The organism is Corynebacterium lubricantis DSM 45231 (assembly GCF_000379425.1).
GTDB classification, from domain to species: domain Bacteria; phylum Actinomycetota; class Actinomycetes; order Mycobacteriales; family Mycobacteriaceae; genus Corynebacterium; species Corynebacterium lubricantis.
Window position 1 is genome coordinate 1 of sequence record NZ_KB902193.1, and the last position, 224,794, is coordinate 224,794.

220 protein-coding genes, 6 tRNA genes, 1 other RNA gene and 2 pseudogenes are annotated in these 224,794 nt (G+C 58.1%); 132 read left to right on the forward strand and 97 right to left on the reverse strand.

Annotation, left to right across the window (positions count from 1 at the left end; genetic code table 11):
* Positions 1-209: 209 nt before the first annotated feature.
* Positions 210-2,111, reverse strand: a complete 1,902-nt coding sequence (locus A37O_RS16810) for a phosphopantetheine-binding protein (RefSeq protein WP_018296576.1) — start codon at positions 2,109-2,111, stop codon at positions 210-212.
* Positions 2,112-2,126: 15 nt separating this feature from the next.
* On the opposite strand from A37O_RS16810, the gene A37O_RS16815 reads away from it, so the two are divergent.
* Positions 2,127-2,330: a hypothetical protein gene (locus A37O_RS16815; RefSeq protein ID WP_018296577.1), complete on the forward strand. Its 204-nt coding sequence runs from the start codon at positions 2,127-2,129 to the stop codon at positions 2,328-2,330.
* 48 nt (positions 2,331-2,378) lie between these two features.
* Here A37O_RS16815 and A37O_RS16820 read toward each other — a convergent pair whose 3' ends face one another.
* Positions 2,379-3,404: an AMP-binding protein gene (locus A37O_RS16820; RefSeq protein ID WP_018296578.1), complete on the reverse strand. Its 1,026-nt coding sequence runs from the start codon at positions 3,402-3,404 to the stop codon at positions 2,379-2,381.
* 371 nt (positions 3,405-3,775) lie between these two features.
* On the opposite strand from A37O_RS16820, the gene A37O_RS0105910 reads away from it, so the two are divergent.
* Positions 3,776-4,288: a hypothetical protein gene (locus tag A37O_RS0105910; protein ID WP_018296579.1), complete on the forward strand. Its 513-nt coding sequence runs from the start codon at positions 3,776-3,778 to the stop codon at positions 4,286-4,288.
* Positions 4,289-4,382: 94 nt separating this feature from the next.
* Here A37O_RS0105910 and A37O_RS0105915 read toward each other — a convergent pair whose 3' ends face one another.
* Both A37O_RS0105915 and A37O_RS0105920 read right to left on the reverse strand, forming a co-directional pair.
* Positions 4,383-4,769 carry a RidA family protein gene (locus tag A37O_RS0105915; protein WP_018296580.1) on the reverse strand — a complete coding sequence of 129 codons (387 nt, stop codon included), beginning with the start codon at positions 4,767-4,769 and terminating at the stop codon, positions 4,383-4,385.
* Positions 4,770-4,791: 22 nt separating this feature from the next.
* Positions 4,792-5,403: an FMN-dependent NADH-azoreductase gene (locus tag A37O_RS0105920; RefSeq protein WP_018296581.1), complete on the reverse strand. Its 612-nt coding sequence runs from the start codon at positions 5,401-5,403 to the stop codon at positions 4,792-4,794.
* A gap of 95 nt (positions 5,404-5,498) precedes the next feature.
* On the opposite strand from A37O_RS0105920, the gene A37O_RS0105925 reads away from it, so the two are divergent.
* A complete protein-coding gene (locus A37O_RS0105925) occupies positions 5,499-6,158 on the forward strand; it encodes a TetR/AcrR family transcriptional regulator (protein ID WP_018296582.1) in 660 nt (219 codons plus the stop codon).
* Here A37O_RS0105925 and A37O_RS0105930 read toward each other — a convergent pair.
* Both A37O_RS0105930 and A37O_RS0105935 read right to left on the reverse strand, forming a co-directional pair.
* Positions 6,127-6,675 carry a hotdog fold domain-containing protein gene (locus A37O_RS0105930; protein ID WP_018296583.1) on the reverse strand — a complete coding sequence of 183 codons (549 nt, stop codon included), beginning with the start codon at positions 6,673-6,675 and terminating at the stop codon, positions 6,127-6,129. The genes A37O_RS0105925 and A37O_RS0105930 overlap by 32 nt on opposite strands.
* A gap of 367 nt (positions 6,676-7,042) precedes the next feature.
* Entirely contained in the window at positions 7,043-7,753 is a 711-nt protein-coding gene (locus tag A37O_RS0105935; RefSeq protein ID WP_018296584.1) for a DUF1648 domain-containing protein, read from the reverse strand.
* 93 nt (positions 7,754-7,846) lie between these two features.
* Between A37O_RS0105935 and A37O_RS0105940 the strand changes: the two genes are divergently transcribed.
* The 3 genes from A37O_RS0105940 to A37O_RS0105950 all read left to right on the forward strand — a co-directional run bounded on the left by A37O_RS0105940 (position 7,847) and on the right by A37O_RS0105950 (position 10,069).
* The gene (locus A37O_RS0105940) at positions 7,847-8,275 is read left to right on the forward strand and encodes a DUF1801 domain-containing protein (RefSeq protein WP_018296585.1); all 429 of its coding nucleotides are present in this window, start codon (positions 7,847-7,849) and stop codon (positions 8,273-8,275) included.
* A gap of 79 nt (positions 8,276-8,354) precedes the next feature.
* The gene (locus A37O_RS0105945) at positions 8,355-9,278 is read left to right on the forward strand and encodes an ABC transporter ATP-binding protein (protein WP_018296586.1); all 924 of its coding nucleotides are present in this window, start codon (positions 8,355-8,357) and stop codon (positions 9,276-9,278) included.
* Complete coding sequence (locus tag A37O_RS0105950) at positions 9,275-10,069, forward strand: ABC transporter permease subunit (RefSeq protein ID WP_018296587.1); 795 nt, start codon at positions 9,275-9,277, stop codon at positions 10,067-10,069. The genes A37O_RS0105945 and A37O_RS0105950 overlap by 4 nt, the downstream gene beginning before the upstream one ends.
* Here A37O_RS0105950 and A37O_RS0105955 read toward each other — a convergent pair.
* Together A37O_RS0105955 and A37O_RS0105960 are read right to left on the reverse strand one after the other, a co-directional pair.
* Positions 10,066-10,638, reverse strand: a complete 573-nt coding sequence (locus A37O_RS0105955) for an LURP-one-related/scramblase family protein (RefSeq protein ID WP_018296588.1) — start codon at positions 10,636-10,638, stop codon at positions 10,066-10,068. The genes A37O_RS0105950 and A37O_RS0105955 overlap by 4 nt on opposite strands.
* Positions 10,635-11,360, reverse strand: a complete 726-nt coding sequence (locus A37O_RS0105960) for an SPFH domain-containing protein (RefSeq protein ID WP_026196176.1) — start codon at positions 11,358-11,360, stop codon at positions 10,635-10,637. Before A37O_RS0105960 ends, A37O_RS0105955 begins: the two co-directional genes overlap by 4 nt.
* A gap of 515 nt (positions 11,361-11,875) precedes the next feature.
* Between A37O_RS0105960 and A37O_RS0105965 the strand changes: the two genes are divergently transcribed.
* The 5 genes from A37O_RS0105965 (at position 11,876) to A37O_RS14825 (ending at position 17,153) form a co-directional block, all read left to right on the forward strand.
* Positions 11,876-12,892 (forward strand): helix-turn-helix domain-containing protein, encoded by a 1,017-nt coding sequence (locus A37O_RS0105965; RefSeq protein WP_026196177.1) that lies wholly within the window; start codon positions 11,876-11,878, stop codon positions 12,890-12,892.
* 149 nt (positions 12,893-13,041) lie between these two features.
* Complete coding sequence (locus tag A37O_RS0105970) at positions 13,042-14,949, forward strand: FAD-dependent monooxygenase (protein ID WP_018296591.1); 1,908 nt, start codon at positions 13,042-13,044, stop codon at positions 14,947-14,949.
* An 84-nt stretch (positions 14,950-15,033) separates the two neighbouring features.
* A complete protein-coding gene (locus tag A37O_RS0105975) occupies positions 15,034-15,615 on the forward strand; it encodes an LURP-one-related family protein (protein ID WP_018296592.1) in 582 nt (193 codons plus the stop codon).
* 51 nt (positions 15,616-15,666) lie between these two features.
* Positions 15,667-16,302, forward strand: coding sequence for a GOLPH3/VPS74 family protein (locus A37O_RS0105980; protein WP_018296593.1), 636 nt, complete (start codon positions 15,667-15,669; stop codon positions 16,300-16,302).
* 98 nt (positions 16,303-16,400) lie between these two features.
* Positions 16,401-17,153, forward strand: coding sequence for a DUF6308 family protein (locus A37O_RS14825; RefSeq protein ID WP_018296594.1), 753 nt, complete (start codon positions 16,401-16,403; stop codon positions 17,151-17,153).
* 309 nt (positions 17,154-17,462) lie between these two features.
* Here the strand turns inward: A37O_RS14825 and A37O_RS0105990 are convergent, their stop codons facing one another.
* From A37O_RS0105990 to A37O_RS0106005, 4 genes are all read right to left on the reverse strand, one after another.
* Positions 17,463-18,155 carry an aspartate/glutamate racemase family protein gene (locus tag A37O_RS0105990; RefSeq protein WP_018296595.1) on the reverse strand — a complete coding sequence of 231 codons (693 nt, stop codon included), beginning with the start codon at positions 18,153-18,155 and terminating at the stop codon, positions 17,463-17,465.
* A gap of 16 nt (positions 18,156-18,171) precedes the next feature.
* Positions 18,172-19,383 carry an NAD(P)/FAD-dependent oxidoreductase gene (locus tag A37O_RS0105995; RefSeq protein ID WP_018296596.1) on the reverse strand — a complete coding sequence of 404 codons (1,212 nt, stop codon included), beginning with the start codon at positions 19,381-19,383 and terminating at the stop codon, positions 18,172-18,174.
* A gap of 84 nt (positions 19,384-19,467) precedes the next feature.
* Complete coding sequence (gene ctaD / locus A37O_RS0106000) at positions 19,468-21,165, reverse strand: aa3-type cytochrome oxidase subunit I (protein ID WP_018296597.1); 1,698 nt, start codon at positions 21,163-21,165, stop codon at positions 19,468-19,470.
* A gap of 196 nt (positions 21,166-21,361) precedes the next feature.
* A complete protein-coding gene (locus A37O_RS0106005; RefSeq protein WP_018296598.1) occupies positions 21,362-21,763 on the reverse strand; it encodes a cupin domain-containing protein in 402 nt (133 codons plus the stop codon).
* A gap of 189 nt (positions 21,764-21,952) precedes the next feature.
* Between A37O_RS0106005 and A37O_RS0106010 the strand changes: the two genes are divergently transcribed.
* The 4 genes from A37O_RS0106010 (at position 21,953) to A37O_RS0106025 (ending at position 28,338) form a co-directional block, all read left to right on the forward strand.
* The gene (locus A37O_RS0106010; protein ID WP_018296599.1) at positions 21,953-23,035 is read left to right on the forward strand and encodes an SDR family oxidoreductase; all 1,083 of its coding nucleotides are present in this window, start codon (positions 21,953-21,955) and stop codon (positions 23,033-23,035) included.
* Positions 23,036-23,317: 282 nt separating this feature from the next.
* Complete coding sequence (locus A37O_RS0106015) at positions 23,318-24,991, forward strand: ABC-F family ATP-binding cassette domain-containing protein (protein WP_018296600.1); 1,674 nt, start codon at positions 23,318-23,320, stop codon at positions 24,989-24,991.
* A 97-nt stretch (positions 24,992-25,088) separates the two neighbouring features.
* Positions 25,089-26,600: an ABC-F family ATP-binding cassette domain-containing protein gene (locus tag A37O_RS0106020; RefSeq protein WP_026196180.1), complete on the forward strand. Its 1,512-nt coding sequence runs from the start codon at positions 25,089-25,091 to the stop codon at positions 26,598-26,600.
* A 295-nt stretch (positions 26,601-26,895) separates the two neighbouring features.
* On the forward strand, positions 26,896-28,338 hold the full coding sequence (locus A37O_RS0106025; RefSeq protein ID WP_018296602.1) for an MFS transporter: 1,443 nt from the start codon (positions 26,896-26,898) through the stop codon (positions 28,336-28,338).
* A gap of 172 nt (positions 28,339-28,510) precedes the next feature.
* On the opposite strand, the gene A37O_RS0106030 is transcribed toward A37O_RS0106025, so the two are convergent.
* From A37O_RS0106030 to A37O_RS0106045, 4 genes are read right to left on the reverse strand one after another with little or no spacing between them, the layout of a single operon-like run.
* Positions 28,511-29,356, reverse strand: coding sequence for a sugar phosphate isomerase/epimerase family protein (locus A37O_RS0106030; protein ID WP_018296603.1), 846 nt, complete (start codon positions 29,354-29,356; stop codon positions 28,511-28,513).
* Positions 29,356-30,519, reverse strand: coding sequence for a Gfo/Idh/MocA family protein (locus A37O_RS0106035; protein WP_018296604.1), 1,164 nt, complete (start codon positions 30,517-30,519; stop codon positions 29,356-29,358). The genes A37O_RS0106030 and A37O_RS0106035 overlap by 1 nt, the downstream gene beginning before the upstream one ends.
* 24 nt (positions 30,520-30,543) lie before the next feature.
* Positions 30,544-31,554: a Gfo/Idh/MocA family protein gene (locus tag A37O_RS0106040; RefSeq protein WP_018296605.1), complete on the reverse strand. Its 1,011-nt coding sequence runs from the start codon at positions 31,552-31,554 to the stop codon at positions 30,544-30,546.
* A 13-nt stretch (positions 31,555-31,567) separates the two neighbouring features.
* Positions 31,568-32,410 (reverse strand): sugar phosphate isomerase/epimerase family protein, encoded by an 843-nt coding sequence (locus A37O_RS0106045; protein ID WP_018296606.1) that lies wholly within the window; start codon positions 32,408-32,410, stop codon positions 31,568-31,570.
* Between the two features lie 258 nt (positions 32,411-32,668).
* Between A37O_RS0106045 and bioB the strand changes: the two genes are divergently transcribed.
* Positions 32,669-33,661, forward strand: coding sequence for a biotin synthase BioB (gene bioB, locus A37O_RS0106050; protein WP_018296607.1), 993 nt, complete (start codon positions 32,669-32,671; stop codon positions 33,659-33,661).
* Positions 33,661-33,912 (forward strand): biotin synthase auxiliary protein BsaP, encoded by a 252-nt coding sequence (gene bsaP, locus A37O_RS0106055; RefSeq protein WP_018296608.1) that lies wholly within the window; start codon positions 33,661-33,663, stop codon positions 33,910-33,912. Before bioB ends, bsaP begins: the two co-directional genes overlap by 1 nt.
* Before the next feature lie 6 nt (positions 33,913-33,918).
* Here the strand turns inward: bsaP and A37O_RS0106060 are convergent, their stop codons facing one another.
* The 4 genes from A37O_RS0106060 to panB form a co-directional block, all read right to left on the reverse strand.
* Entirely contained in the window at positions 33,919-34,407 is a 489-nt protein-coding gene (locus tag A37O_RS0106060) for a YtxH domain-containing protein (RefSeq protein WP_018296609.1), read from the reverse strand.
* Entirely contained in the window at positions 34,404-34,628 is a 225-nt protein-coding gene (locus A37O_RS0106065; protein ID WP_018296610.1) for a helix-turn-helix transcriptional regulator, read from the reverse strand. The genes A37O_RS0106060 and A37O_RS0106065 overlap by 4 nt, the downstream gene beginning before the upstream one ends.
* 132 nt (positions 34,629-34,760) lie before the next feature.
* Positions 34,761-35,612, reverse strand: a complete 852-nt coding sequence (gene panC, locus A37O_RS0106070) for a pantoate--beta-alanine ligase (protein ID WP_018296611.1) — start codon at positions 35,610-35,612, stop codon at positions 34,761-34,763.
* Positions 35,612-36,421 (reverse strand): 3-methyl-2-oxobutanoate hydroxymethyltransferase, encoded by an 810-nt coding sequence (gene panB, locus A37O_RS0106075; RefSeq protein ID WP_018296612.1) that lies wholly within the window; start codon positions 36,419-36,421, stop codon positions 35,612-35,614. The genes panC and panB overlap by 1 nt, the downstream gene beginning before the upstream one ends.
* 224 nt (positions 36,422-36,645) lie before the next feature.
* Between panB and A37O_RS0106080 the strand changes: the two genes are divergently transcribed.
* The 3 genes from A37O_RS0106080 to A37O_RS0106090 all read left to right on the forward strand — a co-directional run bounded on the left by A37O_RS0106080 (position 36,646) and on the right by A37O_RS0106090 (position 39,321).
* Entirely contained in the window at positions 36,646-38,073 is a 1,428-nt protein-coding gene (locus tag A37O_RS0106080) for a tyrosine-protein kinase domain-containing protein (RefSeq protein ID WP_018296613.1), read from the forward strand.
* The gene (locus A37O_RS0106085; RefSeq protein ID WP_026196181.1) at positions 38,063-38,668 is read left to right on the forward strand and encodes an arsenate reductase/protein-tyrosine-phosphatase family protein; all 606 of its coding nucleotides are present in this window, start codon (positions 38,063-38,065) and stop codon (positions 38,666-38,668) included. The genes A37O_RS0106080 and A37O_RS0106085 overlap by 11 nt, the downstream gene beginning before the upstream one ends.
* Positions 38,669-38,730: 62 nt before the next feature.
* On the forward strand, positions 38,731-39,321 hold the full coding sequence (locus A37O_RS0106090; protein WP_033377849.1) for a YdcF family protein: 591 nt from the start codon (positions 38,731-38,733) through the stop codon (positions 39,319-39,321).
* Positions 39,322-39,348: 27 nt separating this feature from the next.
* Here A37O_RS0106090 and A37O_RS0106095 read toward each other — a convergent pair whose 3' ends face one another.
* The gene (locus tag A37O_RS0106095; protein ID WP_083912607.1) at positions 39,349-39,585 is read right to left on the reverse strand and encodes an alpha/beta fold hydrolase; all 237 of its coding nucleotides are present in this window, start codon (positions 39,583-39,585) and stop codon (positions 39,349-39,351) included.
* Positions 39,586-40,019: 434 nt separating this feature from the next.
* On the opposite strand from A37O_RS0106095, the gene A37O_RS0106100 reads away from it, so the two are divergent.
* From A37O_RS0106100 to A37O_RS0106135, 8 genes are read left to right on the forward strand one after another with little or no spacing between them, the layout of a single operon-like run.
* The gene (locus A37O_RS0106100) at positions 40,020-41,345 is read left to right on the forward strand and encodes an aromatic ring-hydroxylating dioxygenase subunit alpha (RefSeq protein WP_018296617.1); all 1,326 of its coding nucleotides are present in this window, start codon (positions 40,020-40,022) and stop codon (positions 41,343-41,345) included.
* Positions 41,346-41,382: 37 nt separating this feature from the next.
* Positions 41,383-41,751: a non-heme iron oxygenase ferredoxin subunit gene (locus tag A37O_RS0106105; protein WP_018296618.1), complete on the forward strand. Its 369-nt coding sequence runs from the start codon at positions 41,383-41,385 to the stop codon at positions 41,749-41,751.
* The gene (locus tag A37O_RS0106110) at positions 41,748-42,962 is read left to right on the forward strand and encodes an NAD(P)/FAD-dependent oxidoreductase (protein ID WP_018296619.1); all 1,215 of its coding nucleotides are present in this window, start codon (positions 41,748-41,750) and stop codon (positions 42,960-42,962) included. The genes A37O_RS0106105 and A37O_RS0106110 overlap by 4 nt, the downstream gene beginning before the upstream one ends.
* Before the next feature lie 23 nt (positions 42,963-42,985).
* A complete protein-coding gene (locus tag A37O_RS0106115; RefSeq protein ID WP_018296620.1) occupies positions 42,986-43,546 on the forward strand; it encodes an aromatic-ring-hydroxylating dioxygenase subunit beta in 561 nt (186 codons plus the stop codon).
* Between the two features lie 8 nt (positions 43,547-43,554).
* Positions 43,555-44,373, forward strand: a complete 819-nt coding sequence (locus tag A37O_RS0106120; protein WP_018296621.1) for an SDR family NAD(P)-dependent oxidoreductase — start codon at positions 43,555-43,557, stop codon at positions 44,371-44,373.
* Positions 44,370-45,998 (forward strand): acyl-CoA synthetase, encoded by a 1,629-nt coding sequence (locus A37O_RS0106125; protein ID WP_018296622.1) that lies wholly within the window; start codon positions 44,370-44,372, stop codon positions 45,996-45,998. Before A37O_RS0106120 ends, A37O_RS0106125 begins: the two co-directional genes overlap by 4 nt.
* 5 nt (positions 45,999-46,003) lie before the next feature.
* Positions 46,004-46,327, forward strand: a complete 324-nt coding sequence (locus A37O_RS0106130) for a hypothetical protein (protein ID WP_018296623.1) — start codon at positions 46,004-46,006, stop codon at positions 46,325-46,327.
* Positions 46,324-46,743: a PaaI family thioesterase gene (locus tag A37O_RS0106135; RefSeq protein WP_018296624.1), complete on the forward strand. Its 420-nt coding sequence runs from the start codon at positions 46,324-46,326 to the stop codon at positions 46,741-46,743. The genes A37O_RS0106130 and A37O_RS0106135 overlap by 4 nt, the downstream gene beginning before the upstream one ends.
* Before the next feature lie 610 nt (positions 46,744-47,353).
* On the opposite strand, the gene A37O_RS0106140 is transcribed toward A37O_RS0106135, so the two are convergent.
* Positions 47,354-48,730, reverse strand: coding sequence for an MFS transporter (locus A37O_RS0106140; protein WP_018296625.1), 1,377 nt, complete (start codon positions 48,728-48,730; stop codon positions 47,354-47,356).
* A gap of 274 nt (positions 48,731-49,004) precedes the next feature.
* On the opposite strand from A37O_RS0106140, the gene mhpA reads away from it, so the two are divergent.
* Positions 49,005-50,747: a bifunctional 3-(3-hydroxy-phenyl)propionate/3-hydroxycinnamic acid hydroxylase MhpA gene (mhpA, locus tag A37O_RS0106145; protein WP_026196184.1), complete on the forward strand. Its 1,743-nt coding sequence runs from the start codon at positions 49,005-49,007 to the stop codon at positions 50,745-50,747.
* Between the two features lie 71 nt (positions 50,748-50,818).
* Here mhpA and A37O_RS0106150 read toward each other — a convergent pair whose 3' ends face one another.
* Both A37O_RS0106150 and A37O_RS0106155 read right to left on the reverse strand, forming a co-directional pair.
* Positions 50,819-51,700 (reverse strand): thioesterase family protein, encoded by an 882-nt coding sequence (locus A37O_RS0106150; protein WP_018296627.1) that lies wholly within the window; start codon positions 51,698-51,700, stop codon positions 50,819-50,821.
* 129 nt (positions 51,701-51,829) lie between these two features.
* Positions 51,830-52,684, reverse strand: coding sequence for an alpha/beta fold hydrolase (locus A37O_RS0106155; RefSeq protein WP_018296628.1), 855 nt, complete (start codon positions 52,682-52,684; stop codon positions 51,830-51,832).
* 125 nt (positions 52,685-52,809) lie between these two features.
* Between A37O_RS0106155 and A37O_RS0106160 the strand changes: the two genes are divergently transcribed.
* Complete coding sequence (locus A37O_RS0106160) at positions 52,810-53,592, forward strand: IclR family transcriptional regulator (RefSeq protein ID WP_026196185.1); 783 nt, start codon at positions 52,810-52,812, stop codon at positions 53,590-53,592.
* Between the two features lie 51 nt (positions 53,593-53,643).
* On the opposite strand, the gene dmpG is transcribed toward A37O_RS0106160, so the two are convergent.
* The 7 genes from dmpG to A37O_RS0106195 all read right to left on the reverse strand — a co-directional run bounded on the left by dmpG (position 53,644) and on the right by A37O_RS0106195 (position 60,476).
* Positions 53,644-54,666 carry a 4-hydroxy-2-oxovalerate aldolase gene (dmpG, locus tag A37O_RS0106165; RefSeq protein ID WP_018296630.1) on the reverse strand — a complete coding sequence of 341 codons (1,023 nt, stop codon included), beginning with the start codon at positions 54,664-54,666 and terminating at the stop codon, positions 53,644-53,646.
* 20 nt (positions 54,667-54,686) lie between these two features.
* Positions 54,687-55,607, reverse strand: a complete 921-nt coding sequence (locus A37O_RS0106170) for an acetaldehyde dehydrogenase (acetylating) (RefSeq protein WP_018296631.1) — start codon at positions 55,605-55,607, stop codon at positions 54,687-54,689.
* A 50-nt stretch (positions 55,608-55,657) separates the two neighbouring features.
* Positions 55,658-56,458 carry a 2-keto-4-pentenoate hydratase gene (locus A37O_RS0106175; protein WP_018296632.1) on the reverse strand — a complete coding sequence of 267 codons (801 nt, stop codon included), beginning with the start codon at positions 56,456-56,458 and terminating at the stop codon, positions 55,658-55,660.
* A 17-nt stretch (positions 56,459-56,475) separates the two neighbouring features.
* Positions 56,476-57,411, reverse strand: a complete 936-nt coding sequence (locus A37O_RS0106180) for a 3-carboxyethylcatechol 2,3-dioxygenase (protein ID WP_026196186.1) — start codon at positions 57,409-57,411, stop codon at positions 56,476-56,478.
* A gap of 134 nt (positions 57,412-57,545) precedes the next feature.
* Complete coding sequence (locus A37O_RS15855; protein WP_018296634.1) at positions 57,546-57,998, reverse strand: SRPBCC domain-containing protein; 453 nt, start codon at positions 57,996-57,998, stop codon at positions 57,546-57,548.
* Between the two features lie 12 nt (positions 57,999-58,010).
* The gene (locus tag A37O_RS0106190; protein ID WP_018296635.1) at positions 58,011-58,787 is read right to left on the reverse strand and encodes an HAD family hydrolase; all 777 of its coding nucleotides are present in this window, start codon (positions 58,785-58,787) and stop codon (positions 58,011-58,013) included.
* Positions 58,788-58,808: 21 nt separating this feature from the next.
* The gene (locus tag A37O_RS0106195) at positions 58,809-60,476 is read right to left on the reverse strand and encodes a hypothetical protein (RefSeq protein ID WP_156802518.1); all 1,668 of its coding nucleotides are present in this window, start codon (positions 60,474-60,476) and stop codon (positions 58,809-58,811) included.
* On the opposite strand from A37O_RS0106195, the gene larC reads away from it, so the two are divergent.
* The 3 genes from larC to A37O_RS0106210 all read left to right on the forward strand — a co-directional run bounded on the left by larC (position 60,475) and on the right by A37O_RS0106210 (position 63,662).
* On the forward strand, positions 60,475-61,737 hold the full coding sequence (gene larC / locus A37O_RS0106200; RefSeq protein ID WP_018296637.1) for a nickel pincer cofactor biosynthesis protein LarC: 1,263 nt from the start codon (positions 60,475-60,477) through the stop codon (positions 61,735-61,737). The two genes, A37O_RS0106195 and larC, sit on opposite strands and share 2 nt — an antisense overlap.
* Before the next feature lie 84 nt (positions 61,738-61,821).
* Positions 61,822-62,643: a DUF1206 domain-containing protein gene (locus tag A37O_RS0106205; RefSeq protein WP_018296638.1), complete on the forward strand. Its 822-nt coding sequence runs from the start codon at positions 61,822-61,824 to the stop codon at positions 62,641-62,643.
* 116 nt (positions 62,644-62,759) lie between these two features.
* Positions 62,760-63,662 (forward strand): TIGR01777 family oxidoreductase, encoded by a 903-nt coding sequence (locus A37O_RS0106210; RefSeq protein ID WP_018296639.1) that lies wholly within the window; start codon positions 62,760-62,762, stop codon positions 63,660-63,662.
* A 155-nt stretch (positions 63,663-63,817) separates the two neighbouring features.
* Here the strand turns inward: A37O_RS0106210 and A37O_RS14835 are convergent, their stop codons facing one another.
* The 3 genes from A37O_RS14835 to A37O_RS0106225 are packed head-to-tail and all read right to left on the reverse strand — an operon-like array spanning position 63,818 to position 67,292.
* Positions 63,818-65,176 carry an MFS transporter gene (locus A37O_RS14835; RefSeq protein ID WP_018296640.1) on the reverse strand — a complete coding sequence of 453 codons (1,359 nt, stop codon included), beginning with the start codon at positions 65,174-65,176 and terminating at the stop codon, positions 63,818-63,820.
* 10 nt (positions 65,177-65,186) lie between these two features.
* Positions 65,187-66,170, reverse strand: coding sequence for a PDR/VanB family oxidoreductase (locus tag A37O_RS0106220; protein WP_018296641.1), 984 nt, complete (start codon positions 66,168-66,170; stop codon positions 65,187-65,189).
* 3 nt (positions 66,171-66,173) lie between these two features.
* The gene (locus tag A37O_RS0106225; RefSeq protein WP_018296642.1) at positions 66,174-67,292 is read right to left on the reverse strand and encodes an aromatic ring-hydroxylating dioxygenase subunit alpha; all 1,119 of its coding nucleotides are present in this window, start codon (positions 67,290-67,292) and stop codon (positions 66,174-66,176) included.
* A 190-nt stretch (positions 67,293-67,482) separates the two neighbouring features.
* Here A37O_RS0106225 and A37O_RS0106230 point away from each other — a divergent pair, with 190 nt between their 5' ends.
* The gene (locus A37O_RS0106230; protein WP_026196187.1) at positions 67,483-68,073 is read left to right on the forward strand and encodes a PadR family transcriptional regulator; all 591 of its coding nucleotides are present in this window, start codon (positions 67,483-67,485) and stop codon (positions 68,071-68,073) included.
* Positions 68,074-68,212: 139 nt separating this feature from the next.
* Positions 68,213-68,635, forward strand: coding sequence for an aspartate 1-decarboxylase (gene panD / locus A37O_RS0106235; RefSeq protein ID WP_026196188.1), 423 nt, complete (start codon positions 68,213-68,215; stop codon positions 68,633-68,635).
* Between the two features lie 12 nt (positions 68,636-68,647).
* Here the strand turns inward: panD and larB are convergent, their stop codons facing one another.
* On the reverse strand, positions 68,648-69,313 hold the full coding sequence (gene larB, locus A37O_RS0106240; protein WP_018296645.1) for a nickel pincer cofactor biosynthesis protein LarB: 666 nt from the start codon (positions 69,311-69,313) through the stop codon (positions 68,648-68,650).
* 148 nt (positions 69,314-69,461) lie between these two features.
* On the opposite strand from larB, the gene A37O_RS16650 reads away from it, so the two are divergent.
* The gene (locus tag A37O_RS16650) at positions 69,462-69,740 is read left to right on the forward strand and encodes a hypothetical protein (protein ID WP_018296646.1); all 279 of its coding nucleotides are present in this window, start codon (positions 69,462-69,464) and stop codon (positions 69,738-69,740) included.
* A gap of 2 nt (positions 69,741-69,742) precedes the next feature.
* Entirely contained in the window at positions 69,743-70,084 is a 342-nt protein-coding gene (locus A37O_RS0106250; RefSeq protein WP_018296647.1) for a type II toxin-antitoxin system HicB family antitoxin, read from the forward strand.
* Here the strand turns inward: A37O_RS0106250 and larE are convergent, their stop codons facing one another.
* On the reverse strand, positions 70,085-70,969 hold the full coding sequence (larE, locus tag A37O_RS0106255; protein WP_018296648.1) for an ATP-dependent sacrificial sulfur transferase LarE: 885 nt from the start codon (positions 70,967-70,969) through the stop codon (positions 70,085-70,087).
* A gap of 198 nt (positions 70,970-71,167) precedes the next feature.
* Between larE and A37O_RS0106260 the strand changes: the two genes are divergently transcribed.
* On the forward strand, positions 71,168-73,300 hold the full coding sequence (locus tag A37O_RS0106260; RefSeq protein WP_018296649.1) for a beta-glucosidase family protein: 2,133 nt from the start codon (positions 71,168-71,170) through the stop codon (positions 73,298-73,300).
* Between the two features lie 76 nt (positions 73,301-73,376).
* Here A37O_RS0106260 and A37O_RS0106265 read toward each other — a convergent pair whose 3' ends face one another.
* The 5 genes from A37O_RS0106265 to A37O_RS0106285 all read right to left on the reverse strand — a co-directional run bounded on the left by A37O_RS0106265 (position 73,377) and on the right by A37O_RS0106285 (position 77,748).
* Positions 73,377-73,937 carry a PepSY domain-containing protein gene (locus tag A37O_RS0106265; RefSeq protein WP_018296650.1) on the reverse strand — a complete coding sequence of 187 codons (561 nt, stop codon included), beginning with the start codon at positions 73,935-73,937 and terminating at the stop codon, positions 73,377-73,379.
* 126 nt (positions 73,938-74,063) lie between these two features.
* A complete protein-coding gene (locus A37O_RS0106270; protein ID WP_018296651.1) occupies positions 74,064-75,389 on the reverse strand; it encodes a lactate racemase domain-containing protein in 1,326 nt (441 codons plus the stop codon).
* Between the two features lie 87 nt (positions 75,390-75,476).
* Complete coding sequence (locus tag A37O_RS0106275) at positions 75,477-76,082, reverse strand: EthD domain-containing protein (RefSeq protein WP_018296652.1); 606 nt, start codon at positions 76,080-76,082, stop codon at positions 75,477-75,479.
* 42 nt (positions 76,083-76,124) lie between these two features.
* A complete protein-coding gene (locus A37O_RS0106280) occupies positions 76,125-76,709 on the reverse strand; it encodes an EthD family reductase (protein ID WP_018296653.1) in 585 nt (194 codons plus the stop codon).
* A gap of 28 nt (positions 76,710-76,737) precedes the next feature.
* Positions 76,738-77,748: an LLM class oxidoreductase gene (locus A37O_RS0106285; protein ID WP_018296654.1), complete on the reverse strand. Its 1,011-nt coding sequence runs from the start codon at positions 77,746-77,748 to the stop codon at positions 76,738-76,740.
* Here A37O_RS0106285 and A37O_RS0106290 point away from each other — a divergent pair.
* Positions 77,747-78,214, forward strand: a complete 468-nt coding sequence (locus A37O_RS0106290; protein WP_018296655.1) for a MerR family transcriptional regulator — start codon at positions 77,747-77,749, stop codon at positions 78,212-78,214. The genes A37O_RS0106285 and A37O_RS0106290 overlap by 2 nt on opposite strands.
* Here the strand turns inward: A37O_RS0106290 and A37O_RS0106295 are convergent.
* Positions 78,211-79,434 (reverse strand): type III PLP-dependent enzyme domain-containing protein, encoded by a 1,224-nt coding sequence (locus tag A37O_RS0106295; RefSeq protein ID WP_018296656.1) that lies wholly within the window; start codon positions 79,432-79,434, stop codon positions 78,211-78,213. The two genes, A37O_RS0106290 and A37O_RS0106295, sit on opposite strands and share 4 nt — an antisense overlap.
* Before the next feature lie 190 nt (positions 79,435-79,624).
* Between A37O_RS0106295 and A37O_RS0106305 the strand changes: the two genes are divergently transcribed.
* Positions 79,625-79,954, forward strand: coding sequence for an ATP-grasp domain-containing protein (locus A37O_RS0106305; protein WP_169332149.1), 330 nt, complete (start codon positions 79,625-79,627; stop codon positions 79,952-79,954).
* Here A37O_RS0106305 and A37O_RS0106310 read toward each other — a convergent pair.
* Complete coding sequence (locus A37O_RS0106310; protein ID WP_018296659.1) at positions 79,938-80,828, reverse strand: IS5 family transposase; 891 nt, start codon at positions 80,826-80,828, stop codon at positions 79,938-79,940. The genes A37O_RS0106305 and A37O_RS0106310 overlap by 17 nt on opposite strands.
* A 269-nt stretch (positions 80,829-81,097) precedes the next feature.
* On the opposite strand from A37O_RS0106310, the gene A37O_RS0106315 reads away from it, so the two are divergent.
* The 6 genes and pseudogenes from A37O_RS0106315 to A37O_RS14855 all read left to right on the forward strand — a co-directional run bounded on the left by A37O_RS0106315 (position 81,098) and on the right by A37O_RS14855 (position 87,151).
* The gene (locus A37O_RS0106315) at positions 81,098-81,487 is read left to right on the forward strand and encodes a DUF421 domain-containing protein (RefSeq protein WP_245533804.1); all 390 of its coding nucleotides are present in this window, start codon (positions 81,098-81,100) and stop codon (positions 81,485-81,487) included.
* Between the two features lie 340 nt (positions 81,488-81,827).
* Entirely contained in the window at positions 81,828-82,958 is a 1,131-nt protein-coding gene (locus A37O_RS0106320; protein ID WP_018296661.1) for a calcium/sodium antiporter, read from the forward strand.
* A gap of 530 nt (positions 82,959-83,488) precedes the next feature.
* Positions 83,489-84,046: pseudogene (locus tag A37O_RS14840) on the forward strand (IS256 family transposase); the annotation flags it as partial.
* Positions 84,047-84,103: 57 nt separating this feature from the next.
* A complete protein-coding gene (locus A37O_RS16975; RefSeq protein WP_018296664.1) occupies positions 84,104-84,571 on the forward strand; it encodes a hypothetical protein in 468 nt (155 codons plus the stop codon).
* Between the two features lie 65 nt (positions 84,572-84,636).
* On the forward strand, positions 84,637-85,506 hold the full coding sequence (locus A37O_RS15860; RefSeq protein ID WP_018296665.1) for an ATP-grasp domain-containing protein: 870 nt from the start codon (positions 84,637-84,639) through the stop codon (positions 85,504-85,506).
* Positions 85,487-87,151, forward strand: coding sequence for a glutaminase (locus tag A37O_RS14855; protein WP_018296666.1), 1,665 nt, complete (start codon positions 85,487-85,489; stop codon positions 87,149-87,151). Before A37O_RS15860 ends, A37O_RS14855 begins: the two co-directional genes overlap by 20 nt.
* Before the next feature lie 6 nt (positions 87,152-87,157).
* On the opposite strand, the gene A37O_RS0106355 is transcribed toward A37O_RS14855, so the two are convergent.
* Complete coding sequence (locus A37O_RS0106355) at positions 87,158-87,754, reverse strand: TetR/AcrR family transcriptional regulator (RefSeq protein ID WP_018296667.1); 597 nt, start codon at positions 87,752-87,754, stop codon at positions 87,158-87,160.
* Positions 87,755-87,839: 85 nt separating this feature from the next.
* Between A37O_RS0106355 and A37O_RS0106360 the strand changes: the two genes are divergently transcribed.
* Complete coding sequence (locus A37O_RS0106360; protein WP_018296668.1) at positions 87,840-88,994, forward strand: alpha-amylase family protein; 1,155 nt, start codon at positions 87,840-87,842, stop codon at positions 88,992-88,994.
* Here the strand turns inward: A37O_RS0106360 and A37O_RS0106365 are convergent.
* Positions 88,991-89,506, reverse strand: a complete 516-nt coding sequence (locus A37O_RS0106365; protein WP_018296669.1) for a hypothetical protein — start codon at positions 89,504-89,506, stop codon at positions 88,991-88,993. The genes A37O_RS0106360 and A37O_RS0106365 overlap by 4 nt on opposite strands.
* 19 nt (positions 89,507-89,525) lie before the next feature.
* On the reverse strand, positions 89,526-91,022 hold the full coding sequence (locus A37O_RS0106370) for a succinic semialdehyde dehydrogenase (RefSeq protein ID WP_026196194.1): 1,497 nt from the start codon (positions 91,020-91,022) through the stop codon (positions 89,526-89,528).
* 12 nt (positions 91,023-91,034) lie between these two features.
* On the opposite strand from A37O_RS0106370, the gene A37O_RS0106375 reads away from it, so the two are divergent.
* The 3 genes from A37O_RS0106375 to A37O_RS0106385 are packed head-to-tail and all read left to right on the forward strand — an operon-like array spanning position 91,035 to position 94,280.
* Entirely contained in the window at positions 91,035-91,793 is a 759-nt protein-coding gene (locus A37O_RS0106375; protein WP_026196195.1) for an SDR family oxidoreductase, read from the forward strand.
* A gap of 24 nt (positions 91,794-91,817) precedes the next feature.
* Entirely contained in the window at positions 91,818-92,693 is an 876-nt protein-coding gene (locus A37O_RS0106380) for a phytoene/squalene synthase family protein (protein ID WP_018296672.1), read from the forward strand.
* 36 nt (positions 92,694-92,729) lie between these two features.
* Positions 92,730-94,280: a phytoene desaturase gene (locus tag A37O_RS0106385; protein ID WP_018296673.1), complete on the forward strand. Its 1,551-nt coding sequence runs from the start codon at positions 92,730-92,732 to the stop codon at positions 94,278-94,280.
* 7 nt (positions 94,281-94,287) lie between these two features.
* On the opposite strand, the gene A37O_RS0106390 is transcribed toward A37O_RS0106385, so the two are convergent.
* Positions 94,288-94,830, reverse strand: a complete 543-nt coding sequence (locus A37O_RS0106390; RefSeq protein ID WP_018296674.1) for a hypothetical protein — start codon at positions 94,828-94,830, stop codon at positions 94,288-94,290.
* A 263-nt stretch (positions 94,831-95,093) separates the two neighbouring features.
* Between A37O_RS0106390 and A37O_RS0106395 the strand changes: the two genes are divergently transcribed.
* Positions 95,094-96,938, forward strand: coding sequence for a heavy metal translocating P-type ATPase (locus tag A37O_RS0106395; protein WP_425386897.1), 1,845 nt, complete (start codon positions 95,094-95,096; stop codon positions 96,936-96,938).
* Positions 96,939-97,018: 80 nt separating this feature from the next.
* Here A37O_RS0106395 and A37O_RS0106400 read toward each other — a convergent pair whose 3' ends face one another.
* Genes A37O_RS0106400 through A37O_RS0106410 form a run of 3 tightly spaced genes read right to left on the reverse strand, consistent with a single transcriptional unit; the run spans position 97,019 to position 99,547 of the window.
* Entirely contained in the window at positions 97,019-97,693 is a 675-nt protein-coding gene (locus A37O_RS0106400; protein ID WP_026196196.1) for a methionine ABC transporter permease, read from the reverse strand.
* Entirely contained in the window at positions 97,690-98,715 is a 1,026-nt protein-coding gene (locus tag A37O_RS0106405) for a methionine ABC transporter ATP-binding protein (protein ID WP_018296677.1), read from the reverse strand. Before A37O_RS0106405 ends, A37O_RS0106400 begins: the two co-directional genes overlap by 4 nt.
* A gap of 7 nt (positions 98,716-98,722) precedes the next feature.
* The gene (locus A37O_RS0106410) at positions 98,723-99,547 is read right to left on the reverse strand and encodes a MetQ/NlpA family ABC transporter substrate-binding protein (RefSeq protein WP_018296678.1); all 825 of its coding nucleotides are present in this window, start codon (positions 99,545-99,547) and stop codon (positions 98,723-98,725) included.
* Between the two features lie 248 nt (positions 99,548-99,795).
* Here A37O_RS0106410 and A37O_RS0106415 point away from each other — a divergent pair, with 248 nt between their 5' ends.
* Positions 99,796-100,533, forward strand: coding sequence for a thioesterase family protein (locus A37O_RS0106415; RefSeq protein ID WP_281167720.1), 738 nt, complete (start codon positions 99,796-99,798; stop codon positions 100,531-100,533).
* Between the two features lie 4 nt (positions 100,534-100,537).
* Here A37O_RS0106415 and A37O_RS0106420 read toward each other — a convergent pair whose 3' ends face one another.
* On the reverse strand, positions 100,538-101,590 hold the full coding sequence (locus A37O_RS0106420; protein WP_018296680.1) for an NAD(P)-dependent alcohol dehydrogenase: 1,053 nt from the start codon (positions 101,588-101,590) through the stop codon (positions 100,538-100,540).
* Between the two features lie 214 nt (positions 101,591-101,804).
* On the opposite strand from A37O_RS0106420, the gene A37O_RS0106425 reads away from it, so the two are divergent.
* Genes A37O_RS0106425 through A37O_RS0106435 form a run of 3 tightly spaced genes read left to right on the forward strand, consistent with a single transcriptional unit; the run spans position 101,805 to position 106,087 of the window.
* A complete protein-coding gene (locus tag A37O_RS0106425; RefSeq protein ID WP_018296681.1) occupies positions 101,805-104,033 on the forward strand; it encodes a cytochrome P450 in 2,229 nt (742 codons plus the stop codon).
* A 39-nt stretch (positions 104,034-104,072) separates the two neighbouring features.
* Positions 104,073-104,891: an SDR family NAD(P)-dependent oxidoreductase gene (locus tag A37O_RS0106430; RefSeq protein WP_018296682.1), complete on the forward strand. Its 819-nt coding sequence runs from the start codon at positions 104,073-104,075 to the stop codon at positions 104,889-104,891.
* 41 nt (positions 104,892-104,932) lie between these two features.
* Positions 104,933-106,087 (forward strand): serine hydrolase domain-containing protein, encoded by a 1,155-nt coding sequence (locus A37O_RS0106435; protein ID WP_018296683.1) that lies wholly within the window; start codon positions 104,933-104,935, stop codon positions 106,085-106,087.
* A gap of 31 nt (positions 106,088-106,118) precedes the next feature.
* On the opposite strand, the gene A37O_RS0106440 is transcribed toward A37O_RS0106435, so the two are convergent.
* Positions 106,119-106,673 carry a TetR/AcrR family transcriptional regulator gene (locus tag A37O_RS0106440; RefSeq protein ID WP_018296684.1) on the reverse strand — a complete coding sequence of 185 codons (555 nt, stop codon included), beginning with the start codon at positions 106,671-106,673 and terminating at the stop codon, positions 106,119-106,121.
* A gap of 37 nt (positions 106,674-106,710) precedes the next feature.
* On the reverse strand, positions 106,711-107,277 hold the full coding sequence (locus A37O_RS0106445; protein WP_018296685.1) for a dihydrofolate reductase family protein: 567 nt from the start codon (positions 107,275-107,277) through the stop codon (positions 106,711-106,713).
* Positions 107,278-107,320: 43 nt separating this feature from the next.
* Between A37O_RS0106445 and A37O_RS0106450 the strand changes: the two genes are divergently transcribed.
* From A37O_RS0106450 to A37O_RS0106465, 4 genes are all read left to right on the forward strand, one after another.
* A complete protein-coding gene (locus tag A37O_RS0106450) occupies positions 107,321-107,749 on the forward strand; it encodes a VOC family protein (RefSeq protein WP_018296686.1) in 429 nt (142 codons plus the stop codon).
* Between the two features lie 287 nt (positions 107,750-108,036).
* Positions 108,037-110,445, forward strand: a complete 2,409-nt coding sequence (locus A37O_RS0106455; protein WP_018296687.1) for a cytochrome P450/oxidoreductase — start codon at positions 108,037-108,039, stop codon at positions 110,443-110,445.
* 18 nt (positions 110,446-110,463) lie between these two features.
* Positions 110,464-110,691, forward strand: a complete 228-nt coding sequence (locus A37O_RS0106460) for a hypothetical protein (RefSeq protein WP_018296688.1) — start codon at positions 110,464-110,466, stop codon at positions 110,689-110,691.
* A 16-nt stretch (positions 110,692-110,707) separates the two neighbouring features.
* Positions 110,708-111,268, forward strand: a complete 561-nt coding sequence (locus tag A37O_RS0106465) for a TetR/AcrR family transcriptional regulator (RefSeq protein WP_018296689.1) — start codon at positions 110,708-110,710, stop codon at positions 111,266-111,268.
* A gap of 11 nt (positions 111,269-111,279) precedes the next feature.
* On the opposite strand, the gene A37O_RS0106470 is transcribed toward A37O_RS0106465, so the two are convergent.
* From A37O_RS0106470 to A37O_RS0106485, 4 genes are all read right to left on the reverse strand, one after another.
* A complete protein-coding gene (locus A37O_RS0106470; RefSeq protein ID WP_018296690.1) occupies positions 111,280-112,599 on the reverse strand; it encodes a M20/M25/M40 family metallo-hydrolase in 1,320 nt (439 codons plus the stop codon).
* Between the two features lie 22 nt (positions 112,600-112,621).
* A complete protein-coding gene (locus A37O_RS0106475) occupies positions 112,622-113,428 on the reverse strand; it encodes a serine hydrolase (RefSeq protein ID WP_245533800.1) in 807 nt (268 codons plus the stop codon).
* Between the two features lie 85 nt (positions 113,429-113,513).
* A complete protein-coding gene (locus A37O_RS0106480; RefSeq protein ID WP_026196199.1) occupies positions 113,514-114,551 on the reverse strand; it encodes an App1 family protein phosphatidate phosphatase in 1,038 nt (345 codons plus the stop codon).
* Positions 114,552-114,612: 61 nt separating this feature from the next.
* The gene (locus tag A37O_RS0106485; RefSeq protein WP_018296693.1) at positions 114,613-115,527 is read right to left on the reverse strand and encodes an esterase/lipase family protein; all 915 of its coding nucleotides are present in this window, start codon (positions 115,525-115,527) and stop codon (positions 114,613-114,615) included.
* Between the two features lie 39 nt (positions 115,528-115,566).
* Here A37O_RS0106485 and amn point away from each other — a divergent pair, with 39 nt between their 5' ends.
* From amn to A37O_RS0106515, 6 genes are read left to right on the forward strand one after another with little or no spacing between them, the layout of a single operon-like run.
* Positions 115,567-116,979 (forward strand): AMP nucleosidase, encoded by a 1,413-nt coding sequence (gene amn / locus A37O_RS0106490; protein WP_026196200.1) that lies wholly within the window; start codon positions 115,567-115,569, stop codon positions 116,977-116,979.
* On the forward strand, positions 116,979-117,911 hold the full coding sequence (locus A37O_RS0106495; protein WP_018296695.1) for a Sir2 family NAD-dependent protein deacetylase: 933 nt from the start codon (positions 116,979-116,981) through the stop codon (positions 117,909-117,911). Before amn ends, A37O_RS0106495 begins: the two co-directional genes overlap by 1 nt.
* 10 nt (positions 117,912-117,921) lie before the next feature.
* On the forward strand, positions 117,922-118,554 hold the full coding sequence (locus A37O_RS0106500) for a DUF1801 domain-containing protein (RefSeq protein ID WP_018296696.1): 633 nt from the start codon (positions 117,922-117,924) through the stop codon (positions 118,552-118,554).
* A complete protein-coding gene (locus A37O_RS0106505) occupies positions 118,548-119,063 on the forward strand; it encodes a hypothetical protein (RefSeq protein WP_018296697.1) in 516 nt (171 codons plus the stop codon). Before A37O_RS0106500 ends, A37O_RS0106505 begins: the two co-directional genes overlap by 7 nt.
* Before the next feature lie 22 nt (positions 119,064-119,085).
* Positions 119,086-119,673 (forward strand): HAD family hydrolase, encoded by a 588-nt coding sequence (locus A37O_RS0106510; protein WP_018296698.1) that lies wholly within the window; start codon positions 119,086-119,088, stop codon positions 119,671-119,673.
* Positions 119,657-120,181 carry a gamma carbonic anhydrase family protein gene (locus tag A37O_RS0106515; RefSeq protein WP_018296699.1) on the forward strand — a complete coding sequence of 175 codons (525 nt, stop codon included), beginning with the start codon at positions 119,657-119,659 and terminating at the stop codon, positions 120,179-120,181. Before A37O_RS0106510 ends, A37O_RS0106515 begins: the two co-directional genes overlap by 17 nt.
* Here A37O_RS0106515 and A37O_RS0106520 read toward each other — a convergent pair.
* The 3 genes from A37O_RS0106520 to A37O_RS0106530 all read right to left on the reverse strand — a co-directional run bounded on the left by A37O_RS0106520 (position 120,137) and on the right by A37O_RS0106530 (position 123,306).
* Positions 120,137-121,219 (reverse strand): ROK family transcriptional regulator, encoded by a 1,083-nt coding sequence (locus A37O_RS0106520; protein WP_018296700.1) that lies wholly within the window; start codon positions 121,217-121,219, stop codon positions 120,137-120,139. The two genes, A37O_RS0106515 and A37O_RS0106520, sit on opposite strands and share 45 nt — an antisense overlap.
* Positions 121,220-121,282: 63 nt before the next feature.
* A complete protein-coding gene (locus tag A37O_RS0106525; protein ID WP_018296701.1) occupies positions 121,283-122,536 on the reverse strand; it encodes an MFS transporter in 1,254 nt (417 codons plus the stop codon).
* An 11-nt stretch (positions 122,537-122,547) separates the two neighbouring features.
* Positions 122,548-123,306 carry an NAD-dependent deacylase gene (locus A37O_RS0106530; RefSeq protein ID WP_018296702.1) on the reverse strand — a complete coding sequence of 253 codons (759 nt, stop codon included), beginning with the start codon at positions 123,304-123,306 and terminating at the stop codon, positions 122,548-122,550.
* A gap of 45 nt (positions 123,307-123,351) precedes the next feature.
* On the opposite strand from A37O_RS0106530, the gene A37O_RS0106535 reads away from it, so the two are divergent.
* The gene (locus A37O_RS0106535) at positions 123,352-123,966 is read left to right on the forward strand and encodes an LOG family protein (protein ID WP_018296703.1); all 615 of its coding nucleotides are present in this window, start codon (positions 123,352-123,354) and stop codon (positions 123,964-123,966) included.
* A 22-nt stretch (positions 123,967-123,988) separates the two neighbouring features.
* Complete coding sequence (locus A37O_RS0106540) at positions 123,989-125,689, forward strand: DUF885 domain-containing protein (protein WP_083912609.1); 1,701 nt, start codon at positions 123,989-123,991, stop codon at positions 125,687-125,689.
* Here A37O_RS0106540 and A37O_RS0106545 read toward each other — a convergent pair.
* Complete coding sequence (locus A37O_RS0106545; RefSeq protein WP_051077958.1) at positions 125,686-126,762, reverse strand: AbrB family transcriptional regulator; 1,077 nt, start codon at positions 126,760-126,762, stop codon at positions 125,686-125,688. The two genes, A37O_RS0106540 and A37O_RS0106545, sit on opposite strands and share 4 nt — an antisense overlap.
* On the opposite strand from A37O_RS0106545, the gene A37O_RS0106550 reads away from it, so the two are divergent.
* From A37O_RS0106550 to A37O_RS0106560, 3 genes are all read left to right on the forward strand, one after another.
* A complete protein-coding gene (locus A37O_RS0106550; protein ID WP_018296706.1) occupies positions 126,733-127,080 on the forward strand; it encodes a YciI family protein in 348 nt (115 codons plus the stop codon). The genes A37O_RS0106545 and A37O_RS0106550 overlap by 30 nt on opposite strands.
* Positions 127,077-127,826: a TSUP family transporter gene (locus tag A37O_RS0106555; RefSeq protein ID WP_018296707.1), complete on the forward strand. Its 750-nt coding sequence runs from the start codon at positions 127,077-127,079 to the stop codon at positions 127,824-127,826. Before A37O_RS0106550 ends, A37O_RS0106555 begins: the two co-directional genes overlap by 4 nt.
* A gap of 86 nt (positions 127,827-127,912) precedes the next feature.
* Positions 127,913-128,212 carry a hypothetical protein gene (locus A37O_RS0106560; protein WP_018296708.1) on the forward strand — a complete coding sequence of 100 codons (300 nt, stop codon included), beginning with the start codon at positions 127,913-127,915 and terminating at the stop codon, positions 128,210-128,212.
* Between the two features lie 8 nt (positions 128,213-128,220).
* On the opposite strand, the gene A37O_RS0106565 is transcribed toward A37O_RS0106560, so the two are convergent.
* Positions 128,221-130,491 (reverse strand): ATP-dependent RNA helicase, encoded by a 2,271-nt coding sequence (locus tag A37O_RS0106565; protein WP_018296709.1) that lies wholly within the window; start codon positions 130,489-130,491, stop codon positions 128,221-128,223.
* A 69-nt stretch (positions 130,492-130,560) separates the two neighbouring features.
* On the opposite strand from A37O_RS0106565, the gene cmtR reads away from it, so the two are divergent.
* The 4 genes from cmtR to A37O_RS0106585 are packed head-to-tail and all read left to right on the forward strand — an operon-like array spanning position 130,561 to position 133,550.
* The gene (gene cmtR, locus A37O_RS0106570; RefSeq protein ID WP_026196203.1) at positions 130,561-130,920 is read left to right on the forward strand and encodes a Cd(II)/Pb(II)-sensing metalloregulatory transcriptional regulator CmtR; all 360 of its coding nucleotides are present in this window, start codon (positions 130,561-130,563) and stop codon (positions 130,918-130,920) included.
* Positions 130,921-130,928: 8 nt separating this feature from the next.
* Complete coding sequence (locus A37O_RS0106575) at positions 130,929-132,824, forward strand: heavy metal translocating P-type ATPase (RefSeq protein ID WP_211208356.1); 1,896 nt, start codon at positions 130,929-130,931, stop codon at positions 132,822-132,824.
* A 49-nt stretch (positions 132,825-132,873) separates the two neighbouring features.
* On the forward strand, positions 132,874-133,239 hold the full coding sequence (locus A37O_RS0106580; RefSeq protein WP_018296712.1) for a DMT family transporter: 366 nt from the start codon (positions 132,874-132,876) through the stop codon (positions 133,237-133,239).
* Positions 133,236-133,550 carry a DMT family transporter gene (locus tag A37O_RS0106585; protein WP_018296713.1) on the forward strand — a complete coding sequence of 105 codons (315 nt, stop codon included), beginning with the start codon at positions 133,236-133,238 and terminating at the stop codon, positions 133,548-133,550. Before A37O_RS0106580 ends, A37O_RS0106585 begins: the two co-directional genes overlap by 4 nt.
* On the opposite strand, the gene A37O_RS0106590 is transcribed toward A37O_RS0106585, so the two are convergent.
* Entirely contained in the window at positions 133,547-133,894 is a 348-nt protein-coding gene (locus tag A37O_RS0106590; RefSeq protein WP_018296714.1) for an ArsR/SmtB family transcription factor, read from the reverse strand. The two genes, A37O_RS0106585 and A37O_RS0106590, sit on opposite strands and share 4 nt — an antisense overlap.
* 90 nt (positions 133,895-133,984) lie before the next feature.
* Here A37O_RS0106590 and arsB point away from each other — a divergent pair, with 90 nt between their 5' ends.
* Both arsB and A37O_RS0106600 read left to right on the forward strand, forming a co-directional pair.
* Positions 133,985-135,082 (forward strand): ACR3 family arsenite efflux transporter, encoded by a 1,098-nt coding sequence (gene arsB, locus A37O_RS0106595; protein WP_018296715.1) that lies wholly within the window; start codon positions 133,985-133,987, stop codon positions 135,080-135,082.
* Positions 135,075-135,494, forward strand: coding sequence for an arsenate-mycothiol transferase ArsC (locus A37O_RS0106600; protein WP_018296716.1), 420 nt, complete (start codon positions 135,075-135,077; stop codon positions 135,492-135,494). The genes arsB and A37O_RS0106600 overlap by 8 nt, the downstream gene beginning before the upstream one ends.
* On the opposite strand, the gene A37O_RS14860 is transcribed toward A37O_RS0106600, so the two are convergent.
* Together A37O_RS14860 and A37O_RS0106610 are read right to left on the reverse strand one after the other, a co-directional pair.
* Entirely contained in the window at positions 135,478-136,740 is a 1,263-nt protein-coding gene (locus A37O_RS14860; protein ID WP_156802521.1) for an amidase, read from the reverse strand. The two genes, A37O_RS0106600 and A37O_RS14860, sit on opposite strands and share 17 nt — an antisense overlap.
* Entirely contained in the window at positions 136,737-137,342 is a 606-nt protein-coding gene (locus A37O_RS0106610) for a sugar O-acetyltransferase (protein ID WP_156802522.1), read from the reverse strand. The genes A37O_RS14860 and A37O_RS0106610 overlap by 4 nt, the downstream gene beginning before the upstream one ends.
* A gap of 118 nt (positions 137,343-137,460) precedes the next feature.
* Between A37O_RS0106610 and A37O_RS0106615 the strand changes: the two genes are divergently transcribed.
* Both A37O_RS0106615 and A37O_RS0106620 read left to right on the forward strand, forming a co-directional pair.
* On the forward strand, positions 137,461-138,219 hold the full coding sequence (locus A37O_RS0106615) for an SDR family NAD(P)-dependent oxidoreductase (protein ID WP_018296719.1): 759 nt from the start codon (positions 137,461-137,463) through the stop codon (positions 138,217-138,219).
* Positions 138,220-138,371: 152 nt separating this feature from the next.
* On the forward strand, positions 138,372-139,082 hold the full coding sequence (locus tag A37O_RS0106620; RefSeq protein WP_018296720.1) for an SDR family oxidoreductase: 711 nt from the start codon (positions 138,372-138,374) through the stop codon (positions 139,080-139,082).
* A gap of 70 nt (positions 139,083-139,152) precedes the next feature.
* Here A37O_RS0106620 and A37O_RS0106625 read toward each other — a convergent pair whose 3' ends face one another.
* Both A37O_RS0106625 and A37O_RS0106630 read right to left on the reverse strand, forming a co-directional pair.
* The gene (locus A37O_RS0106625; RefSeq protein ID WP_018296721.1) at positions 139,153-140,628 is read right to left on the reverse strand and encodes an NAD-dependent succinate-semialdehyde dehydrogenase; all 1,476 of its coding nucleotides are present in this window, start codon (positions 140,626-140,628) and stop codon (positions 139,153-139,155) included.
* Between the two features lie 2 nt (positions 140,629-140,630).
* Positions 140,631-140,825: a hypothetical protein gene (locus A37O_RS0106630; RefSeq protein WP_018296722.1), complete on the reverse strand. Its 195-nt coding sequence runs from the start codon at positions 140,823-140,825 to the stop codon at positions 140,631-140,633.
* 257 nt (positions 140,826-141,082) lie between these two features.
* On the opposite strand from A37O_RS0106630, the gene A37O_RS0106635 reads away from it, so the two are divergent.
* The 5 genes from A37O_RS0106635 to A37O_RS14865 all read left to right on the forward strand — a co-directional run bounded on the left by A37O_RS0106635 (position 141,083) and on the right by A37O_RS14865 (position 144,124).
* The gene (locus A37O_RS0106635; protein WP_018296723.1) at positions 141,083-141,733 is read left to right on the forward strand and encodes a LysE family translocator; all 651 of its coding nucleotides are present in this window, start codon (positions 141,083-141,085) and stop codon (positions 141,731-141,733) included.
* 39 nt (positions 141,734-141,772) lie between these two features.
* The gene (locus A37O_RS0106640) at positions 141,773-142,054 is read left to right on the forward strand and encodes an RNA-binding S4 domain-containing protein (RefSeq protein ID WP_018296724.1); all 282 of its coding nucleotides are present in this window, start codon (positions 141,773-141,775) and stop codon (positions 142,052-142,054) included.
* A 3-nt stretch (positions 142,055-142,057) separates the two neighbouring features.
* The gene (locus tag A37O_RS0106645; protein ID WP_018296725.1) at positions 142,058-142,846 is read left to right on the forward strand and encodes a VOC family protein; all 789 of its coding nucleotides are present in this window, start codon (positions 142,058-142,060) and stop codon (positions 142,844-142,846) included.
* Between the two features lie 11 nt (positions 142,847-142,857).
* Positions 142,858-143,145, forward strand: coding sequence for an MGMT family protein (locus A37O_RS0106650; RefSeq protein WP_018296726.1), 288 nt, complete (start codon positions 142,858-142,860; stop codon positions 143,143-143,145).
* Between the two features lie 115 nt (positions 143,146-143,260).
* A complete protein-coding gene (locus A37O_RS14865) occupies positions 143,261-144,124 on the forward strand; it encodes a hypothetical protein (protein ID WP_018296727.1) in 864 nt (287 codons plus the stop codon).
* 6 nt (positions 144,125-144,130) lie between these two features.
* On the opposite strand, the gene A37O_RS0106660 is transcribed toward A37O_RS14865, so the two are convergent.
* Positions 144,131-145,060 (reverse strand): alpha/beta hydrolase, encoded by a 930-nt coding sequence (locus A37O_RS0106660; protein ID WP_018296728.1) that lies wholly within the window; start codon positions 145,058-145,060, stop codon positions 144,131-144,133.
* A 67-nt stretch (positions 145,061-145,127) separates the two neighbouring features.
* On the opposite strand from A37O_RS0106660, the gene A37O_RS0106665 reads away from it, so the two are divergent.
* Positions 145,128-145,754 (forward strand): CG0192 family protein, encoded by a 627-nt coding sequence (locus A37O_RS0106665; protein ID WP_018296729.1) that lies wholly within the window; start codon positions 145,128-145,130, stop codon positions 145,752-145,754.
* A 12-nt stretch (positions 145,755-145,766) separates the two neighbouring features.
* Here the strand turns inward: A37O_RS0106665 and A37O_RS0106670 are convergent, their stop codons facing one another.
* Positions 145,767-147,698 (reverse strand): M13 family metallopeptidase, encoded by a 1,932-nt coding sequence (locus A37O_RS0106670; RefSeq protein ID WP_018296730.1) that lies wholly within the window; start codon positions 147,696-147,698, stop codon positions 145,767-145,769.
* A gap of 77 nt (positions 147,699-147,775) precedes the next feature.
* Here A37O_RS0106670 and A37O_RS0106675 point away from each other — a divergent pair, with 77 nt between their 5' ends.
* The 4 genes from A37O_RS0106675 (at position 147,776) to A37O_RS0106690 (ending at position 155,573) form a co-directional block, all read left to right on the forward strand.
* On the forward strand, positions 147,776-148,453 hold the full coding sequence (locus A37O_RS0106675; RefSeq protein WP_018296731.1) for a hypothetical protein: 678 nt from the start codon (positions 147,776-147,778) through the stop codon (positions 148,451-148,453).
* Between the two features lie 25 nt (positions 148,454-148,478).
* On the forward strand, positions 148,479-149,345 hold the full coding sequence (locus tag A37O_RS0106680; RefSeq protein WP_245533801.1) for a PrsW family glutamic-type intramembrane protease: 867 nt from the start codon (positions 148,479-148,481) through the stop codon (positions 149,343-149,345).
* Between the two features lie 148 nt (positions 149,346-149,493).
* Positions 149,494-154,032 (forward strand): glutamate synthase large subunit, encoded by a 4,539-nt coding sequence (gltB, locus tag A37O_RS0106685; RefSeq protein ID WP_018296733.1) that lies wholly within the window; start codon positions 149,494-149,496, stop codon positions 154,030-154,032.
* A complete protein-coding gene (locus A37O_RS0106690) occupies positions 154,032-155,573 on the forward strand; it encodes a glutamate synthase subunit beta (RefSeq protein ID WP_018296734.1) in 1,542 nt (513 codons plus the stop codon). Before gltB ends, A37O_RS0106690 begins: the two co-directional genes overlap by 1 nt.
* An 82-nt stretch (positions 155,574-155,655) precedes the next feature.
* Here the strand turns inward: A37O_RS0106690 and A37O_RS0106695 are convergent, their stop codons facing one another.
* From A37O_RS0106695 to A37O_RS0106705, 3 genes are read right to left on the reverse strand one after another with little or no spacing between them, the layout of a single operon-like run.
* Positions 155,656-156,405, reverse strand: coding sequence for an ABC transporter ATP-binding protein (locus A37O_RS0106695; RefSeq protein WP_018296735.1), 750 nt, complete (start codon positions 156,403-156,405; stop codon positions 155,656-155,658).
* Positions 156,398-157,186, reverse strand: a complete 789-nt coding sequence (locus tag A37O_RS0106700; protein WP_018296736.1) for an ABC transporter permease — start codon at positions 157,184-157,186, stop codon at positions 156,398-156,400. The genes A37O_RS0106695 and A37O_RS0106700 overlap by 8 nt, the downstream gene beginning before the upstream one ends.
* A gap of 19 nt (positions 157,187-157,205) precedes the next feature.
* A complete protein-coding gene (locus A37O_RS0106705; protein ID WP_018296737.1) occupies positions 157,206-158,354 on the reverse strand; it encodes an ABC transporter substrate-binding protein in 1,149 nt (382 codons plus the stop codon).
* A 277-nt stretch (positions 158,355-158,631) separates the two neighbouring features.
* On the opposite strand from A37O_RS0106705, the gene A37O_RS0106710 reads away from it, so the two are divergent.
* The 5 genes from A37O_RS0106710 to A37O_RS0106730 are packed head-to-tail and all read left to right on the forward strand — an operon-like array spanning position 158,632 to position 163,493.
* On the forward strand, positions 158,632-160,215 hold the full coding sequence (locus tag A37O_RS0106710) for an FAD-binding oxidoreductase (RefSeq protein WP_018296738.1): 1,584 nt from the start codon (positions 158,632-158,634) through the stop codon (positions 160,213-160,215).
* Positions 160,215-161,144 (forward strand): diacylglycerol kinase family protein, encoded by a 930-nt coding sequence (locus tag A37O_RS0106715; RefSeq protein WP_018296739.1) that lies wholly within the window; start codon positions 160,215-160,217, stop codon positions 161,142-161,144. The genes A37O_RS0106710 and A37O_RS0106715 overlap by 1 nt, the downstream gene beginning before the upstream one ends.
* A complete protein-coding gene (locus A37O_RS0106720) occupies positions 161,141-161,728 on the forward strand; it encodes a TetR/AcrR family transcriptional regulator (RefSeq protein WP_018296740.1) in 588 nt (195 codons plus the stop codon). The genes A37O_RS0106715 and A37O_RS0106720 overlap by 4 nt, the downstream gene beginning before the upstream one ends.
* Positions 161,725-163,287 carry a glycerol-3-phosphate dehydrogenase/oxidase gene (locus A37O_RS0106725; protein ID WP_018296741.1) on the forward strand — a complete coding sequence of 521 codons (1,563 nt, stop codon included), beginning with the start codon at positions 161,725-161,727 and terminating at the stop codon, positions 163,285-163,287. Before A37O_RS0106720 ends, A37O_RS0106725 begins: the two co-directional genes overlap by 4 nt.
* Positions 163,284-163,493 carry a hypothetical protein gene (locus tag A37O_RS0106730; protein ID WP_018296742.1) on the forward strand — a complete coding sequence of 70 codons (210 nt, stop codon included), beginning with the start codon at positions 163,284-163,286 and terminating at the stop codon, positions 163,491-163,493. Before A37O_RS0106725 ends, A37O_RS0106730 begins: the two co-directional genes overlap by 4 nt.
* A 122-nt stretch (positions 163,494-163,615) precedes the next feature.
* Here A37O_RS0106730 and A37O_RS0106735 read toward each other — a convergent pair whose 3' ends face one another.
* From A37O_RS0106735 to A37O_RS0106755, 5 genes are all read right to left on the reverse strand, one after another.
* Positions 163,616-167,032: an arabinosyltransferase domain-containing protein gene (locus tag A37O_RS0106735; protein WP_026196205.1), complete on the reverse strand. Its 3,417-nt coding sequence runs from the start codon at positions 167,030-167,032 to the stop codon at positions 163,616-163,618.
* 53 nt (positions 167,033-167,085) lie between these two features.
* Positions 167,086-169,122, reverse strand: coding sequence for a galactan 5-O-arabinofuranosyltransferase (locus A37O_RS0106740; RefSeq protein WP_083912610.1), 2,037 nt, complete (start codon positions 169,120-169,122; stop codon positions 167,086-167,088).
* Between the two features lie 28 nt (positions 169,123-169,150).
* A complete protein-coding gene (gene dprE2 / locus A37O_RS0106745; RefSeq protein WP_018296745.1) occupies positions 169,151-169,918 on the reverse strand; it encodes a decaprenylphospho-beta-D-erythro-pentofuranosid-2-ulose 2-reductase in 768 nt (255 codons plus the stop codon).
* A 13-nt stretch (positions 169,919-169,931) separates the two neighbouring features.
* Complete coding sequence (dprE1, locus tag A37O_RS0106750) at positions 169,932-171,347, reverse strand: decaprenylphosphoryl-beta-D-ribose oxidase (RefSeq protein ID WP_018296746.1); 1,416 nt, start codon at positions 171,345-171,347, stop codon at positions 169,932-169,934.
* A gap of 137 nt (positions 171,348-171,484) precedes the next feature.
* Entirely contained in the window at positions 171,485-171,721 is a 237-nt protein-coding gene (locus A37O_RS0106755; RefSeq protein WP_018296747.1) for a hypothetical protein, read from the reverse strand.
* Between the two features lie 87 nt (positions 171,722-171,808).
* Between A37O_RS0106755 and A37O_RS0106760 the strand changes: the two genes are divergently transcribed.
* Genes A37O_RS0106760 through A37O_RS0106780 form a run of 5 tightly spaced genes read left to right on the forward strand, consistent with a single transcriptional unit; the run spans position 171,809 to position 174,740 of the window.
* Positions 171,809-172,294 carry a hypothetical protein gene (locus A37O_RS0106760; protein WP_018296748.1) on the forward strand — a complete coding sequence of 162 codons (486 nt, stop codon included), beginning with the start codon at positions 171,809-171,811 and terminating at the stop codon, positions 172,292-172,294.
* Positions 172,291-172,740 (forward strand): hypothetical protein, encoded by a 450-nt coding sequence (locus tag A37O_RS0106765; RefSeq protein ID WP_018296749.1) that lies wholly within the window; start codon positions 172,291-172,293, stop codon positions 172,738-172,740. Before A37O_RS0106760 ends, A37O_RS0106765 begins: the two co-directional genes overlap by 4 nt.
* Positions 172,741-172,788: 48 nt before the next feature.
* Positions 172,789-173,742 carry a hypothetical protein gene (locus A37O_RS0106770; RefSeq protein ID WP_018296750.1) on the forward strand — a complete coding sequence of 318 codons (954 nt, stop codon included), beginning with the start codon at positions 172,789-172,791 and terminating at the stop codon, positions 173,740-173,742.
* Between the two features lie 30 nt (positions 173,743-173,772).
* Complete coding sequence (locus A37O_RS0106775; protein WP_018296751.1) at positions 173,773-174,246, forward strand: GtrA family protein; 474 nt, start codon at positions 173,773-173,775, stop codon at positions 174,244-174,246.
* An 11-nt stretch (positions 174,247-174,257) separates the two neighbouring features.
* Entirely contained in the window at positions 174,258-174,740 is a 483-nt protein-coding gene (locus tag A37O_RS0106780) for a GtrA family protein (protein ID WP_018296752.1), read from the forward strand.
* On the opposite strand, the gene glfT1 is transcribed toward A37O_RS0106780, so the two are convergent.
* Genes glfT1 through wzm form a run of 3 tightly spaced genes read right to left on the reverse strand, consistent with a single transcriptional unit; the run spans position 174,737 to position 177,383 of the window.
* A complete protein-coding gene (gene glfT1, locus A37O_RS0106785) occupies positions 174,737-175,648 on the reverse strand; it encodes a galactofuranosyltransferase GlfT1 (RefSeq protein ID WP_018296753.1) in 912 nt (303 codons plus the stop codon). The genes A37O_RS0106780 and glfT1 overlap by 4 nt on opposite strands.
* Before the next feature lie 43 nt (positions 175,649-175,691).
* Entirely contained in the window at positions 175,692-176,504 is an 813-nt protein-coding gene (wzt, locus tag A37O_RS0106790) for a galactan export ABC transporter ATP-binding subunit Wzt/RfbE (RefSeq protein WP_018296754.1), read from the reverse strand.
* A 30-nt stretch (positions 176,505-176,534) separates the two neighbouring features.
* Positions 176,535-177,383 (reverse strand): galactan export ABC transporter permease subunit Wzm/RfbD, encoded by an 849-nt coding sequence (gene wzm / locus A37O_RS0106795; protein ID WP_018296755.1) that lies wholly within the window; start codon positions 177,381-177,383, stop codon positions 176,535-176,537.
* 357 nt (positions 177,384-177,740) lie between these two features.
* Here wzm and A37O_RS0106800 point away from each other — a divergent pair, with 357 nt between their 5' ends.
* Positions 177,741-178,985, forward strand: a complete 1,245-nt coding sequence (locus A37O_RS0106800) for an aminotransferase class V-fold PLP-dependent enzyme (protein WP_018296756.1) — start codon at positions 177,741-177,743, stop codon at positions 178,983-178,985.
* 9 nt (positions 178,986-178,994) lie between these two features.
* Here A37O_RS0106800 and A37O_RS0106805 read toward each other — a convergent pair whose 3' ends face one another.
* Together A37O_RS0106805 and A37O_RS0106810 are read right to left on the reverse strand one after the other, a co-directional pair.
* Entirely contained in the window at positions 178,995-180,491 is a 1,497-nt protein-coding gene (locus A37O_RS0106805; RefSeq protein WP_018296757.1) for an alanine/glycine:cation symporter family protein, read from the reverse strand.
* Positions 180,492-180,541: 50 nt separating this feature from the next.
* Positions 180,542-181,498, reverse strand: coding sequence for an NAD(P)H-quinone oxidoreductase (locus tag A37O_RS0106810; protein WP_018296758.1), 957 nt, complete (start codon positions 181,496-181,498; stop codon positions 180,542-180,544).
* An 86-nt stretch (positions 181,499-181,584) separates the two neighbouring features.
* Here A37O_RS0106810 and A37O_RS0106815 point away from each other — a divergent pair.
* The 11 genes from A37O_RS0106815 to A37O_RS0106870 all read left to right on the forward strand — a co-directional run bounded on the left by A37O_RS0106815 (position 181,585) and on the right by A37O_RS0106870 (position 192,985).
* Positions 181,585-181,669, forward strand: a tRNA-Ser gene (locus A37O_RS0106815).
* 162 nt (positions 181,670-181,831) lie between these two features.
* Positions 181,832-183,079: a tyrosine-type recombinase/integrase gene (locus A37O_RS0106820; RefSeq protein ID WP_018296759.1), complete on the forward strand. Its 1,248-nt coding sequence runs from the start codon at positions 181,832-181,834 to the stop codon at positions 183,077-183,079.
* 3 nt (positions 183,080-183,082) lie between these two features.
* Positions 183,083-183,796 (forward strand): hypothetical protein, encoded by a 714-nt coding sequence (locus A37O_RS0106825; RefSeq protein WP_018296760.1) that lies wholly within the window; start codon positions 183,083-183,085, stop codon positions 183,794-183,796.
* A 181-nt stretch (positions 183,797-183,977) separates the two neighbouring features.
* The gene (locus A37O_RS14870) at positions 183,978-184,166 is read left to right on the forward strand and encodes a helix-turn-helix domain-containing protein (RefSeq protein ID WP_018296761.1); all 189 of its coding nucleotides are present in this window, start codon (positions 183,978-183,980) and stop codon (positions 184,164-184,166) included.
* A gap of 586 nt (positions 184,167-184,752) precedes the next feature.
* Entirely contained in the window at positions 184,753-186,111 is a 1,359-nt protein-coding gene (locus A37O_RS14875) for a virulence-associated E family protein (protein ID WP_018296763.1), read from the forward strand.
* 427 nt (positions 186,112-186,538) lie between these two features.
* A complete protein-coding gene (locus tag A37O_RS0106845; protein WP_018296764.1) occupies positions 186,539-186,985 on the forward strand; it encodes a sigma factor-like helix-turn-helix DNA-binding protein in 447 nt (148 codons plus the stop codon).
* Positions 186,986-187,131: 146 nt separating this feature from the next.
* On the forward strand, positions 187,132-187,959 hold the full coding sequence (locus A37O_RS0106850; RefSeq protein ID WP_018296765.1) for a BglII/BstYI family type II restriction endonuclease: 828 nt from the start codon (positions 187,132-187,134) through the stop codon (positions 187,957-187,959).
* A 46-nt stretch (positions 187,960-188,005) separates the two neighbouring features.
* Positions 188,006-188,881 carry an MT-A70 family methyltransferase gene (locus tag A37O_RS0106855; protein WP_051077959.1) on the forward strand — a complete coding sequence of 292 codons (876 nt, stop codon included), beginning with the start codon at positions 188,006-188,008 and terminating at the stop codon, positions 188,879-188,881.
* Between the two features lie 552 nt (positions 188,882-189,433).
* Positions 189,434-190,417, forward strand: a complete 984-nt coding sequence (efeU, locus tag A37O_RS0106860; RefSeq protein ID WP_211208353.1) for an iron uptake transporter permease EfeU — start codon at positions 189,434-189,436, stop codon at positions 190,415-190,417.
* Positions 190,414-191,676: an iron uptake system protein EfeO gene (gene efeO / locus A37O_RS0106865; protein WP_018296768.1), complete on the forward strand. Its 1,263-nt coding sequence runs from the start codon at positions 190,414-190,416 to the stop codon at positions 191,674-191,676. The genes efeU and efeO overlap by 4 nt, the downstream gene beginning before the upstream one ends.
* A 34-nt stretch (positions 191,677-191,710) precedes the next feature.
* On the forward strand, positions 191,711-192,985 hold the full coding sequence (locus tag A37O_RS0106870) for a Dyp-type peroxidase (RefSeq protein ID WP_018296769.1): 1,275 nt from the start codon (positions 191,711-191,713) through the stop codon (positions 192,983-192,985).
* A 22-nt stretch (positions 192,986-193,007) separates the two neighbouring features.
* On the opposite strand, the gene A37O_RS16110 is transcribed toward A37O_RS0106870, so the two are convergent.
* The 6 genes from A37O_RS16110 to A37O_RS0106895 all read right to left on the reverse strand — a co-directional run bounded on the left by A37O_RS16110 (position 193,008) and on the right by A37O_RS0106895 (position 198,240).
* Positions 193,008-193,340: a CHY zinc finger protein gene (locus A37O_RS16110; RefSeq protein WP_083912612.1), complete on the reverse strand. Its 333-nt coding sequence runs from the start codon at positions 193,338-193,340 to the stop codon at positions 193,008-193,010.
* 43 nt (positions 193,341-193,383) lie between these two features.
* Positions 193,384-194,745 (reverse strand): MFS transporter, encoded by a 1,362-nt coding sequence (locus tag A37O_RS0106875; protein ID WP_051077961.1) that lies wholly within the window; start codon positions 194,743-194,745, stop codon positions 193,384-193,386.
* A gap of 299 nt (positions 194,746-195,044) precedes the next feature.
* The gene (locus A37O_RS0106880) at positions 195,045-196,109 is read right to left on the reverse strand and encodes a ThiF family adenylyltransferase (RefSeq protein ID WP_018296771.1); all 1,065 of its coding nucleotides are present in this window, start codon (positions 196,107-196,109) and stop codon (positions 195,045-195,047) included.
* Positions 196,109-196,573: a molybdenum cofactor biosynthesis protein MoaE gene (locus A37O_RS0106885; protein WP_018296772.1), complete on the reverse strand. Its 465-nt coding sequence runs from the start codon at positions 196,571-196,573 to the stop codon at positions 196,109-196,111. The genes A37O_RS0106880 and A37O_RS0106885 overlap by 1 nt, the downstream gene beginning before the upstream one ends.
* A complete protein-coding gene (locus A37O_RS0106890; RefSeq protein WP_018296773.1) occupies positions 196,563-197,039 on the reverse strand; it encodes a MogA/MoaB family molybdenum cofactor biosynthesis protein in 477 nt (158 codons plus the stop codon). Before A37O_RS0106890 ends, A37O_RS0106885 begins: the two co-directional genes overlap by 11 nt.
* A 16-nt stretch (positions 197,040-197,055) precedes the next feature.
* Positions 197,056-198,240, reverse strand: coding sequence for a molybdopterin molybdotransferase MoeA (locus A37O_RS0106895; RefSeq protein ID WP_018296774.1), 1,185 nt, complete (start codon positions 198,238-198,240; stop codon positions 197,056-197,058).
* A 71-nt stretch (positions 198,241-198,311) separates the two neighbouring features.
* Here A37O_RS0106895 and A37O_RS0106900 point away from each other — a divergent pair, with 71 nt between their 5' ends.
* Positions 198,312-198,569: a MoaD/ThiS family protein gene (locus A37O_RS0106900; protein WP_018296775.1), complete on the forward strand. Its 258-nt coding sequence runs from the start codon at positions 198,312-198,314 to the stop codon at positions 198,567-198,569.
* Here the strand turns inward: A37O_RS0106900 and hisC are convergent.
* Entirely contained in the window at positions 198,566-199,588 is a 1,023-nt protein-coding gene (hisC, locus tag A37O_RS0106905) for a histidinol-phosphate transaminase (protein WP_018296776.1), read from the reverse strand. The two genes, A37O_RS0106900 and hisC, sit on opposite strands and share 4 nt — an antisense overlap.
* A gap of 66 nt (positions 199,589-199,654) precedes the next feature.
* On the opposite strand from hisC, the gene A37O_RS0106910 reads away from it, so the two are divergent.
* The 3 genes from A37O_RS0106910 (at position 199,655) to A37O_RS0106920 (ending at position 201,124) form a co-directional block, all read left to right on the forward strand.
* A tRNA-Ser gene (locus A37O_RS0106910) sits at positions 199,655-199,744 on the forward strand.
* 1 nt (position 199,745) lies between these two features.
* Positions 199,746-199,821: transfer RNA gene (locus A37O_RS0106915), tRNA-Arg, on the forward strand.
* Positions 199,822-200,080: 259 nt separating this feature from the next.
* Positions 200,081-201,124 carry a GNAT family N-acetyltransferase gene (locus A37O_RS0106920; RefSeq protein WP_018296777.1) on the forward strand — a complete coding sequence of 348 codons (1,044 nt, stop codon included), beginning with the start codon at positions 200,081-200,083 and terminating at the stop codon, positions 201,122-201,124.
* On the opposite strand, the gene A37O_RS14880 is transcribed toward A37O_RS0106920, so the two are convergent.
* Both A37O_RS14880 and A37O_RS0106930 read right to left on the reverse strand, forming a co-directional pair.
* A complete protein-coding gene (locus A37O_RS14880; protein ID WP_018296778.1) occupies positions 201,125-201,772 on the reverse strand; it encodes a TetR/AcrR family transcriptional regulator in 648 nt (215 codons plus the stop codon).
* Between the two features lie 116 nt (positions 201,773-201,888).
* Positions 201,889-202,299, reverse strand: a complete 411-nt coding sequence (locus A37O_RS0106930) for a phage holin family protein (protein ID WP_018296779.1) — start codon at positions 202,297-202,299, stop codon at positions 201,889-201,891.
* A 32-nt stretch (positions 202,300-202,331) separates the two neighbouring features.
* Here A37O_RS0106930 and mgtE point away from each other — a divergent pair, with 32 nt between their 5' ends.
* From mgtE to A37O_RS0106950, 4 genes are all read left to right on the forward strand, one after another.
* On the forward strand, positions 202,332-203,708 hold the full coding sequence (gene mgtE / locus A37O_RS0106935) for a magnesium transporter (RefSeq protein WP_018296780.1): 1,377 nt from the start codon (positions 202,332-202,334) through the stop codon (positions 203,706-203,708).
* A gap of 72 nt (positions 203,709-203,780) precedes the next feature.
* The gene (locus A37O_RS0106940) at positions 203,781-204,590 is read left to right on the forward strand and encodes a VOC family protein (RefSeq protein WP_018296781.1); all 810 of its coding nucleotides are present in this window, start codon (positions 203,781-203,783) and stop codon (positions 204,588-204,590) included.
* A 254-nt stretch (positions 204,591-204,844) separates the two neighbouring features.
* Complete coding sequence (locus A37O_RS0106945) at positions 204,845-206,434, forward strand: SLC13 family permease (RefSeq protein WP_026196212.1); 1,590 nt, start codon at positions 204,845-204,847, stop codon at positions 206,432-206,434.
* A gap of 128 nt (positions 206,435-206,562) precedes the next feature.
* A tRNA-Arg gene (locus A37O_RS0106950) sits at positions 206,563-206,635 on the forward strand.
* A gap of 112 nt (positions 206,636-206,747) precedes the next feature.
* Here the strand turns inward: A37O_RS0106950 and A37O_RS0106955 are convergent.
* Complete coding sequence (locus A37O_RS0106955; protein ID WP_026196213.1) at positions 206,748-207,674, reverse strand: transposase-like zinc-binding domain-containing protein; 927 nt, start codon at positions 207,672-207,674, stop codon at positions 206,748-206,750.
* 422 nt (positions 207,675-208,096) lie between these two features.
* Between A37O_RS0106955 and A37O_RS0106960 the strand changes: the two genes are divergently transcribed.
* Positions 208,097-209,200, forward strand: a complete 1,104-nt coding sequence (locus A37O_RS0106960) for an FAD-dependent monooxygenase (protein WP_018296784.1) — start codon at positions 208,097-208,099, stop codon at positions 209,198-209,200.
* Between the two features lie 7 nt (positions 209,201-209,207).
* Here the strand turns inward: A37O_RS0106960 and A37O_RS0106965 are convergent, their stop codons facing one another.
* Positions 209,208-210,236, reverse strand: a complete 1,029-nt coding sequence (locus tag A37O_RS0106965) for a prephenate dehydrogenase (protein ID WP_026196214.1) — start codon at positions 210,234-210,236, stop codon at positions 209,208-209,210.
* Positions 210,237-210,275: 39 nt separating this feature from the next.
* Here A37O_RS0106965 and A37O_RS0106970 point away from each other — a divergent pair, with 39 nt between their 5' ends.
* The 7 genes from A37O_RS0106970 to gluQRS all read left to right on the forward strand — a co-directional run bounded on the left by A37O_RS0106970 (position 210,276) and on the right by gluQRS (position 216,439).
* Positions 210,276-210,764: a tRNA adenosine deaminase-associated protein gene (locus A37O_RS0106970; protein ID WP_018296786.1), complete on the forward strand. Its 489-nt coding sequence runs from the start codon at positions 210,276-210,278 to the stop codon at positions 210,762-210,764.
* Positions 210,765-210,808: 44 nt separating this feature from the next.
* The gene (locus A37O_RS0106975) at positions 210,809-211,237 is read left to right on the forward strand and encodes a nucleoside deaminase (RefSeq protein ID WP_051077965.1); all 429 of its coding nucleotides are present in this window, start codon (positions 210,809-210,811) and stop codon (positions 211,235-211,237) included.
* A gap of 103 nt (positions 211,238-211,340) precedes the next feature.
* Positions 211,341-211,550 carry a CsbD family protein gene (locus tag A37O_RS0106980; RefSeq protein WP_018296788.1) on the forward strand — a complete coding sequence of 70 codons (210 nt, stop codon included), beginning with the start codon at positions 211,341-211,343 and terminating at the stop codon, positions 211,548-211,550.
* A gap of 55 nt (positions 211,551-211,605) precedes the next feature.
* Positions 211,606-211,693 (forward strand) — tRNA-Ser (locus tag A37O_RS0106985).
* Between the two features lie 105 nt (positions 211,694-211,798).
* Positions 211,799-214,246, forward strand: a complete 2,448-nt coding sequence (locus A37O_RS0106990; protein ID WP_018296789.1) for an MMPL family transporter — start codon at positions 211,799-211,801, stop codon at positions 214,244-214,246.
* 19 nt (positions 214,247-214,265) lie between these two features.
* Entirely contained in the window at positions 214,266-215,537 is a 1,272-nt protein-coding gene (gene tgt, locus A37O_RS0106995) for a tRNA guanosine(34) transglycosylase Tgt (RefSeq protein ID WP_018296790.1), read from the forward strand.
* Positions 215,534-216,439, forward strand: a complete 906-nt coding sequence (gene gluQRS, locus A37O_RS0107000) for a tRNA glutamyl-Q(34) synthetase GluQRS (protein ID WP_026196216.1) — start codon at positions 215,534-215,536, stop codon at positions 216,437-216,439. Before tgt ends, gluQRS begins: the two co-directional genes overlap by 4 nt.
* 296 nt (positions 216,440-216,735) lie before the next feature.
* On the opposite strand, the gene A37O_RS0107005 is transcribed toward gluQRS, so the two are convergent.
* Both A37O_RS0107005 and A37O_RS0107010 read right to left on the reverse strand, forming a co-directional pair.
* Positions 216,736-217,692, reverse strand: coding sequence for an intradiol ring-cleavage dioxygenase (locus tag A37O_RS0107005; RefSeq protein ID WP_018296792.1), 957 nt, complete (start codon positions 217,690-217,692; stop codon positions 216,736-216,738).
* A 287-nt stretch (positions 217,693-217,979) separates the two neighbouring features.
* Positions 217,980-218,068: transfer RNA gene (locus A37O_RS0107010), tRNA-Ser, on the reverse strand.
* Positions 218,069-218,240: 172 nt separating this feature from the next.
* Between A37O_RS0107010 and ffs the strand changes: the two genes are divergently transcribed.
* The 6 genes from ffs (at position 218,241) to recR (ending at position 223,745) form a co-directional block, all read left to right on the forward strand.
* Positions 218,241-218,337, forward strand: an RNA gene (gene ffs / locus A37O_RS16115) — signal recognition particle sRNA small type.
* A gap of 110 nt (positions 218,338-218,447) precedes the next feature.
* Positions 218,448-219,722: an aspartate aminotransferase type Ic gene (locus tag A37O_RS0107015; RefSeq protein WP_018296793.1), complete on the forward strand. Its 1,275-nt coding sequence runs from the start codon at positions 218,448-218,450 to the stop codon at positions 219,720-219,722.
* Positions 219,722-220,288 (forward strand): suppressor of fused domain protein, encoded by a 567-nt coding sequence (locus tag A37O_RS0107020; protein WP_018296794.1) that lies wholly within the window; start codon positions 219,722-219,724, stop codon positions 220,286-220,288. The genes A37O_RS0107015 and A37O_RS0107020 overlap by 1 nt, the downstream gene beginning before the upstream one ends.
* 29 nt (positions 220,289-220,317) lie before the next feature.
* On the forward strand, positions 220,318-222,633 hold the full coding sequence (locus tag A37O_RS0107025) for a DNA polymerase III subunit gamma and tau (protein ID WP_026196217.1): 2,316 nt from the start codon (positions 220,318-220,320) through the stop codon (positions 222,631-222,633).
* A 91-nt stretch (positions 222,634-222,724) separates the two neighbouring features.
* Positions 222,725-223,054: a YbaB/EbfC family nucleoid-associated protein gene (locus A37O_RS0107030; RefSeq protein WP_018296796.1), complete on the forward strand. Its 330-nt coding sequence runs from the start codon at positions 222,725-222,727 to the stop codon at positions 223,052-223,054.
* A 64-nt stretch (positions 223,055-223,118) separates the two neighbouring features.
* A complete protein-coding gene (gene recR, locus A37O_RS0107035) occupies positions 223,119-223,745 on the forward strand; it encodes a recombination mediator RecR (protein WP_018296797.1) in 627 nt (208 codons plus the stop codon).
* A gap of 104 nt (positions 223,746-223,849) precedes the next feature.
* On the opposite strand, the gene A37O_RS15865 is transcribed toward recR, so the two are convergent.
* Together A37O_RS15865 and A37O_RS16120 are read right to left on the reverse strand one after the other, a co-directional pair.
* Positions 223,850-224,239, reverse strand: coding sequence for a hypothetical protein (locus tag A37O_RS15865; RefSeq protein WP_018296798.1), 390 nt, complete (start codon positions 224,237-224,239; stop codon positions 223,850-223,852).
* Positions 224,240-224,600: 361 nt separating this feature from the next.
* Positions 224,601-224,794: pseudogene (locus A37O_RS16120) on the reverse strand (IS256 family transposase); the annotation flags it as partial.

The following is a 224,794-nucleotide window of genomic DNA, read 5'->3' on the forward strand; positions in this document are numbered from 1 at the left end:
TGATGGTGTCCTGGAGCATCTGGCGCATCAGATCGGGTGAGGCTTGGGCCAGCAGGTCGTCGAGGTATCCGGTGGGGTCGATATGATTGGGCGCGGAGGCCATCGTTGGTGTCCTTTCGAGGATGTGTAGGAGCTGAGTCGAAAGGTACCGCGGTGGTCTCCTTGCTGGTCGGCAGGGGGGGTTCACCAGGCGGTAGCTGTACACCACACTATTGGACGCAACCATGGTGCGGTGATTGTCCCAGCCAGGACGATCCAGCCTGAACGCGTCCGGGATTAACAGAGAGTACGGCGATCAGCGAGTCGTCGGGAACATCTTGGTCGGGACCGACGATGCCGGAATTTCCTACGAAGCTTCCCTCCCCGATAACAGTGGTGCCAATATGGATCCAGTCTGCGCTGAGCCTCGTGGAGCTCGCGGTGGAGTGATCCGCCAAGAAGCTGTTGTCGCGAATCCAGGTCAGGTGGGGGATAGTTTCCACCGTGGAGATCTCCACATTGTGGCCAACGCGAGCGCCTAGCAAGCGCAGCCAGCCAGGCGTGAAGCTGGAGGCGTAGATCGGGTAGGCGGAGATGAGCGTGCGCTGCATGATGATGTGGGTTAGCCAGACGGCAGCAGCAGTAAAGCTTCGCGACGAGAAAAACCCAGGTTTGATCACGAGAGACAATAGGCGCACGACGATCACGACACCGGTAAGCCAGGTAGCAGCCATCAAAATAGTGAAAATTGGTGTCCACAGGATGAGCAGTGGGAAGACATCTTCGTAGAGTTCCAGCGCTGCGACTTGTGGGTAGACCAGCATGAAGCCGGGTATGAGGCAGCCGATCTGGAGGAGTCGTATGACTAGCAGGCCGGCGCTGTAGACAATTCTGCGGATGGTGTCGCTGAGGGGAATCTCCAAGCGATTCAGAGACGAACGGGGAGCATCTTCGGGTGTGCGGTCTGGCCAGGTTTCACCTGCTGGACCGAGGTGCTCAATAGGTGAGCCACCCCACAGCTCTCCGGCGGGAATGGTGCCTGTGATGGTTGATCCCGCCACGATCTCGGCAGATTCTCCGACGTGGGTGTTCGGGGTGATAAAAGTTCGCATGGCAACGCGTGCGTTGTCGTCGATAGTGATGGTTCCAATGAGTACTGTGTCGCCGTCGATCCAATAGCCCTGCAGGTCAACTTCGTGTTCGACCACGGCGTGCTCGCCAATAGTGGCCATTCCTGTCACACAAGGTTCTGCTGCAACGTGGGCGGTGGGAGCGACGCGATTACCAAATAATCGGTGCAGCGTCGGTGCCATGGGTGTGCCATAAAGGTTGTCTAGCTGCATGAACGTGAGAAGTCGTCCAGCGGCCCACATGCGTAGGTGTGTCCAGCTGCCGCGTTTGTAGAGTCCCGGTTGCATTCTCGCTGTGAGAATTCGGGCCCCAGCGGCGGTCAGGACCGCCTTGCCTGGCAATGAGTAGACTGCGATCCAGGCGATAAGCAGTGGCCAGCCGGGGATGGAGGGGACCCAGCCGGCGTCGAAAAGCGTGCCGAGACCCCAGACGGCAATGAGGGCGCCGACAACGTAGCGGATGGTGTTGAACAAGTAGAGCAGGCAGACGAAGAAGAACTGGAAGACTCCAGCGGTCGCCGGGATCGGGTCGGCGGGCCGCCGGTGTTCCGTTTCCGATTCAAGCTGACCCAGGTAGTGGGCCATTTCTCCGAGAGTGGGGCGGGCGTAGAGCTCTGCGATTTCCGCAGAGGGATAGGTCTCGCGAATACGCGCTGCGAGTTGGGCAATGGCAATAGAGCTGCCGCCGATCTCGAAGAAGTCTGACTCTGTGGTCATGGGTACGCTTCCGAGTTGTTCCACCCAGAGCTGCGCCAGCTCGTGTTGGGTGTCGGTGAGCCCTGTAAAGTCCTCGTTACCGGTAGATTGCAGCGGCCACGGCAGTGCTTTGCGGTCGACTTTGCCGGAGGTCTTCAGGGGCATGTTCTCTAGGATTGTCAGCTGGGGAACAATGCCGTCGGGGAGGTTGGCCTGCATGATTGCGCGGACCTCGTTCAAATCAATCGTGTCATCGCCGGAAACATAGCCGACGAGGATGCTGTTGCCGCCCTCAGTTTTCTGCACCGCGGCGGCGGTTGCGTGGACACCGGGAGCGGAGTTGAGATACTCGTCGACTTCGCCCAATTCGAGGCGACGGCCGCCAATTTTGACCTGGTCGTCGGCGCGACCTCCGAAGATGAGTCCGTCGTGCTCGGCGACGACGAGGTCGCCGGTGCGGTAAGCGCGCTGCCAGCCCAGGGAGGTCAGTGGGGCGTATTTTTCAGCATCTTTGGCTGGATCTAAGTAGTGACCGAGGCCGACTCCAGCAATGATCAGCTCACCGGTCTCGCCCTAGTTCACAGGTTCTTCGTGTTCATCGACAACGGCGAGTTCCCAGCCCGGAATGGGGCGCCCGATGCGAATTGGAGGGGTGCCATCCATCAATTCCGCGGTGGCGATCACGGTGGCCTCGGTAGGCCCGTAGGTATTCCACACCTCGCGGCCGGGTTTCGAAAGCCGCTGCACAAGTGCAGGTGGGCACGCTTCGCCACCGAAGATGAGGAGGCGGACTGCCTCTAAGGACTTTTCGCTCCACATCGCAGCCAGGGTGGGCACGGTGGAGACGGCAGTAATGCGCTTGTCGACGATCCACTGGCCGAGCACGTCTCCAGAGCGCACGACATCGCGGGAGGCTGTGACAAGTGTTGCGCCTGCGCGCCAGGCCAGCCACATTTCTTCACAGGAGGCATCGAAGGCCACGGACAGGCCTGCCATGACGCGATCGGTTGGTCCGAGTGGTGCATCCGCAAGGTAGGTGAGGCGTTCGGAATCGACGAGTGCTGCGGCGCTGCGGTGACTGACCGCGACACCTTTGGGCACCCCGGTGGAGCCGGAGGTGAAAATGATCCACGCGTCGTCGTCAAGCGTGGGCGGAGTCGTATCGACCGGGATGTTCTCTTCTGCTGGATCGTGGTCGGGGTGGGTGATGAAGAGGTCTTCGCCGAAGTCAGCATCCACCTGGGCTTCAGCCCACACAGTGTTGGCGCGCGAATCCAATTCGTCCCAATCGACGGGAACATAGGCGGCACCTGCGTAAATGGTGGCCAAGATGGCGATATAGAGATCCGTAGTGCCCGATGGAACACGGATTCCTACTCGCGAGCCACGGCCGACACCGTGCTCGTGCAGACGCTGCGCATGCTCGATGAGCACGTCCTTGAGCTGGGCATACGTGAGCGATCCTTCGGTGGCCTCGATCGCGACAACATCAGGGTGATCGGTGATTGTTGCGTTGATGATGTCAACGAGAGTGTGCTCTGGGGGAGCGGGGGCGACACCGAAAATAGCCTTTTCGGGGTGGTCTAGATTATCAGCCATAGTTGTCCTATCGAAAGCGAAAGAGCAGTTGAAAAAGGTCCCAACTGCCCTACATAAGCCGCCTGCATGGGAACACAGGGGCTAATGCAGTGATTGCTAGAGATAATCTAATTCTTCCGGCATATAAAAAATTGATCATATGAGGAAATGTAAGCGGCGTAACAGTTCTATAACATTGTGGTCTCAACCGTTCATGTTGGTTAAATAATGTGATAAGTAAATTGACTTGCCACTTTAATTAACCTTGCATGTTTTTTAATTAATGTTTTGTTGGCCAAATAAGATTCTTCTCATCCCCCTATACAGGGGTGATTAGACATGCGTTGCTTCAGTCCTGCGTCGCAGCCGCGCCGGCAAGTACATTGAAATCCATGAGTTTGAGTAGCACCGTCGCTGTCGCCGACCGCACTTTAACCGCAACCGATCTCGCGCGAATCGGGATCGTAGTCACGGGAGAAAAAACAACCTTCGATCTGCCCATGGACACGCAAGCGCCACCCGAGAAAGTCGGGGTGTTCAACGTATTGGGACGGACATTGATCGTCTCCGCCGACCCGTCATTTACGCGGGCGATCACTGGCCCGGGGCGTTTTGAGGCTGATTGGCTGGTGGCAATAGCTGACGGCACCTCCGATACTGCGGCCTTCGAGGTTTTTGGGGGTGGGGAGTGCGAACGACGCTTTGTATACGCCCAAGGCGAAGTCCTCGAAGACAGTGGCGAGCGCCCATCATTTGAACCGGAGCCGGATGAGGATGGAGTAATCGGCGACCTGGAAGAGTATTTCTGGGCCGTAGTTGAGCGCTCCGGTGCTCCCGCGGCGGCCCCGAAAGGCGACATTATGTGGCTCGAAGGTAAGTGGGCTGAGCTGCGTCTAGAGCACTAAGGAGCGCCCGAGAACGCTAAATGCGTTAGACCCAGGGCAGATACCTAGGTCTAACGCAGGAAGAAAAGTGCAGTAGCTAGCGTGCGGACTTTATCTAGCGCGCTACTGCAATCGCTTCGATTTCCAGCAAGGCCTCGGTGTGGCCGAGCGAGACAACCTGAAACAGGGTGGTGGCGGGGTAAGGCTTGGCGAAAAACTCGTCGATAATTGGCTTGATTTTTCGTGCCGCACTGATGTCCTTGACCATAATGGTCAACTTCACAATATCGGAGAGGCTGCCGCCCGCTGCTTCCATGACTGTTCTGATGTTCTTGAACGTCTGGCGGGCCTGCGATACGAAGTCGGGGCCGACGAGTTCGTCGGTCTCGTCATTGCCAATCTGCCCGGAAACGAAGACTAATCCGTTCGCCTTGATGCCGAGGGAAAGGCCGTATGGTTCTTGCCAGTCGGGATCGTGGGTGACTTGTTCGATCTTGGACATTGCGGGGCTCCTTAAAGAGGAATTAAGCGTTCGCGGAAGCGAGTGCGCGAGCGCGCTCGACGACCTGCTGCTGTGCCTTCGTGTGGTTGTCGGCGGCGAGGTCGCGGAGATGCTCCATCTGTGGAACAAAATCGGCGAGGGTGAGCTCAGAGACAATAAATTCAGCCTCAATACCGAACATACCGCTTAGTACCTTGTTCAGGTAGCTAGTTGCGAATTCCTTGTCCTCGTTCGGGGTGCCAGGGCTGTAGCCACCGCCACGGGCGTTAATGACCACGGTCGGGGTGCCTGCGACGGTACCCTCCGCGCTGCCGGTGCGACCGGTGATGCAGGCCTGGTCGATCCATGCCTTGAGGGTGGAAGGGATGGTGAAGTTGTGCATCGGGGTGCCGATGAGGATCAGGTCGGCCTGCTCCATCTCTTCGGCGAGTTTCGCGCGCAGCGGAGCCTTGTCGCCGGCAGCATGGTCAGCTGCGGTCAGGTGAGGGATCGGATCTGCGGCGAGGTCGCGGTAGATCACGGTGCCGTCTGGGTTCTGAGCGAGCCATTCCTCCTGGAATGCAGCGGAGAGCTGCTTGGAAACAGATGATTCCTTGGTGCCGAGGGAGGAGTCGATGTGAAGAAGAGTTGGCAAGATATTTCCTTAACTTGATGTGACCGTCAAGATATTGACAAAATAGATAATAATTAAATTGACGGTATAGTCAAGTTGGACGAGAGGAGATAGCCATGACTGGAAAGAATGCACCGCGGACCATGCGCGCGGACGCAGTGCGCAACATGCAAAAGATCCGCAACGCCGCGGTAGGAGTCTTTCGGGAGCAAGGCCTCGCCGCTCCGATCGAGGAGATTGCGCGCCGGGCGGGTGTGCGGCCGGGCACGGTATACAACAGGTTCGGGAGCAGGGAAGGGCTTATCGACGATGTCGTGCCCGATCTCGCGGCCGCGGCACTCGGCCAAGCCACCCAATCTGCCTTGGCCTTTGATGATCCATGGGAGGGCTTCGTTTACTATCTCACCCGCATAGGAGAGATTCAGGCGGAGAATGCCGCGTTGAGCGACGCGGTGACCCGCCGGTATATAGAAACGGAGCATCTAACGCATGCCTGCGACGTCTCGCGCAGCCGTGAGCAGGAGATTATCAATAGAGCGGTGCAGGGCGGTTCGCTGCGAGCCGACTTCACCTTAGAGGATGTCCAGCTGATTTTTTGGTCGACGGCGGAGATTATCCGGTCGACGGACGAGATCGCGCCTAATGCTTGGCGACGACACCTCGCCTTCATCCTTGACGGCCTGCGCGCCGGGGCTGCACATCCTTCAGGTGTTGAGGCGCTTTCGCCTGAGCAGGTGCAGAAAATCAGGTTGAAGCTTGGGTCAGACGGGGCTTAGTTGCCCTACTTTTTGCCGAGACCCACACGTCGATCTCGGCGACCACGGGCTTCTCGCCGACGTCGTCGATGCAGTCGATGTGTACGGTGACCAGCTGGCCGCCGGTCTCTCGGGTAATCGTGGAGAAATCCGGGAAGTCTGCCGTTGCCTTGACCGTCAAGCCACCGGTGGACTTGGTGGGGTAGTCGGCGCGCATGCCACGCGGGATCCAGCGGTGGGTATCGGGCACCGAGCATTCACACAGCAGGCCCATGGCGGATTCTGCTCCGTTGAGCGCGGCAATGACGTGGAAGGTGCCGATGTGGTTTTGTACTCCCCACCATTTGCCCAGGCGCACGGTGGCGAACCCGCGGCCGGCCTCCTGCACGCGGGGCAACACCGTGCGGAAATAGGGGGCCTTCAGGGCATAAAGCGTGGAGAAGATGCCGCGCTTCAAGGCGTTTTCGTTGAACTTTTCCCAGAGTTTGGCGGTGGCGCCGGGCTGGAAATCTGCAAGAGATTCTGTGATGCTAGTCATAAAAGCTCAGTGTACGGGTACGATTGTTCATTCGTAAAGGGGTGATTCGTGCCGTGAGAGTTCGGCCTTGACATTGATACCAGTGTCAGGGTTTAAGGTGTGGACATGTGCAACTCTTAGAGTCCAGTTACCGGCAAATCGACCACAACCTTGGCTAGCTTCACCAGCACATTCTCGGCGCTGGCGCGACGGGCTACCGGAAAAAGAGATCGATCCGGCCACATTCTATACAGGTGGGGCGCGCGGTTACACGGATTATCCGCGGTATGGCGCTTGAGGCTGGCGGAAAGCGGACCTAACGCACGACGAAATCTAAAAGCCCAGGTCGCTGTGCGAGAAGTCGTGCGAAGTGCACCTATTTAAAGTTTCAATTTAAAACGGTCACGAGAATGATCAGCGCCAATGGCATAAGAACCACACCCATCAGGAGCCACGAACCTGGGTTCGCCCAGTTGAGGGTGGTGCCCAGCCCGTGTTCGATCAGCACGCGGTCGTCGTTGCGGTTGTAATAGAACATTCCCCAGTGCATGTTTTGGGAGTTCTCATCGTGTCCGACCACGTTGGCTACCCTGCGCTGTGCAGCCATGAGATCACGGACAAACCACACCAGGAGCAGCACGATCCCCGCGATGACAAGCCCGGTTAACAAGGGGCCGCGCAAGAATCCCAACAGGCTAAAAGTGACTGCACCTATTACGAGGGCCGTGAGCGCCAACATGAAATTCGCCAGCAGCGGAACCGTCTCGTTGGTGGTGGCGCGAATGCGGTCGACCTCCTCGACAGACTTGTGGGGTAGCCCCTCGTGCGCATGTTTCGCCTGGTAATGGGTGGTGTACACCACGGAGGGAGCAACCACACCCAAGGGAATTCCACCCGCTGCGATCATCCCAAATACCGCACCGGGAGTCTTCGGTTTGAAGCTATCCGGCTCGCCACTGAAACCCCAGTGCGTCGGCATCGGATCAGGAATCCGATCCCACAACACAAAAAGCAGCACGCCCGAAAGCAAGAAAATCCCGGCCAGCAGATATAACCATTGCCGGGGTACTGGTTTCAGTTCGATGTACTCGGAGTCCACATTCACCTTTTTGCTTAACGACGATTGCCAGCCCCTAATGTAGCAACCTGCGAGTATCCTGGGGCGCACTCAAAACGGTGAAGGAGCAATCACATGAGCGAAGAAACCGGATTCAGCCAAGCTGAGCGCGACGCGATGAAGGCCCGAGCTGCGGAACTGCGTGCCCAAAAGGGTGGCAACAAGAAAGCTAAGAATCTCGAAGCTCTCGAGGCTGTCATTGACGAGCTACCCGCAGGTGATAAGGAAGTCGCAGTGGCCCTGCACCAAATTATGACCGAAGTTGCCCCTGAGCTGGCGGCAAAAATATGGTACGGCATGCCCGCTTACGAAGATGAGGAAGGCGTGGTGGCATTCCTACAGGTAACAAGCAAATTTGAAACGCACTATTCCACACTTGGTTTTAATCAAGGAGCACAACTCGACGAGGGTGATATGTGGCCTACCCACTACGCCATCACCGAGATCAATGACCACGTCAGGGCGAAAATGACCGAGCTTGTAAGAAAAGCTGTAGGTAAATAGGCCGCTAAATCTTATATCTGACCTGAATCTACGGGAGTAGCATTAGAGAAGTACAAGAAGTACTCACGAAAGGCTCGCCATGGCCATCGTAATTAGTGCAACTGAACTGCAGAAACGCTTTGGAAATCACGTTGCTGTGAACGGGATTGATCTGGCGGTAGAGCAGGGATCCATCTACGGCCTTGTTGGCCCAAATGGTGCAGGAAAGACCACGATTCTGCGGATGCTGGTGGATATTCTGCGCCCCTCAGATGGAACGCTGAGCGTGCTTGGTGCCACGCCAAGGGAGTCCGGATCGGAGCTGCGCCGCCGCATCGGATATCTGCCGGGCGAATTGAAACTCAACGAGCGAGTTACCGGCAAGAAGCTGCTGCGCCAGCTGGAAAGGATCAGCGGGTCGGTGGACCAGGAATTCGTCGAAAAGCTTGCTAAGCGCTTCGACGTCGACCTTGCTCGACCCGTTCGGACCTTATCAAAGGGAAATAAGCAGAAGATCGGGCTGATTCAGGCATTTATGCATCGCCCGGAGCTATTAATTCTCGACGAGCCCACCAGCGGTCTTGACCCCCTGATGCAACGGGAGTTTCTTGCGCTGGTGCGCGAGGCGCAAGATAATGGGCAGACGGTGCTGTTGAGTTCGCATATTCTGAGCGAGATTCAGCACGCGGCAGACGAGGTTGCGGTGTTATCCCACGGCAAGATCGTCGCGCACAATGATGTGAATTCGTTGCGTTTGGCCGGTGTGTCGCATGTGCGCGCGATCCTGGGTGGGGCAAGTCTCGACGAGGCACGAGACCGCTTGGAGGCGCTGCCGGAACTATCGAAGGTGTACGTGGCTCGAACCACCGGCGACCTGGTTAGCGTGAGTGCGGCGCTAAAGGGGGAGGTCGATCCCGTGATTAAGGCGCTGGCCGGATTTCATGTGGTGAACTTGTCCATTGAGGAACCGGATCTTGAAGAGTCGATACTTAACCTGTATGAACGCGGGGAGGTCGAGCGATGAAAACGCTTCCGATTTTCACCGGTGACCTTGAGGCTGGCTGGCGCAGTTTGGTGGCGTGGAGTGTGGCTATTATTGCCGTGCTGTGTTTGTATCTGCCGATTTATCCTTCGATGAATACGCCTCAGCTCACCCAGATGATCCAGGCTTTGCCTGCGGAGCTGACGCAGGCGCTGGGCTACGATCAGATCACATCCGGGCAAGGCTATACGCAGGCGACATTCTTCGGATTGATGGGCTTTGTGCTCATTGCAATCGCGGCGATTTCCTGGGGTGCCGCCGCTATCGCGGGGGAGGAAGAATCGGGTCAACTTGAGCTCACCCTGGCTCACTCGGTGGGTCGAGTGCAGTATGCGCTGGAGACGGCGGGAGCACTCGTCGTGAAGCTAGTCCTTCTTGGCGCGGTGGCAACTGTGGTTATTACGGTGCTGAATTCACCTTCTGAACTGGGGATTGGCTCTACTGAGTTGTTCGCGGAGATCTTCGCTTGGGTGGGTCTGGGACTCCTGTGTGGTTGTGCGGCTCTGGCTGCTGGCGCGCTGACCGGCAGGCGAGCCTGGGCGATAGTTGCCGGTGCAGCAGTCGCCGTGTTGGGCTATGCCTTCAACGCACTGGGCAATATGAGCTCGAATGTCGAATGGCTGAAATACCTCTCGCCCTATGACTGGGCGTATAGAAACACTCCGCTACTCGACGGATTCGACTGGGGCGGTCTGGCCTTGCTGTGGGGTTTGTCGCTGGTGCTTATCGTGGTGTCGGCGGTGGCGCTGGCGCGGCGAGATATTAAAGGCTAATCGTCCTGCTTCTTTGCGCGCAGCATATCCAGGCTCATCGTGGCACCAAGGAGAGCTGCGTGCTGGCGCGAGTCAAGACCGGGTCGGATGGTGAGCAAGTACGTGTTTTTGCCGAGCATGTAATTGCTCAGGCCGGTCCAACCGGTGGTGACCCTGGCGAGGGGTTGGCCTTCAGAGGCGATGGCAAAGTCGAGGTCCCAGAAATTGCCGGTGATCTCGACATCGGGGAATCCTGCCATGGTCAGCGACAAGCGTGTTTTCAGGAAAGACCATTTCTGGGAAATGATTGCCAGTGGTTCTTCTTCTTGCGGTAAATAGACCTCATAGGTGTCGAAGACGAAATTTGGCAGGTCCTGGATGATCAGGACGGGCGCGGTGGATGTGCCATCGGCATCGGTCGCCGCCACGGTCAGCCCGCGCGAACCCATGAAAAAATCCTTCAGATCTGTGGATTGCACGACGGTGCCGACTGGTGAGCCGTGCTCGTCGGAGATGGAAAACTCGTCGGCTATGAAAGACTTGGTCTGGGAGATCACTAGAGTGTCCAACGTGAGTAGGTCAGGGATCATAGCTGATCTCCGCGAATCTCGATGGTCGAACCCGGTGGCAGTGCTTCCAGCATTCGGATCTTAGCCAGGACCGGATTCTGCTCGAGAACTTTTGCGCTGGCAAGCCGGGCGCGCGTGGTTTTCACTTCATTGCGCGCGCGTTCCAAGTCCGTTTCGGAATTCACTTTGGCGACTACAGCGTCCTGGAGTGCCGCAGAATAGCTTGCGGGCAGGCTGATGTCCTTCAAAAAAGCAGCGTTCACCTGCGCACCGACTAGTGTTGCTGCCGATTGCGCAGCGGTGAGCACAGAATCGAGCTCAAGACGCGTGCCGACGAAAGAATCCAGCGTTTGCTCCATGACGAGTTCTCGTAGGGCGATCTGCGCCGCAAGGTAGATCTCTTCGTCTGGGCCCTGCGCTTCGGTGATGAACTGAACTGGATCAACTGTCCGCGCCGCAAACGCCAAGGTAAGAGTCACAGTCATGCCGTCAGCTGTCGGGATCGTTTGCGGGTGCATTTGAATCAGACGACGCCGAAGATCAACCTCTAAGAAGCGATCGCCGGGACGTGCGATCTCGCGCTTACTCAATCGCGTGATTGTTCCTTTGCGTTGACGCAATACAGCATGACCAGCCTGTTCGACTGGTGAGCGCAGCGAAGCAGGTTGCCAGGCACCACCATCCGTCAAAGGGGCATACATTGCCCACCCGGGAGTATTTGCACGAGAACGAAACAAAGCCATCTGATCACCTATGGAAGTATTGGAAGGTTGCCGCCGACCGGACTGGTGTTGGCGGGGCACCGGTGCGTCCCCCGGATCAACGGATACGGGTTCGGGCCGGGCCACTGGCGTCCACCGGAATATTCCGGGCAGCGACAACCCTATTCAGTGGAGAGGGGACTTGAACCCCGTTGGCTCCGTGGAGCCGTGCCACAGCGATCCGCATCTGTTCAATCGGGAACACCCACGGAAGGCCGGAAGCGCCCAGCAACCAGGATGCGGTGCTGCCACGAGGATAGCGGAAAGTGAGTTTTGCTATCGCCGAAATCTGCCTTCGTTGCTGACAAGCCAGACGATGAGTCGTCCGGAATCATCGGGAGTGTCGAATTGGTGGCCGGGAAAATAGGCAGTTGATTCCGCCATTGTCTGCTCACTCCACTAGCATCCTGCGCTTAGGAGAAAAGAATGAGGAACTGGCTTAGGGCCTTGTCAGGGTAGTGACTTACCAGCCTCCGCGCTCTATTGTTGTGAGCACCATGAACGAGCAAGCACCCCAGCAACAACCCAAGTTCCTGCGGTTCAGCACGCGCGGGATTGTTCCGGATAACCGCGTGCAAATGTGGGAGGGGCACAACGCGAAAGCGCTGATCCCGCTGGATATTCGCACTATCGACGATCGCCCCATGCAGGCATCCGAGACGAATCTTTACCTGCCCTCGGTGCGGATGGCCAGCGTGTTCGGCACCTCACAGATTGTCGAGCGCTCCGAGAGCTTCATCGCCGATAATCCTACCGGTGTGGTCGCGATTTTCTTCGCCACCGAGGGCGACGCGTTTTTCTTCCATCGCGCCGGGAATATCTCACTTCGGCCCGGTCAGGCAATCGTTTATGATGCAGATCGCCCCTTTGTCAGGGGTTTCAACCACAGGTTCAGGGAGCTGGTGCTTACCATTCCAAAGCAGCGCTACCGCGAGATCCTAGGTCCGAAGGGTCCAGAACTCCCGGCGGTGTTCGAGTTCGGTGCGACAGGAAATCCCGGAGAGCAGGCGCTTGCCCGCCTGGTCAAGGAGTCACTGGCCCGCATCGAAGGCGGCCAGCTGCAGCACATCGACTATTCGGATTACTCAGAGCCGAAGCCTTGGAGCGGCATTGAGGACGAGGCAATCGGGCTGATCCGCAATGTGCTTGGCGAAGATGCGAGCAGCGAGGAAGGACTGATCTCCGCCGCGAAAAACCATATCGAGCTCAATATTGGCGACCGAGAACTGAGTCCAGGCCAGGTCGCCGCCGCCGTGGGTATCAGTGAGCGTCAGCTCAGCCGGATCTTCGCTGACGCGGGCACGACCGTGGGTCGCTATGTGCTCAACCAGCGACTCGGTTTTGCCAAGAGTGCTCTTTCTGCGCCGGAGCAAGATCTGATTTCGGTCGGCGAGATCGGACAGCGCTTCGGATTTGCCTCGCAAAGCCACTTTGGACGCACCTTCCGTGAACGCTTCGAGATGACACCATTGCAGTGGCGCAAGGAAGCTCAGCGCCAGCGCCTGCAAGACTAAATCGGGTGTTTTGGCCCCGTACAGACATGAATTTGTCCGAGGCGGACGATTCCTGCAGTCACACTATCGCTTTGATTGTGACCTGAACTACATTTCTGGGTACCCCAAGGAGAACACCAACGAAGCAAGACCCTTTGAAAGGACTCGACATGCAGTTTCACTACGACGGATACGCAACCGGCGACCCAATGGAAATGCGCGCGGAGGGCAGCGGCATTAACCGCCCCGACGATCTTCCTGAGGTCATGGACGTGCTGGTTGTCGGTGCCGGCCCAGCGGGCACCATCGCGGCAGCTCAGCTCTCCCGTTTCCCGAATGTGACCACCCGCCTTGTGGAGCGCAGCGATCGTCGTCTAGAGCTTGCGAACGCCGACGGCGTGCACTCCCGCACCATCGAAACCTTCCAGGCGTTCGGCTTCGCCCACGAGATCCTCGCAGAGGCCCACGAAATCACCGACATGGCTTTTTGGAAGCCCAACCCGGAGAACCCGAAGCACATTATCCGCGACAACAGCACCCGCGAGTTGCCGCAGCACATCAGTGAGTTCCCAATGGCGCTTCTGACCCAGACCCGCATTATCGACCACTTCAACCGCTTCATGAAAAACGCGCCGACACGCATGGAACCGGATTATGGTTACGAGTTCGTCGACTTCGAGGTGGCAGAGGATGCGGACAACGCCGAGTATCCAGTGACCGTCACTTTGCGACGATCCGCTGGCCCCAAGGAAGGCGAAGAGGTCACCGTTCGCACCAAGTACTTGGTCGGCGCCGATGGTGCACGTAGCCAAGTGCGTAAGTCGCTGGGCTACCGCCTCCAGGGCAAGCAGGCCAACCACGCTTGGGGCGTGATGGACATTCACGCCAACACCGACTTCCCCGATGTGCGCAAGAAGTGCACCATCAAGTCGGACTCCGGCCGTACCATCTTGCTCATCCCACGCGAAGGTGGTTACCTCTTCCGTCTCTACGTTGACCTGGGTGAAGTACCCGACGACGGCAGCAAGGCAGTGCGCAACACCCCACTGCAGGAGGTGATTGATACCGCGAACAACATCCTCGCGCCGTACACCGTGGACGTGAAGAACGTGGTGTGGAACTCCATCTACGAGGTGGGCCACCGCGTCGCCGATCACTTCGACGACCGCGTCTCTGACAAGACCAACGGCGAGCACCCACGCATCTTCATCGCCGGCGACGCCTGCCACACCCACAGCGCTAAGGCCGGCCAGGGCATGAACGTGTCCATGCAGGACGGCTTCAACCTGGGCTGGAAGCTAGGGCATGTGGCCAGCGGAAACAGCCCTCGCGAGCTGCTGCAGACCTACGCCGAGGAGCGCGAGGACATTGCCTACAAGCTCATCGAATACGACAAGAACTGGTCCTCGCTGATGGCAAAGCCGTCCAGCGAGATGGGCAGCGCGCAGGACCTAGAGGATTTCTACCGCGCGAACTCCGAGTTCAACGCCGGCTACATGACGCACTACGAGCCTTCCTCGATTACCGCGGATGGCACGCATCAGGCCCTCGCAGAGGGCTACCCAATTGGACGTCGCTTCAAGTCGGCCATGGTAGGTCGAGTATGTGATCTCGTCGAAACGCATCTTGGACATCAGGCCACCGCCGACGGCCGCGTGCGCGCCTACGTCTTCGCCGGCGCCGACGCGCTCGAAGACGGCACCTCGGATCTGGATCGCTGGGCATCGTGGGCGGAGGAGGCCCTGGATCCGACGCTGGTGGACGCGAAGGTGATCTACCAGGCGCCGTACACTGACTTTGACATCTCGCAGGTGCCAAGCGCGTTCAAGCCGGCCGTGGGCATTTTCGAACTCACCAACGTGGAGAATTCCTTCGGTGTGACCGCGGATTCCGATATCTTCGACAGTCGTGGGATCTCCCGCGACGGCGTGGTCATCGTGGTGCGCCCCGATCAGTATGTGTCCGGCATCTTCCCGCTGACCGATACCGCGGGCCTGGAGCAGTTCCTCCTCAGCTACTTCCCGCAGATGCAAGGTGTGGGCCAGGAGGCTCTCCCTGAGGTCATCGAGGCGAAATAGTCAACACCTTTAACTAAGTGTGGCCAGCCCAATAGTGGCTGGTCACACTTATTTTTTCGGCACGGCGAGAGTAAAATTATGGGTATGGCGACCGAGTTGCTTGCCCTCAACGAATTGAAAATCAATAAGACTAAGGCTTCACTCACGAACGAATATTCCATCGTTGATGCCCACGGCACGCCCGTTGGCAGGGTGGAAGAGTTGTCCACGCTCAAAGAAGCTTTACGACGAGCGCGTACGTTCATGGTGCTTGGCCTCGATGATGCGGGAAACGCCGCCGAGCCCATCTTCGGTTTAAAGGCTTTTCCTCGATTTATCACTGAGACCTACGAGGTGCACTTGCCGGGCCAGGACAAGGCCCTCGCCACCATCGAACAGACCCGCGCGATGGTCAAAACCACGCTGAAAGTCACCATGGATGGATACCCCGAAATTGTGGTCAGCGGAAAATTCTGGGAGCGAGAATTCGTCGCCAAGGCGGGTACGCAGATACTCGCGACCGCGGACATGAGTTGGGAGGGGTTTAAGCGCTACCTCGGTGGGGAGATTGATTATCGTCTGGTGGTTTCCCGTGGCCTTGATCAGAATCAGCATCTGGTCATTCTGTTGGCAGTTGTGTGCCTGGATGTTTTACATTCAAAATGGGTGGAATCCACGAACAGCTAATGTGGAAGGCGAAGAAAACTCAGCGACATCTTTGCCAATGAGGAGGCAACCATGCTTGTCTGTGAAGAACTTTTCCTGCTGCTCGTCAACGATGAAGGTCGCTCCGAATCTGGAGTCGGCTTCCAAAGCGAATCCCTGTCGGCGGCGGTCCTTTTCGATCTCGTATCTGCCTCGCTTATTTCTGTCGGTCTGGGTAAGCGCGATCGGATCCAGATTCTTCAATCCCAGGCTGACCACCCTGTGTTGCAGTGGGCCTTGGATACCCTCGGGGGCAGGAGGAAGCCCTCGACCGTGAATGCCGTTGTTGATTCCGAGTGGTTCAAACCCAAGGAGGAAATTGGTAAAAACTTTGCTCGGTCGGGGTTCGTTGACTACACCGAGAAAAAGTGGGCCGGCATGGTCCCAGCCATCTTCCGAGTCCTTGATCCTGAGCCCGAAAAGGCGCTGCGCTGGCGGCTGGCCGACGTACTCAATAGTCACGCTGTACCGACCTTCCGAGATGTGGTTGTGCTCAATATCCTCGAGGCGGCGGACTGCGCCCACCGTGTGCTCAGGGACGACGTGCCGAACTTGAAGCGCCGCGAACTGCTCAAACGTATCAAAGAGCTAGGCGAACAATATCCCGAAGACGTTTACAGCCCAGCGGTGCGTAGGGCTGTGTGGGAGTTCTACTCGGTTGTGACTTAAAGGGGTTAGGGGGCTTGTTCGGCGCGATTGATTCCAGCGTAGGCTGATGTCAAGTCATAGTTTTGCTCCCAAACAAAGTAGTGAAGGTATTACTAATAATGCAAGATCATTTAGTTCGTCTCCCACGCTGTCTTGAGGGAACGAAAGAACAACTTCTCGATGAAAACTCACAGGCTTTGCAGTACTTGCGGACCTATTATCAAACGAGGCTAGATCCAGAAAATTACTCCGGGAAAGGTTGGTACGCTGGAGCTTTCTTTGATCAGTGGAACTTTGATTCCGTCGAAGTGGAGAATCCGACCCGTTTTACAGCGCAGGACATTGCTGCAGTCCAGTGCTTGAGCATTTCTTTCAAGGCGCGAACCGTTGCTGAAATCTTGTATCTCCGAAACGATGACCTGAACAGCTGGCTCGAAAAAGCAGTAGATGCCTGCGCTCAGTACTCGAAGTTGAGCGATATTCCACCAAGCGTGACCGACTATCGGGGGAAGACCAAAGACGTCTCAGACGACGAATGGGCACCATTTGTACTTGATAAAAAGCTACGTGAAATTGATGATGTTGACGTAGTTACTGCTTCCAAGCTCATCGCCCGCAAACTTCCGCACATCTACACAATTTGGGATAAGAAAGTCACCAAGCTTGCAGGCGTAGAGGATCGCTACATGAGGCCCCTTCAGATCACTCTGCAGAATGATCCTTCAATTGAAGAAAAATTGGAGGCTTTGCGGTTAGCAGCGGGTCTGCCGATCAGCGTGTCGTTGATTCGGATTTACGACGTACTTGCATGGATGGAGCAGACGCATGATCCGATTTCTAGTCAGAACCCAATAGTTGGTAATCCAGGTTAACTACCAAATTAGCGATTGAGATAGCACAACTTCGAGTTACCAAGAGTATGAGAAAGGTCGATGCAATGGATTCCTCGGAGTTTGGCATCCGATATCGAATCGTAGGACCGAAAGGGATGTTGGCGCGTTTAGTATCGCAAATCTTGGAAAGCCAGCGGCAGGGGGCGTGGGTTTTAAAGACTTGCACCCTGGTGTGGAGAATATCGGTGTAAGCGCAAGCGTTCTTGAACACGGTCAGTATCTTGAAGGAGTGAGCCTAGGAAGATAACTAAAGTCGGCGAGTGCAGATCCTGCGCCCCGAATTGCCTGCTACCCCAGCACAACCTTCACCAGATCATCGATATGTGGCTCCATCGTGTCCAGCGTCGGTATCGGGGACGTGGAATCGTCGAGAAGCAAAGGCAGTTCCGTACAACCAAGGATGACCAACTCTGCGCCCTCGTCGGCGACAAGGCGCGCGATGATGTCCACGAATCCTTGTCGGGTGTCGTCCTTGACTATGCCGAGCTCGAGCTCTGTGGCGATCTTGTCCTGGATGTAAGCGATCTCGGAATCATTCGGGAGGATGACATTGATGCCATCTGTGCGAAGCGGGCCTGACAGGAAATCCTCGCGCATGGTGAACTCGGTGCCGAGCAGCAAAACATTACTGACACCGCGCGCGTGAATCTCACGCTGTGTGGACGTGATCGAGCTGATCAGGGGCAGGGGAGATGCTTGCTCGAGGCGGTCGAAAACCACGTGAGGCGTATTCGCCGTCAGGCTTGCGACCTCCGCACCCGCGGCCTGCAAGTTTTTAATACCCGTGAGCAGATACTCGGTCAGGCCGTCCCAGTCTCGGCCGCCAGCGTACTTGAACACCTCGAACGCGCTGAGCGACTCGATAGTCAGTGGCGCGAGGTTGTCAGGACTGGTGGCAGCCTGGACACCTTCGATGATGCGCTTGTAATAAATCACCGTTGATTCGGGTCCGGTGCCACCAATGAGTCCTAACTTTTTCAATGTCCGCGCTCCTTAATTATCCGCCTGGCTTGATCTGTTCAGCGAGATCCTCCACCGACAGCTCGCCGGAGTGGTTCTTGCGAACGGCCTCGCGAGCAGCCGGAACGGAATCCCACGTATTCCACAAAAGTACGCCTTGGACCTTGTCGCCGTCGAGATACCAGACAACGGCCGCGGTCTGGTCGTCGTTCCAGACTTCCTTCACCTCGAACCGGGTGGAGAGCAGTCCGATGGCCTCATAACCGTCAGAGAACAGATCCGAGTAGAACAGCGGCGTGTAGTCGTAGTTTTCGCCCGCCCCAGCCATGTTCTTGCCCGCTGTAGTTCCCGACGCCCACGCGTTATCCACGTGCTCGATATGGCGCGCACCGAAGAGAGGATCGTCGAAGTGTGCGATGTCGCCGGCCGCCCAGACATCCTCGGCACTCGTGCGCAGTTGCTTATCGACGAGCACCGCGCCCTTTTCCATGGTCAAGCCGGCAGCTTCGGCGAGATCCGTATTCAAAATGGCACCGAGGCCGAGAACGGCAACATCGGCGGTGACGGTGTCTCCATTAGCTGCGGTGAGCGTGAGTTCTTCGCCAGCATCGATGGATTCGAGATTGAATCCCGGAACCAGCTCGATGTCATGGTCGTGATACACCTGCTCAAGGTGAGAGACAATGCTGGTCGGGAACATGTGTTCGAGCAAGTGTTCGCCGAGGAAGTAGTTAGTAATCTTCGCGCCGGTGTGGGTAAGCCCGGCTGCGATTTCGGAGCCGATATACCCCCCACCAATGATGGCCACGCGGGAGCCTTCGCGAACGAGCTCGCGCAGCTTGCGGTAATCGGCGACGGTGCGGAAATAGACCACGCGATCGTCGTCAAGCGTGCCAAACTTGCGTGGCGTGGAACCGGTAGCCAATAGGAGCTTGCCGTACTCGACGTTTGTGCCGTCGGCGGTGGTGACGGTGTGCTCTGCTGGGCTAATGCTGAAGATCTTCGTGGAGGTGACAAGCTCCGCGCCGGTATCTGCTGCCGTGGCTAAATCCTGTGATACGGGATCGGGGTTGTCTCCGTTCCAAAGATCCTTCGTTAATGCAGGACGGTAGACAGGGCCGTCCGCATCGGCGGAAATGATCGCGATGGAGGCCTCGGGTTCTGCCTCGTGGATGGATCGTGCGGCTTTGTCCGCGGAAACGCCGCCGCCGACAATGACGTGGTCGTACCTACTTTGAAGCTGTGCCATGATTAAACTCCTTTAAATTTAAACTATACGTAGCTTCCATTGTAGGCTCGGGTGCAGGTCTCTGCAATGGTGCGTCGGGAGGTGTTAATTATGGCCTCCTACGTGCGCTTCAATGCGCATTCGCTCCACCATGTGCGGGTAATGCAGCTCGAATGCCGGGCGCTCCGAACGGATCCTCGGCAGCGAGGTGAAGTTGTGGCGCGGAGGTGGGCAGGATGTTGCCCATTCCAAGGAATTTCCGTAGCCCCAGGGATCATCCACGGTGACAACTTCTCCATAGCGCCAGGACTTAAACATGTTCCAAATGAACGGAACCACCGAGAGGCCAACCACGAAGGAGAAGGTGGTGGAGATCTGGTTGAACAGCGTGAATCCATCCGAGTCGAGGTAGTCCGCGTAGCGACGAGGCATGCCCATATTGCCCAGCCAGTGCTGGATTAGGAACGTGCCGTGGAAGCCAATGAAGGTCAGCCAGAAGTGCCACTTCGCCAGGCCTTCATCGGCCATGCGTCCTGTCATCTTCGGGAACCAGAAGTACAAGCCCGCGAACGAGGCGAAGACAACGGTGCCAAAGACGGTGTAATGGAAGTGCGCGATAAGGAAGTAGGAGTCAGCCAGGTGGAAATCCAGTGGTGGAGACGCCAACATGATGCCGGTCAGACCACCGAAGAGGAAGGTGGACATGAAGCCCATCGCCCAGATCATCGGAGATTGCCAGGTGATGTGGCCGTTCCACATCGTGCCCACCCAGTTGAAGAATTTCACACCCGTGGGCACCGCAATAAGGAAGGTCATGAAGGAGAAGAAGGGGAGTAGCACAGCGCCGGTGACGAACATGTGGTGAGCCCACACCGTCATAGACAAAGCGGCAATCGCGAGAGTGGCGAAGACCAGTCCGATGTAGCCGAAGACTGGTTTTCGGGAGAATACCGGGACTACTTCGGAAATGATGCCGAAGAACGGCAGTGCGATGACATAGACCTCCGGGTGACCGAAGAACCAGAACAGGTGTTGCCACAAGATGGCACCACCGTTGGCGGAGTCGAAGATGTGACCTCCGAGGAGGCGATCGTAGAGCACGCCGAGTGCGGCTGCGGTGAGCAATGGGAAGATCATCAGCGCCATAATGCCGGTGATAAAAATGGTCCAGCAGAAGACGGGCATGCGGAACATGGTCATGCCGGGAGCACGCATGGTGAGCATGGTGGTCATCATGTTGATAGCTGAGGCAATCGTGCCGATGCCCAGCATGCCAACGCCGAGAATCCACAGGTTCGCGCCCACGCCGGGAGTGCTATCTGACGACGAGAGCGGCGCGTACATGGTCCAACCGAAATCGGCCGCGCCGCCTGGGGTAAGGAATCCGGCGAGGATAAGTAATCCGCCCGCGGTGGTGATCCACAAACCGAAGGCATTTAACCGTGGGAAGGCCACGTCTGGGGCGCCGATTTGCAGCGGTACCACGAAGTTGGCAAATCCCCAGACAATCGGGGTGGCGAATCCCAGCAGCATCATGGTGCCGTGGATGGTAAACAGCTGGTTGTATTGCTCGTTGGACAGAAATTGTAGTCCGGGGCTAAATAGTTCGGCGCGCATCAGTAGGGCCATGATGCCACCGGCGAAGAAGAACATAAAGGACATCACCATGTAGTAAATGCCCAGCTTCTTGTGGTCTGTTGTAGTGAGCGCATTCCAGAAAACGGTGCCCTTGAAGCCGTTTCCACTTGGTTCTGGTCTGCTTTGTATCGTTCTTTCTACTTCTCTTGGTGCGACGGCAGTCATCGGAATCTCCTCATGTCCGGGGCAGTCCCGCAGATGCGGGGCCGTCCATGCGCGATACCGGCTTAACTTTTAAGTCGGAGAAACTACTTTTAATCCCGAAATATGTTCGGTATATCTGTGACCATAGACTAGATATGTGCTATACACCACACTATTTATTCGAAAAAACTGAAACTAATTCATTACGGGGGTGGTGCTATGGCTCCCGTCGTTTGGAATGGCTATCTTGGCCTAGCACGCTGGTGACTGTGGTGAGAAGAAATACTGAATCCTCGAGCGCTTCAACCGCATGGCGGTAGTGGGTAAGTGCTTCAAGGTCTCCGGCGTTCAAGATTGTTTCTTCTTGTCCGGAAATTCGAACCTGTCCATGCAAGACGAAAGCGGACGCTGCCGGAGGAGAATTATGCTCGGCCAGCGTCTCTCCCGCGCGCAACGCGATGATGGACTGGCGGAGCGGGCCATCCTTGACTAGAAGTTTTGCTACTCGGCCTTTATTGGATGTGAGCGCTTCGTGGAGAAAATCTTCGGTTAGTTTTTGAATCTTCATCTCCGTTCCGGGCTCGTCGTGAAAATCCTCGGAACCATTGTTCGTGCCCATGTCAGTCCTTCCCGCATTCATAAACTATTTAATACGTAAAGTATCGTACTAATTACTAACTGGTGCGGGAAGGGGTGGCTTGCGAGTCAGAGACTATTGGTGATGAGGCCCAAACGTAGACATTTCAAAGCCGCTGCAGTTCTTCTAGAATTGAAGCATTAATTTCGCATTAGTTTCTGGAGGAAAATAATGTCAGGAAAAGCAAGCGTCCTAGTCACCGGCTCTGGAGGCGTGATCGGGCGCAACGTGGTCGATCATTTCGTTGCCCAGGGCTACAGCGTGCGCGGTATTACTCGCCGTGAACCCGAAGAGCACGAGGGGTGGGATCACATCGCGGCTGACCTTTTGGATAAGCAGTCCACCCTCGAGGCGATGGGCCAGGCGAAAGACACCACTCATTTAGTATTTGCCGCCTACATTGAAAAACAGAATCCTACGGAGTTGATCCAGGTCAACATGGATCTTCTTCACAACACCCTGGACGCTCTCGAGGCTGTTGGTGCGCCGCTCGAGCACGTCACCTTGTACCAAGGGATGAAGTATTACGGAGCGAACTTAGGCCGATTTAAAACTCCAGCCTTAGAAAACGACGAGCGGCTCATCAGCCCTAACTTCTATTACGAGCAGCAGGAACTCTTGCAGCGCGTGGCCTCCGAGCGCGGTTACCACTGGACTATTTTCCGCCCGGAAGGTGTGCAGGGCTATGCGCAGGGAACCCCGATGAACCTGTTGATGGCACTCGCAGCCTACGTGAGCATCACCAGCGAGCTTGGCGTGCCACTGCGCTTCCCGGGGTCGCGCACTACTTATGACCAGGTCTTTTACCAGGTCACAGATGCCGAGCTTCTCGCCGAGGCCACGGAGTGGGCGGGTACCACGAAGGTAGCTTACGACGAGGCCTTTAACCTCACCAATGGTGATGTCTTCCGCTGGAGCCACCTTTTCGCAGCTATCGCCGATCACTACGGGATGAAGCTGGAGGAGCCACAAGAGATGAAGCTTGCCGAGCGCATGCCCACCTACCAACCCCTCTGGAATCAGATGGTCGGCCACCACGGTTTACGCCACATCACCTGGGAGCAAACCGTGGATTGGAACTTCGCGGACATGATCTGGAACTCCGAATGGGACAACGTCAGTTCCACGATCAAGGTGCGCAAGGCGGGCTTTCAGGGCTGCCACGACACCATCACACGCACGCTCGAGCTTCTCGACGATCTTATCGAGCGCAAGATCATTCCGCCGCTGGGCAAGAGCGCGCCAGTGCTGTAGGAGATCTCGAAGCAATGTACTATCCACCACCCTTGCCCCTCCGCTCACCCTCCTGTTATGGTCAGGAACATGAGTATGGGACTTTCCTCGAAAAAGCTCTGGTCTCGTCGCTAACGGCGGTGACTACCTTTTAGGACTAGCACGTCGTTCTGGCTTTTAGCCAAACGACGTTTTCTGCTGCGCATTTCCGGTATTCACTCGCTGCATCCAAGATCAATGCACACTTCGTGCCTTGGCAGCCGACCATGCGCGCCGGGCACGCTTACGCTAAAGCGAGACACCATGCCAGAACTTAAACATCCCCGAACTATTGCCGTTCAAGGCACGCTGATTGCGGGGGAATCGGCCCACATCAGGGCGGAAAATCTCACCACCACCAGAGGCGAACGGACCCTTTTTCAAGACCTGAGCCTGACCGTTTCTTCGCGGACCCGCCTCGCCATCGTGGGTGAAAACGGTCGCGGCAAAACAACCTTATTGCACATGCTTGCCGGTACCGAGCTCCCAGATGCGGGATCGATCACGCGCCATGGTCGTATTGCGTTGGTCGAGCAAGCACTCGAGTTTTCTCCGGGACACACCGTGGGAGCTTTGATTAACGAGGCTGTCGGCGAGGCGCATGCGGCGCTCACGGACTTAGACGAGGCCACCTACGCACTTGAACAGGGAGAAGATGGGGCCGATGCACGATACGCCCACGCGCTCGAGAGTGCCGTGGCGCTTGAAGCGTGGGATGCCGACCGCAGGATCGACATCGCACTTGCGGGCCTGTCGGCCTGTACTGATCGCGCGCGCGAGCTTTCCACCCTGTCGGTAGGGCAGCGCTATCGCGTGCGCCTTGCGGTGTTGCTCGGGTCGAGCACCGACATTTTGCTTATCGACGAGCCCACCAACCACCTCGATGCTGCCTCCCTGCAGTTCCTCACCGATTCATTGAAGGCTAAGGATGGGGCTGTGGTGTTGGTCAGTCACGACCGCAAGCTTTTGAGTGATGTCGCCCAGGATTTCATGGACCTTGATCCGACATCCAATGGGAAACCGAGGACCTATCACGGTGGCTACGGCGCCTGGCTGGAAGGCAAACACAAGGAGCGGGAGCACTGGGAGCAGGAATTTGAAAAACAAGTTGAGGAGCAACACCGTCTTGAAAATGCTGCCCAAGATGCCCGCGACCGCCTGAGCACGGGGTGGCGTCCGCCGAAGGGAACCGGCAAGCACACTCGCGCCACCCGCACGGCTGGTGTTGTCCAAGCCTTCAATCGCCGCATGGAGGAGCTGGAGAAATTCAAGGTCACCGTTCCCGAACCGCCGGGAAAACTGCAGTACCCGTTCCCGCGGGTTAAACAAGGCAGGACCGTACTCGATGCAGCCGAGGTCTCGGTTGAGGGGCGGATTCTTACGCCGGTCACTGTGAAAGTGGAAACCGGTGACAAGTTCCTGCTCGTGGGGCCAAATGGTGCGGGAAAATCGACACTGCTTTCGGTCCTCGGCGGCACACTCGCTCCCACAACCGGATACGTGACCCCGACACCAGGCGCGCGCATTGCCACTTTGGACCAGGAGGTCCCCGACTGGGAAGCCACAAAGACTGCTCGCGCGTTGTACGAAAACCACATTGAGGAAAGTGGCGTGCTCGCACGGCGGGGGAGTGCTCCCACTTTGAAATCTCTCGGATTGCTCGATAGAAAAGCCCTGCACACGCAAGTCGGCAGGCTTTCTCAGGGGCACCAGCGCCGTCTCCAGTTGGCCATGTGCCTTGCCGAGCAACCCGATCTGTTGATCCTCGATGAACCCACCAACCACCTTTCCATTTCGCTTGTCGACGAGCTCACCTCTGCCCTGAGGCAGACGGCCTCGGCGGTGATCGTCGCAACGCACGACCGGCGGATGGTGAAGGATCTCAAGGATTGGAAGGTGATCGAGCTGGGCCTTTACTCACCACCTCACGGTGTGTAGTCTCTAACTCGTCCTATTGTCGAAGGAAGGAAAGGCATAGTGTTCATTCGTCTCGCATTCGTTTAATGAATCCGAACTGCAGAAAAGACGATTACGCATGCCTATAACTTTTCAAAACCTTTCTTTGACCTGGCCTAACGGCACCCCCTGTTTCACCGACCTCAGCGGGGCATTTACCAGGCCCATGACCGGCCTGATCGGTGATAATGGCACCGGGAAATCTTCGTTGCTCAAGGTGCTCGTAGGCCAACTTGAGCCCACCTCCGGCACGATGCAGACTCCCGACAATATTGCCTACCTGCCGCAGGATTTGGGTCTGGACACCGCAAGCACCATTGCCGACATCTTCGGCATCACCCCAATCCTCGCTGCCATCGCCAAAGTGGAGGCTGGTGAATACGCGCCCGAGCTACTCGAGATCATCGGCGAGAACTGGGACGTGGCCGAAGCCGTCACAGTCAGGCTCGCCGAGGTCGGCCTCGAGCTTAAGCTGGATCGCACCGTGGGCACGCTCTCCGGCGGGGAAGCAGTATCGGTCGCGCTTACGGCGGCCTTTTTTACTAACCCGGACTTCCTTGTGCTCGACGAGCCCACCAACAACCTCGATTCCCAGGCCAAAGCGACTCTGATCAAGCTGGTCACGCATTCGCAGGTACCCGTGCTCGTGGTCAGCCACGACCGCGACCTTCTGGCGCACACGACCCAAATCGCAGAACTCTATCACGGTCAGCTCCGGTTCTTCGACGGTAATTACGCGACCTACCGTGAGGCGATCGACCAGGAGCAAGCCGCCGCGGTGCAGGGTGTGCGCGAGGCGAAAGCGGAGGAGCGCAAGCAAGTCCGCGAGCGCGAGGCAATGCAGACCCGCCTGGCCAGAGATGCGCGCCGCGGCAGGAAGTTCGCGGCGGAGAAACGAAAACCGCCCATCGCCATGGGGATGGATAAGAATAAGTCGGAGAGGTCGTCGTCGAAACGCGAAATGGCGGCTGCTGACTCCGTGGCGCAGGCCCGCGACAACTTCGATGCGGCGCAGCGCAAAGTACGTGATAGCGACCAGGTGTTCATCGATCTTCCTGCCACTCGTTTGGCAAATGGCACGCGCGCGCTGGCCGCGGAAGAGCTGACCATCGTCGGCCCGGAGCGCGTGCGCATCGCCGGGCCGAACGGGAGTGGAAAGACAACGCTGCTGAACGCGATTGACCGCGGTGAGGTGGAGTATGTCATCGCGGCGCGCGGTTACCTGCGTCAACGTATCGAGCTGGATCCAACCAAGTCCGTGTTGGCGCTGGTTCTCGACGCGAATCCCGAGACGGATCCGCAGTATGTGCGTAATCAGCTGGCGCAGCTGCTCTTCCGCAACGACGAAGTGCGCGCGCAGGTGGGCACGTTGTCGGGTGGCGAGCGGTTCCGCATCGAGTTCGCAAGGGTGCTTTTGGGTACGCCGGCGCCGCAGCTTTTGCTTATCGACGAGCCCACCAACAACCTAGACATCTCCACCGTTGATTGGCTGGTCTCGGCGCTTGAGGGCTACCAGGGGGCGCTGATTGTGGTGAGCCACGACGATGATTTTTGCGACCGCATTGGAATTGAGCGCGTGATTGAGCTGTAAGGGGCTACCCCCGTTTGCTGTCAACGAAACTTGGGAGTTTCATTCTGGGCCTTTACTGCGCTTTAGGCCTGATTTCATCGGATTTGTAAAGGTCACACTAATTTAGTTGATGAGATTTGCTTTACACAGGAACTTATGTGCCTTGAATCACAATCGATTAGTCTGAAGTTGGCCACCCCCGCAGGAAAAGTGACCCAGGCCATAGGGGTCGGAATTGATAACACGTATCACCATTGGTGTGGTTGAATACTTCTCAACTCAATTTGTCCACAAACCCTTCGAATGGGAGACCCCCATGAGCTCGATCCCCACAACAAAAGCGCCCGCCACGGTGGAGCGCAAGACACGGCCTTTCGGCATCCGCGACAAAGTCGGATACATGTTTGGCGACTTTGGCAACGACTTCACCTTCATTCTGCAGTCGACATTCTTCATGATCTTCTACACCAACGTCGTTGGCATTACTGCCGCGCACGTTGGTGTTTTGTTGCTCGTCGCGCGTATCTTCGACGCGTTCACCGACGTGATCATGGGCATCATCGTCGACCGCTTTCCGAACAAGCACGCTGGCTACAAGTTCAAGCGCTGGATCAAGTGGATCGCGATTCCAGTCGCCGTCGCTTCGGCGCTGATGTACATGTCGTTCGTCGCGGACTTCGACTCCTACACGGCCAAGGTCGTGTGGATGACCGCCACCTACTTCCTCTGGGGTTCCATCTGCTACAGCGCCGTCAACATCCCTTACGGCTCGATGGCATCGGTTATTTCCGCTGATCCTGATGAACGTGCGCACCTTTCCGTGTGGCGTTCTACCGGTGGCACCCTTGCGAACATCGTAATCTCTTCCGTTCTTCCTCTTGTTGTTTATGTCACCAACGAAGCGGGCGTCTCGATTCTCTCTGGTGAGCGGATGCAGTGGGCTGCCATCGTCTGTTCGATCCTCGCAGTTGTCTGCTACGCCTTCTGCTACAAGCTTGTTGAAGAGCGCGTCATCGAAGACCCAAATGCTGAAAAGAAGCAGGTCGGTATCGGTAAGATGCTCGCTTCCGTTGTGAGCAACCGAGCACTGCTCGGCCTCATCGTGGCGGCATTGTGCCTGCTCCTGTCGATGATGTTCCTCAGCGGCATGCTCGGCTACCTGTTCCTTGAGTACTACGGTGACGGTCGCCTGCAGTCCCCGGCATCCTTCTTCGGATTGGTTCCTTCTCTTGTCCTGATCGTGCTCTCTCCATGGTTTGCGAAGAAGTTCGGTAAGGCAGAGACGGGTATCGCCGCAATGGTCATCGCTGGCGTGGTACTTATTGCGGCGTACTTCTTGCAGATCTCCAACCCGATCGTGTGGATCGTTTTCTACTCGGTAGCTATGTTCTGTATCGCCATCTTCAACTACCTGATCTGGGCGTTTATCACCGACGTTATCGATCACCAGGAAGTGACCACCGGATCCCGCGACGACGGCACCGTCTACGCCGTGTACTCATGGTCTCGTAAGCTCGGCCAGGCACTCGCCGGCTTCCTCATCGGTGCCTCGCTGACCTGGGTTGGTTTCGATTCCGCTCTCGCCTCCACGGGTGGCGCGCAGTCCCAGGCCGCGCTCGACGGTGTGTACGCGCTGGCTAACCTAGTCCCAGGTATTGGCTGCATCATCGTTGCCCTGGCCCTGTTCTTCCTCTACCCGCTGAAGAAGAAAAAGGTTGAGGAGAACGTTGCAATCCTCGCTGCACGCCGCGGTGAGTAGTTAGTCAGCTTTACGCCCTGCCGGTTGCTGCCGACAGGGCTTAAGCGTGCTCGGGAGCTATCGACCAATATGTGTATTTACCCCCCTCAGCAGGCCCGAAACCCCAAATCGGTTGATAGTAAAACGCAAAAGCCCGGCTTCCACGAAGGAAGCCGGGCTAAAGCGTAAGTACTTACCAGCCGATAGAGGTCAGGTACTCGCGCGAGTCCTTGATGCAATCGAATGGATCACGGCCGTAGGTCATGTCCTGCTCGATGAAGAAGAACTCCGCACCCGCATCCTTGGCGGCAGGCAGCAGCTCAGGCCAGTTCATGTTGCCCTGGCCAACTTCTGCGAACTGCACAATGTTGACGAACTTGTCGTAGCCTTCCTCAATCTTGCCCGCCTCCATCAGCTCCATGGCTTCTGCAGGCAGCTCGGTGACGCGGAAGTCCTTCACGTGGATCAGCTTGCACACGCCCGAGTACTCCTTGAGCATGTCCAGTGGCGCCATGCCGCCGCGCTGGACCCAGTGCAGGTCCACCTCGAAGAAGAGCGAAGGAGCTACACGACGAACAATGTCGAAGATTCGCTCGTCGCCGAACTTGTGCAGGTCAACGTGGTGATTGTGGTAGCACAGGGTGAGGCCCTCGTCGTTTAGCTTGGCTGCGTATGGCTCGACCTCTGCTGCCCATGCCTCCGTGGCTTCCTTGGACACCATGGCGGTAAACGGCATCATGCCGATGCGGAGGAACTTCACGCCGAGGCGCTTGGAGTCGGCGACAATCTTGTCGAAGTTCTCTTCAAGGTTGTCCAACATGGGGTTTCCAGGGCCGAGCGCGACGGAAAGTGCGCCGACCTGGATGCCGAGTTCGCTGATACCGCGCTCGAGGTCAGCGGTGTTCTCTTCGTTCATGGGGATCTGGGAGACCTCAACGCTTGCGATGTTGAGTTCCTTCAGGCGCTCGAGGACGGGGTACATGCCTTGTTCGGCAACCTGGTCCTTGAGCATCATCATTTGTACGCCAATGTCAGCCATTAGTTACGCTCCTCAAACTTTCCTTCAGCCTTGATGCGCTTGTTCAGTTCTTCCAAGTAGGTCTCTTCGTCGAAGTTGACCAAGTCAACTTCCTTACCCAGCCAGGACGAGAGGTGGATGCCGTTGGCCAGGCGCACGCCGTTGATACCGTCGCTGCCCGGTGCGAGAAGTTCTTCCTCGCCAGCGACTGCCGCAGCGAAGTTGCGCAGGACCTCAACGTGCTGCTGGCCCCAGACGGAGTCGTACTCCTTGACCTCGGTGGTCATGTACTTGTCCATGTCCATTTTGCCCGTGAACAGAAGCTTCACGTCTTCCATGCTCATGTCCTTGGACAGGATTTCCTCGTTCTCGACGAGGCGAGTGATGGTGACCTTCTTCGAATCCTCGACGACGATCTTGCCCTTATCCAGGAGGATTTCCAGGCGGTCGGTACCAACCATGTCGTGGGTCGCGGTGATGAAGGTGCCGGTTGCGCCGTTCGGGAAGGAGACCAGTGCGTTAACCTCGTCCTCGACAGCGATGTCGCGCTTGAAGCCGTACTCCGCGCGGGCGAAGACGCGCTCGGGGGTGCCACACATCCACTGCCACAGATCGAGCTGGTGAGGTGCCTGGTTGACCAGGACGCCGCCGCCCTCGCCGCCCCAGGTCGCGCGCCATGCGGACTGGTTGTAATAGCCCTGCGGACGCCACCACGTGGTGATGATCCAGGAGGTGTGGCGCAGTGCACCGAGCTCGCCGGAATCCATGATTGCCTTGATGTCCTTGTACAGCTGGTTGGTGCGCTGGTTGAAGAACACGCCGAACTTCAGTTCAGGCTTGGAGGCGGCGTAGTCGATGAGCTCGTTGGCCTGCTTGGTGTACACACCGACAGGCTTTTCGACGAGCGCGTGGATTCCTTGCTCCAGCGCGTAGATGCCCATTTCTGGGTGCAGGTAGTGAGGCACGGTGGTGACCACTGCGTCGACGTCACCGGAGGTGATCAGTTCCTTGTAGTCGGCGTAGAAAGGCACGCCGTACTCGTCGGCCTTTTCCTTCTTCTCTGGCAGGATGTCGCAGATTGCGCCGATTTCCATGTTGGGAACGCGGCCTTCGTTGAGGAAGTCTGCGTACATGCCGCCTTCGGCACCAAGGCCGATGATGCCGAGTCGTAGTTTGTTACTCAAGGTGTTCTCCTTATATGTGTGTGTTTAGTTATTCGATGCTGAATAGATGCCCTTGGCAATCTTCAGCGAGTTCATTGCTTCGGCAGGCCCGATCCAAAAGGGTTCTGGGTCCCCCAAGTGCTCGTAGAAATCTCGGATGAGCAGCTCGTGGCTGACACCCCAGTAGCTCCTGCCCTCGGTTTCCTGGGTGCGTTCCTCGTAGCGGTCCACGCGCCCGTCCACCCAGGTGACGGTGAGTCCGTCGCGCAATTCGACGAGCGCGGCCTCGCAGTCGAGTTCGAGTTCTACGTCGCGGTGACGGGAATTGGTCAGCGTGCCGTAGAAGCTGGAGTGCACATCTCCCGGGTGTTCGAGATAGGCGTGGGCCGTGTCCTCGACGTCGATGACATCGCCGTACTTGCAGGTGGACACCGCCCCATCAATAGAGCGGGCCGGGCCGAGGAACCACTGCAGGAGATCCAAGGTGTGAATCGCCTGGTTCATGAGCAGGCCACCGCCGGAGCGAACCTGCTGGCCGCGCCACGGTTTCGTCTGGTAATAGCCGGGAGTTCTCGTCCATACCACCGAGGCGTATGCGCCCTTAATCTGGCCGAGTTTGCCGGAATCAATCAGGCGACGCAGCTGTTGGGAGGACACGTTGTAGCGGTTCTGGAAGCACACCGCGATCTTCGGTGCATCCGGGTGCGCGTCCAGGTAATCCACTAGGCGCTGCGCTTGATCGAGCTCGTTGGCCAGCGGTTTTTCCAGGACCACGTTTACACCAGCCTCTAGGGCCTCAAGAGCGAGGTCGATGTGCTGGTCGTGCGGGGTGGTGATGTGCACGACGTCGATGTCTTCGTTTGCCAGCAAGTCCGAAAGGCTGGGGTAAGCCTTCGTGCCGGTCTTGGCTGCGAAGGTTTCTGCAGCTTCTGCGTCCGTGTCGGCGACGGCGACGAACTCGATGCGGAGCTCGTCGTGAAGCGCTTGAAGAGCCTCAGCGTGGACGGTGGCGACGTCGCCGCAGCCAACCAGGGCTGCCTTAATTGTTGAAGTCACGATTGCCTGCCTGTTAGTTGTACTTGGCGCCGATGTTGTCCAAGATGCCGGTCAGCGCCTGCTGCGCGTCGGTCCAGAGGTCGGGGCCACACAGACCTCCGAACTCATCGAAGTCACCGAGGTGAGGCTCGATGGAGAGGAAGCCGTCAAACCCAGTCTCGTTGAGCGTGGCGAGCAGCTCGGGGTATTGGCCGTCGCCCTGACCTGCGGGAGTGATAACACCGAGTGGCTTGTCCGGGGTAGGCACGGTCGCGTCCTTGATGTGGATATAGTCGACGTAATCGCTGACAATGGGCCAGGCCTCGTCGAAGGGTTTGAAGCCGGTCTGGACGTAGTTCGCGGCGTCGTAAATCGCGCGGTAATTCGGTGAATTGACGGTAGTAATAAGGTCCTTCACGCGCTCAGGCGAGTCGCCGTAAATGCCCTTCTCGTTTTCATGGAGCAAGGTGATGCCACCGGCCTCAGCGACCTCGACCATGGCGCGGGTGCGCGCGATCACCTCGTCGCGGAAGTCTGCAGGATCGGCGCCTTCGGGAATGAAGAAGGAGAACATACGGATGTATTGGGTGCCGAAAAACTGGGCCACCTCGACGCCGTGCTTGGCCCGCTCGAGGTGGGCATCGAATGGATCGGTGATCTGAATCTTTCCCAAGTCGGATCCGACGGAGGAGAGCGAAATGCCCGCTTGGTCCAGCTTTTCCTTCGCAGTTTCAAGCTGCTCCTGCGACAGATCCAGGACCTTTGTGTCCCAGGCGCTACGGAATTCTACGTGGGAGATGTTGAGTTTATTAAGGAGGGTGATTTGCTCGTCGAGATCGTGTGCGATCTCGTCGGCGAAACCTGTGATCGTGAACATATTTACCCCGTTCTAGTGAGATATACGCAATTTAGTTCAGTCTACAGAAGGGGATAGACATTAGGTGTGATCTTTAAGGGATTCTCGGCAACTTCGCTACATATTTGTTTCGCAGCGCGTGAAGCCAATTTGGTGAAATGTGATAACCATGCAGTTCACCACTGGAATTGAACACCGTTTTGAACGCTGTTCAAGTTTGGTTTAGTGTATCTAACAATTGCTCATTCTTGATAAAACCTGACTGAAGGGACGCAACCCATGTCTATCCTCGATACCGCCCGTACCCAAGTGCTGGAGCAGGGCATTCCGCTCACCGAGGAGCAAATCCTTGACGTCCTCCGCCTGCCTGAAGATGAGATCTCCGGGCTGATGGAACTCGCACACGAAGTGCGCCTGAAGTATTGCGGGGAAGAAGTCGAGGTTGAGGGCATCATCTCGCTGAAAACCGGCGGTTGTCCTGAGGATTGCCACTTCTGCTCCCAGTCGGGCCTGTTTGAATCCCCGGTGCGTTCGGTCTGGCTCGATATTGCGCAGCTCGTTGAGGCGGCGAAGCAAACCGCGAAGACGGGAGCCACCGAGTTTTGTATCGTTGCCGCGGTCAAGGGGCCCGACGACAAGTTGATGGCGCAGATGGAAGAAGCCGTCGCAGCGATCCATGCGGAGGTAGACATCGAGGTCGCGGCCTCCATTGGCACGCTGACTCCGGCGCAAGTAGATCGGCTCAAGGCAGCCGGCGTGCACCGTTATAACCACAACCTGGAAACGGCGCGTTCCTTCTTCCCGCAGGTTGTCACCACCCACACCTGGGAGGAGCGCCGCGAGACCCTGCGCCTCGTAGCCGAGGCCGGCCTCGAAGTATGCTCCGGCGGCATTCTGGGCATGGGCGAAACCCTGGAGCAGCGCGCCGAATTCGCGGCGCAACTCGCGGAGCTGAACCCCCACGAGGTGCCCATGAACTTCCTCGATCCGCGCCCGGGCACGCCATTTGCCGACCACGAGGTGATGGACAGCCGCGATGCGCTACGCGCGATCGGCGCATTCCGCTTGGCCATGCCACGCACGATGTTGCGCTTTGCCGGTGGTCGCGAGCTCACGCTTGGCGACGAGGGCGCTGAAACCGGACTGCTCGGCGGGATGAATGCCCTGATCGCTGGAAACTACCTGACTACCTTGGGTCGTCCCATGGAACAAGACTTGGACATGATGGACCGGCTCAACCTGCCGATCAAAGTGCTGAACAAGTTCGTCTAATGCGCACGATTATGGATGAAACTCTCCTCAGTGCGATTCTTGTCGGTGACGAGCCCGCGTTCCACCCCAATACGGGAAAGCCATTCGGCGCAGAACAGGTGCTCTCGCCCTCGGCGCGCGCCGGGCTGGAGGCCCCGCGCTTTTGCCAAATCTGCGGGCGGCGCATGAAAGTCCAGGTCCGCCCCGATGGCTGGTCCGCGCAGTGTTCGCGGCATGGGGCGGTGGACTCGGCAGTGCTGGGTCCGGCTTAGTCTTCCTTAGTCCTCGAGATCAGATTCCAGGCGTTCCACGTCTGACTTATGGCGTGACTTAAATATGCGCGGAATCAGGAGCAGGGCAGTACCTGCGCCGATGATGGCGCCCACAACGACGCCACCGGGTCCGGCCCAGGACTGGTCCGTGGTGAAGAAGGAATTGTAGGCCATGCCGGCGAGCATGATCACTCCGGGGATCACGCCAAGCAGCATGTATTTCGTAGGCGAGGTCTGCTTTGGGCGTGGGGCATAGTTGCTCATCCAGGATTGCGAGGCAATCTGGACAATCAACACAGTGAAGATGGGAAGCGCGCTCCACAGCGAATAAGTCGATGGCAAAACCCATGCCAGGATCGCGCCGCTGATGATGGCGGCCAGCGGCATCATCCACATGGCCACGGTGTCCGCTTTATATGTCATGGTTGCCTGGTATTCGTCGTCCGAGGTGCGCTCGGTCCAGTCGACGACCCAGTCTCCGAATTGCTTGATCATTGTTCTTGCTCCTCTTGGCGTACGCCGAAAACTTCTTCGACGGTCTTTCCGAGTTCGTGGCAAATATTGAGGGCTAAGTGGACAGAAGGGGAGTAGTTGCCTTTTTCGATGTTGGCGATGGTCTGCCGAGAAACCCCCGCGCGATCCGCGAGTTCTTGCTGAGACAACTCATTCCAACGACGCCACTTCCGCACCATGTTCGTGTATGTGGATTCCGTCATCCGGGCGTCCTTTCAGTCAACTTCCTTACTCTTATAGTAAAAGGTCATAATTAGAATGTAAAGAAAACTTTACAAAAATGGGCGAAGGAAAAGCCGCCGAGCATCGTGCTCGGCGGCTCCCTAGAGAAGGTGCTATCCCAAAAGCTCAATATTGTCGATCAAGCGCACCGGTCCGACATAAATCGCGCCGACCACCAGCGCGGGCCGATCCAACACACTGTCAACGACAAGCGGCTCCAAGGAGGCGGGATCCACGATTTCTAAGTGGTCCAGGCGCACACCCTCGCTCGCTCCCAGCTGCGCACGCACACCTGCAAGGTCCAATGGTTCGCCCGATTGGGCGCGCTCTTCCAAGGTAAAAAGCGCCCGCGACAGCGCCAGCGCCTGGCCACGTTCAACCTCGGACAGCCGTTGATTTCTACTCGACTCCGCCAGCCCATCGACCCCGCGAATGATCGGAACCGGCCGAATCTCCACGGGAAAATCCAGATCAGCGACCATGCGCCGGATTACAGCGAGCTGCTGCGCATCCTTCTGTCCGAAATACGCGCGATCAGGGCGCGCAAGATGAAAAAGCTTCGCGACGACCGTTGCCACACCATCGAAATGACCGGGACGACTTGCCCCTTCCAACCGCTCGCCCATCTCGCCCGTGCGCACCCACACCAGCGGGAGATTGTGCGCGCCGGGATACATCTCATCCACCGACGGCGCGAAGACAACGTCCACGCCGGCCTTATTTAATAGGTCGCAGTCGGCTTCAAGCTGACGTGGGTAATTGCGGTAATCATCGCAATCGCCCAGCGCCTCGAACTGCAGAGGGTTGACGAAGATACTCGCAACCACTGTCTCGTTCTCGGCCCGCGCGGCGGCGACAAGTGAGGCATGACCGCTGTGCAGCGCACCCATCGTGGGCACGAGGCCTATCGACGATCGCCCCTGCAGAGCCTGGGCAAGGTCAGCCTTAGTGGTAACAACCTGCATTAGAAGGACTCAGCTTCGCCCGGGAATGTGCCACTGGATACCTCGTCAGCGTAGCTGCGCGCGGCCTCCAGGAGGGTGTCGCCGATCGAGGCATATTCGCGCACGAAGCGTGGTTTGCGGCCCCGGTTGAGTCCCATGGCATCCTGCCAGACCAACACCTGGCCGTCAGTGCCGTTTCCGGCGCCGATACCGATGGTCACGATGTCGAGCTTTTTAGTCACTTCGGTGGCAACATCAGCAGGCACCATCTCAAGAACTACCGCGAAAGCGCCGGCCTCCTGGACGGCGAGGGCGTCGTCGATAAGCTGCTTCGCGCTATCGCCGCGACCTTGCACGACCGCACCGCCGAGCTGATGCTCCGCCTGTGGGGTGAAGCCGATGTGAGCGCAGACCGGGATGCCGGCGTCTACTATGCGACGAATTGTCGGCGCGATCCCCACGCCGCCCTCGATCTTGACGGCGGAGGCGTCAGTTTCCTTCATCACTCGGGAGGCGGATAGAACTGCCTGCTTTTCCGAGGCCTCGTAGGAGCCGAAGGGGAGGTCGACGACGACAAGCGCGCGCTTCGCGGCAATGGTGACGGCTTTGGCAAGCGTGATCATCTCGTCGAGAGTGATGGAAAGGGTGCTCTTCTGGCCGAGCACGACGTTCGCTGCGGAGTCACCGACGAGGAGCATGTCGATGCCAGCCTCGTCGAAGATGCCAGCCGTGAGCGTATCGTAGCTGGTCAGGGCTGAAATCTTCGTGCCGTTGGCTTTGGCTTCGTAGAAATGGCGAGTGCGAACTCTTTTTGCATCTATTCCGGACATGCGGATTAGTATAGGTGGCACGCGCTGCTCATATGAATAAAATTCAGACTTACCTCGAGACGGTTTAATGCGAAACACTTATGATTGCACAAGCGATTTAAAGTCAATGAAGTGGTGCGCCCGATAAACTTAGCGGGACTGGAAGAGCAATTACACAGGTAAAACTGTTGTGTTGTTGCTAATCTTTTCTTGTTAAAGAACCGACGAGAAAGGCATTCAGTGCAATGGAGTTACGTGATTACGCTGTAATCTTGCGAAAGAATTGGGTGTTGGTATTAATTTCCTCAATTCTTGGCCTTGCACTGGGGGCCGGAATCACGTTCTTAATGACTCCAAAGTATGAAGCGCATACGCAGATTTTCGTGTCGACCCGCGCGGGCGATGGATCGACCGGCGATCTTGCTCAGGGTGCCGATTATTCACGTCAAGTGGTCAATAGTTACGTCACCGTTTTGACGACAAGCGTGGTGCTCATCCCCGTCATTGAAAAGCTCCAGCTAGATACCACAAGCGAGGAACTAGCCAAGGATGTCAAGGTGAGTTCACCCGCGGACTCCACCCTGATTGACATTCGCGTGCAGGATCCTTCCGCGGAACAATCAGCAGTGATCGCCTTTGAAATCGGGGAGCGCTTCAAGGAGGTCGTACGCACCGAACTGGCCCCAGAGACTCGCGACGGAACAAGCCCGGTCACGCTCACTTCGACGCAACGCGCCCTCGTTCCAGAAGATCCCATCAGTCCAGTGCCGGTGCTCAACCTATTACTCGGCCTGCTGGCAGGTTTCGTCGTGGGATATACCATTGCGGTAATCCGCAAGGCTATGGACAACCGAGTTCACTCGGTGAAGGAAATCGAGGAGATTACCAATATTCCAGTCATCGGTGGAATCTATAAAGATCAGAGCATTGAAGAAGATGCCCTAGTTGTCAGCACCAATCCGCAAAGTTCCAGCTCTGAGTCTTACCGCACCCTGCGCACTAACTTGCAGTTCCTCAACGTGGATTCGGAAAATTCGGTCTTCGTGGTTTCCTCCGCTAATGCGGGCGAGGGCAAAAGCACGACCTCGCTTAACTTGGCGCTCACCCTCGCGCAATCTGGTGCGAAAGTGGTCGTTGTAGAAGGCGATCTGCGTCGCCCTGTTTTTGCAGAGTATTTGGGTATCGAGGGCGGTGCCGGCCTGACCGACGTGCTGATCGACAGAGCAGATCTTGTGGATGTTCTGCAGCGTTGGGGCGATAACGAGTTCTATGTGCTTCCTGCGGGCCGCAGGCCTCCGAACCCGAGCGAACTTTTGGGCTCGGAGAAAATGGAGGAAGTCACCAAGGCGCTTGCCGGGACCTTCGATTATGTCATCATCGATGCTCCGCCGATGCTGGCAGTGGCGGACGCGGCGGTCATCTCAAAGGAAGCTGCCGGCATGTTGCTGGTGGTGCGCATTGATAAGACCACGAAGCAGGAGCTCGACGATGTCCTCCAGGGTCTGGAGACAACCGGTAATAAGGTGCTTGGCGTCATTGCCAATATGCTGCCAGCGAAGGGAACCGACTGGTATCGCTACGGTTCGGGTGTCTATGGCGTGGAGAGTAAAACCCCGTCCCGTCATTCCAGCTCGAATCGACCGAAGAAATTGACCACCGGTCATGAACAGTAGTTTCACAATTCTCACGGTATGTACCGGAAATGTGTGCCGATCTCCTCTGGCCCAACAGCTTTTGGCCGCTCTTTTGGCAGATGAACCAGGCATTGAAGTAGCGTCTGCAGGTACGCATGCGCTCATCGGTGCTCCGATGGATCGGGATTCCCAACAGCAGGCTTACGTGCTCGGAGTGGAGGATTCGAGCGGACATCGGGCTCGACAACTCAATGAGCAGATTCTTGAGTCCGCCGACCTGATTCTTGCATTAACTCGTGAACACCGAAAAGAAATTGTGCAGCTGAGTCCTCGGGTGACTCGCAAGACCTACACTTTGATCGAGCTCGCCCGCTTAGAAGAGGTTACTAACGACGAATGGCTTGCCTCTGAGCTTGACTCAGCTGCTTACACCGAGGATTCGATGGATAGGCTGCGTGCAGGGGTGAAGATCCTCGGGGCAAACCGGAGTGTCCTGACTCCGCTCGCCGACCCGAACGATGAAGACGTGATTGACCCTTACCGGGAGAGCGTTGAGGTACACGAAACCTCCGCCGATCAAATTGCACTCGCGGTTGAATCCGTTGTGCGATTAATTCGCCGCATGATGGCGTAGCTCAATATTAAGGCCAAACTTTCGGGATGCCCCCGGTTCACTAGACGCGTAAAGTATTGCCCATGAGCAAGGTGCGGGGCCCGATCGCGCGTCGGAATCGACGTGTGCGAAAGCGACTCTTGGTCTTGCTGTCTATCTTCGTCGTTTTCTTGATCGTTGCCGCTGGGCTGCTCACTTCGTGGTTTGTGAATCCTCCACAGAAACAGCCCGCAGCCAGTGATGCTGTGGTGGTGATCGCCGGTATCGCCGATGGCAGGCACGCAATGGGAGCTAGCCTGGTCCAAGACGGAATTGCCCCGAACTTCGTTGTTTCGAACCCCTTAGGCACGGAGGAACCCGTCGGCTCATCCTATTGCCGAGGCGATAACCGGCCGTCGGCCGCCGAGCACACTTTTTGCATGGACCCCCAACCCGTCACCACAACGGGTGAGGCGATGACGATGGGGGCGTTGGCAAAGGAAGAAGGGTGGTCGTCGGCAACGCTTGTGACCAGTCGGGTACACGCCCGCCGCGTCGCCGCCAACTTTGAAAAATGCACGGATCTGGATGTGAACGTGATGTACACAAACAACCTCGGCGAATCCAACATCGTTTACGAGATTGCTCACGAAACTGGCGGGATGATCAAACTGTTGCTCTCTAATCCGTGCTGAGAGGCTTGGCGACGAACGGCCCGGCTCCTAGCTTTCCCGTGTCAGGAACCAGCGGGTCAGGGAAGCAAAGAGCTGTGGCTGCTCGATTTGCGTCCAGTGGCCAGCGTGCGGGATGACATGCAGCTCGGCGTTCGGAAGGTGAGTGGACATGTAATAACTCGCTTCCACCGGAATGATCTCATCCTCTCGACCGTGAATGACCAGAGCGTTGTGAGTGATCTCGCCAAGTTCCTCAGGAGAGTAGTTCACTGGTGAGTGGTCTATATGGTCGGAATTTGCGAAGCCGAGTTCGTCTGGGGCGCCTCAATAATAGTTGCTGTTGAGCTGTGGCATCGATGCGGAGTATTTGGACGTAGTGCCGACACCTGAGACGGAAACGTAGGGGAAGGTGGAAGTCGGTGCTGTGGGGTCGCCAGTTGATGCCGCATTCTGAAAATAACCAGCGTGCTTGCTCGACCGGGATGTCAAAGTTATGAATCCAAGGGGGAAAGTTAAAAGTATCGAGAAGTTTTGGTTATTATTTAATGCTAATAAGGGCTAGACATTTATTGGTCAGGCCAAATACGTTCCGTACCTTGGAACACTAAAGGCTTTCATCTCCAGAAGTTGATTTAATCTAAGTCACATTCCCATCCTTGATGGTTCGATACCACAAGAGGGGGGACGTGAACGAATGAACGTCAACGACGGAGGAAAATGTGAGTACCGCAAGCCCTGAGCTCCCAATCGACGGCCTTGATCGCCCAGAAGGACTTGATTCGAATCTTGACGTCAGTGGCATGATAGACACTGACGGCGGGCGAGTGGATCGCCGAGTATTCGTGGATGAGAAGATCTATAAGCAGGAGATGCGACGCATTTTTGCACGCAGCTGGCTGTTTATCGCGCATGAATCTCAATTCGAAAAGCCTGGCGACTTCTTCCAAACCTATATGGGAGAAGACCCAGTAATCGCGACCATGAACAAACAAGAAGAGATCCGCATTCTTCTCAACAATTGCCGCCACCGCGGAGCACGCGTTTGTAGGGCAGATCTTGGCCGCACCAAGAACTTCACCTGTACCTACCACGGCTGGTCCTATGACTTGGATGGAAAGCTGATCAACCTTCCTGGCAAGGAGCAGTACAATGAGGACTTCAAACGAGAAGAATGGGGCTTAATTTCTGTCCCCCGCGTCGAATCATACAAGGGCTTAATTTTCGCAAACTGGGATGAGAACGCTGAGCCTCTCGAGGACAACCTTGGCGATATGAAATGGTACATCGATGCCTTTCTAGATCGTGATGATGAAGGCAGCTACGTTGTCGGGGGCGTAACCAAGTGGGTTCTCGAGGGTAATTGGAAGCTCGCAGCTGAGCAGTTCGCAACGGACTGGTACCACGTGAACATGTCGCATGCTTCCGCACTGATGGTGATGTCTCCGACGGGCAAGGGGCCAAAGAAGGAAATCGCCGAGCGCACGGGCAAGCAGTTCTCGTCCGAAAAGGGACATGGTGCGGGTTTCCCAGTGCACCCGAAGAATCGTTTCGACGCGCAGCCTGTTCACGAATATTACGACTACGACTTCCTACGTGAGCGCTTGTCCGAAGAACAGGTCACCGGCCCATTGACGAACGGCCACGCAACGGTCTTCCCGAACTTCTCCTACCTGCCAGTGAACGGCTCCATCCGAATCTGGCATCCGAAGGGTCCGAACAAGATGGAAGTGTGGGCATGGACCATCCTTGATCGCGCCATGCCAGAAGACGTTGCCCGCGCGCAACGACTCTACAATCTCCGCACTTTCGGACCTTCCGGCATTTTTGAGCAGGACGATGGTGAGAACTGGTCGGAGGTTCAAGCGAATGCTGGTGCTTTTATGGTGTCCAACACTCCGCTGAACTACCAAATGGGGCTAGATACTGAAGGGGAAACTGAAGGTTACCCAGGTATGACCTCAGAACTGTACTCCGACGCAGCAGGGCGAAACTTCTACCGCCGCTGGGCCGAGCTGATGTCGTCTCCCGCGTGGCACGAGAAGTAGTTACTGGATTTTCACCTAAAGCAGAAAGGCAACCCCCATGACCAGTTCTACCGAAGCTTCTCAGCCCATCCACGTCGCAGATCTCGATGACATCGAGCAAGAAGAGGCGATAGTCGTCGACACCGACGTGACGGGATACCGCGAGCCAATTGCAATTTTCCGCACCGAAGACGACGAGGTATATGCGCTCAACGATACCTGCACCCACGAAACTGCTTCACTTGCCGATGGTTGGATCGAAGGCACCTTGGTTGAGTGCCCAATTCACTCTTCAAGCTTCTGCCTGAAAACCGGCGCAGTACAGTGCATGCCCGCTACCGAAAACGCACCGACCCACAAGGTTGAGCTGCGTGACGACGAAGTGTGGCTGTACCCAGGAACCTCGGCTGAAGGAGCAGCTCAATGAGTTCGTCCACCTCAATCGTTGGTGGTGGGATCGGTGGATTTACGCTAGCCCAAGAGTTGCGCAAGGCGGGCTACACCGACTCCATCGCAATAATCGACGAGCACGGATTCCCCTACGACCGGCCTCCACTGTCGAAAGAAGTGCTCAATGGCACCAAGACCGCCGAAGAGATACGCTTCGTTCCTGATTCCTGGTACGAGGACAACAACGTCGAGGTCATCCAAGCGAAGGTCGAGCGTGTCAACACCGACACCAACACGTTGGTGCTTGGAGATGGTTCCGAACGACCTTATGACAAGCTAGTTCTGGCAACTGGTGGTCATGCGCGTCGGATCAATGGCCCTGGCTTTTTCCACGATTCCGTCATCGTTCTGCGCACCCTCGAGGACGCCCAGAAGCTTTCCAAAGCGCTGGTCCCCGACGCGCGCGTCGGAATCGTCGGCGCTGGCCTCATCGGCGCTGAGGTTGCCTCTGCTGCTCGAGATCGTGGCGCAAAAGTCATCCTCGTCGATCCAGCACCAGTTTCTCTTGTCCCAGCCGTCGGCATTGAAATCGCCGAGCGACTGCATGCACTGCACGAGACCAATGGCGTCGAGTTCGTAAACGGGATGATCACCGCAATCAACCATCACGACGATGGCCGTCATACTCTCGAGGTTGACGGCCAGGGCTCCATCGACGTCGATCACGTCCTGCTCTGCATCGGTTTAGTTCCCGATGAGTCGCTCGCAGATTCCGCTGAGCTGGATGTTGATGGTGGAGTCCTCGTTGATCGTGAGCAGCGCACCAGTGCAAAGAACATTTGGGCGATTGGCGATTGCTCCCGCGTTCGCAACGCAGATGGCTCCCTTGAGCGACGTCATGAGCACTGGGACGCAGCAGTACAAGATGCTACTCGTGCAGCTGCCTCAATCGCAGGCACCGAACCACCGCAGGAAAGCGCCGATTGGTTCTGGTCCGATCGGTACGGCATCCATGTTGAGGGCGCTGGCTCAATGGTTGCCGAAGGCACCACGGTCGTTCGCCGGAATGCGGACGGCGAACCGGAGGTTGCGTTCCGCGTGACCCCTGAAAGAAAGCTTGCCGGAGCGGCAGTATTCGATGACTCTAAGGCCATCCGCGCAGCTCGACGCATTATCGATCGAAATATCAGTGTCGACCCAGCCCAACTTGTAGACCCTGCAGTCTCTCTAAAGAAACTGACCCGCTGATCCAAATTTGAAACGAGCTATTCATGACTGACTACTTGCGACGCGAAGACATCACTCTCGGTGAACGCGTAAACGCAGATCTATACTACAAGCTGCAAAATTTTTACTATGACGAGGCTTATCTCCTCGACGAGAGCCGTTACGTCGACTGGCTAGAATGCTTCGACGAAGATCTGTCCTATTGGGCACCAACTCGAACAAATCGTCTGCGTAGACAGCAGGCGCTGTCGATTTCAGAACGAGACGGCCTATCTTTCTACGACGAGACCTACGACTCACTGGCTTGGCGCATCCGGCGCTTCGATTCTGGTATGGCCTGGGCAGAGGATCCGCCATCGCGAACCCGACACCTAATTACGAATATCGCAGCATTTCACGGTAAGGATCCAGACGATAACCAAGTTATCGAGGTTCGTTCAAACTTCCTCGTGTGGCGCACCCGCCTCGAGCGAGAGCAAGACACATTCGTAGGTACCCGCACTGACTTGTTGCGTGTGAACGAAGATTCTTTCAAAGTCTTCGATCGCCGTATCCTTCTGGACTTTAATGTTCTGCCTTCTAAGAACATTTCCACCTTCTTTTAGGAGTAAAAATGCTCAATGGGCATACCACCTTTATTACAGGTGCGGGTTCGGGCCTCGGAGCGGCACTCGCACAACGATTCGTGAATGAAGGCTCAAATGTAGCGATTGTCGATGTTGATTTGGATAGGGCGAGGGAAACCGCGAGCGCCTTGGACCCAGACAAAGTACTACCGCTAGCCGCGGATGTGCGCCAAACAATTGATTTACACAATGCAGTGGACAAAGTCATTGAAAAATTTGGCGGGTTGAACACGGTTATCCCGAACGCAGGTATTTGGGATTACAATCGTTCGGTTTCCCGGCTGAGCGGGGATGAACTATCAGAAATCTTTGACGAAGTTATGGCGGTTAATGCAAAGGGGTATCTACTGACGGTAGAAGCCACATGGCGCCAACTTGTGGAAACCCACGGTTCGATCATTATGACGCTCTCGAATTCTGCCTTCTATTCCGCCGGCGGCGGCCCAGTCTATACCGCCAGTAAGTTCGCGAGCAGAGGTCTCATGCTGCAGTTTGCTTACGAACTAGCTCCGAAAGTCCGCGTGAACGCTGTTGCTGTTGGAGGGATGAGTACCAACCTAAGTGGCCCTTCCTCGGCGGGACTCGATGACAGGAAGATTGCTGATACCTTCGCAAAACGCGAAGCAGGAGGAAACCCATATATTCCACTTCACGACATCTCGCTTGACCCAGCCACATTCACCGGACCGTATGTGTTGCTTGCTTCGCAAAAAGAGGCCGGAAATATCACTGGAACCATTATCAATGCTGATGGCGGAATTTCCGCCCGCGGATTCGCAAAAATTGCAGGAGGTGACGACCTATGATCGTCAACGGCGTAGAACACAATGCAAGTCAATTCAACATCAGTCCATGTACTCAAGTTAACAAGCATGCCGAATACCAACCAGAGCTTATTGCGATGATCTATGAAGATCGCAAATACACGTTCAAGGAGTTCGCGGATAAAGTTCGGACCTGGGCAGCTCATCTAGATGACGCCGGTGTCGAACAGGGGGACCGTGTCGCGTATATTGGCATGAATTCTGAGTCATTCGTGTTTGCTATGTTTGCCTCCTGGTGGATCGGCGCAACCTTTATGCCGTTCAACTTCCGTCTTTCGGCACCGGAGGTGTCGCAGCTTCTTATGCAGGGCACTCCCCACAGCGTTGTTGTGGAAGGATCCCACCTTGAGCTGGCTCAGAGCGTCTTTGGCATCGAGCGCCACCACGTCCTAGTCGTCGACGACGATCCAATTGCACCGCCAACCGGAGATGTTCCCATCTACTGGTCAAAGTCCTCGTCCCTTCAGGGCATTGACACCTCCGGTGTCTACAAGCCACAGGCTCGCGTCATGTCCGACCTTGCGCTTTTGCTATTTACCTCCGGTACCACAGGTCTTCCTAAAGGCGTCCAGCTAACCTTCGGAAACCTATGGTGGAACTCCACGAACGTAGACACGATGGTTGACACCCGCCCTGGAGACGTCACCCTTGCAGCCGCACCACTTTTCCATGTGGGTGCATTGAACTCGTTCGTGATTCGTTCCTTCTATCGGGGCAACACAGTGGTTATCCACCGGAACTTTGATCCCGGTAAGGTGATGGAAGATGTAGAGCGCTACCAGATTGCTTCTTCCTTTCTTGTTCCTGCGCAGCTACAGGCGATGTATAACCACGAGAAGTTTGCCGAGGCTGATTTAAGTTCAATGCGCGCGATCATCTGCGCGGGCGCTCCGGTTCCACCTGTATTGATTCGCGAGTACATGGAAAAGGGACTCGTCGTACAGCAGGCGTGGGGACTGACGGAAACCTCGCCGTTTGCAACTTACCTACCTCCACGCATGACTGAGGAAAAGCTTGGCTCTTGTGGCTTTCCTATGCCATATACCCAGGTCAAACTGGTGGATCCGGATACAGGGGAATCGATCGAAGAAGTCGGACGCACAGGCGAGATGTGGGTCAAAGGCCCAAACGTTGCTACCGGTTACTGGAACAACCCAGAAGCAACCCAAAAAGCATACACTGCTGGCTGGTTTCACTCAGGCGATCTAGGATATGTTGACGAAGACGGTTACTACTTCATTGTCGATCGCCTCAAGGATATGATTATTTCCGGTGGAGAAAATGTTTATCCTGCCGAAGTTGAGCGTGTTCTAGCAGAGCACGAGGATATTCTGGGCAGCGCCGTGGTCGGTTCTCCGGACGAGAAATGGGGAGAGAGTGTTGTTGCGGTTGTCCACCCTCGCGACGGTGTAAATGTCACTCTTGAAAGCATCCAGACTCACTGTGGTAAACATCTTGCACGTTACAAACTTCCACGCAAGGTTATTGTTGTCGATGAAATTCCACGTAACTCTGCGGGTAAGTTGGACAAGCTGAAAATTCGCACTATGGTGCGAGAAATCCTTAGCTCTGAACTCGCGGACGAAGTACAAGGAACGAAGGTGTAGCAGCTATGGCAGATTACACGCCAATTCAAAACTCTGAATTGCGGCATACATACCCGTACGGAAAAACGGATATAGAAGTGCCATTCGGTTTGGTGAAAGAGATGAAGGCAATCATTGACGATGTCTTTAAGGATTATCCAGAGTGTCGTCGCGTCATTGTAGCTGTCGAACAAGGAAATCTCGATGAAATTGCCACCTGCGAAGAAGGAGGTCTGCGTTATGCCATCGATGTACAAACCCGAGATGGGCGTGAACTTTCGCTCATGGTGCATGAACCGAACTGGGTTATGGACGAACCCAGCGAGATAGAAGATTTGGAGCTGTCATGACTTTTCAAGAGGACTGGGATAACTTCTATTCCAAAGTCACCGACGTCGCGCAGACGTTGAAGCTATACCCCATTAGCCGCACCCCCGAGGAGCTTCGCCTGGGCATGCCACTACACCAGGAGATCACCCAACCTGCAGGCATGTTCTCCGCTCCATCACTTTTCGGGCTTGCGGATCTATCGGGCACCTGGCTTGCCATGCAGCATGTCCCAGAAGGCACGTTCCCTCTGGCAGTTTCGTCGTCCATTAACCTTCTGACCAATAGGAAGGAAGGCGACGCGATCTCTGTGTCTCGCCTCGTGCGTGCCGGTCGCACGATCGTTGTAACTGATACTGAGATCATCTCGTCTATAGACGATGCCGTACTGGCGAAAATCATCTGCACCTATTCGGTGCCGGCCCCGCGTAGTAAGTAACGTAATTTCGTCAATTTAAGGCCTGGACTTCCAAAATGGAAGTCCAGGCCTTTTGTTCTGCTAGGTCGCTTGGGGCGTCGAGGCTGCGCTGTGGAGATGAGGGAAGTGGGAGAGTGCGCGGTGTATTTGCGAGGTGCCCCACGGTCGAGATGTTGGAGTGTTTGAGTGGTCACTGCTCGTTTTCCGGTTGCTGTTTGTGGAGATCAAGTGCTTCTTGAGACTTTGAGGTGTCCGCACAGCAGGCTCATTTACCTTTGTGGCAGATCAACGGGTGAGAGTTGTTGGTTGCTGTGGTCAGTGAGTCGTGTTGTTTGGCTTTGTCGAAGGAAGCTACGATTACGGTTTTCGCTGATCCTCGTTCGATGATTTGGCACTATGGGGCCAGTGAATGCAGCAGTGGCACGGTGAGGCTTAGGAAGTCACACGGACGCACGGATGCTCGAATTCATGGAGGTATCGAAGTACAGCTGCGGGGCACTCTCTGGTGTTTGCAGTACCCGATGAAGTCCACACAGTGAAATCTTGGTTGAAAGCTCATTGAGGAACGCCTAAAACCCGCAACTTATTGGTTGCGGGTTTTAGGTAGTTAAACTACCCGGCGAGCCTCAAATTAAGCGTTAACTTCAACCGGCTCGGACGTGATGACCTTCTTGGTTTTAATGTTGTACTTATTATTCTCGATCGCAAGGATGGAGATGGTTGCAATGGCCAGAAGCACGATGAAGTAGATCGCGATGTTGTAGGTGCCCCAGCCGTTGTCCAGAGCGACCAGCCACGTGGAAACCATTGGTGCTAAACCGGCGCCGAGGATCGAACCGGTCTGGTATGACACGGAGACACCGGTGTAGCGATCCTGTGGAGCGTACTTGTCGGCCAAGAAGGATCCGACAGCGCCGTAGGTGGATGCCTGGATGATTGGGTTTCCCACAATGAATGCGAGGCCGATGAGCCAGACGTTGCCGGAGTTAAACAGCATGAACATTGGGAAGATTAGGGCGAGAGAAATGACCACGCCGGTGAGCATGACCCTGCGGCGCCCGAAACGGTCCGAGAGCGATGCGAAAAATGGAATTGCGAAGATGTGCAGGAAGGACGAGAGAGTCAGCAGCATCAGGGCGGTCTGACGGTCGATTGCGCCGGTGTCCACAACGTAAGGGACGATGAAGACTGCGAGCAATGCTTGTATGAACAGTGGGGCTGCGATGGTGAGAGATGCGAAGATGGTGACCTTCGGGTACACAGTAAAGATGCGCTTGATGGGGACGCCGGTGTGGGTGTCGCCTGCCTTGCGGGCGGCCTCGAACTCTGGGGACTCCGTAAGGCTGTAGCGCATGTAGAGACCGATGATCACGAGAACAGCTGACAGTAGGAACGGGATACGCCAGCCCCAGGTCAGGAACTGCTCTTCCGGCAAGCCAGCGAAGAGGGCAAGGACCAAGGTCGAAAGTACGGAGCCGGCAGGGCCACCTGCGACTGCAATGGAAGATGCGAAGCCACGAGCACCCTGCTTAGAGTGCTCAGCTGCCATCAGAGTGGCGCCAGCCCACTCGCCGCCGACGGCAACACCTTGAATGACGCGCAACATCACCAGGATGATGGGAGCGGCGATGCCGATAGCTGCATAGCTTGGCAGAAGGCCGATGGCGACTGAGACTAGGCCCATCACCATCAATGTGATGAACAAGACGTTCTTCCGACCGAAGCGGTCGCCCAGGTGGCCGAAAAGGATACCGCCGATTGGGCGAGACAGGTAACCCGCAAATAGGATGACATAGGACAAGAGCATGCCGACGAAGGGGTCCATGGACTCATCGAAGAAAACATAAGGGAAGACGAGACCTGCGGCAGCGCCGTATAGCAGAAAGTCGTAGTACTCGACCGTGGAGCCGAGGAAGCTTGAGATGAGTACTTTCCGACGCTCACGTGGTGTCGATTCTTTTGCAACTACGCTCCCTTGCGGGGCATTTTCAGCATTCTGTGTTGACATTGGACACTCCAAAGGCTTGATCGTTACTTAGATCACATTGATCGGGACGCCCTTGATTTCAGCCCAATTGTTTCTGTGCGACAACTGGCGTTCCGGTATATGGCACACTTTGGCCATGGCGATTGGCTGGAAGAATGCTAAAAGGTATAGATGAAAACCGTCAATTGTGTGACAATTGAGCGTCTGTGCCACGGGGCGGAACGATATGCGTGAAAGTAGCTATGAACCGCAATAATGATTCAAATCACAACTATTTAGCTGTAGGGAGAGTGTCATGGCGGAAACCATAGAAACAGATGTGCTCATCGCAGGAGCGGGACCGACTGGATTAGTTTTGTCTAATCTTCTGGGAGCCCGAGGAGTCAAGGTGGTGCTCGTCGATAAGCGTGCTCAGCTTATCGATTATCCGCGTGGAGTCGGTCTCGACGACGAGTCCTACCGGACTATTCAAGCAATGGGCTTGCTCGACGAAATTGAGCCGTACACTCTGCCTCACCACGTCATGCGTATTGTCAACGGCAGGGGCGAGGTCATCATGACTAACGACCCCCAGGGGGAGCCATTCGGCTTCCCGCGTAAGTTTGGTTTCCTGCAGCCACTCGTTGATCAGGTGGTTTATGAGGGGCTTGACCGCTATCCAAACGTGACGGCTTCTTTTGGTCGAGAGCTTGCTTCGATTGTCGACCACGGCACAGGGGTCACTGCGACGCTCAATCACGTCACTGGTGAAGAGGGAGAAAATCGTACCGGCGAAGTCATCACCGTTAACGCCCGTTTTTTAATCGGCTGCGAAGGTGGCCGTTCTTTGACACGCAAGTGGATGGGGGTCGACTTTGAGGGAGTTTCGCCTTCTACGCGGTGGGTCGTTGTCGATGTGCGTAACGATCCATTGGGAATCCCGAACGTGTATCTTGGTGCAGATCCCGAGAGGCCATACGTCTCGATCGGCTTACCGCACGGTGTGCGACGCTTCGAGTTCATGCTTTTTGACGATGAACCAAATGAGCGCGTCGAAGATGATGCGTTCGTGACCGAACTGCTTAATCAGCACCTTCCTGAGGGCATCGAGCTTGATATCATTCGTCGTCGCGTCTTTACCCACCATGGTCGTGTTGCCTCTGATTTCCGAAAGGGCAATGTCATGGTTGCTGGCGATGCCGCGCACCTGATGCCGGTATGGATGGGGCAGGGCTTCAATTCCGGTGTTCGCGACGCAACGAACCTTGCCTGGAAGATCGACGCAGTTCTCAAGGGTCGAGCAACGGACAGCCTGCTGGATACATATAGTCAAGAACGCCTCGAACATGCGAAGGCTATGGTCGACCTTTCCCTAACCATGGGAAATGTAATTAAGCCGACGGACAAAAAGGTTGCCTTCGCTCGTGACTTGGGGGCGCGAGCGATGAACCTCTCACCTCAAGTGCGCGACTACTTTTCGGATATGCGTTTCAAGCCGATGCCACGCTACAGCCGTGGCGTCGTCGTCGACCATGAGACTCTGACAGCTGGTAAAGCTGATCGAAAAATTTCGCAGTCGAAGATTCCCCGTTTGGTGCCTTTGCGGAATGCGCTGCGCAAGGACTCGGTTGTTGGCACACAATTTGTCCAACCATGGGTAACTTTCCTGGGCGACAAGGTGCGTCTCGACGATGCACTTGGGAATGATTTTGCCATCCTGAGCTGGGGGCTTGACCCCGCCAAATTGCTCAGTGTCGAATCCCGTGACGAGATAGACGCGTTAGGAATTGAGCTCATTTGCGCAGTATCCCCGAATCAGGTGTCTTGGGCTGAGGAGCAGTGTGCCTCGACCGGTACCCGCGTAGTTGCGGATGATTCCGGTGCTTTGAAGACGTGGTTCGATGTCACCTCGGTGGGCTCGGTTATTTTGCGCCCTGACCGGTTCATTGCCTCTGCGTGTCTCAATGGCAACTTGCAGAAGGCCTTTGAGGCAGTCGTGCGTGCGGGTCACTTCGTGGCATCACAGTCTGGGACCAGTGCCGTCGAGGAGAAGAACTAACGCGTAGCGACGAGAAGCCGCGGTCCTTTTCCTTCTGGAATGGACTGCGGCTATTTTTATTCCTTATATACTTAGTTGGCTGCGATGAGAATCGACTGGTTCGTCGTTCCGATCGGGCCGTGTTCGTCGTAGATCCGGCTGATGGTAACGCCGATACCGTCTGGGCCATAGTTGGCGTCCGGCAGGATACCAATCCACTCGCCTACAGGAAGGCGGTTGAGATAGATTGAAGTGTCCACGTTCATGAAGCTCCATTGTTCGGGAGAAAGCCCCGTACCTAGACCATTCGCCGAGTCGACGATTTTGGCTACCTGTAGCCAAGGAGTATCAGGCTGGCCAGCGATAACTGACGCGTCAGTTTTCACCCAATAAAAAGCACCAGCTTCCCACACCTCGGAGAGGGCGCCTTCGAAGCCGGGGACGGGAGTGCGGCTCGAAATATCGGGGCGAGGAATCATTGCACGTCGAACCTCAATGGTGTCAATATAGGCACCACTCCAACGATTAAAGAACACGTCATCGCGCTTTGTATCTGCTGGGGCTGGGATCTTTGGCGCGAGCTCGCGGCGTAGCTCGGGCAGCTCTTGAGTGTGAAGCCACCACGCACTGCCCTTAATGACATCACGACCCGTCGCGGGATCATGCACGACTGCCTCTAATAGGCTGATGCGCTTGCCGGGGCGGACCACACGGGCCGTGGCTGTAAGAGGAGTCAGAGGGACAGCGGAGAGGATCTCGGTGGTGACACGTGAGAAGCGACCGTGGATTAAGCCAGCATTCGCGGCTTCAAGCTCTAAAGCGTGGGTCAGGAGTGCAGCTGGGGGAGCCCCGTGCTGTAGTGTCGTGCCCCAGGGGCTAGCGGTGTGTTCGGTGGGGGCAAATTCATAGTGAGTGCTGCCATCTTTTTGAAAGCTGCCCTGAGGAACGAAATAAGCAAAATCTATGTTGGTCATTCCTCTAATTTAGCGGTAGTCCAAGGACTCTTTTGGTTTCGTGCCACGGGGTGGAACAGCATGCACAGGGCATCAAAAAGTGGACCAGCCGTTACCGGCGGGTCCACTACAGGGGTCGGGGTCGCGGGATTAGACGCGCGTAGACAGCCATTGCTTGATAACGGTGTTGAACTCGGAAGACTTCTCTACCTGCGACCAGTGGCCACACTGGTTGAAGATGTGCGCATCAGCCGTTGGGATAGTGTTCAGCAGGTCCCAGGTGCGCTGGACCGGAATAACAACGTCTTGTACACCGTGGATCAGCAGTACCGGGACATCCAGCTTTGCCAGCACATCAAAATCAAGCGGGAGGGCGTCACGGTCACGATCGCGCGCCGCCACAACGTCCTTCAAGCGATCAGACGCGGTGTCGTTGAGCGCCGACTGGTAGCGCAAGGAAACCAGCTCATCGGTGATGAGTGTCTTGTCGACAACGAACATTTCCAGCGTCTCCCGGATGCCTTCTTCAGTCAGCTGTGGGTTGGAGTGACTCTTCAGCGCGCCGGTTAGTTTCGCGCCACCGGTACCCATGGAGACGATGCCATGGAGACGTTCCGGGTAATCGATGGCGAACTGGAAGGCGAGCCAGCCACCCAGTGAGTTGCCAACGATCCAGGTTTTTTCAATCCCCAATGCGTCGAGGACGCGGACAGCATGGTTTACCCACTCACGGATGCCGTACTCGGTGCCCTCGGCAACAACACTCTGCCCATAGCCGATGGAGTCGATGGCGATGCAGCGACCAACCTCGGCGAGCTCTGGAAGGTTCAGCCACCAGTTTGCAGCCGCGGTGACACCAGTTCCGGAGCCGTGTAAGAAGAGGATGGGTGCGCCTTCACCAAGCTCGTGGTAGTGGGTGATCTCGCCTGGGGCGGTCTCGAGCCACTTGTCTTCGAGGCCAAAGAAGTCGTCGGTCTTGTAATCAGGAATGGTTGTGTTGGTCATTACTCCACGGTACTGAACCTCACATTTGTGGTGGGGTTGTGTTCCATACAATGGCACGGGTTAACTGGAAGAAAAGAATGAATAGTAGTTTCGCAGACAAAACTCGACGGAAATTAGGTGGAGACGTGACCAATCCAGATACACGAAGTTCAGTGGATAAAGCGTTTAGCTTGCTTCGAGCTTTTAAACCTGGAGACGCAGCGGGCGTGGGTGTGAGCGAACTTGCTCGGCGCACTGATCTATCAAAGTCGACCGCGCACAGGTTGCTGAACACTCTGGTGAAAAACGGGGCCGTCCAGCGCGCCGGTGAGGTTTATCGGCTGGGTGCGCTCTTTACAGAGCTGAACAGGGAAGAAACGACGAAGCAAGGTGAGCTCGTCTCTGAGATTTTGACACCCTTCTTGGCAGCGCTGTTTGAACGGACCCGAAATACCGTCCATTTGGGGTATTTGATTGGTACGGACGTGTCCTATGCAAACAAGCTGTTTTCAGTTTCAGGCGTGTCTACGCCCTCACGCATTGGTGGGCGTGTGCCGGGGTATGCCACGGGAGTCGGGAAAGCGATCATGGCCTGGGATAAAGACCTGATCGAGGCCACGATCCACAAGGGCATGTCGAGTTGGACGTCCAACACAATCACTGACCCCGATGAGTTCCGCGCGGTGCTGGCCAAGGCGCGGGAAGAAGGCGTTGCGTACGACCGTGAGGAAATTTCCACAGGGCTAAGTTGCGTGGCAGCGCCCATCTTCGGGCGGGGACCCATCCCTGTGGCAGCAATGTCGGTGTCAGGACCAACTGATACTTTCAAGCCGGAGGAACACATCACGGTATTGAAGAAGATCTGTGCGACAGCCACAAAGGCATACCGGGCTGCGACCAGAGAACAAGATCCGGATGGGCGTGCTTAAGACGCGCAAAGCCCCGCACCAAGTGTGTTGGTGCGGGGATTCTTGCTCGACTTAGCTGACTGCAGCGCCCTGGCGCTGGAGATCGACTGCAACGTCGATGATCATGTCTTCTTGTCCGCCGACGTAGCCGCGCTTACCTACCTCACGCAGGATGTCCTGGGTAGGGATTCCGTAGCGCTCAGAAGCGCGCTCTGCGTGGAAAAGGAAGCTGTTGTACACGCCCATTTGACCTTGGACGATGGAGCCACGGTCCATCATTGGGAGGCGGTCAACCATTGGGCGCAGTACGTCTTCAGCAGCGTTCTGCAGGCCGGTGACATCTACGTCACCGATATCAATGCCGAGGCGGGTGAAAGCGGTAGCCAAGACCTCGATCGGCGCATTGCCGGCACCAGCGCCGAGGCCGTAGAGCGTGCCATCGATCTGGGTCGCACCTGCGCGCACAGCAAGCAGGGAGTTGGCAACGCCGAAGCTCAGGTTCTGGTGGCCGTGGAAACCGACCTCAGCTTCGTCACCGATTTCGTCCTTGACGGCCTTGACGCGGTCGGATGCCTCTTCCATGATGAGGTGGCCGGAGGAGTCAACAACAAAGACGCACTGGCAGCCAGCATCAACCATGATGCGAGCTTGCTTGGCCAGTTCTGCTGGCTCGAGGCGATGCGAAAGCATGAGGAATCCGCCGGTTTCCAAGCCCATCTCGCGTGCTGCCTGGAAGTGCTGGATGGAGACGTCTGCTTCAGAGCAGTGCGTGGCAATACGAACGATGGAGATGCCGCGCTCCTTGGCTTCCTTGAGGTCCTCGACCGTGCCGACACCCGGCAAGAGCAGAGCTGCAATCTTGGCGTTCTTGGCTTCGTCGACGGCCGCCTCGATGAGGTCGAGCTCATTGGTCTTGGAGAAGCCGTAGTTGAAGGTGGAGCCGCCGAGTCCGTCACCGTGGGTGACTTCGATCATTTCCACGTTGGCATCGTCGAGTGCGCGGACGACCTTGCGGACCTGGTCGGTGGTGTACTGGTGGCGCACGGCGTGTGAACCGTCGCGCAGGGTGGAGTCGTTGAGGCGAATCTTAGTCATGTTGTGTCCTTATAAAACGATTAAGCGTTGACGGCGAGGAGCTCGGCGTAGCGGTCGGCGGTAGCTACTGCGGCGGAGGTGATGATGTCGAGGTTGCCGGCGTAATCAGGCAGGTAGTCGGCGGCGCCGCGGACCTGGATCAGGATGGTCACGCGCGCCCAGCCGTTCCAGTCGTCGCGTGCTTCGTCGAATTGTGGCTCAGCGGTGAGGTGGTAACCAGGAACATAAGCCTGGACTTCTTCGACGCGCTTGGCAATAGCGTCCTTGATAGCATCCTGGAGTTCGCCTGGCTGGCCTGCTTCTGCTGGCAGGGAGCAGTAGACGGTGTTACGCATGAGCATTGGTGGCTCGACTGGGTTGAGGACGAGGACGACCTTGCTGTCCTTCGCACCACCGAGCTGCTTGAGGGCGTTCTGGGTGGTTTCGATGAACTCATCGATATTGGCGCGGGTACCAGGACCTGCAGACTTCGACGCGATGGAAGAAACGACCTCGGCGTATTCAACATCGACGACGCTGGAGACAGCATTGACGATTGGGGTGGTGGCCTGACCACCGCAGGTGATCATGTTGACGTTGTCAACGGTGGCCAGCGAGTCCAGGTTGACTGAAGGGCACAGGTAAGGGCCGACTGCAGCAGGGGTGAGGTCGATGGCGCGGATGCCTGCTTCGCGGTACTTCGGTGCGTTTGCAGCGTGGGCGCCTGCCGAGGTTGCTTCGAAGACGAGGTCTGGCTTTGGATCCTGCTTGACCAGCCAATCAACACCTTCTGCGGAGGCGGTCAATCCGAGCTTGTCAGCGCGCTTGAGGCCGTCAGAGGTGGGGTCGACACCGACCATGTAGATAGGTTCGATGTGCTGAGAGTTGTTGAGCAGCTTAATTAGGAGATCGGTGCCGATGTTGCCGGGACCGACAATCGCTGCCGTCAGCTTTTTTGCCATGAGTTCTGTCCTGTTCTAAAGAAGTTTTGGGTGTAATGAATGAAAGTGTTTTAGACAAAGTCCAGCGTGAGAGTGCCGTGCTTGCCGAAGTCAACGGAGACGTTTTGACCTGCAACAACAGGGGCAGCCGCGCAAAAACTACCGGTGAGGATAATGTCACCGGCCTTGAGCGGGACACCTTGTTCGCCGAGGACTCCAGCAAGCCACTGCAGTGGAGCGAGTGGGTGGCCCATTACGTCGGCACCGGTACCTGCACCGGCTGGTGAGCCTGCAATGCTCATCTCCGCGGTGACCTTAGGAAGATCCTCGGAGTTAATGGCGAGGTTCTCTTCACCGATGACAATGGCACCGCACGATGCATTGTCAGCCACCGTGTCAACAAGAGTGATATCCCAGTCGGCGACACGTGAGTCAATGATCTCGACTGCGAGTCGAATTTCTCCTACCGCTGCGACTGTCTGCTCGAAGGAAGCATCCGCAGGAAGGTCGTCTTTGAGAATGAACGCAAGTTCCGGCTCGACCTTCGGAGCGATGAATTGATCGACCTTGACCGAGTCGCCCGACTTGAACACGAGGTCGTCGGTAAAGAACCCGAAGTCAGGGCTGTCCACCCCGAGTTGCTGCTGCATCGCAAGGGAAGTCAGGCCGATCTTGCGCCCGACGACCTTCCTGCCCTGTGCAACGAAGGCTTCTTCCTGGATCTGCTGGATGCGGTAAGCACCTGCAATATCGAGGTCGGCGATGACAGTACGCGGCGGTGCGATTGGATTCCCAGACTCGTAGGCATCGAGGAAGTCCTGTGCAACCTGCTCGAGCGTTGGCTCTGGAGTCGTGGAAGTGGTTTCAGACATGGTTTTCCTTAAGTTAATTACTGCGCGGACATCAGGCCGAAACCTGCAACGAATTCAGGAATTGGGCGGTAGAACTCGTAGTTCACTTCGAACTCGCCGTTCGCGGCAGCCAGCGCGGAGAATCCAGCCATCCAGGTACGAACTTCATGGGAGGAGTGGCCCGCATCGCGGTCCATGTCATCGGCGTTGTAGGAATCAAAAACCTTGGGGTCCTTGGCAGCTGCTGCGCAATCGGCCATGAACTGCTGATCCCACTCAGGGTTGATGTCGATGATTCCGGTATCCGCAGTGGAGGTCTGACCAGCGGCAATGACGCGAGCTTCACGTGCATCACGGTCTGCCTGGTCTGGGTGACCGTGCAGCATGAAATCCTTCTGCGGGGCGGTTGCGGTTGCCCACTGTGGCAGTGGTGGATCGTGGGAGAGACCGCCGGACGAGATCATCAGGATGCGCTCGTCGCGGCCCTTGGCCCACTCACCGATAGCCGCACCGAGCAGGCGGACGCGCTCGGTCTGGACGAATGGTCGTGCAACACCATTAACAAACACCGGAATCACGGGCTTGGCATCCAAGCTTCCGAGCAAGAGCTCCAAGGGCTGCGCGCCACCGTGGTCGAGTACCATTTCGCGGGAGATAGCAACATCGATGCCACGATCGATGACGAACTGTGCCAGTTCAGCCGAAAGATCTTCAGGGACGTTAAGTGGACCTGCAGTGGTCTTGTAATCGCCCATCGACTCTGCGGAATAGCCCACGCAGAACGGAGGCATCAGATCGTAGAAGAATCCGTTGAAGTGGTCAGGTGTAAAGACAATGACCAACTCGGGATCAAACTCGGCGACCTTCTTCTTTGCAGCCTCGAATGCTTCATTTAGAGCATCGTTAATCTCTGGCTGCGGATCGTTGATACCCAGAAGTGGGCTGTGGGACATGGCCAATAGTGAAACGCTCATGTTGAAGGCTCCTCAATCAAAGTGTTTGTTTATTACACGGAGTCACAGAAGATAGGTTGTGTGATCGTGTGCACAAATTTGATTGTAGGAAAAGAGCCTCAACTAACCGAGTGTCGTTCCGGTGACTGGAACGACTAGGCCAGCTCGCTCATCGCCGCGAGCTGGCTTAAGACCTGTTCCCAACCTTGAGTATTTTCCTCGATGGTCTGCTTGCGTGCCTCCTCGTCGAGGCGCTCGAAACCGGATTCGCTGACCGAAATCTCGGTGTTGCCATCTACATCGCGCAGCGAAAACTGGACCAGCGAGGCGTTCTCGTCGGTGTGTGTTGCGTGCAATTCGCCCCAAAGGAAATCAAAATGGTTCGGCGCATCATTGCGCATAATGCGAATAGGGAAGAAGCCGTGACCCACCCACTCAAAGGTTCCTTCAGAGCCCGCGGTCATGCCATTGGGAAAGTGCGCGGGGTGTTCCCACCACTTGCCGATTGCACTCGGCGAAGTCAGCGTCTCCCACACGACCTGCTGGGGAGCGTGGGCGAGACCGGTCAGCGAAAGCTTTCCGTTGTCATATTCGTGGGTAGTGTCCATGTGCAGGCTCCTTTACAAATCAGCTACTAGGCGCAATCCGTCCGCGGTCGATTCCACGACATGATCAGTCGCAGCTTTTACTCCGTCCGGCGACCACGGGAAAGCAAAAGATGTATCGGCGATCTCGTGCATCGACATATCATTCCAGGAATCGCCAAAAGTAAATACCTCCACGTCCTCGCGCGAAACTCCGAGATGGTTGCCCAACCATTCCAGACCCGCACCCTTCGTCGACCCCTGCGGGATCACGTCAACGAACGTCTGATTTAACACGCATTCCACGGGATAAGTCGCGGCAATCCAATCGCGGATCTCAGCTTGCAACCCAGGGTTGCCGGGCACCCAAATTGGCACCCCGATAAACTCCTGACCAGCAATATCGTCTACCGACATCTCTTCGAAACCGCGCAGAATATTCGTTTCCAGCTTGTCGCCGATCGTGTCGCTGAACCGAGAATCACGCTCATTCAGGCGCGTGCCATAGACAGCAATTCCCTCAACGCTAGAGAGCTTTACGACGATTTCCTGCACCACCGCAGCATCTATCGTCGAGGTACGCAGCGCCGTTCCCTGCGCATCGGTCACGACCGCGCCGGTGAAGAGAACCGAGTAGTCGAAGGAGATGTCAATGCCCGCCAGCGCTTCCTGGGCGGCCGATTTTGATTTTCCCGTCGCGGCGACGGCGAGGTGTCCGGCTGCTTGCCACTGATGAATCGCTTGCAGGTCGGTGGGGGAAATTCCCTGGTCGAAAAGAATGGTGCCGTCGAAGTCAAAGGCCGCAAGCTTCATGGCTTCAGACTACGTGGCAATCTATTGGGCCACCAGAGTTCCGACGTGGCTGGCTCCCAGGCACAGCTGCGCCTCAGAGCCATCGTCCGGGGAAACATGCAAGCTCGATCCGCCACCGGCCACCGAGACATACACCTGGTTCAGCCCCTGTCGCAGGGGAACGCGTACAGATTCGCCGTCGAGGGAAACATCGACATCCATGTCCTCCTCGGCCATGTAATTGAGCAACACGGTCCATTTCAGGTCCAGCAGGGGACCATTGAGCTCATAAGATTCGGTGCTGCAGGCAGCGTCGGACTCAGCGGCAGTACTGCGTGAGGTAAACAGACCAGCCTCGTGGATATGACCCTGGCCATCCACCAGTGCAGGGGCAGTCGTGGATGGGGCCACCGCATCGGGAAGCTGGTGCGACAAAAGATTGTGTGGATAGGTCACAGGCAGAAGTACTTCCAAGGGGACTTGCTGGTCAAGCAGTAGCTCGTTGCGAAGCTGCACTTCAGCTTGGAGGTTTTCGAAGTAGGTGCGAGCGGGTTGCTCGGACCAGACCTGGGAATAGGTCACGCTGCTGACCAACGAGGAGACCACGAAGAGCGCAACGGGGATGCGCGGAATGCGCAGGTAGCGGGCAAGGAAGGCCAGCGTGAGGCTAACAATCACGGCTACTTCGGAGAAGTGGCGCAGCGATTGCACGATTTCATAAGCCGTATCGGAGCCCGAGCGCGCCACGATGATCGCCACTATAGGCAGCAGCGGATATACAAGCGTGGGCACCCACACGACAAGATAGCGACGGCTCCACCAGCCAACCACGGCTATCACAATTAGCCCGGCGGCAATCGCGTACCACTGCGGCGCTGCCCAGGGCGGGGAGGGTTGCCAGCGCTCCCAGTGCCAGGGGCCGCCGGCGGCCACGGGCACTAGGGCATCGAGATAGGTATGGCGGACGAGCTCCCAGAATGACAGTGGCTCGCCGCCAGCGGGGCGCTCCACGACCCACAGGTACAAAGTTGACCAGGCTGCGGCGGGGATCGCCAGCGCCACCGTCAAGCGACCGAGGGCAGGGAGGGAGGCAGGTAATCGTCGTGAAGCGAGCGCGAAACACACCATCATGCCCACCACGAGCGGCACCGCGAAAAGCGTCCGCTCATTAAAAAGTAGACCGATGACCAGCCATAACGCGGCCATCCACGGGCGCGAGCGCCAGGCATAGCCCAGCATCATCGCGATCGCGGCGTGCATGGGCAGCGCATTGACCGCGGCGGCCAACCACGTCGTCGACGGCAGCGTCAGCGGAGTGACCACATAAATCAGCACGGGCGCCAGCGCGAGCTTGCCCGCGATGACCCGGCTCGCCCACGCGACCGATCCCACGGCCCACAGCTGTAAAACGGCGAGCACCGCGACTGCAACGGGCCAATTCAGCGGTGCGACGTTGCCGAGGAACCACTCGATAATCCAGGCTGCCGGCATGAGGTGGCCGTCATGTGTTTGCAGTAAGAGGTCAGAGAGCGGAGCCCGAGCCTTTGACTGCAGAATCAGATCGTCCCAGTAAAACCAACCCTGAGCTGCAATGATGGTCCGAAAAATGGCACCGATGAGCACCACGGCACTGAGCAGCACCGGCGGTTTCTTGAGAGTGCGTAAAAATTCGATGGGCCCGAGTGTAGTTCCTACTAGGCTTGGCTTCATGATTTGGATTGATGCCACGGCCGGGGTCGCCGGCGATATGCTCCTCGGCGCGCTCGTGGATACGGGAGTAGAACTGTCCGCGCTGCAGGGCGCCATCGATGCGGTCGTCGCGGATTCCGTCCGCCTCACCGCCACGCAGGTTACCCGCGGCGGACAGCGCGCGACGAAGGTCGACGTCGAGATGCTGCACACAGATCCACCGCATAGGACCTGGACCACCATCAAGGAAATGCTGCACGCCTCCTCGCTTCACGACGACACCCGCGCCTCCGCGTTGGCCGTTTTCGAACTCATCGCCATTGCGGAAGGCCATGCCCACGGCGTGGATCCCGAGACGATCCACTTCCATGAGGTCGGCGCGTTGGATTCCATCGCGGATATTGTGGGAGTCTCCGAAGGCATTCGTCTGCTCGGAGCAGATGCGGTGACGGCCTCTCCGATCGCGCTCGGATTCGGGCGCATCACCGCGGCGCACGGCGATATCCCGGTTCCAGTACCCGCAGTGGCGGAGCTGGTGAAGGGCTGGCCGACGACTCCTGGGCACATCATGCAAGGTGGCGGGCACTCGCACGACCATGAGCATTCACACGACCACCATCACCACCACCATGACCACGACCATGCCCCGAAGGGTCCCGGCGAGCTGGCGACCCCGACCGGAGTCGCCCTGATCCGGCACTTCGCCAAGCAGGCGGGTCCTCTTCCCGAAGGAACAGTGTCCAAGATTGGTATTGGTGCAGGATCCAAGGAGACTCCGGGCCGCCCGAACGTGGTGCGCCTCTTCATCGTCGACGAGGCGCAGCAATCCTCGGCCAATCCAGATACTGGCCAACTCGTCCAGCTCGAGGCGAATGTCGATGACTTCGATCCCCGCAACTGGCCCGACGTCATCGCAGATCTTATCGATGCGGGCGCGAAGGATGCCTGGCTGAGTAACATTCAGATGAAGAAGGGCAGGCCTGCTCACACCATCCACGTCCTGGCCGGGCCAGCGGATGTCGAGGCAATGAAGCAGGTCCTGTTCCGCTCCACCACCACCTTCGGGGTGCGCTCGTGGCCAGTGGACCGAGAAGGACTCGATCGCCACCACGAGACCTTCAACGTCGATGGCCAACAGGTTCGCGTCAAAGTTGGTACCCGCGCCGGGGAGGAACTCACCCGCCAGCCGGAGTTCGAGGACGTGCGCGACGCGGCCCATCAGCTTGGCGTATCCACGAAGGAAGTCCTCGCACGTGTCATGCGCTTGGATAAACCTAAATAGATAGCACCACTAAATAATCGTGACGGGGTAGCATGACCGGTGGCCCACAGGCCGATCCGAGCATGAAGAGAGTAGAAGACCCCGATGAGTTATGTTGCCGCGTTTGGTACGAAGGTGCAGAACAATAAGTTCTACCGCCTTTTTGTGCGCGTCGGCCTCATTGTTTTTGGTCTCGTCTACGGCTTGCTGGGTGTGCTCGTCTTGCAGATCGCGTGGAATATTAACGACGGTTACCATGACGCGTCGTTTGTCAGCGTGCTCTCGGAAGTAGAGAACCTACCCTTTGGCAACTTAATCCTCATTGTGGCAGCGACGGGGCTGTTCGTGATTGCTGTCTGGCAACTGATTGAATGCCTGTTGGGCTACACACACCTGGGCGGGATCCGAAGGTTCAATCGTCGTATAGCGTCTGCGGGCAGGGCCCTCATTTACTCCAGCGTGGCTGTATTGGCCCTGTTCATGGGGCTAAATATCCAGGGGCCGTTCGGTGAGAGCAACGTCGGAGGAGTCCTGGCGCGTCTGTTGGAATCGACGGCGGGGCGTTGGATCGTCCTGGTCATCGGATGCGTTGCCATTTCGATCGGAATCGGACAGGTCGGCCGAGGTTTGGGGCGGATCTTTGTCGACGAGATGCTGGGCAAGGTTCCGCGCTGGGTAGTAGCCCTGGGGATGATCGGCTACGGAATGCTGGGACTCTCACTGACGCTGATCGGTGCTCTGGTGGCGTGGTCCGCGATTAGTGCGCTGCCACGCTATGCGGGAACGATGGACACGGCGATTCATTTCCTTGTCGGTCTACCCTTGGGCTCAATCCTGGGCACGATTGTCGCCGCCGGATTTATCTGCTTCGCGGTCTTTTGCATGGCGTGGTCGACGCGACCGCTGCACGCGACGGCGCAGTACTAAGCCTGATTTCACCAGGCAATTCGAACGCGCCAAAGTACTTTTGTGTACAAAGGGGTAGTAGCGTCCCGTAATTGCTGAACCTCAACTTTTCAGTGGAGAAGAAAGCAGGAGAATCGATGCAACCGAAGAAAGTGCTCATTTCAGGTTCCTCAGGTCTGATCGGTTCGGCCTTGACGCGCTCGTTTCAGTCGGATGGTGTGGATGTCAGTCGGTTGGTTCGGCGACAGCCACAATCAGAGAGCGAAGTAAATTGGGACCCCGATAGGAAACCGCTCGACCCCCAGGTACTTGAGGGAGTAGACGTTGTCATCAATCTCAACGGCGCCAGCATCGGTCACCTGCCATGGACATCCAAGTATCGGGCACTCTTGCGGAGTTCCAGAATTAATCCCACAAGAACGCTCGCGACGGCACTCCGCGAGAAGGTGGGTTCGGTACCGAAATTTGTTTCGGCTTCGGCAGTGGGATTTTACGGTGCCAGACCGGGCGAGCAGCTTGACGAGACCAGCGCGCCCGGGACTACATTTTTGGCACAACTGTGCGTTGCCTGGGAAAAAGAAGCGCTCTCGGCGGGTGAACGCGCGAAGGTTGCTGTGTTCCGGACGGCTCCTCTGCTGCATCCGCAGGCGACTCTGAAGCCGTTGATTCCACTGACTCGCCTGGGGGTGAGCGGTCCGCTGGGAGGCGGTCGGCAGCTGTGGTCATGGATTTCGCTTGATGACGAGGTCCGTGCCATCCGCTACATCATCAACCACGACATTGAAGGCCCAGTAAATCTGTCCGGGCCTGCACCGGCTAGCGCCAATCAGATTGGGCAAGAGCTTGCGCGTCAACTGAGGCGTCCATACTTTTTGCCTGTTCCCGCATGGGCATTGCGCTTGGTCATTGGGCGAGACGCTGCTGATTCGTTGCTGGCGGAGGTTGTCGCGCTGCCCACGGTCCTTCGTGAGACCGGTTTTGGATACTCGCACCCGACGGTCGAGGACGCCATACATGATGCCTTGGCTACGAAAGATTAGCTTCGGGAGTCCCATGGCCCCACAGAATACGAAGCCTCCATCCGAGTGCGGGCGAGGTTGCGCAGCGCTAAGTCGATACGTTGATCCCAAGGAAAGTTCCGATGACAAAGGAAAATCTCAGCGGACCGGTCATGCCCGCTGAGATTAACGTTGATTTAAGAAGCTACTACTTTGGTTGAATCGGCCTCTTGTGCCGATTCCTCTTCGGTAGTTGCTGTTGTGCCCTGGAAAGGCTTGATCCCGATGAGGGCGACGGCAGCTAAGATAACCACTGCGGCAACGCCGGTGTAGAGGTAGACGGGGGTCCAGCCTGCGTCGAGAAGCGCGCCGACAACAATCGGAGCAAAGATTGCGCCGAATCGGCCAATACCGATGCCGAAGCCAACTCCCGAAGTCCGTAGTGCGGAAGGATAGGACGCTGGAGTTACTGTGTACAGGCCTGCGACACAACCGTTGATGAGCATTCCAACGATGACGCCACTACTAAACGCGAGAGCCGGAATAGAAGTCGTAGTGATGAAGAGAACTAACGTCACCGCGGAGAGAAGAGTGAAGACCATAAGAGTGCGACGAGCATCGAAGCGGAGAGTAACCAGCCCGTAGATGAGAGAGCCGAAGGCGCCGCCAAATGTGAGTGCGAGTCCACCGATGATTCCCTGGTTTTCTGACATTCCGGACTCCACCAGAAGTTTTGGCGTCCACGAGTTCGCAAAGTAGAAACCAAACATGATGAAGAAGAACGCTGCCCAAAGCTTTAGGGTCGTCGACTTAAACTGGCCGGATAGCAGGTCCGACAGCTTTCCTTGTTCAGCATTGCCCTCTTGAACCGGACCAAGGCCAGTCGTGCCATCTTTTCCGATGCGACGAGCGATGGCCGCTGCTTTTTCTTCTGCATTCGCTGGACGCTTGACGCGGAGGAAATCTACCGACTCCGGCAGGCTGACAACAACCAGAACAAGTGCAAGTGCGGTCGCAGCTGCTCCGACAAGGAAAACAGACCGCCAACCGAACGCCGGGATCAACTGAGCTGCAATCATTCCTCCGAACGTTGCGCCAAGACCATATCCGGCAGTGTAAATACTTACGGCCATGCCGCGATTCTTGTTATTGGAGTACTCACTGGTGAGAACGGTAACCGTCGCCAGAATGCCACCAATTCCAATTCCGGTCAGAACTCTCCAGAGTCCGAGCTCAATTGACGAGTTGGCCGTGGCAGACAGTACCAGTCCAGCCAAGTTGATCACGAGGGAGACGATCAGGATATTTCGTCGACCAAATTTATCGGCAAATGGTCCGAGGAGTAACGAACCGAGTGCCATACCAATTAAGCCCGCGCTGAGGAGGAATCCAAGTTGGCTTCCGTTGAGTGAAAATTCCTCGGAGACAGAGTTTGCAGTGAACGCGAGGGCAAGAACGTCATATCCATCAAGAGCATTGAGGAATGTGGCAAGCGCAACGATGTACCACTGGTAACCACTCATCGGAGTGGTATCGATAGCTTTTCGAAGATTCATGGATTTACCTTTATGGGACATCGATGGAAATTTGAGCAGACGAGCTGGCGTTTTCTGAGGAGGCTATGCGCGATACGCAAGCGCAGAGTTTTTCAGAGTTCTTCTTTTGTCGATCGGAGAAGAATACGTCTCGATGGTCGACTTGTCCGGAGGTGTTCAAGATTTTGACTTGGCACAAGCCACACTCGCCTCGACGGCAGTCGGACATCATTTCCACTCCGAGCTTTTCTAGAGCTTCAAGAATTGATTCATTTTGGCCGACTTCGGTGGAGACCCCCAGGCTGGGAATGGCGACGGAGAATTGTTCTGGCTTGAACCACCCGCTGTTTCCGAATGTCTCAAAGCGAAGATTGGTTGGGTCGAGCTCCGCCTGGTTCCACGCACGTCGAATTGCATCCATCAGGCGAATCGGACCGCACATATATAACTCTGTGCCAGGAGACACCGATTCAATCAGCGCAGGGATGTCGATCCTTTTTCCTTGCGAATCGAAGTAGGTATGGAGGCGGTCGCCATGTTCTGCCTCGAGCTCTGCGCGGTAGGCCATAGCTTCGGGAGAGCGGGCGGCGTAATGAATGGTGTAATTGGCGCCTAAGCGACGCAACAAGGCTGCCATCGAACGGATTGCAGTAATCCCAATTCCTCCTGCAACCAGAACGTATTCTGGAGCTCCGATACGAAGAGGGAAATCTTGCATGGGGCTAGATGCCCGCAGCTCATCGCCGGCCTTTAAGGTGTGCATAAAGGTGGAGCCACCGCGAGAATGCGGAGTGTGGAAGACACTAAGAGACAGTTCGTGATTGTCGTCTGAGGAATCCACGATGGAGTACGAACGGGTCGTCCAATGTCCGTTGATATTTACTTGTACCTTCAGATGCGTGCCTGGACGCACAGTGTGCGGTTGCTCTAGCCGCAGGGTGATGCGACGAATGCGCTCGGCGATCTCGGTGCTGGAGACCACCGTGGCAGATTGCCATTTTTGATCGGTGGACATGATTTAGGCCTTCCCAGGTGCTTTCGTCGTAGGGATGTCGAGGCGACCCTCGTCGGCAAGTGCCTTCTCAAGGATGCGACGGACCCACATACCGCCTGCATCGATGTTGAGGCTGTAGAACTTGTGGTCTGGGTTTGCATCAATTGCTTCTTGTTGTGCAGTGAGCATGTCTTCGTCTTCACCGAAGACCCCGTGCACTCCTTCGCGAAGTTGTGTCGTGATGACCTGACTGTCTAGGCGATAGTTTCGTTGGAAAGACCAGAAGTAGTGCGATGAACGGTCGGATTCTGGAGAGATCGTGTTCATTACGTAGCCATTCACGCCTTGGCTGCGGTCGCCTTCTGGTGCGCCGGTTCCAGCCTTTGCAACACCGACATCAATGCAGATGGTAGACGGGTAGTAGTAATGAATGATCTGCCAGCGGTCGACATTTCCTTCAAAGCCAGGGAACTTGTCGTTCATATTCTTTTGCCAAAACGGTGGCGGGGCAATATCGCGCATCCATCGCGTGACGGTGACGGAGTCATCGGTGTGGGTTACCTCGAACTCCGACTCAGAAAGCTCATCTTGCCCAATGGTGGAAGAGTGAACAAATTCCTCGTGGGTGAGATCCATCAAATTGTCTAGCACCAATTGGTAATTGCAGGCAGCAGCGATGGTTTTTCCATCGCCGGTCCACTCCGGGTGGTCCATCTGGTGCATATCCGGCACCAGGGTGGGGTCTGCTAGTGATGGATCGCCAAGCCAGACCCAGATGTAGCGATGCTGTTCAATGACTGGGTACGAGGGGACAGCGGCGGATGGATTAAGCGTTTCTTGGGCAGGCATGGACATGCAACGACCGGCGGAATTGTACTGGAGTCCGTGGTAAGGGCACTGAATCCCGTCGCGCCCCACTAACTTTCCCTTGGACAGTGGAGCCAGTCGATGCCAGCAAGCATCAGCGAGCGCAACAGCTTGACCGTCTTGGGTCCGATACAGGGCGAGGGGTTTGTTCGCGATTGTGCGAGAAATGATCTCTTTGGAGGTGACTTCATAGGCCCAAGCAGCCACGTACCAACCATTGAGTGGGTGGGGCAGAATCTTGGCGGTTGTTGTCGCGTTTTCGGTTGCAGCAGTCATGGTGCTCCTTATCTCTAAAACTATCTAAATGCTTAGATAGTTGGTGCGGTGAGTCACACTATAAGGGAGGTTGTGATGGAACGCAATATTTGTGTGGGAAAGAATCGACGCGTCTTATCGGGGCTGGTGACCGGCTCGCTCCCCGGTTTGAAACTTGGCGGGCCGAGCGAAACAGGGTACAAAGAAGGGCGTGACCCTAAGAAACGCATTGCTAGCACTGCTTTCGTCCGGCCCGATGACCGGCTATGACGTAGCAAAAAGATTCGCCTCCTCAGTGGGATTTCTTTGGCATGCGTCCAACTCGCAGATCTACCCAGAACTGCGCAAGCTTGAGTCAGAGGGGCTCTTGGATACCCAGGAAATCCCATGGGGAACAAAAGGCGTGACCAAAACGGAGTACTCCATTACCGATCTTGGGATGGAGGAAATTCGTAAATGGCAGCAGGAACCAATGGGCTACACGCCCGATCGAGATCCTGCTCGGCTGAAAGCTGCGTATATGGAGATGGGAAATCCGCAATCTGCCGAAGCGAATCTCCGCGATCATATTGCGCATTTTGAGGATCAGCGTTTAAGGGCGGAAGCGGAAATAAACAGGATCGACTCGGGTACTAGTCCAAACCTGACACGCAGACTTGAAAAGGTGCAAGACAGCGACAGAGAAGCGACGATTGCCTTCAAACGTTTCGCCTACGAGGGCCGCGTTGATCAAGCTGAGGCGGAAATTCGTTGGGCAAAGCGGGGTTTGAAGCTGCTAGAGGAGCTCTACGGCGAGAAGTGACAATTCATGTTTAGCCGCTGAGGGGGCATTTCTCCTCCTCAAGGACTACCGCAATGCGTGCCGTTCAGGCTAAAATCTTTCCAGCTCTTATTCAGCCAGATCGGGAAGGACCCCTCACGCTATGGGCACTGGCTCCTCCATTACTCGCACCATGTTTAAGTCCAAGATCCACCGTGCCACGGTCACTCATGCTGACCTGCACTACGTCGGCTCCGTGACAGTCGACCAAGACCTCCTTGATGCTGCCGATATTCTGCCGGGCGAGCTCGTCGCCATCGTGGATGTGACCAACGGCGCCCGCCTGGAGACCTACACGATTGCAGGTGAGCGAGGCTCCGGAGTGCTGGGCATCAACGGTGCCGCAGCCCACCTCATCGACATCGGCGATACCGTCATCCTGATTACCTATGCCCAGATGACTACTGAGCAGGCGCGCGCCTTCGAGCCAAGCATCGTGCATGTGGATGCGGATAACCGCATCGTGCAGATCGGCAACGATCCCGCGGAGGCGCTTAGCGACGACACGCTGACCCCTCCTCACGCGGTACTGACCCGCAGCTAGCCAGAACGCTAGCTAGCGCGCAGCAATTTGAGCTGCGAGGTGACCTGCCCCGTAGCCGTTGTCGATATTGACCACCCCGACACCTGGGGCGCAGGAATTCAACATAGTTAATAGTGGCGCGATACCGCCCGCGCCGGCACCGTAGCCCACGGAGGTGGGCACTGCGACGACTGGTGCAGACACCAGCCCGCCGACCACGCTCGGAAGTGCTCCGTCCATTCCTGCAACCACAATAATTACGCCGGCTTCGTGCAAGGTGTCCTCATGCTCGAGGAGTCGGTGGATACCCGCAACTCCAACGTCCGCAAGCAAATCAACCTCGCGCCCCAGGTAGTTGGCGGTATGCATCGCCTCACGGGCTACGGGCAGATCGGAAGTTCCGGCGCAGACCACCAAAACCGAGACACCGGTGGGTTCTGGTGTCTCGGCGGGATAGGCAATCAGGCGAGCGAGCGGATCATAAAACGCATCGGGCAGAACCTTGAGAACCACTTTGGCGTGATCATCACTCAGCCTGGTGAAGAGTGTCGTGTGTGAATTGTCGATAGCTTCGGCGATGCCTTGGATTTGCTCGAGTGTCTTGCCTTCGCAATAGATGGCTTCAGGGTAGCCGCGTCGCTTCACTCGGTCGACGTCGAGCCGGGCGAAGTCACCTACTTTGCGTGTCTGCTCCGACATAATTGAGCTTCCCCTTCTTATTTAATGCAGCCAAGGTCATCGCGCGATTTATAAAGGTGCGATACCCCAACGTTAGCGGACGCCTGTGGGTTTTAGCGATCGCGATCGACCATTGCGCAGATGGTACCATATATAGTACTATCTGGTTATGGCGAGGATTGAGAAAATCCTGCAGCAACTTCAATCATCCGAACATAACGTCCGTTATCAAGATTTAGAGAAAGTTTGTGATCACTTTTTTGAACGGCGTCCATCCGCCAGTTCGAAAAAGAAAGGTACGTCGCACCGGACGTATAAGACGCCTTGGGTGGGAGATCCGCGTGTCAACATTCAGGAGGGAAGGAACGGCAAAGCGAAACCGTACCAAGTTCGGCAAGTCTTACAGGCGATCGAGAAAATTCAGTCGACAACCGAGGAAAGTGAGTAGTAATGGACACAACGAACGCGGATAAATACACCTACGAGGTTCGATGGTCGGAAAATGACCAAGAATTTATAGCTACTATTCTTGAGTTTCCATCGCTTTCTTGGCTTGCAGAAGATAAGCAAGATGCGATCTCTGGTGCGCAAAGTCTCGTTGAGGAGGTCGTGCGTGACATGATTGCGAACAATGAGAAAGTTCCGTCTCCGTTGGGGCAGCGGGAATTCTCAGGAAGGTTCAACGTGAGGCTTCCAAAATCATTGCACCGCGACCTGGCTATTTCTGCTGAACGGGAAGGTGTTTCACTAAACACTTTCGTAACTCAGAAGCTTGCTCAGGGGCTGAACTAGTCACCTACTTTGCGTGTCTGCTCCGACATAATTGAGCTTCCCCTTCTTATTTAATGCAGCCAAGGTCATCGCGCCCGACTGAATCCCCTTCAAGTCCACCGTGGCAAAAGTAAATCCCGCGGCACGGGCGGATTCCCTAATCTTATCGGCAATCTCTGGTTCCATCGCACGCACCATTTCATCCTGCGGCAGCTCGATGCGCGCGATCGAATCGTGGTGGCGCACACGCGAATCCGAAAACCCAAGCTCGTACAACGTCAGTTCAAGAGCTTCAATCTGCGCCAACTTCTCAGGATTGACTTGCAGCCCGTGCGGAACTCGCGACGCCAAACACGGGGCCGCAGGCTTATCTGCCACTTTTAGCCCGAAAGCCGCAGCGATCTGGCGCACCTCGGCCTTCGTCAATCCCGCGGCAGCCAGCGGACGCAGCACATTGTGCTCAGTTGCGGCACGCGCGCCGGGACGATCCACGCGCACAGCGTCATCGGCATTCTCGCCGTAGGCAACAGCAACAAGATCATGCTTGTCGACGACCGACTGGTCGATCACCTCAAACATCTCGTCCTTACAGAAATAACATCGGTCGACATCGTTGGCGATGTAGCCCTCGATCTCATCCTCGTGGGTTTCCACCTCGATGACGCGAGCCCCGATCTGGTTAGCAGTATCTCGGGCCATGGCGCGTTCGCGTGCTGCGAAGGAATGAGAGATGGCAGTGATGCCAAGCGTGCGCTCGGCGCCGAGCGCGTAGTGGGCGATGGCGAGCAGTGTGGCGGAATCGACACCACCGGAGTAAGCAATGCCCACGCGACCATGCCGCGGGAAGTGAGGAATTACTTTGTTGATCAGCGCCTGGGCCACTGGATCAGGCTGGGTTAAAGACATACCTATTACCTTAGGCCTGACATGCCCAAAAGCGATAGGGGGCGGGTGGCGTACAGGCACCTGTGAATCTTTGTGCCCACCTAAGTATTTAGCGACGCAGCCTTTCAGATTTTGATAGGACTGGAGGTAGCTACACAGACTTTCCTAACTGAATAACAACGAACCCCACTTGCCTCAATCGCAAAGGACACCTTGGCTATGACCACGGCAGAACGTCCATGGATGGACGAATCACTTTCAAATAAGGAACGTGCTGAAAAGCTCGTTGAGAACATGACTATCGAGCAAAAAATTGCTCAGCTCCACGGCGGTATGGAGACGATCAACATCTACGGAGTGTCCAACTCCATGGGCGACGTTGACGACGAAGAAGAGATGGCACAGCTCATGGCGCAGATCCAGATCGAGCGCCACGTCCCAGAGTTGGAAGAGTTGGGCATTCCACGCTTCCGCATCACTAACGGCCCTGTTGGTGTCGGCATGGGCGACGGCCACCCATCGCCACCAGCAACTGCGCTACCTATGACCATTGGTGTGGCGGCGTCTTTTGATCCTGAACTTGCCTATGAATATGGCAACATCATCGGCCAGGAAACTTCTGATCTCGGTCAGCACGTACTTGAAGGCCCAGGTGTCTGTCTGCACCGCACTGTGACCGCAGGCCGTAACTTCGAGTACTTCTCCGAGGACCCTTACCTTTCTGGCGTGATGGGCGTGGAAGTTACCAAGGCGATTCAGAACCATGACGTCATCGCCATGGGCAAGCACTTCGTGGTCAACGATCAGGAGTACGAGCGCTTCCGCACAAACGTCGAGCTCGACGAGAACGTATTGCGCGAGCTTTACCTACTCCCATTCGAAATGCTGGTCAAAGATGGTGACGTCGCGGCGATCATGAGTGCGTACAACCGTGTGCGAGGCACCTATGCCACAGAGAACCGCTACCTGCTCAATGACGTGCTGCGCAAGGACTGGGGCTTCGAAGGTTACGTCCAGTCTGACTTCTGGTCCGCACGCTCCGCCGCCCCTTCGATCAACGCTGGCCTTGACCACGAAATGCCGGACGCAAAGTGGTTTAACGAGGACAACATTAAGTCCGCGATCGAGGACACGTCGCTAGAAATTGAGGTCGTTGACCGCGCGCTCGTGCGCCGCTACACCCAGATGTTCCGCTTCGGTCACTTCGATTCGGTCTATGATCCAAAGGAAATCGACGCTCAGGCGCACGGTGCCGTCTCACGCAAGATCGGCGCAGACATGGCAGTCCTGCTCAAGAACGACGAGAAGCTTCTGCCACTGAGCAAGGATGCGGGCAAGATTCTAATCGTCGGACAGTCGAAGTTCGCCGAGTTCGCCTGCCAAGGCGGCGGTGGATCCTCCAAGGTTGACCCCCTCTACACCGTCGACCCAGAGCCGGGCCTCAAGGACGTTATTGCAGATCTCGGCGGAAGCAGCGAGTTGTCCTCGTTCATCGTCGAGCGCGACCTCTCCAACCTGGAAGGCGCGGTCGCGGCAGCCAAGGATGCAGACGTGGTATTGGTCATGGCCGGTCTGATCGCCACTGAAGGCGTCGACTCCGAGTCAATGCTCATGCCACATAACCAAAACGACATGGTTGCTGAGCTACTCAAGGCCAACGACAAGACCGTTGTGGTGCTGAAGTCCTCGGCACCGATGGTGATGCCGTGGCTCAAGGATGCAGCGACCGTTCTAGAAGTCTGGAACCAGGGTGCAGAAGATGGCCACGTAGTCGGCGACCTGGTCTTCGGCACCGTCAACCCTTCGGGCAAGGTGCCCACCACCTACCCAGAAGCGGAGCAGGACTGGATCGGAGAAGGCCACGAGGAACGCTACCCAGGCGTCAACCTTGGCGAGGGATACAACACGATCACCTACTCCGAGGGCCTCGAGATGGGGTATCGCTGGTTCGACGCGAACAACGTCACCCCGGCCTTCGCTTTCGGTCACGGACTGTCCTACACCGACTTCGAGTTGTCGAATATTTCGGTACTAGGCTCGGCCGAAGGTGTGAAGGTGACGGCAACTCTGACCAACACTGGTGATGTCGCAGGCTCCGAGGTTGTCCAGGTGTACCTGGGTGTTCCTTCCGAGGGTCAGCCTCCGAAGCGCCTCGTGGGCTTCGCGAAGGTAAACGTGGAGCCAGGCCAGTCCACCACGGTGGAGCTGGACATCGACGCGGCTGCTACCCACCACCCGCTGGGTGTGTGGGACGTGAAGGCGCACGATTTCGTCGTGCCGTCCGGTGAGTTCACCGTGTACGTGGGTACCTCGTCTGACGACGACGCAAACGTTTCCACGTTCTCCGTCTAAATTTAGAACGAACAGCAAGCACTACTGCCACCGTCCAAAATTGGGGCGGTGGCAGTCGTCGTCAAGCGAAAAAGCGTTAATTCGCGGGGATGGTGAGCTCGGCGAGATCATTGCGCTGCGCATCGTCGAGCTCGATCTCCCAGTGCAGCTGGCCATCGTCTTCGTCGAGTTCGGCCTCGTCGAGGACACCGTCTGGGTGGCTGGCAAGGGCTTCGCGGATGGCGTCGGCGGCCGTGACGGTTGCGGCCTGGGCCTTCTGAATGTCATCGTCGTCGCCCTCGCGCTCATCCTCGCGGATGTCGCCGGTGGATGCGTCGACCTCTAGCTCGATGACTTCATTGCCAACGACAACGTCGATGTCGAAGAGCTGGGTGGAATCCTCGCGGTCGACGTCAACAAGGACGCCGTCTGCGTGCTCGGCGAGGACGGCATCAATCGCGTTGAAGACTGGGTCGTCGCCAGATTCTGGAGCTGGCTCGGCAGTTTCGGTTTCGGTTTCGGCTGCGGTGGTGGTGACGGTCGTTGCCTCGGAAGTGGGGTCTGTTGCCGCAGTGTCACCTGTGTTCTCGGAGCATGCGGCCAGCGCGAGGGCGGTAGTGGCGGACAGGGCGAGAGCGATCAATGATTTCTTCTGCATATTGTCAATCTAAGAAATCAGAGTGATAGCACGCGCACCACAACCTGTGACAGACCTGTCAATCCTGGGATTTCGATGAAAGTTCTTTCATCTCAGGTCCCAGGAAATCACAGTTCTAGGTGTCGATTACTGCTTTTGCGACTTCAGGCGGTGCAGGATCTCGCCGGCGTGCTCGACCACCAAAGTGTCTGGGTCCTGCTCAAACTCGTCCCAGTCCAGGGTGTCGGGGTCCGCGTAGTTGAGGTTGTAGGCCTCGCAGACCTCGCGGGGTACTCGCGATGCCAGGGTGATCGTGGTGCGCAGGGTTTCCTCGCCGGTCTCGGCGTTGTATTCGCCCAGGCCACGAACGTGCGTGGAGTGCGCGATCTCGCCCCACGGGTGGTCCTTGAACTTGTCCCACTGCTTGATGAAGTAGTCAATGCAGTGGTAGCCGATCTCGCCGATGCCGGGGTGCATCTCGGAAATCTCGGTGATGTGCGGGGCGTAGACGATGATCTCGCCGCCGTCGGCGCACACCGGCTCCATCTTGTACACACCCTTCGCGCCGGTCCACAGATCTTCGTACATGGTGGGAACCTTGGACACGATGCGCTTATACGGTTCATCCAGCCACTTGATGTGCGTCTGATGGGCGATCTCGGCGTTTGCAGCCCACGCGGATTCGGTGGTGCCCACGGCAACGGCATTGAGAGTGACCGTGTCATCCGGCGCGGTGGTGGCCACGTAGGTCACGGCAAGGCGTTCGCCCTCAATCATCTCTGAGGCGGTGTTCACCAGCTGGCGCACCGGGGTAATGCCGAGCGTGCCAATGATGTCGGAAGCAGTAATCAGGGCGCCGACCCAGTGCGAAATATCAATCACATCGTGCACAGAGCAGCCAGGGAAGAAGTATTTATTTCCGCCGGACATGCCCACAACCTCGTGCGGGAAGATCGGGCCAACCACCAAGTTCACGTCGGCTTCCGCGACAAGCTTGTTAATCTGCACGTCCATCGCACGATCGGTGAGCAGACCGTGCGTCAAACGCTCGATTTCCTCGGCAGGAACAGTACCCAAGGAAACGATCGCCTCTGGGTTCTGCCAATCGTGGTTGACTACCTGGGCCTTGGGGAAGCGGGTAGTGATCTCGCCGGAGTCCACACCCAGCAGCTTTTCAATCGCCGGTTCCTCCATCGCCGCATGCGTACCCAGCGCAATGAGGATCGTGATTGACGCAGCCCGATCCGCAATCGCGTCATACGCCGACTGGATCATCAGCCCGTGCGGGCCGGAACGAGTGCCATCCGGAATGACAATGACAACCTTTTTGCCATCAAAATCGAGCTTGTCCAGTTCGGCATGGACGAAAGTGCGCGCCTCATCGTCGCTGAGCGCGCTGGTAGGGGAGCCCAGTAGTGCCGCCTGCTCGGCGAGGCCCTCGGGGACAGGGATGGTCAGGTTCTCCTTAGTCATACCCTTAGTTTCCCCCGTTGAGCGGTGGGTTTCAAGGCTTTGACAAAACCCGCTTTACGACGAGCGGCTGCGCGCTTAACACGCAGCTTAAACGTTTGGCCATCCCTCTGGCCGAATCATCTGAATGGTGTCGACAATGACGGTGCGCCCACCGAGCACCCCGGCGACCTTTTCTGCCTCATCGCGGCCGCGGGTGAACACGGAAATCAGCTCGTTGGACCCGCCTTCGACGGGCACCGTGTCAGATAACGTGATGCGGTGGGTGGCGCCGATGCGCGGGTAGACCGGCAGATTCTCCACGCTGCCTCCGAGGGAGAGGACGCGGGTACGGGTGACATCGCCTGCGCGAAGCTCTTCGACGTTGTCCACGATGGCCGAGAATCCGTTCTCGACATCGAACATGTACTCCTCGTCCGGTGCCAGCTTCTCCCGCCAGGCTTCGTGTGCCCATGCAGCCTCCTCGCCTTCGGGGGAAGCAAAGAACAACTCGGCAATGCCGTGGAACTGGTCCCAGTGCCACTGGTTGTCCACGGGGCGGTTCTGCACGTAGCCGACCACGTCGGTGACCGGCATGACGTACTCGCCGTGCGCGTTATTCCAGTGCTCATGGAACTTATCCATGGCCTCAGGACTGTCGGTAGGGAAGGTGTCTTCCTTCGGGATCAGAAAGGCAATGCGGTGGTGTAGATTCATGATTTCTCCTTTATTGGTAAGCGCCTGTTTTATGCGCTTGTTTTATGCGATGTATGGCGCAATCGGTGGAGTCACAATTGGGGTTGGGGTGACTACAAGAGATTCGATGTTCTCAGATTCCCCGCCGAGCGCATCCTTGACCTTGAATGCATCGGGCTCAGAAGCCGTCCAGACTGACAGGATGCTTCGTGCTCCAGTGTGAGTTTCTGCGTCATCGAGGTGGAGGCGGCTGACTCGTACAGCCAGACCTTCGGGGATGCGCTTTTCGTCGCCGTCGAAGATGAAGACTCGATTCGCTGTTTGGCGTCCCTCAAGTTCCACCTGCTCGTCGACAAGCGCTGAAAACGTCTCTTCCTCCACCATGAAGGAGTGCTCGTGCTCGCGGATAATCTTCGACTGGTGCGAATCGAAAGCCTCCTGCTCGAGCGCGGCCGAATCGTAGTACAGCTCAGCGATGCCGTCGTAGAGCCCGCGGCCCCACTGCGCCGCTACGGGGCGATTCTGCACGTAACCCTTGAGGTTAACGGTGCCCATAAGCAAGGGGGCGTGGACCATTTGCCAGTCCAGATGGAACTTTTCGTAGCTGGTAGTAGCGATTTTCTTGACGAAGACAATGCGGTGGTGCATGGAAATTCTCCCTATTAATTAGTGCGATTTAATTCTTCTGCGCTGCGGTTTGCCCAGCAGGGAAGTGCGGCAGGATGTACTCGGCCATCTCGTCGAGGACATCTCCGACGGGGCGTGTCGACGATTTGAAGTTGATCATCAGCTGATCGATGCCGATGGACTGCCAGAACATCAAGAACTCAAGTAGTGCTTCGCGGCCGAGGCGCAGACCCTGGTGGATCTGAGTTGGTGCGGCCTTAGGGTCCTCGACGATGTCGAAGTAGGTGGCCTGGTTGAATGGCTTCCATCCCGGTTCACCCTTCGGGGCGGTCATTTGGCGCCATGCCTCGATGTTCTGTGCCTGCTGCTGTGGGGGCAGGGTGTAGTAGAGCCAGCCGTCTGCATTTTTGGCAATCCATTCCGGGGTCTGGCGCGAGGTGCCGGTGACAAAGACTGGAAGGCGCTGGTGGGTTGGCTTGGGCAAGAGGTCCGCGCCGCTCATAGTGCCAAGCGGAGAGTCGATTTCTGGGAAAGACTCATTCTGAGCTCGCTGGATGAATTCGAGGGACTCGCGGAACAACTCTCCGCGGTCAGCATGGTTCTTGCCGTAAGCGGGGAACTCAACCGGGCGGTCACCGCTGGCCACGCCGAGAGTGAAGCGGCCACCGGAAAGCTGGTCAACGCTGGCAGAGGCCTTTGCAATGTCGAGGGGGTGGCGAAGTGGCAGAACCGAGCTAGCCGTTCCGAGTGCAATCTTCTCGGTGATCGCAGAGAGGTAGCCCAGGTAGGTGTAGGTATCAAAGACTTGGCCGGTGTCTCCGAAGCGGGGATCCAGCAGTGGAACGTCGCGGACCCAGAATTGTGCGATGCCACCTTCCTCGGCCTTGCGGACCAATTGCGCATGGTCCTTCATTGTTGGCACCGGGCCTTGGAAGCCTTCGAAGGGGGCAATCACGCCGATGGTCATTCCGTTGGGGTTGTATGCGTAGCGCATACCGGGGTGTTCTGAGAGCGGTTTTTGGTTTGCACCGGTGAGGTTGAAGTCCTGGTTAGTTGTCATGGTGCATAGGTTAAAGCTTGACATTGGTGTTAAGGTCGAGCCCAGTGATGAGTTTCACTTCGAGAAGATTCTGGAGAGGGCAGAGATGAAGATCGGCGAATTGGCAGAACTGACAGACTCCACCCCGCGTCAATTGCGCTACTACGAGCAGAAGGGTTTGATTGGCTCGGAGCGCTCGAGCAACGGGTACCGTACTTACTCCGACGACACCGTCGAACAGGTCCGTCAGATCCGCGCACTACTTGACAGTGGCTTTAATACAGAACTCATCGCTCAACTCTTGCCTTGTGTGCAGGGGCCCGAGGCAGAATTGCCGCCCAACCACAATCCGGAGATGGAGCAGGAACTGCGCACGCAAATGAAGCGAATGGAAGAGCAGATTGAAATGCTCACCCACTCGCATCACCGCTTCGAGTGCTATCTCAAGCGGGTCGAGGCAGAGTCCGAAACCGGAAAGTCGGCTTAGAAGCTACCAGCGGTGGTGCCGTCGGCCCCAATCCACTCGTTGCCCTGCAGAAAGTCGTTGACTCCCCACTGGCGCCGAACCGGCGTGAGTGAATCGTTGTCACGCACATAAACCGGCGGAAGGAACTGGATGAACAAGGGCTGGAAACTCATGGTGTAGCCGCCGACAATATAGAAGGTGATGGTGTCGCCTACTTCGAGAGCGGGCGCATTTTCTAGCTTCATGATTCGGTCGTCTTCCATACAGGTGAAGCCAACGATGACCTGCTCGTCGCGCAGCTCGGTAGATTTGGTCTCGAGGCTGGTCTTAAATGGGCGCTTGCGACGGAATAGGGGGTCAATGTTTGTACGGCTGGCATCCGTGACCACGATTGTTTCCGAATCGATCTCTTTCACATCAATGACGCTCGCATGAAACTCCAGCGGGACAGCCACGAGCGCGCCACCAGGTTCAACGATGAGGCGCGTGTGGTTGATATCTACAACTGGCTCGAGGACCTCCTTGATGGTGGAGACGTACTCGTCGAAGGAAGGCGAGCGGTCTAGGCTGCCGAAGAACCCGCCTCCCACGTCTACCCAATCAAGGTGAAGGTCGTGGGCTGCAATGAGCTCCGCTGCAACCGTGGCGACTGCCCGAAAAACTCCCAAACTCTGAGTCGTGGACGCACGATGCAGGTGAATACCCGCTACCCGCACTCCTGCGTCTTTCAGATCTGCGATGGCCTGATCAAGCTCGCCGTTTTTCCGATCGAAGCCAAAACGACTTGCCTCCCCGTGGGCTCCGCTTTCGCCCGGGCAATACTCCTCGAGTTCCCAATTGACTCGTAGCCCCACACCAAAGTCTTTGTCCGGCATCTCGCGAGCAAGTTCTGCAGTCCATTCGATTTCGCGCTTCGCGTCGAGATTGACAATGGATCCCTCGAGCAAAGCGCTGCGAAGGCGGTCTCGGCTCTTGATCGGCCCATTGTAAATGACCTGATCAGCCGTGTAGTCCAAGGCAAGGGCGAGCTCGTATTCGGTGTCAGAAACCACTTCAGCCCACACATTCTGAGTGCGCATATACGACACCAACCAAGGCAAGGAATTCGTCTTAAAGGAGTAAGACAGAATCGAATTAGGCCAGTGCTTCTCTAAGGCTCCTTGGAAATCTCCGAGGAGTTGATTGAGCGCTGGAAGGTCGATGACAAAAGCGGGGGTTGGTGGCACTGCATTGTGTGGCATGGGGCTCTCCGGATATAGAGCTAGTTTATTGATTCATTCAACTTACCTCAGAAGGTAGTTGAGGGCCTTCAGAATGGGGAAGTCGAGGTCAAGCCCATAACGCATGGCGAGAAATTTACCAATTGGTGTGATCTCCGAGAGATACATATCTCATTCATTTTAAGGATTTACTTACCAAACTATGAAATGCTTGAGGAAGAAACTTTTTGGGATGGAGAATGGGTTGAAAATTGTTGTCGCTTCATCGGGTCAGCGCGCCCACTATATCGAATGGTTCCAACAGGCGCTGATCAATCAGGGGATTCCGGGCGAAGTAATCGCCATGGAATATAGAACAAATAGCTTGAGTATGCGCGTTGCTGATCGGGCCGTGGCCATGCCGGCCTACAACTCGGCGGAATACCCAAAGGTGTTATTAGATTGGGTCGAGGCCGAGCGCCCTGACTTGTTCCTCTCCCTCAACGACTACGAGCTCAACGTCCACTCGCAGGGCCTAGGTCCTGTTATGAAAGTCGTTTGAGCCAGCGGTTGATGCTGGCGATCTGGACGACGGCCTCGAAACGGACGGCGAGTTTGTCGTAGCGGGTGGCCACCGCGCGGTTGTGTTTGAGGGCGTTGAAGCACCGCTCCACGACGTTGCGGCCCTTATAGGCTTCCGGGTCGAAGGCCGGTGGCCGCCCGCCCCGGGAACCTTTGGCCCGGCGGTGGGCTTTCTGGTCTTCTTTGATCGGGATCGTGGCCGTGATTCCCCGACACCGCAGATATGACCTGTTCGCCCACGATGAGTAGGCCTTGTCCGCCAGCACCCGATCCGGCCTGTTCCGTGGTCGACCGGAGCCGGGACGGGTCACCCGGATCCGGTCCAGGACTTGCGTCAGCTGCGGACTGTCACCGGCTTGCCCGGCAGTCAGAGTAAACGACACCGCCTGTAGGTGCTGGTCGCAGGCCAGATGGATCTTGGTGGAGAATCCGCCCCGGGATCGGCCGAGGGCATGGTTATCGGGTTCACCGTCGATTCGTTGTGGTGAGTCCCGCCGTGCCCCGGCGGCGTGGATGTGTGCCCGGGCGGTGGTGGAATCCACGGAGATCTCCCACCCGAGGTGCCCCTGGGCATCGGCCTGGGACTGGAGTTCGGCTTCGATCGTCGACCAGGTGCCGGCCAGTTGCCAGGACCGGAACAACGCGTAGACCCGCCACCAGGGTCCGTACCGGGCGGGAACGTCCCGCCAGGGGCAGCCGATTCGGATGCGGTGTCGGATGCCGTTGATCAGGTTCCGTAGGTCGTAGCGTCGTGGTCTGCCGTACCGGGACAGTGCTGGTAGCAGCGGTGTGAGCACATTCCATTGGGCATCGGTGAGGTCGTGACGGGTGGCGGCATCTAGGGTGGGAATCAAGGCCTCCTGTGTCCGGCGTGGTGAGTTCGCACCCCCCTCGCTACACCGGAGGCCGCCCTATTTTCCAGCTTCCACGCCTGCCCTGGCCCCTACTTTCGCAACAGGACCTAGCCCCTAGCCTGCCGATACTCGAGATCATTGTACGGGACACCATCACATTTCTGGTGCTCTATGCCCTTATACGGTTGGTGGGACGACGGGAATCCGGGTCCGTCGGTATGACCGATGTGCTCGTCATCGTGTTGGTCGCTGATGCGGCGAGTGCCGGGATGAATGGCGGCAGTCAGACACTCGGTGACGGGCTTATCCTGGTTTCCGTCATCTTGTTCTGGAGTGTGTTACTTGATGCGCTGAGTTACCGGTTCAAGTGGTTCCGAAGAATCGTGAAAGCGGCCCCACGTCCTCTGGTGGAGGATGGGAGGTTCGTCCGCAGCACACTGCGACGAGAGTTCATGACCGAGGGGGAGGTGATGACCCAGCTCTGGCTTCACGGCATTGAAGATGTCGCCCAGGTGCACCGGGCCTACCTGGAGCCCAATGGCAGTATCAGCATCCTCAGCCATGAGGACGATGACGACGCCCAACGGGAGTCCGTCCGGAGGGAACGGGAGGAACGAAGAGAAGGACCCATTCGGAGAGATATCAGACCGTCCCATTGACATCAGGCCCTTCGCCCTGGGGGAAGACCCGTCGGAAAGTTATTTGCCGCCTCCTGGGCGGGAAACCGGGTAGCAACCGCCGCATCCTCTGCGCACTGGTGGGTTGCGTCCAGGTAAACGGTGGAATTGTTGGAACTGCGGATGTTTGTTCGACTGCCTGGTCGCGGGTGGGTGACTATGACGGGGATATTCCTGCCTCGCTGTCTGATCCAGCGCGGCATCGCTTTCCAAAGCATGTAGAATGCACTCTCCTATGGCACGCTCAGTTCAATAATTAGAGGCGTCTTCCGCCGCCCTTCCCACACTCCGAGGATGCCGTGATCTCGGTACACTCTGGGGCATGGGATTATTGGATGTGGGACGCATCATTGTCGGACTGCTGCTGTTGGTTGTAGGCGGGGAACTCCTGGTGCGAGGTGCGTCAGCGCTGGCCCGCCGGGTGGGAATCTCCTCACTGGTGGTCGGTTTGACCGTCGTGTCAGCAGCTACAGCCGCGCCGGAACTGGCGATTACCATCGGGGCGGTTTGGCAGGATGAGCCCGGATTGGCTGTGGGAAATGTGGTCGGTAGCAATATCGTCAACATCCTGTTTATTCTCGGACTCTCCGCCCTGATCCTCCCCCTGGTCGTCACACGCGGACTGGTACGGTTCGATGTTCCCGTAATGGTCGCTCTATCGGCCGGGTTGCTCGTGATGGCCCTCGATGGGGTAATCAGCGCGGTCGATGGTGCGATCCTGTTCAGCGTGGTCGTTGCACACACGGTGTGGACGATTGTTGCCAGCCGTCGCCGCGCACGGCCCCCGGTCGATTCCACGGAGACCACCGCCGCCTCCGATACCGGGGACGGAGACGAAAAAACACCTGCCACATCCACTCTCAAATCCCTCCTGCTCATAGTGGTCGGAATCGCGCTGCTGGTGGGTGGGGCCACCCTCCTGGTCGATGGGGCGGTCAACATTGCCACCGGATTGGGCATCAGTAGTCTCGTGGTCGGGCTGACCGTCGTTGCCATCGGTACCTCCTTGCCTGAACTGGTGACCTCCATTACCGCGGTACGCCGTGGTGAACGGGACATCGCGGTGGGAAATATCGTGGGCAGCAACATCTTCAACATCGGACTGGTGCTCGGACTGCCCGCCCTGATTTCCCTCGACGGCATCCCGGTGTCCAGCGCCGCCATCGCCTTCGATATCCCGGTCATGCTGGCCGCGGCAGCAGCTCTGCTGCCCGTTGTCTTCACCGGTTTTGTGGTGGCACGGTGGGAGGGGGCAGTTTTTCTCGGGCTGTATGTCGCCTACACGGGCTATCTCGTCCTTGCAGCTACCGAACACGATGCCCTGGAGGGGTTCACCACCGTGATGGCGGGGTTCATCCTCCCACTGGTTGTGGTCACCCTGATCGCCTTCACCTCCTATGAGATCGGGCTACGTAAGGGGAGAACAGACCCTGCACGTACAGACCCGTCTTGATCCCAGCTTTCCGGATCTGAGGGGGACGGCCTCAACTTCCCTGTGTTTAAAACGACCGATTTAGGCACAGTCCACAGATGTCATCGGCAGGTGTGAACCCCACCTCTCAAGGAAGCTCGAGTGAAGACCATCCTTTCGGAGGGGGAATGTGTCACAAGTTCTCCCACAGCATTTTCGTGACTCAGGCCTTAGGATTGCCCCCTGATGTTCTCTACCACGTTGTGGGATTGATTGTGGTGAGGGTACCCATAGTCGTCATCTGTGATCTGAGCGCCCATTGAAAGGGTTGTGACTACATGCCCGAAAGGGGGATGGGGAGGGGGATCGCTCGGAAGGATTGACGTCTTGCCGGAGAGGAATCACCTTCGGCCGTTAGGATCGCTCGACTGTCTTCGTTTTTGTCGGCGGCGATAGCTTGGATCTACTGAGCCTGCCCGAACCTCTTTACGACTTGTCCGGTTTCTCAATCTCCATCGCTTGCAACCGCCAACTGAAGTTGTGGAAAAACCGCCAATCGGCGTTGCGAGTTACAGGCTGTGGAAGCCACCTGGCCGGATTCGATGGTCCAGACCTGTGTCGTCCACCTGATCAGGGCAGCAAACCGGTGGGTGGCCTATGGAGATCGTAAGGCGGTGTCCGCCGGGTTGAAGAAGATCTACACCGCCCCCACCGAGCAGACCGCTCTGGCGGCGTTGACGGAGTTCGAGGCCTCCGAGCTGGGGGAAAAGTATCCGCAGTCAGTCAAGGTGTGGCGCGATGCGTGGGACCGGTTCATCCCGTTTCTGGAGTTCCCACCGATGGCCAGGAAGGTGATCTACACCACGAACTCGATTGAGTCGATGAACAACGAGCTGCGTAAAGCCACCCGGAATCGGGTGCAGTTCACCAACGATGAGTCTGCGATCAAAACCTTGTGGTTGATGATCTGCAACATTGAGGACAAACGGGCCGCCAAGCGCGCTAAGCAGGGCAAATGGGTCGCGGCGACCAGCGGCCGGCTGATCGAGGGCAGGCGGGTGACGAACTGGAAGCAGGCCATCAACCAGATGTCTGTGGCTTACCCTGACCGCTTCGAGCCCTACCTCTAATAATCACGCCCCACACACAAACAACTTGACACGCTCCCCCACCGGCTTGCATGCACAGTGAGCCACCGGGAAGGCCGGGGCCAACACCCCAACCCTGGAAAGGACAGGGAGCATGCCATTCAAGTTCCCCGAGACCCTGCCAAGCTCCGCGCCGAAGCACTCGCCACCTTCAACGACGCGTACAACGAGAGCAAACCCCCGACCGCGGAGGAACTGCAGTACCTGACCTACCTCACCGACGGCACTGAGAACATCGACGCCACCGTCGCTGAGCTGGACGCCGCAGACCAGCGGACCGCCGCCACCGAGCTCGCGAAGAACCTCAACAAGAAACCCGAGGAACCCGCCGACGACCCGGAGGACCCCGAAGACGAGCCGACCGACAACAGGCGGATTCAACTGGTCATCGCAACACCTCGCATGCGTTCCAGGACGACTGCGCACAGCTGGGGATCCGGCAGTCGATGGGAGCGATCGACAGCAGTGCTGACAACGCGTTGGCGGAGTCGTTCGACGCAGCGTTGAAGCGCGAGGTCCTCCAGGGCCTCGATGATTGAGTCCCGGGGTTTAAGCAGTGTTGCGAAAGTCCGGTGCGTGACACCGGACTTTCGCAACACGACCTAGCGGACCGACTCAGAGAACGTGGTTGCGTTGTCGCTGGGTTGGCATCGCAGTCCCAAGCACTTGTCCTGGACAAGTACCGTCTCTCCGTGGTCTTGCGCGAAGCTGGGATTCCCACTCCCACAACTTTTCTGGGCAGCGAAGTAGACGCAGTTTTAAAGAATGCAACGGAAATTTCCGAATACGTGGTCAAGCACCGGTTCGGCAGCGGCTCCAAAGGGCTTTGTCTAACTAATGCTGCGGGGCTGAGAGAAGCAATCGCCGAGTCTGAAGAAATCGCACTTGACCAAGATGCACGTCCGTGGCGCACACACGAATCGGTCGTCATCCAGGAGCGGCTTCCAGGACCCGAATATGGCGTGGACGGCGCGTTCACGGTCGATGGCATTTCCCAACTTCTCGGCGTCGTTGCTCGTCGCAAAGTGTCCATGCGCGACGGTGATACTGATGTGGCTGTGACCGTGTCCGCGGAACCTTTTCGGAGTCCAATGGTGAAACTGGGTACGCTTTTGGGCGCAACCGGTTCTATCGATGTGGATTTTAAGGAAGATGCGCAGGGGCGCCCGCAGATCATCGACATCAATCCACGTCTCGGCGGTGGATACCCGTTTTGCCACGCAGCAGGCGCTGATCTCCCCTCGGCGATCGTCCGCGCTGTGGCCGGAATGGAGCCGGATCCCACGCTATTTAACTACCAACTAGGGCTCACCTTGGGGCGCCGGGATTCGTTCTCAGTGTTAAAAAATCCGTTGGAAAAACCGTTCGGCCACGTAGCCAGCGCGACGGCATCATCCGAGGACATTACGTACACTGAGCCGCATGCATACCCCGATTCCTGATTTCTTGAATGACATCCTCAACGAAGTCCGCGATCAAGATGGCGGCGAAGTGCTCGATGGCGTACCCCAGATCAAATACGCCAACCCCGATTCATTTTCGCTGGCGTTGTGCACCACAAGCGGGCACGTGTATTCGGTCGGCGACGATGACGTGGAGTTTTCCATTCAGTCGATCTCCAAGCCCTTCGCCTATGCCCTAGCTCTTGAGGAGTTGGGCGCCGACGAGGTTGCCAAGGTCGTCGGTGTCGAGCCGTCCGGTGAGGCGTTCAACGAGTTGAGCTTGGAGGAATCGTCGAAACGCCCGGATAACCCGATGATCAATGCGGGGGCTATTGCGGTGAATCAGCTGATTAACGGGCCCGATTCGACGGTGGAGGCGCGCATTGAGCGCATCGAGGCACTCTTTACTGATCTTGCCGGGCGCGAGATGCGGATCAACAAAGAGCTCACTGACGACGAGATGAAGATCGCCGACCGCAACCTCTCCATTGCGCACATGTTGCGCAGCTACGACATTATTGGCGACGAGGCACACGACGCGGTGTACAGCTACACCGCGCAGTGCTCGTTCATGCTGACCACGCGCGACCTCGCGGTCATGGCCGCGACGTTGGCCAACGGCGGGATCCAGCCGGTGACGGGGAAGCGGGTGTTCAGCGAAGACGCTTCGCGACGAACGCTTGCCGTCATGAGCTCGGCGGGCATGTACAACGCCGCTGGGCGTTGGATGGCCAACGTTGGGATCCCCGCGAAATCTGGTGTTGGTGGCGGACTGATTGGCACCATGCCGGGCCAGCTAGGGATTGCTACCTTGTCTCCGCGCCTGGACGAGCAGGGTAATTCGACGCGCGGCGTCAAAACTTTTGAGCGCCTCTCCGAGGAGATGGGCTTGCACTTAATGAGCGCCTCGTACTACACGGTGCCCGGTATCCGTTCGATTGAGCGCGAAGGCGACGCCACCGTGGTGTCGCTCCAGGGGATGATTAACTTCCCGGCCGCCGAAAACGTGCTCCACGAGTTGAGCGAACACCACCTGACCAGCGACAAGATCGTGTTGGACACTTCGCGTGTGACGGGATTCAACCGGATGGGTCGCCGGGTGATCAAAGAGGGACTGCGCCTGCTGCGCGAAGCGGGTTACGGCTGTGCCATTTACGATCCGGACAGCATGATGGAGGATCTGGAGTACTCGGATGGCACTCAAGCGGAGGAGGTCGAGGACTTCAGCATTACCGTGTCCATCGACGCCCCAGTAGAGAAGGTCTACGAAGCCATTGCGGATCCTTCGAAATGGTGGATGAGCGCTATCGAAGGCAAGGCCGATCATGAAGGTGAGGTCTTCGAGGTCAACGAGCGAGACCAATTCTCCCAGTTCCGTGTGGCTGAGGCGGTGCCTTATGAGACTCTCGTGTGGCACGTTGAGGAGACGGGGCATAACTCGCCGGTGGATGAGTTTAATGACACTGACCTGGTGTTTGAGTTCAAAGATGAAGGCGAGACCACCGAGCTCACATTCACCCACCGTGGTCTTCAGGAGCATATGGACAGCTACGCCGAGGGTACAAACGATTGGATGCAGTTCATCCGTGAGAGCCTCGTGGCTCTGGTAACGGAAGGCGTGGGCAAGCCGGCCGTTTCCGTGTAATGCTTGCTACCCGCCCCAGTCACCCAGCGCGCCCTCGAGGGAGCCTAGGGTGGCCTCGAGCAGCGGGCCACGGTCATTGTCTGGGCAGCCGGCGTCGGACCATTCGAGGCAGGCGGCGTTGAGGAAGCCGATAAATCCCGCAATGGCGTAGCGTCCGCGCATGCTTCCGGGGTTGAGCAGGGCAAGGAGCTCGTCGTAAAGCTCGTCGCGGATTTCTAAACGACGATTGGTGGCCTCAGCGGGCTCATCGCCGCCTCGATGTGCGATGGACCAGGTCAGTGGGTTGCGTTCGATGTGGTCGAGGTAGGTTTCGAGTCCAATGCGAATCTGGTCGCGCCGGGAAGTGTTGGGGGGTACCTCGGCGATAGACGAGCGCAGGCTGTCGAGGAGAGTGTGAAGAACTTCGGAGACCCAGGTGGCATAGAGGTCGGCCTTTGATCCGAAGTAATGGAAGATCAAGGCCTGGGAGGTGCCCGAGGCGGTCGCGATTTCCTGCGTGGAGACCTCGGAGTAGGTGGATGCGCTAAACAGCGATCCAGCAGCAGAGATGATGCTTTCCTTGCGTTGTTCAACGCTTAATCTTCGTCGTGGCGCAGGTGTCATAGTGACAACTATACATGTATTGAGTTAGACTCAATATAAATTACTGAGCAAGACTCAACAAGCATCTTTAGCAAGGAGGAAGTTCATGCTTGAGAACACCATCTGGTGGCAGGTCTATCCACTGGGATCTAGTGGAGCCCCCATCCGGGACCGCGACGGAGACGATTCCGGCCACCGCCTCCGCAGCCTCGAGCCGTGGCTGGACTACCTGGTCGAGCTTGGCTGCAACGGCCTGCTCCTGGGGCCGATCTTTGAATCGGTTAGCCACGGGTACGACACCCTGGATCATTTCAAGATTGATTCGCGTCTCGGCAACGAGGCCGATTTTGACTCGCTGATGGAAGCCTGCAATGCGCGCGGCATCCGGGTCATGCTCGACGGGGTGTTTAACCACGTAGCTGCGACCCACCCGGCCGTGGCCCAGGGTTTGGCGGGAGACACGAACTGGGAAGGCCACGAAGAATTAGCCACTCTTAACCACGCGGACCCGCAGGTCCACGACATGGTGGTTGAGATCATGGAGTATTGGCTGGCCAAGGGGATCTCCGGCTGGCGCCTAGATGTGGCCTACTCGGTCCCTGCCGAGTTTTGGCGCTCCGTGCTGGCCCGCGTGCGCGAGCACTACCCAGAGGCGATCTTCTTGGGCGAAGTCATCCACGGCGACTACGCAGAGATCGCGCAGGCAGGAACCCTGGATTCGGTCACCCAATACGAATTGTGGAAGGCAATCTGGAGCTCACTGAAGGACGGAAACTTCTTCGAGCTGGTCCACGCCCTGGGCCGACACAATGAGTTCTCGGCAGAGATGATCGCAAACACTTTTGTTGGCAATCACGACGTTGACCGTATTGCCTCAACGGTGGGCCAAGGCAAGGAGGTCCTTGCAGCTGCGATCTTGCTGACGGTGCCGGGCATGCCGAGCATCTACTACGGCGACGAACAAGGCTTTACCGGAACGCGGGGCGAAGGATTCGCCGCCGATGATCCGGTACGACCACCACTGCCAGAGAGCCCGGAGGGCCTGGCGCCGGCGGGACAGTGGCTGTATGAAATTCATCAGCAACTGATTGGCATTCGTCGTCGTCACCCGTGGCTGGCCACCACCCCGGTCGAAGTGCTGGAGAACACCAACGAGACGTTGTCCTACACAACGGGCGAGATTCAGGTTGACCTGTGGGTATCTCCTAGTCCAGGGGTAAAAATCACGTCGTCGGAGGGAACTCTTTTCGAGTGGAGCTAGTCCTTTGCCCCAGTTTGGGGCATGCCCGTGACATACATCGCCTGGGCTAGGTGCTCGATGGCATCGATCAAAAGGGAAGTGGTGCGCACCCTACGGGTAATTTTCTGGCCATCGTATTCGCCGATGACGAAGTCCCAGTCCGCATCGGACCACTTCTTTGCCTGCTGGTCAATGCCCTCCAGAACTGCCAGAACATAGGAGTTTAGAAGGGACTGATCGGTGGTGTTGATCTGTGTGGCTTCTTCGCGGGAGTGGCCGTAGCCGATGGTATCGCCAACTGGGCCGAGATCGAAGCGGGTACTAAAATCCTGCTCAGACCACACTTCCTCGGTGTCGGAGAGCTGGGCGAATTGCACGTCCATCTCGCGGCCGGCGTGCCACAGCAACCAGGACACTGAATTTGGGTGATCCGCGGGATGGGCGGTGAGCTCGGCGGCGGTGAGCTCGCGGATCCCGGCGAGGGAATCGCGAGTGCGTTGAACAAGGTCAATAATGAAATCACTGGTGTTCATGCGCCCCACCGTACGCCGGTTAGCGCAAGTAGTCTCGCGCAACTTTGAGGGCCACCGTGAGCAGGCCATTCCATTTCTCGGAGCCCATGGACTCGGGCCCAGCAATAGTAATTAAGCGCTGGTCAGCGATGGTACGGGCCTCGGTGAACTTCAGCAGACCTCCGTCGCCATGGCGGCGGCCGACCCCGGATTGCTTCCATCCTCCCATCGGCGCGTCTAGGCTTGCCCAACCAGCGGCGTAGCCCTCGTTGATATTCACTGTGCCTGCCTCCAATTGGGAGGCGATCGCGCGGGCGGTCTTCGACGGCCCGAAGATCGAGGCGTTGAGGCCGTACCCAGTGTCGTTGGCTTTCTCAATGGCCTCCTCATGGGAACGGATAACCTCAATGCGCACTACTGGTCCGAAGACCTCCTCGTGGAAAAGCCGTGCTGATTCAGGCACATCGCCCAGGACCGTCGGGGCGTAGAAGGCATCGCCGAGATCAGTAAGGCGCTTGCCTCCAGCCAATACGGTGGCACCTTTAGATACGGCATCGTCGACAAACTCGGCGACGCTATCGGTGTGCTCGGAACTGATCAACGAGCCCATGTCCGTGTCCCAGGAATTGTCGGCAGCAATCACCATCGAGTTCACTGCCTGGGAAAACTCCGAAATGAACTCCGAGGCAACGTTTTCGTGGACGTAAATGCGCTCAATGGAAATGCAGAGCTGGCCCGAGTTGGAGAAGCACGCATCGCGGACTCCGCGCACAATGGATTTAGGGTTGGCATCGGCAGTGACAATCAGTGGATTCTTGCCACCGAGCTCGCCGGAGAAACCGATGAGGCGCTCGCCCGCCTGGGCCGCCAAGGTCTTGCCGGTCGCGGTAGAGCCGGTGAACATCAGGTAGTCGCACTCCGCGACGATCGTCTGGCCCACTTTGCTGCCTGGGCCCGGAACAACATTGAGAACGTCTTCGGGCAGACCGGCTTCGCGCAGCAGTTCGGCGCCCAGCAGGGCTGTCATGGGGGTGGTGGAATCGGGTTTGAGGACGACCGTGTTGCCCGCCAAGATGGCGGGGATGGCATCGGACATCGACAGGGTGAGGGGGTAATTCCACGGCGCAATTATGCCCACTACCCCCACGGGGGAGTGCTCAACTTCGGTCTTCGTCAAGATGGGCAGGGCACCTTTGGCGCGCTGAGTTTTGAGCAAACGCCCCGCCGCGTAGGCGTAATGGCGGGCAGTGATGGCGTTCTCCAAGACCTCCTCAAAAGACGAACGGCGATTCTTACCGTTCTCTTCTTGAATGGTGTCCATCAGCTGGTCCTGGCGTTCCAAAACAAGGTTGTGGTAGCGCAGGAAGATCTTTTTGCGCTCGTTGACGGGGACCTGTGCCCACCGTTTTTGGGCTTGCCGAGCCCGCTGGAAAACCTCGCGGGTTGTGGTCTCGTTGTAAAGTGGCACGTCTCCTACCGACTCTCCCGTTGTTGGGTTTGTCACAGAAAGTGTCGCGGAAAATGTGGTCTGTGTCATAAGGTCTAGCGTATGCGATCAATATTTATTTCGGGCGGTGCCCAAGGAATCGGCCGTGAAGTGGCCGAAAAATTTGCTGATGCCGGCTGGCTCGTCGGCATTGGCGACGTGCAAAACGCGGATTGGGCCCAGGGCGACGATCGGATCGTCGCAACGCACCTCGATGTTACAGATGCAGAATCCTGGGAGAAAGCCCTGGCCGAATTCGCCACGCACACCGGCGGCACGATCGATGTGTTTGACAACAACGCTGGCATCATCATCGACGGCCCCGTCGCGGACGCAGATCCGGAAAAAGTACAAAAGATCGTGGACGTCAATGTCACCGGCCTCACCCTCGGAGCGCGGGCGGCGCACCCCTACCTCAAGGCGGCGAAGGCGGGCCAAATGGTCAGCATGAGTAGTGCTTCCGCCATTTTCGGCCAGCCCGATATCGCCGTGTACTCGGCAACGAAGTTCTACGTCTACGGCATGACCGAGGCGCTGTCGCTGGAATGGGAGAAGGACGGCATCCGTTGCGTCGACGTCATGCCTCTGTGGGCGAAGACGAAACTATCCAACGTGAGCGCGTCGTCGATAAGCAAACTCGGCGTTAATCTCACTGCTGGGCAGGTCGCCGATGCCGTCTGGCGTGCGGTGAATCCGAAAAATCGCTACGACCGGGGCCGCATGCATTATGGCGTCAACGGGACCGACTGGGGCTTTTATGTCCTAAGGCAGTGGGTGCCGGATCGCGTGGCACGGTCGGCGATTAAGATGGTTGCAGGTTAATCGGCGGCTGAGGAGGTGGGGTGCATGACAAGCGCACCTGATTTCCTCGCACGCTACGACTCGATGAGTTGCGCGGCGGCCCACGAGGTCATCGGCACCTATTCCACGAGCTTTTCTCTGGCGACAAAACTCCTATCCAAGACGGTGCGCACCGATGTCCGCAACTTATACGCCATGGTGCGCATCGCCGACGAGATCGTCGACGGTACGGCAATCGCTGCGGGTATCAGCGATGTCGCCTCGCTTCTCGACGATTACGAAGCGCAAATCCTGAGCGCTCCGCAACAGCGCTTTCATACCGATCCCGTGGTGCACGCCTATGCGCTGACGGCGCGACGCTGCGAGTTTTCCAATGGCCACATCCGGGCATTCTTCGCCTCGATGCGCCGGGATTTAGAGCACGCGAAGCTTTCGGCGAGCGAACTGGATACCTATATCTATGGCTCCGCGGAAGTCATTGGTCTGCTGTGCCTGAATATCTTCCTCGTCGGACACGACGTGGCGCCTCGTGAGCGCCGCGAGATGGAACAGGGCGCGCAAGCTTTGGGCGCGGCGTTTCAAAAGATTAACTTTCTGCGAGACATTCACGAAGACTTCGAGGTGCTGGGGCGCGAGTATTTTCCAGGTGTGAGCCCGGAACACTTCACCGATGCCCAAAAGGCGCAGTTGGTCGCGGAGATCCGCGCGGAACTAGCAACAGCGCGCGCCGTGATGGGAATGTTGCCCATGGAGGCGCGCGTAGGAGTGGTCGCAGCGACGGACCTCTTTAGCCAGCTCACCGATCAGATCGACGAGACCCCGGCCCGTGAGCTTGCCCGGCGCAGGATCAGTGTCCCACAGTATAAGAAGCTGGCCATCGCCGCGCGTGCGCTGCCAACGGCGAAAAAGATGTCTCGCTAAAAGCGCCTTCGGCGCTGGAAACAAAGGAAGATAACCATGAAGAAAGCCACCGTCATCGGTGCCGGTGTTGCAGGTCTTGCCACCGCGGCCTTTCTAGCCCGCGAGGGCTATGACACCACTGTGGTGGAGAAGAATGACACCGTCGGTGGCAGGGCAGGCGAGCTCACCGTCGACGGGTTCCGCTTCGATACCGGACCCTCCTGGTATCTCATGCCGGAGGTGTTCGAGCACTTCTTCAACCTCTTCGGCACCTCCACGGAGAAAGAGCTGGAGATGGTGGACCTCACCCCGGCCTACCGGCTGTTCTCCGAGGGGGAGGCCCCGATTGATGTGCGCTCTGGAATTAATGAAGCCGCCGAACTCTTCGAATCCATCGAACCAGGTGCCGGCGAAAAAATCCGCGAGTACTTGGACAGCTCCAGCGATGTCTATCGCATCGCCACCGAGCGCTTCTTGTACACCACCTTCACCTCGCTGTGGCCCTTCCTGCATAAGGACGTCCGCGACCGACTTGGCCTGCTGATCACGCTGTTGACCCGGCCACTAGATAAGTACGTCGCCGAGCGCTTTCATGATCATCGTCTGCGCCAGATGCTTACTTACCCGGCAGTGTTTTTGTCCTCGCATCCCGAGCGGACTCCGGCCCTGTATCACCTCATGAGTGAAACCGACTTGGTCCAAGGCGTGCAATATCCCCAGGGCGGGTTCACCGCCGTGATCAAGGCGATCGAGAAAATCGCGCGCGAGCAAGGCGTGAGCATCCAGTTGAACACCGAGGTCACCGCGATTACCACGGAGGGTAAGGACGTGACCGGGGTGCGCGTGCGTCGCCAAGATGCCTCCGTGGACACTTACGCCTCCGACATCGTGGTCTCTGGCGCAGACCTCCACTTCACCGAGACCAGGCTCCTGCCACCGGAAAAGCGCACCTACCCGGAGAAGTACTTCGGCACCCGCGAACCAGGATTGAGCGCTGTGCTGGTCATGCTCGGCGTGAAGGGGAAAATACCTGAACTCACCCACCACAACCTGCTCTTTAGCAAGGATTGGGACAAAGATTTCTCGGTGGTCTTCGACGGTCCGAACGCGCAGCGTCCACTGAATTCATCGCAGTCGATCTATATTTCGATGCCGTCGGCAACCGATCCGTCCACCGCACCTGATGGCGACGAAAACCTGTTTATCCTGGTCCCCACACCAGCGATGGAGGGGCTTGGGCGCGGAGATGCGTATGCCGAGCAGGCATCACCTGCAGTAGAAGCGATTACCGAGGATGTCATCGACCAAGTGGCCGCGTGGTGCGGTGTGGAGGACTTGCGGGAGCGCATCGTCGTGAAGCGAACGCTCGGACCGCAAGACTTCGCCGAGCGCTATCACGCCTGGCGGGGCGGGGCGATCGGGCCGTCGCATACGCTGCGCCAATCGGCGTTTTTCCGGGGCAGCAACGCGTCGAAGAAAGTGCGCGGGTTGTATTACGCGGGTGCCACGACCGTGCCTGGTGTGGGTGTGCCCATGTGTTTAATCTCCGCGGAAAACGTGGTGAAACGTCTGCGCGGAGATTCATCGCCGGGCCCGCTGGCCAGCTAGAAGGGGACTAGAAAGAAGAACCCTGAAGGGAGACTGCAGGCAGCTTGATGTTGAACGTAGCCAGCAGCTCCTGGAACATTGCGGCCACGTCAGGCACCTGGATGGTAGCGACGTTGGCGACTGGAATGTTCACGGAAGGAACACCCTGTGGCGCTAGGCTAATGACTTGGCCCTGAGGTGCAGGCTGGGATGGGGCCGGGCGAGAAGGCGCAGGCTGGGACGGTGCTGGGCGAGATGGCGCGGTGTTGCCACCGGTGTTGCCAGTATTTCCGCCCTTGAGACCACAGCGGTTAGCGGCCTCGTCGACGCGAGCAAGTGCTGCGCGGATCTCGTTGCCGCGAGAGTCGAACATGGCCAGCGCGTTAGCCTGGGCGACCTTGTTGTTGTAATCAGCTTCGTTGGTCCAGTAACGCTCAGCTTGCGCACAGGTGATCTGGCCAGCGGGCAGGGCGTTGAGGGCATCGTCGACAACATCGGCGTTTGCGACGGCAGGGGACAAAGTGATGGCGGTAGCGGCAGCTACTCCGGCAATGACGGTGCGCATTTTCATGTCTCGGAGTATTCCACAAGTGTCTTGGCTGGGAAAGTTATAGGAATAACCGCATACGCGGATTATCGCCATGCCAAGGGTAAATAGCCATCTTGCCGGTGCTTGATCTAGGTCAAGGAAGTGTGCGCTTGCTGGCCATATCGTTGGAATTGTTCAAGGAAATTATCTAGTTCACCTTCGTAAGGATGAGAGCAATGACAACGAATTTTTGGAAAACGTGGGGAGTGTCCATCGTCTCGGGCGTGCTGATACTTCTCGCCTTTATGACCGGGGATGTCGATATTACCGGCTCCCACCACGGCGGCGAGTTTAATCTTGCGGCCGGACTCTTGATTGCGGCCACGGTGGTGGCCGGCTACCAGATTGTGAAGTCGGCGATCCAGGCGCTGCGGATCAAAAACATCTCCATTGACCTCCTGGTCTCCATCGCAGCCATCGGCGCGCTGATCTTAGGAAACTGGTGGGAGGCCGCGGCGGTCACCTTCCTCTTCGCCATCGGCGGCGCCCTAGAAAAGGCAACTCTCAACCGCACCCGCAAGGCGCTCTCCGACCTGGTCGATGCCGCGCCTGAGACCGCAACGAAGCTTAACGACGACGGCTCGACCGAAACCCTCGAGCTCTGGGAACTCGAACCCGGCGACACAGTATTAGTGCGCAACGGCGAGCAGGTACCCGTAGACGGAACCGTGATCTCCGGACACGGCGGTGTCGACGAAGCTCAGATTACTGGCGAGTCCGTCCCCGCCGAGAAAGCCGAGAACTCCGAGGTCTTCGCCGGTACCTGGCTGCGCTCCGGCGTGCTGCGGGTGCGAGCCGAAGGGATTGGTTCCGACTCGACCCTGGCAAAGATCATCCACCGCGTCGAAGATGCCCAGGACGATAAGGCCAAGTCCCAGACCTTCATGGAGAAGTTCTCCCAGTGGTACACCCCAGGTGTGATCGTCGCGGCGGCTGTCATCGGCCTGATCACCCAAAACGTCGAGCTTGCCCTGACCCTGCTGGTCATCGCCTGCCCCGGCGCGCTGGTTATCTCGATCCCAGTCTCCATCGTGGCTGGTATCGGACGCGCAGCACGTGACGGCGTCCTGATCAAGGGCGGCGAATATCTCGAAACCGCAGCTAAGGTCGACGTGGTCGTAGTGGATAAGACCGGCACCATGACCAAGGGACGCCCATCGCTGACCGACGTCATCGTGCTCGACCCTGTCTACTCCGAAGATGAAGTACTGACCCTGGCGGCACGCGCCGAAACCGCTTCCGAGCACCCGCTCGCTGAGGCAATCATTCAGGGCGCTGAGGCCCGCAACCTCAACGTCGAGATGGTCGAATCCGCTGAACCCGTTGCTGGCAAGGGCATCCGTGCAGACGTCGACGGACACACCGTCGCAGTCGGTTCCGCGGACCTGCTCGATGGGGCAGTAGATAACGCTCCAATCCTGCAGCTGAATGAGCAAGGCAAGACCGCCATGTTCGTCGGTGTCGACGGACACGCAATCGGAGTGGTGGCTGTGGCCGACACAATTCGCGACGACGCCCTCGAAGCCGTCAACGCGTTGCACAACCGCGGCATCAAGGTAGTCATGGCCACCGGCGACGCCGAGGCCGTAGCCCGCAACGTTGGCGCTGAGCTTGGCATCGACGAAGTCCGCTCCGAGCTCATGCCCGAGGACAAGCTCACCATCGTCCAAGAACTCCAAGCCGACGGCCACACGGTGGCCATGGTCGGCGACGGCGTCAACGACACCCCAGCGCTTGCCACCGCTGACATCGGCGTGGCGATGGGTGCGGCCGGCTCCCCAGCAGCCATCGAAACCGCTGATATCGCGCTGATGGCCGACCGCCTCCCACGCCTGCCTTACGCCTTCGGCTTGGCCCAGCGCACCGTGCGCACCATGCGCGTCAACATCGCGATCGCACTGTTCACCGTCTTGGTCCTGTTCATCGGTGTCTTCGCCGGAGATGTGACCATGTCGATCGGTATGCTGGTCCACCAGGCATCCGTCCTGCTGGTCATCGGCATCGCGATGCTCCTGCTGCGCCCAACGCTGAAGGAAGACAGCGTGGCAGACAAGAAGGTGGAGCAGATCGACGACAAGGTCTCCGCATAAGTCACGCTTCTAAGCACCGCTTCACGACGAGAAAACCGCCGGCCCCGAAAATAAGGGGCCGGCGGTTTTTGGGCTAACGGCTAAGCGTCGCGGGCGCGACGGGCGAGCCAGTTGCCTAGAGATTGAATTCCCTGCACAACGATGATCAAAATAATTACGGTAACGAGCATCGTGAAGGTATCAAATTGCTGGTAACCGTAGCTCAGCGCAAGGTCGCCGACACCGCCACCGCCGATATAACCAGCCATTGCTGTTGCCGAAATCAAACCAACTGTAGAAGTGGTGAGTGCCAAGATGATCGAAGCCCTAGCCTCGGGAAGCATAAAGTATCGAATGGTCTGCCACATTGTGGCGCCCATGGATTCTGCAGCCTCAAGTATTCCGCCATCCACTTCGAGCAAAGCCTGTTCGATGAGTCGCGCAATAAACGGGGCGATGTAGATCGTCAGTGGGACAAGAGCCGCTGTTGTTCCAATCGAAGTTCCGGCGATCAACCTGGTCAGTGGCACAATAGCGACCATCAAGATCACGAAGGGCAGCGATCGAACAATATTGACCAGAAGGTTTGTCAGCGAGTAGATGAACCTATTGGGGCGAAGCCCATCAGGTCGGAAGATGACTAGAATCAGCGCAATCGGAATACCTAATAGGGCACCGATGCCAAGAGAAACCCCCACCATATAGATGGTCTCAACACCGGCGTCTATATATTGTTGCGGAGTGACGCGGGTATCAAATGTTTCCATCCAACTCATGGCAAGACCTCCACGTTGAGTCCTTGTCGATTATTGAGGAGTTCGAGGGCTTCGTCGATACGTGATCTATCGGCTTGCAACCCCAACACCATCGTGCCGACAGTAGTAGCACGTAGGGGAGCGTCGGAGGCTTGGTAGAGGCTGACGCGAACCCCAAGATTTTCGAGATCGCGCAACAATGTACGGGCGGCTCCGCCGGAATGAACAACGCGGACAAGCGTTCCTACGTCGCTGTCGCGCAACTCTTCGACGATGGATTCCGGGATACGTTGGGGTACAACGGTTTCTACGAATCGCCGAGTTAATGATTGTTGAGGGTGCGAGAAGATGCTCTCTACAGTTCCGTTTTCAATTAGCTCACCATTTTCGAGCACCGCAACATAATCGCCGATCCGGGCGACAACATCCATTTGGTGCGTAATGATGAGGATGGTAATCCCTAGTTCCTCATTGATCTGAGTGAGCAAATCCAGGATCTGCGTAGTGGTCAGAGGGTCGAGTGCGCTCGTCGGCTCGTCGCAAAGCAATACGCGAGGATTGGTAACCAATGCACGAGCGATCCCGACACGCTGACGCTGCCCGCCTGAGAGCTGGCGTGGCCGATGTTGCGCACGATCAAGCAGACCTACGCGCTCAAGTGATTCTGAGACGCGTTGGTCGATCTCCGATTTCGGTGTGCCAGCTAAAACCAATGGCATGGCCACGTTGTCGGCAACAGTCCTAGAATTGAGCAGGTTGTAATGCTGAAATATCATCCCAACTTCTCGACGAAGCGTGCGTAACTCGGACTCATTTAACGCAGCAGGAATTCGATCGAGAACAGTCACCTGGCCAGCCGAAGGGGTTTCCAGCCCGTTAACAGTACGGAGCAAAGTGGACTTACCTGCCCCCGATGTTCCGACGACTCCGTAGATTGACCCAGCAGGTACGTCGAAACTAATCGAATCGAGGGCAGTGATTTGCTTAGCGCTATCGCCGTAAAACCGCGAGACTCCGCGGAATTCAACTGCAGCTTGAGTCATGAACTACTTAGCTCCTCAAGGAATCTGGGATGAACCAGTAATTGTTAATGTTCTCTTCTTCGACCAACTCAAGGAAACCCGGATCGCGGTAGGCGTCACTGACGGCCTGGACCCAATCAGAATCCTCTTCGTCCGCGCGGGTAACAGCGGCCAAAATCAATTCGGGCCGGAGTTCTTCCTGGAAGAGCTGCAGATTCGGGTCGACCTTGGATGCATAAGACATGGACCCTGGGATCACGCCCCAGTCAATGTCTGGCAGCGCGCGAGGGATTGTGGCCGAATCCATGGGCTCGATCGACAGATTATATTGATTATCCTCAATATCGTTGACCGAGAGTAAGGCTGGATCTGCGTCCGGATTAATAGTGATCCAACCGGCCTCTGCCAGCATGTTCAACGAGCGCGAAAGGTTAGATGCATCCATAGGGACTGCGACAGTTTGACCGTCTGCGACATCTTCGAGTGATGCATGGCGCTCGGAGTAGAGGCCTGCCGGAACTGTTGGGATCTCGGTGAAGTTGATCAGGTCAGAACCGGTCTCTTCGTTGAACACGCCTGTGTAGGCCGAATGCTGATCGACATTGAGATCTACCGACCCCTCTGAGACGGCAGTTGTTGCCTGCTGAAGATCAGAAAATTCGGTGTATTCGATTGTGTAGCCCCGTTCTGTGAGGATCGGGTCGATTCCATCTTGGAAGAGCACTGAGTAAGGACCTGGTGAAGTGCCAACACGGATAGTGTCGTCATTTCCTTCGGATGACGAGCAAGAGGCAAGCCCTAAGGCGAGGGCTCCCGCACCAATGGCGGCGGTGATACGAGTGAGAAGTTTCATGATCGATCCTTTTTAACGGAAAACATATGACAAATATCGGAGTCTATTTAATAAAGACAACTCTGTCTATATAGGGTAGGTCGATTGGTACCCCCGATGGTCAATTAGTCCATCCAATTTTTGGCTACCGCGCTAAGAGGATCTTTCAATTTCTAACCCTGATTTTTGCTACCCTCACGACTATGACTTCGGACACACAATCAGGGACTCAAAACTCATACTTCGTAGCACTTGGCGAGGATCGGTATATGCCCACTGCGCATGCAAGCGGTGCATGGCGAGAGGACGAACTCCATCTAGCGCCAGTCGCAGGCTTAGTAATTCACCATATGGAACGCTGGCGTCAGGAAAACATTGACCCCTCGTTGACATTTAGCCGATTCAGCATGGACATCCTCGGCCAGATTGGTCGCGAGGAAATCCAATTAAGCACCGAAGTGCTTCGACCTGGACGCACGATTGAACTGATTGAAACCACCGCTGTGATTGCTGGCAGGGCCACGATTCGGGCGCGTGCGTGGTTGCTGCAGAATGGCGATACATCTTCCGTTGTGGGCGAAGAATTTGATGCGCTTCCTCGATTTGAAGAATGCGAAGATGTTACAGGCGAGCTGGGGTGGCCTGGTGGCTTTATTGCGAGCGTAAAGGCCGCGCAAGCCCCGGGGCGGCGCCCAGGGCGGAACAAGATCTGGATTACCTCCGAACTCCCACTTGTGGAAGGAGAGGAGGCTCAGCCGCTAGCGGAGTTCTGCAAGTTATTGGACACGGCAAACGGCGTCGCCGTGCGTCAAAAACCAGAGGAGTGGATGTACCCCAATGTCGATCTCACCTTCCACATCTTCCGTGAGCCGCAGGGAATTCAAATGGGATTGGACACCCGCGTGGCTTTCGGGGCCAACGGCATCGGATTAACCAGCTCGGTAGTCCATGATGCCGAAGGCCCCGTGGGCACGCTTAATCAGTCCTTGACGTTGAGGAAACTCTAGGTTTCTACTTTTCGCCGTGAGGGACGATGACTGCTCGGCCGGCGATCTTGCCGTCGACAAGCGCTTGGTAAGCCTCGAGCGCATCGTCGAGGGAATAAGTGGTGACCTGTGGCTTGATCTGGCCAGCCTTGTACATATCTACGACCTCGTGGAGTTCCTCGACGGTGCCCCAGTAGGTGTTGACTAGTTCGGCTTCGTAAGGGGTGGTCATAAACGCCCAGTCGTAGGTAGAGAGGTCGCCGATTCCAACGATGGTGACTCGCCCTTGAACTGCGGCCGACTGCATAGCGGTTTTGACGGTCGCGCCAACTCCGACGAAGTCGAATACAGCGTCGGCGCCCTTTCCGCCGGTGATCTCACGGATCTTTGCGACCTGATCTTCGCCCCCGGGCACGGTGACGGCTCCGAGTTCTTCTGCCGCGGCCATGGCCTCTGGCTTCATGTCGGTAGCAATGACTGTAGCGCCGGTGAGTGCCTTGAGAATCTGCACACCGACCAGGCCAAGTCCGCCGAGGCCGATGACGAGCGCCGTCTTGCCACCGCCGTTGAGGTGGGGAAGTGCCAGCTTGATAGCGTGGTATGGGGTCAGACCTGCGTCAGAGAGCGGGGCTGCATTGATGGGATCTGCATCGCCGAGCGGAATCAGGTTGCGCGCCGGGGCGATGACGTATTCCGCCATGCCTCCGTCGAGCCCAAGACCCACGCCTGAGTAAGGCATGTCCGCTGCGTTTTCACAGTAGGTGTCCTGGCCGCGGGTGCAGGCGCGACAGACTCCGCAGCCAACCGGGCCGTACACCAAGTAGGCTGCGCCGATTTCAATGCCTTTGACACCTTCGCCGAGTTCTTCGGCCCAGCCGGAGTTTTCGTGACCCAGGGTGAACTCTGGGTCCATTTTGGGATTGAGGCCTTCTTCGAATTCATTGAAGACAGCAACATCGGAGTGGCAGGCGCCAGCTCCCGCAACTTTTAGGAGAACTTCACCTGGTCCTGGGGTGGGTTTTTCAATGTCTTTGAGCTCGGGAAAAGTTTTATAGCCAACGTGGCGGACGGCTTTCATGGGGATCTTCCTCTCAAAAAACTTCGGGGGAATTACACCTTCAACGCTACTTTCCTTAATGAAAAACCGCAGGCAGATGGCTTTTTGGAAACCATTTTCATGTTTTCACTTTACAAGTGTAAACCGAATGTGAAAGTATGTCTCACATCACACGCTGATAGCTGGTGTGGTTGCACGAACACTTTCGCTACTCCCAGAGATTCAAGGAAAACCTATGAGCTCACGCACCGTTTCCAAATGTCCCTTTGCTCATGGCTTTGATGCCATGGGCGATGCCTACTACCGTGACCCAGCCTCGCATTTTGCGGAGTTTCGCGAGGAGACCCCAACCTTCTTTTACCCGTATTTGAACGCGTGGATCGTCAATAAGCACGAAGACGCGATGACCGTCCTCGGCGACTGGAAGAAATTCTCATCCGCTGCAAACTCTTCGACCATCGAAGTCCCTGAGAAATACCAGGAGTTCATCTCCGGCGAGCTCATTTCGCGCGTGCTTGTTGGTTCCGACCCGCAAGGCCACACCACTGCCCGTGGCGTCGCACAGCTCGGATTTCTGCAGGAAGACATGGATGCTCTCCAGCCTGAGATCGAAGCCCGTGCGCATCGCATCATTGACAAGTTTGAAAACAACGGTTCCGGCAATTTACTCGAGGACTACTGCCTCGAGCTCACCACCCAGACTTTGCTCGCCCACATGGGCCTCGATTACTCCTGGGATCCGACGATTCGCCAGCTTCGCGACGACTTTTTCGCCGTTCTCGCCTCTGCTCAGGAGCCGCTTCCCGAGCCGCAACGCTCCGAGGTCTGGGAGCGCTACGTTGACGGCAACCTTAAGCTGCGCAAAGTTGTCGAGGAACGTCGCGAGTCTACCGAGCGCGACCTGATCTCCATCATGGCTTCTCAGAAGGATGAAGAGGGAAACTACTTCCTCGATGCCGACCAGATCGCCATTCATCTCACCGAGTTCTGCGCAGCAGGCACTGACACCACCGCCCAGGCTATGGCGAATGCAGTGCTTTTCTTAAACAAGAACCCGGAGGCGCTCCAGGATGCCCTACTTGAACCAGAGCTGTGGCCGCGAGTTTTTGAGGAGACGGTCCGTCGTCGCCCTTCGTCGACCTTCGCGTCCCGGCAGGCGATGATCGATACCGAACTCAGCGGTGCCAAAATTGAAAAGGGCGACATGGTGTGGATCGCCCTATCCTCGGTAAATACTGACCCGGATTACCAAGAGCGTCCATTTGAATTCGACATTCACCGCCCAGATCCGCAGGATCATATGTCGTTTTCCACCGGCCGTCACAAGTGCCTAGGTAACCCGCTGGCCCGCGTCCAAGGCTCCACCGGCCTCAAGGTGCTCTTCGAGCGCCTCCCATCTGTCACCGTTGATGACCCAGATTCCCTCGACTTTGTTCGCATGGCGCTGCTTCCTGCCCGTCGCTCCCTGAACGTTCACTGGGACCTCGAGGATATTGAGCGCTCCAAACAGAACACCGTGCGCACCCTTGATCTGCGCATCGCCGAGCGTATCGACGAGTCTGAGGGCGTCGTCTCTCTGCGTCTCGAGCATCCAGACGGTGGCGAGCTGCCCCAGTGGAAGCCGGGCGCACACATCGACCTGCACTTGCCTGGTGAATTGGTCCGCCAGTACTCGCTGTCCGGAGACTGTGATGATCGCTCGTCGTACCGGGTGGGCGTGCTGCGTGAACCAGCAGGCCGTGGAGGTTCTGCCGCAGTGCATGACGAGCTCCACGAGGGCGGAAACGTGACCGTCTCGTGGCCACGAAACAACTTCCGCTTCGCAGATTCCCCGAGCTACCTGTTCATTGCTGGTGGCATTGGCATCACCCCAATCTTGGCCATGATCCGCGAAGCTGAACGCGATGGCAAGGATTGGCGTCTGCTCTACGGAGGTCGCACCCGCAGCTCGATGGCCTTCCTGGACGAACTTGCCATCTACGGTGACCGAGTCACGCTGGTGCCACAAGACGAGATGGGTCACCTCGACCTGCCTTCGGCGCTCGACGAAGTTGCACCAGACACACTGATCTACACCTGTGGGCCTGAGGGCTTATTGCAAGCGGTGGAGAAAACCTCCGCACACTGGCCGAAGGGAAGCCTGCGACTCGAGCGTTTCGCTCCGAAGGTGATCGAGCGCGATGGTGACGACACCTCTTTCGAGGTCGAGTTCTCCTCGACGGGTGTGACACTGATGGTGGACGCGAAGGAGTCCATTCTGGAGGCAGCAAGTCGTGCCGGTGTCAACGTGATCTCCTCCTGCGAGGAGGGCACGTGCGGAACCTGTGAGACCCGCATCATTTCGGGAGAAGCAGACCACCGAGATTCCATCCTCACTGAGGACGAGCAGGCCGAAAACGACACCATGATGATTTGTGTTTCCCGGGCAGCAAAGGGTTGCAACAAGCTCGTCCTCGAGCGCTAATTAGGTACATATTTCAGATTCAAGAAAGCAGGATTATTCATGAGTGATCAAAAGCTGGCAGGTAAAGTCGCCGTAGTTTCCGGAGCGGGTTCCGGAATGGGCCTGGCAACCGTTCGGGCATTGGCCGAGGAAGGCGCGACTGTCTACGCTCTCGATGTCTCCCAAGATAAGCTCGACCAGGAATTCAGAGATGGATCTGCCACCCCGATCAAGGCTGATATTTCTGATTCCGCAGCAGTAAAGGAAGTGTTCAAACAGGTCGAGGAAGATCACGGGAAGCTGGACATCCTTGTGAACGCAGCTGGAGTGGCCATGCCCACTCGCGAAGCAAACGAGCGCGTCGATGCCATTAACCACACAATGATTGAGGCTGCCAAGAAAGGCGAGACCTACAATCCAGAGTTCTTCGAAGACATTAGCGACGAAGAATTCGACCGCGCGATTCGTATCAACTTGCACGGCACTTTTTATATGATCCGCTCTGCAGTGCCGTTGCTGAAGAAAGCCGGTGGCGGCGCGATTACTAACTTTGCCTCGGTGGCAGGATTGGTTTCCTTGCCCATGCCGGCCTACTACCCGGCCTCGAAGGCAGCGATCGTGGGCATGACTCGCTCGTCGGCAGGCGAGCTTGCTCCCTTCAATATTCGCGTCAACGCGCTTGCTCCGGCCGGCATTAACACCGCATTGCTCAAGCAGTCCGGTGACGAGCACGTGCAGGCATTGCTGGCGATGCAGCCGCTCAAGCGTGTGGCTGATCCAGAGGAGATCGCGCAGACCCTGGTGTTCCTGTCTTCTGATGCAGGTGCGCACTACACCGGCCAGATCTTGTCGCCTTCCGGTGGCGCGTTCCTCGCGTAAGCCGACATAACACTCATTCCAACTTTCTTAAGGAGAACACCATGGCATTTGATCTAAAACAACTACAGCGCGTTGAAGACCAGATTCAGCACGATATCGACAGCGAACTGTGCGACGGTGTCAACGTCATCATCGCTCAGGGTGGAGAAATTGCCCTGCAGGGCACCTATGGATTTGCGGAGCGCGCGATCGGACGTGAGTCCAAACGTGACGACATTTACCGCATCCTTTCCCTGTCCAAGGGCTTTACCAACGGCTTGGTCTACCGCGCACTTTCGGAGGGCAAGCTTGCCCTGTCGACCCGCGTGATTGACGTGATCCCGGAGTTCCTGGGTACTGATCCTTTCCATATGCTGCGCAAGGACCAGATCAATGTGTGGCACCTACTCACTCACACGGCAGGAATGCCCTCGACCCCAAATCCGGGCCTAGGACCGGACCGTTTTGGCGTGCTTGCCGACGTCATCGAGGCGCTTTCCACTGTCGATGCTGTATTTGATGCTGGCACCAAGGTGAACTACTCGCCATCGATCAACCATGCGCTACTGGGGGAGATGGTTCGTCGTGTTTACGGTTATGATCACTTCCGGGATGCTGCGCGCGAGCTCCTTTTCGATCCATTGGGCATGAACGAAACCGCTTTCGGCTTGCCAGCTGAGCGCGCGGATCGGGTTGTCCCGCTGAAGGTGTATGTCCACCCCGAGGGATTCCTCTCCGCTGACGACATCGAGATTCTGAATGATGTCATCATCGGTGACAACGAGATGCCATGGGTGGGAGCAACAACCACAATCGACGACGTGTTCAAGTACGTTGAACTGCTCCGCAAGAAGGGCGAGCATGACGGCGAGCAGCTCATCGGCCGCCAGGTCATTGAGGAAGCGACCCGTATCCAGACTGGTGACATGATCAACGAGCTCTACGCAGGTGTGAACGCGGGTCGTGGTTGGTTGCCTCCGAAGGGAAATTTCGGTCTTGGCGTGGTCATGTCCGGTGTGGGTCACGCACCGAACTTCTTCGGTCCATTCACTTCGCCGGATGCCTTTGGGAATAACGGTGCAGGTTCCACCCTCTATTGGGTCGACCCAACAAATGATGTGTCGTTCGTATTCTTGTCCTCGGGCGTTTTGGACGAGGCCGACAATGTCGAGCGCTTCCAGCGCTTGTCGACGATGGTTTCTGCCGCCATCAAGTAATTACGCCAGTGAAGCACAGCCGAGCAGTGGGTCAAGACAGCGCGACGACCCACTGCTCGGTCAGGTTTTTCATTACCTGTTCTTCGTTGTCTAAGAAACCCCGGCCGTAGAGAAAATAGAAACTGCGATCAGTTCCCAGAAAGAGGTTGACGAATTTCAAGCGAAAGCCATAATCGTCGCCTCCTGGGAAGTTTTCCGCGATGGCGTTTATCATGGTGAGCCATTCTCGGGCGACGTGCTTGTCTTCGGCGACGGCTTGCTCGATGGCCAGGAATTCCTCGGAGCTATTAATCCAGGTCTGGGCGAGGCTCTCCAACCAAGGACGAACATACTCGGCAGAGTACTCGGGCGCTTTACCCAGTTCGAGTACCAATTCGCGCAGATCCAGCCGGACCGTGCTGAGGTGCTCCAGCACAATGGCGGGCTTGTTCGGGAAGTGCTGATACAGCGCGGTGCGACTGAAACCTGCGCGCGTAGCAATCTGGTTCATGCTCGTTGCGTTGTAGCCCTGCTCGCGAAAAAGGTCAAAAGCGGTCGCGAGAAAATGCTGGTGCGTCTCAGCCTGTTGTTTCTCCCGTAGATTCATCGCCTCTTAGAGTACTTGATTGCAGGTAGGGATATCCCTAACGCTTAGTCCTGAGGTTAAAACGCATCTCAGTAAATTGTCCCACTTCGCGGATCTGCGGGGCACCCAATTGGCCTGATTCAATGCGGCGGGGGAGGGTCGGCTTCCCGGCGGGGAGAAAGACCGGTGCCACGGTCAGGATGATCTCGTCGAGGGCGCCAGCATCGTAGAACTGACCAGCAAGGTCACCGCCTCCCATGACCCACACGTTGGTACCTGCAGGGGTCGAAGCAGAGATGTCAGAAAGTGCGTCTGCCACTGAAGAATTGATCACACGGATATTTGTTCCTTGCGGAAGTGGCAGGTCACGGCTGGAGAACACCCAGGTGGGGCGATCCCCGTAGGCGGCAGTCCAGGCCGAAGGGGCGTCGATAAGCTTCATCTCTTTTAAGAGCCATTCGTAGGTGGTCGAGCCCATGACAATCGCACCAACGTTGGCAAAGAAACTGTCACTATCAGCTTCGGCATCGGCCGCGCCGGGGACGTCGAAAAGCCATTGCAGAGAGTTGTTCTCGTCGGCAATGAATCCATTGAGCGTGGTCGCAGTGTTGTAGATGACTGTCATTTTCCCAACGGTACCGATTCCGAGATCTACTTACGATGGGGCCATGGGAATCAAGAGACTAGATAATGTTGCCATCGTCGTTGATGATTTGAACGAGGCGGTGGAGTTCTTCCAGGCGCTCGGCATGAGGCTGGACGGCCGTGCCGACATCGAGGGGGACTTTGCCGACGAGGCCGTGGGCCTGGAAGGTATTCGCAGCTCGATTGCGGTGCTGGAAACCCCCGACGGTCACAGCCGTGTCGAGCTGACCACCTACCTGAACCCACCACAGATCGAAACTGCACCCATGGCACAAAACGCGCTGGGGATGCACCGGATCATGTTCGCCGTGGACTCCATTGAGGAGACTTTGGCGGCGGTCGACGGCGAACCCCTGGGAAGCATCGCCAACTACGAAAACACGTACCTGCTGTGTTACCTGCGCGGGCCCTCAGGGATCATCGTTGCGCTGGCGGAGGAGATCGGGAAGTAGGCTCTCACCAACGATCTGCTAAGTCTGTGAAAGTGCATTTATAGGGGGTAGGCAGGGGCTTTCGTCGATTGGCAAAGATCAATCGTGCCTACCTGCACGTTCCTTTAAAAGGTCTATTCCTTAAGGGGGTAGTTGTTGTATCTTTATAGGTCGCATCAAATTCATTTTCCTAGACAGGTGTCAATCGTCTAGACCATAGTGGTGTCTCACACACTTATTCCCGGCGGTGCCATAAGCCACGACGCAGGACGCGCGGGATGCGGAACACTATGTGAAAGGTCAATGAGATGACGACGACTCTCGCCGACATGATCAATCAGGTCAACAATGCCGATAAGTTCACCGACCTCGGTGCAACTGAGACCAAATGCCCGTACCTCAACGGTGAGATGGATGATCTCAGTCGCGACGAAGCCCTGGAAATCTTCGGGGAGCCCGGTCAGGGCGCGGACAAGGACTTCGATGCGCTCGGGCAAGAATTTATCGACGACCCGTGGAAGCACACCGAATGGGCATTCAATAACCAGCCGGTGTTTTACTCCCACAAGCTGGGCTACTGGGTGGTCACGCGCTACGAAGACTGCCTGGCCATTTTCAAGGACACGGACAACTACTCGGCGCACACAGCCCTGGAGAAGGTCGTTCCGCTGACCGACGACGCCAAGTCCATCCTGAACGATTACGGTTACGACTTCCGCGACACCATTGTCAACACCGATGAGCCGATCCACAACAATCGTCGTCGCGCGCTGGAAAAGCCCTTCAACGTCGATGAGCTGCGCAAGCTTGAGCCGATGGTGCGCGAAACTGTTGATTCCTACATCGACAAGTTCATCAATGACGGCGAAGCGGACATCTTCAAGCAACTGCTGCACATCTCGCCTTTGACCGTGGCACTGAAGTTCATGGGCGTGCCAACCGAGGACATGGACAAGATCCACGAGTACTCCATGGCACACGCCACCACGACCTGGGGCAAGCCAACCCCGGAGTCGATGAACGATGTTGCCGAGACCAACGGCAAGTTCTGGCAGCACTCCCAGCGCGTGCTGAACAAGCTGATGGCCCAGGAGGAGGTAGAACCGCAAGCCGGCTGGGTGCCTCACTCTATTCGTGCGCACCGCGAGGACCCTGAAGCAGTTCCGATGTACTACCTGCGCTCCAAGACCATGTCGGCTGTGACCGCGGCGCACGACACCACCGCAAACTCGGTGTCCAACCTGCTCATTTTCATGCTCACCGAGCGCCCAGATATCTGGAACCTGCTGAAGGACAGGCCGGAGCTGATCCCCAATGCGATCGAGGAATCCTTCCGCCTCAACGGTGGCTCCCACGCGTGGCGCCGCCGCACCCTCAATGAGGTGCAGGTTCGCGGCATCACCATTCCGGCCGGCGAGCGCGTTCTCATGGTCACGTCCGCAGCGAACCGTGACCCAGAGATGTTCCCGGACCCACACACTTTCGATCTCTACCGTGACAACGTAACCAAGCACCTGCTCTTCGGCTACGGCATGCACCAGTGCATGGGACGCAACCTGGCGCGTCTACAAATCCAGGTACTGCTCCAACAATTGCTCAAGCGCCTTCCACACCTCGAGCTGGTCCCGGACCAGGATTACGGGCGTCTGCCATCGGTGTCCTTCCGCGGCCCTCAAACCATCAAGGTCACCTGGGATGCAGCACAGAACCCGGAGAACTTCGGCCCGATCTCCAGCGAGAATCCCGAGATCATCTACAACGGACCCTCCCGCTCGCTGCGCACACGCACGATGGAAGTCACGGAGGTCACAGAGGTTACCGACAAGATCCGACGCTTCACCCTGACGCCGACCGACGGAGCAAAGCTGCCACGTGCTTTTTCCGGTGCACACATCGAGATCAACGCCGGAGGCCTCAACCGCCAGTACTCGCTCGTCCACGCCACTCCAGACTTCTGGGAGATTGCGGTGCAGCGTGAAGACGATTCCCGCGGCGGCTCCCAGTGGCTGCACGACAACGTTCAGGTTGGTTCCATCGTTGAGGTTCGGGGCCCACGCAACAACTTTCGGTTCTCCACCGATGCAAAAAAGCTGATCCTGGTCGGCGCCGGTATCGGCATCACACCAATGCTGGCCATGGCTGACGAGGCTAAGTCCGAGGGGATCGATTACGAGCTGCACTACTCCGGCTCCTCGCGCACCAAGATGAGCTACCTTGACGACGTTGTGCGCGACCACGGTGCCAACGCCACCTTGTACATCTCCGACGAAGACACCCGCATGGACATCGGCCAGTTTGCCGATCGCTATGAAGAAGGCATCCAACTCATGACTTGCGGCCCAGACCGCTTTACTTCCGAGGTACTCGAAGTAACGAAGCTGTGGCCGGAAGATACCGTTCGTCGTGAATCGTTCACCGCAACCACGCTGCTGGACCCTGACCAGAACGAAGAATTCACCGTGGAGCTCAATTCCACCGGCGTGGAATACCAGGTGCCGGCGAACATGACCTTGCTGGAAACTCTGGAGAATGCCGGCGTGGAACTTTACGCGGAGTGCCGTGAGGGCATCTGCGGCACCTGTGAGGTGGGCATTGTCTCTGGCGAAGCAGAGCACCTCGACCAAGTTCTAACTTCCAAGGAAAAGAATGCCAACAACTCCATCATGACCTGCGTTTCGCGCGGCTGCGGCAGCAAAAAGCTCGTGCTGGATATTTAAGCAAAAAGGAGAAACACCATGGCACACGTTGATATGTGGGACATTTTCAAAGACGTCCCCGATGCTGCGCTGGCAAAGCATTTCCGGAACTATCTGGGTGAGGGCGAGAACGCTTCCTTGATCGCAGACCAATCAGATGCGGAAATCGCAGAATTGCTCCGGACCGCATCGACCGGGGCTGAGGATGATTTCGCCGTAACCAAGATCTTTGATTACGCGCTGAAGTTCGTCCACCATAATGGCTAGGCCATAATGGTGAGGTATGAATCAAAAAGAGCGGCAATCGGCGGAAACGAAGCAGAAATTCGTCGATGCCGCCTTTGAGCTCTTCGAGGAAAACGGCTACGCCGAAACCTCGATGAACGCCATCGCCCAGCGAGCTGGCTTCAGTCGCGCCAACCTCTACCTGCACTTTTCCAAAAAGTCAGATATTGTGCGGGTGCGGATGAAAAAGATCGAAGTCGACATCTATCTCCCCTTTGCAGAGCTCTTCGCCGTTCGCGCCCACGACGAAACCACAGTGCGCGAATGGCTGGAGCATATGCGGGAGATGTGGAGCCAATTCAAGGTGGAGTTTCACGCCATGGAGCAGGCCATGTCCACCGACGAGCAGGTGGCCAGCGAATGGTTGGATATGATCAGGCGCATTGCACGACAGTTGCCTGGGCTTAGCGACGACACCCAGCGCTACCAGGACTTCATCGCCCTATTGATGGGCCTCGACCGCAATTTTTACTTCCTTTACGTCCGCAACAATCTGCTGCATGAGGAGTATGTGCTGCAGGCTCTGACCCGTCAATGGCTCACTCTGTTTCGGCGCTAAAACTGACAGCGCTAGCCCTCCGCACCAACAAACCGAGTGACCAGGCTGTAGTAAGCCTTCGCCGTCAGCTCGACATCCTCAACGTGCACATACTCGTCGTGAGAGTGGAGCTGCTCCAAGACCTCGCTGAACTGGCGCTCCTTGGCATGCAGCGCAAACCCGTAGCCCACGCCACCAAGGCGGCGGGCAAAGCGCAGATCGGAGCCGCCCGCCGAGATAGTAGGAACCACGGCGGCGCCGGGGAAGAACTCCTGATAGGTCTCGGCAATGGCCTCGAAGAGCGGGCCCTCGGTCGGCGACAGCGTCGCATCTTCCGTAATCAGGTGCTCAATTTCGACCTCACTGGCCAGCTCGCCCAGTGCATCGCGAAGCAACTCGTCGATCTCTTCCTGGGTCTGACCAGGAAGGGGGCGGATATCTAGTTCGATCCACGCGTGCGACGGCAGCACATTGATGGCACCGCCCGCGCGCAGCACAGTGGGCGCAACCGTCAGGTGGCTCATGGCGTGCGAATAGCGTGCGAGATCGCCCAAGGCCTCGTAGTTGTCACCCGAGAGCAGTTGCTTTTCGGTCTCAGGGTCGAACTTGAAGGCGCGAACGTAGCCCTCCCACAGCGAGTCGGACTTCACGGTGGGCTCAAGCGCCGCTAATCGACGAGCGACTTCTGCAATCTTGGCCACCGTCAAATCGCGGTTATACGGGGTTGACCCGTGGCCAGGCTCGCCGTGAACGTGGATCCGGCGCTGTGCCGCGCCCTTTTCGCCCACGACCACAACAAGCGCGTCGGAGCCGTCACGCACCGGCAGATGCGAGCCACCGGTTTCTGAGAGGCAGTTCTTCCAGGAAATAGCCTCTGGTTCGTTCTGTGACAACCATCCGGCTCCCAGGCCTCCGCGCGCTTCTTCGTCGGCAAGCCCAACGAACGTCAGCGTGCCCTTCGGCTTCATGCCTGCGACCTCGCGGGTCACGGCCGCCATCGCCGCGGTGATGAAGAGCATGTCGGTTGCGCCACGGCCGTAGATCTTGCCGTCGACGATGTCCGCGCGGAACGGGTCCTGGGTCCACTTGGGTTCGTCGACTGGCACGACGTCGGTGTGGCCGAGCAGGGTGAGCGGCTCGGCATCCGGGTCGCTTCCTTCGACGGTGAAGGCGATGGAGACGCGTCCGGGTTGAGGCTCGAAGCGCTGGATGGAGACATCGGTGTTCGCGAAGAACTTTTCCAGCGTCTCTGCGGTGCGGTACTCGGAACCGGAACTGCCGGTGAGATCGTTAACGCAGGCGTTTCTGATGAGTTCCTGCAGTAGCTCGATAGTCGTATCAGTCAATGACATGGCTATCAGCGTACTCGTACCGCTAAAGGTCGAGTAGGTCCACGAGTTCGGTGAGCGCGTCCTGGGCATCTTCCTGAGATCCAGTTAGGGATTCGGCGGCGATCGCAATGCCGTATTGTTCACCGTCGATCTCGATGTAGCCGAACTGGCGCGAATGGAAAGTGCCTTCGTCAGTATCTGACCAGCCTCCCTTGAACACCGCGTTGTCGATTTCGCCCAGCCCCCAGCGCTGTTCGTCGATCACGTTGCTCATTCCCTCGATGACAGGATTATCGGCATCGAGCTCAGTCAGCGTGTAGCCAAAGTGTGCCTGGGCAGGAACAGACCACTCAGTCATGCCGTAGGCCGAAGCAATCTTGATGGTCGTTCCGCTTTCCGCGACGATATCTTCGACTTGTTCCTGAGCTTCGCTTTCAGACCCCAGGCATTGCCACAGCGCATAGGCAGCATCATTGTCGGACCACTCGAGGGAGGCAGCAATCAGCTCGTCGCGACGCTCATCGCTATAAGAACAATTTTCCAGAGAGGCCAGAGCGATGGGGACCTTGATCGTCGACCAAACAGGCATTGTTGCCTTCGAACCGAAGGACATCTGCTGCTCGGGTGAGTACATGGCAATGGCAATGCGGGAGTCCAAGTCCTCCTCGTTTTTCGCAATCTCTTCCTTGAAGGCGTCGGAATCGACCACTTCGATAGGTGCCGAGGCCGTCGCAGGGGACACCAAAGCGTTGTCACGGTAACCATCGATGGTTCGCGGACTTGAGATGCAGGAAGTTAGAAGTAGCGCTGATGCGAGAGTGGCCGCAGCTGCGCCCTTGCGAAGAGTCACAAGGAGGTATTATGCCACTGGTTCGCTGGCATGCAGACTTAGGTGGATATGTCACATAACTTTCTGCGGTGCAACTATTAATTGATTATATGTCTGAAGGGCTCTCTCCAGACTCCTGTGCGCGCCACTGGCGGAGCAACTCGTGTCCGTCACGGCCACTAATCGTTGGAGTGTTGGGATAATGCTCGGGCTGCGACAGTGCCGAGGTCGTGCCGTGAGAGAGCACGTGTTCCTGGGGACTGAGTCGACGGATTGCCACCTGTTTAATTCGGTCGGGATGCTCAAAAATCGCCTCGCCGTAGATCAAAGGATCGTGCTGACCATCGTCGCCGATCAGAATCCAATTAATCTCCGGAAATTCGATGAATAAGTTCCTGATCTGCACTTTCTTATGCTCTTGGCCGGAGCGAAATAGACCAGTCGGGGTAGGGCCCCAATCGGTGAGTAGCAACGGGCCACGAGGCAAGTGGTGTTTCTCAATGAAGCTGACCAAGGTGTCGTACGTATTCCATGCACCAGTGGAGATATAGAACACTGGTGCATTGGGGTCATCTTCTAGCAGGGCGGCATAAAACTCGTCCATGCCCGGGATGGGTTGGCGAGTATTGGTCTTTTTCACCCATGAGTTCCACGCCGCGAGTGCAGCTCGGGGAAGCATGGTCACGATGATGGTGTCGTCGATATCAGAGATCAGACCCACCTTGGTGTGGTCCGCAATGATGTGTACGGGTGCGGTGACTGGTTCCTGGTCAGGAAAAGCGCCATTACCCACAACCGAAATCTCCGCCTCGTGCCACCCTGGCTCCAAATTATGTCCCGCAAGCAGAACATCGATGTAGCCATTGGCATTAGTTTTCGAGTGTACTTCGGCATCTCCGAGACGCACTAGAACGTCGATCCCGGGGACCTGGGTGGTGAAAAACTGCCGATAACCGCGCATGACCAGCGTCTGAGGTTCGGTGTGCTGCGCCATCAGAACGCGGCCCAAGACGTGAGCGCGTTGCGACGAGCCATAACCCGTGTAGCCCGTCGCCTCCGGGACCCACCCTTGTTCAGACTTCTTGCGCATACCGCGGCGATTGGCTCGGGTTTCAATTCCTCGAACAACATCGGCAATTCCCATGCCACGAAATTCTACTGGGAAACCCGACTAGAAGCCGACTAGAAGCCGGCTGGAAGAAAGATTATTTAATTCCGCGAAGGGTGGCACGCACAAGCCGAATTGTATGCTCGCTTTCCGGCATCTCGTCGTGCAATACCTGCCCCTTGGGCTCTAAGTCCTGAATCCAAATATTGCGGACCTGGCCGTCGATGTTCGAGTTCAGAAAGCACGACTCGGGTGGCTGGACAATGGCGTCCGAGCGCGTGGCAATGCAGGTATAGCTCACGCCTGGTTCCACGTCGCCTCCCTCGTTGGTTTTGCGCAGAAAGTCGGACCCGGCAATCTGCTGGAATGCGGCCGCGCCAAGGGCACGGTCGATCAGCGTGTGCATCGTCTTCTCTGCGGTTTTCGTGGTGACCAGGGGACTGGCGATGCCACCAAAGGTGGTGCCGTGGTTGGGAGAGGACAGGCAGATGAGGTGACGGGTCTTTTCCGCACCGCCAAGGTGGCGCATCCAATAACGCAGCAACAGCCCACCTTGAGAATGTCCCACCAGGATCGCCTTGGCCGCTTTCGTATGTGCCAGTACACCAGAGATATAGGCATCGACTTCGGTGGCAGAATCCTCGATCAAACGGGTGCCGTGGTTGCCAAAGTTGAGGGCATAGACTTCCCAACCGTCTTCGCGCAGGTTCTCGGACAGCGATTGCCAGACATCACGGTCTGATCCTGTGCCGTGGACCAAGATCACGGGGTAATCGCGGGTACCTGGGCGGTAATCGTCCTCAAAGTAACGGCGCCCGCGCACCTTCGGCACGAAGGGGAGGTTCTTGTCGGATTTCAGGTGAATATCCAACGACGCCATGGCTTCGGCTACGTCGTCGGGGATCTTATCCACTGTGACATTTTTGGCATGCTCAACCAAGTTGTCGGGTAGGTCTTTGGCGTCTACCCGCCAGATTTTTGCTAATTGATCGCGAAATGACGAGACTTCCATTGCGCACGATAGTACTAAAAAATCGCTAGGGTGAGCACTATGGAGCAAGTGGAATCAGTAGATGAAGCAGTAGATGCGCTCATCGAGATGTACCAGCGTTCGTGCGCGCTGGCCGGTGAGGTCCTCGACAGCCATGACTATGCCGGATACGCCAACGTTCTTTATCCCAAAGTCCGCGTAGATATTAACGAGTGGGCACCCATCGACCGTACAGAACCCTTCGGCTACGTGGATGAAGCCGGAACTTATTCCGCGACGGTATCCCGCCCCGATCTGATGTCGGGATACCTGCGCGGCCAGCTCAAACGCCTCACCGACAACTACCCGTCGACCATGTATGTCGGGTATTCCGATACCTCGATCCCGCCGGAGTACATCCGAGGCCTAGGCGATGTGTCGGAGGCGCGCCGGGCCGGCACTGGCTCGTCGGCGATACCGCGGCCCACCCTCGACGAAGTCCACGATGCGATTATTGATGGCGAATGGGATGCCTTCCACGGCGAGGAAAAGCCACTATTCCACTTCGGCCCGCAGCGCTTCGATATCGCCTGCGCGCGCATCGAGCACTACACCGGCATCGAAGTCGATACCATGCAGCGCTACATTCTGTTCACGAACTACGCCATGCACACCACCGAGTTCGTTCGCTTTGGGCTAGCCGAGATTGCCAATCCTGAGTCGCGCTACACATCCATGGTCTTGCCGAATGGGAAGAAGATTACCCAAGCTCAGGCAGCAACCATCGGTGTGGAACAGCTCGACCTAGGCTCGCGGCACCAAATGCCCCGCTACGACCTGGTTGCAGAAGATCGCACCGGCATCACCATGATCAATATCGGTGTGGGTCCGTCGAACGCGAAGACCATCACGGACTGTCTGGCGGTGCTGCGCCCCGAAGCCTGGATCATGATCGGGCACTGCGCCGGCCTGGATGCCCGCATGCGCATCGGTGACCTGATCCTGGGTAATGCCTACGAGCGCAAGGATCATATCTTGGAGCACCACATCAAGGCGGACCTCCCGGTTCCTGCCGTGCCCGAGATCCAACGCGCCCTGGAGAAATCGGTGAAATCAATCTACGGTGACGCCTCCTCGCTCATGCGTACCGGCACCGTGTTGTCCACCGATGACCGGAACTGGGAGTGGCAGACCCCGCAGGATCTGTGGGAGTGGCTTCGCGGTTCGACAGCGGCGGCCGTGGATATGGAATCGTGCACGTTGGCCGCCAATGGCTATCGCTACCGCGTTCCCTACGGCACCTTGTTGGCAGTCAGTGATCTGCCGCTGCATGCGGTGCCAAAGCTTCCTGCCGCAGCGCAGGCCTTTTACTCTAACTCCAAGGAAGCCCACGTGATGTGTGCGGTGCGCGCCGTGGAATCGCTGACGGAAGACCCAGAGCGGTTGCGCACCCGCAAGTTGCGCCGCTCGCTAGGTGAAGTACCTTTCCGTTAATGCACGACTCTTTTCAGGACCCGCAGATCCAGCGCATCCACGACAGTGCGCTGCGCTCGATTGCGCGCGTCGTCAACGAAACTACCCATCCGACCGACCCCGACCAGGCCCAAGAGCAGATCGCAGACCAGCTCAAACACGGCCCGGCCCTCGTGCTCACGGGTGCTGGCATGTCCACCGATTCCGGTGTACCTGACTACCGTTCGCCCGGCGGCAGACTTTCCAACGGCCGGCCGATGACGTATCAGGAGTTCGCGCACGACCCCGTCGCATCACATCGCTATTGGGCCCGCGCGTACGTCGGCGTGAAGTACATGCGCGCCGTCGATCCGAACCGTTCACACTACGCACTCGTCGAGCTCGAGCGCGCCGGGGCGATCAACGGCATCGTCACCCAAAACGTCGATGGGCTGCACGCTCGCGCCGGCACGCAGTCGCTCGTCGCGTTGCACGGTGATATGGAGACGGTCACGTGTCTGGATTGCGGGTACATAGAAAAGAGATCGCTTTTCGACGAGCGCCTGGCCGCCGCCAACCCCGGGTACATGGACGGACTCGGCGATCATCAGATCAACCCCGACGGGGATATCGAGCTGCCGGAGGACAAGGTCGCCGAATTTCATATGGTCAGCTGTGTGAACTGCGGTGGGCGCCGACTAAAGCCCGACGTGGTGTATTTCGGGGAGTCGGTGCCACGGCCTCGTCGTCAAGCAACTGCTCAGCTTCTCGCACGTGCCACCTCGCTGCTCGTCGTGGGCTCGTCGTTAGCCGTGATGAGTGGCTACCGCATCGCCATCGAGGCGAGGAAACAGGGCAAACCCGTCGGCGTCATCAACGGCGGGCCCGGGCGCTTCGACCCGAAGGCGACCACGGTGTGGCGCACTCGGATCGCGCCCGCCTTTGACACGCTTTTGGACGAGCTGGATCTGTAAACTCGCACCCATGACAGCTTTTGAAGAGCTCAAAGGAGTGGGCAGGCCAGCACGGGACGCTTTCGCCCTAGCTGGATATCCGGACTTGGAATCGCTTGACGGTGTGCCCTGGGCGACCGTGTTGGATCTGCATGGCGTGGGTCAGCGCGGGCTGGAGCGCGTGCAGGCTGCACTTCAGGAGCGCGGCTTGAGCATGCAGGGCGCGCCCGAGCCACGGGAGCGCGTCAATGAATTTACTGCGGGCGCCACCGGAAAAAGCGATAGTAAAACGGCTATTACAGGGGTGGACCCGCGCGATTACATCGACTCGATTGAGGGCCGGCGCAAAGAGCATGGTCACATCTTGCTCGATGTTTATGGCCGCGCCACTGGTGTGGCCCCAGCGATGTGGGGGCCCACCATGATTGGGTACGGCGAGATGCACTACAAATACGAAACTGGGCGCGAAGGCGACATGTTCATCGTGGGATTTAGCCCGCGGAAGGCGAAGTTGTCGCTCTATGGCATCGAACCCGTCCCTGAACTGGGAAAATATACCTCGGCGGTGTCGTGTACCTATGTGAACAAGCCCGAGGACATTGATTTGGAGGTCCTCGAGCGGCTTGTGCGCGAGGCGTGGGAGAAGGGACCAGACGCGTGTTAAGTAGCGAGCTGATCGGCAAAGAAATTCGCGGTTTCGGCACCGAGCTTGAAATCGACGACTACACCGGCGCCTTTTCCGGCTACCTCGCCCTTGCAGGATCCGATGCGGGATCCGATGCGGGGCAGTTTGTTTCGGTGGAGTTCGTAGAAACCGAGACTGATTTTGGGCCCGACGGCACCAGCTTCGAACCAGAGATGACGCTGACCGAAGTCGAGGACCCGGGCGGGGAGTTCTGGGAACTTGCTGGTGTGATTTCTACTGTGCAGGAAGTCTACGAGACGATCACGGCCTTCGACGACGGTGTGGAGGTCTGGCACTGGAAGCGCACCGCGGGGCTCGTGCTTGGGTGTGAGAACGGCACAACATTGAGCTTCCACTGCGGCTCACCCCGTGCCCCTGAAGTGGTGATGCGTGTTAATGCACCCCTCCCACCAGTGGATACGCATGTGTATCAGCAGCATCAGAAGAGAAAATACTCCTACGAAAGGCAAGTCACAGCACCGCAGTAGGTTTTTTCCTAAACTCGATAATATGACTGCTCTGTTGTTCGACCTCGACGGCGTGGTGATGCGCCCGCGCACCGACTCGGACCGGCTGCGAATAGAACGTGCAGCTGGCGCCACCGACCCTGAAGCGTTCTGGGACGTGTACAAGGAATTGCGCCCCGCCTACGAGGCGGGAGACGTCTCCGACTACAGGTGGTGGCAGCAAGTAGGCCTGCGCGCCGGGTTGGATGATCCCGACATTGCCGAAGCGATCGTAGCCGACTGGGAATCCGCGACGGTGGTCAACGACGAGATCGTTGAGATTTTAGAAAAGCTCCGCGAGGCCGACTACACCTGTGGGATCGTAGCGAACGTGACCGAGACCATCGGAGACAAGCTGCGCTCCAAATATGCATGGATCGATGCGCTCGACGCGGTGATCTTTTCCTGCGATATCGGCATTACCCAACCCGATCCGCGTGCGTACGAAGTGGCAGTCGATGCGCTCGGCGCGAATTTGAAAGACACCATCTATTTCACAGCCAACCCTGACCACCTTGCCTCAGCACGCGAGGCCGGCCTGCAGGCGCGACCGTTCACCTCGATTAAGGACGTCCATGATTTACAGCTTTGAGGGCAAATCACCCTCGATTGATCCCAGTGCCTATATCGCCCCAGAGGCAACCATCATCGGCGATGTCACCATCGGCCCCGATGCCTCAGTATTCCCGGGTGCCGTGATCCGCGGCGATGTCGGCCCGATCAGGATTGGTGCCAGGACGAATATTCAAGATGGAGCGGTCCTCCACGTCGACACCGGGGGAGAGACAGTGCTTGGCGACGATGTGACTGTGGGACACTTGGCGCTCGTGCACTCTTGCCACGTCGGCGCGGGAACCCTCGTGGGGATGCATTCGTCGATACTGTCCCGCGCCGTGGTGGGCGCAGGCTGCATCATCGGTGGAGGAGCTGTAGTGCTGGAGGCTGCCGAGATCCCCGCAGGTCATCTCGCAGCGGGGGTTCCCGCGAAGATGCGCCGCGAGATCACCGCGGAAGACCAAGCAGGTTTGGTCGAGCACGCGGGTAGGTACGTGGAACTAAGTCGCCGGCACCGAGAGGGGCTCGTGGAGGACGTAATCTAGGGCGACGGCCCGGGCGATATCGCGCACCACTTCACGGTGGGTGGGGATCATCCGCAAGTTGAGCTTTGTGTCCTCCGGCAGGCTGGCGCGAACCTGGCGCGCGAAGATTCCAGGGGCGTTGGGGTCGTCGAGAAATGCGGACCCAGCCACAACGAAGGTCGTCGGCGAGTAATTGCGGATCAGTTCAGCAGCAACGCTGCCGAGCTCACTCGCACGTCGATCCAGGCAGCCGCGTGAGGCGGGGAAGCGCTTGCCTAACTCAACTGCGTCTTTGAGAGTGCGAAGTTCCGGGTCGTTAATCCCGCTGAGCAGCCCATCGGTGGTCAAATCGGGTCGGTCGATGGTAATCGAGGACACCCCGTCCTGGCCGGAAATGGCGGCGCCAACGGAGTCGTCGGCAAAGAGCGACATGATGCCCGAAGGGTGCACGGACTCGCTGGACTGGATTTCGGAACCGATAATGGCTGGCACAATCCCCGATACCGTGACGGGAACGGAGAATTGCTCCCGTAATTGAGCCGCGATGTTGACGTTTTTCCAGCCCAAGTTGGAAGCATTGACCACACCGTCGCGGGAGACAGTCCCCGAGGTGGTGACTCCGACACTGGACAGGGGACGATCCATTCCTGCAGTGAGCCGGTTCAGTCCAGCCATGATGTGTTGGACGAAGTCGTCAGGCGTGACGGCGGCGACGGGAGTGGAAATATCGGTGTCGCGCAGGGTGTGGCCCTTGATATCAAACAGCGCGATATACGTTGAGGAAGTACCCACAGCGATGCCAGCGTGGATGCTGTGCGTTTCAGCGATCTCGAGGGGGATGGTGGGGCGCCCACGTCCCTGCGAGCGCGTGAGGTCATTGCGCTCTACCGCGTATCCGGCCTTGATGAGGGCAGACATTGCTCTAGTGATCGTGGGTTGGGAAAGGCCGGTCGCCTCAACGAGTTCGCTGCGCGAGGTCACCGGGTTGAGCCGAATGAGATGCAGGCACTTGGCCGCAGGGGTGCGCAGCCGAGAAAACGGTGGGTGGGACGAGGACATGTGAAGATAATACGATGAATGTAGACTATCCTGTCTTTATTACCCCCGGAGTTTCTAGACTGCTCATTCTGTTTTGGGTTTTGAATAACGCCAGAATTTAGGTACTGCCAGCATGGATACTGCCGTTCCGACGATGACGAGGATACCGCCGATGAGGGTGGTTAGCCCTGCCCCCATGAACTCGCCGGCCCAGCCGTGGGCCAGGTCGGCGATGCGTGGGCCACCGACGACGATGATGATATAAACCCCCTGGATACGCCCCTGCATCTCTGCGGTTGCAGACTGTTGGAGGATCGCGTTGCGCAGACTCGCCGAGAACATGTCGGCAGCGCCACCGATCACGAGCATCAAGACCACCAGCCACGCCCAGACACTTACTGCCGGTGGGCTCACCATGGTGAACAATCCCGCCAGAGCGACGGCACCTCCCCACACGGTGATGCAGATGACGACAGCTTTGCCCTGTTGGGCAACACGGGAGACCCACCCGGAGAACACTCCGCCGACGACCGCACCCACGGCGATCGAGGAGTATAGAAGCGACAACATGAGCGGTGAGCCGCCGAAGTTGACCTCCGCCATCTCGGGGTAGAGGGCACGGGGCATGCCGAATACCATGGCGATGGCGTCAAGGAGCATCGCCATCAACAACACCGGCTGCATCCACAGGTACTTCAGCCCACTGGCGATCGAACTCAGACCAGGAGCCTCGACCTTCCCCGCGGGAGGCAGCGACGGAAGCGATACGACCGCGCCGAGAGTGGGGATGAGGAAGGCGACGTCGAGGAAATACACCCACGAGAAACCAATGAATGGGATCAACGCACCGGCGACAAGCGGGCCAATGACCGCGCCGGCCTGCATCACCAACATATTCAGGCTCGCACCCGCAGCGAGCTGATCGATGGGCAGGATGGACCTAAAGGTCGCCGTCCTCGTTGGTTGGTTGACGGCGAAGAAGGCTTGCTGCAGCGCAAAAATGCTGAGGAGCACCCAGACATTGGCGTTGCCCAGCATGGAGACGATGAAGAACGCGCTCGAGCTTAAAATCATGCCCAGGGTGGACACGATGAGCACGAGGCGCTTGTCGAAGGCGTCGGCAATGGCACCACCATAGAGCCCAAACAAGACCAAAGGCACGAGGCCGAAAAGTCCGGTCAACCCGACATACCCAGACGACCCAGTCAGGGAGTAGATCTGGGCGGGAACGGCCACGACGGTCATCTGGGCGCCAAGTTGGGTCAGAATATTGGCGATCCAGAGCTTTCGATATGCCGGAACTTTCAGCGGTCTTGTATCCGCAAACATCTCACGCATGTGGTGAAATGTTAGGCCACGAGTGCAGGAAGTACCTCAGCGGCTGTGCCTTCAAGCACAACGGTCGCCAACGCACTGAGATCGGTGCGTTTCGGCGTGACCTCGATGATGGGGGTGCCGGCGTCGTGAGCGAGCGCGGGCAGGCCCGCGGCGGGGTAGACCACCCCCGAGGTGCCGACGATGACGACGAGGTCCGCCTCCCGCATCCGTGATTCCGCTTCGTCCCACTCTTTGGCAGGGAGCCCCTCACCGAACCACACCACGCCCGGGCGCACCAGATTCTTGCACAAGGGGCAGGTTGGTGGGGTGAGCCGGGCAACCGGCTCTGAAGGAAACTCAACCTCTCCTTTCCAGGGGCGCGAGCAGATGGAGCATCGAAAACTAAAGAGGGAGCCGTGGAGGTGGACAACGTCGGTGGATCCGGCGCGCTCGTGCAAGTTGTCAATGTTTTGGGTGGTGACAGTGACTTGGGCGTCGGCATGCTGGGCCCACTCGGCAAGGGCCAGATGCCCGGCATTGGGTAGGGCGCGTTGCGCCAGCCCCGCGCGCCACAGATACCAGGCCCACATTGGTTCCGGATCGCGTGCCCATGCATCAATGGAGGCCATCGCCTGCGGGTCTACATTTTCCCAGACCCCTGTGTGAGCATCGCGGTAGGTAGCTATCCCTGAGTCAGCAGACATTCCGGCACCGGTAAAGACCTCTATCTTCCCAGGTGTCTCCCCGGCGCGGGAGGTAACGCGAGAGACAAGATCACGAGCTTGGATCATTCCGTCCACCATGAGTATCAGGATAGATTACTAGGATGAAAGATTATGGTTGCGAACACGAAGAACTCGGTGCACAACAGTTTTAAGAACAGCATTAAGAATGTGGCCGTGTACTGCGGGTCTACGCATGGAACGAAGCCGATCTATGCTGAATCTGCACGCCTGATGGGCGAGACAATCGCGAAAAACCAGCAAGTCTTGGTGTTCGGGGGCGGCAACATCGGGCTGATGGGCGAGCTTGCAGATAGCGTGCTCGCCCACGGCGGGGAAGTCATCGGGGTGATGCCGAGGCACTTGGTGGACAAAGAAATCGCACACCAATCGGTCACACTGGAAATCGTCGAGACTATGGCGGAACGCAAAACGCGCATGGAAGAACTCGCGGATGCATTCATCGCGTTGCCTGGCGGAATGGGCACGATGGAAGAGCTTTCTGAAGTGCTCACCATGCAGCAGCTGGGCTACCACGACGGGCCCGTCGGCCTGCTCAACGTGGACGGATTTTGGGATCCATGGATTGAGCTGGTGGAACGTATGGCCACACACGGGTTCCTTCAGAAGAAGTATGCGGATGCCCTCGTGGTTTCCGAAGACCCCTCCGACCTGCTACAACAATTTTCCACCTGGGTAAATCCGGGAATCAAGTGGGCAGAAGGCTAAGAATTCGTTAGACTTCCTAGCCATGACTTCATCGTCAACACCGTTATCTTCTGACCAAGACCCTCAGGAACCAACAACGCGCCAAACGTCGCTGCTTGACGCAACGTGTGAGAACTTTGTTTATGACATGGCAGAGCACTCGCCTACCTTGGCAACCGAGCTGGGAATCGTCGGATACGACGGGGAACTTCAGGATTTCTCACCTGAATACTGGGATTCGCTCGCAGACCGAATCCGCGAGCTGATGGCTGACGTGGATGCACTCAATGACGGCACCGATGAATCCGATGACGAGGATGATTTCGACAGTGTCGATCATGTCACCGCAGCGATTCTGCGTGACCGCATGGGATTGGAATTAGAGCTCCTTCACCAGGGAGAGTTCCAGGCACAGCTCAACAATATTGAGTCACCAGTTCAGACGATCCGCGACACCTTTTCTCTGATGCCGACGGATACTCCCGAACAGCTCGAGGCGATTGAATCCCGTCTCTCTAAGGTTGCCCACGCCCTGCACGGCTACCGTGAGTCCCTCGCAGACGCGGCGAGCCATGGCCTGGTTGCGGCTCACCGCCAGATTGATGCCGTCATTGACCAGTGTGAAAACTTGGCCGATGAGGGAAGCCTCCTCGAGTCGTTGGGTGTGGACCCTGAATCGAGCGCTGTTACCTCCGCCAAGGCCGCATTCGGCGAAATGGCGGACTGGCTGTCCACCGAACTCAATCCGCTGGGTTCTTTGGAGGAAGCCTTCGGACGCGAACGGTACGAGCTCTTCTCTGAGTACTTCGTGGGCTATCAAGTTGATCTCGACGAGGCCTACGAGTGGGGTCTGGACCAGCTGCATCAAATCGTCAGCAAGCAGAAGCAGCTGGCGCGCAAGCTTTACGGCGATGATTGCCCCGTCCGCGTTGCCTACCGGCGCTTGAACGAGGAGTCGCGCTACACCCTCGAAGGCACCGACGAGCTACAGCAGTGGATGTCCAAGGTCTCGCACCGCGCGATCGAAGAACTCGACGGAATGCACTTCACCATTCCAGAGGAGATCAAGGAGCTGGATTGCCGCATCGATCCGGCAGGCTCCGGTGGCATTTTCTACACCCCGCCAGCCGACGATTTCTCCCGTCCGGGCACCATGTGGTGGTCGGTGCCCAAGGGCCAGACCACATTCCATAAGTGGCAGGAGTTGTCCACGGTATTCCACGAAGGCGTGCCAGGGCATCATCTGCAGCTCGGCATCACGTTGACCGAGAAGGACAATCTCAACCTGTGGCGTCGCACGATGAACTGGCACTCGGGCCACGGTGAGGGCTGGGCGCTCTACGCCGAGCAGCTCATGGATGAGTTCGGCTACATGCGTGACCCGGGCATGAAGATGGGTCTCCTGGATTCTCAGCGCCTGCGCGCGGCCCGCGTAGTGCTGGACATCGGCGTGCACTTGGGTAAGAAGGTTCCGGAAGGATCTGGCGTGTGGGATGCCTCCTACGCGAAATCTTTCCTGCGCGACAACACCGCGATGGATGAGGCAAACCTCTCCTTCGAGCTCGATCGGTACATGGGGTGGGCAGGCCAGGCACCGTCGTATGCGCTGGGTCAGCGCGCCTGGGTGCAGCTTCGCGACGATGCGCTTGCCGAAGGGCAGACGCTGACGCAGTTCCACGACGCGGCACTGCGCCTGGGTTCGATGCCCATGGACCTGTTGCGCAATGAAATCTTGAACAACTAGAGCTTCTTCAAGATTTTCGGTAGCCATCCTGCCATGAGCAGGATGGCTACAAGTCTGATCAGCTGGATCGCCACGACTGCGGGGCCTGCCCCGCCCTCCGCCGAGAGTGCGAGGACCGTCTCCAGGGCGCCGGGACTCGTCGCTAAATAGCCCTCAAAATAGGAAATGCCGAGCCAGACGGACACCACCCACCCCATGGCGGCGCATGCCGCCATGACTACGGCGATGAAGATGAGTGTGGCGGGGAGCAGCCTGCCGAAGCGCTTCAGCGCGGGCACCGAGAGGGTACCGCCGCAGACCCAGCCGATGGCCAAGAAGGAAATGATCGACAAGGGCGCGGGAACAACCACGCCACCTGCGCCGAATTGCGTGAGGAGATACGAGACAAGCACGGTCAGCAGCAGCGGGCCGAACACGCTGGGCACCGGAAGGCGGATTAATTTGGCAAGCGGGTTACCCAGCACCGCGATGGCGATGACAACGAGCCACATCCACCACGGCACGCTGGCCAGTGGCGCGATCGTGCTTTCTCCGGGTCTGTCGAGGAAGGAAGCCACCAGTGGCAAGGTCATGGAGACGGCCAGGAGGCGCAGGTACTGGGTCAGAGCGACGTAGCGGGCATCGGCACCTAGCTCGTGCGCGATGACCGGCATGATCGAGGCGCCACCAGAGAGCATGGAGAGGATGCCGGTTTCGTGCGAGACACCGTAGCGGGACAGGAGAATTCCGCCACCGAATCCGATGCCCACGGTCACAGCGGCCACGGCCAGGCCTGCCGGCAGGTAACCCAACAGCTGCATCGCGGGTACCCCCACCAAGGGGACCGCGGCGAGCACGCCGATGATGCCGCGCCCAAACGCGTAGAACTTCTTGTTGATCACAAGTTCTCGCCCCGTGCCTAACGCTATGGCCCCGGATGCGATGATCGCGGCGAGAATCCACGCTGCGGGAACATTCCAGGCGGTGAATGCGACACCGAGCCCGAGGGACGCCACGACAACAATTATCCACCTGAACACGTCACTTACACTACCGTTAGAGGCATGAGCCAATACCTTTTGAGCATTTATCATGAACCAGGCGTTCACGCATCCGGCACCGCTTACCAGTCCGAAGAAGAGATGCAGAACGCATTCGACAAGGTCGCGAAGTTCAACGAACGCATCATGGCTGACGGCCAGTTCGTCTACGCGTGTGGCCTCACCCCGCCAGAATCCGCGCGCCGGGTCAATATTGACGGCAGCGTTTTGTCCGGCCCAGCTTCTCCTGGCGATCGCCAGTTGGGCGGGTTCTGGGTCATTGAGGTTGCTGACGACGAGACCGCACTTGCGGTAGCGCAGCGCGGCGCTGAGGCGTGTGGGCAGCAGGTGGAAGTTCGGTCTATGCAGTGATAGTCCTGCTCCTCGCAGCGGCGGCTGTCGCTGGGTGGGTGGATGCTGTTATTGGCGGCGGAGGGCTCATTCTGATCCCCGTCCTCATGGCTTCCACCGGCCTGCCTGCGGCCAGCGTGTTGGCCACGAACAAGGTTGCCGCTGTCTTCGGCACGGCATCCGCCGCATTCACGATGGTGCGCAAAGTCGGCGTGCCACGGCGGGTGTGGGGCTACGCCGTTGTCGCGGCGGTGTGCTCGGGGCTGGGAGCGCTGGCCGTCTCGCTGATTAGCGACGATGTTGTGCGCCCCTTCATCATCGTGTTGTTGGTTGCCGTCGGTATCTTTGTGGCGTTCAAACCGTCGTTCGGTCAAGGCGATGCGAAAGGCACGGCAACGCGCACGCGGGTGCTGCTGGGCCTTCTTCTTGTCGCAGCGATTGGCTTCTACGACGGAATCTTCGGCCCGGGAACCGGCATGTTCTTGATTATGGGCTTTACCGCAATCTTCTCCCAGAACTTTTTACGCTCGGCGGCCATGGCCAAGGTGGTCAACACCGCAACAAACCTCGGTGCTCTGGCCGTCTTTATTGCAGGTGGACACGTGGAATGGGGGTTGGCGTTAGCGTTGGCGGTCGCCAATGTCATCGGCGCCCAACTAGGCGCGCGCACCGTCCTCGGAGGCGGAACTACGCTGGTCAGATATGCCATGTTGACACTTGTTGTCGTGCTCACGGTGTACTTGGGTATTCAGGAGTTCAGTTCGTAGAGCGCCGCATCGAGCGGGAAAACCTACAGCCTTTTCACAAGACGATTGTCAGGTATCCGGCAGATCACTTCTTTAACATTGAAAACATGCATTATCCAGAAGGCGTCATTGAAATCCGCCTTGACCACAACGCCGACCACGAGATCGATGAGGAGTACGCCACCAGGCTCATCGAGGAGACGCAGTCTTTCGCTCGGCGCTTCCCCACACAGCAAATTCACGTGGTAGGAACCACGGAGGCGATGCCTGTCCTGGCCATCGCGCTGAGCATGCAGGACGATATTTCCGACAACGTTGTTTTGGTCGAACATGGGCACGAATGCTCGGAGCATCGTATTGTGGTCTCCGCCGACTACATCTTGGACGGCACGTCAGTATTGGTCTAGCCGCAAAGCTAGCTGCGGTTTTTCGTGCGCGCTGTCGCCTTGGCACTCCAGGGGTCTTCCGGCCAGGGGTGTTTTGGGTAGCGCCCACGCATTTCCTTGCGGACCTCTTGGTACGGTCCATCCCAGAAGCTGGCTAAGTCATCGGTGACGGCAAGTTCACGCCCAGCAGGCGAGAGCAGGTGGAACAGCACGCGCTGGCCCACAATCTCCGGGGAACTGGCCAATCCGAAACATTCCTGCAGCTTAACGCGCACGATGGGTCGGCCCGTGGAGTAATCAACGCGCGGGTGTGAGCCGCTGGGCACATTGAGTTTTTCGGGCACGAGTTCGCCGAGCTTCGCCGCCTCCGGCCACGGTAATTGGCGCTGCAGTGCCGGGTACACATCAATCTTTCCGATCGGCCGGCCCTTCGCTACTTCCATCAATTCAGGCGAATAGTCGCCTTGGCTGACATCGGGCCACGGCGCGCCCACGCGCTGGTGCAGGTAGTCCAGCCGATCCTTCAATCCCTGCGCCTTCTCCGACAGCGCGAAGGCCGAAAGCCCCACACCGTGCAGCGCGTCGGCGGCTTCGGCGGGAGAGAGCTTGACCGGGGTGGAGCTCAGCTCGATCGCCCCGACCGCCTTAACTCGCCTGCCTCGGACCTTCCCATCGACCAGGCTTGCGCGAGCCTCCTCCGTGATCATGTGCGCCGGTACATCATTCAGCGCGGCCGCGGAGTGAATGATGGCCCCGCGCGCGGTGAGTTGCACCTCGGCGGCGGCGATCCATTCTGGCGCCCCCATTTCCACACCCAAGCTCGCGCGTGTGCCCGCGGCAAGTAAGTATTCGGAGCCCACGCGCCTGCCCACCCAGCCTGGGTAGGCGGCAGCGACCACGTCGCCAGCGGGCACCGGAGCTGACTTATCGACGAGTCGTGCCAACCTGGACATCTGCTGCTTCGGAGCGCGCAGCCGTGCAAGATCGCCGCTCAACCCCTCCGCCAGGACGGCGACAGTGGGGGCAGCTCCCGAGCCGTACTCCACGAGCGCGTTGCCCAGTCGGGGATCGAGGGGCATTTGCGCCAGGGTGGTGCCGCGGTCCGTGATATGGCCGGATTCGTCGATGACCCCGAGTAAGCGGAGCGACTCTTCCGCGTCGTCGAGGGCGGGCGCGGGCGGGGCGCTGAGCAGGGGCAACCCGACGCCGCGGGGAGTGCCCCAGGCCGCCAAAGTGAGTGTCGCATCGGTGAGATCCGAGGTAGCAATTTCCGGGGTGATCTCGGCGGGAAAGTGCTGGTAATCGTCTAGAGAATAGGCGCGTAGGACCGTCCCCGGGCCGAGACGGCCCGCGCGCCCGGCGCGCTGGTCGGCACTCGAGCGCGCCGTGGATACGGTGACCAGGCCGGTCATGGCACGTGCCGCGTCGCGACGAGGAACCCTGGACAGGCCGGCATCAATAACGCGGTGCACACCTGGGACGGTGATGGAGGATTCGGCAATTGTCGTGGCCACCACCACCTGCGCGTCACCGTTGAGGGCTTCGTCCTGTTCCTGATTGCTCAGCCGACCGTGGAGGGCAGCCGCGTGAATGCGCTGGGCGGCAAGGCCTTGGCACACGAGCTCCACCTCGCGCACGCCGGGCACGAACACCAGGGTGCGCTCGTTGGTGTCGCTAGCGGCAAGGTCGGCAATGTGCGCATAGAACTCGCGGGTGCCCCGGGCCCGGCCCTCGTGCGGGTGATAGGAGATTTCCAGGGGATGGGTCACAGCGTCGGTGGACAGAATCTGTGCGCCCATGTGCTCGGAGAGGGTACGCGCGTCGAGGGTGGCGGACATGGCGGCCAGGTAGAGGTCGTCGCGAAGCGCTGCGACTTCCATGACCATGGCGAGTACGAGGTCGGTGTCGAGCTGGCGCTCGTGGACCTCGTCGACGATCACAGCGCCGACGCCTTCGAGCTCCGGGTCGCGCAGGAGCCGGTTGAGCAGGACTCCCGGGGTGACGAATTCGACGAGCGATCCGTCGAAGTGCTCTCCGCGGATGGAATATCCGACGCGGTCGCCCAGGGGGGAATCGTCGAGAAGCGCAAGCCTGCGTGCAGCCGCGCGGACGGCGACGCGACGGGGCGCGGTGACTAATGTCTTGCCTGCGATATTGCTGATCGCCGGTGGCAGGAGGGTGGTTTTGCCTGTTCCCGGGGGTGCTTCGACAACGAGCGGGCCAGTTGCGGGCAGCTGGTCGATCACATTGGCGACGGGGAGTCCGGCGCCGATGCGGGAGAGGTCGAATGGAGCGGGCATAGGCATCAAGGGTAGTAGAGGGGCTGACAAAAGTTATCAATTGTTCAGTAGGCGATGTATAGTCACTGTGTGCTGACTATTACTTCAAAACTGGACGTGATGAATCGTCTCGGTCGCGCGATGGCCGATCCGACTCGCTCGCGCATTCTGATGACTTTGCTCGAAGGCCCGAGCTACCCGGCGGAATTGTCCCGCGATCTGGACCTGACCCGCTCAAACGTGTCCAACCACCTGACGTGTCTGCGCGACTGCGGGATCGTGGTGGCCGAACCGGAGGGGCGCAAGACGCGCTATGAAATTGCGGATCCGCACCTGACGGCCGCGCTGAACTCGCTGCTCGAGGTTACCCTTGCCGTCGATGAGGATGCTCCGTGCATCGATGCGACGTGCGAGGTGCCGGGGTGCGAAGGTGCGGGGGCCGCGCAATGACCGAAGTGATGAAGCCTCAGGTTGAGGGCAGCGACCTCGACGATGATGACGATGACGACGACGGCCCGTGGTGGAAAGACCGCGAGGTCATGCCGGCGGTACTGTCCGGTGTGGCGCTGGTCCTTGGTCTGATCTGCGAGTGGACCGGGCTTGAAACGGTAGCCCAGGTCCTGTTCTGGGCCTCGCTACTGCTGGGTGCCTCTACGTTTACACCTGGAGCGATCCGGAACTTGTTCAAGGGCAAGCTGGGTATCAGCCTGCTGATGACGATCAGTGCGATCGGCGCCCTCATTCTGGGCTATGTCGAAGAGGCCGCAGCGCTGGCGTTTTTGTACTCGATTGTTGAGGCACTCGAGGATAAGGCTATGGACCGCGCACGCGGCGGGCTGCGCTCCCTGCTTAAGCTCGTGCCCGAAACGGCGACGATTGGCCGCGGCGGCAAGCGAGAAAACATCGCGGCGAAGGATCTCGAAGTTGGCCAGCTGATGCTGGTTGCGCCGGGCGAGCGCATCGCCACCGACGGAATTGTGCGCAGCGGGCGCAGCACCCTGGATACCTCGGCGATTACGGGAGAATCGATTCCCGTCGAGGTCGTTGTAGGCGATACCGTTTCCGCCGGCGCGATCAATACCTCTGGCGCACTTGAGGTAGAAACGACGGCAGCCGGCAGTGATAACTCGCTGACTACCATCGTCGAGTTGGTCGAACAGGCCCAAAATGAAAAGGGCGAGCGGGCGCGCATCGCCGACCGGATTGCCAAGCCGCTGGTGCCCGGCGTGCTTATCTTGGCCGTGCTTGTCGCGGTGCTCGGTTCGCTTCTGGGCGACCCGGAAGTCTGGATCACGCGCGCGCTCGTCGTGCTCGTTGCGGCCTCGCCTTGTGCGCTGGCCATCTCAGTACCGCTGACTGTCGTGGCTGGTATTGGTGCCGCCAGCAAGTTCGGCGTGGTAATTAAATCGGGTGCGGCCTTCGAGCGCCTCGGCACGATCAAGCACGTCGCCGTGGATAAGACCGGCACGCTGACTCGCAACGAGCCGACCGTCACCGCGGTTCTGGCCGTTGACTCGGTAAGCGAACAGCAGGTTCTTCAGTGGGCTGCGGCCCTGGAGCACAGCAGCTCCCACCCGCTGGCCACCGCGATTACCCAGGCAGCACCCGAAGTTGTCGAGGGAACCGAGATTTCCGAGCGTGCAGGCCACGGCATCGAAGGCACCGTCGACGGCGCGCGCATCACCGTGGGCAGCCCGCGCTGGATCGACGCAGGCGAGCTTGCAGGGCAGGTCACAGGGTTAGAGGACCAGGGGATGACGGTGGTCGTCGTCAAGCGCGAAAACGATACGGTCGGTGCGATCGGCGTGCGCGACGAGCTTCGCGACGAGGTCCCACAGGTCGTTGACACCCTCGCAGATCAGGGCCTGGGCGTGACCATGCTGACCGGCGACAATGCGCGGACCGCCGCGGCGCTCGCCCGGCAAGCAGGAATTAGCGACGTCCGCGCCGAGCTGCGCCCAGAGGACAAAGCGAGCGCCGTTGCGGAGTTGTCGCAGTCTTCGTCCGTGGCGATGATCGGCGACGGAATCAACGATGCGCCTGCCCTGGCGAGTGCCGATGTGGGCATAGCGATGGGTGTTTCTGGCTCCGATGCGGCCCTCGAATCCGCCGACGTGGTCTTTACGGGAAGCGACCTGCGCCTCATCCCGCGTGCGCTTGCTCACGCGCGGCGCGGCGGTCGGATCATCAACCAGAACATCGCGCTATCCCTGCTCATCATCGCGGTCCTGATGCCGCTGGCGATCACAGGTGTGCTCGGGCTGGCCGCTGTGGTGCTGGTCCATGAGGTCGCCGAGATCTTCGTCATCCTTAACGGGCTGCGCGCCGCCCGGGTGGACAAGTCTCTGGACTAAAGGAGTGCTACAGTCCCCTCTGAATTCTTCAACAAAGAGGGGAGCTGGGATGAAGAAGTGGCTCTTATTGGGCGGCGTGATCGCCTCGGAGGTGACCGCAACGCTGTCGCTGCGCGCCGCCATCGACCAGCCCGCATGGACCGCAGTCGTTGTGGCTGGCTACCTGCTGGCCTTTGTGTTCCTGGGTCTCACGCTGCGCGAAGGGATGAGCGTCGGCGTTGCCTACGGCATTTGGGGAGCAACCGGCGTGGCAGCGATCGCGCTGTTGGCAATGGTGCTTTTCGACGAAATGCTCACACCCGGGGCCCTCGTAGGCATCGTTTTGATCATCATCGGAGTCGTGCTGATCGAAACGGGATCCTCTGAAAGTTCCCAGGAGCCTTCTCAGAAGCCTTCTCAAGGGGTTCGCGCGTGAGCTGGGTCTGGCTGCTGTTGTCCATTGCTGCCGAGGTCACTGGCACCTTGTCCATGCGGGCAAGTGACGGGTTTCGAAAGAAGAAATGGCTCATCCCGATGGGCCTGGCATATATTGTCGCCTTCTTCTTCCTCGGACTAACTCTGAGCTCAGGAATGCCGGTGGGTGTGGCCTACGGGCTCTGGACGGCGATCGGCATCGTCGCCATCTCGGTTCTGGCCAAGGTGATCTGGAACGAACCGCTGACAGGCCGCATGCTCGTGGGCATGGGCTTCATTGGGGTCGGCGTGCTGCTGGTGGAGCTCTCCTAGTCCATCTGCAGCACGGTGCGTAGCTCCGCGAATAATTCCGGGCGAATGCTGTGGGTGACGGTGCGGCCTTCCTTAGATTTTTCCACCAGCCCGGCCTCGGTCAGTTTCTTTAAGTGGTGCGACACGGTGGGCTGGCTCAAATCGGAAAGCTCCGTGAGTTCGCTAACCGTCATTGGCGCACAGTTTTTCTTCGTCAACTGAGAAAGCAAGCGCAGCCGGGCGGGATCGGAGAGCACCTTGAAGATCTGCGCGTAGCGCTGGGCCTCGTCCTCGGTCAGCGGGCCGGCACCGAGGGAACAGCAATCGTTGAGGTCGGTCAGCGGGAGGATCATCGGGGTGGACATACCCCCACTATATATTGACACGTATCGATATGGAACCTAGTTTTGATATTGATAAGTGTCGATGTTTTAGGTGTGAAGTGAAAGGATGCGATGAATACTCGCATGTCATTTTTGGACCGCTATTTGCCGGTCTGGATTCTGGTGGCCATGGCCGCAGGGCTGCTGATTAGCCAGGTATTCCCGGGTATTGGAGATGCGCTCGGTGCAATGGAAGTCGGGGGAATCTCTATTCCGATCGCCATCGGCCTGTTGATCATGATGTATCCGCCGCTGGCTAAAGTGCGCTACGACAAGGCTGCCAAGATCGCCGCAGATAAGCGCCTCATGCTGGTCTCGCTCGGGCTGAACTGGATTGTCGGCCCGCTTCTCATGTTCGCGCTGGCGTGGATCTTCCTGCCGGACCAGCCGGAACTGCGCACCGGGCTGATCATCGTCGGTCTCGCACGCTGTATCGCCATGGTGCTGGTGTGGTCCGACCTCTCGTGTGGCGACCGCGAGGCCACCGCGGTGCTTGTGGCCATCAACTCCGTCTTCCAGGTGCTTATGTTTGGTGTCCTCGGGTGGTTCTACCTGCAGGTCCTGCCGGGCTGGCTGGGGCTCGAAACAGCCTCGGCTGATTTCTCCTTCTGGGCGATCATGAAGTCCGTTCTCGTATTCTTGGGCATCCCGCTGCTGGCGGGTGCGCTGACCCGGATTATCGGCGAGAAAACCAAGGGCAGGCAATGGTACGAGGAGAAGTTCATTCCACGCATCTCCCCACTGGCTCTAATCGGTTTGCTGTACACCATCGTGTTGCTCTTCGCGCTCCAAGGTGACCAGGTCATGGAGAACCCGTGGGCCGTGGTCCGAGTGGCTATCCCGCTGGTCCTGTACTTCGTGATCATGTTTGGCATCGCGCTTGTCACCTCCCGAGGATCGGGAATGAATTACGCGCAGTCCGCGTCGGTGTCCTTTACCGCGGCCGGAAATAATTTCGAGCTCGCAATCGCCGTGGCAATTGGTACATTCGGAGCTACGTCCGGCCAAGCACTCGCCGGAACTATCGGGCCACTCATTGAAGTCCCTGTCCTCGTGGCACTTGTTTACGTCATGCGCTGGCTTGGCCCGAAACTTTTCCCCGGCGATCCGACTCTGCCCCCAACAACTCCCACCGAATCTACTTCTCTCAAGGAGAACTCCCATGTCTGATTCTGCTCACAAACCCCAGGTCCTGTTCGTGTGCGTCGGCAACGGCGGCAAATCCCAGATGGCTGCAGCGCTGGCCGAAAAGCACGCCGGTGACAAGCTGGAGATCCATTCGGCCGGCACCAAGCCGGGCACTAAATTGAACGCACAGTCCGTAGAATCCATCGCCGAGGTCGGCGCCGACATGTCCCAGGGCACTCCGAAGGGAGTCGACCCGCAGCTGCTGCGCAGCGCCGATCGCGTGGTCATCTTGGGCAAGGACGCACAGCTCGAATTGCCCGAGGATGCCCAGGGCACCCTCGAGCGGTGGGAGACCGACGAGCCTTCCGAGCGTGGCATCGAAGGCATGGAGCGGATGCGCCTTGTCCGCGATGACATCGATGCGCGGGTACAAAAGCTTATCGACGAGCTGTAGTCCCAGATTTCCAAGTGATGGCGGATAGTTGCTGGGCTAGGCCGAGAATCGCACGGTTATCGACTCTGATGGCGCCTAGTTGAATGCTCACTGGCAAGGGGGTCTCCTCGGTGGAGGATAGGTAAAGCGGTAGGGAAATCGCTGCGCCTCCGCTCATATTGAAAATGGAGCCCCACGGAGTCCAGCGTGTTTGAGTCAGGAAGTCTTGCTCTGGTCCCAATGCCGTGAAGGATCCGATTTCTGGTGGCTCATGCGACAACATGGGACTGAGCAACACATCGACGGGCCAAGCGGCGCGTAGCTCGTCGGCGGACCCTTCCAACCTTGAAATATCCTTTTTCGGCGGCGTGCTGTGGGCATTGTCGCGAAACCACTCGACGATGTCACTTGAAGGTGCCTCAGCGCGAGAGACTTTCGCACTAAATACGCGGCGAAAACTCCCAAACAGTCCCGCAGCGTCAAGGGCCCCCGGATCAAGGTCTATGACGTCGTGGCCTGCTGCAGCAAGCGTGTTCGCTGCTAGTTCGGTTGCGCGAATGGCTTCGGTAGCAACATCAGAGCGCGACATATCGTGAGCCAGCAGGGGAGAGATAATCACACCAATACGCAGAGTTCGAGGTCGGGCAAGTCTTTCGACGTTGTGGGCAAAGAGCGTCTCCGCCAACGAACGCGTGAGAACTCCTTGGGCACTGAGCATTCCGCCAATTGGCGTATGCGAAGGTTTGAAACCAACTAGTCCGCACGCGGCCGCGGGAATGCGAATCGAACCGCCGCCATCAGAGCCATGGGCGATATCGACGAGCCCCTGTGCGACCGCAACAGCGGCACCTCCCGACGACCCACCAGGAGTGCGAGCCTCACCTGGCCATAGCGGGTTGTGTGGAGCAGGAAGGCCAACAGGTTCGGTGTAGCCAGTCATGCCCAGTTCGGATGTGGCCGTTTTGCCTGGGATGATGGCGCCTTCTGTCAGTAGCGTGCGCACCAACTCTGCAGATTGAGTCGCGTGACTGCGCCGATGAATCGAGCCGTATGTTGAAGGCATACCCGCGACATCAGTTAAGTCCTTGATGGGGACGATTCGCCCGTGCCAGCGTCCACGTCGCTCCGGTGGCACCGTGTCAAGATAGGTCGCACGCTTCACTGTGGCGCCAAAATCTAGGTGGCTGAAGCCATGTTCTTCCGGAGACAGTCCGGAGATCTTGTGGATGAACTGCTTCACAATGTTTGTAGCACTTACAGAACTCAATATTCCCCAGGCTCCAATTCCTCACGCTCAAGCGTGTCGCCTGGCTGATTGAGGGTGCGGGTCACCTTTCCCGGCACACCCATGACCAGGGAATCGTCGGGAATATCCTTCGTGACTACTGCACCGGCGGCAACCACGCAGCGATTTCCAACGGTCACTCCGGGCATGACCATGGCGCCAGCGCCGAACCAGCAATCGTCGCCAATTGCGATAGGGCGGGCGCGCTCCCAGCCCTTGATGCGCATCTCCACGTCGTTGACGGGGTGTTCGGCGGTAATTAATTGGCAGCCGGGGCCGAAAAGGGTGTTGTTGCCCACGGAGACAGGTGCGACATCGATGATGATGCAATTGAAGTTCATGAAACATCCCGAACCGAAGGTGGTGTTGATCCCGTACTCGAGGTGGAGTGGGGCAAAGGTTTCCGGGACACCAGAACCGGGGGCTAGCGCCTCCGCTAGGATTGCTTCTCCTTGCGCCATATCGGTGTTGGCAAGATCGTTGAAGCGCTTCATGATGGAGCGGTTTTTCTCGTGCTGTTGCACGATCTCAGGTCCTCCCGCGATATACCACGCGCCACTTGTCATTCTGTTAAAGTCGTGCATGGAACCAATCCTACAGATCCCTACTTTTTATTAGTGTGACCTGCGCTAATGAAAATACTTTAAATTTCTACCATGATTGGTGACGTGTCAGGAAATGGCTAATTTTTAAGGAGTAAACATGGGTAAATTTGACGGAAAAGTAGCACTTGTTACCGGCGGCGGTTCCGGTATCGGCGAAGCGATTGCGAAGGAGCTCGCTGAAGGCGGCGCGAAGGTTATTGCAGCCGATCTCAACCTTGAGGGTGCACAGCGCGTCGTCGACGAGATTAAGCAGGCCGGCGGCGAGGCTGCCGCATTCCAGATGGATGCTTCCTCCAAGGAAGACAACAAGGCAGCGGTTGATTTCGCCGTGGAGACTTTCGGTTCCCTCGAGCTGGCGGTCAACAACGCTGGCATCGGCGGCAATAATGCCCCAATCGGTGAGATCGATCTGGAGAACTGGGACAAGGTCATCGGCATCAACCTCAATGGTGTGCTGTACGGGTGCCACTACCAGATCGCCCAGTTCCTGAAGCAGGACAACACCGATAAGACCGCAATCGTGAACATGTCGTCTATCCACGGCGTGACCTCGGTCTGGGGCAACTCGGCGTACGCTGCAGCGAAGCACGGCGTGATCGGCCTGACCAAGAACGCTGGTGTGGAGTACGCTGCCCAGGGTATTCGCGTCAACGCCGTTGGCCCTGCTTATATCGAAACCCCGCTGCTTGCGAATATGTCGAAGGAAGCTTACGACGGCCTCGTCGCAAAGCACCCAATCGGCCGCCTCGGCCAGCCAGAAGAGGTAGCGAAGCTCACCGCGTTCCTGCTCAGCGAGGACGCATCCTTCATCACCGGCTCCTACCACCTGGTTGATGGTGGCTACACCGCTCCATAACCACGTGCGGGAGCGTGCGTCGATAAGCATTATGCTTGTCGGCGCTTTTTCGCTTTACGACGAGGCGTGACTCCAGGGAACCGTCAGGGAGCCCCCTAACAATGGTCTAGAACTCATTGCGGGGATGTGGGTGATCTGGCACACTCGGCTGCATGGTAAACAAAGTAGCAGTAGTAACAGGTGGCTCAGCAGGTATCGGCGAGGCGACGGCGCGCGCACTCGCCAGCGACGGGTGGACGGTTTACGTCGCAGCTCGTCGTAAAGATCGCGTGGAAAAGATCGCCGAGGAAATCGGTGGTATTCCCGTCGAGCTCGACGTGACCAGCCAGGAATCCGTGGACGCGCTCGTCGCGCAGCTCGACCGGGTGGACCTTTTGGTTAATAATGCTGGCGGCGCACGTGGCACTGACCCACTCCGAGAAGCCAACGAAGACGACTGGCGCTGGATGTACGAGGTCAACGTCCTAGGCCTCGTCCGTATTACCAAGGCGCTGTACCCAATGTTGCTGGAATCCGAGGGCCAGATCATTAACGTCGGTTCCGTGGCGGGCTTCCGTGCCTACGCCGGTGGCTCGGGTTATAACGCCGCGAAGTTTGGTGTGAGCGCGCTGACCCGTGCGATGCGTTTGGAGGAGGAGAATAACCCGATCCGCATCTGTGAGATCGCGCCTGGCCGAGTTAAAACCGACTTCTCCAAGAACCGCTTCAAGGGCGACGAGGAAAAGGCGGACGCGGTATACGCAGACAAGCTCAACCTGTCTGCGGAAGATATCGCCGAGGCAGTGCGCTGGGTCTCCTCGCTGCCGAAGCACATGAATATTGACACGATGAACATCATGCCGCGGGACCAGGCGCGGGTGTAATGAAAAATTAATCCCGCTGCCTGAAGCTTTAGGAAGCTATCGGACAGCGGGATTTTCTTTTTGTAGTGCTTTACTGGTCGGCGTATGGGTCGCGGATGCCGAGGTACTGCACCGAGGTGTACTCCTCGATGCCCTCTAGGCCACCTTCGCGGCCCATGCCTGACTGCTTGACACCACCAAACGGTGCGGCTGCATTCGAGATCACACCCGTGTTGACACCGAGCAGGCCGAACTCGAGTTGGTCGGAAACCCTAAAGATCCGCGACATGTCCTGCGAGAACACATACGATGCTAGGCCGTATTCGGAACTATTCGCCAGGCGGATCGCATCAGCTTCATCCTTAAACGTGACCACGGGAGCAACGGGGCCGAAGATTTCTTCTTTCAGGATCTGCGCATCACGCGGCACATTGTTGAGCAGCGTAGGCAGGTAGAAGTAACCGTTGCCGCTACCGCGTGCGCCACCGGTGACGACCTCAGCACCATCACTGACGGCACCGTCAACCAACGCGGAGACAGAATCGAGGGCTTTTTGTTCCACCAGCGGACCCACGGTGACGCCGTCGTCCATGCCGTTGCCCACGACTTGTTCTTCCAGGCGTGCTGCAAAGCGACGGCTGAACTCCTCGGCGACGGATTCATGCACCAGGAAGCGGTTAGCTGCGGTGCAGGCCTCACCGATGTTGCGCATTTTCGCACCCATGGCACCTTCGACAGCAAGGTCGAGATCAGCGTCGTCGAAGACGATAAACGGTGCGTTGCCGCCAAGTTCCATGGAGGTGCGTAGCACCTTATCGGCTGCCTTCTTCAACAGCTGCTGGCCAACAGGGGTGGAGCCGGTAAAGGAGACCTTGCGCAGGCGATTGTCGTCCATCAGCGGGTTGGAGATCGCAGAGGCGGACTTACCGGAGACAACGTTGAGCACACCGGCTGGTAGGCCAGCATCAAGCATGGTTTGGGCGAAGTACTGGGTGGTCAACGGGGTCAGGCGTGCTGGTTTCAGTACCATGACGCAGCCAGCTGCGATCGCTGGGGCGACCTTGCGGGTGGCCATGGCTAGTGGGAAGTTCCACGGGGTGATCAGCAGGCATGGTCCGACGGGTTTGCGTGTGGTGATCATGCGCAGGTTGCCTTCTGGAGTGGCACCGTAGCGGCCGTAGAGGCGGACTGCTTCTTCGGAGAACCAGCGTAAAAATTCGTTGCCGTAGGTGACTTCGCCGCGGGCTTCTGCTAGTGGTTTGCCCATTTCGAGAGTCATGAGGGTGGCGAATTCTTCGGCGCGTTCCTGGACGAGTTCGAAGCCACGGCGCAGGATTTCGGCGCGTTGTCGTGCCGGGGTGCGGGCCCAGTCGTGTTGGACGGCGCAGGCAGCATCGAGTGCAGCAATAGCATCCTCGCTGGTTGCTGAGGCAAGGGTGGCGATGGTTTCACCGGTAGCGGGGTTTTCCACGTCGAAGGTGGCGCCGTCGGAGGCGTCACGCCAGGAATCACCAATCAACAAACCAGTCGGAACTTTAGCAAGTAATTCAGAAACATTAATGGTCATGACTATTTTCCTTCCTTGAGTGGAGTGATGAATTTCTCCACCAGACCGCGCGCTGCGGAATTGAGCTGCTGTACGTCTGCACCCACGAGGACGAAGTTTGCTCCAGCATCCAAGTAGTCCTGTGCTTGCTCAAGGTTGCATGTGTTGATAGCAATTGACTTGCCAGTATCCGCAGAGGCCTTGATGGACTGCTTCACACCGGGAACGACGTCAGGGTGGGTCTGTTGCCCCAGAGTACTCCTCGAGGCGTCGGGTTTAGACGGGCTGATTCTGCTCAGCCGAGCGATTCAGATTCTCACTTGCGCACTTTGATACTCCAGTAGTGATGTTCCTTCGTGTGGGGCAGTGCAATCTGCAATGCGAGATTGCAGTCACCCGGATTCTCGTCGTGAAGCGATGCCCAAACATTCTCCGAGTACTGCAGCTTTACGCATGAGTAGTATTCTCGTTGCCCATGACCCTTGCCTCCTTCGCCGCGCTCATCGGAGTGTGGCTCGCTGCCATTATGAGCCCCGGTCCTGACGTCTTTCAGATCATGCGTGTCGGGGCCAGATCAAGGCGCAATGGAATCTTGTGCGCACTGGGCATTGTCTTCGGCAACACTATCTGGCTCGTTGCCTCACTGATAGGCTTGGCGGCTCTTATCCAGGCAGTGCCGGAGATCCTAGCGGTGCTGCAGCTCGTGGGTGGTTCATACCTGATATATATGGGATTCGGCGCAGTCCGCAGTGGCTTAGCGACGAGAAAAGCACCAGCAACTACAACTTTGCGTGGACCCGAGATGACAGGTCAGCAGGCATTTTGGCTGGGTGTGCGCACAAATTTAGCGAACCCAAAAGCCGTGTTGTTCTACGGCGCGGTCTTCGCCCAATTCGTGCGCCCCGATATGGGAATGCAGTGGATGTTTATCATCGCGGTGACACTCATCGTGATCGCCCTACTGTGGTTCACCCTTTTTGCCGTGTTTATCCGTGCGATTGCTAAACCACTGGAAAAGTACGGCTTTATCGTCGACATTGTTGCGGGCATCATCTTCATCGCGCTGGGCGTGTGGATGGTCGTCGAAGGCGCAATGGGCCTATTCGGGGCAGTGGATTTAGTCTGACTCTTCGCTTAGGGAAGGCCTGAAGTAGGCTGAAGCACTATGGACGTAGCTATCCACGGAGATTCCATTAAATTGGGCCAGTTTCTCAAACTAGCCAACCTCGCAGACACTGGCGGTCACGCCAAAGAACTCATTGCTACCGGTCAAGTCATTGTCAACGGTGAAGAAGTAGCGCAGCGCGGACTTGTTTTACACGACGGCGACGAAGTGCGCGTCGGCGGCGTCACCGCGACGGTGATTGCGAACTCCGAGGACACGGACTTTTTCGACGAGCGCACCGCCGACGATGATTTTGATCCTGAAAAGTGGAGGAACCTCTAGCAAATGCCAGCATTTGAAGCCCGTACCGGCATGCCCTACTGGGTAGAAAAGACCAGCCAGGACAAGCGGAAATCTACCTATTTCTATTCCAAGATCTTGGGGTGGGAGGTCTCCGAGGACGCCTATAGCATGGCTCGCGTCCAGGGACTTCCCGTTGCTGGCTTTGTGCAGCAGCCGAAGGAAGCCACGATGAATGACACCTGGGTGACCTATTTCCTCTCCGGTGACATTTACGGGGACACCGCCAAGGTTGAAGAACTCGGTGGACAGGTGCTCTCGCAACCGTCGGAGGTCTCCCTCGGAGTGATGAGCCTGTGCACAGATGTTGCAGGTGGACTCTTCGGCTTGATCCAGCCCGCAGGCGAAGAATCCTTTGTCGCTGCCGGCGAGCCAGGGACACCGGTATGGCACGAATACACCGCCAACCGCGAGTTTGAAAAAGTCGCCGATTTTTACCGCGGACTCTTCAACTGGGAAACGGTCACCAAGGACGGTTACGCACTCGCAGTCGAAGACGGAGGAGCCTTCGCAGGCATCTGGGACGCAACCGGCCAATTCCCGCTGGAAGTGCCAGGATTCTGGCAGTCCTACCTTGGGGTTGTTGATATTGATGAGGCTGCCCGCCGGGTTCCCGAGTTCGGTGGCGAAGTCATCCGCGGACCGCAGGACTCTGCCTTCGGGCGTCTGCTCTTGGTTGCAGATTCAACCGGTGCGACAGTGATGCTGTGCGAGGTTGAAGAGCCAGTCGAGGAAGATGATCTCAGCGAAGCTGATTCCATCCTGGACCTCTAGGGAAAGTGCCCGTGGGTTCGGATCCGGGTTCGTGGGTTGAGCTGCCCGACTACGCCGAGCGGGTTTTAGCCATCGTCGATAAGCTTGGCCCAGGTCAGGTAGCCACCTACGGTGAGGTCGCCGCTGAAGCTGGCACCGGTCCGCGCCAAGTCGGCGCCGTGTTGCGGAAGTGGGGAGCCGCAACGAATTGGTGGCGTGTGGTGCGCGCCGATGGAACGGGCCATGACCCCGTGCGTCAGATTCCACTGTGGGATGCCGAAGGTATCGCGCACGACGGCAACCGTGTGAAGTTTCACTAAGACATTTTTCATTAGTGCATTTACAGGTGGATCTGCTTATGATCACTGTGATGGTGTCGCAGCATACACACTTGGTGTAGGGTCGCGTGACCAGCAAAGTAAAAGGACTGGGTACATGAAGAAGTTTTGGGGCGTGTTTCTCGCGCTGCTCCTTGCCATGTCCGGTGCACCTGTGGCCAACGCAATACAGCTTGATGCCGAGGACGTCAATGAGCGGACGGCTCTGGCCCTGGTGCATTCCGATGGCACGATCGATGCCAGCGAAAACGCCGAAGATCCCCGTCCAGCGCTGTCACTGAGCAAGTTGTATCTCGGCTATTGGGTTATTTACAACGGGTCCAAGAAGCACAAAAGCCAAGTCGAGGAGATGCTGCGGCTCTCCCATGACGGCATGGCCACGGAAATGGACCGCGCCTACCCCGAAGCTATCGATGAAATTGCGAGCGACTTTGAGCTTGAATCCACCTACCGCAATGGCTATTGGGGCAAGACTCGAACGTCGGCAGTCGACGTAACGAAATTCATTTCCGCAATCTCTTATGATCCGCGAGCCAAACCCGTTTTTGAAGCGATGAGCGAAGCTGCGAACTATGCGCATGACGGATTCTCACAAGATTATGGCACCTCGCAGCTGCCGGGCGTGGAAGGAACCAAATTCGGCTGGTCCAACGACCACGAGACTACTGCCACCGTGTCGTTCGGGGAAGATTGGGCAGCAGCCTCCATGACCTTCGGCGATACAAAAACGAACACCAAGGACACGCTCAAAGGCTTCACTCCGGCGCTCGAAATTTCCAGTGACGACCTGGAACTAACCGCGCAGGGTTGGGCGCTGGCACCCGCCGACGTAGAAAGCGTGGATCAGCTGTTTCCGCAGTCAACAGTGACGTACGACAACGGCCCACTGTCTCACGGCTGGCTGCGCTCTGTCGGAGCTTCCGAAAAGATCGTGATGATCGCCGAACTGAGCGATCCTTAACAGTCCTTAGCGGTCCACGCTCCCCAGGAACTCGGCCACGTCCTTAATCTTCTGCCGACTAACCTCTGGAGTGGCAATGCGATGCGTCGAGTAATACTCCTTCACTTCCACATTGCTGAGACCATCCACTTTCGGGCGGGAGGCGATCTCGTCGTCAAGCGCGATCTGGACGAGCGTGCGTGGCCAACTTGCGGCCTCCGAAATGCGCGCTTCTCCGCGGATTTCGGCAGGCAGATTGCCCAGCGACTCGAGGTCAGGGAAGGTGAGCACCAGACCGTCGACCAGCGGCGCGACGAGGGCGGCGAGTGCCGCGCCGGAGCTATACCCCCACGCGCTAATCGACGAAGGGGAGTGGTGCTTGGCGTAGCCGATCGCCTGCTCGACCGTGTCGCGCATTTCTTTCACGGTGTGTTTCGGGGCGAGCGGGTAATCCACGTCGAGGATCGTCGTGCCGGACAACTCCGCGACGGCCGCGACCTCGGGGCGCCACGAGTGCTCGAGCGCATTGCCCGAGCCGCGCCACCAGCCGCCGGAGTGCAGGGAAATCGCCCAGCGGCCGGTCGGTTCGGAAGGCGTAAACTGGCGAGCGCCGATGCTGAGCACATCCTGGACCTGAACATCGCCTGCAAAGGCGACTCCTGGCATGGAATGATCGACGGCCGAGCCGAGCATGAGCATTGCGGCATGCGTAATCCGGTCGGGCAAAAGCGCGGTGTATTGGTCCGCAGGAAAGGGGTCTCCCGCGCCACCCTTCCACGGCGGAGTGAAATCCGGCAGCGGGTAGGTGGCATCAATATACGAGACTAATTGTTCGAGTTGTTGCTTTTCAGGCAGCGTACGATGGACTCCTCCGACATTAAAATCGGCGGAATCTTGCTCGTTGACGGGGTAGTTGTCGTCGGGATTGCCGGGCTGCAGTTTTGGGGGTGGAGTCATACTTACAGCGTAGGCGAGAAATGAGCGCTAGATTTGAAAGAAGAAAGAACTTCTTGAGGAGGAAGCCATGAGCGGGACAGCAAAAATCTACGATGCCGATGTTTACCCAACCAAAAGCCAGATTGCAGAGAAGTACGGAGCCATCACCGACCTGGTTGGCTCTTATAGGTTCGTCGACCCCGAAGATATCGTGGGAATTGAGATCCTCGTAGGCAAGGACATGGAAGGCCGCTGGATGCAGCTTCCGCTGGTCTACACCTCAGATGTGATCGAAGGCGAAGCACTGATCACCACGATGAAGCATTCCATCCTTGGCAAGCGCTACGTGGGTGTCGCCACGGCAAGCCCGGCCGCAGTCAAGGAAATCATCCGCGTCATCCTCAATGGAGACAACGGTGCAAGCTACTCCGACGGCTCCGGCCCCCAGGTCGAGGTCAGGGGGTCAGGCGACGAGCCGGCCGAGGTGGGAGACATCGAGATCCGCGAGTACACCCGTCAGAGGGCAACAGGTGCAGTGCTTGTCGACGGGCGCTCCCGCTCGTTTTTCCTACGCATGCCAAACCTGCTCCTGCGCCCCCACGAAACTGCCCGCGGCCACACCACGTCCAGGATGCGCCTGAGCGGCTGGCGCCCAAACAACCCAGAAGATCAGCGGATCTTGGCTGAACTCTCCTGGGGTGACTACCAGAAGTAGGGGCTTATACCTCTACCAGATGGTGACGCGCTGTTCTGGCGCAATCCACATCTCCGAGTTCTCATCGACGTCTGGGAAAGCGTCATAGAACTCGGAGATATTTGCTGAAATGACATTGCACCTAAACTCGGCAGGCGAGTGCGGGTCGATGGCTAGGTACTGCTGTGCCATCTCTGGGCGGATAGCGGTGCGCCACACGCGAGCCCAGGACAAGAAGAGGCGCTGCATGCCCCCAAATTCCTGGCTGGCGAGCTCCTCGCTGGCGTCATCGATGTCGAACTTCTGAGTGGCACCATCCTCCAGGCCCTTGTCCTCGAGATACATCTTGTAAGCGATCACGGCAATGCCCAGGCCGCCAAGATCGCCGATATTCTCGCCGAGCGTGAACTCGCCATTGACACCGTCGATGCCCTCTTTACCTTTCAATGCGGACGGGACCAGGCCGTCGAACTGGTCGACGAGCTTCGAGGTGAGCTCGTCGAAAGCATCACGGTCTTCGTCGGTCCACCACGAATTCAGGTTGCCCTGGCCGTCGTAGCGCGAGCCCTGATCGTCGAAACCGTGCCCGATCTCGTGACCAATCACGGCGCCGATCGCACCGAAGTTCTCGGCGGCATCCACCTCGGTGGAGTAGAACGGTGGCTGCAGGATCGCAGCCGGGAACGTGATGTCATTTACTACTGGGTTGTAGAAGGCGTTGACGGTCTGCGGGGTGGTAACCCACTCGTCGCGATCCGCAGGCTTGCCCACCTTGTTGAGCTGATACTCGTGCTCGAAGGCGGCACCTTTACGCACATTATCGACGAGCTCACTGCCCGAAACAGAGAATTCTAAGCCCTCGAAGTCGCGCCAATTATCGGGGTAGCCGATCTTGGCCTTGAACTGGCTGAGCTTTTCTAGGGCCTTGGTGCGGGTCTCTTTTGTCATCCACTCCAGCTGACCAATGCGCTCACGGTAGGCCCGCACGAGGTAATCCACGAGCTCAAGCATGTTGTCCTTGGCCTCGGCCGAGAAGTATTCCTTCACATACGCCTGGCCGATGTCCTCGCCAACGAGCGATTCTGCAAGACCCACGCCGCGCTTCCAGCGATCGCGCTGTTGCGTCGCACCTGAGAGGCGGGTGCCGTAGAACTCGAAGTTCTTCTCACCAATCTTCTCAGCGAGGGTGCCTGCGCGAGAACGCAGGATGTGCCAGGTGGCCCAGAGCTGCCAATCTGCCAGATTCTCGGGACGCAGCATCCGGGATAAGTGCTGGGTAAATGTTGGCATCATGTCGATGACGCGTCCGTCCTTCACACCAGACCCACGCAGCAGGGTCTGGATGATGGCAGGGAGATCGCCCAAATCGACCGGGTTATAGGTTGCTACTGCATCACGAGTGCGAACGACATCCCAGTGCCCTGCTGCCAGCTCTGTTTCCAGGTTGACGATCCTGGTCGCGGCTGCCTCGGTGGGCAGGCCGAAGAGGTGAACCGGGTCGATAAATTCGAGCATCTCGGCGATGTGCGCCTGGTAGGCCGCAAGGACTTCCTTGTGGTTCTCGGCGCGGTAGTAGGCCTCATCGGGCAGACCAAGGCCCGATTGGACCAGGTAAGGCACCGAATCTTCGCCCTGAGAGTCCTTCTCAATGTAATAAGTTATCGGTGCGCCGATGCCGATGCGCTCCAACTTGCCTAAGTTTGTGGCAAACTCGTCGATATTGGCCACGGAAAGTAACGCGAAGTCCTCTTCCAGGGGAGCCACTCCACTGTCGTTGATGGCATCGGTGTCCATGAAGGATTTGAATAAATCGGTGGCACGACCAGCACCTTCGGTGACGAGCTCGTGGACGTGGGCCTCGGCCTCGTCGCGAAGCGCATGAAAAGTACCGTCGACGCCACGGTCGTCGGGGATAATGTGGTGGTCAAGCCATGGGCCATTGACAAATTGATACAGGTCGTTCATGGTTCCACTCTAACGATTAGGCTGACCATATGTCCCAGTATCGGTTCGGTCCCAGAAAAACTGGCAGACTTTTTACAGTGTCTGTCCTCGCGACCGTCCTTTTTCTTGCCATTCCCTCGATCGTGTCGTGGTTTGCGCCACCGGTTGAAGCGGAGCGGGAAAAGGTAGTCATTTCGAGTGAGCAAAGCGACTGGGCGGTCGAGTTCCCCGAGCTCGATTGTTACTGGGACCCGTACGGCCTCGCCGGCCAATCGTGGTGGTGTGAAGACATCTACGTGCAGGGCTCGTCGACGATGTGGACCGATGACCCAGAAAAGACGCTGCGCAGGCAGGTGCGTGCCAACTCCATGGAGCTTGATGGTTCGAGCGGGGTAGTCATGGAGTCGGGGGACAACCTGATGTATTTCTACATGCCGCCGGAGGGCAGCTTGGAGAAACCGACCCTGGCTATGGCGATCCGTGGTGGCGGCGAGGCTGGGGGGAACGAGAACGAGGTGCTGTTCGCCATTGCTGATGGCTGGGACATCGCTGGGCTGACCCAGGTGGGCGCTGACCTCTGGGAGGGGCTGGCTGGGACGCCGATGCAGGAATCCTTCAGCGATCATCCGCTGTTTCAAGAGCAGGATTCTCCGGAGATTCCACAAGCCCCGGGCCAAGACTCAGATCCGTTCCCAGGACTCCAGCCGTGGCTGGAACCCGCGCCACGGGAGCAGGAATTCGCAAGCGTGAAGGAGAATCATGTCTCGCCTGTTTAGAAACACATTGATCGTACTGCTGGTATTGACCGGCCCCTTCATGATCCTGACCATGATTTTCCAGGGATTCTTCTCGCCGCTTCCGAGCCTGGTGAGCTACCTCATCGGCGCTTTGTACGCCCTGGTCTGCCTGGCGATTCTCCGGAGAACTCCCCTCTGGCCGAAGTGGAGCACCACCGGAACCTGGTGGGTGCTTGCCGCGCTGCTGTGGGGTGCGGGCGTGAGCTACGCGGTGGCAGGTGCGGTGGGATACTCGGCTGTTGACATGTCGATGGCCCTGCGCTGGGAAGACGCGATCGCCTCCTTTGGAGGGGCCTGGCCGGAAGAGGCCGCGAAAGCCTTAGGCGTGCTATTCGTTTTACTGTCCTTCAAAAGGTTTAACCGCCCCTGGCACGGATTTGTCGTGGGAATGATCGTCGGGCTGGGCTTCGAGACCTTAGAAAATGCCATGTACGGCTCGATGCTGGGCATGTTCCACCCTTCCAGCGACATGCTGGGCATGCTGCAGACGTGGGGCATACGCATGGTCTTCCTGCCGTTCTTGCACATCGCCTGGACGGGCGCGGTCGGTTGGGCGATCGGGCTTGCCCTCTATACCGGCGAGAAGTCGCTGGGGTGGAGGATTCGCGTTGTGGCGATCTATTTCCTCTATGCCTTCGCCTGCCACTTTGCATGGAACTATTCGCTGGATGATTACACCCTGTTCGTGGCGAAGAACGTCATCGTGGGCATCGTGATGTACGCCGTTTGGATTTATGTCTGGGTGAAGGCCTGGCGTGCCGCGACGTCGGATCGTAGCTACGTGTTCACGCACAAGCCGTTGCGCTCGGTGTCGGAGGTAGAAGCGCTTGATGCGCAATCACCTGAGGCAGCGGTGTCCGCAGGGGGGTAATTCCACCCTAGGATTAAGTGATGTGCGCCACATAAAAAACGTGTGACCGGCCCTTTTTCTGTCGCGTTAATGGTATGTCTTGCAAGGTAGGGGCCTTATATTGTTTTCTATAGAGCGATAGACAGGCAATCAGTAAAGGTGGACCACAATGCGTCAAACAGGGCTCTACAATCCCGCCTACGAACACGATGCGTGTGGCGTGGGATTTGTTGCTGACATTAAGGGACGACCAAGCCGAAAGATCATCGACAACGCGCTGACAGTGCTCGACAACATTGATCACCGCGGAGCAGCAGGTGCAGAGGAAAACACCGGCGACGGCACTGGCATCCTCATGCAGATCCCCGATGCGTTCTACCAGGAAGTCACATCCTTCGATCTGCCTGCGGCCGGCGAATATGCCACGGGCATTGCCTTCCTACCCCAGACACGCATGGCCGAGCTCGACGCTCGCCGTGCAATCGAGGAGATCGCCCGTGAAGAAGGCGCCAAGGTATTGGGCTGGCGCGAGGTGCAGGTCAACCCCGAAGATCTGGGCAAGATGGCGCTTGCAGCCATGCCTACATTTGCACAACCCTTCCTGTCCGTGCCGGGCAAGTCCGGCATCGAGCTCGACAGAGTGATGTTCTTTATCCGCAAGCGCGCCGAGCGCGAACTGGGCGATCAGACGGTGTACTTCCCGTCCCTGTCTGCTCGCACCATCGTGTACAAGGGCATGCTGACTACAAGCCAGCTTTCCGAGTTCTACGCTGATCTTTCCGATCCGCGCATGGAATCGGCCATCGCGCTCGTGCACTCGCGTTTCTCCACGAACACGTTCCCATCCTGGCCTTTGGCGCACCCGTACCGTTTTGTTGCGCACAACGGCGAAATCAACACGGTGACCGGCAACGAAAACTGGATGCGTGCCCGCGAAGCGCTGATCAATTCTGAAGCGCTCGGCCCGCTCGACCGCGTCCTGCCGGTCTGCACCCCAGAGGGCTCAGACACAGCGCGTTTCGACGAGGCACTGGAACTGCTGCACCTGGGTGGCTACAGCCTGCCTCATGCAGTCAGCATGATGATCCCGCAGGCCTGGGAGCACTCCACCGAGTTGGACCAGGAGCTGCAGGACTTCTACGAGTACCACTCCTGCCTCATGGAGCCCTGGGACGGCCCAGCCGCCGTCACATTTACCGACGGTACCTTTGTCGGAGCCACTCTCGACCGCAACGGCCTGCGACCAGGGCGCATCTGGATCACCGACGACGGCCTCGTCGTCATGTCCTCCGAGGCCGGTGTGCTGGACATTCCTGCAGAAAAGATCGTCAAGCGCACACGCGTGCGCCCCGGACACATGTTCCTCATCGATACCAAGGCCGGGCGCATCGTTCCCGATGCCGAGATCAAGCAGAAATTGTCGTCCCAGGCTCCGTACGGCAAGTGGATCGAGGAGAACTTCACCCCACTGAGCCAGCTCGATCAGGTCTACTACGAGTACATGCCGCACAACCGCGCGGTGCTGCGTCAGCGCGTCTTCGGGATCACCGAGGAAGACGTGGATTTGATCATCCGCCCGATGGCGCTCTCTGGTGCCGAGGCGATTGGTTCGATGGGCTCGGATACCCCGATCGCCGCGTTGTCGAACCGCCCCCGCATGCTCTTCGACTACTTCGCGCAGCGCTTCGCCCAGGTGACCAACCCGCCACTGGATTCCATCCGAGAAAAGAACGTGACCAGCATGTACACCCTGCTGGGCGCGCAATCCGACGTGCTTAACCCGACCGCCGAGGCGGCTCGTCGCATTCGCCTGGACTCACCGATCATTGACAACCACGCGTTTGTCACCTTGTTGGAGGCAGGCGAGCCCTTCGAATCCCGGATCATCTCGGGCCTGTACTCCGTGGCCCACCATGGAACGGGCATGCGCGAGGCGATTGAGCGTGTCAAGCGCGAGGTCTCCGAAGCCATCAACGATGGTGTCAGCCTCATCGTGTTATCGGATCGCGATTCCGACGAGCGCTTCGCCCCGATCCCGTCGCTGCTGCTGACCTCCGCGGTGCATCAGCACATGGTGTCCGAGCGCACCCGCACGCGCGCCTCGCTGGTCATCGAGTCCGGCGACTCCCGCGAGGTGCACCACCTGGCTATGCTCATCGCCTTCGGCGCGGACGCCATCAACCCATACATGGCCTTCGAATCCATCGATGAGCTACGCATGCTCGGCCAACTCGGCGAGCTCGAGCTCGACGACGCGTGTACCAACTACGTCAACGCGGCCACCACCGGCGTACTCAAGGTCATGTCCAAGATGGGCATCGCCACCGTCGCGTCCTATCGCGGTTCGCAGCTTGCGGACGTCACCGGGTTATCGCAGTTGCTTCTCGACGAATACTTCGGCGGGATGCCTGCACCGATCGGCGGAATGGATCTGGATGCCGTGGCCGAGGACGTGGAAAAGCGCCACCGCGCAGCATTCTTGCCGCGACCTGAGGAAAACGCACACCGTGAACTCGAGCTCGGCGGTGAATACAAGTGGCGTCGCGAAGGCGAGTACCACCTGTTCAACCCGGAGACCATTGCGAAGCTGCAGCATGCGACGAAGACCGGCCAGTACGCAATTTTCAAGGAGTACACCACGGCCGTCGACGACCAGTCCGAGCGACTGGCCACCCTGCGCGGCATGATGGACTTCGACTCGCCACGCCCATCCATCTCGGTGGACGAAGTCGAGCCAGTGGCCGATATTGTCAAGCGTTTCTCTACCGGCGCGATGTCTTATGGTTCGATCTCTGCTGAGGCTCACGAGACTCTCGCAATTGCCATGAACCGACTGCATGCCATGAGTAACTCTGGCGAAGGCGGCGAGGATCCGGCTCGCTTCGAGATGGAGCCCAACGGCGATTGGCGCCGCAGCACCATTAAGCAGGTCGCCTCGGGACGCTTCGGTGTGACCAGCCACTACCTGAACAATTGCACCGACATCCAGATCAAGATGGCTCAGGGCGCAAAGCCCGGCGAGGGTGGCCAGCTGCCTCCGAACAAGGTTTACCCTTGGATCGCCGAGGTACGTATTACCACCCCAGGCGTGGGTCTGATTTCCCCACCACCGCACCACGACATTTACTCCATCGAGGATCTCAAGCAGCTCATCTTCGATCTGAAGAACGCCAACCCGGATGCCCGCATTCACGTCAAGCTTGTTGCTCAGGCCGGCGTGGGCACCGTGGCCGCAGGTGTGTCGAAGGCACACGCCGACGTTGTGTTGGTCTCCGGCCATGACGGCGGTACCGGGGCCTCCCCGCTGACCTCGCTAAAGCATGCCGGTGGACCGTGGGAGTTGGGCTTGGCTGAAACCCAGCAGACCCTGTTGCTCAACGGCCTGCGCGACCGGATCCGAGTCCAGGTTGATGGCCAGCTGAAGACTGGCCGCGACGTGGTCATCGCTGCGCTGCTCGGTGCCGAGGAGTTCGGCTTTGCCACCGCACCGCTGGTGGTGGAGGGCTGCATCATGATGCGCGTGTGTCACCTGGATACGTGCCCCGTGGGCATCGCTACCCAGAACCCTGACCTGCGCAAGCGGTTCACGGGCCGGGCCGAGCATGTGGTGAACTTCTTTACCTTCATCGCTCAAGAAGTACGCGAGATCCTAGCGGAGCTGGGCTTCCGCTCTATCGACGAGGCGGTGGGACAGGCACGCGTGCTGAAGCAGAAGGAGAACTCGCCGGGCCGTTCCGAGCTACTGGATCTTTCGCCAGTGTTCCAGCAGCCTGAATCCGAGTTCTTCCGGAACCAGAACCCACGTCAGACTCGTGATCAGGATCCTGGGTTGGAAGGTACCCTTGACCAGCGCATGATCAAGGATGCGCAGCTAACCATTGATGCGGCGGCGGCAGCGTCGTCGTCAAGCGCCCCTGCGTGGATGAGCTCCTCGGACGCGCCGTCGATCCGCTTGAAGTACCCTATCCGCAACATTGACCGCACCGCAGGAACCATGACGGGCTCGCAGCTCACTCGCGCAGCCGGTCGCGACGGGCTGCCTGAGGATTCTGTAACCGTGACCTTCACCGGCTCGGCGGGTAACTCGTTCGGCGCGTTCGTGCCTGCGGGTATGACGCTGGATCTGGTCGGTGACGCGAATGACTTCGTGGGCAAGGGGCTTTCGGGCGGCCGGATTATTGTGCGTCCGCACCCGGATGCGCCGACGCAGGCGGGCTTTGATGAACCTGACATTATTGCCGGAAACGTCATCGGTTTCGGCGCGACCAGCGGTGATCTCTACATTGCCGGCGAGGTCGGGGAGCGCTTTTGCGTGCGTAACTCGGGTGCCACCGCCGTTGTCGAAGGCATTGGAAACCACGGTTGCGAGTACATGACTGGCGGGCGCGTGGTCGTGCTGGGCCCGGTCGGCGAGAACTTCGGGGCCGGCATGTCCGGCGGCGTGGCGTACCTGGCGCCGCAGGAGAACTTGGGTGCGCGCGTCAATCACGGCCTCGTGGACTTCGAGGAGCTCGACGCGAAGGACATTAAGTTCCTCGAAGAAATCGTGGCGAAACACAAGAAGCTGACCGGCTCGCAAATCGACATCGACGTGACCACGCTGGTCAAGGTCATGCCGCGCGACTACCGCAAGGTTTTGAACATCACCGCAAAGGCCCAAGCACGGGGCGAAAACGTTGGACAAGCAATCATGGAGGCAGTGAACTAATGGCCGACCCACATGGATTCATGAACTACGAGCGCAAGGAACCGGCTCACCGCCCCGTTCCACTGCGGTTGATGGACTGGCGCGAGGTGTACGAGAAGGCACCCGACGGCCAGATTCAAGAGCAGGCTACGCGCTGCATGGACTGCGGCGTTGCGTTTTGCCACGAGGGCTGCCCGCTGGGCAACATCATTCCCGAGTGGAACGACCTCGTGCGCCAAGAGCGCTGGCAGGAAGCCTACGATCGTCTGCATGCGACCAACAACTTCCCGGATTTCACAGGTCGCCTGTGCCCGGCGCCGTGCGAGGGCGCGTGCGTGTTAGGCATTAACGACGACGCCGTGACCATCAAGAACGTCGAGTTGGACATTGTCGAGCGAGCTTTCGACGAGGGCTGGGTCGAACCGATCCGCCCCACCATGCAGACCGGCATGGCTGTCGCCGTGGTTGGTTCTGGTCCCGCAGGTATGGCTGCCGCCCAGCAGCTAACCCGCGCCGGACACCGCGTGACCGTGTTCGAGCGCGATGACCGCATTGGTGGTCTGATGCGTTACGGCGTTCCCGAGTACAAGATGGAAGCCCGCTACATTGACCGCCGCATCCGCCAGATGGAGCTGGAGGGCACCGAGTTCCGCACCGGTGTTTCGCCCACCGCGCGCGACCTGGCTGGTTTCGATTCCGTGGTGCTGTGTACCGGTACGGCCGTGGCCCGCGAACTTGCTGTCGACGGCCGCGACCTCGAGGGCATCTACCCAGCAATGGAGTATCTCACCGCGCAGAACCGCGTCAACGAAGGCGACATGTCGGTGTCTGCGATTAACGCTAAGGGTAAGAAAGTCGTGGTCATTGGTGGCGGCGACACCGGTACCGACTGCTTCGGTACCGCGCTGCGCCAGGGTGCTGCGAAGGTGACCCAGTTCGACATCCGTGCGCGTGCACCGCAGAACCGCGCTGCCTCGACCCCATGGCCGATGTATCCGCTGACTTACCGCGTGGCTACCGCGCATGAGGAAGGTGAGTACGTGGTGACCGGCGATGAGTCGGCAGATGAGATCGCAGCACTTGGCCTGGCGACCCGTGGTGCGGGCGAGGCCTTGGGCAAGCGCATCTACTCTGTGAATACCGTCAGCTTCCACGGTTCCGATGGCAAGGTGGAGACGATCCGCGGCAACGAAGTCGAGGTCATCGACGGCAAGCGCACCCCGATGGAGGACACCGACTTCGAGTTCGAGGCTGACCTTGTGCTCGTTGCGCTGGGCTTCACTGGCCCAGAGCGCGGCGGCCTGGCACATGAGTTGGGCATGGAGTTCGACGCCCGCGGTCGCATGGTCCGCGACAACGAGTACCGCGCTACCGTGCGCCCACTCGTGCCAAACTTCAAGCCACAGGTCTACGTTGCCGGCGATAACGGCCGTGGCCAGTCGCTGATTGTGTGGGCGATTGCCGAGGGTCGTGCGGCTGCAGCTGCCGTGGACAAGGACCTGATGGGCGAGACGGCTTTGCCGGTGGCGGTGTCGCCATCGACGGCGCCGATCACGCTGTAATTTTTCGGGTTTATATTGACGGATATGCTGTTTTGGAGGCTCTGAAGGGCTGAAACAGTAAATCCGTCGATATTGTCCAAAACTAAGAGTGCTCGAGCAGCCCCAGCAGGTGGCGGCGCATCTCGCCGGTATCCGATTCCGCCGCACCGTGGCGTGGCCTGCGGATATCCACCTTGAGGTCCTCGATGATGGTTGCGTCCGGGCCGGGTGACATGACCAGGATGCGGTCGGAAAGCAGAATGGCTTCCTCCACGTCGTGGGTCACCATGACAACGGTGCGCCGGTTAGTTTCCCAGATCTCCAGCAGCAGGTTTTGCAGCTCGCGGCGGGTCAGGGCGTCGAGGGCTCCGAAGGGCTCGTCGAGAAGCAAAATCTTGGAATCGATGGCAAACGCACGCGCAAGACCGACACGCTGCTGCATGCCGCCAGACAGGCGGGCGGGGCGGCGGTCGGCGGCATGACTAAGGCCGACTTTGCCCAGCACGTTGTCGGTACGTGTGGCGCGCTCCTCGGCGCTGAGCTCGGGGTGAGCGGAGAGCAGACCGAAATCGATGTTGTCGCGGGCAGTTTTCCACGGCAGCAGGGCGTGGTCCTGGAAGACGAGGCCGCGCTCGGGGCCGGGACCAGTGATTTCCGTGCCGAACGCTGAGACGGTGCCGGTGGACGGAAAGGCGAGGCCGGCGATCATGTTGAGGATCGTGGACTTGCCCGAGCCCGATGGGCCGAGCAGGCTGACGAACTCGCCCTCAGCGACGTCCAGCGAGGTGGGGCCGATGACGCGGGTCTCGCCGTAGGACTTGGTGATGTTTTCGACAGAAATAGTGCTAGTCATGGCGAACAACCTTCTGAATAGAAGCGACGAGGTGGTCGAGGATGAGACCGGTGACACCGATGAGCAGGATCGCAACCACGATGGCATCGATATCCAGGCGGTTCCACATGTTCCAGACGAAGAAGCCGATGCCTTGCCCGCCGACGAGCATCTCGGCAGCCACGATGACCAGCCAGGATGTGGACAGCGACAGGCGCATGCCGGTGACAATCCCGGGCAGCGCCGCGGGGAAGAGTACGTGACGCAGGGTCAGCCAGCGGCTCGACCCCAGGGTGGCCGCGAGGTTGAGGTAGCGCGGATGGATGTCGTGCACGGCCGAGATCGTGTTAATCAGCGTGGGCCAGAGCGCAGAGAGCACAATGACGAACACGGCGGTGTTCTCGGCATCCTGGAGCAGAGCCAACCCAAGGGGCAGCCACGCTAGGGGCGAAACCGGCCGCAGAATCTGCACGGCCGGGTCGACCGCGCGACGCATCGTTGTGGAGGTGCCCAGCCAAAAGCCCAGCGGAATCGCGATCACCATGGCGATGACAAAGCCGATGAGCACGCGGCGCAGGCTGGCCAGCAGGTGCCAGAAGATACCCACGGAGGCGGGCCCGTCCCGGTAGAAGGGGTTGGAGAGAATCTCCACGCCGCGCTGCCACGTGCGCGCCGGGGTGGGCGCGATGTCGGAGAGCCAGCCGGCCGACACGGCGATCTGCCACAGCGCGAGGAAGGCAGCCAAGAGCACAAGGCCGGTGACAACGGCATGCCACACAGGGGGAGAGGACTTCTTTGTCATGTACGATTCCTAGTTTTTCCTAGCGGTATCCGGCAGTGGGGCGGGTCGGGTCGAAGACGTGGCCATTGATGGTGACGGGGTCGTCGTTGGTCACGGCATCCTTGGGCAACACAGCAAAGGCCGCGTCGCGGATCGCGGTGTCGTCGAAAGTCAGGCGCGTGCCTCCTAAGTCCCACCGCGCGAGCTGAGCCGCCATCCACGTCAACGCTGTCGACGAGGTCGGGTCACCGTAGCTCAGGTAGTTCGGGTCGCTGACCTGCTCGCCCTCCCAATTCAGATATGAACCGGTCAGACCCGCAGCAATGAGGCTTTCCTCCTGGTTGAGATATTTCTCCGAAGCCAGCAAAGGTGCCGACTCGTGGACATGGGCCGGGTCGTCGACGAAGGACGCGCCTTCGTGCAGCGCCGCGACGATGGCATCTGCCGCAGCGGGGTGAGCGAGGCGGAATTGCTTGGACATCACCACGGAGCAGCATGGGTGGCGGTCCCACATCTCGCGCGTCAGGGTGAAGATCCGGCCCGCTCCGCTGGCGAGTGCGCGCTGGTTGAACGGCTCTGGCCCGATGAAGCCATCGATGGTACCCACGGAGAGCTGCGCGACCATGTCAGCGGGGCGCAGCAATCGCAGCTCCACGTCGGCGACGGGATCGATGCCTCCGGCGACTAGATAGTCGCGCAGCAGCAGTGCATGCACCGAGTATTCGAAGGGGATGCCAAGAACCATGCCGCGCATGTCGGATGCCGAGGAGACGTGCCCATGATGCTTCGCAGCCAGGGTCAGCGCCTGCCCGTTGGTATTTTGAGTAAACGAGAGCTCGGTCGGGCGCGCAGCGTTAGTTGCAGCGGCATCGAGCGCGATCGGCATGGGTGAGAGCATGTGTGCCACGTCGAGTTCGCCGGTGGCATAGGCCGTCCACAGATCGGCCCAGCCGGCGAATTTCCGCAGCGAAATCTGCACCCCATGCTTGTTAAAGAGGTCGAGGGAATCGGCGGCCAGCAGCGGGGCGGCGCAGCCGATGGGGACGAAGCCGATGGTGACTACGTTGCCGGAAGCAGCATTGCTTGACGACGAGCCCGTGCCGCAGGCGGCAAGCGTGCCCAAAGTAGCGCCTGCTCCCGCGATGCCAGCGGCTCGCAGTAACGCGCGGCGAGAAAGGTATGGCTGCATCGACGCTCCTGAAACTCTTAATAGACCGAACAGTAGACCGAACGGTCTTAACAACTGCAAACACACTAAGTGCTGGAAGTTTAAAAGTCCACCTCCAGAATTGGAGCGAATAAAAATCACAGTACAGACCACTTAGTCTATGAATTTAATTCTGCACGGTACTGATTTTCGGGCGGGCAAATCGTCGTCAAGCGAAATTGACACTTGTGCATAAAGTGTCAACCTGTACACTGTGCTCATGGTCACACAACATGAAGTGTCGTTGCCGTTGCCTCCGATGGAGCCACAACTGTGGGGCACGCACGATGAAGCGAAGCCGCTGTCTGCCTCGATCATGGAGATGCTGGAAAAGGTGCTCGGCGCCACCGCGGAGCAAGTCAACCGAATTGATCCGCGAGACATCGCGCTCTCCCAGGTGAGGTTAAGCGATGCCGACTTGGGCGAACTCGCGAAAATTGTCGGGGCTGAACATGTCTCCACCCAGCACGATCAGCGGCTGCGCCGCGCCCGGGGCAAGTCCTATCCCGATCTGCTTGATATGCGCTCCGCGCACATTGATGCGCCCGACGCGGTGGTCGCACCTGCGACGAATGAGGAGCTTGCCCAGCTTCTCCAGCACTGCGCGCGCGAGCGAATCGCCGTGGTCACCTTCGGAGGAGGCACGTCTGTCGTTGGCGGCATCACGCCGAAAGACGGCGGGCTGCGCGCCGTCATCAGCGTGGACATGGCGCGCTTTACAGAGCTCAGCGACGTGGATCCCATCTCGGGAGAGGCAACACTCGGAGCCGGTCTGACCGGCCCGCATGCCGAGATGCTGCTCGCCGAACACGGCCTACAGCTGGGACATTTCCCGCAGTCGTTCCCCTATGCCACGATCGGCGGCTACGCCGCAACGCGCTCCTCGGGGCAGAATTCGGCAGGATATGGGCGTTTCGACGAGATGGTGCGCTCCCTGACCGTGGTCACCCCGGCGGGCATCATCAAGGCGGGCTGGAACGCACCGCAATCCGCCGCCGGGCCCGATCTGCGCCAGCTTTTCTTGGGCTCGGAGGGCACCCTGGGGATCATCACCTCGGTGCGCGTGCGGGTGCATCCGATTCCGGAGACGAAGCGCTACGAGGCCTTCCGCTTTCCTGACTTCCGTGCGGGCGCCGAGGCCATGCGGGCCGTGACCCAAACAGGAACGGGTGCGACAGTGCTGCGCCTGTCGGATGAAATGGAGTCGGCGGTGAACCTATCGTCGACAAGCGCGATCGGTGATTCGGCCGCTTCCAAAAACAAGGGCTGCCTCATGCTCACCATGTTCGAGGGCACCGAAGCGCACACCCTGTCGCGGCACCAGGAAACGCGAGAGCTGCTGCTTACGCTGGGTGGTGAGTCGGCCGGCGAAGATCCGGTGCGGGCGTGGGAACGGGGTCGCTTCGGTGCGCCCGTTCTGCGCGACGGGCTGATGGATAACGGCGCGATCTGCGAGACACTGGAGACTGCCACCGACTGGTCGAACCTGTTTAATCTCAAGCGCGCGGTCACCGAGGCCATCACCAAGGCGCTCGCCGATTCGGGGACGATTCCGCTGGTCATGTGTCATATCTCGCACGTTTATGCCACCGGAGCATCGCTGTATTTCACCATCATCGGTGGCCAGCGCGGCGAGCCGGCACAGCAGTGGCAGCCGATCAAGGAGCGCGCCTGCGAGGCGATTATCGCGGCGGGCGGCACGATCTCGCATCACCACGCGGTGGGCACCGATCACCGTCCCTACTTGCCAGGCGAGATCGGCGAAGCGGGCCAGCTATTGCTCCAGGGAATTAAGGCGCAGCTGGATCCCGCGGGCATTCTCAATCCTGGAAAGCTCGTCTAATGGTGGGCAACATTCTTGATCACCAGCAGATCCGCCGCGTCGCCGTGCTGACGAACCCGGCCGCCGGACGGGGCATCGCCGCCGAAAGGGCCGTCGAGGCGCGCCGGGAGTTCTTCCGTCGCGGCATCGACGTGGTCGCGCTTGCGGGAGCCAGCGCCGAGGCCTCGCGTGAGCTCGCCCGACATGCGCTTGACGACGACCTGCTCGACGCCCTCGTCGTCTGCGGCGGCGACGGGCTCATTCATCTGGCATTGCAAGAACAAGCCGGGAGCAAGAAGCCTTTGGGCATCATTCCCGCTGGTACCGGCAATGATCACGCCCGCGAATACCGCATCCCCCTCGATGTGCGCGGCGCAGTGGATGCGATTGTGGGAGGCTATTCCACACATACCGATCTGGGCGTGATCCGCCACGGCGACGAGGAGCGCTACTTCGGCACCATCGCGATGGCGGGATTCGACTCCCAGGTCACGGAGCGGGCGAACACCATCAAATGGCCGCGGGGCAAACTGCGCTACCTGCTGGCTTCGGGGATTGAGTTTCCCAGCTTCCGCGCGCGACCCGCCCGGCTGGAAACGCCAGACGGAGAGGAGCTCTTCAATGGTCAGGCGATCCTGTGTGTCGTTGGCAATACAAAGTCCTACGGTGGTGGGATGACCGTTGTTCCCGACGCCGACCATCACGACGGGCTCTTCGACATCACGGTGCTCGAAGAGGTCCCGCGGCGCACGTTTCTATTGCAGGCACGACAATTCATGGCAGGGGATTTCTCCGGGCTCGGCGGCGCAATCAAACGCTTTCGCGTGCCCGAGGTGACGCTGCACATGCCTGGTGTGAACACATATGTCGACGGGGACCGGAGTTTCCCCACCCCCGTGTCGCTGCGCATCGCACCAGGTGCGGGCCACTACTTGGTGCCCAAACCATGACCGAGCCACGAACTGACACCCAAGCGGCCCTCATTCAGGCTGCCCGTGACACCTTCATCGAGACCGGTGCGTCTCGCGCAACCATGGCGGGCATCGCCCGGCGCGCCGGTGTCTCGCGTCAGACCGCCTACAACCATTTCGCCTCGGTGGACAAGCTCGCGGCCGAGGTTATGACTGCCGAGGTCATCGCCCTGTTGGGAGAGGAGGGGCCGGAGGAATTCGCCGGAGATGCCGACGATTTCATCGATCGCGTCATTGACGTGACCTCGCGTGCCAGGGACAACGAACTCTTCGTCGCGCTGATCCGCAAAGACCCCGAGGTCTTCGTGACCTATCAATTCGAGCGCCTGGGCTCGAGCCAGAAAATCATCATTTACTTCATCACCTCCATGTTGGACAAGGTCGCCGAGTCCGGCAGCTCGCCCGGCTTAGCGGAAAGAAACAGACACGACATGGCCGCGATGATCCTCATGATTACCCAGGCCGCCGCTCTGAGCCGCGAAGCAGTTGTGCCCGAGCTCAGCAGCGACACCGCATGGAAAACCGAACTGACAACGATGCTGAAAGGATATTTATCAGCATGAAAGATTCCACACGATTGAATGCTTCGCGACGAGCAACCGACCTACACGACTTAGCCACCGGCACGGAAGGTGTCGATGTGGTGGTCATCGGCGGCGGGATTACCGGGGTCGGCATCGCCCTCGACGCCGCGACGAGGGGCCTGAGCACGGTGCTCGTCGAAAAGCATGACCTAGCTTTTGGTACCTCGCGTTTTTCCTCGAAACTTGTCCACGGTGGCCTGCGTTACCTGACCAAAATGGAGTTCGGAATCGCGCGCGATTCCGCTGTGGAGCGGGGCATCATCATGGAGCGCACCGCGCCGCACCTCGTGCGCTCGCTTCCACAGGTGACGGCCTTGGGGTCGGATACGAACCTGTTTCAAAAGGCCGCGATGCGGGTGGGTTTTCTGGCCGGAGATGTCCTGCGCAAGCTCGCGGGTACCTCGGTGAAAACGCTGCCGCGTTCGCGCTATGCGGGGCCCGAGGAAGCCGCGTTGTTGTGCCCGGCCGTTGCTCGCGATAATCTCCGCGGGGCGTGGGTCAACTTCGACGGTCAGATGGTTGATGACGCGCGCTTTGTTACCGCGGTGGCGCGCACTGCGGCGTCGGAGGGAGCGCGCATCCTGACTCAGTGCGAGGTGCTCTCCGCAGACGGGACGAGCGTGCGGGTGCGTGATCGCATTGACGATAATGAATTCACGCTGCAGGCGAAAGCAGTGATCAACGCGAGCGGCGTGTGGGCGGGAAACATTGACCACGCACTGAACTTCCGGCCCGCGCGAGGCACACACGTTGTGATCGACGCCGACCGGCTCGGGAATCCGCAGGGCGCTCTGACTGTGCCGCTCCCGGGGTCGATCTCGCGCTACCTCTTCTTACTCCCGGCTCCGCACGGGCGCGTGTACTTGGGATTGACCGACGAGGATAATGGTCCAGAAATCCCCGAAGTGCCCGCGACACCGCAGGAAGACATTGACTTCTTGCTCACCCACATCAACCGTGCGCTGGATAAAGATCTGACCCACGACGATGTCATCGGTGCCTTTACCGGTCTGCGTCCCCTGCTTGACACCGGTGAGGATGCGGCTACCGCAGACCTCTCGCGCAGGCACCACATCATCGAGTCAGAAAACGGTGTGATCTCCATTGTCGGAGGCAAGTTCACGGAGTACCGGCTCATGGCCGAGGAGACTCTCGACGAGGTCGTGCGCCTGAGAAATCTCAGCGCTAGGCGTTGCGTGACCACGACGTTCCCGCTGATCGGCGCGCCGGGTCACCGCGACTACGCACACGTGGCACCCCGTGATTTGTCCGATCTGCCGGAATCGATTGTGCAGCGCTTCGGCAGGGAAGCACCTGAGGTGATCAGCGATGCCACTGTGGAGCGGCCCCTTGACCTCGTCACGGGAACCGATCTCACGCGGGCGGAAATCGAATTCGCAGTCACCGCTGAGGGCGCACTCAGCGTCGAAGATGTCCTCGAGCGACGCACGCGCATCGCACTTGTGCCAGCGGACGCGGAGGCTGCGCGCGAGGAAGTTATCAGCATTGTCAATCATGCATTGGAGGCAGTTCGATGAATCTTGTACCCCGAATCCTGGCAGCGACTCAAACGCGGGCCCCGCGGCTGACCGCGAAGGTGTTGTCGAGGCTGACCAGCAAGAAATCCAGCAAGAAATCCCACTCTGTCGCTGAATCGGCGCCCTTGCAGCCGACGAATGACCCGGGTGGCCGGACGAACGGGATCGCCGCGGCGAACCGGGCTGCGGGCATCCCGGGGGCGTAGAACTGTCCACTCGATACACAACCAGCCTGGCATAGAGAGTTTCGCGGGATTGGTTGCAAGCACAAGAAAAGGCGTGGCCCCTTTAACGGGTCACGCCTTAACTAGTGCTACTCGAACAAGTACTACTCGATGTCTCGGATCTTCATGTCCGACGGATGCCACAGGCCGGAGCGGGTGATTTCCTCATAATCGATTTGGGCGAGGTCAGGCTTTTGCCCAGTCGAGTCCGTGCGCTGTTCGTACTTGGCCACGGAGCCCCAGTCGCGCTGCCAATCACCGCGAAGGTAAGCAGGGATTTCGTAGGAGTAGTTCACAGCCTCGGCCGTGCCCAACGAACCGCCACCAAGGAAGTCCATGAACCCAGAGAGGGAGGCCTTACCCGGCGCGTCAGGGGAGATGCGGAACTCAGGGATCTCGGTGACACCAGCGTAGTGGTCAAATGGACGCTGATCTGGGAACTGCAAAGAAATCGACCAGTCCAGCAGGCCAGGTGTATCGGCCGGGATGACGTCGTTCATCGACTCCAGCTCAGGCACACGCGGCGGGGTCACCGCGATCCAGTCTTCCTCTGCGAGCGACTTGTCGGAAGCGACAATGCGCACGACATTGGCTTCGGCAGGTAGGTCTTCGATGGGGTAGCGCAGGTTGCGCCACGAAGGGGTCGGACCAGTATCCATCATCTGGACTTCGCCAAGGGCCTCTACTCGGCCTGCTTCGGTGAGTGTGCCGTACTCGAGAAGGAGCTCCTGACCGTCCTGCTCGACGCCATTGATGTCATCGTGCTTGATCTTGCCTGCTACGGACACCACAACGAGAGGCGCAGTTTCTGTAGCTTCGGGAAGCTCGAACCACTCGGTCTCGATCTCGGCGGCGTTTCGAGGCTCCTCCTCGTAGGAACCCAATACCGGGATGCGGGTGTAATCCAGGTTGAACGGCAGATTCACCGTCGAACCGTTGACACCGGTGTCTTCGGAATCACGGTTGCCCTGAGTCCCAGATTGCGACGTGGATTGCTGGGCAATCGCCTCCTGGGTGGTGTCTTCTGCGTTATTGGTTGTTTCTGGAACACCCGCGGAGGTGGAGTCTTGCTCGGTGCCTGTGCGGGATTCCGTGTTCGCGTTGCCGGAGGTGGTCTGCGGGTTATCGCCGATGGCGCCGACGGCAGCCGACGACATGTTTTCGGGCTCGATAAATCCTGGCACGCCGTCCGGGGTGAAACCACGGTTTTCGCCTGAATCCAACGATCGTCCCAGCGGAGTGCCGTTGATCGGGGTGAGGAAGGAATCGTTCGTATTGGTTTCCATCATGACGTCCTTGGCTATACCCGAGCTGTCGCCTCCGAAGGAGCGCACGTTGCCCATACCGACGGAGTAGGCAGGAGCCTGATCGATGAACGACTTTACAAAGGACAAACTAGAGAAGGCCACCATGAGCACGCACGCGATCGCGATAGGTGCGGACATGATTCCGGCGAACTTGCCGCTGGCTGCTTTCTGGTTTGCCTCAAACTCGCGGAGGCGCCCGGCTTGTTCGGCCTTACCTCGTTGGTAGGAGTGCTTAAAGGACTGCCAAATGCCGATACCCAGCACGATCATGGCGACAAGCAGCATGACCGAGCTTGCCTCGATGGCCTTGAACTGCACAGGTCGATCCCACCACGGGATAGCGAAGGAGGATGCGTACCACCAGGCGTTCCAGCCGGCGAGGGTAATGGCTAGGAGGAAGAGCACCGCCGCGATAGAGAGCGTGCGAGCTCTGACCGATTTCATCGCGATCTGCGACAGCACAACCGCACCCACAGCCGCGATGGCACCTGCGATACCCGCGTAGATACCGAAGTGGTGGGTCCACTTTGTCGGGGTGAACATGAGGAAGAACATCGAGAAGGCCACGATCAGCAGCAAACGCTCGGTGGGGGCCTTTGCAATACCGGGCACGTTGCCGTGGCGGGTGAAGCTCCACACGATCAGAATCAGGCAGAAGAGCATGGTGAACATGGCGAAGCGACGCGACATGGACCCGTCCACAGACTGCTGGAAGAGCGTGGAGTAGCGCACCCATTCGGAGTACCACTCCAGGGCCGGCCCGACTGCGGAACGCACCGAGGTGGACTCCACCACAGCCATTAACGTCTGATCGGCAAAGACAGGGACCAACACTGCAGTGCCAGCACCGAGGAAAGGCCCAATATACGCAGCCCACGGGGCGTGGTAGAGACGTGCCTTCATGATGCGGAACAGCGACGGGATGGCGACTAAGAACACGCCAACCGCCATCAAGCCGGTCGGGCCTGCGGTCAAGGTAAACACCGCGGTGATCGTGCCCAGGGCGGCTGGGAAAAGACGCTTCGTGGCAATCGCGCGTTCAAACAAAGCCCAGGTAATAATGGTGCCCACTGCCACCATCGGCTCTGGCCTCAGACCGTTGTTATATGGCAGCCAGAAGGCCAGGAACATAAACGCTGCGGTCCAATATGCCACTCGTCGTCCAGCGACGGCTTCGCCGAGACGTGGAAGGATTTCGCGCGAGAGGAACCACCAGATCAACAAACCGGCGATCAGCGTTGGAAGGCGCATCCAGATCGATGCCGTGGACACCTGCGCGAAGGCAGCGAGCAGGTCGTAGAACGGGGAGCCGAAAGGCGATTCCGGCACGCCATACCAGCGGTAGTAGTTCGCCATGTAGCCGGATTCGCTCGACGCCCTGGCCATCGTGAGAATGAAGCCGTCGTCGGAGGTGTTGGCGCCGAAGATGTGCCAGAATCCGAGGACGAAAACGACGAGCCCGTCCAGAGGCTTGAACGTGCGCCAGTTCTTGTTGAACAGTGCGATCCTGCGACCGTCGAGCTGATCCATGCGCCACAGGGACCACAGAGCAACCAACGCCAGCAGAATGCCACCGACCATGGAAATGAGCTTCAAGGTAGTCGGTGTCGTGGTGAAGCGGGAGTTGATCTCTACATCCGCTTGTAGACCTGCGGCTGTGAGCGCCTCCGCGTCGCCCTCGATCTCGGAGTAGATACCGGTGAGCTGCGGGCGCAGATCATCCTCGGTGGTCTCGTCGAAACTCGTGCCCGGAATCGCAACATGCACACCGTCTTCGGTGGCTGACAATTCGACCACGGCATCGGCAGGGAGGGAATCAAGCTGCTGCGGGGTGAGCTCGAAAACGACCTCGTTGAGCGAGCTCACGCTCAGGCCCCCACCAGACGGCGCGGTCACGAACAGCCCACGGTCGTAGGCCTGCTCGGAATCGTCGGGAAGCGTGCCCACTACCGTGCTCTGACCGTCGCGCACAGAGTTGATTGCCTCGACCGGGATGCTTAAATCCAAAGATTCCGGGGCCATGGAGATCAACGGTGCGTTGACAGAGTTCAGGGAGTCATTCTGCGGCCAGCTAAACGACGATTGCGTCTGGCTGACCGGAAGAAACGGTGTTGCCACGAACAACAGGAAAGATAGTAGTCCTGAGACGATCGCAAGGTTTTTGAGCCATGCGGGGGCCTTTTGCGGCGCCGGTTGGCGAGGTGGCGCCTTCACCGCGCTGCCTGGGTTTTCAAGCTGTGAGTTCAATTCTCGATCCTGACTTCTATTTACTTAATCCGGGCAACTACAACGAAAGGCCCAATTTGGGTGGAGTCCCAATCGGCGCTGTCGAACACTTCTGGATTAAAGATCAATCCTTCATAGCGTACATTTGGCTGGCTCGGGTAGATATCTTCGGCGATGTGCGTCTTCCATCCTGGGGCAGGCTCGGTGGAGTTCTCGGTCGTTGTATCGAGGGTCCCGCGGAAGATAAACACATCCGGACTGCGCCACGGAGCAGCATCGAGTTCTTCCTTGAACGCCTCGGGATCGCCCTCATTGGCGTAGGACGCTTGGGCCCAGTTCGCGATTGTTTCATTGCGGGCGTCGAATTCGCCCAGCGGATTCGCATAGTGGCTGGTGAAGGCGTTGAAGCCGTGGTACGGGCGGTAAGCCATGAAGTTGATCTCGTCGGTAAGCACGACCGTGTCGTTGGGTACGTACCCGTAATCGCGAATGAGCTCATCAATCTGAGCGTAGTAGCGGCCAGGATCCGGGGCATAGCGGTCGGCGCGCTCGCCATAGCCATCGGTGTCTTGGTACGCCTGATCGATGTGCGACTCATTCTCGCCAGGAATTTGCTGCACATAGACCAGCCCGCCGAGTGCGAGGATCGCGATGAAAGCGACGGTGATACGACGGTTGGTTTGATCACCGAAGCGGCCGGGATAGAAGTACTCCGGGCCGCGATAGCGCAGTTCAGCGAGTGCCAGCACACCTGTCGTGGACATAATCAGCACGATGAGGGTTTCCACGCGGAAACCCAACAGCGTGGTACCAAGCACGGTTGCCAGCATCGAGAGCAGCGCCCAAACATAAAAAACACCGGTCGCGATGGCGAGCACACGAACTTCCGGGTTGTTGAACCGGAACAACATGTACAAAAAGCCAAACAGGCACAACAAACCGATGATGGAGAAAGACAGGAATGGAATCGGGAACATTGTTCCCTCCTCCGGCAAGAAGTGCTGCGCTGTGGATGCACCCATGGGGGCTCCGGAAAGCACTGCCATGACGTAAGGCCCCCAGGCGACCAGCGCGATGGCGATGGCGCCGAAACCCATCACCATGAGTTGGCGGATCGGAATCCAGCGGTTCTTAACTGTGGAAGAAAAGGCCGCGACGAACGCTAACACCACCACGGCCAGCGCCACGGTTCCCGTAAATAGCGTGTAGAAGCTGGCGGAAACGCCCAAGTAGATCATGATGGCGATCGTTGCTGGCCACGAGCCGTGCAGCGCGCGCTGGGTGAGAACGATGATCGCCGGGACGAAGAGCGCGACGACGGCCGCATACGGTTCGTCGGGTGTCATGGTCAAGACGATGCAGATGGTGACAAGCGAGATTCCGGTAGCGAGCGGGAGCGAGCCCACGAGCTTGCGCCAGATGGGGCCGAGGCAGGCAGCGGCCGCGGCCATAGAGACCAGCGCCCACGGTTGGTACACCTCCCAGCCAGGCATGTTCAGCGCATTCGCCATGCGTCCACCAAGCCAGAACCAACCAATGGGGTAGTAGGTGGGCAGGTCGATATAGTTCATGTCCTGATTCGCAAACGTGTCCGTCATGCGAGTGAGGAACTGGGTGCGGAAGCCCTGATCGACCTGGATTCCGTCGAGGTAGAGCTTGGTGGCGGACAGCGGAATACCCAAAGTGGTGACGACAAGCGCCGACGGTGCCAAGTAGCACACGGCCTCAGAGGCAATCTTGCGCCACGTGGCGCGCGTGTCCCCGCGCTTGCGGGCGCGCAGCCACAACAGCACCACTGCGACAACCGCGATGAGGATAAATAGTGACGCCGCAGTAGTCAGTGCGCGCGTGACATTCGAGGTGCTAAACGCCGGCAGCGAGATGGAATGCAACACAAACCAAGCACCAAGAGCAAGCACCCCGCCGAGCACACCGTAGACCACTACTGAAGCAATGGTCCGCCCAGTCGAAACACTATCGGGAGTGCGTTCGGCTGAGGTATAGGTGGGTGTGTTCGTCGGGGTGCTTGGGGGAGCGTTCGTTGGGCTTGGCGAAGACCCGGTGGGTGAAACTGTCATGCAAAACAGTCTCCCATATGCCATCAAATTAGAGGTTAAGCCTGCGCATAATCGGGGCAGGAATATGCTGTAGCACGAAAGAAACAGGTCCGAATGCCTTATGGACAAAGATATTCGACTTGTTGTGCAGCACTGCCTCGACGGTCTCGTGAGCCACCTCGTCGACGTTGACGGTCAGCGGGGCTTCTTTTTCAATATCCGCGGTCATCTTGGTGCGGACCTGGCCCGGGCGAACCACGACGACGTTCACGCCGGTGCCGCGCAGCGCCTCACCCAGCTGGGAGTAGAAGCCGTCCACGCCAGCCTTGGCGGAGCCGTAAACAAAGTTGGAGCGACGCACCTTCATACCGGCAACGGAACTCATGGCCACGATGGTGCCGTGGCCCTGGTTCTTCATGGCCTGGCCGAGGAGAACACCGACAGAGACAGCGGCGGTGTAGTTGAGCTGGGCAGAGGCAACAGCGGCCTGCTGGTTCTGCCAGAGCTCTTCCTGATCACCGAGGGAGCCGAAAGCGACGATGGCAACATCCACGTCACCCTTGGAGTAGACCTCGGAGATAACTGCCTCGTGGGTGTCGAAGGCGGTCGCGTCGAAATCAATCACGTCGACAACGCTCGCACCGGCCTGCTCGACCTGGGCGCGGGCTTCGTCGATACGCGGCGAATCCTTGCGTGCTGCAAGGGTGACCTTTGGAGCGCCACCGCGGGAGACGAATTCCTTGACAATGCCAAGGCCGATCTCGGAGGTGCCGCCAAGAAGAAGAATGTGTTGTGCTTGACCTACTGCGTTGAGCATAGGGCGGTCCTTTCTAGTGGAGTTCCAGACGGCGGGACATATCAGAAGCGAAGAGGCCCTCCGGGTCGATCGCGTTGCGGGTCTTCAGCCAGCCCTCAAGGCCTGGGTACATCTTGTGGAAGTTCTCCGCAGAGGTGCGGGATTCCTTCGCCAGGTAGAGGCGGCCGCCGAATTCCATGACCTGCTCATCGAGGCGGTCGAGGAACTCGTTGAGGCCATCGCGGATCGGGAAGTCCACGCAGACGTTCCAGCCCTTCATTGGGTAGGACAGTGGCGCGCGGTTGCCCTCGCCAAACAGCTTGAACACGTTGAGCGCGGAGTAGTGGCCGGACTTCTGAATGTCGTAGATGATCTGCTTGAAAGGTTCAACGGCATCGGTTGGCACCACGAACTGGTACTGGAGGAAGCCAGCTGGGCCGTAGCCACGGTTCCACTCGGCGATCATATCCAGGGGCTGGTAGAACTGCGTGAGGTTCTTCACGTCGTTCTTCGAATCCTTGCCCATGGCGTAGTACAGCTCGCCGATGGTGTTCATGGTCAGCTTGTTCATGGTCCAGGACGGGAAGATATCCGGCACCGTCATCAGCTGAGGGGCGGTGAACTTCAGCGGATCCTTCGCCAGCTTCGGAGCGAACTCCTCAAGCTGCGCCAAGGTAGCCAGCGAACCACGGGAAATGGTGGAGCGGCCAGTCTTAGGCGGCGGGTTGATCGCATCGAACCATGCAGACGAGTAGGAGTAGTTTTCCTCAGCGCCGTTGGAGTGCTCAGCGATGGTCTCATCCAAGTTCGAGGTACGCACAGTGTCCGAGATGAAGTACGCGGTTTCCGTCTTCGTCATCTTGATCTTGGCGCGCAGGATGATGCCGGTTAGGCCCATGCCTCCAACCGTTGCCCAGAACAGGTCGCCGGAAGGATCATCGGAGGAACCTTCTGGCTCGAGGTGCAAAACGCGACCGTCTGCGACGAGCAGTTCCATGGACACGACGTGGTCACCGAAGGAACCATCGGAGTGGTGGTTCTTGCCGTGAATATCCGGCCCGATTGCGCCACCGATGGTGACCTGGCGGGTACCAGGAAGGACAGGGACCCACAGGCCATAAGGGATCGCGGCGCGCATCAGCTGATCCAGGGTCACACCACCGTCGACGTCCACAATGGCGGAGTCTGGGTCGATGGAGTGGATCTCGTTGAGCGGCTGCATATCCACGACGAGGCCGCCACCGTTTTGGGCGGGGTCACCGTAGGAGCGGCCCATGCCGCGGGCAATGATGCCGCGCCGGGCGTGCTTCGGCAGCGATTCGTTCTGCTCAGCAACGACCTTGACAGCGTTGATGACCGTTTCCGGGCTCGTCGCAGAAAGGACGTGCGCAGTGGTTGGCGCCGTGCGACCCCAGCCATAAAGTGATTTTTCAGTAGTGTGCAGTTCCATCTTTTCCATTCTTGCTACTCGATGGTTGTAGGGGATGGAGAGGTAATTCCGAATTCAAGCCTACCGGTGTGTTCTCCCCAGAGGTGCAAAGAATCCTGTGAAATAGGTCGTATCTATCAGGCTCTTTGTAGAATCTTTTAGAGGTCCATGATGTCTTTGATTTCCTGCGGCAATTCTTCCTGCGAGGTGATCGTGGGCAAGCCCTTTTCCTTATGATCCGCCAAGATTCGGTAGACGTAGCTGCGCGAATGTGAATCAAGCAGGGGCAGCTCCTGGGCAATCAAGCGGACCATGAAGTCGCTCAAAGGGACATCAACCAGCTGAGCTGCCATGTGAGTCGCGTTCGGGTCATCGCCTTGGTAGTGCTTTCTCATGCTTTCCAGGCTAGTGGAGCGTGTGCGAGATAACCTAAGCAAAATACTGCACTTCACCAATTGCGATACCGATTACGATGGGGACCTATGACACGGAAGCAGACTTCGGCACAAGATCAACTAGAAATCGATGACATCGATTACAACGCGCTGGACAACACCACCGGCGGACGCGCCATCCAAGCCGGATTCGTTTTCGCGGCGCTCTCTGTCCCTGATTATGTTGCGCCAGGCGCCCCACGCGTAGCGACGATTGCGGTGGTCGCCGTAGCAAACCTCGTCACCATTGCGGCATTCAATGCCTTCGACGAAGACCCACGCAATGACCTTTCTGCAATCTTGGATTGGGAATCTGAAGCGGGTACCGAGGAAGTTGCCTCTCCAGCCAAGACTTGGGCTGTTCTGCTGGGCTTGATCGTTGTGGGAGCTTTGGTCCTAGCTGGAGGCGAGAAGCTTGTCGGAGCGCTGGCAAAGCAACTGCGCAAGCGCGGAGTGACCAAACCACACACAGTAATCGGCGGGGTCGCCGCAGCACTGGCGTTTGCGCTGATGGAACTCCAGGCACGCAAATGAGCGAGGAACAGGTTCAGCATCCGGTGCTGGCAATCGTCGATAAGCACGATGCCCGCACCGTGATCTGGCGCGTGGAAACGACCCCTGGGTTCGAACCGCTCTCCGGCGCGTGGATCACTGAGAGCACCGCCGACGTTGAGAATCTCGTCTCTGGTGCCGTGGTTATTCCCGTGGGCGAACACGACGACGAAGTCCGCGCGATAGAGGGCGCGGGCCCGTTTACCAGCATTGAGTCCATCACGGCAGAGCTGAAGAAGGCCGGAGTAGCCCTCACGAAGGAACTCGAGGAGCAGCCGCAATACACCGGGGAGCCCAGCGCGGAAACTGCCTGGGCTAACGCCATCAAGGTCACTGAGCTGGTCGAAGCGTGGCGCGCCTTCGAAACACGCCGACGTCAACGCGACGGCGACGAGCTGCGCGCGCTGCCAACGCCACCACTGGAGTGAGCACACGGCGTGCCACCCGATTAAGCCAAAATCGCTACGCTTGGCACTATGGCAGGAAACTTTTCGGATGAGTTCGACGGGCGCAAGGTCATCGACCTTGCTGCGGCTCGCGCTTCCCGAAATCGTGCCGGAAAAAGGAGCAGCGGAAACACTGTCCAAAAGTCCCGGTACGGGAACACGCTCCTGATTCGCGCAGCGGCGCACGTCGCCGGGGAAGAAGTGATCCGCCACATCGGGATCGACGAAAACCTCCAACTCGGCCAGCTCGGCGACATCATGGCCACGGCCTTTAATCTTGGTGAAGAGTCGGTTCCCAGCGGTTTTACCGTGGAATCAGATAGTCAGCGCTGGCTGGACCCGCATCACTTAGTTGCAGAGTATTTCTCCGACGAGGGCGACGGCCTGTACTACCACTGGGGCCTGTGGACCTTCAGCGTGGTCCTCGGCGATAAGTGGCCACGTGATGAGGGCACGCCGCGCGCACTGTGCGTCGGCGGGCTGGGGGACTTCGGCGGCGTGGCCTTCGACCTTTCACGCATCAACGAATTGCTTACCGACGATGGCGTGGCCCAAGAAGTGCTGTCAAAAACGCGCCCTGAGGTTGCTGGCGTGATCCAGCGCTCCGGGGTTTTCGACTTCATTCCGCTGCTACATGCGATGGATTTGGGTCGCAGCGTGCGCCTCGATGCCGACGTGTCGCACACCCTGCAGGGCCTGCCGCGGGAAATCTCGCGGCAGGGTGTTGATGCGTTTTGGTCGACGGTGTTGGGGCTGGCGTGCCTTGCTTCCGACGAGCTGACTGACCAGGTGATCGAAGAGACCATGGAAGCTCTGGGTTGGACGACGGCGGAGGGCTCGTCGTATAGCGCAGCGGAGATCACGGACATGTGCGCGGCGTCTCTTGCCGAGCTCCAACGGGTCGGGGGCTATCAGGAGCCTGCGCTGGCACCGATCGATCGTCTTGAGCTTTACCGTGAGTTGCTTCGGGCATCAGGGGACTAGGAAGGGGTAGGATTGTCCGGCGTGCCTACTATGCCCCAAGATTCTCCTGAAAATTCGACACCCGATGATCAGGTCACGTCTGAGAAGCACCAACGCTTTGACGACAATAACGCGCTGGTCCAACTGGTGCGGTTTACCACCGTCGGTATCTTCACCGCGCTCATTGACTTCTCGCTGACCTGGTTCTTTACCTTCGTTGTCGGATGGAATCGCCAGATTGCCAAGGCGATCGGTTGGGTCTTCGGTACGCTGGCGGCCTACCTGCTCAACTCTCGGTATACCTTCAAATCCGAGGTCAACGCGAAGAAGGCGCTCGCGGTATTTACCTTGTATGCCTCGACCTTCTTGATCCAGCAGTTCATGTACTGGGTGACCAACGCGCCACTGCTTGCCTTGGGATTCGATGGCACTGTCAAGGACGCGATCTCGTTTGTGATTGCCCAGGGCGTGGCAACCATCACTAACTTCGTGCTCCAGCGTGTCCTGATCTTCAAGAAGGACTAGCCTAGGACTTTATGGCCGATCCGATATCAACTGCGTGGGCAGCACTTCGGGCAGCCAATCTGCATAAGTCCGATGCGCTGCACGCACAAGCAGCACGATTCGGAATGACGGGATTGGTGTCCGCTGGCCTCGATGTTGCGTTGACCTGGATTCTTCAGGTCGGATTGGGTGTCCTCGGCCAAGGCTGGGCGCGTTCGGTGGGCTATATCGTCGGCACCACCGTGGCCACGATCCTGAATCGAAAATTTACCTTCCGAGCACCGTTTTCTTTACGACGCTTCATCGCGGTGGCGGTGCTGTACTTCGTCAGCTGGTTGGCCAACGTGGAGATCTATCAGCGGGTGTTCACCTGGCTCCACGAGGCGACCGTGCTCACGGAAACCCCAGTCTTGCTGATCGCCTATGTGATTGCCCAAGGCATCACCACGACGATCAACTTTGTGGTGCAGCGCTCGGTTATTTTTAAGCCACCACGCAAGCCTCGGGAGAGCTAGGGCCTGCGGAAATCCTCGCGCGCACCGCGGCGCAGCAAGGACAGCCAGTTCCGGAACTCCTGCGGGTTTTTGCGCTGAATCAGGAAGAACCATCCGAAACGCACCACTTCTTGCAGCTTCATCTGCTTCATTCCGCGCTGATTAATAATGTAGCCACGGTTGCGATAGGTAAAGAAACGCTTCGTTTCATTATCGGGGAATTGCGCATGGGCTTTGCCACCCAAAATGGGATGGAACTCGCCCGACCCGTCCGGGTGTACATACGCAGTGGTCAGCGCGGTGCCGAACTTCAAGCCCGATTGCTTGAGGCGGCGGTGGTATTCCACCTCGTCGCCGCGGATGAACAGGCGGTAGTCGGGCACACCAATGCGCTCCATTGCGGCCGCTGAAATCAGCGCTCCATTAAAGAGTGAGGCGATTCCGGGCAGGAAGTCGCCCTCCAACTCGTCGCGACGCCTGCGCCACACCACACCTTGGCGCAGCGGAAATGCTAGGCGCTGCGGGTCGTCGATATTCGCCACCACTGGCGAGACCTCGTGCAGGCCCTCGCGGCCGGCCACGCGGTACAGCTCCTCCAGAACACCGTGATCGGCCGGGCGTCCGTCATCATCAGCGCACCAAATCGCGTCGGCGCCCAGCGCCAAAGCATGCAAGAAACCGTACGCAAAGCCGCCGGCACCACCCAAGTTGGTGCGCGAGGGCAGGTACACAGCACGCTCGCCCGCTAGCTTTTCGACGAGCTCCCGCACCTCGTCCTCACAACCATTGTCAACAACGATCACCCAATCCACGGGGTGGGTTTGATTCACCACTTGCTCCAAAGAATTGCGGAGCAGCTCGACGCGCTTGTGGGTGACAATCACCGCTGCAGTCGTGCCACTGGGATCAAGTGTGGGAGTTTCAGCCATAGCGCTTATTCTGCCACCCGTGCTTGCTTTGTGGCGGGAGGCATCACTGCTCGCCGGGCTCTTTCGCATCCTCGTTGTGGAAGCGTTGGATGAGACTGCGCACATTGTCTGCTGCTTCTTTGCCTTCGTAGGCTTCCACGACTTCGTCGACAAGCCCGGCTTGGCGGATTTCGCCGTGGTCAATCCACAGCCCCGTGTTGCACAGCTGGGCGAGGAAATCATTGGAGTGGGAGGCGAAGACCAGGATGCCGGAGCGCTCCACCATTTCAGCCAGGCGCACGCGCGCCTTGGCCATGAAGGCGGAGTCAACGGCGCCGATGCCCTCGTCGAGAAGCAAAATCTCGGGCTCGATGGAGGTGACTACTCCAAGGGCGAGGCGCACGCGCATGCCGGTGGAGTAGGTGCGCAGCGGCATGGAGAGGTAGTCGCCGAGCTCGGAGAACTCGGCGATTTCGTCCATCTTTTTGCGCATCTGTTTGCGCGATTGGCCGAGGAAGAGGCCGCGGATGATGATGTTTTCGTAGCCCGAGATCTCCGGGTCCATGCCCACACCCAGGTCGAAGACGGGGGCGACGCGGCCGCGAACATCGGCGACACCGCGGGTGGGCTCGTAGATGCCGGAGAGCAGGCGCAGCAGCGTCGATTTACCAGCGCCGTTATGTCCGACAAGACCGACGCGGTCGCCCTCGCGGAGGTGCAGATTAATGTCTTTGAGTGCCTCGACGACGATGGTGTTTGATTCGTTTTTGCCGATCGCGCCGCCAGCCGTGGACATCATCGCGTTCTTCAGCGAGCGTGATTTTGCGTCGAAGATGGGGAAGTCAACGCAGGCGTTATAGGTGTCAATGGAAACCATGGTGGTGTTCCTTTCTTTCTTAGACCTGACTTAAACCCAGTAAGGAACGCGGTAGCGCCATTGGCGCATGACCAGCACGGTCAGAAGCAACCCGACGACGGTGCAGCCGATGACGATCCACCAGTGATAAGCCTCAACGTGTTGGCCGATCAGTGGGGCACGGACGATTTCGAGGTAGTGGAACAGAGGGTTGATCTCGACGATCTTGGCCTGCTGCGCGACCTCGCCGCCCCGGACCTCGAGGGTGTGGGTCGTCCACACGATCGGGGTGACATAAAACAGCAGCTGCACCAGTGCCTCAAGGAGTGGGGCGACATCGCGGAAACGCGTGGCGACGATGCCGAAGAACATAGCCACCCACACACCGTTGAGGATCAGGAGTAAAAGCGCGGGGACGAACATGAGCACTTCCCAGGTCAACGGGATATCCAGCAGGATGACCATGAGGACCCAGATGATCATGTTGTGCGCCAAGAAGAGCACTTGGCGCCACACTAAGCGGTAGACGTGCACGCTGAGCGCACTCGGGAGCTGTTTGATTAGGCCTTCGTTTTCAATGAAGACGGTGGAGCCTTCTTTGATGCAGCCAGAGATGAAGCCCCAGACGATGAAGCCCACGGTGACGTGTGGGAGGAACTGCCGCCAATCGATCTGGAAGAGCAAGGAGTACAACAGGCCAAGCGCGATGGCCATCACGCCGGTGGCGATGGTGATCCACAGCGGGCCTAGCGTGGAACGCTTATAGCGCTGCTTGATGTCTTGCCAACCGAGTTGGAGCCATAGTTCGTATTGAAAGAAGCCGCGCGTAAGGTCACGAAATGCAGCACCGAAAGTCTTGGATTGCGACTTTGGTGTCTCTTCGTGCGCGTCCGAGGTCATTCGGGCTACATCGGCGCGTAGTTGGTTATTGTCCAGCACCTATCCCACCCTAGTCGGCTGCACCTCAATTCCTAATGCAGCTCGAGGTGCTTAAGGCAACCTTTTTGCGAAGCAGCGTCTAGTGGGACGTAAATGATCTCCTGATATGTATGGTGCTGGTGAGGGGCCTGGGAATTGCCTAGGAATTGCCATAGGGTTCTACTTTTTGGTGTTTGGGTGGCCCAATTGCGCTCGGTATAATGGAAGTTTCTTGGAGTGAACCATAAATAGGTAGCGCTTCGAATTAAGGGTTACCAAGCACGTGGTTAACGTGGTTGAATGGTTGGTTGATGAAGGTCCGCAAGGAAAGGGCAGGGAATGGCGTACGACGTCTTTGAAGTTCGTGGGTTGTATACCTCGCTCTCGGATGGCTGGACGTACCTCAATGCGCACGACTGCCCTCAGATCCCCGAGCGAGTTTCCGCCGCCGTGGCACGGTCGTTTCGGATGGCCACGCAAGCAGTCCACCCGGAAGTAAAAACGGGCACGCATTCCCGCAGCAGCGTGGGGCGCCCCGAAGGCGATGCTTTTGCAGCTGACGCCCGCCATGCGATCGCCGATCTGGTCGGCTCTTCTGCAAACAGGGTTGTCCTCGGGCCGAGCCTCCCAGTGCTTTATGCCGCCCTCGCTTCGGCAATGCGCCCGATGTTTCGGCACCATTCGTCGATAGTTGTGAGCTCTTTGGAAGATGCCGCGCTAACGGTCGCCTTCAAGGGTCTGAATTCGGATATCCGCTGGGCGCAGCCGGATCTTGCCACCGGTGATCTTCCGGCCTGGCAGTACGGTGAGCTCGTCGACGGTGGAACCCGCCTTGTCAGCATTCCCGCGGCTCATTCCGCACTGGGCAATGTGGTAGATGTACAGGGCATTGCCGAGCGTGCACGCGAGAAGTCCCGTGCGTGGGTGCTAGTAGATGCCACTGCCTATGCCGCGCACCGCGTGGTCGACCTCGGGGAGATGGGCAGCGATATCGTCGCTGTGGACATCGGGGCGCTGGGCGGGCCACAGGTAGCTGCATTGGTCTTTCGCGACGAGGCAATGTTTAAGCGCCTCGAGTCGCTGAACCCTGCGCTTGGAAAACAGGCAACTGGTATTGAGAAGCTCAGTCTCGATGTCGCCCCCGGATTGGCTGGTGGCGTGTCGCCGCTGGTGGAACATGTGTCGAACTTAGTTCCCGTCACCGAGCGGATGAGCCGACGCAATCGGGTTGTGCGCTCCATGACCGAGCTGGGCGATTACTTGGATAGCCTGCGCGACGATCTCTACGGATACCTCGGCGCCCTGCCGTCAGTGCACATCGTGGGTGCCTCCGGCGAGGCAGCGCAGGGGACAGCGGTCGATCGTTTGCCACGCCTGTCCTTCGGCGTGCGCGGGGTACCTGCTGAAACGGTATACCGCCGCCTCGTGGACAACGGGCTGATCACCACCGTGAGCAAGCCGTCACCGCTATTCACTGAGATGGGTGTCGACGAGATTGGCGGGGCCGTCACGGTGGCGCTCGGCCCCTTCAATACGGAAAGCGATATCGAGCACCTCACGCGTGTCGTCGCTTCTTTGGCTTAGTTTTTCGACCTAGGGCGACTCAGCCTTTCTGACCACGTCCATCGCCTCCTGATAATTCGAGGTGGCGGCGTCCTTGCCGTTCCACACAGCAATATTGCGCACGTCGGGCATCATGTCGCGGTGGAAGACGGGGTCTAGGCCTGCCTTCTTTTGAGTGGTGTAGTTCTTTAGCAGCCGCACGGCTACCGTACTCAACGGGATAATCGCGCAGAGGTTAATCAGAACCATGATGCCGGCGAAGGTGTCGCCGAGCGCCCACACCAGCGGGACAGAAGCGATTGCTCCAAAGAAGACACTCGCCAATACCAGCAGGCGAAAGACCAACATGACCACCTTGGAATCGGTGAAGTACTGGATATTGGCCTGGGCCAAGTAGTAGTTGCCCAGCACCGAGGAAAACGCCAGGAAGAACATCACGGCGGTAATGAAATGAATGCCCCAGTCACCGACGACGGCCGCCAGCGCGGACTGTGTCAGCGAAGACGACTGGATGTCTCCGGTGGCGTAGTCAACACCAGAGAGCAAGATAATAAACGCGGTAATGCTGCAGACAAGCAAGGTGTCGAAGTAGACGCCGAGGGTCTGGACCAAGCCCTGCTTCACCGGGTGGGAGACGGTCGCGGTCGCAGCGGCGTTGGGGACAGAACCCTCGCCAGCCTCGTTGGAAAACAGGCCACGGCGCATGCCGTTCATGAACGCGAGCCAGAAAGCGCCCCAGACAGTAGCGGTAGCAACGGGGCGGAAGCCGAAGGCACCAGCGATGATGTCAGTGATCATGGCTGGGACCTGGTTGAAGTTGATCACGATGACCAGCACACCGACGATGACGTAAGCGCCGGCCATGAAAGGAACCAACCACTGGGTCACGCTGGCGATGCGCTGCACGCCGCCGAAGATGACCAGCGCGGAAAGCACTGCCATGCCGAGGCCAACAAGCGCCTTCGCGGTGGTGGATGGGGTGCCCAGGGAAACGGTGATCGCCTCAACGACTGCGTTGGACTGCAGCGCGTTGTAGACAAAACCGAAGGTGATTGTGATGGCCACGCCGAAGATGACGGCCAGCCAGCGAGCGTTGAGGCCAAGGGTCATGTAGTACGCGGGTCCACCACGGTAGCTGTCGCCGTCCTTGACCTTCCACAGCTGCGCCAGGGTCGACTCAACGAACGACGTCGCGCCACCGACGAGGGCGATGATCCACATCCAGAACACCGCGCCGGGCCCGCCCAGGGTGATGGCGAGCGCGACACCTGCAACATTGGCGGTGCCCACGCGTGAAGCCGCGGAAATCGTGAATGCCTTGAACGCGGAGATGTCTTGCTTATCGGCGTATTCGCCGTCCTTCGCTGGCTTTTCGACGACTGCCTTGAACATCTCCGGAATCATCCGGATTTGAACAAGCATCGTCTTGCCGCCGAAGTAGAGTCCGGCGGCAACAAGGAGGAAGGGTAAGACCATCCACAGGTTGTCATTGACAACGTTGGTGACGAAGTTTTCCACAGATTCCATGCCGAAAATGTTACTTCAGTCACATCAACTTCGTGTAATTGTTTGGGTTTTTACACCTCAAGCACGAGTTTGCCCTTCACAGCGCCGGTCTCAAGCAGTTCGTGCGCCGTTGCTGCTTCGGCCAACGGAAGCGTGCGATCAATCGTCGTTAAGATCTTTCCGCTTTCAATCAGCGGCCACACATTCTCCACCGTCGAGCGACAAATCTCGGCCTTCTGATCGAGCGGGCGCGCGCGCAGCGTGGTCGCGTGCACCGACTGGCGCCGCGGCATCATGCGCCCCAGTGGCAACGTGCCCTTCGCACCGCCCTGCACCGCGATGACGATCAGCTTGCCGTCCATTGCCAGACACCGCACGTTGTCCTCGAGGTATGGTCCGCCAATAATGTCCAGGATGGCATTGCATGAGCCCTTGAGCTTATCGACGAACGACTCTTCCTTGTAGTTAATGAGAATGTCCGCGCCGAGCTCTTTACAATGATCGAGCTTTTCCTGCGAGCCCGCCGTGACGGCTACTTCTACGCCCAGCGCCTTGCACATCTGGATGGCAAAGGAGCCGATGCCGCCGCCTCCGCCGTGGATGAGCACGCGCTGGCCTTCCTTGATGCCGGCGAGCATACCCAGGTTTGACCAGACAGTAGCGGCGACCTCCACAATCGAGGCCGTATCCGTGAGACTGAAGCCCTGTGGGACTCGCATGAGCTGACCCACTGGTACGGCGACATATTCGGCGTAGCCGCCACCCGCCAGCAGGCAACCGACTTCCTCGCCTACCTCGCGGTCGGTGTCACCCGCGTCGACGATGGTTCCGGCGCATTCGAGGCCGATGATCTCTGACGCGCCCTGCGGGGCAGGGTAGTTGCCCTTGGCCTGGACAAGGTCTGCGTGATTGACGCCGGCCGCGGCTACTTTGACGAGCACCTCGCCTGGTTGAAGTTGCGGGGTCTCGGTTTCCTGCAGCTCAAGCGCGCGGGGGTTTTCTGGGTCGGTCTGAATGATTGCTTTCATAGTACCCAGGGTAGAGGAACTTAAAGGGCCATACGCTATACTTTTCTCCAGTCTCCGGAGAGGCCTTGAAGGCGTTCTCCGGTGATGGAGACGTGGCAGAGCGGCCGAATGCACTGGTCTTGAAAACCAGCGAGGGTTAAACCTCCGCGGGTTCAAATCCCGCCGTCTCCGCAATCACTAAAACCGCTGGTCGTGATTGACCGGCGGTTTTTCTTATTTATGCAGGTAGGGGTCTGAGTGCTATATGGACGGGGGCGGACAGGAAATGACAAGAAGTAACATGGGTAAGGGAAAGTTAAGGGAAAGAGAAAAGGCACCGGGGAGACAATCGCAATGGCTAAGCGCTCACGTCGATCATGGGGGAAAGTAGCAAAGAAGGGAAAACGGTATTACGCGGAATACACCGGTCCTGACGGCGCACGTCACACGCCGGGCAAGTCATTCCCCTCGAAATTAGATGCTGATGGTTGGCTGAGCGCTGAGAAGCGATTAATCGACCTCGATGCTTGGACTCCCCCGGTACAGCGCGGGCAACAAGAGCGGGCGGACTTGCTCACGGTGGGGGAATGGCTTGATAAGTTCCATGACCTCCTTGAAACGGGGGCTAAGCCCTTAAAGCCGACAACAGTACAGAATTACCGTGACGTGACCCGTAAGAGAATTACCGCGCCTATCTCGCCGGGAGACGCGGACCCTGACGTGACGTTCCTTTACTCGATGCGCTTAACCACTGTTACCAAGAACGATATTTATCGATGGTGGGATGCGGTGCAACGCAATTACGACACTCCACCGACAAATCAGCAGGCCTATAAACGCTTGAAGGCCGCGTATGCTGAAGCGGCCCGGCGCGAGATGATTTTAGTTAATCCGGTGGAAATTAAGAAGGCTGCGGCAAAGATTAAGCCCGATGAAAAGTATTTGCCAAGTGATGAAGAATTAGCCAAGATTCTTCATGGTATGAATGACCGATACAAGGCCGTCACCTCGTTAATTTTTCATCATGGGTTACGCATTGGGGAAGCAATAGCCCTGGAAGTGAGGCATGTTCATGTCGAATACCTACCTGTGCCTTACATGCCAAGGGTCACTGTGACGATTGAGCAGGACTTGGCTAGGTTAACTCCTAAGGGTGAGAAAACATACATGCTTTTGCAGCCTCCAAAGACTGAGGCGGGCAATAGGGAAGTGCCGACTATGCCGACTGACGTACCCTACTTTTTAAATCACATTGCGCGCTACGTAAATGGGCAAACAACAACGGTGCGAACAGTGGATGGGGTAAAGGAAGTTGAATTATTTACTACTACATCTCAGGGCCGGGTTTTGATGGATACTTCATACCGTTCCGTGCTTGACCGTGTGAAACGCGCCGTGGGTGTGAGTGCTGAAATTGACCCGCATACCGGCAGGAACTTCATCATTACCATGCTCGCCGAACAGGGGGCAACACTGAAGGAAATTGGCACGTTGCTGGGGCAGGCGGACGTATCGGTGATTTTGGAAACGTACCTCAAAGTTCGGGGCGGGCGGACAACCACACTGATGGATAGGGTTAGCCAATCGCTTGGAAAGGTATAGAGAATGAGTGGGAGTCTTGCCGGGCTACCTGTAGTAGATGTTCGGGTCGTGCTGGAAAATGAAGGTACATTGTGGGGCGAACTCAATGACCGTGAGCAACAGGAAGCACTTGTGCGTGTCTGGGATACGCACGCCCTGGACGGTGAAGGCGTGATAGACCTCGCTGGTCTTGGCTGGGAGGCTGAGGGGGCACCACTTACGACGTTTAAGTGGATACGCGTGACCCGTGTAGGCAAGAGAGGTACGCGGATTATGGCCACGTTCTACGTACTGGAGAAGGCCGGGGAACTGTACGACGTGTATTTAGGCGTTCCTAGGAAGAAGGCGCGACCTAACCCGTTCGTGGACGGTACGCGCCCCCTGAGGCTTAATGAAGGCCGAAAATGGGGCGATAAGGAAGGCAAACAACGTGAAGCCCTATTCGGTGACCCTGAGGGATGGGAGAAGGATTATCGCCGTGAGGTCAACCGTGACCCGTTGGCCATGTCTAAGCAATTGGCGAACAGAGGTGAGAGCCACCGCAATGATGAAGTTGTGGCAGTGCGGGACCCGTATAGCAGGGCATGGCAAGTGAGGTTTAACACCGGCAAGAACTCGTTCATGATTAGCGGAATGAAGTTAGGGCCTTACCTTTACCGGGCAAGACTTACAGGTGAGCATGAGTTACCTTATGCCGTTTTGCAACGCGCTATCCATGGTGGCCACAAGCACCGTTGAGGGCCGGGGGTGGCCAGCATAGGCCGTTTAGTGATAACGTGGTTGCACCGTAGCAATACGGGAATGGAAGGATATTTGACCTCCCCTACTTACGATTAGTGTCGTTCGTGGTTGTACTTAACCTGGTCCTTACGTGCCGGGCATGTTTTCATGCCTGAACGAAATGGAAGGTTACGCCACAATGGCTACCCATGATCCTTATATCAACGGCACTAAGGCAGCCGACTACGCAGGTTGCAGTGCGCGCACACTCCGTAGGCGTGTAGCGGAAGGCAAACTTACTGCCTATCGTTCCGGTCGTATTGTGCGTTATAAGAAGTCTGACCTCGACGCTATGTTTACCCGCACCGATACGTGGGCGGTGAACTAATGGCCATGGAACTGCAAAACCCCGCGCCGGGGGACGCGGGGAATCGCAATAAACACCGGGTGAGTGTCACCGCTGACTCTAACATCACATTAGACGATACGCAGGCTCAAACTGAGCGCGCACTTTTGCATGGACTCCTAACATCACCGGTTCGTCTCGTAATTGGACTGGCTGACGCATACCTCCAACCTCGCGACTTTCTGGACGAACAGGCCCGCACCGTTTATCGCGCCATTCTTGCTGAGGCAAACGAGATAGCGGAAGCAGGGGAGACAGATAAAACGGTTAACCCTACCCGCGTAGTCAATGCGCTGCGGGCACAAGGGGAATACACAGGCACCGTGCCTAGGCTAATGGTCAATGTAAGCGCCACAGGGATACCAGCGCCCGCATGGGCAACAACTGAGCGCCTAGCCCGTGACCTCGTTGGGCAACGCCTGAGACACGCCCTGGAGGCGGTTGGCATCACGTTACAAGCGGCCTCACACGGTTCACACGCCGATATTCGCCTAGCCCTCCAGCACGCGCGCCACCTTGAATCGTTAGCGAAGCGTGCCGGGGTGATTGAGGAAACAGGTGAGGTGAAATGAATGCCGACACCTGGACTAATCAACTCGACCAGAATGAAACAACTGGAAAGTATTACAAGACAGGTAGGAACTTCACCACCGTTGCCTTGCATGACCCGTGCTTGCAGGGAATCGTGTTCAACGAGTTTGAAAACACCTTGTGGAAGAACGGCGTGTCTCAACTCCCGTGGCATACCAGCATAGGGGAATGGACCGACACAGATATGGGTCAATTAACCGCGTACATGGAAAGCATACTTGGTTCGTATAACGACAAGAAGGCCTTCACCGCGATTGATTATGCAGCGCGACAACGCCCGTACCACCCCGTGAAAGATTACCTAGAATCGTTGCCCGCATGGGATAAGGTGCCAAGGCTCGACACTTTGCTTGTGGAATATCTTGGGGCCTCGGACACTAAATATGTCCGTGCCGTGACCCGCAAAACGCTTGTTGCAGCCGTAGCGCGTGTTTACCAACCTGGAAAGAAGTTTGATTACGTGCTGACGCTCGTAGGGCCTCAGGGACTAGGGAAATCGACCTTGTTTTCTTGCCTTGCCGGTAGATGGTTTTCTGACTCACTGACGCTGAAAGACATGAAGGACAAGACCGGGCCTGAAAAGTTGCAGGGGTCGTGGATTATCGAACTTGCTGAACTCGCTGGAATGCGAAAAACAGAAGTGGAAGAGGTTAAAAGTTTCATCACCGCCACCTCGGACAAGTACCGGCCCGCTTATGCACGCAATACCGTCACTATTGCACGTCAACAGGTCCTCGTGGCCACGACGAACGCTGAAGATGGGTTTTTGAGGGACGTTACGGGTAATCGCCGGTTTTGGCCTGTACATGTTGCAGGGGGCACTTCAGTGGGACCGACAGACCTTACACCGGACGTTGTGGCACAAGTATGGGCTGAAGCCTTGCACTACTACGTAGACGGGGAACCTTTGTACTTGTCTAGGTGCCTGGAGTTCGTGGCAAGTGAAGCACAAAAGCAATCAATGGAACACGACGATAGACAAGGAATGGTGGAAACGTACCTGGACACACTTTTGCCTGACGGGTGGGAGGATATGGACCGTGTGTCTCGGGTTCAATGGCTTGGGAAATCGCCGAGAGATAGAGCGGGGGTTTACCTACCGGGTAAGCACCGTAGAACCACCGTATCGAACATGGAGATATGGGCTGAATGTTTTGGCAATCTTCCCTCAGAAATGAAGCCGCAAAGAGACGCGCCAGAAATCAAGAAAATCATGTCTCAGATTGACGGGTGGGGCGCGCGTCAAGGTACTGCCCGTGTGGGGCCTTATGGGAAGCCGTACGGGAAGCAGCGCCTATACAGCCGTGGGGAGGTGGAAAAGGTGGCAACTACCTAAACCGGGTAGGCAACGAGAATTAGGCTCGTTGCCGACGTGTTGCCTACCTTGTTGTCCCTTGTATGTACTGGTTAAACCATGTAAATCACCGATTAGCAACAAGGCAACAAGATATTGAATAGAAGAGCACAGGAAAGTGGGGAGGCATAGAGGTGCATAAGCGTATGTAGGGTTACAGACTTTTGAGACATACCTTGTTGCCCGATCAGAACACGCGTAGTTTTCACCCATGACCTGTGTAGATACATTGCAACAAGGTTGGGTAGCGGCCTTGTTGCTTATTGCAAAATGTCTAAATCCAACCAAAAATGGAAGGAAGAAATGTTTGACACTAAGAAGATTGACGTAAACCGGCCCGCCTCCCACCCCGCAAACCAGTAAACCCGTTTTTCATCGAATACAGGAACCCCGAAAATACCGGGGAGAAATGGAACTAGTTATCATGAATGCCATTACGGAACTTGCCTTGCAGCACCGCAAAAAGACGGCCTTGCAGTTACGTCTTGAAGGTATGACATATACCGACATTGCCGAAAGCATGAGCATGAGCGTGAGCACAGTTCATGGCTACGTCAAAGACTCAATAAGCGCTATTACGAAAGAAGATGCTGAGGCCCTACGTGATGTTGAAGTGGCCCGCCTTGATGCTCTCCAACACGCAGTTTGGGATAGAGCGCTAGACGGCGAACTAAAGGCCGTGGACACTGCCTTAAAAATTATCGACCGCCGTATTCGACTCCTAGGCCTTGATATGCCTCAACAGGTTGCTATGGGCCCGAACGACGTTGATCTCGATGCGACGGTGGAGAAATTGCGTACTGAGTTTCTAAGAATTGAACAGGCAGCGTGGGAGAATAACATCCTAGACGGGTAGCCACTACTAATTGTTACTTCACGTTGAAACTCACCCCCGCTATGGGTGTGTAAGCCTAGGTGAGACACTTGCGCGCGTGTTGTGTCGTGATTGGCTCGTTTTGTCGTACAAACTGAAGATTTGACACTACTGAAAGGGAGGCACGCGTGCTGGTAACTAGAAGTTACGAAAACGATGAAGTTGTACCAGAGCACATTAGAACTAAATACGATTGGCTGGAGACAAATAATGCCGCTGCGATTTTGCAGGCCACGTCCCCAGAAGAGTATGCAGATTTAATGGCGGTGCTTGAAACCTTTGAGTTAGTGCCTAATCAGTGGATGGTTAAGGGAGGAAACCGTGGCGAAATTCCTGACATCTTAGACGGGCTTTTTAGAACTAGAGGTTGGAAAGAAACACGTATTGATACAGAAGTAAAGGGCTACCTGTATACAAACTTTGTAAAGCGTGGCGGGAACTATGACCCGCAGGACGTCACTGAAGTTGAGTCTGTTTACAGCGAAGGCTTTCGCGTGGACAACCACAAGGGCCGCGTAATCGTAGACGTGGAATGGAACGCGAAGGACGGAAACCTCGACCGCGACCTTGCTGCATACCGTTCGTGGCATGAATTAGGGCTTATAAATGGGGCCGCGATTATTACTAAGTCACGTGCTGAATTGCTGGAACTGGCCCGAAGGCTCTATGTTCGTTACCAACGTCGGTTACCTGAAGAAAAGCGGCATGCGAAGTTCAATCCATCGTTGCCTGATGAGGCTCAACTTAAGAAATTCAAACTGCCAATTGACCTCACAACTTCAACTGTTACAGCCTTTGATAAAGCCGAGATTAGGGTAAAACGCCAAGGCGCAGGGACTTGTCCTATTCTCATTGTTGGAGTGGGGCCGGGTGCATGGAGTGGGGATGAGTTCACCGGCGATGATGAAAGACCACAACACGTTAGCCCCGATGGGTGGATCAGTACCGTAGATTGACCAGCGAATAGATCTAATTAAAGATCTATTGTGGTAGCCTGTGCGCATGAGTAATAAGCGAACTAAGGCTGAGCCATTGCGCCCTGACCTTGAACCAGCGCCGTTGCCTGAAGTGGTGGGCGGGTTCTCGACTGTTTTAGCGGACCCGCCTTGGAGGTTCCAGAACCGCACAGGGAAAGTTGCCCCTGAACACCGTCGATTAGATCGTTATTCAACGATGACCCTGGAAGATATAAAAAGCATTCCAGTCAACGACGTAACGGCAAATAATGCTCATTTGTATTTGTGGGTACCTAACGCCCTTTTGCCAGAAGGCATACAGGTGATGGAGGCCTGGGGCTTTCGCTATGTCTCGAACATTGTATGGGCCAAACGTCGTAAAGACGGTGGACCAGATGGGCGTGGAGTTGGTTTTTACTTCCGTAACGTCACAGAGTTAATTCTTTTTGGAGTTAAGGGAAGTATGCGCACCCTCCCACCCGCGCGTAGCCAAGTCAACATGATTGAAACTCGTAAACGAGAGCATTCTCGCAAGCCCGATGAACAGTATGACCTGATTGAAGCGTGTTCCCCCGGCCCCTATTTAGAAATGTTTGCGCGGTACCCGCGTGACGGTTGGACTGTGTGGGGAGATGAATCAGATTCTGAACTGAAGCCGCGCGGTGTAGTGCATAAAGGCTACGGCGGGGGCGAGATTGATTCGTCGCAAATGAAACTGGCAATGCCTGACGCAGGTGTTCGGGTAAGCGCTGAATCACGCGCTGCGACCGCTCGTGCATTGCGAGACGAGTATGAAAACGGTAGTTCGTTGCGAGATTTAGCAGCAGACTATGGCTATAGCCTCCAAAAGGTTCGCACACTACTTGAAGAGGCCGGGGCTGAGTTTCGACGGCGTGGACGTAGCCCCAAAATGGCCGAATAATCCAAAGGCCAAAATGTAGCCCGGCGCGTGGGGCGCGGGGGTGAGCGTGACTTTTAAGGGAAAGTTAAGGGAATGACGATAGATTAATGGGATAAAAATAGTACCTGAAATGGCATTATACCCTAATTTGGTTCCATACCCGCCGTCTCCGCAGGTGAAGTCTCGCGATATCGTTCCGGTTTCCGGCGGTGTCGCGAGATTTTTTTATTTGAATCTTCAAAGAGGTGCACTTTGCTAGATATCACCATTATCTGACCTGGGGTTTTGATTTTCGCAGTGCGTTAGGTCCGGGTAGGGCGGACCTAACGCACGACGAAATACAAAAGCCCAGGTCGCTGTAAATAAAGTCGTGCAAAGTGCACCTCATGGGGCACGACCAAGGAAATTTTACCGCGGTTAAGCCGGGAAATGTGTGACTCATACCACTCTGGGTGTCCCATGAAAAGAGTTTAGGCGAGTGATATTTAGCATAGCCTCACTTAGGTAAGGCTATGCTAACTTCTAAAACGTTATTTGGCGGGGAATACCGTTTTAAAAGGAGAACAGCTCTTGTTGGTCGCAACATTTATCATTGGCCTGCGCGAAGGCCTCGAGATGTCGCTCGTCATCGGCATCTTGCTCGCGCACCTGCGGCGCACGGGACGAAGTTACGCCGCGCCCAAAATTTGGTGGGGTGTGGGCTCAGCTGTCGTGGTGTCTTTCATCGCCGGCGCCATTCTCACGTTCGGCCGCTACTCCTTGTCCTTCAAGGCGCAAGAGATCATCGGCGGAACAATGTCCATCCTGGCCGTCGTGATGATCACCAGCATGGTGTTTTGGATGATGTCCCACGGTGCCACGCTCCAGCGTGACCTCGAAGAGTCAGTGGATAAATCAGTCGCGAAGACCGCTACTACCGCCGCTGGCTGGGGGATCTTCTGGTTGGCCTTCGTCACCGTTGCCCGCGAGGGTCTGGAAACCACGATCATCATCTTGAGTTGGTCCTCGGCTGCGCAAGCCTTCATCGGCGCGATCCTGGGTATCCTCATCGCCGCAGTCCTCGGCGTGTTGCTGAACCGGGGCATGGTGCGGATCAACCTGTCGGTCTTTTTCATGTGGACGGGTGGCCTGCTCATCATTCTCGCCGCGGGCATCCTCGCCTACGGTATTCACGACCTCCAAGAAGCAGCCGTCCTTCCGGGCCCATTCTCAGGTGCGCCGATCACCCCAACCGACCCGCTGACGGGGGCCGTGCTTGTTGGCTTCGCTAGCTCACCGTTCTGGTTGGCGGCCTACCCCTTCGGTTGGGCGTGGGATCTTTCGTCGTCAATTGCTCCCGATGGCTTCTTCGCAGCTCTGGCAAAGGGCACTGTCGGGTGGACACCGCAGATGACCTGGCTCGAGGTGACCATCTGGTTCCTCTTCATCACTGTTGCTTTGACTGCATTCCTATTCAAAGTGCGTGCTCAACTCAAAGAACGCCGAGCCGTACCGGCGAAGAAGCCGGTGCCAGTATCGACTAACACCATCGTGAAAATTAAGGAGCTCCAAGCATGAAAACGTCCCGACTCATCTTCTCTGTCCCCGTGCTCGGAGCACTCGCGCTGACCGGTTGCGTGGCCAACTCTCCGTCGGATAGCGCGAACGCGGCCAACAACATCACTATCAACTCCACAGATTCCGAATGCGCCGTCTCTCAAGCACGGGCAGAGGCGGGCAATATCACCTTCCAGATCACCAATGGCGGCCCGCGGACCACGGAGTTTTATGTGCTCGGAGCCGACGGGGTGCGCATCGTCGCTGAGCGAGAAAATATCGCGCCGGGCCAAACCGCCCCGCTGACGGTGTCATTGCAGGAAGGCGACTACTTCACCGCATGCAAACCCGGCATGACCGGTGCGAACGTCGGCGAAGCTTCCTTCACAGTGGCGGGCGGCGCTGCGCAGGCCGAGGGCGCCGATACTGCCCAGTCAGATCAGGTCACCACCGCCTACATGGACTTCGTGAAAACTGAGGTCGAGGCGCTGCAACCCATGGTGAACGATTTCGCCCAGGCGTATATGCAAGGCGACGACGACACCGCCCGCGACCTCTACGCCGACGCCCGCGTGCACTACGAGCGCATCGAGCCCGTCGCCGAGGCACTCGGTGTCCTTGACCCGCGGATCGACTATCGCGAAATTGATTACCGCGCCGAGGCCCCATTGCTTGAGCAGGATAGCCCCACGTTCACCCAGTGGCTGGGTTTCCACCGCATGGAGAAGGACCTCTGGGTTCCCGCGCAAGACCAGCTGCAGCCCGACGGCACGAAGGCGTGGGACGGCTGGGAGCCTTCCATACCTGAGCAGCGCCAGGTCATCGGCCAGACACTCATCGACGATGTCGCTTTGTTGCGCGACGAAGTCAACGATCCTAGCTTCGCGACGAACCACCAGCTCTCCTTGGCCAGCATCTCCAACGGTGCGTCTGCCTTGCTAGAAGAAGTGGCCGTGACGAAAGCCACCGGTGAGGAAAACTGGTGGAGCCACCGCGACCTGTGGGATATCCAGGCCAACGTCGAGGGCAGCCGCAAGGCCTTTGAACTCGTCGCCCCCATCGCGGAGTCTAAGGGTGCGGAGGCCACAGCCGAGATGGAGCAGATTCGCTCCGAATTTGATGCCACCCAGGCGCTTTTGGATAAGTACGGCAACCTGCAGGATGGGTTTGTCACCTATGACCAGATCACCGACAGCCAGCGACATGAGCTGATGGCGCAGATCGATGCCCTGCGCGAACCCGCCTCGAAGCTGACGAATGCGGTCCTGGCGGAAGGATAGTGCGATGGCACATGAACTAAGCGCACCCCAGGGGATGTCTCAGGGCCTGTCGCGGCGCGGTTTCCTCGCGCTGGTTGGCCTCGGCGGAGGTGGTGTTGCCGCAGGCTATCTCACCCATGCAGCAAGCAGTGCCCACGCGGCTCCCAGCAGCGGAGGCAGGCCAGAAAGCAGCGACTTGGTCTACGATTTCTTCGGTGCTCACCAGGCAGGCATCGTGACCCCGCAGCAAGACCAGATGCACATGGCCGCGTTTACCGTGGACGCGCAGACCACCCGCGAGGAGCTTATTGAGCTGCTGCGTGATTGGACGTTTGCTTCCTCGCGCATGACCCAAGGACTCGATGTCACCGACTCCGGTGCCTTCGGTTCGGGGCCGTATCTGCCACCCGACGACACCGGTGAGGCCCAAGGGTTCGGCTCTTTCGGGCTCACCATCACTTTTGGATTCGGGCCCTCCCTATATAAGGACTCCTCAGGCAACGATCGATTTGGCATCGCCGATCGGATGCCCATGGAGTTCACGACGCTGCCCACGATGGTCAACGACTTCATGGACCCGACCCACTCCGATGGCGATTTGTGTATCCAGGCATGCGCGCAGGATCCCCAGGTGGCGGTGCACGCGATCCGCAACCTCACCCGAATTGCCATGGGACGGGCGACGCTGAAGTGGTCGCAACTGGGCTTTGGTCGCAGTTCCTCCACCTCGGTGGAGCAGGCCACTCCGCGTAACCTCTTCGGCCTCAAAGACGGCACGAACAATCTCAAGGCCGAAGAACACGACATGCTTGATAAACATGTCTGGATCCCCGAGGCCTCCTCTGTGCCGCAGCTCGCAGGCGGCACGTACTTGATCGCGCGGCGCATCAGAATGACCATTGAGGTGTGGGACGGCGTCCGCCTCGAGGAGCAGGAACGCGTGGTGGGCCGGGATAAAGCAGAAGGCGCACCGCTGTCGGGCGGCGACGAATTCACGGCCCCGGATTTCGCAGCCCTTGGTCCTACGGGCAAGCCGCTTATCGACGAGCGCTCCCACCTGGCACGGGTCCACCCCGACGCAAATGGTGGCATCTCGATGCTGCGCCGCGGATACAACTTCGTGGATGGAAACGATGCGCAAGGACGCCTGAATGCGGGGCTCTTCTTCATCGCCTTCGTGAACGCGCCAGACCGTTTCGCCCGAGTGCACCAAAACATGGCGCGCGACGACATGTTCACCGAGTATCTCAAGACCACCGGATCCGCGGTCTTTCTAGTCCCGCCTGGAATCTCAGAGGGACAATATATCGGCCAGCAGGTATTCGGGTAGCTGGTGCTGGTGCTAAGCAGGGCTAAAGCTCAAAGTACAGAGGTGCGTGCAGAGAACATCCCGGGTTAAAGGGGTGCCCGCACGCACGGCAGGATGCCGCCTGAGAATATTCCGCGTAGTCCATTTCGTGTCCGCAGGCTCCGCACAAAGCTGCGGCGGCTCCGGCAGTGGGCATGCGTCCGAACGAGTGGTCCGTATTGTCGCGGTGGCACTGAAAACAAGCCCACCACTTATGGCAAGTGGCGCAATAGTTTGCAATCACGTCGCGCTCGGAGTGGTAGTGGGCACAGCGGCCTTGCTTGTCCACATCCGTGCCCCGAACTACTGTATTCGCAACAAAGTCCATGCGCCCCATTCTAGGAGTGCATGGACTTGTGCTGGTTCTTAGCGTTTTGTATCTAGCGAGTGACCGACTCAGCTTGCTCACGCTGTGCCGAGGTGCGTGCTTCTTCGGACTCGATGACCGTTGTCGCTGCTGGGGAGCGCGGGATCAGTGCGGTACATACGGCACCGACAAGTGCAGCAGCTGCGAAGATGTAGAAGGCGTAGGTGGGGCCAAGGCCTGCACCGATGATCAGACCACCGATGAGTGGGCCGAAGATACCGCCGAGGCGTCCGAAGCCTGCGGTCCAGGCCACACCGGCTGCGCGAGCCGAGGTGCCGTAGTAGTTGGCAGTCAGGCCGTAGGTGAGCACCTGGGTGCCCAGCACGCCGATACCGGCGAGGGCGATTGGGACGTACATCGGAGCGACAGTGTTGAACTGTGGCAGGATCGCCAGCGAGATTGCCGCCAACAGGAAGGTGGAGGTGATCACGGTCTTCGCGCCAATGCGGTCGGCGAACTTGGAAGCGATAAGACCACCGATCACTGCGCCACCGTTCAGTGCGAGCAGGGAGTAGAGCGAGTCGTGCGAGGAAGCGCCGTTGGCCTGCATGATCTTCGGCAGCCAGGTGTTCAGACCGTAAGTGGACAGCAGGCCGATGAAGCTCATCGCGCCGATCAAGATCGTGCCAGGCAGGTAGGAGCGGGAGAAAATTCCTGCGAAACCGGTCTTTTCCAGGTCGGACTTCTTCTGGTTGTCGCCGGAGGTGGCGCGCTTGACGGCAGCCGCGGCGGCTGGCTCAGCCATGAACTGGTCCTTTGGCAGACCGAAGCGGTCACAGGTGGCCTCGGCTTCGTCGCGACGCCCGCGGGTCATCAGCCAGCGTGGGGATTCCGGCAGTGCGAAGTACGCCAGTGGCAGCAGGAAGATTAGTGGGGAGGCGCCGATCATGAACAGACCGCGCCAGCCGATTGCGTCCTCGAAGAGGAGGGCGAACACGGAAGCCATCACGCCGCCGGCGGGGACGCCGGAGTACACGATTGCGTTGAAGAAGTTCTTGCGGTTTGCCGGAGCGAACTCGGCGATGATGGCACCGCCGGTGGCAACGATCATGCCCACACCGAGGCCGGTGAGGAAGCGCAGGAAGCCGAACATGAAGATCGAATTGGCCAGGGCGGTGACCAGCATGCCAATTGAGAACCAGGCGATGGCGGTGATCATCACTTTACGACGACCGAGGCGGTCACCGACGGCACCTGCGGAGAGTGCACCGATCATCACGCCGATCATGGCGTAGGAACCGAGGGTGCCGCCCACTGCTGGGCTGAGCTGGCCGATCTGGGTTGGGTCTTCCAACAGGGTGCCGAGGACGGCGCCGTAGATGACGAGATCATAGCCGTCGAAAAGAATAGAGATACCGACAATGGCGAGGACCATGTAGACAGTTCTCTTGTGTTTTGGCGAGGCCCATGTGGTGCCTCGCGCTGCGGTCTGAGTGGTTGACACAATGCGCTCCTTAACAAACTTTCTTATTTGTGACAGTAAGCACATTCAACGTGGGTTATTTGATTGGCGAAACTAGGGAGATGCCCAAAGAAACCCCGGGAGGATGTGTGCGCATGGTGAACTCGATGTTGCGAGAGCGTACAAGTTTGCTTTTTGGGAGTACGGGTGACATCGACCAATATGGCGAAAACGGCTGGTAAGGAGGGTGCTTTAGGCAAATCGGTCGATGGTTATACCTTTTTATTGCGCCCCGCGCCCTTCTGCCACGCGTCGATACCTCCGCGCAACGAAACCAGCCCCCGAATACCTTGTTTCTGCAGCGCAGCCACCGCCTTCGCGGAGCGTACTCCGGCCGCGCACTGGAAAACGACAGTTCGATCAGCGTCCCGAACCTGCTCGGGTACGAACCCACCCAGGATCTCGCCGAGCGGAATGTTGACCGCGCCGGGGATATGAAAAAGCGAAAACTCCTCGGGTTCGCGCACGTCAATAACCGTAACACCTGCAGGAATCTCGTCGACCTCATCCACAATGGGCACATCCGAGACCTGCTGCGGCGGCGCGGAAGCGAGCACGCGCTCGGTCACCGCTGGATCCCCCGCGAGTGGGATGTACTCCCACTTTCCAGTCAGCGAATCGTAGTAACCCAGGGTGCCTACAAGAGGCTCGCCGACCCCGATGATTAGCTTGAGCGCCTCCATGGCCATGGCAGAACCAGTCACCCCCACCACAGGTCCGAGCACCCCGGCCTGCGCACATGAGGGCACTACGCCGGGCGCGGGCGGGGTGGGGAAGAGGTCCTCGTAGACGGGCCCGTGACCTGCCCAGAACACCGAAAGTTGCGATTCGTAGCCCAAAATCGAACCCCACACGTGCGGGATTCCCAGGCGTGCAGCCGCGTGGGAGGCGATGTGGCGGGTATCAAAGTTGTCGGCGCCGTCCAGGATCACGTCGGCACCCTCAAATAATTCCAGGGCATTATCCCAGGTCAGGCGCTGATCAAGCTGGATCACTTCCACATCTGGGTTCAAATCCTGTACGGCCGCGGCCGCCGAGGCCACCTTGGAGGTGCCGATTCGCTCCGTGGTGTGGATGACTTGCCGATGCAGGTTGGAGAGATCAACCACGTCGTCGTCGATAAGCGAAATGCGTCCCACACCGGCACCCGCGAGATACAGCAATGCCGGCGAGCCGAGGCCGCCTGCGCCGATGACTGCGACGTGCGCGCCGAGCAGTTTTTCCTGCGCGTCGGTGCCTGTCAGGGTGATCTGGCGACGGTAGCGTGCGATGTCCATTAGTTCAGCCCCACCCACTGCGTGTCGCCGGAAGCCAATTCCTGCTCCTTCCAGATGGGTACCTCGGCCTTGACCCGATCCGCGAGCTCGGAGGCCGCAGCGAAGGCGTCCCCGCGGTGGGCCGCGGCCGCGAGAACAATGAAGGCTGCCTCGCCGATGGGGATGGGGCCGGTACGGTGTGCCGTCCAGACGCGCACATGCGGATGCTTGACGACGATTTCCTGCGCAATCCTGGTGATCTCCGCATCAGCGGTGGGGTGGCTGGAGTACGTCAGCGTAGCCACGCGCTGGCCGCCGTCGTGGTCGCGGACGATTCCCTCAAAGCTGACCAAGGCGCCCATCGCGCGTGTCATCGTGGCCTCGCGGGCGGCAGGCAGGAGCTCTTCGAGGTGATCCTCGGTCATAAAAGCGCCGATGACCTGGCCTGTTTGTGCGTAGACGTAGTCAGGATCTTTAGTGGACATTATTTCCTTCAATCGTGTCGATGATGTGTCCGAGTATCGGCTCGAGCACCGTGCAGCCGTCTTTCACTCCGCCACGGGAACCGGGCAGAGTCATCAAGAAAGTGTGGCCGCTCACCCCGGCAATGGCGCGAGAAATGATCGCTGTGGGCACCTTCTTTAAGCCTTCATTCCAGAATGCGTGAACGATGCCGGGGATCTCGCGCTCGATGTGGGGTGCGACGGCCTCCACCGTGAGATCGTCCGGGGTCAGGCCAGTTCCTCCGGAGGTGAGCACCACGTTGGGGAGGTTGTCCTGAGCGAAGAGCTCGTCGATCGTGCGCTGAATATCTTTGTCGGCCACCACTACCGCATCGGGGGTATCGAAGCCCTGCTCGCGCAGAAATTCCACGGCGAGAGGACCGGAGCGATCCTGGTAAATGCTTGTGGCAGCGCGCGTCGAAGCGACGATGACAAGTCCGGTACGCATGGATAGCTCCTAAATTTTAAAGGGGGTAGACGGTGACCAGGCTACCGGCTTGCACCGTGGTTGACTGCGGGATTCGAATCAGGCAATCCGCGGTCACCGCCTGGGAAATTAGGTGTGATGCGGCCCCGCCGATAGGCATCGCACTTACGGTGGCGTCCGCGTAGTTGAGGTGAGCGCGACGGAACTGCTCGCGCCCGGGGATACCTGTGGTTTCTTCGCTGAGTACGGCCTCTAAGGAAGGCGGCACCGTGCCTAAGAAGGGGGCGACGTAGAGCCGGAAACTGACCCACGTGGAGACGGGGTTGCCGGGCAGTGCGATCACCGGGGTGCCGTTCAGCTTTGCCAGGCCCTGTGGGCCACCGGGTTGCTGAGCAACGTGCCCGAACCAGCCCGAAGGCTCGAGGACCTGGCGTACGACCTCAAACTTTCCGGCACTGATTCCGCCGGAGGTCACTAGCGCGTCCGGCTGGTACTCGTCGATGGCCTGTTCGAGGTCGGCGCGCAGGGCCGCGGGGTCGTCGTTAGTGGACACATGGCCGACCACTTGGATGCCATAGTGCTCAGCGAGCGCCCGCAACATGGGCGCATTGGAGTCAGGGATGGTCGCAGCACCCGGGGCACCGATTTCAGCACCGCCGGTCACGATGACGATGCGGCCGGGACGCATGACTTCTACCTCGGCGATCGATTGAGCCGCAAGCGTTGCGACGACTGGCGCAGTCACCTTAGTTCCCGCAGGTACAACTATCCCGCCCGCAGGTATGTCAGATCCTTGGCGACGAATGAACTGTCCCGTTGGCACTGCCGGGACCTCAACGAATGCGCCCTCACTGCCAAAAGTGGGCGGAACACACTTTTCTACCGGGACGATCGCAGCCGTACCGCGGGGGATTCTTGCGCCCGTCATGATTGGGGCGATTGCGGCGGAAACGCCGTCGGGATAGATCTGATCGGGATCGGTGCCAGCGGCGACGGTCGGGCCCACGCGGAACTGCCCTGGGGTGCCGTTGATGTGGTCGATGGAGAGTGCATACCCATCCATCTGCGAATTATCGAAGCGTGGAGATGGGTGCTCAGCTATCACATCTTCTGCGGTGACTGCCTGCGCGTGGGCAGCATCAACCAACCCGAGGGAGATAGTTCCTCGCCTGCCAAGAAGGGATTCGACTGCCTGTGCGTGTTGCTCTGGTGTGCGTGCCATAATTACTTCCCGATATTACCCGGGACAACTGGTAGAAACTTCCACTAAAGCCTGGGATAGTAGAAGCCGAGATGGAAATTCACTATTTTGCTGCAGCACGCGCATCAGCCGGCACCGCAACGGAAACGCTGGGCGGAGATTTCTCCACGCTCAGCGACGTGCTCGATGCCGCGATTCGCCAACACGCCGAGCCAGTAGAAGGAGCACTGCCATTGGCTGAGGTGCTTGATCGCTGCACCTATTTACTCGACGGGCACCGCGCAGAGCGCAACGCACCCGTGGGCGGCGCGCAGCGGATTGATGTGCTCCCGCCGTTTGCCGGTGGCTAGGCGTTAATCGCGTCCCACACGGCGAGGAACTGATTTGCTTCTTCCTCGGTGGTCACAGAAACACGCAGACCCTCGGGGAAAGCACGAGCAAGGATGCCCTGCTCGGCGAGGGCCGCGGCCAGAGTGTTGGCATCGACGCCTGGAAGCCAGACGAAGTTCGCCTGCGAATGCTGTGCACCGATGTGGTCTGCGACGCGGTCTCGGATAGCCACGGTTTCATCCGTGCGCTCCAGCAGCTCGTCGGCGCTGCGTAGCGAGGCAACGGCGCCTGCTTGCGCCACCGCGGACACCCCAAAGGGGATAGCTACCTTGTCTAGCGCGGTAATCAATTCTTCCGAGCCGAACGCATAACCGACGCGCACACCAGCTAGGCCATAGGCCTTGGAGAAGGTACGGAGTCCCACCACGTTGGGGTAGCGCTCGATAGCCTCGGTTGCTACGACGGTATCTTCATCACGATTGAACTCGAAGTAGGCTTCGTCGAGGCCAACAACCACGTTGGTAGGGACCTTCGCCATGAACTCGTCGAACTCTGCCTGAGTGATGATTTGGCCCGAAGGGTTGTTGGGATTGCAGAGGAAAATGAGGGACGTGGAATCGTCGATAAGCGATGCCATGCGATCAAGGTCGTGCTTGCCGTCCTCCCGCAACTCCACGGGGCGTGGCTCGGCGCCAACAACCTGGGCGAAAATGGGGTACGCCTCGAAGCTGCGCCACGGGTAGATCACATTGTTGTGCTCGGTAGAGGTGATCTGGACGAGCTGCTGGCACAGCGCCGAGGAACCGTTGCCTACCGCGACCTGCTGTGGGGTTACGCCCAGGTGGTCGGCGAGCGCTTCCTTGAGCTCCTGGGCGCCCATATCCGGGTAGCGGTTGGCGGTGGCTGCTGCCTGCGCCATTGCCTCGACGGCAGACGCCAGCGGAGGGGTGGCAACCTCGTTGGAGGAGAGCTTTAAGGCCGTGGTGTTGCGCTTGCCTGGGACGTAGGCGGGGATCGTGGAGAGGTCAGGGCGAATCATGTGTTTTAGTCTAGTGCGGGTGGTTTGGTTTCAAACCACTGCATTAGGTACGATGCTTTATGGCCTGGAGATGTGCCAGAGTGGCCGATTGGGGCTCCCTGCTAAGGAGTTGACCACGCAAGTGGTCCGCAGGTTCAAATCCTGTCATCTCCGCCAGGCGCCCGTAGCTCAACGGATAGAGCATCTGACTACGGATCAGAAGGTTGGGGGTTCGAATCCCTCCGGGCGCACCAAATTTTTAGGTGTTATGCCCTCGCTCTCTGGAGTCGGGGGCGTTTTTCGTTTCGAGCTTGTCGGGTAGCTAGCCGGGCTCGAGCCACACGCTCGTGAACGCGGAACGGTCTGCACAAGAACCGGAAATCGGTACTGGTCTTCTGATAAATTCATTGACACGGCAAATTAGCCGGATATTTAGCAATTCCCTAATTCGCGTTGACAGAAGTCAGAAATTCGTTCTATGCGTGGTTTCGGGAGTTTGGGAGAGAGCGATCAATGAACAATCGAACAATCAACCTCATTAGTGACGACGATCCACTATGGACGGAGTTATTGACTCATGTCCGGCACGACCTCGATCACCTCCCCGAGTATCTCGGTTTTCGTGACAAGCACGCTGGCACAACTACGAAGATGTTTGTACTTCAAGAGGGGGAGAACCTTCTTCTAGTACCACTCGTGTTTACTCCCCTCGAACCTGGGTTCGTGGACGCGGCCTCACCACAGCTTCAATCCTCGCCGGTTTTTTCCGCGGAGTCGACTCCGGAATGGAGAAATGCAGCAATCGAGGAAATGCTGGAATTCTTGCGAGACAAGGGAGTCGTCTCGCTCTTTCTGAGAACCCACGCATTGCTTGATTCTGTGCACGAAGATTTCACGCCGTTTGGCACAGTAATGGAACATAATCTGACTTACGCCGTTCCACTGCAGGGTTCGCTCGACGAGATTCGTTCGCGAATGCGCAAGAACCACCAGCGGAACATCAAATCTGCAAAGAAGAAAGGACTTTCCGTAGTACAAGATACGGAATGGGAAAGTCTTGAAGAGTACCACTGGATTTATAGCCAAACAATGGAACGCGTCGGCGCCACCGATGAGTTTCGTTTTACCAAAGAGTACTTTGAAGAGCTGCGGGATGTTCTTGGGAGCCACGGTTCACTTTGGGTGATAAGAATCGATGGCGTGTTGGCTGGAGCTCACCTAGTTACTGAGGTGGATGGCACGGTGCAATACCTCTACGGTGGAAGCCACCCAGAATATTTCCGAAAATTCCCTCAAATTGCGCTATTTGATGCAGTCCTTGAATGGGCGTACGAGCGAGGGAACGATTATTACTTCCTCGGTGGTGGTTTGCAAGAATCCTTGCACCATTTCAAAGCCGGAATTACCGATTTCCATCCGCGGCCTGGAAGCGTTCGGATCGTGGTAAATCCAGAAGTATTCAATCGTCATTGTGCCCAGTGGGAGGCCACTTATGGGGAGAAGATTGAAGATCACGCTGGCTTTTTCCCGCCGTATCGACGTACCTTCGATGAGTGATTAGTTACTGAGCTTATTTTGATTAGGCTCTCCGGGCCCGCATCCTTGCATCCCAGCCCAGACCAACTCAAAGGCGCCCGTTAGACGTTTGTGCACCGCAGGGGTGTATTGGTCCTCGCCACGCACGACTACTTGGTAATAGATCGCGCCGTAAATGGCATCAAGTGCTGCGTCGAGATCCACATCAGCTTGAATGTCACCACGCTCCTGAGCAATGCGTAGCGCTGCGATTGGTGAACTGCGTCGAAGCTCGACGCTGTTGCTCCAATAGGATAACTGCAGATCGTGGTCGGCCATCATCAGTTCAAGACGCTTGCGGAAACGTCGGAAAGGATAGTTCGGCCCGACCGAATCATTAATGGGATCCTTGGGGAAAATCGTCTGTTTTAAGGCAGTCTTCACGTCTCCCGTTGTGTCGATGGCTACTGGTTTGCGACCTTTGTCCAGCGCTGCAGCCATCAAATCGGTCATCGAAGGCCAACGCCGATACACCGCCGCCCGGGACACCCCACTTTCAGAAACGACGGCGTTCACCGTGACTTGTTGGTCGTTGTCGATCAATCTGAGAGTCGCATCGAGGATTCTTTCGTCGAGGCCTTCTTGCCTCGGCCTGCCAGGGCCTGGATTAACGGGAATCGTACGAGTCATCGGGTCCAACGGTCCTCTCTTTAACAACGTGAGGGTGAGTACAACAAGTTTCTTGAAGGGGAGGTTCTATTATAAACGGAACTGCTGGAGTTCAATGCCTCGTCGCAAAGCGAAATCTACTGCCGCAGGCCACCGGTGACCATGCCCAGCAGGCCACGCGCGAGTGCCAGCACGGCGGCACCGATCAGGGCTGGCCAGAAGCCGTCGATGATTAACCCCAATCCGAATTGATTCGAGAGCCAGCCGGTCAGCGCAAACACGGCCGCGTTTAAAACGAGCACGAAAAGACCGAAGGTCAGGCAGGTGATGGGTAGTCCCAGGGCGCGCAGGATCGGGCTGACCACGGCGTTTACCACAATGAAGATGGCGGCCACGGCCAGAAAAGCAAGGACAAGATCGTTGCTCGGATCGCCGGTCCACGTGGTGGAGGGGCCCACCAGGTCGATGCCAGGGACGAGGGCGGTGACGGCCCATAGCGCGAGGGCCGTGATGATGACGTCGAGGAGAAAGTTAAACAGTCGGGCCATGGTTTTCCATTCTACTGGCCATTCCTGGCCTTATGCGTAACATCAAGGACGTGAAGCAGACTGATCAGCTGGCAATCCTCGAAGATGTTATGCGCTCTGACCAGGCAATTAGCCCGGAGCGCCTCGCAGAGCTCCAAGAAACCTTATCCGGGGTCAGTTTGAAAGACCTGATCGCACTCCTCGAGCGCACTACCGCCTCCCGCGGCGCAGTCCTCTTCCGGCTGCTCCCGCGCGACCGCGCCATCCAAGTCTTCGATGCACTCGATCCCAGCCACCAGGCCGACATGGTCAAGGCCCTTGGCAGTGACAATGTTGCGGATGTGTTCGGGGAGCTGGATCCAGAGGATAGAGCATCGCTTCTCGACGAACTCCCGGCCGAGATTTCCGAAGGAATGCTGCGTCACCTTGATGCCGAGAAGCAAGACGCAACCTGGACGGTCCTTGGCTTTGAAAAGGGCACCGTGGGCCGGCACATGTCGCCTGAAGTTCCCGATATCACTCCCGACATGACGGTGATGGAAACTCTGCGTAAGCTGCGCACGATTGCCGACGACGTGGAAACCATCTATACCCTTCCCATCGTGTTGGAGGATAGGAAGCTTGTCGGTGTGACATCTCTGCGTACCTTGTTTACTGCAGGTAGCGACGAGCTGGTTGCCAGCCTCATGAGCGAGCCCGTGTACGCGCACACCCATGATGATGCCGAAGAAACTGCACGCTGGTTCCTAGCACTCGATCTCATGGCCATGCCCATCGTGGATGAGTCGGACCGCCTAGTGGGCATTTTGACGTTCGACGATGCTCAAGACATCGTCGAGTGCGAAGATACAGAAGACTCGGCACGCGCTGGTGCCTCCGAGCCACTCGGTCAGCCCTACCTTTCTACGCCAGTGGGAAAGCTCGTGCGCTCGCGTATTATCTGGCTCGCCGTGTTGGCGGTATCGGCATTGTTGACGGTCCAGGTGCTGGATACTTTCGAATCCACCCTGGAAAAGGCTGTTGTGCTCTCCCTTTTCATTCCGCTACTCACGGGCACTGGTGGAAACACAGGAAACCAGGCGGCAACGACGATCACCCGCGCCTTGGCGCTTGGCGACGTGCGCAAACGCGACGTTCTCCAGGTAATGTGGCGTGAAATGCGCGTGGGCTTGATGCTCGGCGCGGTCCTGGGGCTTGCCGGATTCTTCCTCGCGTGGTGGGCCTACGGGCTTCCCATCGGAATCATTATCGGTGTGACATTGATTTTAGTCTGTACGATGTCGGCCACCGTCGGCGGCGCGATGCCCATCTTGGCTAAAGCAATCGGCGCCGATCCAGCCGTATTTTCTAATCCATTCATCACTACGTTCTGTGACGCTGCGGGTCTGATTATTTACTTCCTGATTGCCAAGTCCGTGTTGGGGATTTAACAGTGGGGTAATACGGTAACGATTTCGTTTGCCTATAGACGTGATCGGTACCACAAAGATAATGTGAATCGCATGTCATCTCATTCTGGAATTACTGGAAAACCTGTCTGGATCGACCTGTCTACCCACGATATCGAAGGTGCACAACACTTCTACGGCGAACTGTTTGGCTGGTCCTTTGAGGACCAAGGAGAAGAATTCGGCCATTATCACATGGTCAAGCATGGAGAATCGCTCATCGGTGGAGCGATGAGTTCACTCATTGGCCCCGAGGGGCCGCTCGATGAGCCGGTCAACCCGACAATTTGGAGTGTTTACCTCGGAACGGACGATGTCGCTGCGGCTTCGCAACGAGTCACGGAAAGCGGCGGAACAGTCGTAGTTGATCCGATGCAGATCGGAGAGCTCGGATCCATGGCCGTTGCTGTTGACCCCGCAGGGGCGATGATCGGCCTGTGGGAATCCGACACTGTCGAAGGTGCCTCAACCATGTCCGAGCCTGGCCTGCCGTGTTGGTTTGAGGTCATGAGCAGTGACTTTGACGCGGCGAAACCATTCTATGAAACCGTCTTCGGCTGGGAGCCCAACTTTACTCTCGAAGATGGCTCTGAATCCCGAGAGGCACCAGAAAGTGGATTCCGCTACGCCACGAACTTTTCGCGCGACCGCGTTTCGGCGGGACTGTGCGATGCCGCTGAATTTGTCCAGGAATCCTATTGGCGGGTGTATGTCTTGGTCGATGATGTCGACAAAGCAGCAAAGCAGGTCGCTGAGCTCGGCGGTTCCGTGCTCGACGGGCCACAAGATTCGCCGTTTGGACGTCTCTACACCATTTCCGATCCGCAGGGCGCACAGCTACAGATCCTCTCAGGTGGAAACTAGGAATATCTAGCCACTATGTGAAAACCCTATGGATTAATTGTTCTGGCAACTGATTGAAATAAACCCGTTTGGGGGTGAAATGGTCTTACTAAAGCCATGTTTTCGGTGGCCCGAGTGTGAGGTGTGCCTAATTTCCCTAATTGATTCCCTAAAAATGAGGTAAATCACTAACCTCTTATGAGTCATATTTCCCGTGCCGTAGTGATTTGTCATACATCATCGGCAATCAACAATAAGTAGAAATGGAGGAAGCCGTGAGCAACGTAGAGACTCAAGAGGAGAAACTCCGCGCACCAGGCGAGGACACTGAAATCCGCGAGCAACGCGAATGGCACCGCCAAGCTTTTGGTATCGTGCTCGGCCTCGGTTTGGCCGCGCTCGTGTACTTCTTTTTCCCGCAGAACGCAGCGGAGGTAGTGCTGCAATCCACCGGTGCTGATCCGGAGACGGAATACAGCTACCACTCAATGCGCGTCGTCGCCGCCGTCACCGTCTGGATGGCCGTGTGGTGGATGACCGAGGCTATTCCGCTAGCCGCAACCGCGTTGATCCCCATTGCTGTTTTCCCAATCACGCAGGTAGCTACCTTTGCTGAAGTGGGTGCGCCTTATGCTTCCTCCACGATCTTCCTGTTCCTGGGTGGCTTCTTGCTTGCTCTTGGCCTGCAGCGTTGGAACGTGCACCGTCGTATTGCGCTCGGTGTGGTCATGATCGTTGGTACCTCGCCGAAGCGTCTCATCCTGGGCTTCATGTTGGCTACTGGCTTTATGTCCATGTGGGTGTCCAACACTGCGACCGCAGTGGTCATGCTGCCAATCGGCCTGTCGGTGCTGGCTCTTACCGCAGACACTGTCGGTGGTTGGAAGAATCAGAAGAACTTCGCTACTGCATTGATGCTGGCTATCGCTTACTCTGCCTCCATCGGCTCGCTGGCGACCCTGATTGGTACCCCGCCAAATGCTCTGCTCAAGGGCTACATGGAAGAAGCGCACGGCATTACCATCGGCTTCGGCCAGTGGATGATGGTCGGTCTGCCAATTGCAATCATCTTCACCTTCTTGGCATGGTTCGTGCTGATCACCGTGTTCAAGCCAGAGATGAATGATATTCCTGGCGGCAAGGACCTGATCCGCAAAGAGATCGACAAGATGGGCAAGTGGACCGTCCCGCAGATCATTGCCACAATTATCTTCGTGCTTGCCGCTTTGACCTGGGTGTTCCTGCCGCTGGCCATGGACTGGTTTGCTTGGGATTTTGCCTATGACGATGCCATCGTCGGTATCATCGCAGGTCTTTTGATGTTCCTGCTGCCGTCCGACACCAAGACGGGTGTGCGCATCTTGGACTGGAAGACTGCAAACGAGATCCCATGGGACGTGCTGCTCCTCTTCGGTGGTGGCCTCTCGCTGTCCGGCATGTTTACCAAGACTGGTCTGTCTCTGTGGATTGGCGAGCAGGCGAAGGGTCTGGCTGTTCTGCCGACCTTCCTGCTGATCGGCGCCGTGGCGTTGCTGGTTTTGATCCTCACCGAGTTCACCTCGAACACGGCAACTGCTGCGACCTTCCTCCCAATCATGGGCGGTGTTGCAGTGGGTATCGGCCTGACTGATTCTCCTGCTGGTGAGATGAATGTTCTGCTGCTGACAATCCCAGTGGCTCTTGCTGCAACTTGTGCGTTCATGCTGCCAGTGGCTACCCCGCCGAACGCGATTGCTTATGGTTCCGGCTACGTCAAGATCGGCGACATGATCAAGGGTGGCCTGTGGCTGAACCTGATCGCCGTCGTCCTGATTACCCTCGCCGTGTACTTCATCGCAGTTCCGGTATTCGGATTGAGTGTCTAGAAAGTTACATCGAGTTAAATCAACGTAAACGGCTGGTCTGACCAGCCGTTTTGTTGCTTTCTAAGAGTCCGTGTAAAGTATTGTCTCGTTGCTTAAGAGATAATCCGAAAGCAACGAACACAACTGAAGCGCCCGTAGCTCAACGGATAGAGCATCTGACTACGGATCAGAAGGTTGGGGGTTCGAATCCCTCCGGGCGCACAAATAAAGTGTGCGGTCTCAAACATTAGAGGTTTGGGGCCGCACACTTTTTTATTTGAACCTTTTAATAGGGGGTTAAGTAGCAAAAAGTGTGTCTGGCTCGGCGTGTTGTTTAGGTGCCGATCCAGCCTTTTTGGATTCCGAGGTTGTGGTTGTACTCGTTTCCGATAGCGTTGTCGTAGAGCGCTGGTCGTCCGGTTTCGTGGTCGGTGGTGTTCGGGTTGGTGGTGGTGACGGTTACTTTGGCGAGTGCGTCACGGCCCCAGTTGAAGTGCTCGGCGATCGTGTGTGGATCGTCGGGTATTTCTGTGTGGAGGTAGAGCCACCATTCGATCATGCGGCGTTGTTTTTCTCCGCTTCTGCCTCGGTGGTATCTAGCGAGTAGTTTTAGTGGCGAGTTGAATCCGCCTTCGAGGGTGTTTGTTGTTGATGCCCATGTGGTGCGGGGGTCGGTGGGTGTTGGTGGTTGAAGGTAGCTGAAGAGCCAGTTGTTTTTCTTGAGCCACAGCAGTGATCTGTAGGCTTTACGCACCCTTAGGTGGGTGTATTCGTATCTGCCGGTGATGATGCTGAGGGATTTTTCTTCGATGTAGGTGCCGTAGACGGTGTCGAATTCTTGGAGTGTGGCCATCCACGCTGCGGCTTGGTCGAGGTCGGTGATTTTTGTGAGTTGTCGAGCAAGTTGGTAGATGGTTTTACCGGCGTGGGTGCGTGTGCCGTCGATGAAGATTTGGTCGTAAATGCGGTGTGGGTCTGGTGTGTTCGGGATGTCGATGTACCAGTAGGTGGTGAAGCGTCGGGTCAGTGTTGCGCGGCTGATGCCGTGGTGGTGGGCGCATTCTGTCATGGAGTATTTGCCGGTGGCGTGGTGGATGAAGGCGCGGAACATTGCTCGGTCGTGGTTGTCGGGGCGTCGTTTGATGTCAGAGGCTCCACAGGTGGTGTCTTTGCAGCGCCAGCGGGTGGTGCCTTTGGTGGTGGTGCCGTTTTTCTTCATTTCTCCGGTGCAGACGGGGCATCGGGGTCTGTTTTGTTTCATGCAAACAGAAAACCGCACCTGATATCACAAGTGCGGTTGGGGTGGCGGTATTGAAGCTGTGGACCTGGTTTATAGGCTGCTGGGGACTATATTTCCGGGTATTAGATAGTCTGACCAGTCGATAGTCAGGATTTCAGACACACATTCTGCTACTTAACCCTTAATAGGTGCACTTCGCACGACTTTGTTTTCTGCGACCTGCGGTTTTATATTTCGCCCAACGTTAGGTTCAAGCTTGGGGCTCCAGATGGTCGAAAAACTGACCTAACGCCGGGTGAAAACTAAAACCCCAGGTCAGATAATGGTAATTTCTTGCAACGTCCACCTTTTGCCATGCGGGATGGGTGCACTTGTCTTTGATTGGGGCTAAACTGACATATGTGGATATTGGATATCCGATTAGTTGGCTGCAAGGGGAAGTTATGTCTAGTGACAAAGAACTCGAGGCAATCATCGTCGGTGGGTCCTTGGCGGGATTGGTCGCCGCGCTGGCCTTGGCGCGCACAGGCGCATCGATCACAGTGGTGGAACGTGCGAGTCGGCACCGGACAGGCGCGGCGCTGACTACCAGTCCGTCCGAGCTCACTCGCGTGCTCGGGCCGGAACTTGGCGCCAAGGTGGCGGGCAAGCTAGCGGAGCCGGGCCGCAGACTCAGCGGGTCCCAGTCCATCGTGTGGCACGACCTGCGCGCTGCCCTGGTCGACGCGGTCCATGAAAGCGAAAATGTCACTCTGCGTGAGGGGATCGAAGTAACGCGGATCGACGAGGGTGAAACCTCAGTCTCCGTGGAACTAGAGAGCGGAGTCATCCTAGAGGCGGACTTGGTTATTGGTGCAGACGGCCATCGAAGTATTGTTCGCCACGTAGTGGCACCGGATCGTCCGAATGCTGAATTTGCTGGATATCTGCTCTGGGTCGGCATCGCTGAGGAACGCGACCTAAACCTTAGTGGCGGGTGGCCCCACGGCTTTGACATCATTTCGGCGGGCCCGGAAATCTTGCTGGGTTATCCGCTTCCGAGCCCAAAGGGAAGCCTAGAAAAGGGTCAGCGTCGTCTGGGCTTTGCGTGGTACGACGCTGGGCATAATCAGCTGCTTCGCCAAGCGGGAGCCGTGCGCGACGGGGTGGTGCGCCATTCGATGAAGCCGGAAGATATCCCTGAAGAGATCTATCAAAAATTGGCGAGGAAATCCCAACGTCGCTGGCCGGATCCGTGGCGCGCCGCGATTGAGGATTGTGTCCGCAGGCGCGATATTACGGCTACTCCCATCGCCGAATATGTGCCTGAAAGGTTAGTCAGTTCGCGGTGTGCGTTGGTGGGAAATGCTGCGCATGTGCCGACACCCATGACAGGTAGGGGCTTTGCGGTCTCGGTCGATGATGCGGTCGCCCTTGCAGAAGTCCTAGCCTCCACAACGCCAAATGAGATTCCGGCCGCGCTGCTGGAATACGAAAAAGATCGACTTGGGTCAGCCCGAAACCTGGTTCAGTCGGGGCAGAGCTTCAGTCGATCTTTTGCGGGCTAGAGCCGACCTAGAACACCTCGATGCGCCCACCCAGCGACTCGGCCTGGACCAGCTGGCGGACCCAGTTGTGGCCACCTGGGTGCAGGCGCATCACTGGCCGCGACGAAATCTTGACCGGTGAGACGGACTCGCGGCGAGCACCCGAGCGAGCCTCCATGCGGGTATGCGCGCGGTGACCTGCATCCACGAGCTCCGCAATATTCGGGCTATCCGAATCCAGATCATTGCGCGCCTTGGTGAGCAGCTCGATCATTTGATCAAGTGAGTAGACCAGCGCGGCGGCGTTAGTTTCACACATCGCACGTACGAGCTCGGGAGCCGTACCTGCAACGCGTGTCGCGTCCTTGAAGGAGCCTGCGGCCAGGGATTGGGACAAGGTGCCACCTTCGTCGCCGACAATGGAGAGTGCCTCTGCAATCACGTGAGGAAGATGCGAAATCCGGCCCACAGCCTCGTCGTGCTTGCGCACCGAAGCAGGTACGGCTTCCGCCTTCACTCCAACGGCCATGCGGCAGACGTCCGAGAAAAGGTCGATCCATTCTGCAGGAACTGGTTCGCCGGCCTGTTCCTTCTCGAGTGCATAGTCGTAGGTAATGACCCACGCCGCGCGGTGGAAAAGACCTTCCTGAGATGCGCTCCAGCCCGACTTCTCAGTACCGGCCATGGGGTGCCCACCCACGTAGCGGGTTTCAAGGCCGCGCTCGCGAATGAGGTCATAGACGGGTTTCTTCACGCTGACAACGTCGGTGATGCCACACGTTGGCGCATGCTCGATGATGTTGTCCAGCACGTTTGCAACAGCATGCATGGGTACGGCGATGACAATCATGGCACCGTCTGCCTCTGCGCGCTGCAGGGTAGCTACCAGGTCATCGGATACGTCGTAGCCTTCTTTAGCGGCGGCCCGGGCGCCGGAAGTTGAACGATTAAAGCCGTAGACCGCTTGGGTACCACCGGCGAGATCGCGCATCAGCGAACCACCGATTAATCCGAGGCCGACTAGGCAAATTGGACGGGAGACATCTCTTGAACTCACAGTGTCAATATTGACACATTCCGACTACTCTGACTAGGCATGGATACCTCTCCGGGTTACCCCGACGGTTTCGCCGTGACCGTCGCGTGGGTGGATGGTGCATGGACGGTGCGGGCATTTGACGACGACTTCTCACGTTTTTCCACAAGCATCAAGGCAGTACGCAATCTCCGCAGTGAGGGAGCGGCATTCGCACTGCTCAACGTCGAGGAAGAATATTTTGTCATCGTGCGCCCAGGCCCGGAACGGGTTTTTGCATTTATTTCCGATGCAACCATGGCCGTCGACGACGATTTCGCTGCCGACGTGCTCGATGAGTTAGGCATTGACATCCCTGACCTTGACCCGGATGAGCTCGATCAGATCGAGGGATGGGCTGAGGGCGACTTCGACATTTTGGACGATCTCGGGTTGTCGGAGGAGCTATTGAGCGTGCTTGCCGACGACCAAGACTCCGATCCCTCGGAGATTATCCAACGAATCGCAGACGAGATTGGATTCGGGGACCAATTGGAGCGCGCGCTGTAGTGGTGCAGCGACTGTCGGCGCCTGAGCGACGTGCCACCGAGCGGATGCGTCGGGCATTAGAAGTTGCTCAAGCAACTCCGCCAGGAGACATTCCGGTTGGCGCGGTCGTTTTCGCACAGGATGGGCGCGAGCTGGGGTGGGGAGTGAATCGTCGTGAAGCGAATGGCGATCCCACCGCCCACGCTGAAGTCGAAGCCATCCGTGCCGCCGCGACGGCATTGGGCACGTGGCGGCTAGACGGCTGCGAATTAGTGGTCACGCTGGAACCGTGCACGATGTGTGCGGGAGCCATTGTTGGGGCGCGCGTGGAAAGTGTGGTATTTGGGGCGTATGAGCCTCGGACTGGGGCGGTGGGGTCCATTGTCGATGCGTTGCGCGATGTGCGGCAATTACATCAAGTTCAGGTCCGGTCCGGGGTGCTCGAAGAAGAATGTGCCCAGCTCCTCGGGGATTTCTTTGAGCGGCTCCGCTGAGGGTGTGCAACCTTTTGATAACTATATTGTTATCTTTCTGTGATGTGAATTTCGCTAGCGTGGGGAACGTACCGATGAAAATCGCAATTCAAGGAGTTTGAACATGGCAGATCTGCAAAACGAATTCGACAAGGCATCCGGCAAGGCAAAGGAAGCTTTCGGCGAAGCTACTGGTAACAAGTCCGCAGAAAACGAAGGCAAGGCCGACCAGACCAAGGCCGACATCAAGGACAAGCTCAACGAGGCCGGCGACGCTATCAAGGATAAGGCCAACGAGGCGCTGGGCAAGTTCCAGGACAACAAAGACAACTAAGCGCGACAACTAAGCAATTTGGATAACGGGGCATTCAACCGTTAATCTATTTGGCGGTAGTGTGTCCGAGCGGCCGAAGGTGCTCGCCTCGAAAGCGAGTGTGGGTCAAACCACCGCGGGTTCAAATCCCGCCACTACCGCCAACTTACTTTTAGCCCCTGACCACAACGGTCGGGGGCTTTTCTCATTCATCAATTACGATGGGGGAGAAACTCTTCAACTGTCTTTCGTGAGGAACACAATTCACTGTGGCGAAACTTCTATTCCGGCTGGGACGCTGGTCGTATAACCAAAAATGGCGCGTAGTCATTGTCTGGCTGCTTCTGCTGATTGGCGTCGCGGCGGGAGCAACGAGTTTGGCCAAGCCATTCTCCTCCGACTTTGCTATCTCCGGCACTCCCTCGATTGATGCATTGCACGGTGTTTCCGCAAACTTCCCGGATCAGGGCAACCCGGTCAGCGCCCCGTCGGTCAACCTTGTGTTCGCCGCGCCCGAGGGCGAGACGCTGACTGATGCTGAGAATAAGGCAGCGGTCGACGAAGTCATCACCTACCTCGAGGACAACCTCGCGATGACCGGTGCGGAGCGCTTCGGCAACCCCGTCGACGTGTCCGCAGCGCAGACCGAGACCATCATCCAGATGGAAACAGAGATGGGTCTGCCGGAAGCAACCGCGCAGGCGGATGCGGCAAACGTCGCGTTGCTTAGCGACGACCAACGCATCGGTTACACCACCTTCAACTTTGACGCGGAGTCGAACTATCAGGTCGATCAGGCTGACCGCGACGTGGTTACTGCAGCCATGGAGATTGGCCGCGACCAAGGAATTCAGGTCGAAGCTGGTGGCGCTGGTTTCGGCGATCCGATTGAGATCAAAACCACCAGTGAGATTATTGGCCTTGTCGTTGCGTTCTTCGTGCTGATCTTTACTTTCGGTTCCCTCGTCGCAGCAGGCATGCCAGTGATCTCCGCGGTGATCGGCGTGGGCATCGGCGTGATGCTGACTGTGGGACTGACGCACTGGGTCGAGCTCAATGAGGTCACCCCGGTCTTAGGCGTGATGATCGGCCTGGCCGTGGGCATTGACTACGCGCTGTTCATCCTCTCGCGCTATAGACAGGAAAGACAACGAATGTCCGGCCCGGAGGCCGCAGGTATGGCGGTGGGCACCGCGGGCTCCTCGGTTGTCTTCGCCGGTTTCACGGTCTTCGTCGCTCTCGTGGCTCTGGCTATTGCGCAGATCGAGTTCTTGACGTGGATGGGACTCACAGCAGCAACCACGGTGCTGATTGCCGTGCTGGTTGCACTGACCCTGATCCCGGCACTTCTGGGTATCCTCGGCGACCGCGCCTTCGCCGTGAAGATTCCAGGTGTGGCCGGCAACCCGAAGCGCGGGCAGAAGGTGGGCAAGGACCTATCCAAGGTCTCGTTGGGTCGCAAGTGGATCAACTTTGTGAAGCGCTTCCCAGCGCTTGTGATGGCGGTTGTCGTGCTTGGCCTCGGTGCGATGTCGGCACCGGTGTTGGATATGGAGCTCTCCCTTCCATCGGACAGCACCAGTAACAAGGACACCACCCAGCGCAAGTCTGCCGACCTGATGGCGGAGGGCTTCGGCGAGGGAGTGAACTCACCGTTCCTAGTCATCGTGGACGCGCACGGAGTCAACCCGGACGCCCAGGCACTCGAGCCTTATATCGAGGCTCAAGCGGGCACCGAGCCTGCGACCGCAGCGGCACTGAGTTCCTTCCTCTACACCGTCGGTGAGATTAAGAGCGTCAACGGCATCAAGCACGCGCAGCTGATTACCGTCAACGAAGACAACACCGCCGCGCAGATCCTGGCCACCCCGACTACCGGCCCGGATGACCAGGAAACCGTGTCCGTGGCGCACGCCCTGCGCTCGGTGGGCGAGCAGGTCCAAGATGCCACCGGTGTCGAGGTGGGCCTGACGGGCCTGACCGCGGTGCAAATGGACATCACCGAAGAGCTCGCGGGAGCAATGCCGATCTACCTTGCCGTGGTGGTCGGCCTGGCGATCATCTTGCTGCTGTTGGTCTTCCGCTCGATCATGGTGCCGGTCGTGGCAGGTCTTGGCTTCCTGCTCTCAGTCGGCGCTGCCTTCGGCGTGACCGTCCTGGTCTGGCAGGAGGGCCTGTGGGGTCTGGTAGACACACCTGGTCCGCTGCTGTCGTTTATGCCGATCTTCCTCATCGGCGTGACCTTCGGTTTGGCCATGGACTATCAAGTCTTCTTGGTCACAAGAATGAAGGAGCAATACACCAAACGAGGCGGGGAGAAATACCACAAAGGTGTGCACAAGGCCGTGGAGGAATCCACGGTGGAGGGCTTCGTCGAGGGCTCCCGCGTGGTCACGGCTGCGGCGATCATCATGATCGTGGTCTTCATCGCTTTTATCGACCAGCCCCTGCCGTTCATCCAGATTTTCGGCTTCGCCCTCGGCGTGGGTGTCTTCTTCGATGCGTTCTTCATTCGCATGGGCTTGGTCCCGGCGACAATGTTCCTCATGGGACGCGCCACCTGGTGGATGCCGAAGTGGCTCGATAAGATCCTGCCCAACCTCGACGTCGAGGGTGCGGGCCTAGAGAAGGAATACGAGGAGAAACTGGCCGCGCAGGAGCGCCAGCGGGACAACACGCACCCGGACACGGCAGAGATTGTGGCGCAGCAAGGATAAACCCCTAAAGTGGGAAAGCATGACTACACAGCCTGAGTCCCACGAGGATCTCTCCTTCGAGGTGGGCGACCAACTCGAGCCCGGCCCCGGCCGCCACGGACGCACCGGGGTCATTCACACCCCGCATGGTGATATCCAGACTCCGGCATTCATCCCGGTAGCCACCAAGGCCACAGTGAAAACGCTGACCCCAGAGCAGATCCGCTCCACGGGAGCGCAGGCCATCTTGTCCAACGCCTACCACCTCTATTTGCAGCCCGGCCACGACATTGTCGACGAGGCCGGCGGCCTTGCGAAGTTCGAGAACTGGCAAGGGCCCACCTACACCGACTCCGGCGGCTTCCAGGTGATGAGCCTGGGTGTCGGCTTCAAGAAGGTCCTGGCCATGGACACGGCCAACCTCACCCGCGATGACATCCGCGCGAAGGACAAGGAACGCATGGCGCATGTCGACGACGACGGCGTGGACTTCAAGTCCTTCATCGACGGCTCCAGCCACCGCTTCACCCCCGAGGTCTCGATGCAGATCCAGCACGGCCTCGGAGCGGACATCATGTTTGCTTTCGACGAGCTGACCACGCTTGTGGACACCTACGACTACCAGGTCGAATCGGTCGAGCGCACCCGCCGCTGGGCGCAGCGCTGCATCGACGAGCACACCCGCCTGACCAATGAGCGCACCCACCGCCCGAAGCAGTCGCTCTGGGGAGTTGTGCAGGGGGCCCAGTATGAAGACCTTCGTCGCGAAGCAACCCGCGGCCTGCTCGAGCTCGACCGTCGCGCCGTGGACGAGGGCAAGCGCGGCTTTGGTGGCTTCGGCATTGGTGGCGCGCTGCAGAAGGAAAACCTGGGCACCATCGTCGGCTGGGTCACCGACGAGCTGCCAGCCGAAAAGCCACGCCACCTGCTGGGCATCTCCGAGCCCGACGACCTGTTTACCGCAGTCGAGGCCGGCGCCGACACCTTCGACTGCGTCTCGCCGACGAGGCTCGGGCGTCGCGGGGGCGTGTACACGCTCGACGGCCGCGTGAACCTCACGGGCGCGCGCTACAAGCGAGATTTCGCGGGTGTCGACGAGGAATTCGGCGGCTACGTTTCCAACAATTACTCGCGCGCGTATATCCATCACCTGCTCAAGGCGAAGGAATTTCTCGCGGGCACGCTGTGCACCATGCACAACCTGGAGTTCATGATCCGCCTGGTGGACAATATCCGTTTGTCCATCAGCGAGGGCCGTTTTGAGGAGTACCGCGACGAATTCCTGGGCCGGTACTACGCCAACAAGCGATGAGCGGGGCGGGGCGTTACGCACCTTCGCCGAGCGGGGACCTGCATTTAGGCAACCTGCGTACGGCGGTGCTGGCTTGGCTCTTTGCCTGTGGCACGGGGCGCGATTTCCTCCTGCGCGTCGAGGACATCGACACCGCCCGTTCTTCCCGCGAGTCCGCTGAGCGCCAGATTTCCGACCTGGTTGCCCTCGGCATAGACTTCGATGGCGAGGTGCTCTACCAGTCCTCCCGTTTTTGCGCCTACGAATCTGCCCTTGCTCAGTTGCAGGACGCGGGCTACGTCTACGAGTGCTACTGCTCCCGCAAGGACATTCGCGAGGCCTCTTCCGCGCCTCACACCACGCCCGGCATGTACCCCGGGACGTGTCGCAATCTCACGGAAGAGCAGCGCGCTTTACGACGATCGCAGCTCGCCTCCCAGGGTCGCGTCCCGGCTCTACGACTGCGCTCTTCTGTTTCCTCGTTTACTGCTACTGATTACTACGCAGGCCTGATTGAGGCACCGATCGACGACGTGATTCTGCGCCGGGGCGGGAATGCCTCGCAGGGCCAGGACTGGGCCTACAACCTTGCCGTGGTCGTCGACGACGCCTACCAAGGCATTGACCAGGTAGTACGCGGCGACGACCTGCTGGATCAGGCACCCACCCAGGCCTATCTGGCCTCCCTTTTGGGCCTGCCTCCGGTGGAATATGTCCACGTGCCTTTGGTGCTGGGCCCCACCGGTGAGCGTTTGGCCAAGCGCGATGGTGCAGTGACTCTGCGCGAACTCGGCTCCGCTTCCTCGGTGGTGCGCTGGATTGGTGAGTCTCTGGGGGTGGCAGGGGCTGCTTCTTTGGCTGAGATCCGTGAGCGCTTCGACCCTGCCGCGCTGCCTCGCGAACCGGTGGTCTGGCGCGGGTAGATCGGCCGTGCGGTCGGCCGCGCGCGGTTGGTCGAAAACCACCGGGTTCAATTTCGACCACGTGGAAAAATTCGGGTGATTCTGTAGGTCGGATGGTCGAAAACTAGCGTGTGGTCGAAACCGGTTTTCGACCACCCGGTGCTGTCTTGGACCGGGCCTCCGGTTGCTCGATACTGGGGCGAGCTGACTTCGAGCAACCGAAAAGCGGAATCTATTTTCCCAGCTCATGTCCTCGATATTAAGGAGAAAATGCCGGTTGCTCGATAATGAATATCGAGCAACCGGTACGGTCCCGGTTAGCCCTGACCGGGAGGCATGCCTCCACTAGGGCCACCAGCACCGCCAGGTTCACCTGCGCCGCCGGACATGGACTGATCCTGCTCGGTGGTGGGGTCGATGGGTACTTCGATGCCGGCTTCGAAACCCTTGGTGGTATCGCCGGTGATGGTGGCCATTTGTTGGTCCCAGCCATCGGAAAAGACGTTGTCGGATTCCAGCGACATGTCGTTCAGGTTGGTCATTGAGTTTCCGTACACATCGAGCGCGTAGACCGAGGTGGCCGAAGCCTCATCGAAGGCGATCTGCGAGGTCAAAATATTGTTGGTGGAATCGGTGATGCTCTCACGATCGGGGAAGACCTCGAAGTGGATGTGTACCCAGCGCCCGGCGTAGCAGCCGGGGAAGATGGTGTCGAAGGTGACCTGCCCATATTTGTCGGCGACCTGTACGCCTCGTAGATAGGTCTCGTCCTGGAGCTCGGTGTCGTACATGGAGTAGCGGCCGGGAGCGTCGCAGTGCCAGATATATACCGCGGCGCCTTCCATCGGTTGGTTGTTGTTGCTCATGTCCACGAGCGTCATTGTCAGCGACAGGGGAATGCCCTCTGCCACCGTGTCGGTATCGATGGACTTGGTGATGTCGCGTCGCTCCACACCCGAGATCTCCAGAACGTCGGGGCCGTTCGAACCGTCGCCAGGGTAGGGGCCTTCGGTTTCTGACTTCATTTCGGCCAGCGCTGCGGCTGCCGACGAGGTCGTGCTCGCGTCCGAAGCTGCGGAGCTGGTGGTCGCAATGCTCGCAGCAGTAGAGGAGCAGGCGGCCAGTGCGATGCCTGCGCCACCGAGGCCGATGAATCCCAACATTTTCCTGCGGGAGAAGACGGTGCCTATGTCGAAACCAAGACCCTGATCTTCGAGATCTTCTGATTGGTTGGGCAACACTCTGCCTTCGTATTCGCGCAATTGCTCAGCCATAGCCTTGAAAGCCTTTCTTGTTCGGGTGTGTGGACTGATAAGAACAAGCTAAAGGGTCTATCTGGGCAGGCTCTGCGATCGTCCTAGAGCGCACAGGGTAAAACCCTGTAAATAAAACGTCCCAATGACAGTAAGGTGTTGTTTTCTGTGGCTTTTTCGGGATGAGTGGCGAATTTCTGGCAAAAATTCCCAAGAATTATGTCTGTATATATCCGAGCAAGCACAAACAAGAACCGGGAGTGAAAGAAAAAACCAGCTCCCCGCAAAGCGAGAAGCTGGTTTCCATGTGGCGGAGGATAAGGGATTTGAACCCTTGAGGGTATTGCTACCCGCACGCGTTCCAGGCGTGTGACATAGGCCGCTAGTCGAATCCTCCATGACGTTCGCATGACGCTTACGTCGTGGCATTACTTTAGTTGATCCTCGAGAAATCAACAAAACGGCAGGCCATCACGCTAAAGCGGTCCTAAAGATGCAAAACAACTGCAATCAAGAAGTGTCACGCCGATGCTATTTGGCATTGGTTGGCTCCCCCGGCTAAAGTGAGGGTCAGGATCTCACGCGGTGCGTATCTTGTGAACTCCCCCAGGGCAGGAATGCAGCAAGGGTCAACGAGCTCTAGCAGGTGCGTGAGGTCCCTTTTTTGTGCCCGAGAACCAGGCCTGGGCTGCATCGCAGGGTTGCCCCTGCAGCGGTGTCTATGGTCTGACTACGATATAGATCAATACTGTTTTCAAAGAAGAAAGCTGAAGCATATGTCGCTGCTGAACCTCGATTCCAACGAACTCGCCCAGTTGTCCGAGCAAGTACGTAAGCAATACGACGAGCTAAAGGCAAAGGGCCTGAAGCTCGATCTGACGCGGGGTAAGCCGGCGGCGGAGCAGCTGGATTTCTCTGACGCACTCCTCGGGCTTCCAGGGCAAGACAATTTCACGTCCGAATCTGGGGAAGACGTTCGCAACTACGGCAATCTCAAGGGCATCACCGATATTCGTTCCATCTGGGCTGAGATCCTCGGCGTGAGCATCGACCAGATTGTGGCCGGTGATGCCTCGAGCCTGAATATCATGTTTGATCTTGTCACGTGGTCGTACATGTTCGGCAACAACGATTCTGAGCGTCCATGGAAGGACGAGGAGACCGTCAAGTGGATCTGCCCGGTCCCAGGCTACGACCGTCACTTCACCATCACCGAGACGCTGGGCTTCGAAATGGTCACGATCCCGATGCTCGAGGATGGCCCAGACATGAACGCCGTTGAAGAGTTGGTCAAGGACCCACAGGTCAAGGGCATGTGGACAGTGCCGGTGTTCTCTAACCCAACCGGTGTGACCTTCTCGGAAGAGGTCGCGGATCGCCTCGCAGCAATGGAGACCGCAGCGCCAGATTTCCGCATCGTCTGGGACAACGCCTACGCCGTGCACCCCCTTAGCCACGAGTTCCCCGAGCTCTACAACGTGATCGACAAGGCAGAAAAAGCTGGCAACCCGAACCGTTTCTGGGTCATGGCCTCTACCTCGAAGATCACCATGGCGGGCGCTGGCGTGTCCTTCTTTGCATCTTCCACCGACAACATCGCCTGGTACACCTCGATCGCGGGCGTGCGCGGAATCGGCCCGAACAAGGTCAACCAGCTCGCGCACGCGCAGTACTTCCACGACGCCGAAGGTGTGAAAACGCTGATGCGCAAGCACGCAGACAGCCTCGGCCCGAAGTTCAGCGCCGTCCTTGATATCTTGGATGAGCGACTTGGCAGCTATGAGGTTGCCCGGTGGTCGCACCCAGAGGGCGGCTACTTCATCTCCGTCGATGTCATCGATGGCACCGCGTCCCGCGTGTGGGAACTCGCCAAGGATGCTGGCATCAAACTCACCGAGGCGGGCTCGTCGTATCCGCTGCATCAGGATCCGAACGATCGCAATATCCGTCTCGCCCCGTCGCTGCCACCGCAGGAAGAGGTCGTGGAGGCGATGGATGGCTTTGCTACCTGCGTCCTGCTCGCAGCAATTGAGAAGCTCGAGGTGAAATAATGACAGGCGAAGAAAAAGCAGTCTGGCTCTCTAACGTTTATGGGGAGATCGCGCTCCAGGATATTGAAGGACGTCGCATTGCGTTCGCCACGCTTAACGACGATTACAGGATCGCCAACACCGTCGGTTTCTCCGACGTGGACACCGGCCTTGTGATGCAAACCGCCCCATCGATCGAGGTGCGCTGCGAGCTCGCAGTGGGGTCGTCGCAAGCAACGGACGCGGAACTCGCTGCCGCAGCCGTCGGCGCGTGGAACTTCCTGGAATCCGGCAATTACACGGTGCAACCTGGCACATTGCTGCCTGATTTCGTGCAGCAGACCGCGCTCAAGGAACTCAAGGACATCACAGTCGAGCACGGCGTTCTGCGCGAACCGACGTGGTTCCCACAAGGCACCCCGAACTATTCGGAGCCCGGCCGAGTCACGCTCATGCTCGAGTTAGTGCTGCTGACCAATGATGAATACGTCATTGCCAGCGAACGTGGCATTGATAAGTTGGATACCCGCTTGCGGCGTCGTCGCACGGACGTGGGCGATCTCCGTCGCGATCGGGACGCTGATTAGAAGCACACTAAAAGAGGTAGGGTAAATCCGTGGCTTTGTACCGGAAATATCGTCCCGCAACGTTCGCGGAAGTTGTTGGCCAGGAGCAAGTAACCCGGCCCCTGAGCAATGCGTTGGACTCGGGCAGGATTAATCATGCCTACCTTTTTTCCGGCCCCCGTGGTTGTGGCAAGACATCGTCGGCACGCATCTTGGCACGTTCGCTGAACTGCGTTGAGGGACCGACTTCGACGCCGTGTGGGGTGTGCCCGTCGTGTGTTTCGCTGGCTCCTGGTGGCAGTGGCAACCTCGATGTCACCGAGCTCGATGCCGCGTCGAACCGTGGTGTCGAGGACATGCGTGAGCTGCGTGACCGCGCGTATTTTGCGCCCGCTCAGTCGCGCTACCGCGTCTTCATCGTCGACGAGGCCCACATGATTACTGCGGAGGGTGCGAACGCCCTGCTCAAGATCGTGGAGGAGCCCCCGGCCCACCTGATTTTCATTTTTGCTACGACCGAGCCTGAGAAGATCATTGGCACGATTCGGTCCCGTACGCACCACTATCCTTTCCGTCTGCTCACGCCACAGGCAATGCGTTCCCTGATCGAGCGCACCGTGGAATCCGAGGGGGTCACAGTCGATCCCGATGTGTACCCGCTGGTCATCCGTGCTGGTGGTGGTTCTCCGCGTGACACTCTCTCGCTTCTAGACCAGCTTCTCTCTGGCAGCGGGCCCGAAGGGTTGACCTACGAGGCGGCGCTTCCGCTGCTGGGAGTGACCGACGAGGGCTATATCGACACGATGGTCGATGCCCTTGCTACCGGCGACGGTGCCTCTGCTTACCAGGTCATTGACCAGGTCATCGAAGCGGGTCATGAGCCACGTCGCTTTGTCGCCGACCTGTTGGATCGCCTGCGCGACCTCATCGTCATTCAAAACGTGCCCAACGCTTTCGGGCAGGGCCTGGTCAACGCGCCGACAGATCGCGCCGAGGTGCTCACCGCCGAGGCCGCACGCTTCCACCCAGCGCACCTGGCGCAGCTCGCCGAGGAAGTCAATGATCGCATTTCCGCAATGCGCTTCACGACGAGTCCCCGCCTCCTGCTGGAAATCATGGTCGCGCACCTCCTCGTGGTGCCGACCTCCGGCGCGCCAGCTACTCCGGCAGTCTCCGCGACACCTGCCTCCGGCGATTCTGCTGCAGTCCCTGCCCAGCAGCGCAGCCAACCCGCACGCGGTGGGGGAGCAGCTGCTGCCCAGGCTGCGGCAGCGGCGGCAGCAGCTGGGAAGCCGAAGAGCTCGTCGACACCTGCGCCGCGCCAAGCCCCGAGACCCGAACCTGCTCAACCTGCACAACCGGCGGCACAGCCTGCACAGCCGGTTGCGCCACCTGAGCCCGTGCCTGCACCTGAGCCTGAGTCCGCACCCGCACCCGAACCCGCTAAGGAGCAGACTCCGCAAGCCCCAACTCCGGATTTGCTGGACAGCATCAAGGAGAACTGGACTGAGCTGCGCCAGTATGTGGGCACCCGGAACAAGGTCGCCGAGATTATGCTCACCGAGGCCAGCGTCTTAGGGATGGAAGACTCCACCCTGGTTATCGGGCACAACACAGGAGCGCTTGCGCAGAGGATCAACTCGGAGCGCAATAACGCCGACATCGTCGCAGCATTTTCCGAGAAGCTCGGCATGCGCATCGCTGTGAAATGTGTGGTGGGCACGGATCCGCAGGCCGCGGGTTTTAGCTCGTCGAATAGCGCGCCCGAGGTCTGGAACCCCGCACCGCAATCGCAGCAGACCAAGCAGCAGGCGAAGGAGCCGGACCCAGAACCGGAACCTGAGCCTGAACCGGCTGCTCCCCGTAGTGGCTGGGGTGCCCCCGTCGCAATTCCGGGCCAGCAATCTGCGCCCAGTCAGCCAGCCACGCCTGTAGAAACACCTCCACCTGCTCAGCCAAAGCACCCAGAACCTGCATCTTCGCAGGACGATTGGCGTGCCGTGGCTGCGCAGGCCGCGCAACGTGCCGCTGAGCGCGAAAAGGCTGCCCGCGACGAGATCCCGCTCCCACCGGAACCCATGGACGATGCGCCGCCACCGCCGGATATGTACGAGCCGGCAGCGCCATCCCAGCCTCAGGCGCAGCCGCCCCAGCAGCCGCCGGCACCTTCTCAACCAGAACCGCAAGCCCCTCCGCAGCCAACGGCACCGACCCAGCCACAGGCACCGGCCGAGGAATACTCGCAAGAGGCGGAAGAGCGTGACATGGTGGATCAGACGAAAGAACCGGCGCAGTTCGATCGTCGCGATGCGACTGCCGTAGCCATGGAACTGCTCGAACGCGAACTCGGCGCGAAACCCCTGTAGCGCTGTGTTCGCTAAAGGCGAGCGCCCGCAACGGCCATGCGCGCTAAACTGGGCGACGATTAACCCGACTCCCAACGGAAAGTAGCAAGCCATGACTCAGCCAGATATGAACGAACTACTCCGCCAAGCAGCAGAGATGCAGGCACAGCTGCAGCAGGCTCAGGAAGAGCTCCTGCAGGCAAGCGTGACGGGCACCGCGGGCGGCGGTCTCGTCAGCGTGACCATGACTGGTGGCAGCGAAGTCACCGACGTGCAGATCAAGAAGGAAGCCGTCGACCCTGAGGACGTCGAGACCCTTCAGGACCTTATCCTGGCTGCTTACCGTGACGCGCACACCCAGGCGAGCCAACTGGCGCAGGAAAAGATCGGCCCGCTTGGCGGCGGCGCCGGCGAGGGCAGCCCGTTCGGGGACTTCATGTAAGCCCACTCGGCGAACACGCACCCTCACGCCCGGTTTCTACCGGGCGTTTTTGTATGCTGGAGGAATGTTTGAAGGGCCGCTACAAGATCTTATCGACGAATTCTCGCGCCTCCCCGGCGTCGGCCCAAAAAGTGCCCAGCGCATCGCGTTTCACTTGCTGAAAACGGATCCTGAGGATATCGACAGGCTGCGCGCGGCACTGGCTGCAGTGCGCGATGGGGTGACCTTCTGTCGCATCTGCAACAACGTCTCGCGGGAGGAAGTCTGTCGCATCTGTGCGGATTCCGGACGAGATAAGGGAACCATCTGCGTTGTCGAGGACGCGAAGGACATCCAGGTAATTGAGCGCACCGGCGAGTATCGCGGGCGCTATCACGTACTGGGTGGTTCCCTCGACCCGCTGGCCAATGTGGGGCCGAAGGACTTGGCAATTTCTGCGTTGCTCCAGCGCATCGGTGGGGTTCTACAAGACCTCGAAGGCGACGAGGCGCCCGAGATCACCGAGGTCATCCTAGCCACCGACCCAGACACCGAGGGCGAGGCCACCTCGTCCTACCTGGCCCGGTTGCTCAAGGATTTCCCCAACCTCACGGTCTCCCGCTTGGCCTCCGGGATGCCACTCGGTGGCGATCTCGAGTTTGTGGACGAGCTCACGCTCTCACGCGCGCTGTCAGGCAGGCTGAAGCTGTAAACCCAGCGTGGTTCCAACGTGGTCGATACCAGAATCGACCACGGTAAATTTTCACTGACGCTAGGTACGAACTGTCAGACTTTAAATCAGCGTGGTCGATTCTGTTACAGCTGGATCACCCTTGACGGTGCCTGTCGAGGCTGGGCGTACCGGCGCAGGGCTTTTTGGATGTTTCGCACGTAGGCACAGCTTCCCTGTGCGTCCAATCGAAGGGCAGAATAGTAGTGGCGCACGAGTGGAAACCCCGCATTGAGCAAGAGCCGTTCGCGATCCCGCTCCTTTTGGCGTACTTCTTCAGGGATATCGCCGTAAGTCCCGTCGTATTTGCTTCTACCGTCTAACTCACTGATCAGAAAACCGTTAATGAGCTGGTCTGCATAAAAGGTATGTCGGGAACCACGCTCATCTGTTATTTGAATTTTCGCTTGGTATTCAATGCTCTTGACTTGCGGAAGATTCGCTTCTATCAGTCGGAAACGGGCGAGTGATTCCATCGGGCTATCCATATTTGATTCGGATAAGTCGATAGTGCTTCGGAGTTGTTGTATTCCTTTTGCGCCCGTAAACGGCAGTAGCTTTTGGTGCAGTCTGTCTTTGGTCAGGTGGGAGTGTATCCGCCGTGCAGAATCCGTAGCTACCAGAGTTTCTAGTGTTCCATAAGCGCGTTGCATATGAAGTAGAACTTGAGCCAGACTCACAGTCTGGAAACCCTGGCTGGAAGTAAAAGACTGAGAAGTGCGCGAGGAAGTCAGAAACCTAGTGCCTGGTCTCCACTGTGAGGTCAAGTCCTTTTGAGTGGTGTATCCGCCAGCGGTTGACTCAGCGATGAACTGACCGCTGACGGAACAGGATTCCTTACGCCACCAGAGCCTCCTGACCGTCACCGACAACGACGCCGACGCCGTCAGCTGCCCGGGCCTTCGCCAGCATCTCCGCCGTCGAGGACAGCATCGCCAGAGGCATGTACCGACGCTGCTGCATCCAGTCCTCATGCTGCTCAGCCAGCACTGCCCCGACCAACCGGACCACCGAATCACGGTCAGGGAAGA

What these genes read in the sequence shown, in the direction of transcription:
- A37O_RS16820 (WP_018296578.1), bottom strand. Translation starts at nt 3,404, where the DNA reads ATGGCTGATAATCTAGACCACCCCGAAAAGGCTATTTTCGGTGTCGCC.
- A37O_RS0105910 (WP_018296579.1), top strand. Translation starts at nt 3,776, where the DNA reads ATGAGTTTGAGTAGCACCGTCGCTGTCGCCGACCGCACTTTAACCGCA.
- A37O_RS0105915 (WP_018296580.1), bottom strand. Translation starts at nt 4,769, where the DNA reads ATGTCCAAGATCGAACAAGTCACCCACGATCCCGACTGGCAAGAACCA.
- A37O_RS0105925 (WP_018296582.1), top strand. Translation starts at nt 5,499, where the DNA reads ATGACTGGAAAGAATGCACCGCGGACCATGCGCGCGGACGCAGTGCGC.
- A37O_RS0105930 (WP_018296583.1), bottom strand. Translation starts at nt 6,675, where the DNA reads ATGACTAGCATCACAGAATCTCTTGCAGATTTCCAGCCCGGCGCCACC.
- A37O_RS0105940 (WP_018296585.1), top strand. Translation starts at nt 7,847, where the DNA reads ATGAGCGAAGAAACCGGATTCAGCCAAGCTGAGCGCGACGCGATGAAG.
- A37O_RS0105945 (WP_018296586.1), top strand. Translation starts at nt 8,355, where the DNA reads ATGGCCATCGTAATTAGTGCAACTGAACTGCAGAAACGCTTTGGAAAT.
- A37O_RS0105950 (WP_018296587.1), top strand. Translation starts at nt 9,275, where the DNA reads ATGAAAACGCTTCCGATTTTCACCGGTGACCTTGAGGCTGGCTGGCGC.
- A37O_RS0105955 (WP_018296588.1), bottom strand. Translation starts at nt 10,638, where the DNA reads ATGATCCCTGACCTACTCACGTTGGACACTCTAGTGATCTCCCAGACC.
- A37O_RS0105960 (WP_026196176.1), bottom strand. Translation starts at nt 11,360, where the DNA reads ATGGCTTTGTTTCGTTCTCGTGCAAATACTCCCGGGTGGGCAATGTAT.
- A37O_RS0105965 (WP_026196177.1), top strand. Translation starts at nt 11,876, where the DNA reads ATGAACGAGCAAGCACCCCAGCAACAACCCAAGTTCCTGCGGTTCAGC.
- A37O_RS0105970 (WP_018296591.1), top strand. Translation starts at nt 13,042, where the DNA reads ATGCAGTTTCACTACGACGGATACGCAACCGGCGACCCAATGGAAATG.
- A37O_RS0105975 (WP_018296592.1), top strand. Translation starts at nt 15,034, where the DNA reads ATGGCGACCGAGTTGCTTGCCCTCAACGAATTGAAAATCAATAAGACT.
- A37O_RS0105980 (WP_018296593.1), top strand. Translation starts at nt 15,667, where the DNA reads ATGCTTGTCTGTGAAGAACTTTTCCTGCTGCTCGTCAACGATGAAGGT.
- A37O_RS14825 (WP_018296594.1), top strand. Translation starts at nt 16,401, where the DNA reads ATGCAAGATCATTTAGTTCGTCTCCCACGCTGTCTTGAGGGAACGAAA.
- A37O_RS0105995 (WP_018296596.1), bottom strand. Translation starts at nt 19,383, where the DNA reads ATGGCACAGCTTCAAAGTAGGTACGACCACGTCATTGTCGGCGGCGGC.
- ctaD (WP_018296597.1), bottom strand. Translation starts at nt 21,165, where the DNA reads ATGACTGCCGTCGCACCAAGAGAAGTAGAAAGAACGATACAAAGCAGA.
- A37O_RS0106005 (WP_018296598.1), bottom strand. Translation starts at nt 21,763, where the DNA reads ATGGGCACGAACAATGGTTCCGAGGATTTTCACGACGAGCCCGGAACG.
- A37O_RS0106010 (WP_018296599.1), top strand. Translation starts at nt 21,953, where the DNA reads ATGTCAGGAAAAGCAAGCGTCCTAGTCACCGGCTCTGGAGGCGTGATC.
- A37O_RS0106015 (WP_018296600.1), top strand. Translation starts at nt 23,318, where the DNA reads ATGCCAGAACTTAAACATCCCCGAACTATTGCCGTTCAAGGCACGCTG.
- A37O_RS0106020 (WP_026196180.1), top strand. Translation starts at nt 25,089, where the DNA reads ATGCCTATAACTTTTCAAAACCTTTCTTTGACCTGGCCTAACGGCACC.
- A37O_RS0106025 (WP_018296602.1), top strand. Translation starts at nt 26,896, where the DNA reads ATGAGCTCGATCCCCACAACAAAAGCGCCCGCCACGGTGGAGCGCAAG.
- A37O_RS0106030 (WP_018296603.1), bottom strand. Translation starts at nt 29,356, where the DNA reads ATGGCTGACATTGGCGTACAAATGATGATGCTCAAGGACCAGGTTGCC.
- A37O_RS0106045 (WP_018296606.1), bottom strand. Translation starts at nt 32,410, where the DNA reads ATGTTCACGATCACAGGTTTCGCCGACGAGATCGCACACGATCTCGAC.
- bioB (WP_018296607.1), top strand. Translation starts at nt 32,669, where the DNA reads ATGTCTATCCTCGATACCGCCCGTACCCAAGTGCTGGAGCAGGGCATT.
- bsaP (WP_018296608.1), top strand. Translation starts at nt 33,661, where the DNA reads ATGCGCACGATTATGGATGAAACTCTCCTCAGTGCGATTCTTGTCGGT.
- A37O_RS0106060 (WP_018296609.1), bottom strand. Translation starts at nt 34,407, where the DNA reads ATGATCAAGCAATTCGGAGACTGGGTCGTCGACTGGACCGAGCGCACC.
- A37O_RS0106065 (WP_018296610.1), bottom strand. Translation starts at nt 34,628, where the DNA reads ATGACGGAATCCACATACACGAACATGGTGCGGAAGTGGCGTCGTTGG.
- panC (WP_018296611.1), bottom strand. Translation starts at nt 35,612, where the DNA reads ATGCAGGTTGTTACCACTAAGGCTGACCTTGCCCAGGCTCTGCAGGGG.
- panB (WP_018296612.1), bottom strand. Translation starts at nt 36,421, where the DNA reads ATGTCCGGAATAGATGCAAAAAGAGTTCGCACTCGCCATTTCTACGAA.
- A37O_RS0106080 (WP_018296613.1), top strand. Translation starts at nt 36,646, where the DNA reads ATGGAGTTACGTGATTACGCTGTAATCTTGCGAAAGAATTGGGTGTTG.
- A37O_RS0106085 (WP_026196181.1), top strand. Translation starts at nt 38,063, where the DNA reads ATGAACAGTAGTTTCACAATTCTCACGGTATGTACCGGAAATGTGTGC.
- A37O_RS0106090 (WP_033377849.1), top strand. Translation starts at nt 38,731, where the DNA reads ATGAGCAAGGTGCGGGGCCCGATCGCGCGTCGGAATCGACGTGTGCGA.
- A37O_RS0106105 (WP_018296618.1), top strand. Translation starts at nt 41,383, where the DNA reads ATGACCAGTTCTACCGAAGCTTCTCAGCCCATCCACGTCGCAGATCTC.
- A37O_RS0106110 (WP_018296619.1), top strand. Translation starts at nt 41,748, where the DNA reads ATGAGTTCGTCCACCTCAATCGTTGGTGGTGGGATCGGTGGATTTACG.
- A37O_RS0106115 (WP_018296620.1), top strand. Translation starts at nt 42,986, where the DNA reads ATGACTGACTACTTGCGACGCGAAGACATCACTCTCGGTGAACGCGTA.
- A37O_RS0106120 (WP_018296621.1), top strand. Translation starts at nt 43,555, where the DNA reads ATGCTCAATGGGCATACCACCTTTATTACAGGTGCGGGTTCGGGCCTC.
- A37O_RS0106125 (WP_018296622.1), top strand. Translation starts at nt 44,370, where the DNA reads ATGATCGTCAACGGCGTAGAACACAATGCAAGTCAATTCAACATCAGT.
- A37O_RS0106130 (WP_018296623.1), top strand. Translation starts at nt 46,004, where the DNA reads ATGGCAGATTACACGCCAATTCAAAACTCTGAATTGCGGCATACATAC.
- A37O_RS0106135 (WP_018296624.1), top strand. Translation starts at nt 46,324, where the DNA reads ATGACTTTTCAAGAGGACTGGGATAACTTCTATTCCAAAGTCACCGAC.
- A37O_RS0106140 (WP_018296625.1), bottom strand. Translation starts at nt 48,730, where the DNA reads ATGTCAACACAGAATGCTGAAAATGCCCCGCAAGGGAGCGTAGTTGCA.
- mhpA (WP_026196184.1), top strand. Translation starts at nt 49,005, where the DNA reads ATGGCGGAAACCATAGAAACAGATGTGCTCATCGCAGGAGCGGGACCG.
- A37O_RS0106150 (WP_018296627.1), bottom strand. Translation starts at nt 51,700, where the DNA reads ATGACCAACATAGATTTTGCTTATTTCGTTCCTCAGGGCAGCTTTCAA.
- A37O_RS0106155 (WP_018296628.1), bottom strand. Translation starts at nt 52,684, where the DNA reads ATGACCAACACAACCATTCCTGATTACAAGACCGACGACTTCTTTGGC.
- dmpG (WP_018296630.1), bottom strand. Translation starts at nt 54,666, where the DNA reads ATGACTAAGATTCGCCTCAACGACTCCACCCTGCGCGACGGTTCACAC.
- A37O_RS0106170 (WP_018296631.1), bottom strand. Translation starts at nt 55,607, where the DNA reads ATGGCAAAAAAGCTGACGGCAGCGATTGTCGGTCCCGGCAACATCGGC.
- A37O_RS0106175 (WP_018296632.1), bottom strand. Translation starts at nt 56,458, where the DNA reads ATGTCTGAAACCACTTCCACGACTCCAGAGCCAACGCTCGAGCAGGTT.
- A37O_RS0106180 (WP_026196186.1), bottom strand. Translation starts at nt 57,411, where the DNA reads ATGAGCGTTTCACTATTGGCCATGTCCCACAGCCCACTTCTGGGTATC.
- A37O_RS15855 (WP_018296634.1), bottom strand. Translation starts at nt 57,998, where the DNA reads ATGGACACTACCCACGAATATGACAACGGAAAGCTTTCGCTGACCGGT.
- A37O_RS0106190 (WP_018296635.1), bottom strand. Translation starts at nt 58,787, where the DNA reads ATGAAGCTTGCGGCCTTTGACTTCGACGGCACCATTCTTTTCGACCAG.
- larC (WP_018296637.1), top strand. Translation starts at nt 60,475, where the DNA reads ATGATTTGGATTGATGCCACGGCCGGGGTCGCCGGCGATATGCTCCTC.
- A37O_RS0106195 (WP_156802518.1), bottom strand. Translation starts at nt 60,476, where the DNA reads ATGAAGCCAAGCCTAGTAGGAACTACACTCGGGCCCATCGAATTTTTA.
- A37O_RS0106205 (WP_018296638.1), top strand. Translation starts at nt 61,822, where the DNA reads ATGAGTTATGTTGCCGCGTTTGGTACGAAGGTGCAGAACAATAAGTTC.
- A37O_RS0106210 (WP_018296639.1), top strand. Translation starts at nt 62,760, where the DNA reads ATGCAACCGAAGAAAGTGCTCATTTCAGGTTCCTCAGGTCTGATCGGT.
- A37O_RS14835 (WP_018296640.1), bottom strand. Translation starts at nt 65,176, where the DNA reads ATGAATCTTCGAAAAGCTATCGATACCACTCCGATGAGTGGTTACCAG.
- A37O_RS0106220 (WP_018296641.1), bottom strand. Translation starts at nt 66,170, where the DNA reads ATGTCCACCGATCAAAAATGGCAATCTGCCACGGTGGTCTCCAGCACC.
- A37O_RS0106225 (WP_018296642.1), bottom strand. Translation starts at nt 67,292, where the DNA reads ATGACTGCTGCAACCGAAAACGCGACAACAACCGCCAAGATTCTGCCC.
- larB (WP_018296645.1), bottom strand. Translation starts at nt 69,313, where the DNA reads ATGTCGGAGCAGACACGCAAAGTAGGTGACTTCGCCCGGCTCGACGTC.
- A37O_RS16650 (WP_018296646.1), top strand. Translation starts at nt 69,462, where the DNA reads ATGGCGAGGATTGAGAAAATCCTGCAGCAACTTCAATCATCCGAACAT.
- A37O_RS0106250 (WP_018296647.1), top strand. Translation starts at nt 69,743, where the DNA reads ATGGACACAACGAACGCGGATAAATACACCTACGAGGTTCGATGGTCG.
- larE (WP_018296648.1), bottom strand. Translation starts at nt 70,969, where the DNA reads ATGTCTTTAACCCAGCCTGATCCAGTGGCCCAGGCGCTGATCAACAAA.
- A37O_RS0106260 (WP_018296649.1), top strand. Translation starts at nt 71,168, where the DNA reads ATGACCACGGCAGAACGTCCATGGATGGACGAATCACTTTCAAATAAG.
- A37O_RS0106265 (WP_018296650.1), bottom strand. Translation starts at nt 73,937, where the DNA reads ATGCAGAAGAAATCATTGATCGCTCTCGCCCTGTCCGCCACTACCGCC.
- A37O_RS0106270 (WP_018296651.1), bottom strand. Translation starts at nt 75,389, where the DNA reads ATGACTAAGGAGAACCTGACCATCCCTGTCCCCGAGGGCCTCGCCGAG.
- A37O_RS0106275 (WP_018296652.1), bottom strand. Translation starts at nt 76,082, where the DNA reads ATGAATCTACACCACCGCATTGCCTTTCTGATCCCGAAGGAAGACACC.
- A37O_RS0106280 (WP_018296653.1), bottom strand. Translation starts at nt 76,709, where the DNA reads ATGCACCACCGCATTGTCTTCGTCAAGAAAATCGCTACTACCAGCTAC.
- A37O_RS0106290 (WP_018296655.1), top strand. Translation starts at nt 77,747, where the DNA reads ATGGTGCATAGGTTAAAGCTTGACATTGGTGTTAAGGTCGAGCCCAGT.
- A37O_RS0106285 (WP_018296654.1), bottom strand. Translation starts at nt 77,748, where the DNA reads ATGACAACTAACCAGGACTTCAACCTCACCGGTGCAAACCAAAAACCG.
- A37O_RS0106295 (WP_018296656.1), bottom strand. Translation starts at nt 79,434, where the DNA reads ATGCCACACAATGCAGTGCCACCAACCCCCGCTTTTGTCATCGACCTT.
- A37O_RS0106315 (WP_245533804.1), top strand. Translation starts at nt 81,098, where the DNA reads ATGAATGGCGGCAGTCAGACACTCGGTGACGGGCTTATCCTGGTTTCC.
- A37O_RS0106320 (WP_018296661.1), top strand. Translation starts at nt 81,828, where the DNA reads ATGGGATTATTGGATGTGGGACGCATCATTGTCGGACTGCTGCTGTTG.
- A37O_RS14855 (WP_018296666.1), top strand. Translation starts at nt 85,487, where the DNA reads ATGCATACCCCGATTCCTGATTTCTTGAATGACATCCTCAACGAAGTC.
- A37O_RS0106355 (WP_018296667.1), bottom strand. Translation starts at nt 87,754, where the DNA reads ATGACACCTGCGCCACGACGAAGATTAAGCGTTGAACAACGCAAGGAA.
- A37O_RS0106360 (WP_018296668.1), top strand. Translation starts at nt 87,840, where the DNA reads ATGCTTGAGAACACCATCTGGTGGCAGGTCTATCCACTGGGATCTAGT.
- A37O_RS0106365 (WP_018296669.1), bottom strand. Translation starts at nt 89,506, where the DNA reads ATGAACACCAGTGATTTCATTATTGACCTTGTTCAACGCACTCGCGAT.
- A37O_RS0106370 (WP_026196194.1), bottom strand. Translation starts at nt 91,022, where the DNA reads ATGACACAGACCACATTTTCCGCGACACTTTCTGTGACAAACCCAACA.
- A37O_RS0106375 (WP_026196195.1), top strand. Translation starts at nt 91,035, where the DNA reads ATGCGATCAATATTTATTTCGGGCGGTGCCCAAGGAATCGGCCGTGAA.
- A37O_RS0106380 (WP_018296672.1), top strand. Translation starts at nt 91,818, where the DNA reads ATGACAAGCGCACCTGATTTCCTCGCACGCTACGACTCGATGAGTTGC.
- A37O_RS0106385 (WP_018296673.1), top strand. Translation starts at nt 92,730, where the DNA reads ATGAAGAAAGCCACCGTCATCGGTGCCGGTGTTGCAGGTCTTGCCACC.
- A37O_RS0106390 (WP_018296674.1), bottom strand. Translation starts at nt 94,830, where the DNA reads ATGAAAATGCGCACCGTCATTGCCGGAGTAGCTGCCGCTACCGCCATC.
- A37O_RS0106395 (WP_425386897.1), top strand. Translation starts at nt 95,094, where the DNA reads ATGACCGGGGATGTCGATATTACCGGCTCCCACCACGGCGGCGAGTTT.
- A37O_RS0106400 (WP_026196196.1), bottom strand. Translation starts at nt 97,693, where the DNA reads ATGAGTTGGATGGAAACATTTGATACCCGCGTCACTCCGCAACAATAT.
- A37O_RS0106405 (WP_018296677.1), bottom strand. Translation starts at nt 98,715, where the DNA reads ATGACTCAAGCTGCAGTTGAATTCCGCGGAGTCTCGCGGTTTTACGGC.
- A37O_RS0106410 (WP_018296678.1), bottom strand. Translation starts at nt 99,547, where the DNA reads ATGAAACTTCTCACTCGTATCACCGCCGCCATTGGTGCGGGAGCCCTC.
- A37O_RS0106415 (WP_281167720.1), top strand. Translation starts at nt 99,796, where the DNA reads ATGCCCACTGCGCATGCAAGCGGTGCATGGCGAGAGGACGAACTCCAT.
- A37O_RS0106420 (WP_018296680.1), bottom strand. Translation starts at nt 101,590, where the DNA reads ATGAAAGCCGTCCGCCACGTTGGCTATAAAACTTTTCCCGAGCTCAAA.
- A37O_RS0106425 (WP_018296681.1), top strand. Translation starts at nt 101,805, where the DNA reads ATGAGCTCACGCACCGTTTCCAAATGTCCCTTTGCTCATGGCTTTGAT.
- A37O_RS0106430 (WP_018296682.1), top strand. Translation starts at nt 104,073, where the DNA reads ATGAGTGATCAAAAGCTGGCAGGTAAAGTCGCCGTAGTTTCCGGAGCG.
- A37O_RS0106435 (WP_018296683.1), top strand. Translation starts at nt 104,933, where the DNA reads ATGGCATTTGATCTAAAACAACTACAGCGCGTTGAAGACCAGATTCAG.
- A37O_RS0106440 (WP_018296684.1), bottom strand. Translation starts at nt 106,673, where the DNA reads ATGAATCTACGGGAGAAACAACAGGCTGAGACGCACCAGCATTTTCTC.
- A37O_RS0106445 (WP_018296685.1), bottom strand. Translation starts at nt 107,277, where the DNA reads ATGACAGTCATCTACAACACTGCGACCACGCTCAATGGATTCATTGCC.
- A37O_RS0106450 (WP_018296686.1), top strand. Translation starts at nt 107,321, where the DNA reads ATGGGAATCAAGAGACTAGATAATGTTGCCATCGTCGTTGATGATTTG.
- A37O_RS0106455 (WP_018296687.1), top strand. Translation starts at nt 108,037, where the DNA reads ATGACGACGACTCTCGCCGACATGATCAATCAGGTCAACAATGCCGAT.
- A37O_RS0106460 (WP_018296688.1), top strand. Translation starts at nt 110,464, where the DNA reads ATGGCACACGTTGATATGTGGGACATTTTCAAAGACGTCCCCGATGCT.
- A37O_RS0106465 (WP_018296689.1), top strand. Translation starts at nt 110,708, where the DNA reads ATGAATCAAAAAGAGCGGCAATCGGCGGAAACGAAGCAGAAATTCGTC.
- A37O_RS0106470 (WP_018296690.1), bottom strand. Translation starts at nt 112,599, where the DNA reads ATGTCATTGACTGATACGACTATCGAGCTACTGCAGGAACTCATCAGA.
- A37O_RS0106480 (WP_026196199.1), bottom strand. Translation starts at nt 114,551, where the DNA reads ATGGGAATTGCCGATGTTGTTCGAGGAATTGAAACCCGAGCCAATCGC.
- A37O_RS0106485 (WP_018296693.1), bottom strand. Translation starts at nt 115,527, where the DNA reads ATGGAAGTCTCGTCATTTCGCGATCAATTAGCAAAAATCTGGCGGGTA.
- amn (WP_026196200.1), top strand. Translation starts at nt 115,567, where the DNA reads ATGGAGCAAGTGGAATCAGTAGATGAAGCAGTAGATGCGCTCATCGAG.
- A37O_RS0106495 (WP_018296695.1), top strand. Translation starts at nt 116,979, where the DNA reads ATGCACGACTCTTTTCAGGACCCGCAGATCCAGCGCATCCACGACAGT.
- A37O_RS0106500 (WP_018296696.1), top strand. Translation starts at nt 117,922, where the DNA reads ATGACAGCTTTTGAAGAGCTCAAAGGAGTGGGCAGGCCAGCACGGGAC.
- A37O_RS0106510 (WP_018296698.1), top strand. Translation starts at nt 119,086, where the DNA reads ATGACTGCTCTGTTGTTCGACCTCGACGGCGTGGTGATGCGCCCGCGC.
- A37O_RS0106515 (WP_018296699.1), top strand. Translation starts at nt 119,657, where the DNA reads ATGATTTACAGCTTTGAGGGCAAATCACCCTCGATTGATCCCAGTGCC.
- A37O_RS0106520 (WP_018296700.1), bottom strand. Translation starts at nt 121,219, where the DNA reads ATGTCCTCGTCCCACCCACCGTTTTCTCGGCTGCGCACCCCTGCGGCC.
- A37O_RS0106525 (WP_018296701.1), bottom strand. Translation starts at nt 122,536, where the DNA reads ATGCGTGAGATGTTTGCGGATACAAGACCGCTGAAAGTTCCGGCATAT.
- A37O_RS0106530 (WP_018296702.1), bottom strand. Translation starts at nt 123,306, where the DNA reads ATGATCCAAGCTCGTGATCTTGTCTCTCGCGTTACCTCCCGCGCCGGG.
- A37O_RS0106535 (WP_018296703.1), top strand. Translation starts at nt 123,352, where the DNA reads ATGGTTGCGAACACGAAGAACTCGGTGCACAACAGTTTTAAGAACAGC.
- A37O_RS0106540 (WP_083912609.1), top strand. Translation starts at nt 123,989, where the DNA reads ATGACTTCATCGTCAACACCGTTATCTTCTGACCAAGACCCTCAGGAA.
- A37O_RS0106550 (WP_018296706.1), top strand. Translation starts at nt 126,733, where the DNA reads ATGAGCCAATACCTTTTGAGCATTTATCATGAACCAGGCGTTCACGCA.
- A37O_RS0106545 (WP_051077958.1), bottom strand. Translation starts at nt 126,762, where the DNA reads ATGATAAATGCTCAAAAGGTATTGGCTCATGCCTCTAACGGTAGTGTA.
- A37O_RS0106560 (WP_018296708.1), top strand. Translation starts at nt 127,913, where the DNA reads ATGCATTATCCAGAAGGCGTCATTGAAATCCGCCTTGACCACAACGCC.
- A37O_RS0106565 (WP_018296709.1), bottom strand. Translation starts at nt 130,491, where the DNA reads ATGCCCGCTCCATTCGACCTCTCCCGCATCGGCGCCGGACTCCCCGTC.
- A37O_RS0106575 (WP_211208356.1), top strand. Translation starts at nt 130,929, where the DNA reads ATGAAGCCTCAGGTTGAGGGCAGCGACCTCGACGATGATGACGATGAC.
- A37O_RS0106580 (WP_018296712.1), top strand. Translation starts at nt 132,874, where the DNA reads ATGAAGAAGTGGCTCTTATTGGGCGGCGTGATCGCCTCGGAGGTGACC.
- A37O_RS0106590 (WP_018296714.1), bottom strand. Translation starts at nt 133,894, where the DNA reads ATGTCCACCCCGATGATCCTCCCGCTGACCGACCTCAACGATTGCTGT.
- arsB (WP_018296715.1), top strand. Translation starts at nt 133,985, where the DNA reads ATGAATACTCGCATGTCATTTTTGGACCGCTATTTGCCGGTCTGGATT.
- A37O_RS0106600 (WP_018296716.1), top strand. Translation starts at nt 135,075, where the DNA reads ATGTCTGATTCTGCTCACAAACCCCAGGTCCTGTTCGTGTGCGTCGGC.
- A37O_RS0106610 (WP_156802522.1), bottom strand. Translation starts at nt 137,342, where the DNA reads ATGCACGACTTTAACAGAATGACAAGTGGCGCGTGGTATATCGCGGGA.
- A37O_RS0106615 (WP_018296719.1), top strand. Translation starts at nt 137,461, where the DNA reads ATGGGTAAATTTGACGGAAAAGTAGCACTTGTTACCGGCGGCGGTTCC.
- A37O_RS0106620 (WP_018296720.1), top strand. Translation starts at nt 138,372, where the DNA reads ATGGTAAACAAAGTAGCAGTAGTAACAGGTGGCTCAGCAGGTATCGGC.
- A37O_RS0106625 (WP_018296721.1), bottom strand. Translation starts at nt 140,628, where the DNA reads ATGACCATTAATGTTTCTGAATTACTTGCTAAAGTTCCGACTGGTTTG.
- A37O_RS0106635 (WP_018296723.1), top strand. Translation starts at nt 141,083, where the DNA reads ATGACCCTTGCCTCCTTCGCCGCGCTCATCGGAGTGTGGCTCGCTGCC.
- A37O_RS0106640 (WP_018296724.1), top strand. Translation starts at nt 141,773, where the DNA reads ATGGACGTAGCTATCCACGGAGATTCCATTAAATTGGGCCAGTTTCTC.
- A37O_RS0106645 (WP_018296725.1), top strand. Translation starts at nt 142,058, where the DNA reads ATGCCAGCATTTGAAGCCCGTACCGGCATGCCCTACTGGGTAGAAAAG.
- A37O_RS14865 (WP_018296727.1), top strand. Translation starts at nt 143,261, where the DNA reads ATGAAGAAGTTTTGGGGCGTGTTTCTCGCGCTGCTCCTTGCCATGTCC.
- A37O_RS0106660 (WP_018296728.1), bottom strand. Translation starts at nt 145,060, where the DNA reads ATGACTCCACCCCCAAAACTGCAGCCCGGCAATCCCGACGACAACTAC.
- A37O_RS0106665 (WP_018296729.1), top strand. Translation starts at nt 145,128, where the DNA reads ATGAGCGGGACAGCAAAAATCTACGATGCCGATGTTTACCCAACCAAA.
- A37O_RS0106670 (WP_018296730.1), bottom strand. Translation starts at nt 147,698, where the DNA reads ATGAACGACCTGTATCAATTTGTCAATGGCCCATGGCTTGACCACCAC.
- gltB (WP_018296733.1), top strand. Translation starts at nt 149,494, where the DNA reads ATGCGTCAAACAGGGCTCTACAATCCCGCCTACGAACACGATGCGTGT.
- A37O_RS0106690 (WP_018296734.1), top strand. Translation starts at nt 154,032, where the DNA reads ATGGCCGACCCACATGGATTCATGAACTACGAGCGCAAGGAACCGGCT.
- A37O_RS0106695 (WP_018296735.1), bottom strand. Translation starts at nt 156,405, where the DNA reads ATGACTAGCACTATTTCTGTCGAAAACATCACCAAGTCCTACGGCGAG.
- A37O_RS0106700 (WP_018296736.1), bottom strand. Translation starts at nt 157,186, where the DNA reads ATGACAAAGAAGTCCTCTCCCCCTGTGTGGCATGCCGTTGTCACCGGC.
- A37O_RS0106705 (WP_018296737.1), bottom strand. Translation starts at nt 158,354, where the DNA reads ATGCAGCCATACCTTTCTCGCCGCGCGTTACTGCGAGCCGCTGGCATC.
- A37O_RS0106710 (WP_018296738.1), top strand. Translation starts at nt 158,632, where the DNA reads ATGGAGCCACAACTGTGGGGCACGCACGATGAAGCGAAGCCGCTGTCT.
- A37O_RS0106715 (WP_018296739.1), top strand. Translation starts at nt 160,215, where the DNA reads ATGGTGGGCAACATTCTTGATCACCAGCAGATCCGCCGCGTCGCCGTG.
- A37O_RS0106720 (WP_018296740.1), top strand. Translation starts at nt 161,141, where the DNA reads ATGACCGAGCCACGAACTGACACCCAAGCGGCCCTCATTCAGGCTGCC.
- A37O_RS0106725 (WP_018296741.1), top strand. Translation starts at nt 161,725, where the DNA reads ATGAAAGATTCCACACGATTGAATGCTTCGCGACGAGCAACCGACCTA.
- A37O_RS0106730 (WP_018296742.1), top strand. Translation starts at nt 163,284, where the DNA reads ATGAATCTTGTACCCCGAATCCTGGCAGCGACTCAAACGCGGGCCCCG.
- A37O_RS0106740 (WP_083912610.1), bottom strand. Translation starts at nt 169,122, where the DNA reads ATGACAGTTTCACCCACCGGGTCTTCGCCAAGCCCAACGAACGCTCCC.
- dprE2 (WP_018296745.1), bottom strand. Translation starts at nt 169,918, where the DNA reads ATGCTCAACGCAGTAGGTCAAGCACAACACATTCTTCTTCTTGGCGGC.
- dprE1 (WP_018296746.1), bottom strand. Translation starts at nt 171,347, where the DNA reads ATGGAACTGCACACTACTGAAAAATCACTTTATGGCTGGGGTCGCACG.
- A37O_RS0106755 (WP_018296747.1), bottom strand. Translation starts at nt 171,721, where the DNA reads ATGAGAAAGCACTACCAAGGCGATGACCCGAACGCGACTCACATGGCA.
- A37O_RS0106760 (WP_018296748.1), top strand. Translation starts at nt 171,809, where the DNA reads ATGACACGGAAGCAGACTTCGGCACAAGATCAACTAGAAATCGATGAC.
- A37O_RS0106765 (WP_018296749.1), top strand. Translation starts at nt 172,291, where the DNA reads ATGAGCGAGGAACAGGTTCAGCATCCGGTGCTGGCAATCGTCGATAAG.
- A37O_RS0106770 (WP_018296750.1), top strand. Translation starts at nt 172,789, where the DNA reads ATGGCAGGAAACTTTTCGGATGAGTTCGACGGGCGCAAGGTCATCGAC.
- A37O_RS0106775 (WP_018296751.1), top strand. Translation starts at nt 173,773, where the DNA reads ATGCCCCAAGATTCTCCTGAAAATTCGACACCCGATGATCAGGTCACG.
- A37O_RS0106780 (WP_018296752.1), top strand. Translation starts at nt 174,258, where the DNA reads ATGGCCGATCCGATATCAACTGCGTGGGCAGCACTTCGGGCAGCCAAT.
- glfT1 (WP_018296753.1), bottom strand. Translation starts at nt 175,648, where the DNA reads ATGGCTGAAACTCCCACACTTGATCCCAGTGGCACGACTGCAGCGGTG.
- wzt (WP_018296754.1), bottom strand. Translation starts at nt 176,504, where the DNA reads ATGGTTTCCATTGACACCTATAACGCCTGCGTTGACTTCCCCATCTTC.
- wzm (WP_018296755.1), bottom strand. Translation starts at nt 177,383, where the DNA reads ATGACCTCGGACGCGCACGAAGAGACACCAAAGTCGCAATCCAAGACT.
- A37O_RS0106800 (WP_018296756.1), top strand. Translation starts at nt 177,741, where the DNA reads ATGGCGTACGACGTCTTTGAAGTTCGTGGGTTGTATACCTCGCTCTCG.
- A37O_RS0106805 (WP_018296757.1), bottom strand. Translation starts at nt 180,491, where the DNA reads ATGGAATCTGTGGAAAACTTCGTCACCAACGTTGTCAATGACAACCTG.
- A37O_RS0106810 (WP_018296758.1), bottom strand. Translation starts at nt 181,498, where the DNA reads ATGAAAGCAATCATTCAGACCGACCCAGAAAACCCCCGCGCGCTTGAG.
- A37O_RS0106820 (WP_018296759.1), top strand. Translation starts at nt 181,832, where the DNA reads ATGGCTAAGCGCTCACGTCGATCATGGGGGAAAGTAGCAAAGAAGGGA.
- A37O_RS0106825 (WP_018296760.1), top strand. Translation starts at nt 183,083, where the DNA reads ATGAGTGGGAGTCTTGCCGGGCTACCTGTAGTAGATGTTCGGGTCGTG.
- A37O_RS14870 (WP_018296761.1), top strand. Translation starts at nt 183,978, where the DNA reads ATGGCTACCCATGATCCTTATATCAACGGCACTAAGGCAGCCGACTAC.
- A37O_RS14875 (WP_018296763.1), top strand. Translation starts at nt 184,753, where the DNA reads ATGAATGCCGACACCTGGACTAATCAACTCGACCAGAATGAAACAACT.
- A37O_RS0106845 (WP_018296764.1), top strand. Translation starts at nt 186,539, where the DNA reads ATGGAACTAGTTATCATGAATGCCATTACGGAACTTGCCTTGCAGCAC.
- A37O_RS0106855 (WP_051077959.1), top strand. Translation starts at nt 188,006, where the DNA reads ATGAGTAATAAGCGAACTAAGGCTGAGCCATTGCGCCCTGACCTTGAA.
- efeO (WP_018296768.1), top strand. Translation starts at nt 190,414, where the DNA reads ATGAAAACGTCCCGACTCATCTTCTCTGTCCCCGTGCTCGGAGCACTC.
- A37O_RS0106870 (WP_018296769.1), top strand. Translation starts at nt 191,711, where the DNA reads ATGTCTCAGGGCCTGTCGCGGCGCGGTTTCCTCGCGCTGGTTGGCCTC.
- A37O_RS16110 (WP_083912612.1), bottom strand. Translation starts at nt 193,340, where the DNA reads ATGGGGCGCATGGACTTTGTTGCGAATACAGTAGTTCGGGGCACGGAT.
- A37O_RS0106875 (WP_051077961.1), bottom strand. Translation starts at nt 194,745, where the DNA reads ATGGTCCTCGCCATTGTCGGTATCTCTATTCTTTTCGACGGCTATGAT.
- A37O_RS0106880 (WP_018296771.1), bottom strand. Translation starts at nt 196,109, where the DNA reads ATGGACATCGCACGCTACCGTCGCCAGATCACCCTGACAGGCACCGAC.
- A37O_RS0106885 (WP_018296772.1), bottom strand. Translation starts at nt 196,573, where the DNA reads ATGTCCACTAAAGATCCTGACTACGTCTACGCACAAACAGGCCAGGTC.
- A37O_RS0106890 (WP_018296773.1), bottom strand. Translation starts at nt 197,039, where the DNA reads ATGCGTACCGGACTTGTCATCGTCGCTTCGACGCGCGCTGCCACAAGC.
- A37O_RS0106895 (WP_018296774.1), bottom strand. Translation starts at nt 198,240, where the DNA reads ATGGCACGCACACCAGAGCAACACGCACAGGCAGTCGAATCCCTTCTT.
- A37O_RS0106900 (WP_018296775.1), top strand. Translation starts at nt 198,312, where the DNA reads ATGGAAATTCACTATTTTGCTGCAGCACGCGCATCAGCCGGCACCGCA.
- hisC (WP_018296776.1), bottom strand. Translation starts at nt 199,588, where the DNA reads ATGATTCGCCCTGACCTCTCCACGATCCCCGCCTACGTCCCAGGCAAG.
- A37O_RS0106920 (WP_018296777.1), top strand. Translation starts at nt 200,081, where the DNA reads ATGAACAATCGAACAATCAACCTCATTAGTGACGACGATCCACTATGG.
- A37O_RS14880 (WP_018296778.1), bottom strand. Translation starts at nt 201,772, where the DNA reads ATGACTCGTACGATTCCCGTTAATCCAGGCCCTGGCAGGCCGAGGCAA.
- A37O_RS0106930 (WP_018296779.1), bottom strand. Translation starts at nt 202,299, where the DNA reads ATGGCCCGACTGTTTAACTTTCTCCTCGACGTCATCATCACGGCCCTC.
- mgtE (WP_018296780.1), top strand. Translation starts at nt 202,332, where the DNA reads ATGCGTAACATCAAGGACGTGAAGCAGACTGATCAGCTGGCAATCCTC.
- A37O_RS0106940 (WP_018296781.1), top strand. Translation starts at nt 203,781, where the DNA reads ATGTCATCTCATTCTGGAATTACTGGAAAACCTGTCTGGATCGACCTG.
- A37O_RS0106955 (WP_026196213.1), bottom strand. Translation starts at nt 207,674, where the DNA reads ATGAAACAAAACAGACCCCGATGCCCCGTCTGCACCGGAGAAATGAAG.
- A37O_RS0106960 (WP_018296784.1), top strand. Translation starts at nt 208,097, where the DNA reads ATGTCTAGTGACAAAGAACTCGAGGCAATCATCGTCGGTGGGTCCTTG.
- A37O_RS0106970 (WP_018296786.1), top strand. Translation starts at nt 210,276, where the DNA reads ATGGATACCTCTCCGGGTTACCCCGACGGTTTCGCCGTGACCGTCGCG.
- A37O_RS0106975 (WP_051077965.1), top strand. Translation starts at nt 210,809, where the DNA reads ATGCGTCGGGCATTAGAAGTTGCTCAAGCAACTCCGCCAGGAGACATT.
- A37O_RS0106980 (WP_018296788.1), top strand. Translation starts at nt 211,341, where the DNA reads ATGGCAGATCTGCAAAACGAATTCGACAAGGCATCCGGCAAGGCAAAG.
- tgt (WP_018296790.1), top strand. Translation starts at nt 214,266, where the DNA reads ATGACTACACAGCCTGAGTCCCACGAGGATCTCTCCTTCGAGGTGGGC.
- gluQRS (WP_026196216.1), top strand. Translation starts at nt 215,534, where the DNA reads ATGAGCGGGGCGGGGCGTTACGCACCTTCGCCGAGCGGGGACCTGCAT.
- A37O_RS0107005 (WP_018296792.1), bottom strand. Translation starts at nt 217,692, where the DNA reads ATGGCTGAGCAATTGCGCGAATACGAAGGCAGAGTGTTGCCCAACCAA.
- A37O_RS0107015 (WP_018296793.1), top strand. Translation starts at nt 218,448, where the DNA reads ATGTCGCTGCTGAACCTCGATTCCAACGAACTCGCCCAGTTGTCCGAG.
- A37O_RS0107020 (WP_018296794.1), top strand. Translation starts at nt 219,722, where the DNA reads ATGACAGGCGAAGAAAAAGCAGTCTGGCTCTCTAACGTTTATGGGGAG.
- A37O_RS0107030 (WP_018296796.1), top strand. Translation starts at nt 222,725, where the DNA reads ATGACTCAGCCAGATATGAACGAACTACTCCGCCAAGCAGCAGAGATG.
- recR (WP_018296797.1), top strand. Translation starts at nt 223,119, where the DNA reads ATGTTTGAAGGGCCGCTACAAGATCTTATCGACGAATTCTCGCGCCTC.
- A37O_RS15865 (WP_018296798.1), bottom strand. Translation starts at nt 224,239, where the DNA reads ATGGAATCACTCGCCCGTTTCCGACTGATAGAAGCGAATCTTCCGCAA.